Origin of the sequence: Pseudooceanicola batsensis HTCC2597, assembly GCF_000152725.1 — a bacterium.
Taxonomy (GTDB): domain Bacteria; phylum Pseudomonadota; class Alphaproteobacteria; order Rhodobacterales; family Rhodobacteraceae; genus Pseudooceanicola; species Pseudooceanicola batsensis.
The window spans coordinates 1260498-1486433 of the sequence record NZ_CH724131.1 but is presented as its reverse complement, the minus strand read 5'-3'; the positions used below and the strand labels follow the sequence as shown (position 1 = coordinate 1486433).

At 66.1% G+C, this 225936-nt stretch carries 213 protein-coding genes, 3 tRNA genes, 2 pseudogenes and 1 riboswitch (2 of these 219 running past the window's edge); of the genes and pseudogenes, 118 read left to right on the top strand and 100 right to left on the bottom strand.

Features of this window, described 5'->3' with window-relative positions; all coding sequences use genetic code 11:
* Positions 1–1306: the 5' portion of a carbamoyl-phosphate synthase large subunit gene (carB, locus tag OB2597_RS11065; RefSeq protein ID WP_009805649.1), read on the bottom strand. Its footprint begins 1973 nt before the window's first position; 1306 of the gene's 3279 nt are visible here — the first part of the coding sequence; it begins with the start codon at positions 1304–1306; the stop codon falls past the left edge of the window.
* A 242-nt stretch (positions 1307–1548) separates the two neighbouring features.
* On the opposite strand from carB, the gene OB2597_RS11060 reads away from it, so the two are divergent.
* Complete coding sequence (locus OB2597_RS11060; protein WP_009805648.1) at positions 1549–2139, top strand: GcrA family cell cycle regulator; 591 nt, start codon at positions 1549–1551, stop codon at positions 2137–2139.
* A 91-nt stretch (positions 2140–2230) separates the two neighbouring features.
* Here OB2597_RS11060 and OB2597_RS11055 read toward each other — a convergent pair whose 3' ends face one another.
* A complete protein-coding gene (locus OB2597_RS11055; RefSeq protein WP_009805647.1) occupies positions 2231–3157 on the bottom strand; it encodes an alpha/beta hydrolase in 927 nt (308 codons plus the stop codon).
* A 113-nt stretch (positions 3158–3270) separates the two neighbouring features.
* Positions 3271–3347: riboswitch (SAM riboswitch) on the top strand.
* 72 nt (positions 3348–3419) lie between these two features.
* Between OB2597_RS11055 and OB2597_RS11050 the strand changes: the two genes are divergently transcribed.
* The 13 genes from OB2597_RS11050 (at position 3420) to OB2597_RS10990 (ending at position 14386) form a co-directional block, all read left to right on the top strand.
* Complete coding sequence (locus OB2597_RS11050) at positions 3420–4598, top strand: trans-sulfuration enzyme family protein (RefSeq protein ID WP_009805646.1); 1179 nt, start codon at positions 3420–3422, stop codon at positions 4596–4598.
* Between the two features lie 106 nt (positions 4599–4704).
* A complete protein-coding gene (folE2, locus tag OB2597_RS11045; RefSeq protein WP_009805645.1) occupies positions 4705–5796 on the top strand; it encodes a GTP cyclohydrolase FolE2 in 1092 nt (363 codons plus the stop codon).
* Positions 5797–6016: 220 nt separating this feature from the next.
* The gene (locus tag OB2597_RS11040) at positions 6017–6772 is read left to right on the top strand and encodes an urease accessory protein UreD (RefSeq protein WP_009805644.1); all 756 of its coding nucleotides are present in this window, start codon (positions 6017–6019) and stop codon (positions 6770–6772) included.
* A gap of 1 nt (position 6773) precedes the next feature.
* Entirely contained in the window at positions 6774–7076 is a 303-nt protein-coding gene (locus OB2597_RS11035; protein WP_009805643.1) for an urease subunit gamma, read from the top strand.
* 140 nt (positions 7077–7216) lie between these two features.
* On the top strand, positions 7217–7522 hold the full coding sequence (locus OB2597_RS11030; protein WP_009805641.1) for an urease subunit beta: 306 nt from the start codon (positions 7217–7219) through the stop codon (positions 7520–7522).
* Positions 7523–7736: 214 nt separating this feature from the next.
* Positions 7737–8042: a hypothetical protein gene (locus OB2597_RS11025; protein WP_009805640.1), complete on the top strand. Its 306-nt coding sequence runs from the start codon at positions 7737–7739 to the stop codon at positions 8040–8042.
* A 131-nt stretch (positions 8043–8173) separates the two neighbouring features.
* Positions 8174–9883 (top strand): urease subunit alpha, encoded by a 1710-nt coding sequence (ureC, locus tag OB2597_RS11020; RefSeq protein ID WP_009805639.1) that lies wholly within the window; start codon positions 8174–8176, stop codon positions 9881–9883.
* Positions 9884–10136: 253 nt separating this feature from the next.
* Entirely contained in the window at positions 10137–10265 is a 129-nt protein-coding gene (locus OB2597_RS22655; protein ID WP_274377788.1) for a hypothetical protein, read from the top strand.
* 34 nt (positions 10266–10299) lie between these two features.
* Positions 10300–10830 (top strand): urease accessory protein UreE, encoded by a 531-nt coding sequence (locus OB2597_RS11010; protein WP_009805637.1) that lies wholly within the window; start codon positions 10300–10302, stop codon positions 10828–10830.
* Positions 10817–11464: an urease accessory protein UreF gene (locus OB2597_RS11005; protein ID WP_009805636.1), complete on the top strand. Its 648-nt coding sequence runs from the start codon at positions 10817–10819 to the stop codon at positions 11462–11464. Before OB2597_RS11010 ends, OB2597_RS11005 begins: the two co-directional genes overlap by 14 nt.
* A 71-nt stretch (positions 11465–11535) precedes the next feature.
* Positions 11536–12174 carry an urease accessory protein UreG gene (gene ureG, locus OB2597_RS11000; RefSeq protein ID WP_009805635.1) on the top strand — a complete coding sequence of 213 codons (639 nt, stop codon included), beginning with the start codon at positions 11536–11538 and terminating at the stop codon, positions 12172–12174.
* Positions 12175–12275: 101 nt separating this feature from the next.
* Positions 12276–13760, top strand: coding sequence for a TrkH family potassium uptake protein (locus tag OB2597_RS10995; protein ID WP_009805634.1), 1485 nt, complete (start codon positions 12276–12278; stop codon positions 13758–13760).
* Positions 13757–14386 carry a class I SAM-dependent methyltransferase gene (locus tag OB2597_RS10990; protein WP_009805633.1) on the top strand — a complete coding sequence of 210 codons (630 nt, stop codon included), beginning with the start codon at positions 13757–13759 and terminating at the stop codon, positions 14384–14386. The genes OB2597_RS10995 and OB2597_RS10990 overlap by 4 nt, the downstream gene beginning before the upstream one ends.
* Here OB2597_RS10990 and OB2597_RS10985 read toward each other — a convergent pair.
* Positions 14370–16181 (bottom strand): trypsin-like peptidase domain-containing protein, encoded by a 1812-nt coding sequence (locus OB2597_RS10985; protein ID WP_009805632.1) that lies wholly within the window; start codon positions 16179–16181, stop codon positions 14370–14372. The two genes, OB2597_RS10990 and OB2597_RS10985, sit on opposite strands and share 17 nt — an antisense overlap.
* Before the next feature lie 152 nt (positions 16182–16333).
* On the opposite strand from OB2597_RS10985, the gene OB2597_RS10980 reads away from it, so the two are divergent.
* The 9 genes from OB2597_RS10980 to OB2597_RS10940 all read left to right on the top strand — a co-directional run bounded on the left by OB2597_RS10980 (position 16334) and on the right by OB2597_RS10940 (position 27025).
* Positions 16334–17278: a glycine--tRNA ligase subunit alpha gene (locus OB2597_RS10980; protein WP_009805631.1), complete on the top strand. Its 945-nt coding sequence runs from the start codon at positions 16334–16336 to the stop codon at positions 17276–17278.
* Complete coding sequence (locus OB2597_RS10975) at positions 17278–17790, top strand: DUF6446 family protein (protein ID WP_040609270.1); 513 nt, start codon at positions 17278–17280, stop codon at positions 17788–17790. The genes OB2597_RS10980 and OB2597_RS10975 overlap by 1 nt, the downstream gene beginning before the upstream one ends.
* An 81-nt stretch (positions 17791–17871) precedes the next feature.
* Complete coding sequence (locus OB2597_RS10970) at positions 17872–18738, top strand: DUF1206 domain-containing protein (RefSeq protein WP_009805629.1); 867 nt, start codon at positions 17872–17874, stop codon at positions 18736–18738.
* Between the two features lie 138 nt (positions 18739–18876).
* Positions 18877–21096: a glycine--tRNA ligase subunit beta gene (gene glyS / locus OB2597_RS10965; protein ID WP_009805628.1), complete on the top strand. Its 2220-nt coding sequence runs from the start codon at positions 18877–18879 to the stop codon at positions 21094–21096.
* Positions 21097–21162: 66 nt separating this feature from the next.
* On the top strand, positions 21163–23712 hold the full coding sequence (locus tag OB2597_RS10960) for a putative PEP-binding protein (RefSeq protein ID WP_009805627.1): 2550 nt from the start codon (positions 21163–21165) through the stop codon (positions 23710–23712).
* A gap of 161 nt (positions 23713–23873) precedes the next feature.
* A complete protein-coding gene (locus OB2597_RS10955; RefSeq protein ID WP_009805626.1) occupies positions 23874–24515 on the top strand; it encodes a cell wall hydrolase in 642 nt (213 codons plus the stop codon).
* A 101-nt stretch (positions 24516–24616) separates the two neighbouring features.
* Complete coding sequence (locus OB2597_RS10950; RefSeq protein WP_050759230.1) at positions 24617–25543, top strand: dihydroneopterin aldolase; 927 nt, start codon at positions 24617–24619, stop codon at positions 25541–25543.
* A complete protein-coding gene (folP, locus tag OB2597_RS10945) occupies positions 25540–26550 on the top strand; it encodes a dihydropteroate synthase (protein ID WP_009805624.1) in 1011 nt (336 codons plus the stop codon). The genes OB2597_RS10950 and folP overlap by 4 nt, the downstream gene beginning before the upstream one ends.
* Before the next feature lie 283 nt (positions 26551–26833).
* Positions 26834–27025 carry a hypothetical protein gene (locus OB2597_RS10940; protein WP_009805623.1) on the top strand — a complete coding sequence of 64 codons (192 nt, stop codon included), beginning with the start codon at positions 26834–26836 and terminating at the stop codon, positions 27023–27025.
* A 58-nt stretch (positions 27026–27083) separates the two neighbouring features.
* On the opposite strand, the gene ilvC is transcribed toward OB2597_RS10940, so the two are convergent.
* The gene (gene ilvC, locus OB2597_RS10935; protein WP_009805622.1) at positions 27084–28106 is read right to left on the bottom strand and encodes a ketol-acid reductoisomerase; all 1023 of its coding nucleotides are present in this window, start codon (positions 28104–28106) and stop codon (positions 27084–27086) included.
* 141 nt (positions 28107–28247) lie between these two features.
* Here ilvC and OB2597_RS10930 point away from each other — a divergent pair, with 141 nt between their 5' ends.
* Together OB2597_RS10930 and OB2597_RS10925 are read left to right on the top strand one after the other, a co-directional pair.
* Positions 28248–28703: an Lrp/AsnC family transcriptional regulator gene (locus OB2597_RS10930; RefSeq protein ID WP_009805621.1), complete on the top strand. Its 456-nt coding sequence runs from the start codon at positions 28248–28250 to the stop codon at positions 28701–28703.
* Positions 28700–29155: an Lrp/AsnC family transcriptional regulator gene (locus tag OB2597_RS10925; protein WP_009805620.1), complete on the top strand. Its 456-nt coding sequence runs from the start codon at positions 28700–28702 to the stop codon at positions 29153–29155. The genes OB2597_RS10930 and OB2597_RS10925 overlap by 4 nt, the downstream gene beginning before the upstream one ends.
* 182 nt (positions 29156–29337) lie before the next feature.
* On the opposite strand, the gene OB2597_RS10920 is transcribed toward OB2597_RS10925, so the two are convergent.
* Both OB2597_RS10920 and OB2597_RS10915 read right to left on the bottom strand, forming a co-directional pair.
* The gene (locus tag OB2597_RS10920) at positions 29338–30546 is read right to left on the bottom strand and encodes a UbiH/UbiF family hydroxylase (RefSeq protein WP_009805619.1); all 1209 of its coding nucleotides are present in this window, start codon (positions 30544–30546) and stop codon (positions 29338–29340) included.
* Between the two features lie 118 nt (positions 30547–30664).
* Entirely contained in the window at positions 30665–31309 is a 645-nt protein-coding gene (locus OB2597_RS10915; protein WP_009805618.1) for a pyrimidine 5'-nucleotidase, read from the bottom strand.
* A gap of 91 nt (positions 31310–31400) precedes the next feature.
* Between OB2597_RS10915 and OB2597_RS10910 the strand changes: the two genes are divergently transcribed.
* A complete protein-coding gene (locus OB2597_RS10910; protein ID WP_009805617.1) occupies positions 31401–32036 on the top strand; it encodes a GntR family transcriptional regulator in 636 nt (211 codons plus the stop codon).
* Here the strand turns inward: OB2597_RS10910 and OB2597_RS10905 are convergent.
* Both OB2597_RS10905 and carA read right to left on the bottom strand, forming a co-directional pair.
* Positions 31970–33922 carry a glycosyltransferase family 2 protein gene (locus tag OB2597_RS10905; protein ID WP_009805616.1) on the bottom strand — a complete coding sequence of 651 codons (1953 nt, stop codon included), beginning with the start codon at positions 33920–33922 and terminating at the stop codon, positions 31970–31972. The genes OB2597_RS10910 and OB2597_RS10905 overlap by 67 nt on opposite strands.
* A gap of 98 nt (positions 33923–34020) precedes the next feature.
* Positions 34021–35178: a glutamine-hydrolyzing carbamoyl-phosphate synthase small subunit gene (carA, locus tag OB2597_RS10900; RefSeq protein ID WP_009805615.1), complete on the bottom strand. Its 1158-nt coding sequence runs from the start codon at positions 35176–35178 to the stop codon at positions 34021–34023.
* A 190-nt stretch (positions 35179–35368) separates the two neighbouring features.
* Here carA and OB2597_RS10895 point away from each other — a divergent pair, with 190 nt between their 5' ends.
* A complete protein-coding gene (locus tag OB2597_RS10895; RefSeq protein ID WP_040609267.1) occupies positions 35369–35827 on the top strand; it encodes a GatB/YqeY domain-containing protein in 459 nt (152 codons plus the stop codon).
* Between the two features lie 144 nt (positions 35828–35971).
* Here OB2597_RS10895 and OB2597_RS10890 read toward each other — a convergent pair whose 3' ends face one another.
* A complete protein-coding gene (locus tag OB2597_RS10890) occupies positions 35972–36445 on the bottom strand; it encodes a DUF2244 domain-containing protein (RefSeq protein WP_009805613.1) in 474 nt (157 codons plus the stop codon).
* A gap of 72 nt (positions 36446–36517) precedes the next feature.
* On the bottom strand, positions 36518–38188 hold the full coding sequence (gene ctaD, locus OB2597_RS10885; RefSeq protein WP_009805612.1) for a cytochrome c oxidase subunit I: 1671 nt from the start codon (positions 38186–38188) through the stop codon (positions 36518–36520).
* An 86-nt stretch (positions 38189–38274) separates the two neighbouring features.
* On the opposite strand from ctaD, the gene OB2597_RS22085 reads away from it, so the two are divergent.
* The gene (locus tag OB2597_RS22085; protein ID WP_154653348.1) at positions 38275–38439 is read left to right on the top strand and encodes a hypothetical protein; all 165 of its coding nucleotides are present in this window, start codon (positions 38275–38277) and stop codon (positions 38437–38439) included.
* Between the two features lie 42 nt (positions 38440–38481).
* Positions 38482–38556 (top strand) — tRNA-Phe (locus OB2597_RS10880).
* Positions 38557–38608: 52 nt separating this feature from the next.
* Here the strand turns inward: OB2597_RS10880 and OB2597_RS10875 are convergent.
* Positions 38609–39091: a hypothetical protein gene (locus tag OB2597_RS10875; protein ID WP_009805611.1), complete on the bottom strand. Its 483-nt coding sequence runs from the start codon at positions 39089–39091 to the stop codon at positions 38609–38611.
* A 717-nt stretch (positions 39092–39808) separates the two neighbouring features.
* On the opposite strand from OB2597_RS10875, the gene OB2597_RS10870 reads away from it, so the two are divergent.
* Positions 39809–40510: a TetR/AcrR family transcriptional regulator gene (locus OB2597_RS10870; RefSeq protein ID WP_009805609.1), complete on the top strand. Its 702-nt coding sequence runs from the start codon at positions 39809–39811 to the stop codon at positions 40508–40510.
* 144 nt (positions 40511–40654) lie between these two features.
* Here the strand turns inward: OB2597_RS10870 and OB2597_RS10865 are convergent, their stop codons facing one another.
* The 4 genes from OB2597_RS10865 to OB2597_RS10850 form a co-directional block, all read right to left on the bottom strand.
* Positions 40655–42610, bottom strand: a complete 1956-nt coding sequence (locus tag OB2597_RS10865) for a TRAP transporter permease (protein ID WP_009805608.1) — start codon at positions 42608–42610, stop codon at positions 40655–40657.
* Between the two features lie 74 nt (positions 42611–42684).
* Positions 42685–43875, bottom strand: coding sequence for a TAXI family TRAP transporter solute-binding subunit (locus tag OB2597_RS10860; protein WP_040609697.1), 1191 nt, complete (start codon positions 43873–43875; stop codon positions 42685–42687).
* A 295-nt stretch (positions 43876–44170) separates the two neighbouring features.
* The gene (locus OB2597_RS10855) at positions 44171–45244 is read right to left on the bottom strand and encodes a phosphotransferase family protein (RefSeq protein WP_009805606.1); all 1074 of its coding nucleotides are present in this window, start codon (positions 45242–45244) and stop codon (positions 44171–44173) included.
* A 58-nt stretch (positions 45245–45302) separates the two neighbouring features.
* Positions 45303–46145: an enoyl-CoA hydratase gene (locus tag OB2597_RS10850; RefSeq protein WP_009805605.1), complete on the bottom strand. Its 843-nt coding sequence runs from the start codon at positions 46143–46145 to the stop codon at positions 45303–45305.
* Positions 46146–46545: 400 nt separating this feature from the next.
* Here OB2597_RS10850 and OB2597_RS10845 point away from each other — a divergent pair, with 400 nt between their 5' ends.
* From OB2597_RS10845 to OB2597_RS10805, 9 genes are all read left to right on the top strand, one after another.
* A complete protein-coding gene (locus OB2597_RS10845; RefSeq protein WP_009805604.1) occupies positions 46546–47319 on the top strand; it encodes a hypothetical protein in 774 nt (257 codons plus the stop codon).
* Between the two features lie 34 nt (positions 47320–47353).
* A complete protein-coding gene (locus OB2597_RS10840) occupies positions 47354–48664 on the top strand; it encodes an acyl-CoA dehydrogenase family protein (protein ID WP_009805603.1) in 1311 nt (436 codons plus the stop codon).
* 403 nt (positions 48665–49067) lie between these two features.
* Positions 49068–49754: a haloacid dehalogenase type II gene (locus tag OB2597_RS10835; RefSeq protein WP_009805602.1), complete on the top strand. Its 687-nt coding sequence runs from the start codon at positions 49068–49070 to the stop codon at positions 49752–49754.
* Positions 49755–50108: 354 nt separating this feature from the next.
* Positions 50109–50780: a GntR family transcriptional regulator gene (locus OB2597_RS10830; protein WP_009805601.1), complete on the top strand. Its 672-nt coding sequence runs from the start codon at positions 50109–50111 to the stop codon at positions 50778–50780.
* Between the two features lie 32 nt (positions 50781–50812).
* The gene (locus OB2597_RS10825) at positions 50813–51829 is read left to right on the top strand and encodes an ABC transporter substrate-binding protein (protein ID WP_009805600.1); all 1017 of its coding nucleotides are present in this window, start codon (positions 50813–50815) and stop codon (positions 51827–51829) included.
* A gap of 83 nt (positions 51830–51912) precedes the next feature.
* Positions 51913–52680, top strand: coding sequence for an ABC transporter ATP-binding protein (locus OB2597_RS10820; RefSeq protein WP_009805599.1), 768 nt, complete (start codon positions 51913–51915; stop codon positions 52678–52680).
* Complete coding sequence (locus tag OB2597_RS10815) at positions 52673–53509, top strand: ABC transporter permease (RefSeq protein WP_009805598.1); 837 nt, start codon at positions 52673–52675, stop codon at positions 53507–53509. Before OB2597_RS10820 ends, OB2597_RS10815 begins: the two co-directional genes overlap by 8 nt.
* Positions 53506–54753: an FAD-dependent oxidoreductase gene (locus OB2597_RS10810; RefSeq protein ID WP_009805597.1), complete on the top strand. Its 1248-nt coding sequence runs from the start codon at positions 53506–53508 to the stop codon at positions 54751–54753. Before OB2597_RS10815 ends, OB2597_RS10810 begins: the two co-directional genes overlap by 4 nt.
* Positions 54754–54822: 69 nt before the next feature.
* Positions 54823–56781: an acetoacetate--CoA ligase gene (locus OB2597_RS10805; RefSeq protein ID WP_009805596.1), complete on the top strand. Its 1959-nt coding sequence runs from the start codon at positions 54823–54825 to the stop codon at positions 56779–56781.
* A gap of 15 nt (positions 56782–56796) precedes the next feature.
* Here the strand turns inward: OB2597_RS10805 and OB2597_RS10800 are convergent, their stop codons facing one another.
* Entirely contained in the window at positions 56797–58089 is a 1293-nt protein-coding gene (locus tag OB2597_RS10800) for a flavin-dependent oxidoreductase (RefSeq protein ID WP_009805595.1), read from the bottom strand.
* 205 nt (positions 58090–58294) lie between these two features.
* On the opposite strand from OB2597_RS10800, the gene OB2597_RS10795 reads away from it, so the two are divergent.
* From OB2597_RS10795 to bfr, 3 genes are all read left to right on the top strand, one after another.
* The gene (locus tag OB2597_RS10795) at positions 58295–58732 is read left to right on the top strand and encodes a hypothetical protein (protein WP_009805594.1); all 438 of its coding nucleotides are present in this window, start codon (positions 58295–58297) and stop codon (positions 58730–58732) included.
* A 138-nt stretch (positions 58733–58870) separates the two neighbouring features.
* Positions 58871–59116 carry a (2Fe-2S)-binding protein gene (locus tag OB2597_RS10790; protein ID WP_009805593.1) on the top strand — a complete coding sequence of 82 codons (246 nt, stop codon included), beginning with the start codon at positions 58871–58873 and terminating at the stop codon, positions 59114–59116.
* A gap of 107 nt (positions 59117–59223) precedes the next feature.
* Positions 59224–59709, top strand: a complete 486-nt coding sequence (bfr, locus tag OB2597_RS10785; protein WP_009805592.1) for a bacterioferritin — start codon at positions 59224–59226, stop codon at positions 59707–59709.
* Between the two features lie 400 nt (positions 59710–60109).
* On the opposite strand, the gene OB2597_RS10780 is transcribed toward bfr, so the two are convergent.
* From OB2597_RS10780 to OB2597_RS10755, 6 genes are all read right to left on the bottom strand, one after another.
* A complete protein-coding gene (locus tag OB2597_RS10780) occupies positions 60110–60334 on the bottom strand; it encodes a formate dehydrogenase subunit delta (protein WP_009805591.1) in 225 nt (74 codons plus the stop codon).
* Positions 60324–61154, bottom strand: a complete 831-nt coding sequence (gene fdhD / locus OB2597_RS10775; protein ID WP_009805590.1) for a formate dehydrogenase accessory sulfurtransferase FdhD — start codon at positions 61152–61154, stop codon at positions 60324–60326. Before fdhD ends, OB2597_RS10780 begins: the two co-directional genes overlap by 11 nt.
* Positions 61151–64075 (bottom strand): formate dehydrogenase subunit alpha, encoded by a 2925-nt coding sequence (fdhF, locus tag OB2597_RS10770; protein WP_009805589.1) that lies wholly within the window; start codon positions 64073–64075, stop codon positions 61151–61153. Before fdhF ends, fdhD begins: the two co-directional genes overlap by 4 nt.
* A gap of 106 nt (positions 64076–64181) precedes the next feature.
* Positions 64182–65699, bottom strand: a complete 1518-nt coding sequence (locus OB2597_RS10765; RefSeq protein ID WP_009805588.1) for a formate dehydrogenase beta subunit — start codon at positions 65697–65699, stop codon at positions 64182–64184.
* Entirely contained in the window at positions 65696–66184 is a 489-nt protein-coding gene (locus OB2597_RS10760; RefSeq protein WP_009805587.1) for a formate dehydrogenase subunit gamma, read from the bottom strand. The genes OB2597_RS10765 and OB2597_RS10760 overlap by 4 nt, the downstream gene beginning before the upstream one ends.
* A gap of 88 nt (positions 66185–66272) precedes the next feature.
* The gene (locus tag OB2597_RS10755; protein WP_009805586.1) at positions 66273–67160 is read right to left on the bottom strand and encodes a LysR family transcriptional regulator; all 888 of its coding nucleotides are present in this window, start codon (positions 67158–67160) and stop codon (positions 66273–66275) included.
* A gap of 194 nt (positions 67161–67354) precedes the next feature.
* Between OB2597_RS10755 and OB2597_RS10750 the strand changes: the two genes are divergently transcribed.
* Together OB2597_RS10750 and OB2597_RS10745 are read left to right on the top strand one after the other, a co-directional pair.
* The gene (locus tag OB2597_RS10750) at positions 67355–68368 is read left to right on the top strand and encodes a methyltransferase (RefSeq protein WP_009805585.1); all 1014 of its coding nucleotides are present in this window, start codon (positions 67355–67357) and stop codon (positions 68366–68368) included.
* Positions 68369–68440: 72 nt separating this feature from the next.
* Positions 68441–68517 (top strand) — tRNA-Arg (locus tag OB2597_RS10745).
* A gap of 541 nt (positions 68518–69058) precedes the next feature.
* Here OB2597_RS10745 and OB2597_RS21485 read toward each other — a convergent pair.
* The 4 genes and pseudogenes from OB2597_RS21485 to OB2597_RS21905 form a co-directional block, all read right to left on the bottom strand.
* Positions 69059–70057: pseudogene (locus tag OB2597_RS21485) on the bottom strand (recombinase family protein); the annotation flags it as partial.
* Positions 70054–70380, bottom strand: a complete 327-nt coding sequence (locus OB2597_RS10735; protein WP_009805583.1) for a hypothetical protein — start codon at positions 70378–70380, stop codon at positions 70054–70056. The gene OB2597_RS10735 and the pseudogene OB2597_RS21485, both read right to left, overlap by 4 nt.
* 111 nt (positions 70381–70491) lie before the next feature.
* Positions 70492–70851, bottom strand: a complete 360-nt coding sequence (locus OB2597_RS21910; RefSeq protein WP_148234719.1) for a hypothetical protein — start codon at positions 70849–70851, stop codon at positions 70492–70494.
* A gap of 166 nt (positions 70852–71017) precedes the next feature.
* Positions 71018–71434, bottom strand: coding sequence for a hypothetical protein (locus tag OB2597_RS21905; RefSeq protein WP_148234718.1), 417 nt, complete (start codon positions 71432–71434; stop codon positions 71018–71020).
* Positions 71435–71516: 82 nt separating this feature from the next.
* On the opposite strand from OB2597_RS21905, the gene OB2597_RS10725 reads away from it, so the two are divergent.
* Positions 71517–71810: a hypothetical protein gene (locus tag OB2597_RS10725; protein ID WP_009805580.1), complete on the top strand. Its 294-nt coding sequence runs from the start codon at positions 71517–71519 to the stop codon at positions 71808–71810.
* Between the two features lie 11 nt (positions 71811–71821).
* On the opposite strand, the gene OB2597_RS10720 is transcribed toward OB2597_RS10725, so the two are convergent.
* The 3 genes from OB2597_RS10720 to OB2597_RS22650 all read right to left on the bottom strand — a co-directional run bounded on the left by OB2597_RS10720 (position 71822) and on the right by OB2597_RS22650 (position 74103).
* Positions 71822–73456 (bottom strand): type IV secretory system conjugative DNA transfer family protein, encoded by a 1635-nt coding sequence (locus OB2597_RS10720; protein WP_009805579.1) that lies wholly within the window; start codon positions 73454–73456, stop codon positions 71822–71824.
* Complete coding sequence (locus OB2597_RS10715; RefSeq protein WP_040609263.1) at positions 73457–73750, bottom strand: hypothetical protein; 294 nt, start codon at positions 73748–73750, stop codon at positions 73457–73459. It abuts the gene before it with no gap.
* A 218-nt stretch (positions 73751–73968) separates the two neighbouring features.
* Entirely contained in the window at positions 73969–74103 is a 135-nt protein-coding gene (locus OB2597_RS22650; RefSeq protein ID WP_009805577.1) for a hypothetical protein, read from the bottom strand.
* Positions 74104–74150: 47 nt separating this feature from the next.
* Between OB2597_RS22650 and OB2597_RS21900 the strand changes: the two genes are divergently transcribed.
* From OB2597_RS21900 to OB2597_RS21890, 5 genes are all read left to right on the top strand, one after another.
* A complete protein-coding gene (locus OB2597_RS21900) occupies positions 74151–74342 on the top strand; it encodes a hypothetical protein (RefSeq protein ID WP_148234717.1) in 192 nt (63 codons plus the stop codon).
* A gap of 9 nt (positions 74343–74351) precedes the next feature.
* Positions 74352–75185, top strand: a complete 834-nt coding sequence (locus tag OB2597_RS10710) for a hypothetical protein (RefSeq protein ID WP_009805575.1) — start codon at positions 74352–74354, stop codon at positions 75183–75185.
* On the top strand, positions 75185–75574 hold the full coding sequence (locus tag OB2597_RS10705) for a hypothetical protein (RefSeq protein ID WP_009805574.1): 390 nt from the start codon (positions 75185–75187) through the stop codon (positions 75572–75574). The genes OB2597_RS10710 and OB2597_RS10705 overlap by 1 nt, the downstream gene beginning before the upstream one ends.
* 152 nt (positions 75575–75726) lie before the next feature.
* A complete protein-coding gene (locus OB2597_RS21895; protein ID WP_148234716.1) occupies positions 75727–76206 on the top strand; it encodes a hypothetical protein in 480 nt (159 codons plus the stop codon).
* Positions 76199–76777 carry a hypothetical protein gene (locus OB2597_RS21890; RefSeq protein WP_148234715.1) on the top strand — a complete coding sequence of 193 codons (579 nt, stop codon included), beginning with the start codon at positions 76199–76201 and terminating at the stop codon, positions 76775–76777. Before OB2597_RS21895 ends, OB2597_RS21890 begins: the two co-directional genes overlap by 8 nt.
* 96 nt (positions 76778–76873) lie before the next feature.
* Here OB2597_RS21890 and OB2597_RS10700 read toward each other — a convergent pair whose 3' ends face one another.
* Both OB2597_RS10700 and OB2597_RS10695 read right to left on the bottom strand, forming a co-directional pair.
* On the bottom strand, positions 76874–77575 hold the full coding sequence (locus OB2597_RS10700) for a hypothetical protein (RefSeq protein WP_009805573.1): 702 nt from the start codon (positions 77573–77575) through the stop codon (positions 76874–76876).
* Between the two features lie 73 nt (positions 77576–77648).
* Complete coding sequence (locus tag OB2597_RS10695) at positions 77649–78275, bottom strand: tyrosine-type recombinase/integrase (RefSeq protein ID WP_040609260.1); 627 nt, start codon at positions 78273–78275, stop codon at positions 77649–77651.
* A 186-nt stretch (positions 78276–78461) separates the two neighbouring features.
* Here OB2597_RS10695 and OB2597_RS10690 point away from each other — a divergent pair, with 186 nt between their 5' ends.
* The 4 genes from OB2597_RS10690 (at position 78462) to OB2597_RS21885 (ending at position 81645) form a co-directional block, all read left to right on the top strand.
* Positions 78462–78791 (top strand): hypothetical protein, encoded by a 330-nt coding sequence (locus OB2597_RS10690; RefSeq protein ID WP_009805571.1) that lies wholly within the window; start codon positions 78462–78464, stop codon positions 78789–78791.
* On the top strand, positions 78788–79522 hold the full coding sequence (locus tag OB2597_RS10685) for a thioredoxin domain-containing protein (RefSeq protein WP_009805570.1): 735 nt from the start codon (positions 78788–78790) through the stop codon (positions 79520–79522). The genes OB2597_RS10690 and OB2597_RS10685 overlap by 4 nt, the downstream gene beginning before the upstream one ends.
* Before the next feature lie 11 nt (positions 79523–79533).
* Complete coding sequence (locus OB2597_RS10680; RefSeq protein WP_009805569.1) at positions 79534–79830, top strand: hypothetical protein; 297 nt, start codon at positions 79534–79536, stop codon at positions 79828–79830.
* A 618-nt stretch (positions 79831–80448) separates the two neighbouring features.
* Entirely contained in the window at positions 80449–81645 is a 1197-nt protein-coding gene (locus tag OB2597_RS21885) for a hypothetical protein (RefSeq protein ID WP_148234714.1), read from the top strand.
* Between the two features lie 3 nt (positions 81646–81648).
* On the opposite strand, the gene OB2597_RS21480 is transcribed toward OB2597_RS21885, so the two are convergent.
* The 6 genes from OB2597_RS21480 to OB2597_RS10645 all read right to left on the bottom strand — a co-directional run bounded on the left by OB2597_RS21480 (position 81649) and on the right by OB2597_RS10645 (position 83466).
* Positions 81649–81975: an H-NS histone family protein gene (locus tag OB2597_RS21480; protein ID WP_084658732.1), complete on the bottom strand. Its 327-nt coding sequence runs from the start codon at positions 81973–81975 to the stop codon at positions 81649–81651.
* Positions 81976–82101: 126 nt separating this feature from the next.
* On the bottom strand, positions 82102–82326 hold the full coding sequence (locus OB2597_RS10665) for a hypothetical protein (protein WP_009805565.1): 225 nt from the start codon (positions 82324–82326) through the stop codon (positions 82102–82104).
* Positions 82323–82556, bottom strand: coding sequence for a hypothetical protein (locus OB2597_RS10660; RefSeq protein WP_009805564.1), 234 nt, complete (start codon positions 82554–82556; stop codon positions 82323–82325). The genes OB2597_RS10665 and OB2597_RS10660 overlap by 4 nt, the downstream gene beginning before the upstream one ends.
* 102 nt (positions 82557–82658) lie before the next feature.
* Positions 82659–82865 carry a hypothetical protein gene (locus tag OB2597_RS10655; protein WP_009805562.1) on the bottom strand — a complete coding sequence of 69 codons (207 nt, stop codon included), beginning with the start codon at positions 82863–82865 and terminating at the stop codon, positions 82659–82661.
* Entirely contained in the window at positions 82862–83095 is a 234-nt protein-coding gene (locus OB2597_RS10650) for a hypothetical protein (protein ID WP_009805561.1), read from the bottom strand. Before OB2597_RS10650 ends, OB2597_RS10655 begins: the two co-directional genes overlap by 4 nt.
* Complete coding sequence (locus tag OB2597_RS10645) at positions 83092–83466, bottom strand: hypothetical protein (RefSeq protein WP_009805560.1); 375 nt, start codon at positions 83464–83466, stop codon at positions 83092–83094. The genes OB2597_RS10650 and OB2597_RS10645 overlap by 4 nt, the downstream gene beginning before the upstream one ends.
* Positions 83467–84166: 700 nt before the next feature.
* On the opposite strand from OB2597_RS10645, the gene OB2597_RS10640 reads away from it, so the two are divergent.
* From OB2597_RS10640 to OB2597_RS10615, 8 genes are all read left to right on the top strand, one after another.
* Positions 84167–85705 (top strand): type I restriction-modification system subunit M, encoded by a 1539-nt coding sequence (locus OB2597_RS10640; protein ID WP_009805559.1) that lies wholly within the window; start codon positions 84167–84169, stop codon positions 85703–85705.
* Positions 85702–86835: a restriction endonuclease subunit S gene (locus OB2597_RS21470; protein WP_084658726.1), complete on the top strand. Its 1134-nt coding sequence runs from the start codon at positions 85702–85704 to the stop codon at positions 86833–86835. The genes OB2597_RS10640 and OB2597_RS21470 overlap by 4 nt, the downstream gene beginning before the upstream one ends.
* Before the next feature lie 3 nt (positions 86836–86838).
* Complete coding sequence (locus tag OB2597_RS10635) at positions 86839–88938, top strand: DUF262 and DUF1524 domain-containing protein (protein WP_009805558.1); 2100 nt, start codon at positions 86839–86841, stop codon at positions 88936–88938.
* Positions 88935–92345: a DEAD/DEAH box helicase family protein gene (locus tag OB2597_RS10630; RefSeq protein ID WP_009805557.1), complete on the top strand. Its 3411-nt coding sequence runs from the start codon at positions 88935–88937 to the stop codon at positions 92343–92345. The genes OB2597_RS10635 and OB2597_RS10630 overlap by 4 nt, the downstream gene beginning before the upstream one ends.
* Complete coding sequence (locus OB2597_RS21465; RefSeq protein WP_084658723.1) at positions 92342–93973, top strand: RNA-directed DNA polymerase; 1632 nt, start codon at positions 92342–92344, stop codon at positions 93971–93973. Before OB2597_RS10630 ends, OB2597_RS21465 begins: the two co-directional genes overlap by 4 nt.
* Positions 93966–94715 carry a hypothetical protein gene (locus tag OB2597_RS21460; protein WP_084658719.1) on the top strand — a complete coding sequence of 250 codons (750 nt, stop codon included), beginning with the start codon at positions 93966–93968 and terminating at the stop codon, positions 94713–94715. Before OB2597_RS21465 ends, OB2597_RS21460 begins: the two co-directional genes overlap by 8 nt.
* A gap of 274 nt (positions 94716–94989) precedes the next feature.
* Positions 94990–95508 carry an antirestriction protein ArdA gene (locus OB2597_RS10620; protein WP_009805556.1) on the top strand — a complete coding sequence of 173 codons (519 nt, stop codon included), beginning with the start codon at positions 94990–94992 and terminating at the stop codon, positions 95506–95508.
* Between the two features lies 1 nt (position 95509).
* Entirely contained in the window at positions 95510–95803 is a 294-nt protein-coding gene (locus OB2597_RS10615) for a hypothetical protein (RefSeq protein WP_009805555.1), read from the top strand.
* Here OB2597_RS10615 and OB2597_RS10610 read toward each other — a convergent pair whose 3' ends face one another.
* The 4 genes from OB2597_RS10610 to OB2597_RS22190 all read right to left on the bottom strand — a co-directional run bounded on the left by OB2597_RS10610 (position 95804) and on the right by OB2597_RS22190 (position 99198).
* Entirely contained in the window at positions 95804–97060 is a 1257-nt protein-coding gene (locus OB2597_RS10610) for a relaxase/mobilization nuclease domain-containing protein (RefSeq protein WP_009805554.1), read from the bottom strand.
* On the bottom strand, positions 97057–97500 hold the full coding sequence (locus OB2597_RS10605) for a MobC domain-containing protein (RefSeq protein ID WP_040609257.1): 444 nt from the start codon (positions 97498–97500) through the stop codon (positions 97057–97059). Before OB2597_RS10605 ends, OB2597_RS10610 begins: the two co-directional genes overlap by 4 nt.
* 443 nt (positions 97501–97943) lie before the next feature.
* Complete coding sequence (locus OB2597_RS10600; protein WP_009805552.1) at positions 97944–98651, bottom strand: Hint domain-containing protein; 708 nt, start codon at positions 98649–98651, stop codon at positions 97944–97946.
* Positions 98617–99198: a hypothetical protein gene (locus OB2597_RS22190; RefSeq protein WP_009805551.1), complete on the bottom strand. Its 582-nt coding sequence runs from the start codon at positions 99196–99198 to the stop codon at positions 98617–98619. Before OB2597_RS22190 ends, OB2597_RS10600 begins: the two co-directional genes overlap by 35 nt.
* Positions 99199–100021: 823 nt before the next feature.
* On the opposite strand from OB2597_RS22190, the gene OB2597_RS10590 reads away from it, so the two are divergent.
* Positions 100022–103705, top strand: coding sequence for an ExeM/NucH family extracellular endonuclease (locus tag OB2597_RS10590; protein WP_084658710.1), 3684 nt, complete (start codon positions 100022–100024; stop codon positions 103703–103705).
* Between the two features lie 148 nt (positions 103706–103853).
* Here OB2597_RS10590 and OB2597_RS10585 read toward each other — a convergent pair whose 3' ends face one another.
* Together OB2597_RS10585 and lipB are read right to left on the bottom strand one after the other, a co-directional pair.
* Entirely contained in the window at positions 103854–104267 is a 414-nt protein-coding gene (locus OB2597_RS10585; RefSeq protein WP_009805549.1) for a c-type cytochrome, read from the bottom strand.
* 93 nt (positions 104268–104360) lie between these two features.
* Positions 104361–105011 carry a lipoyl(octanoyl) transferase LipB gene (gene lipB / locus OB2597_RS10580; protein ID WP_009805548.1) on the bottom strand — a complete coding sequence of 217 codons (651 nt, stop codon included), beginning with the start codon at positions 105009–105011 and terminating at the stop codon, positions 104361–104363.
* Between the two features lie 408 nt (positions 105012–105419).
* Between lipB and OB2597_RS10575 the strand changes: the two genes are divergently transcribed.
* Together OB2597_RS10575 and OB2597_RS10570 are read left to right on the top strand one after the other, a co-directional pair.
* A complete protein-coding gene (locus tag OB2597_RS10575; RefSeq protein ID WP_009805547.1) occupies positions 105420–107063 on the top strand; it encodes a peptidoglycan-binding domain-containing protein in 1644 nt (547 codons plus the stop codon).
* 136 nt (positions 107064–107199) lie between these two features.
* Positions 107200–107286 (top strand) — tRNA-Leu (locus OB2597_RS10570).
* Between the two features lie 241 nt (positions 107287–107527).
* Here the strand turns inward: OB2597_RS10570 and OB2597_RS10565 are convergent.
* The 4 genes from OB2597_RS10565 to OB2597_RS10550 are packed head-to-tail and all read right to left on the bottom strand — an operon-like array spanning position 107528 to position 111448.
* Complete coding sequence (locus tag OB2597_RS10565) at positions 107528–108262, bottom strand: proteasome-type protease (RefSeq protein WP_148234713.1); 735 nt, start codon at positions 108260–108262, stop codon at positions 107528–107530.
* A 17-nt stretch (positions 108263–108279) separates the two neighbouring features.
* Positions 108280–109080 (bottom strand): transglutaminase family protein, encoded by an 801-nt coding sequence (locus tag OB2597_RS10560; RefSeq protein ID WP_040609256.1) that lies wholly within the window; start codon positions 109078–109080, stop codon positions 108280–108282.
* A gap of 2 nt (positions 109081–109082) precedes the next feature.
* Complete coding sequence (locus tag OB2597_RS10555; protein WP_009805544.1) at positions 109083–110024, bottom strand: alpha-E domain-containing protein; 942 nt, start codon at positions 110022–110024, stop codon at positions 109083–109085.
* Positions 110024–111448, bottom strand: coding sequence for a circularly permuted type 2 ATP-grasp protein (locus tag OB2597_RS10550; RefSeq protein WP_009805543.1), 1425 nt, complete (start codon positions 111446–111448; stop codon positions 110024–110026). Before OB2597_RS10550 ends, OB2597_RS10555 begins: the two co-directional genes overlap by 1 nt.
* A gap of 392 nt (positions 111449–111840) precedes the next feature.
* Here OB2597_RS10550 and selD point away from each other — a divergent pair, with 392 nt between their 5' ends.
* Positions 111841–113988: a selenide, water dikinase SelD gene (gene selD, locus OB2597_RS10545; protein WP_009805542.1), complete on the top strand. Its 2148-nt coding sequence runs from the start codon at positions 111841–111843 to the stop codon at positions 113986–113988.
* On the opposite strand, the gene mnmH is transcribed toward selD, so the two are convergent.
* On the bottom strand, positions 113985–115031 hold the full coding sequence (gene mnmH / locus OB2597_RS10540; protein WP_009805541.1) for a tRNA 2-selenouridine(34) synthase MnmH: 1047 nt from the start codon (positions 115029–115031) through the stop codon (positions 113985–113987). The genes selD and mnmH overlap by 4 nt on opposite strands.
* A 119-nt stretch (positions 115032–115150) precedes the next feature.
* Between mnmH and modA the strand changes: the two genes are divergently transcribed.
* The 4 genes from modA (at position 115151) to OB2597_RS10520 (ending at position 118515) form a co-directional block, all read left to right on the top strand.
* Positions 115151–115906, top strand: a complete 756-nt coding sequence (gene modA / locus OB2597_RS10535; protein WP_009805540.1) for a molybdate ABC transporter substrate-binding protein — start codon at positions 115151–115153, stop codon at positions 115904–115906.
* The gene (gene modB, locus OB2597_RS10530) at positions 115903–116595 is read left to right on the top strand and encodes a molybdate ABC transporter permease subunit (protein WP_009805539.1); all 693 of its coding nucleotides are present in this window, start codon (positions 115903–115905) and stop codon (positions 116593–116595) included. The genes modA and modB overlap by 4 nt, the downstream gene beginning before the upstream one ends.
* On the top strand, positions 116592–117686 hold the full coding sequence (modC, locus tag OB2597_RS10525; RefSeq protein WP_009805538.1) for a molybdenum ABC transporter ATP-binding protein: 1095 nt from the start codon (positions 116592–116594) through the stop codon (positions 117684–117686). The genes modB and modC overlap by 4 nt, the downstream gene beginning before the upstream one ends.
* Positions 117687–117765: 79 nt before the next feature.
* The gene (locus OB2597_RS10520; protein ID WP_009805537.1) at positions 117766–118515 is read left to right on the top strand and encodes a tyrosine-protein phosphatase; all 750 of its coding nucleotides are present in this window, start codon (positions 117766–117768) and stop codon (positions 118513–118515) included.
* On the opposite strand, the gene OB2597_RS10515 is transcribed toward OB2597_RS10520, so the two are convergent.
* Positions 118516–120480: an AsmA family protein gene (locus OB2597_RS10515; protein WP_009805536.1), complete on the bottom strand. Its 1965-nt coding sequence runs from the start codon at positions 120478–120480 to the stop codon at positions 118516–118518.
* Positions 120481–120600: 120 nt separating this feature from the next.
* Between OB2597_RS10515 and rimO the strand changes: the two genes are divergently transcribed.
* Positions 120601–121992 carry a 30S ribosomal protein S12 methylthiotransferase RimO gene (gene rimO / locus OB2597_RS10510; protein ID WP_009805535.1) on the top strand — a complete coding sequence of 464 codons (1392 nt, stop codon included), beginning with the start codon at positions 120601–120603 and terminating at the stop codon, positions 121990–121992.
* Between the two features lie 145 nt (positions 121993–122137).
* Here rimO and OB2597_RS10505 read toward each other — a convergent pair whose 3' ends face one another.
* On the bottom strand, positions 122138–122848 hold the full coding sequence (locus OB2597_RS10505) for a M48 family metallopeptidase (RefSeq protein WP_009805534.1): 711 nt from the start codon (positions 122846–122848) through the stop codon (positions 122138–122140).
* Between the two features lie 144 nt (positions 122849–122992).
* Between OB2597_RS10505 and OB2597_RS10500 the strand changes: the two genes are divergently transcribed.
* The 4 genes from OB2597_RS10500 (at position 122993) to OB2597_RS10485 (ending at position 126175) form a co-directional block, all read left to right on the top strand.
* On the top strand, positions 122993–123235 hold the full coding sequence (locus tag OB2597_RS10500; protein ID WP_009805533.1) for a hypothetical protein: 243 nt from the start codon (positions 122993–122995) through the stop codon (positions 123233–123235).
* A 307-nt stretch (positions 123236–123542) separates the two neighbouring features.
* Complete coding sequence (locus OB2597_RS10495; RefSeq protein WP_009805532.1) at positions 123543–124649, top strand: class II histone deacetylase; 1107 nt, start codon at positions 123543–123545, stop codon at positions 124647–124649.
* Positions 124650–124913: 264 nt separating this feature from the next.
* Positions 124914–125492, top strand: a complete 579-nt coding sequence (locus tag OB2597_RS22540) for a nitroreductase family protein (RefSeq protein WP_009805531.1) — start codon at positions 124914–124916, stop codon at positions 125490–125492.
* Complete coding sequence (locus OB2597_RS10485; protein WP_009805530.1) at positions 125477–126175, top strand: EI24 domain-containing protein; 699 nt, start codon at positions 125477–125479, stop codon at positions 126173–126175. Before OB2597_RS22540 ends, OB2597_RS10485 begins: the two co-directional genes overlap by 16 nt.
* Positions 126176–126275: 100 nt before the next feature.
* Here OB2597_RS10485 and OB2597_RS10480 read toward each other — a convergent pair whose 3' ends face one another.
* Positions 126276–126560 carry a DUF1467 family protein gene (locus OB2597_RS10480; RefSeq protein ID WP_009805529.1) on the bottom strand — a complete coding sequence of 95 codons (285 nt, stop codon included), beginning with the start codon at positions 126558–126560 and terminating at the stop codon, positions 126276–126278.
* On the bottom strand, positions 126560–126964 hold the full coding sequence (gene mce, locus OB2597_RS10475) for a methylmalonyl-CoA epimerase (protein WP_009805528.1): 405 nt from the start codon (positions 126962–126964) through the stop codon (positions 126560–126562). Before mce ends, OB2597_RS10480 begins: the two co-directional genes overlap by 1 nt.
* A 164-nt stretch (positions 126965–127128) precedes the next feature.
* On the opposite strand from mce, the gene OB2597_RS10470 reads away from it, so the two are divergent.
* Together OB2597_RS10470 and OB2597_RS10465 are read left to right on the top strand one after the other, a co-directional pair.
* Positions 127129–127845, top strand: coding sequence for a response regulator (locus OB2597_RS10470; protein ID WP_009805527.1), 717 nt, complete (start codon positions 127129–127131; stop codon positions 127843–127845).
* Between the two features lie 80 nt (positions 127846–127925).
* Positions 127926–128357 carry a metallopeptidase family protein gene (locus tag OB2597_RS10465; protein WP_009805526.1) on the top strand — a complete coding sequence of 144 codons (432 nt, stop codon included), beginning with the start codon at positions 127926–127928 and terminating at the stop codon, positions 128355–128357.
* 63 nt (positions 128358–128420) lie between these two features.
* Here the strand turns inward: OB2597_RS10465 and OB2597_RS10460 are convergent, their stop codons facing one another.
* Positions 128421–128906: a flavodoxin family protein gene (locus tag OB2597_RS10460; RefSeq protein WP_009805525.1), complete on the bottom strand. Its 486-nt coding sequence runs from the start codon at positions 128904–128906 to the stop codon at positions 128421–128423.
* Positions 128907–129098: 192 nt separating this feature from the next.
* Positions 129099–130757, bottom strand: coding sequence for an NAD+ synthase (locus tag OB2597_RS10455; RefSeq protein WP_009805524.1), 1659 nt, complete (start codon positions 130755–130757; stop codon positions 129099–129101).
* Positions 130758–130912: 155 nt separating this feature from the next.
* On the opposite strand from OB2597_RS10455, the gene OB2597_RS10450 reads away from it, so the two are divergent.
* The 3 genes from OB2597_RS10450 to argF all read left to right on the top strand — a co-directional run bounded on the left by OB2597_RS10450 (position 130913) and on the right by argF (position 135241).
* Positions 130913–132367 carry an MORN repeat-containing protein gene (locus OB2597_RS10450; RefSeq protein ID WP_009805523.1) on the top strand — a complete coding sequence of 485 codons (1455 nt, stop codon included), beginning with the start codon at positions 130913–130915 and terminating at the stop codon, positions 132365–132367.
* A gap of 286 nt (positions 132368–132653) precedes the next feature.
* Positions 132654–133832, top strand: a complete 1179-nt coding sequence (locus OB2597_RS10445; protein ID WP_009805522.1) for an aspartate aminotransferase family protein — start codon at positions 132654–132656, stop codon at positions 133830–133832.
* Positions 133833–134314: 482 nt separating this feature from the next.
* Positions 134315–135241 carry an ornithine carbamoyltransferase gene (gene argF / locus OB2597_RS10440; RefSeq protein ID WP_009805521.1) on the top strand — a complete coding sequence of 309 codons (927 nt, stop codon included), beginning with the start codon at positions 134315–134317 and terminating at the stop codon, positions 135239–135241.
* Between the two features lie 194 nt (positions 135242–135435).
* On the opposite strand, the gene hrpB is transcribed toward argF, so the two are convergent.
* Positions 135436–137886, bottom strand: coding sequence for an ATP-dependent helicase HrpB (gene hrpB, locus OB2597_RS10435; RefSeq protein ID WP_009805520.1), 2451 nt, complete (start codon positions 137884–137886; stop codon positions 135436–135438).
* A gap of 117 nt (positions 137887–138003) precedes the next feature.
* On the opposite strand from hrpB, the gene meaB reads away from it, so the two are divergent.
* The 4 genes from meaB to OB2597_RS10415 all read left to right on the top strand — a co-directional run bounded on the left by meaB (position 138004) and on the right by OB2597_RS10415 (position 140413).
* Positions 138004–138981: a methylmalonyl Co-A mutase-associated GTPase MeaB gene (gene meaB / locus OB2597_RS10430; protein WP_009805519.1), complete on the top strand. Its 978-nt coding sequence runs from the start codon at positions 138004–138006 to the stop codon at positions 138979–138981.
* A gap of 167 nt (positions 138982–139148) precedes the next feature.
* Positions 139149–139436 (top strand): 50S ribosomal protein L28, encoded by a 288-nt coding sequence (gene rpmB, locus OB2597_RS10425; protein WP_009805518.1) that lies wholly within the window; start codon positions 139149–139151, stop codon positions 139434–139436.
* Positions 139437–139540: 104 nt separating this feature from the next.
* A complete protein-coding gene (locus OB2597_RS20960) occupies positions 139541–139894 on the top strand; it encodes a hypothetical protein (protein WP_009805517.1) in 354 nt (117 codons plus the stop codon).
* 39 nt (positions 139895–139933) lie between these two features.
* Complete coding sequence (locus tag OB2597_RS10415; protein ID WP_009805516.1) at positions 139934–140413, top strand: copper chaperone PCu(A)C; 480 nt, start codon at positions 139934–139936, stop codon at positions 140411–140413.
* On the opposite strand, the gene OB2597_RS10410 is transcribed toward OB2597_RS10415, so the two are convergent.
* The 4 genes from OB2597_RS10410 to OB2597_RS22280 form a co-directional block, all read right to left on the bottom strand.
* The gene (locus OB2597_RS10410) at positions 140410–141102 is read right to left on the bottom strand and encodes an NAD-dependent deacylase (RefSeq protein ID WP_009805515.1); all 693 of its coding nucleotides are present in this window, start codon (positions 141100–141102) and stop codon (positions 140410–140412) included. The two genes, OB2597_RS10415 and OB2597_RS10410, sit on opposite strands and share 4 nt — an antisense overlap.
* Before the next feature lie 275 nt (positions 141103–141377).
* Positions 141378–141680 carry a hypothetical protein gene (locus OB2597_RS10405; RefSeq protein ID WP_009805514.1) on the bottom strand — a complete coding sequence of 101 codons (303 nt, stop codon included), beginning with the start codon at positions 141678–141680 and terminating at the stop codon, positions 141378–141380.
* 609 nt (positions 141681–142289) lie between these two features.
* Positions 142290–143072 (bottom strand): MBL fold metallo-hydrolase, encoded by a 783-nt coding sequence (locus OB2597_RS10400; RefSeq protein WP_009805513.1) that lies wholly within the window; start codon positions 143070–143072, stop codon positions 142290–142292.
* A gap of 107 nt (positions 143073–143179) precedes the next feature.
* Positions 143180–143320 (bottom strand): hypothetical protein, encoded by a 141-nt coding sequence (locus OB2597_RS22280; protein ID WP_009805512.1) that lies wholly within the window; start codon positions 143318–143320, stop codon positions 143180–143182.
* Positions 143321–143427: 107 nt separating this feature from the next.
* Here OB2597_RS22280 and lepA point away from each other — a divergent pair, with 107 nt between their 5' ends.
* Positions 143428–145227: a translation elongation factor 4 gene (lepA, locus tag OB2597_RS10395; RefSeq protein ID WP_009805511.1), complete on the top strand. Its 1800-nt coding sequence runs from the start codon at positions 143428–143430 to the stop codon at positions 145225–145227.
* A gap of 261 nt (positions 145228–145488) precedes the next feature.
* Here lepA and OB2597_RS10390 read toward each other — a convergent pair whose 3' ends face one another.
* Positions 145489–145746 carry a hypothetical protein gene (locus tag OB2597_RS10390; RefSeq protein ID WP_009805510.1) on the bottom strand — a complete coding sequence of 86 codons (258 nt, stop codon included), beginning with the start codon at positions 145744–145746 and terminating at the stop codon, positions 145489–145491.
* Positions 145747–145948: 202 nt separating this feature from the next.
* Between OB2597_RS10390 and OB2597_RS10385 the strand changes: the two genes are divergently transcribed.
* Positions 145949–146161: a dodecin gene (locus OB2597_RS10385; RefSeq protein WP_009805509.1), complete on the top strand. Its 213-nt coding sequence runs from the start codon at positions 145949–145951 to the stop codon at positions 146159–146161.
* Positions 146162–146566: 405 nt separating this feature from the next.
* Entirely contained in the window at positions 146567–147478 is a 912-nt protein-coding gene (locus OB2597_RS20955) for a DUF1353 domain-containing protein (RefSeq protein ID WP_009805508.1), read from the top strand.
* A gap of 223 nt (positions 147479–147701) precedes the next feature.
* Here OB2597_RS20955 and OB2597_RS10375 read toward each other — a convergent pair whose 3' ends face one another.
* Positions 147702–148463, bottom strand: a complete 762-nt coding sequence (locus OB2597_RS10375; protein ID WP_009805507.1) for an alpha/beta fold hydrolase — start codon at positions 148461–148463, stop codon at positions 147702–147704.
* Positions 148464–148551: 88 nt separating this feature from the next.
* Between OB2597_RS10375 and OB2597_RS10370 the strand changes: the two genes are divergently transcribed.
* Positions 148552–148938: a hypothetical protein gene (locus tag OB2597_RS10370; protein WP_009805506.1), complete on the top strand. Its 387-nt coding sequence runs from the start codon at positions 148552–148554 to the stop codon at positions 148936–148938.
* Between the two features lie 326 nt (positions 148939–149264).
* Here the strand turns inward: OB2597_RS10370 and glyA are convergent, their stop codons facing one another.
* Entirely contained in the window at positions 149265–150557 is a 1293-nt protein-coding gene (gene glyA / locus OB2597_RS10365) for a serine hydroxymethyltransferase (protein ID WP_009805505.1), read from the bottom strand.
* 177 nt (positions 150558–150734) lie between these two features.
* On the opposite strand from glyA, the gene OB2597_RS10360 reads away from it, so the two are divergent.
* Both OB2597_RS10360 and OB2597_RS10355 read left to right on the top strand, forming a co-directional pair.
* Positions 150735–151496 carry an NAD kinase gene (locus OB2597_RS10360; RefSeq protein ID WP_009805504.1) on the top strand — a complete coding sequence of 254 codons (762 nt, stop codon included), beginning with the start codon at positions 150735–150737 and terminating at the stop codon, positions 151494–151496.
* Between the two features lie 441 nt (positions 151497–151937).
* Entirely contained in the window at positions 151938–152135 is a 198-nt protein-coding gene (locus OB2597_RS10355; protein ID WP_009805503.1) for a CsbD family protein, read from the top strand.
* A gap of 126 nt (positions 152136–152261) precedes the next feature.
* Here the strand turns inward: OB2597_RS10355 and OB2597_RS10350 are convergent, their stop codons facing one another.
* The gene (locus OB2597_RS10350; RefSeq protein WP_009805502.1) at positions 152262–154151 is read right to left on the bottom strand and encodes a propionyl-CoA synthetase; all 1890 of its coding nucleotides are present in this window, start codon (positions 154149–154151) and stop codon (positions 152262–152264) included.
* Between the two features lie 272 nt (positions 154152–154423).
* Between OB2597_RS10350 and OB2597_RS22080 the strand changes: the two genes are divergently transcribed.
* Positions 154424–154576, top strand: coding sequence for a hypothetical protein (locus OB2597_RS22080; protein ID WP_009805501.1), 153 nt, complete (start codon positions 154424–154426; stop codon positions 154574–154576).
* Between the two features lie 177 nt (positions 154577–154753).
* Here OB2597_RS22080 and OB2597_RS10345 read toward each other — a convergent pair whose 3' ends face one another.
* Entirely contained in the window at positions 154754–157045 is a 2292-nt protein-coding gene (locus OB2597_RS10345; RefSeq protein ID WP_009805500.1) for an NADP-dependent malic enzyme, read from the bottom strand.
* Between the two features lie 457 nt (positions 157046–157502).
* On the opposite strand from OB2597_RS10345, the gene OB2597_RS10340 reads away from it, so the two are divergent.
* The 6 genes from OB2597_RS10340 to OB2597_RS20950 all read left to right on the top strand — a co-directional run bounded on the left by OB2597_RS10340 (position 157503) and on the right by OB2597_RS20950 (position 163604).
* The gene (locus OB2597_RS10340) at positions 157503–157895 is read left to right on the top strand and encodes a cytidine deaminase (RefSeq protein ID WP_009805498.1); all 393 of its coding nucleotides are present in this window, start codon (positions 157503–157505) and stop codon (positions 157893–157895) included.
* A 1-nt stretch (position 157896) separates the two neighbouring features.
* Positions 157897–159201 carry a thymidine phosphorylase gene (locus tag OB2597_RS10335; protein ID WP_009805497.1) on the top strand — a complete coding sequence of 435 codons (1305 nt, stop codon included), beginning with the start codon at positions 157897–157899 and terminating at the stop codon, positions 159199–159201.
* Complete coding sequence (locus OB2597_RS10330) at positions 159201–160388, top strand: phosphopentomutase (RefSeq protein WP_009805496.1); 1188 nt, start codon at positions 159201–159203, stop codon at positions 160386–160388. The genes OB2597_RS10335 and OB2597_RS10330 overlap by 1 nt, the downstream gene beginning before the upstream one ends.
* Positions 160389–160584: 196 nt before the next feature.
* Complete coding sequence (locus OB2597_RS10325) at positions 160585–161577, top strand: adenosine deaminase (RefSeq protein ID WP_009805495.1); 993 nt, start codon at positions 160585–160587, stop codon at positions 161575–161577.
* A complete protein-coding gene (upp, locus tag OB2597_RS10320) occupies positions 161574–162206 on the top strand; it encodes a uracil phosphoribosyltransferase (RefSeq protein ID WP_009805494.1) in 633 nt (210 codons plus the stop codon). Before OB2597_RS10325 ends, upp begins: the two co-directional genes overlap by 4 nt.
* 63 nt (positions 162207–162269) lie before the next feature.
* A complete protein-coding gene (locus OB2597_RS20950; protein WP_009805493.1) occupies positions 162270–163604 on the top strand; it encodes an SPOR domain-containing protein in 1335 nt (444 codons plus the stop codon).
* A gap of 132 nt (positions 163605–163736) precedes the next feature.
* Here the strand turns inward: OB2597_RS20950 and OB2597_RS10310 are convergent, their stop codons facing one another.
* The 4 genes from OB2597_RS10310 to OB2597_RS10295 form a co-directional block, all read right to left on the bottom strand.
* Complete coding sequence (locus OB2597_RS10310) at positions 163737–164024, bottom strand: Ada metal-binding domain-containing protein (RefSeq protein ID WP_009805492.1); 288 nt, start codon at positions 164022–164024, stop codon at positions 163737–163739.
* Between the two features lie 64 nt (positions 164025–164088).
* A complete protein-coding gene (locus OB2597_RS10305; protein WP_009805491.1) occupies positions 164089–165114 on the bottom strand; it encodes a hypothetical protein in 1026 nt (341 codons plus the stop codon).
* A 343-nt stretch (positions 165115–165457) separates the two neighbouring features.
* Positions 165458–167086 (bottom strand): AMP-binding protein, encoded by a 1629-nt coding sequence (locus tag OB2597_RS10300; RefSeq protein ID WP_009805490.1) that lies wholly within the window; start codon positions 167084–167086, stop codon positions 165458–165460.
* Positions 167087–167184: 98 nt separating this feature from the next.
* Entirely contained in the window at positions 167185–167925 is a 741-nt protein-coding gene (locus OB2597_RS10295; RefSeq protein WP_009805489.1) for a sulfite exporter TauE/SafE family protein, read from the bottom strand.
* A gap of 533 nt (positions 167926–168458) precedes the next feature.
* Here OB2597_RS10295 and OB2597_RS10290 point away from each other — a divergent pair.
* The 5 genes from OB2597_RS10290 to OB2597_RS10270 all read left to right on the top strand — a co-directional run bounded on the left by OB2597_RS10290 (position 168459) and on the right by OB2597_RS10270 (position 172923).
* On the top strand, positions 168459–169112 hold the full coding sequence (locus OB2597_RS10290) for a sulfotransferase family protein (RefSeq protein ID WP_009805488.1): 654 nt from the start codon (positions 168459–168461) through the stop codon (positions 169110–169112).
* Positions 169113–169278: 166 nt separating this feature from the next.
* Positions 169279–169932, top strand: a complete 654-nt coding sequence (locus OB2597_RS10285) for a Hint domain-containing protein (protein ID WP_009805487.1) — start codon at positions 169279–169281, stop codon at positions 169930–169932.
* A 361-nt stretch (positions 169933–170293) separates the two neighbouring features.
* The gene (locus OB2597_RS10280; RefSeq protein WP_009805486.1) at positions 170294–171313 is read left to right on the top strand and encodes an ABC transporter substrate-binding protein; all 1020 of its coding nucleotides are present in this window, start codon (positions 170294–170296) and stop codon (positions 171311–171313) included.
* Positions 171314–171358: 45 nt separating this feature from the next.
* On the top strand, positions 171359–172159 hold the full coding sequence (locus OB2597_RS10275; RefSeq protein WP_009805485.1) for an ABC transporter ATP-binding protein: 801 nt from the start codon (positions 171359–171361) through the stop codon (positions 172157–172159).
* Positions 172159–172923, top strand: a complete 765-nt coding sequence (locus OB2597_RS10270) for an ABC transporter permease (protein WP_009805484.1) — start codon at positions 172159–172161, stop codon at positions 172921–172923. Before OB2597_RS10275 ends, OB2597_RS10270 begins: the two co-directional genes overlap by 1 nt.
* Positions 172924–172978: 55 nt before the next feature.
* On the opposite strand, the gene OB2597_RS10265 is transcribed toward OB2597_RS10270, so the two are convergent.
* The 8 genes from OB2597_RS10265 to OB2597_RS10230 form a co-directional block, all read right to left on the bottom strand.
* Entirely contained in the window at positions 172979–173881 is a 903-nt protein-coding gene (locus tag OB2597_RS10265; protein ID WP_148234712.1) for a hypothetical protein, read from the bottom strand.
* A gap of 246 nt (positions 173882–174127) precedes the next feature.
* Entirely contained in the window at positions 174128–176311 is a 2184-nt protein-coding gene (locus OB2597_RS10260; protein ID WP_009805482.1) for a 3-hydroxyacyl-CoA dehydrogenase NAD-binding domain-containing protein, read from the bottom strand.
* Positions 176312–176548: 237 nt separating this feature from the next.
* The gene (locus OB2597_RS10255) at positions 176549–177760 is read right to left on the bottom strand and encodes an acetyl-CoA C-acetyltransferase (protein WP_009805481.1); all 1212 of its coding nucleotides are present in this window, start codon (positions 177758–177760) and stop codon (positions 176549–176551) included.
* 16 nt (positions 177761–177776) lie between these two features.
* The gene (locus tag OB2597_RS10250) at positions 177777–178412 is read right to left on the bottom strand and encodes a glutathione S-transferase family protein (RefSeq protein WP_009805480.1); all 636 of its coding nucleotides are present in this window, start codon (positions 178410–178412) and stop codon (positions 177777–177779) included.
* 315 nt (positions 178413–178727) lie between these two features.
* Entirely contained in the window at positions 178728–178940 is a 213-nt protein-coding gene (locus OB2597_RS10245) for a hypothetical protein (protein ID WP_009805479.1), read from the bottom strand.
* Positions 178941–179097: 157 nt separating this feature from the next.
* Positions 179098–180876 (bottom strand): acyl-CoA dehydrogenase C-terminal domain-containing protein, encoded by a 1779-nt coding sequence (locus OB2597_RS10240; protein WP_009805478.1) that lies wholly within the window; start codon positions 180874–180876, stop codon positions 179098–179100.
* Positions 180877–180903: 27 nt separating this feature from the next.
* Complete coding sequence (locus tag OB2597_RS10235; RefSeq protein ID WP_009805477.1) at positions 180904–181308, bottom strand: MerR family transcriptional regulator; 405 nt, start codon at positions 181306–181308, stop codon at positions 180904–180906.
* A gap of 187 nt (positions 181309–181495) precedes the next feature.
* Positions 181496–181909, bottom strand: coding sequence for a MerR family transcriptional regulator (locus OB2597_RS10230; RefSeq protein ID WP_009805476.1), 414 nt, complete (start codon positions 181907–181909; stop codon positions 181496–181498).
* Positions 181910–182070: 161 nt separating this feature from the next.
* Between OB2597_RS10230 and OB2597_RS10225 the strand changes: the two genes are divergently transcribed.
* Genes OB2597_RS10225 through OB2597_RS10215 form a run of 3 tightly spaced genes read left to right on the top strand, consistent with a single transcriptional unit; the run spans position 182071 to position 184389 of the window.
* Positions 182071–182544, top strand: coding sequence for a PaaI family thioesterase (locus OB2597_RS10225; RefSeq protein ID WP_009805475.1), 474 nt, complete (start codon positions 182071–182073; stop codon positions 182542–182544).
* On the top strand, positions 182541–183071 hold the full coding sequence (locus OB2597_RS10220; RefSeq protein ID WP_009805474.1) for a PaaI family thioesterase: 531 nt from the start codon (positions 182541–182543) through the stop codon (positions 183069–183071). Before OB2597_RS10225 ends, OB2597_RS10220 begins: the two co-directional genes overlap by 4 nt.
* Positions 183064–184389, top strand: coding sequence for an MATE family efflux transporter (locus OB2597_RS10215; RefSeq protein WP_009805473.1), 1326 nt, complete (start codon positions 183064–183066; stop codon positions 184387–184389). Before OB2597_RS10220 ends, OB2597_RS10215 begins: the two co-directional genes overlap by 8 nt.
* Before the next feature lie 185 nt (positions 184390–184574).
* Here OB2597_RS10215 and arsC read toward each other — a convergent pair whose 3' ends face one another.
* The 3 genes from arsC to OB2597_RS10200 are packed head-to-tail and all read right to left on the bottom strand — an operon-like array spanning position 184575 to position 186309.
* Positions 184575–184919: an arsenate reductase (glutaredoxin) gene (gene arsC, locus OB2597_RS10210; RefSeq protein WP_009805472.1), complete on the bottom strand. Its 345-nt coding sequence runs from the start codon at positions 184917–184919 to the stop codon at positions 184575–184577.
* On the bottom strand, positions 184916–185974 hold the full coding sequence (locus tag OB2597_RS10205; RefSeq protein WP_009805471.1) for a quinone-dependent dihydroorotate dehydrogenase: 1059 nt from the start codon (positions 185972–185974) through the stop codon (positions 184916–184918). The genes arsC and OB2597_RS10205 overlap by 4 nt, the downstream gene beginning before the upstream one ends.
* On the bottom strand, positions 185971–186309 hold the full coding sequence (locus tag OB2597_RS10200) for a DUF952 domain-containing protein (RefSeq protein ID WP_009805470.1): 339 nt from the start codon (positions 186307–186309) through the stop codon (positions 185971–185973). Before OB2597_RS10200 ends, OB2597_RS10205 begins: the two co-directional genes overlap by 4 nt.
* 218 nt (positions 186310–186527) lie before the next feature.
* On the opposite strand from OB2597_RS10200, the gene OB2597_RS10195 reads away from it, so the two are divergent.
* On the top strand, positions 186528–188096 hold the full coding sequence (locus OB2597_RS10195) for a bifunctional metallophosphatase/5'-nucleotidase (protein WP_009805469.1): 1569 nt from the start codon (positions 186528–186530) through the stop codon (positions 188094–188096).
* 454 nt (positions 188097–188550) lie between these two features.
* On the opposite strand, the gene OB2597_RS10190 is transcribed toward OB2597_RS10195, so the two are convergent.
* The gene (locus OB2597_RS10190) at positions 188551–189204 is read right to left on the bottom strand and encodes an SGNH/GDSL hydrolase family protein (protein ID WP_009805468.1); all 654 of its coding nucleotides are present in this window, start codon (positions 189202–189204) and stop codon (positions 188551–188553) included.
* Between the two features lie 258 nt (positions 189205–189462).
* Between OB2597_RS10190 and OB2597_RS10185 the strand changes: the two genes are divergently transcribed.
* Positions 189463–189771 carry a DnaJ family domain-containing protein gene (locus tag OB2597_RS10185; protein ID WP_040609255.1) on the top strand — a complete coding sequence of 103 codons (309 nt, stop codon included), beginning with the start codon at positions 189463–189465 and terminating at the stop codon, positions 189769–189771.
* Between the two features lie 7 nt (positions 189772–189778).
* Positions 189779–190441 carry an SOS response-associated peptidase gene (locus OB2597_RS10180; protein WP_009805466.1) on the top strand — a complete coding sequence of 221 codons (663 nt, stop codon included), beginning with the start codon at positions 189779–189781 and terminating at the stop codon, positions 190439–190441.
* 3 nt (positions 190442–190444) lie between these two features.
* On the opposite strand, the gene OB2597_RS10175 is transcribed toward OB2597_RS10180, so the two are convergent.
* Positions 190445–191107: a hypothetical protein gene (locus OB2597_RS10175; protein WP_009805465.1), complete on the bottom strand. Its 663-nt coding sequence runs from the start codon at positions 191105–191107 to the stop codon at positions 190445–190447.
* 174 nt (positions 191108–191281) lie between these two features.
* On the opposite strand from OB2597_RS10175, the gene OB2597_RS10170 reads away from it, so the two are divergent.
* The 3 genes from OB2597_RS10170 to OB2597_RS10160 all read left to right on the top strand — a co-directional run bounded on the left by OB2597_RS10170 (position 191282) and on the right by OB2597_RS10160 (position 193203).
* Entirely contained in the window at positions 191282–191632 is a 351-nt protein-coding gene (locus tag OB2597_RS10170; protein WP_009805464.1) for a DUF883 family protein, read from the top strand.
* 14 nt (positions 191633–191646) lie between these two features.
* Positions 191647–191973 carry a hypothetical protein gene (locus OB2597_RS20945; protein ID WP_009805463.1) on the top strand — a complete coding sequence of 109 codons (327 nt, stop codon included), beginning with the start codon at positions 191647–191649 and terminating at the stop codon, positions 191971–191973.
* Between the two features lie 156 nt (positions 191974–192129).
* Positions 192130–193203, top strand: a complete 1074-nt coding sequence (locus OB2597_RS10160) for a DUF475 domain-containing protein (protein WP_009805462.1) — start codon at positions 192130–192132, stop codon at positions 193201–193203.
* A gap of 550 nt (positions 193204–193753) precedes the next feature.
* Here OB2597_RS10160 and OB2597_RS10155 read toward each other — a convergent pair.
* The 8 genes and pseudogenes from OB2597_RS10155 to OB2597_RS10120 form a co-directional block, all read right to left on the bottom strand.
* Entirely contained in the window at positions 193754–194704 is a 951-nt protein-coding gene (locus tag OB2597_RS10155) for a carbohydrate kinase family protein (RefSeq protein WP_009805461.1), read from the bottom strand.
* A gap of 60 nt (positions 194705–194764) precedes the next feature.
* Positions 194765–196255 carry a mannitol dehydrogenase family protein gene (locus tag OB2597_RS10150; protein ID WP_009805460.1) on the bottom strand — a complete coding sequence of 497 codons (1491 nt, stop codon included), beginning with the start codon at positions 196253–196255 and terminating at the stop codon, positions 194765–194767.
* The gene (locus tag OB2597_RS10145; RefSeq protein ID WP_009805459.1) at positions 196255–197028 is read right to left on the bottom strand and encodes an L-iditol 2-dehydrogenase; all 774 of its coding nucleotides are present in this window, start codon (positions 197026–197028) and stop codon (positions 196255–196257) included. The genes OB2597_RS10150 and OB2597_RS10145 overlap by 1 nt, the downstream gene beginning before the upstream one ends.
* Positions 197025–198029, bottom strand: coding sequence for an ABC transporter ATP-binding protein (locus OB2597_RS10140; protein WP_009805458.1), 1005 nt, complete (start codon positions 198027–198029; stop codon positions 197025–197027). Before OB2597_RS10140 ends, OB2597_RS10145 begins: the two co-directional genes overlap by 4 nt.
* A gap of 11 nt (positions 198030–198040) precedes the next feature.
* A complete protein-coding gene (locus OB2597_RS10135; RefSeq protein ID WP_009805457.1) occupies positions 198041–198871 on the bottom strand; it encodes a carbohydrate ABC transporter permease in 831 nt (276 codons plus the stop codon).
* A 91-nt stretch (positions 198872–198962) separates the two neighbouring features.
* A complete protein-coding gene (locus tag OB2597_RS10130) occupies positions 198963–199829 on the bottom strand; it encodes a carbohydrate ABC transporter permease (protein ID WP_009805456.1) in 867 nt (288 codons plus the stop codon).
* A gap of 103 nt (positions 199830–199932) precedes the next feature.
* Positions 199933–201236, bottom strand: a pseudogene (locus OB2597_RS10125) (ABC transporter substrate-binding protein).
* 134 nt (positions 201237–201370) lie between these two features.
* Positions 201371–202402, bottom strand: coding sequence for a LacI family DNA-binding transcriptional regulator (locus tag OB2597_RS10120; protein ID WP_009805453.1), 1032 nt, complete (start codon positions 202400–202402; stop codon positions 201371–201373).
* Between the two features lie 486 nt (positions 202403–202888).
* Here OB2597_RS10120 and OB2597_RS10115 point away from each other — a divergent pair, with 486 nt between their 5' ends.
* Both OB2597_RS10115 and OB2597_RS10110 read left to right on the top strand, forming a co-directional pair.
* On the top strand, positions 202889–203395 hold the full coding sequence (locus OB2597_RS10115; RefSeq protein ID WP_009805452.1) for a DUF2478 domain-containing protein: 507 nt from the start codon (positions 202889–202891) through the stop codon (positions 203393–203395).
* A 132-nt stretch (positions 203396–203527) separates the two neighbouring features.
* Positions 203528–204481, top strand: a complete 954-nt coding sequence (locus OB2597_RS10110) for a calcium/sodium antiporter (RefSeq protein ID WP_009805451.1) — start codon at positions 203528–203530, stop codon at positions 204479–204481.
* A gap of 174 nt (positions 204482–204655) precedes the next feature.
* On the opposite strand, the gene OB2597_RS10105 is transcribed toward OB2597_RS10110, so the two are convergent.
* From OB2597_RS10105 to OB2597_RS10085, 5 genes are all read right to left on the bottom strand, one after another.
* Complete coding sequence (locus OB2597_RS10105; protein WP_009805450.1) at positions 204656–206467, bottom strand: acetyl-CoA hydrolase/transferase C-terminal domain-containing protein; 1812 nt, start codon at positions 206465–206467, stop codon at positions 204656–204658.
* Positions 206460–208520 carry a 3-hydroxyacyl-CoA dehydrogenase NAD-binding domain-containing protein gene (locus OB2597_RS10100; RefSeq protein WP_009805449.1) on the bottom strand — a complete coding sequence of 687 codons (2061 nt, stop codon included), beginning with the start codon at positions 208518–208520 and terminating at the stop codon, positions 206460–206462. The genes OB2597_RS10105 and OB2597_RS10100 overlap by 8 nt, the downstream gene beginning before the upstream one ends.
* A complete protein-coding gene (locus OB2597_RS10095) occupies positions 208517–209800 on the bottom strand; it encodes an acetyl-CoA C-acetyltransferase (protein WP_009805448.1) in 1284 nt (427 codons plus the stop codon). The genes OB2597_RS10100 and OB2597_RS10095 overlap by 4 nt, the downstream gene beginning before the upstream one ends.
* On the bottom strand, positions 209797–212037 hold the full coding sequence (locus tag OB2597_RS10090; RefSeq protein WP_009805447.1) for an acyl-CoA dehydrogenase: 2241 nt from the start codon (positions 212035–212037) through the stop codon (positions 209797–209799). The genes OB2597_RS10095 and OB2597_RS10090 overlap by 4 nt, the downstream gene beginning before the upstream one ends.
* 257 nt (positions 212038–212294) lie before the next feature.
* Entirely contained in the window at positions 212295–212864 is a 570-nt protein-coding gene (locus OB2597_RS10085) for a carboxymuconolactone decarboxylase family protein (protein WP_009805446.1), read from the bottom strand.
* A gap of 101 nt (positions 212865–212965) precedes the next feature.
* Between OB2597_RS10085 and OB2597_RS10080 the strand changes: the two genes are divergently transcribed.
* Positions 212966–213538, top strand: coding sequence for a TetR/AcrR family transcriptional regulator (locus OB2597_RS10080; protein WP_009805445.1), 573 nt, complete (start codon positions 212966–212968; stop codon positions 213536–213538).
* Between the two features lie 87 nt (positions 213539–213625).
* Here OB2597_RS10080 and OB2597_RS10075 read toward each other — a convergent pair whose 3' ends face one another.
* From OB2597_RS10075 to OB2597_RS10055, 6 genes are all read right to left on the bottom strand, one after another.
* The gene (locus tag OB2597_RS10075) at positions 213626–216514 is read right to left on the bottom strand and encodes a hybrid sensor histidine kinase/response regulator (RefSeq protein ID WP_009805444.1); all 2889 of its coding nucleotides are present in this window, start codon (positions 216512–216514) and stop codon (positions 213626–213628) included.
* Between the two features lie 385 nt (positions 216515–216899).
* Complete coding sequence (locus OB2597_RS10070; protein ID WP_009805443.1) at positions 216900–217976, bottom strand: TolB family protein; 1077 nt, start codon at positions 217974–217976, stop codon at positions 216900–216902.
* Positions 217977–217979: 3 nt separating this feature from the next.
* Positions 217980–219260 carry a TRAP transporter permease gene (locus OB2597_RS10065; protein WP_238529752.1) on the bottom strand — a complete coding sequence of 427 codons (1281 nt, stop codon included), beginning with the start codon at positions 219258–219260 and terminating at the stop codon, positions 217980–217982.
* Complete coding sequence (locus OB2597_RS22535) at positions 219197–219874, bottom strand: hypothetical protein (protein ID WP_238529714.1); 678 nt, start codon at positions 219872–219874, stop codon at positions 219197–219199. The genes OB2597_RS10065 and OB2597_RS22535 overlap by 64 nt, the downstream gene beginning before the upstream one ends.
* Positions 219875–219945: 71 nt before the next feature.
* Positions 219946–220947 (bottom strand): TAXI family TRAP transporter solute-binding subunit, encoded by a 1002-nt coding sequence (locus tag OB2597_RS10060; protein ID WP_009805440.1) that lies wholly within the window; start codon positions 220945–220947, stop codon positions 219946–219948.
* Positions 220948–221010: 63 nt separating this feature from the next.
* Positions 221011–221952 (bottom strand): dihydrodipicolinate synthase family protein, encoded by a 942-nt coding sequence (locus OB2597_RS10055; protein WP_009805439.1) that lies wholly within the window; start codon positions 221950–221952, stop codon positions 221011–221013.
* Positions 221953–222164: 212 nt separating this feature from the next.
* Between OB2597_RS10055 and OB2597_RS10050 the strand changes: the two genes are divergently transcribed.
* The 4 genes from OB2597_RS10050 to OB2597_RS10035 form a co-directional block, all read left to right on the top strand.
* On the top strand, positions 222165–223133 hold the full coding sequence (locus tag OB2597_RS10050; RefSeq protein WP_238529713.1) for a LacI family DNA-binding transcriptional regulator: 969 nt from the start codon (positions 222165–222167) through the stop codon (positions 223131–223133).
* Positions 223134–223789: 656 nt separating this feature from the next.
* Entirely contained in the window at positions 223790–224467 is a 678-nt protein-coding gene (locus OB2597_RS10045) for a GntR family transcriptional regulator (protein ID WP_009805437.1), read from the top strand.
* Positions 224464–225453, top strand: a complete 990-nt coding sequence (locus tag OB2597_RS10040) for a sialic acid TRAP transporter substrate-binding protein SiaP (RefSeq protein ID WP_009805436.1) — start codon at positions 224464–224466, stop codon at positions 225451–225453. Before OB2597_RS10045 ends, OB2597_RS10040 begins: the two co-directional genes overlap by 4 nt.
* Before the next feature lies 1 nt (position 225454).
* Positions 225455–225936, top strand: the 5' portion of a protein-coding gene (locus OB2597_RS10035; RefSeq protein WP_009805435.1) for a TRAP transporter small permease. Its footprint extends 103 nt past the window's final position; 482 of the gene's 585 nt are visible here — the first part of the coding sequence; the start codon lies at positions 225455–225457; the stop codon falls past the right edge of the window.

Here is a 225936-nt window from a genome sequence, read left to right as displayed (position 1 = left end):
TGATGATCGCGGCCTTGTCCGGCGCGCCCTCGATCTCGATATCGTCGAGCCCCGTCAGGCCGGTCTCCATGGACGCCAGGGCCTTTTGCAGCGACTCGTGGAAGGACCGGCCGATGGCCATGGCCTCGCCCACCGACTTCATTGCGGTGGTGAGATGCGGCTTGGAGCCGGGGAATTTCTCGAAGGCGAAGCGGGGGATCTTGGTGACGACATAGTCGATGGTGGGCTCGAAGCTGGCGGGCGTCACCTTGGTGATGTCGTTGTCGAGTTCGTCCAGGGTATAGCCGACGGCCAGCTTGGCCGCGATCTTGGCGATGGGAAAGCCGGTGGCCTTGGAGGCGAGGGCGGAAGACCGCGACACCCGCGGATTCATCTCGATCACGACCATGCGGCCGTCCTCGGGATTGATGGCCCACTGGACGTTCGAGCCGCCGGTTTCGACCCCGATCTCGCGCAACACGGCGATCGAGCCGTTGCGCATCACCTGGTATTCCTTGTCCGTCAGGGTCAAGGCGGGGGCAACGGTGATGGAATCGCCGGTGTGGACGCCCATCGGGTCCACGTTCTCGATCGAACAGACGATGATGGCGTTGTCGGCGCGGTCGCGCACGACCTCCATCTCGAATTCCTTCCAGCCGAGGAGGGATTCGTCGACCAGGATCTGCGCGACGGGCGAGGCTTCCATGCCCGAACGGCAGTAGTATTCGTAGTCGTCGCGGTTGTAGGCGACGCCGCCGCCGGTGCCGCCCAGGGTGAAGGCGGGGCGGATGATGGCGGGCAGGCCGATATGTTCCAGCGCGTTCATCGCCTCGGCGACGCCGGCGGAGATATCGAACTGACCGTTCTTTTTCGGGGCGGTGACGATGGTCGCCTTGGGGTTCTCGAGCCCGATGCGATCCATGGCTTCGCGAAAGAGCCGCCGGTCCTCCGCCATTTCAATGGCTTCGCGGTTCGCGCCGATCAGCTCCACCTTGAACTTTTCCAGAACGCCCATGTCGGCAAGAGCGAGCGAGGTGTTCAGTCCGGTCTGGCCGCCCATCGTGGGCAGCAGGGCGTCGGGGCGCTCCTTCTCGATGATCCTGGCGACCACCTCGGGGGTGATCGGCTCGATATAGGTGGCGTCGGCGAGGCCGGGATCGGTCATGATCGTGGCCGGATTGGAGTTGACCAGGATGACCCGGTAGCCTTCCTCGCGCAGGGCCTTGCAGGCCTGGGCGCCGGAATAGTCGAACTCGCAGGCCTGCCCGATCACGATGGGACCGGCACCGATGATCATGATCGAGTTGATGTCGGTTCTTTTCGGCATGGTGGTCCCCCGGCGGCGCAAATTGATGCGCGTTATAGCCATGCGCGGACCCGGTGCAAGGCCCCGCGGGATGTGGCCGGGCGGAAATTCCCCGCGCCCGCCCGCGCGGCGAATCGGCGCCTTGTATCTCGGGGCATCGTGATTACAATAAGACGCAACGACAGAGGCGGTACGGGGACGTGCCGCCTTTGGTTCTCAGATGCCAGTCATGGCACATCACTGCACAACGAAGGAAGGCGTCCATGTCCTGGACCGATGAACGTGTCGAGCTGTTGAAAAAGATGTGGACCGAAGGCCAGTCCGCCAGCCAGATCGCCAAGGAACTGGGCGGGGTGACCCGCAACGCCGTGATCGGCAAGGTGCATCGGCTGGGCCTGTCCAACCGGTCGGGCGGGGGGCAGGCGGCCCCGGCCGCCGCGCCGGCCGCGACGCCCAAGGCGGAGGCCAAGCCCAAGACGGCCCCGAAGGCCGCGCCCGAGCCGGTCGGCGACGCGGCGGCCGGAGAGGACGAGCCGCGCACCACCTCGGCCGCGCCGCAGGGCCTGCCGTCGCGCAAGGCCATCGTGCCCGCCGGACAGCCGCTGCCGCCGCAGCCTTCGGCCAACGAGATCAGCCCCGAGGCGCTGGCCAAGGTCAACGAGATCGAGAAGAAGGCCAAGAAACTGTCGCTGATGGAACTGACCGAGCGGACCTGCAAATGGCCCGTGGGCGATCCGGCGACCGAGAAGTTCTGGTTCTGCGGTCTGCCGGTCCAGGCGGGCAAACCCTATTGCGACGCCCATGTCGGCGTGGCGTTCCAGCCGATGTCCTCGCGCCGCGACCGGCGGCGCTGACGACCCGGGGAGGGGGCCAGCCCCCTCTTGGCCCGTGCCGGGCCAATTCACCCCCGGGATACTTTCCGGACCAAAGAAGCGGGACGGCGGCTCAGGCATTGCCGACGCCCGTCGATGCCCATGCGGGCAGCAGGGGCGGGCGGGGCCGCGCGCAGGGCGTGCGTGGCGCGATCATGGACCGCAGGGCCGCGATCGGCAGCGGGTCGGGCTCCGCCAGCAGAGCGGCGTAGAGGTCGAAGACACCGGGCCGGAGGTAGGTCGACCAATGGCAGACCCGCCGCCGTCGCACCGCGATCCGGAACCCGTGCGCGGCGAGCGCCGACAGCGTCTCGGGGTCGTCGATGGGAAGGGTCGTCCATCCGGGGGCGTCCGGCGCATGATGCCCCAGGACGCGGTCCCCGGGGCGCGGGGCGGGGATCAGCCGTTCGAAGAGGCGCTCGTACAGGCGGTTTTCCCGGCTGGCGACGTTGATCACCTCGAGGTGACGGCCGGCGGGCGTGGCCATCGCGGCCTCGGCATGGGCGCGGTACTCGGCGCCCGCCAGGAGGATCGCGCGGCTCAGCGCGCCCGGCGGCAGGTCGTGCAGGGCCGAGAGAACGACGCGTGCGCCCATGGAATGCGCGATGGCATGGACGGGACGGCCGGGGAGGTGGCGGCGGATGTCGCGGATCAGACGGGCGAGCGCGCGGCCCGCCGCTTCGGCGCGGGCATAGGCCTGCCATATGCTGCCGCGCGCGGGCCAGCCGAAGGCGATGCCCAGCCGGTCGGGGTGGCGGCCGTCGATGCCGAGTGCGCGCGGCCAGCTCTTCGCTTTCCGGCAGGTGTGGTCGCTCTTCAGTGACAGGATGTGGTCGTGCGGGCAATTCCCGGGCTCGCCCGGGGCGAACTTGAACCCGTGGATCATGAGGATCACCGGGCCCGTGCCGCCCGCCTGGGCCTGCAGGGCCCGAGCCACCGGCGCATCTGCTCGGTGGAGCGCCGGCGCTCCGTCCCTCAGATCGATCCTGATCAAGGCCATGGCCCTCGTCCCCGACAGCTCATCTGGGGGTGGCTTAGGGCGCACACACGACATTTGGGTGATGCTCGGGTGACAGAACGGTAACGCTTGACCGGTGTTGCATTGCGGCGATAGACAGCGCGCGTGGCGATTTGTTGCCGGATTGCGGGCCACACGAAACATTCCGCTAAAAGGCCAGTCGTCGGGGACCCCCACGCTTGGCCGCGTCTGGGGGTTTTTGTTTGCCGACCCGCCCCCGAGAGGTCGGCGTGGAGAGAAGACGATGCGCAATCGGAGCAAACGCACCACCCTGATCCATGGCGGGATCCGACGGTCCCAGTATGGCGAGGTCAGCGAGGGACTCTTCCTGACGCAGGGCTTTGTCTATGACAGCGCCGAGGCCGCCGAGGCCCGGTTCAAGGAACTGGGCGAGGACGAATTCATCTATGCGCGCTACGGCAATCCGACGGTGCGCATGTTCGAGAACCGCCTGTCGGCCGTGGTCGGCTACGAGGACGGCTTCGCCTGCACCAGCGGCATGGCCGCGGTGACCGGTGCGCTGACGGCGCTGCTGAAGGCGGGCGACAGGGTCGTGGCGTCGCGGGCGCTGTTCGGGTCATGTCTCTACGTGCTCGAGGACGTGCTGGCCCGGTTCGGTGTCGAGGTGGAACTGGTCGACGGCACGGACAACGCCGCCTGGAGCCGGGCCCTGACGCCTGCGACGACGCTCGTCTTTCTCGAAAGCATCTCGAACCCGATGCTGGAGGTGGTGGACCTGGCCCATGTGGTCGAGGCCGCCCATGCGGTCGGGGCGCTGGTGGTGGTGGACGATGCGATGGCGACGCCGGTCTATTCCTATTCCGCGGCCTGCGGGGCGGATCTCTGCGTGATCTCCACCACCAAGCATGTGGACGGGCAGGGCCGCCTGCTGGGCGGCATGATCTGCGGCTCGAAGGAGCTGATCCGCGGTCCGATCGAGGCCTACATGAAACATACCGGCGGGGCGATGAACCCGTTCACGGCGTGGGTTCAGCTCAAGTCGCTCGATACGCTCGACCTGCGGGTGCAGGCACAGGCGACGGGGGCGCTGCGGATCGCGCAGGCGCTTGAGGGGCATCCCCGGCTTTCCGCGGTGCGGTATCCGCTGCTGCCCAGCCACCCGCAGCACGAGGTGGCGATGCGCCAGGGCGGGGCGGGAGGGACGGTCCTGGCCTTCGAGGTCAAGGGCGGCAAGGCGGAGTGTTTCCGGATGCTCAACGCGTTCGAGCTGTTCACGATCTCGAACAACTTCGCCGATTCCAAGTCCATCGTCACCCATCCCGCGACCACGACGCACCAGCGCCTGCCGCAGGAACAGAAGGATGTGCTCGGCATCAGCGACGGGGCGGTGCGCCTGTCGGTGGGGCTGGAGGATCCGGAGGACCTGATCGCGGATCTGATGCAGGCGCTGGATCGGATCTGAGGTCCCGAACCATCTGTTCTGCCGTTTCCGCGCCGTCGCGGGGCGGAATTGGAAAAACGCGCCCGCACTGATTATATGTAAGGGTAGGGACCAGAAGGGGGACCTGATGAACATCCACCCAAACGACATGCAGGCCTTGCCGGACCGGGATGAAGCCGAGGCCGCCCTGTCGCGGTTGCGCCAGTGGGCCGCGGCGGCGTCGGATTCCGAGATCAACGACCTCGATCCCGCCCTCGCGAGGCTGCTGTCGGACGAGGGCTATCCTCTGCTGTCGCGGCGCTATCCCGCCGGGTTCGACGCGGATGAGGGCTATCGCGCGAGCCTGCCCGACCTGCAGAACGGCCCGGCCAGCCTGATCCGCGGGTCGCGTCGCACGATCCAGCACGTCGGAATTTCCAACTTCCGCCTGCCGATCCGCTACCGGACGCGCGCCGGCGGAGAGATTTCGCTCGAGAGCGCGGTGACAGGGACGGTCAGCCTCGAAGCGGACAAGAAGGGCATCAACATGAGCCGCATCATGCGGTCCTTCTATGCCCATGCCGAAAAGACCTTTTCCTTCGAGGTGATCGAGGCGGCGCTGGACGACTACAAGGCCGACCTCGGCACGCTGGATGCCCGTATCCAGATGCGGTTTTCGTACCCTCTCAGGGTGGATTCCCTGCGCTCAGGCCTGTCCGGCTATCAGTATTACGACATTGCGCTGGAACTGGTCGAGAGGGGCGGGGAGCGGCTCAGGATCGTTCACCTCGATTATGTCTACAGTTCCACCTGCCCCTGCTCGCTTGAGCTTTCGGAACATGCCCGGCGCGAGAGGCGGCAGCTTGCCACCCCGCACTCGCAGCGCTCGGTGGCGCGGATCTCGGTCGTGCTGGCCGGCACCGACCGCCTGTGGTTCGAGGATCTGATCGACATGGCGCGGCGCGCCGTCCCGACCGAAACGCAGGTCATGGTGAAACGGGAGGACGAACAGGCCTTTGCCGAACTCAACGCCGCGAATCCGATCTTCGTCGAGGATGCGGCGCGGCTCTTTTCGGCCGAACTGGAGCAGGACGAGCGTATCGGTGATTTCCGCATCGTCGCGAGCCATCAGGAAAGCCTGCACAGCCATGATGCCGTGTCGATCCTGACCGAGGGGCCGACATTCGAGGCGGCGAGCCTCGACCCCGGGCTTTTCGGGACCCTGCACCACGTGCGCTGACCCCTGCCTGGGGAACCGCCCGTATTTTGGGCAGGACACGGTGGGGGGCGGGAAATTGGCGCGGCCGGCGCTTTTCCCCTCCCCATCCGGGGCGAAGCCGCTAGTCTCGGCCCGACGGGAGGGACGACAGATCACCGCAGACCCGACAGCAACGCGCATGGCCCCACCGGCCGGCAGCCGCCAGCCCCGTGCTCGGGGGCGGGCGGAGGTATCCGCACGCTTGCGCGGCACCCGGTCGCGCATCGGCGAACTGCACCAGGCGGGGTCGATGAAGCTGCTTTTCCCGCAGGCCCGCACCCCGGCGTTGCAGGCGGTGTCGCTCAACACCGCCGGCGGCGTGACGGGGGGCGACCGGTTTCACCTGAGCGCCTCGGCCGAACCGGGCGCGCATCTGGTCGTCACCACGCAGGCGGCCGAGCGCATCTACCGGGCGCAGCCCGGAGAGACCGGGCAGGTGCGGACCTCTCTGACCGTGGGCGAGGGGGGGCGGCTGGACTGGCTGCCGCAAGAGACGATCCTCTACGATCATGCGGCCGTGGACCGGCGGCTCGAGGCCGAGATCCGGACGACGGGCCGTCTCCTGGCGGTCGAGCCGCTGGTCTTCGGCCGGACGGCCATGGGCGAGATGGTCGAGACGGGTCACCTTTCCGACCGCTGGCGGATCTTTCTCGAAGGCGAGCTGGTCTTTGCCGACAACCTGCGCCTCGAGGGCGCGGTCCGGGCGCTGCTCGACCGGCCGGGGGTGGCGAACGGGGCCGCCGCGATGGCGAGCCTGCTGCTCGTCTCTCCCGATGCCGAGCGGTTCACCGAGCGCCTGCGCGGGGTGCTCGGCGACGCGGGTGGGGCGAGCCTGATCCGGCCCGGCGTGCTCTTTGCGCGTCTTCTGGCCCGCGACGGCTATGCGCTGCGCCAGAGGCTCATTCCGGCAATCGAGGCCCTTTCGGGCGACGACATTCCCAAGACATGGACACTTTGACATGCAACTGACACCTCGCGAAAAGGACAAACTGCTGGTCTCGATGGCTGCGGAAGTGGCACGAAAGCGCCTGGAGCGGGGCGTGAAACTGAACCATCCCGAGGCCATCGCGTTGATCACCGATGCCGTTGTCGAAGGCGCCCGCGACGGAAAGTCCGTCGCCGCCCTGATGCAGGAAGGTGCCCGCGTGATTTCGGCAGATCAGTGCATGGACGGGATCCCCGAGATGATCCACGAGGTCCAGGTCGAGGCGACGTTCCCCGACGGGACCAAGCTCGTCACCGTCCACAACCCGATCCGCTGACGCGGCCCGCATGGAAGGAAGGACATCAGGATGCAGCAATTGATCGAGAAAATCGCACAGGCCCTTGGTCTCGTGCCGCCGCCCAGGCCGGTTCCGGTTCGCGCGGCCGCCGGCCGCGACGGCCGCGGGGGCCGCCGCGCATGATCCCGGGCGAGCTCTTCCCGGGCGACGGGGCCATCACGCTCAATGCCGGTCGCGAGACGATCACCCTGATGGTGGCCAATACCGGCGACCGTCCCGTTCAGGTCGGCTCGCATTATCACTTTGCCGAGGCCAACGCCGCGCTCGATTTCGACCGGGCGGCGGCGCGGGGGATGCGGCTGGACATTGCCGCAGGAACGGCCGTTCGGTTCGAGCCGGGCCAACGGCGCGAGGTCCAGCTGGTGCCGGTCTCGGGCGCGCGCGCCATCTACGGGTTCAACCAGCAGGTGATGGGCGCCCTCTGAGGGGACCACGGCGGGTCTGCGTCGCGCGAAGGCCGAACGTCGCACCGTGTCGCGGATTATTTCCGTGGGTTTGCACCAAGCCACGGGAATGGCGCAGGAAACCTCCGCAGTATGTCGTCGCGACCGGACCCGCCCGTGTCGTTCGCACCTGCGTCGCCGGAACCCGATGCCGCAGCGCAGCGTTCCGGTTCAGGTACAACGCGGGGCAGAATTCATGACGGATTTCGTGACGGAGACGATGAAGCTCGGCTGGGCGATGGCCCGGCTGGGGTACGAGGCGCAGACGGTCGTGACGCTCCGTCTCTTCGGATTGGCCGGGGCCTGGGCCCTGCCCCCGGGCGAGGCGCAGCGGATGGTGGCCGAGAAGACGCCGGCCTGGACAGATGCATGGTGGCAGGCGGCCACGGCCCTGTCGCGCGGGGCGAGTTCCTCGGCCGCGCTCGCCGCGGCGCTCGGTCCGCTGCACAGTGGCGCGCGGGCCAACCGGCGGCGCCTGACGGCGCGGCGCAGGCGGCGGTAAATTCTGCCGCATTCCTGACCATTCTCGATCCCGCCCGAGGGCGAAGCCGCTTATGGGCTTCCCCCGGGCTCGGACCGGTGGTTAGGATCGGACCGGACGGGCCTCCGAGGCCCGAGAAGGAGGTCCCGCACATGCCCACCCAGATTTCCCGCGCCGATTACGCGGCCATGTTCGGCCCGACCACCGGCGACCGCCTCCGGCTGGCCGATACCGACCTGGTGATCGAGGTGGAACGGGATCTCACCACCTATGGCGAAGAGGTGAAGTTCGGCGGCGGAAAGGTCATCCGCGACGGCATGGGGCAATCCCAGGTCACCCGCGCCGAGGGGGCGGTGGACACGGTGATCACCAACGCGCTGATCCTCGACTGGACGGGGATCTACAAGGCCGACGTGGGTCTCAGGGACGGGCGCATCGTCAAGATCGGCAAGGCGGGCAACCCCGACACGCAGCCCGGCGTCGACATCATCGTCGGGCCGGGGACCGAGGCGATCGCGGCAGAGGGCCGTATCCTCACCGCCGGGGGTTTCGACAGTCACATCCACTTCATCTGTCCGCAGCAGATCGAGGACGCGCTGCATTCCGGCCTGACCACCATGCTCGGCGGTGGCACCGGCCCGGCGCACGGGACGCTGGCCACCACCTGCACGCCGGGGCCGTGGCATATCGGCCGGATGCTGCAGGCGGCGGATGCCTTCCCGATGAACCTGGCCTTCGCGGGCAAGGGCAATGCCTCGCTTCCCGACGCGCTGGTGGAACAGGTCAAGTGGGGCGCCTGTTCGTTGAAATTGCACGAAGACTGGGGGACGACGCCCGGCGCCATCGACTGCTGCCTCTCGGTCGCGGACGACTATGACGTCCAGGTGATGATCCACACCGACACGTTGAACGAATCCGGTTTCGTCGAGAACACGGTGAAGGCGATGAAGGGTCGCACCATCCACGCCTTCCACACCGAAGGGGCAGGGGGCGGCCACGCGCCCGACATCATCAGGATCTGCGGCGAAGAGCATGTCCTGCCGTCCTCGACCAACCCGACCCGCCCCTTCACGGTCAACACGCTGGACGAACATCTCGACATGCTCATGGTCTGCCATCACCTCGACAAGTCGATCCCCGAGGATGTGGCCTTCGCCGAAAGCCGTATCCGGCGCGAGACCATCGCGGCCGAGGACATCCTGCACGACATGGGCGCCTTTTCGATCATCGCATCGGACAGCCAGGCCATGGGCCGGGTGGGCGAGGTGATCATCCGCACCTGGCAGACCGCCGACAAGATGAAGAAGCAGCGCGGCCGGTTGCCCGAAGAGACGGGTGAAAACGACAATGCCCGCGTCCGGCGCTACGTGGCGAAATACACGATCAACCCGGCCATCGCCCATGGCATCGGGCACGAGATCGGGTCGGTCGAGGAGGGCAAGCGCGCCGACCTCGTCCTCTGGACACCCGCCTTCTTCGGGGTCAAGCCCGAGATGGTGCTGATCGGCGGCACGATCGCGGCGGCGCAGATGGGGGATCCCAACGCCTCGATCCCCACGCCGCAGCCGGTCTACAGCCGGCCCATGTTCGGCGCCTTCGGCCGATCGGTCGAGAAGTCCGCCGTCATCTTCGTTTCCGCAGCGGCACAGGCCGAGGGCGTCCGCGATACGCTCGGCCTCGCCAAGGAGACGGTGGCGGTTCTCAATACGCGCAGTATCGGCAAGAAGGATCTCAAGCTGAACGACGCGACACCGCAGATCGAGGTGCATCCCGAAACCTACGAGGTGCGCGCGGATGGCGAGTTGCTAACCTGCGAACCGGCCGAGGTTCTGCCGATGGCACAACGCTATTTCATGTTCTGAAGGATGACTTCGGCCGTCGCCCACCCCTCAGCGCCACAGTCTCGCCGCGTTGCAGCATTCGCATGGCGGAGTTGCCGGAATGAGCGTGGTAAGGTCGCGCCTGCTGACCTATCTTGCTGCCAAGGGAGGAAACCGAAACGCACAATGATCGAGGTTTCCAATGGCAAACGTTACGACACATATCGCGGACACAGGTTTCCGCAGCAGCCTTTCGAGCATGTTCGGTGCCATCGGCCGCAGCATGACAGCCTATATGGAACGCCGTTCGCGCACCGACCAGGTTCAGGCGCTGATGGCCAAATCGGATGCGGAACTGGCCCGGCTGGGCATCACCCGCGACGGCATTCCGGCCTACGTCTTCCGGGATCTCTTCTACGTCTGATCCCGGCGCGGCCCGTACGCGGAAGGGCGGTCGCATGACCCCCTCCGCGACGGCCACGACGGTGCTGCGCGCCTTTGCGCGGAGCGACAGGGAGGCGACCGACCGGGTCCGTCTCGATTACGAGGGGAGGTTTCTGCGCCGCAAGGTGCTGCGAACCCTCGGCGACCGGACGTTCCTCGTCGATCTTCCGGAAACGATCTCCCTCGATGAGGGGGACTGTTTCGTTCTCGGCGATGAGACCCTGATCGAGGTCATCGCCGCCGAAGAGGCGCTGCAGGAAGTCCGCGGCCCCGATCTCATCCGTCTCGCCTGGCATATCGGCAACCGCCACACGCCCTGCCAGATCGAAGCTGACCGCCTGCTGATCCAGCGCGACAGGGTGATGGCCGACATGCTTGCGCGGCTGGGGGCCCGCCTCTCCGAGGTGACGGAGCCCTTCACGCCCGAAGGCGGCGCCTACGGGTTCGGGCGCACGCACGGACACGATCACGGCCATGGTCATGTCCACGGGGGCAACGGCCATGACGGCCGGAATGTCGCGGGTACCGCCGATGACGCCCCCTGATCCCGTGCTCCTGCTGCATCAGTGGCTCAGCCCTGCCTTCCCGGTCGGCGCCTTCGCCTGGTCCCATGGGATCGAGGCGGCAATGGCGCAGGGAGACATCCGCGACAGGGAGAGCGCGCAGGACTGGATCGCGACGGCGCTGGAACACGGGTCCGGCCGCTCCGATGCCGTCCTTGTCGCCGCCGCCTGGCGCAGCACCGGCCCGGCGGACCTCGCCGCGCTCGCCGAACTGGCCTGCGCCCTGTCGCCCGGCGCCGAGCGGCTGGCCGAGACCCGGGGCATGGGGGCCGCCTTCGCCCGCGCGGTCCGGGAGTTGCACCATTTCGACCTTCCCGACGCGCCCTATCCTGTCGCCTTCGGGCGCGCCGCCCGGCTGGCCGGGGCGCCCCTGCCGCTGGTGCTCTCGCTCTTCCTGCAGGCCTTCGTCGCCAACCTCGTCTCGGCCGCGGTGCGGCTGGTGCCGCTCGGGCAGACCGACGGGCAGCGCATCACGCTCGGCCTTGCGCCGCTGATCCGCGGGATGGCCGAACGCGCCGAACCCGGCGATACCGACCGGATCGGCAGTGCGGCGCTACGGGTCGACCTGGCGTCGATGGCGCACGAAACCCTGCCGACGCGTCTCTTCCAGAGCTGAAGGCGCCGGTACTTGCCACGGTCGTCCGAATGCCGTCACATTCCCCCGGTCCCCAGAGCAGGAGCAAGCGCATGCCTTCCCCCCACGGTCCCCTTCGCGTCGGTCTCGGCGGCCCGGTCGGCGCCGGCAAGACGACCCTGACCGCCGCCATTTGCCGGGCGCTGCGCGACCGGCTGTCGCTCGCCGTCGTCACCAACGACATCTACACGCAGGAAGACGCCGAGGCGCTGGTCCGCATGCAGGCGCTGCCCTCGGACCGGATTCGCGGCGTGGAAACCGGGGGTTGCCCGCATACCGCCATCCGCGAGGATGCCTCGATCAACCTCGCCGCCATCGCGGATCTCAACCGGGCCTTCCCCGATCTCGATCTGATCCTCGTCGAATCGGGCGGCGACAACCTTTCCGCGACCTTCTCGCCCGAACTCGTGGACATGACGATCTACGTGATCGACGTCGCCGCGGGCGAGGAGATCCCCCGCAAGGGCGGGCCCGCGATCACCCGGTCGGACGTTCTGGTGATCAACAAGATCGATCTCGCGCCCCATGTCGGCGCCGATCTCGCGGTGATGGAGCGCGACGCCGCCGCGCAGCGCGGCCCGCGTCCCTTCGTCTTTACCGACCTCAAGAGGGGGCAGGGGCTCGACAGGGTGCTCGACCTGCTCGCCGGGATCGGCGGCCTCGGGATAGGCGCCGTCGCAGAAACCACCTGACATTTCTTCTTGATGCAAATATCCTCGGGGGTCCGGGGGCAGACAGCCCCCGGTCCGACCTCAACCGCCTCGCAGGAGGCCCCAATCCGGGCTGACACGGCTTGAGCACGCTCGCCCCCCGCGCCAGACATCGCGACGGCATCGATCTGCGCCCGGTCGGCTACGTGATCGGCCTGCTGGTGGCCTGTCTGGGCCTGACCATGCTCATCCCGCTTGCGGTGGACATCGCCGAGGGCCGCGGCCACTGGCCGGCCTTCGCGGAAAGCGCCGTGCTGACCTTCGCCATCGGCGGCCTGACGGCGCTGGCCTGCCAGAACGGCACGCAGGAGGGGCTGACCCTGCAGCAGACCTTTCTGCTGACCACCGGGGTCTGGGCGGCGCTGCCGCTTTTCGGGGCGCTGCCCTTCATGCTGGGCGAGACCCAGGCCAGCTTTACCGACGCCTTCTTCGAAGCGATGTCCGGGCTGACGACGACCGGGGCGACCGTGTTCTCGGGGCTCGACACGATGGCGCGCGGGCTGCTGCTCTGGCGCGGCATCCTGCAATGGCTGGGCGGGGTCGGCATCATCGTCGTGGCCATGGTCTTCCTGCCGGAACTCAGGGTCGGCGGGATGCAGATCTTCCGGTCCGAGGCCTTCGACACCATGGGAAAGATCCTGCCCCGCGCCACGACGATCGCCGCGCAGATATCGGTGGTCTACGTGGCGCTGACCGTGGTCTGCGCCTTCACCTACCTGTTCCTCGGGATGGGGGCATTCGACGCCACGGTCCATGCGCTGACCACGGTCTCGACCGGCGGCTTTTCCACGCGCGACGCCTCGTTCGGGGCCTATGCCGGACCGATGGAATATGCCGCCTCGGTCTTCATGATCCTCGCGGCGCTGCCATTCGTCCGCTACGTCCAGCTGCTCAACGGCAACCGCACCGCGCTTTTCAAGGACAGCCAGGTGCGGGCCTTCATGCTGACCATCCTGGTCTTCGTCGGGGTCACGTTCCTCGGGCTGCTGCACATCTTTCCGCGGCACTGGGAAACCTCCCTGCGCGAGGCGCTGTTCAACATCACCTCGATCATGTCGGGTACCGGCTACGCGTCGGCCAACTACATGGGCTGGGGGTCCTTCCTGATCACCATATTCTTCTTCGTGGGGCTGGTGGGCGGCTGTGCGGGATCGACCTCGTGTTCGGTCAAGATCTTCCGCTACCAGATCCTCTTTGCCGCGATCCGCACGCAGATCAAGCGGGTGCACCTGCCGCACGGACGCTTTTCTCCCAAGTTCGACGGGCGGCCGATCTCGGGCGACGTGATGAGCTCGGTCATGTCCTTCTTCGTCTTCTTCGTGGTCTCCGTGGGGCTGCTGGCGGTCGGGCTGGCTCTGACGGGGCTCGACTTCACCACCTCGATCAGCGGGGCGGCGGCGGCCATCGCGAATATCGGTCCCGGTCTGGGCGAGATCATCGGGCCTGCGGGAAACTACGGCCCGCTCAACGACACCGCCAAGTGGATGCTGAGCATCGGCATGCTCTGCGGGCGGCTCGAACTGCTGGCGGTCTACGCCATGCTGACCGTGCAGTTCTGGCGGGCATGACCCGCGACCTCGCGCCTCTCGCGCGGCGCACGCGGGAGATCTACGAGCGCAACGCGGCCCGGTTCGATGCCGAGCGCTTGCGGACGGGGATCGAGAGCGCCTGGCTCTCCGAGTTCACCGAGGGTCTGCCCGCCGGCGCACCGGTACTGGATCTGGGATGCGGCGCGGGAGAGCCGGTCGCGGCCTGGCTGATCGGCGCGGGTTTCGCGGTCACCGGCCTGGACATCGCCCCGGCGATGCTCGCCCTCGCGCGGCGCCGGTGGCCGGCCTGCCGCTGGATCGAGGGTGACATGCGGGGCCTCGACCTGGGCGAGACCTTCGACGGGATCCTCGGCTGGCACAGCTTTTTCCACCTGACGGCAAAGGAGCAGCGCGAGGCCCTGCCGGCAATCGCCGCCCATTTGCGTCCCGGCGGTGCCTTGATGCTGACCGTGGGGCCCGAGGCGGGGGAGGTCGCGGGCCGGGTCGGGGACGATCCGGTCTACCATGCGAGCCTGTCCGAGGCCGAGTACGGCGAAATCCTGGCCGGGCAGGGGATCCGCATAGCCCGGTTCGTGCGCGCCGATCCCGGCTGCGACGGCGCGACGGTGCTGCTGGGCCGGAAGGCGGCTATTCCCAGCAGCTGACCAGCGCGGTCATCGCCATGCCGACGCGGGTGATGTCCTCGGGGGCCATCGCGCGATCGGTGTCCGCCGCCACGGCCGAGAGACCGGCCTCGCCCAAGACGCCGACCAGAACCTGTCCGTCGACGGCAAAGCTCACCTCCGGCGGGAGCTGGCGCCCCGCCTTTCCGGCGGGCATCAACATGCCGATGACGGCGCCGCTTTCATCGATGACCGGGCCGCCCGCATCGCCGGGCAGGGCGGAGAGGGACAGGCGCTCGATCCAGTCCTCGCCGGCCAGGCCCTGCAATTCCTCGACCTTGCCGAAGTTCAGGGTCGGCGCGGCCAGCCGGCCCTCGTAGGGGTAGCCGGCGACCGCCACCTCGCTTTGCAGGCGCGGGATGGCGGTCGAGAAGCGGGCGTACCCCAGTGGCGCGATACCCTCGGTCGGCTTCAGCAGGGCGACGCCGGCCGTGTCGTCACGGGCAACGACCTCGGCATCGACCTTGTTGTCCAGCGTGATCCGGCCACAGCTGCCGACGGCCTCGGCCACGGTCAGGGCATAGCCGCGGTCGTTGACGTAGAACCCCGAGCGCGACAGGACCGGCTTGCGAATTTCCAGACCCGAGAGCAGGTCGATGCTCTGGCTCTCGTCCGCCCCCATGGCCGAGGGCATCACCACGCCCTCGATCCGCTCGAAACTCTTCTGCATTTCGCCCAGCAGCCTGCTGCGCCGTTCCTCGTCGCCCGAGGGCCAGACCAGCGTCCAGCCCTTGATCCGCCCGTCGCGCAGCGTCACCTCGGTATGCGACACGATCCGGGCATTCTCGCCGACGATGGTGAAGCCGTCGCTCCGGCGCTCGCGCGGGCCGTCCTCGGGGACGATGGCGAGGGTCTGCAGGATGTCGTAGAGACCGAAGAGCGTCTTCTGGTCCCCCTGCTGCGAGATCAGGATCACCCGGGCGTCGATGTCGCCGGTCGGGTTGTAATGCGCGAAGGGGGCTTCGTAGCGGTCGAAGGCCACGACGCCTGTGGGGATGAGCATGCGGATGCCGGCCGTATCGTCGGTGACGCGGCGCAGGTCGAGCCCCTCAAGCACGGCGTTGTACTGCCGCATCAGGGCGGCCCGCTGCCGGGTGGTCAGCACGCCGGTGCGGTCGTATCCGTTGTTCTCCTGCCAGGCGGCCATGGAGCCGCGGGTGCCGCGTCCGAAGGCGCCGTCGATGGCGCTGTTGTAATAGCCCGCCCATTTCAGCGCGACCTGAAGCTCCATGCGTTCGTCGCGGCTGAGCAGGGCCTCGCTCCGGCGGGCCTCGGCGGGTGTCTCGTCCGGAACGGGCTCGGGTTCCGGAGCGGGGGCGGGCTCCGGCCGGGTCTCCGCGACCTGTTCGGAGGCCCGGTCCGCCGGTGCCGCATCTGCCGGTGCCGCATCGTCCGTGGCCTGCGGCGCCGCCGCGGCCGCCTGATCCAGACTGTTCGCGCCACGCGGCCAGAACTGCTGCCGGAAGGCGCTGGAAAAGGCGATGTAGCTGTCGCGGGGGATCGCGCCCTCGGCGCGCAGGACCTGCAGGACGCGGGTCGCATCCTCGCGGGTGTAGGGCCCGAGGGCGATGCCGTACCAGCCGCCGCCGAGGGCAAAGCCGTTCACGTCCTGAAGGCGGTCGGCATAGCCGCGGATCGCATCCTCGGCCAGGGCGATCGACGGCTGCGCCTCGATCTGGACCCAGACGAGGTCATCCGATTGCGCACGGACCGAAACGGCCTGAACGTGCAACGCGACGATCAGCGCGGACGCTAGTCGGAGGAAGTGACGGAACATGCGGAAGCCTCTGCCCAGTGTTTTTGTGATTTGTCGTGGGAAACTTTTAGCAAATCCCCCGGGCCATGCACCCAAATAATGCGTCCCGGGCCAATTGACCCCGCCGGGGCGCGACCTTAGGAAAACAGCGCCGACCGGACAGAGGACGCATCATGGCCCGCACCGCCGAGACCCCCCGTTCCTTCCAGGAGATCATCCTGAGGCTTCAGACCTACTGGGCGTCCAGGGGCTGCGCCATCATGCAGCCCTACGACATGGAGGTCGGCGCGGGGACGTTCCACCCGGCGACGACGCTGCGTTCGCTGGGGTCGCGGCCCTGGGCTGCGGCCTATGTGCAGCCCTCGCGCCGGCCGACCGACGGGCGCTACGGGGAAAATCCCAACCGGTTGCAGCATTATTACCAGTACCAGGTGCTGATCAAACCGTCGCCGCCCGACCTGCAGGATCTCTACCTCGGCTCGCTCGAGGCCATCGGCATCGACATGGAGATGCACGACATCCGCTTTGTCGAGGACGACTGGGAAAGCCCCACGCTCGGCGCCTGGGGGCTGGGCTGGGAGGTCTGGTGCGACGGGATGGAGGTCTCGCAGTTCACCTATTTCCAGCAGGTCGGCGGGCATGACTGCCACCCGGTCTCGGGCGAGTTGACCTACGGGCTGGAACGGCTGGCGATGTACGTCCTGGGGATCGACCACGTGATGGACATGCCCTTCAACGATCCGCAGGCGCCGATCGCGCTGAGCTATGGCGACGTTTTCCGCCAGACCGAGCAGGAGTATTCGCGCTGGAACTTCGATGTGGCCGACACCGACATGCTGCTCAAGCATTTCGAAGAGGCCGAGGCCGAATGCAACGCCATCCTGTCGCAGGAGGCGGTCGATCCGAAGACCGGCAAGCGCATCGTCATGGCCCATCCGGCCTATGACCAGTGCATCAAGGCCTCGCATCTCTTCAACCTGCTGGATGCGCGCGGGGTGATCTCGGTCACCGAGCGGCAGGCCTATATCGGGCGGGTGCGGGCGCTCGCGCGGAAATGCGCGGATGCGTTCGTGCAGACCGAGGCCGGTGGATGGGTGCCGGACGAGGTGCCGGCCTGATGGGCAAGTTCCTCGCCGCGCTGATCGTGGTTTGCGCCATCGCGGCCGGGGCGGGCGTCTACTATACCCAGGTCTACGGGTTCTACGAGACGGTCGAGGCCACCGGCGCGGATGTCGTCCTGACCACCTCGGCGGGCGAAGAGGAGCGTCTGCCGCATCGCGCGTTCGAAGGGATCGACGCCTCATCGTCCCCCATCCGCTACCGGGCGTGTTTCGTGACCGACCGGTCGCTCGACGCGCTGAGCGCCGACTACGTGCGCTATCCGCAGGCCGAGCCGCTTCAGGCGCCGGGATGGTTCGACTGTTTCGACGCCCGCGAGATCGGAGAGGCGCTCGAGGCGGGCGAGGCGCGGGCCTTCCTCTCGGTCGAGAACGTGGAATACGGGATCGACCGCGTGGCGGCGGTGCTGCCGGACGGGCGCGGGTTCGTCTGGCACCAGATCAATCGCTGCGGCGAGGTCGTCTTTGACGGCCGGCCCGCCCCCGAGGGGTGCCCGGAACCACCTGCCTGACGACAATTCCGCCCGCCGCAATCCGGTCACCGGGGAACCACCGTGCCCGCCCTCTGTTGATCCTCGAACGGAGGGCGCATCATGCCACAGGAAGCTGCACCGAAATGGGTCAAGCCCGTCATGCGGATCGGCTATGCCGCGCGCGGCGTGACCTATCTGATGATCGGCGGGCTGGCCGTGCTCGCCGCCTGGACCGGCGGCCAGGCCGAGGGCACCAAGGGCGCGCTGGCGCAGCTGCGGGACGAGCCGCTGGGGCTGACTGCGCTGATCGCTATCGGGATCGGCCTGCTGGCCTACTCGGTCTGGCGCCTGATCTGCGCCTGGTATGATCTCGAGGATCAGGGCAGCGGGTTCAAGGCGTTCATCGCGCGTACCGGGCAGGCGGTCACGGGGTTGATCCATCTCGGGCTCGGCATCTCGGTCCTGCGTCTCGCACTGGGGTCGGGCGGCGGCCAGGACGGATCGGCACCGCAGAGCCTGACCTCCAGGCTGCTCGCGATGGAATACGGCAAGATCATCGTCATGGGGATCGGCCTCGTCGTGATCGGCGCCGGGATCTACTACGGCTACAAGGGCATCGCCGAAAAGTACAAGGAACACATTCGCCTGACGCGGGTGACGGAACGGCTGGATCCGGCGCTGAAGGCCGGTCTGGTCGCGCATGGCATCGTCATCGCGCTGATCGGCGGCTTTCTTCTCTATGCGGGGCAGACCACCGATCCGGGCGAGGCCGGCGGCATCGGCAAGGCATTCCAGGTGGTACGTGAACAGCCCTTCGGCCGGATCCTGCTGGGTCTGCTGGGGCTGGGTACCGTCGGGTTCGCCATCTACTGCTTCGTCGAGGCCTGCTACAGGATCATCCCGCGGCTGGCAGGCGACGACATCTCGTCGCTGGCCACGCGGGCCAAGGCAAAGGCCGAACAGAAGGCGCGCCAGGCCACGGCCTGACATTCCCGCCCGCACCGCTCCGGTGCGGGCGCATATCCGCTGGACCCTGTGCGCGTCTCCCGCTATCCACCCTCCGACGGATGGGCGGAGCACGGACCCGCCGCATCCCCGATGCGTGACAGGCCCGAAAGCGACCCTATGCCCGACCTTCTGATCGAACTCTTCTCCGAGGAAATCCCGGCACGGATGCAGGCCCGGGCCGCGGCGGATCTCAAGTCCCGGATGACGGACGGCCTGGTCGAGGCCGGGCTGACATACGGCGGGGCCGCCTCATTCCATACGCCGCGTCGCCTATGTCTGGCCATCGAGGGGCTGCTGACCGAGTCGCCCACGCTGCGCGAGGAACGCAAGGGCCCCCGCGTCGACGCGCCCGAGAAGGCGATCGAGGGCTTCCTGCGCGGCGCCGGCGTCGCGAAGGAGGATCTGCAGGTTCGGGACGACAAGAAGGGCCAGGTCTACGTCGCGCTGATCGAACGTCCGGGGCGCCCCGCGGCCGAGATCGTGGCCGAGGTGCTCACATCGGTTATTCGCAATTTTCCGTGGCCAAAATCCATGAGGTGGGGTAGCGGCAGTCTGAAATGGGTAAGGCCGCTGCACTCCATCCTCTGCATTCTCAGCGACGAGAGCGGCGCGGCGACCGTCCCGATAGAGCTGGACGGGCTGACCGCCACGGACCGGACGCACGGTCACCGCTTCATGGCGCCGGGCGCGTTTTCCGTCACGGGTTTCGAGGATTACACCACAAAGCTCAAGCGCGCCTGCGTGGTTCTCGACGCGCAGGAGCGTGCAGATCACATCTGGCAGGACGCCACGAACCTCGCCTTTGCCGCCGGGCTCGAGGTGGTCGAGGACCGTGGGTTGCTGTCCGAGGTCGCCGGCCTTGTCGAATGGCCGGTCGTGCTGATGGGCGACATCGATCAGGAGTTCCTGGGCCTGCCGCCCGAGGTGCTGCAGACCTCGATGAAGGAACATCAGAAGTTCTTTTCCGTCCGCAACGCCCGGACGGGCCGGATCGAGAAGTTCATCACGGTCGCCAACCGGGAAACCGCCGACGACGGGGCGACGATCCTCGCCGGCAACCAGAAGGTGCTGGCGGCGCGGCTCTCCGACGCCCGTTTCTTCTGGGAAAACGACCTGCGCATCGCCCGCACCGCGGGCATGGAGGACTGGGTCGCGCGGCTGGCCAACGTGACCTTCCACAACAAGCTGGGCAGCCAGGCCGCGCGGATCGACCGGATCGCCGCGCTGGCGCGGGACATCGCGCCGACAGTCGATGCCGATCCCGCGCTCGCCGAACAGGCGGCACGGGTGGCCAAGGCCGATCTCTCGTCCGAGATGGTCTATGAATTCCCCGAACTTCAGGGCCTCATGGGCCGTTACTATGCCGAGGCCGCCGGCCTGCCGGATCAGGTCGCGCGGGCGGCAGAGGAACATTATTCCCCGCTCGGGCCCTCGGACGCGGTGCCTTCGGCCCCGGTCAGCGTGGCGGTGGCCCTGGCCGACAAGATCGACCTGTTGACCGGCTTCTGGTCCATCGACGAGAAACCGACGGGTTCCAAGGATCCCTTCGCCCTCCGCCGCGCGGCGCTCGGCGTGATCCGGCTGGTGCTGGCAAACGGCCTGCGGGTCGATCTCGACCGGTTCTTCGATGCCCAGATCCTGCGCCACCGGCTCTCCGATGGGGCGGCCGCCGACCAGGCGCTGCTGGATGACCTGCTCGGGAAGATCGCGCATCACGGCATGTCCGGGGCCCCGGTGCGCGCGCTGCTCGACAGTGTTGAAGACGCGCCGGGCTGGCTTGCAGCGGTGTCCGAGCACGATCCCGAGTTGGGCGCCGACCTGCTGGCATTCTTCCACGATCGCCTCAAGGTGCACCTGCGCGACGAAGGCATCCGCCACGACGTGATCGACGTGGCCATCGCCATGCCCGAGAAGTCCGACCTGGCGCTGGTGGTCCAGCGGGCCGAGGCGCTGTCGGCCTTCCTCCGGACGGAGGACGGCGAAAATCTCGTGCAGGGATTCAAGCGGGCCAACAACATCCTCACCCAGGCCGAGGACAAGGACGGCGTCGCCTACGAATTCGGGGCGGATCCGAAATTCGCCGAGGACGCCAGCGAAACGGCTCTGTTCGAGGCGCTGGAGAGGGTCCGGCCGCGCATCGAAACAGCCATGGCGCAGGAGGAGTTCGAGGCCGCGCTTTCGGATCTCGCGACGCTCCGCGCGCCGATCGACGCCTTCTTCGAAGCGGTGCAGGTGAACGCCGAGAACGAGATCGTGCGGCGGAACCGACTCAACCTCCTGTCGACGATCCGGACGACCTGTCTGGCGGTGGCCGACCTGACGCGGCTCGAGGGCTGAGCGCCAGCTTTTCCTTGCCCCGAACGGCGAGCGGCGTATTCTGCCCCGATCAGAAGGAATGCCGCAGTGCAGCAGACGCCCACCAGCCCCACGCTCATCACGCCGGACGCCTCGATCGCGAATGCAACGCATGGCGGCCGGGCCAAGTGCCTGCAACGCCTGGTGCGACTGGAGCTGCCCGTGCCGCGGACCGTGGCGCTGCCTTTCGACATGGTGCACCGCATCGCCGCCGGTCAGATGCCGGACATGAAGGGCCTGCTGCAACACTTTGACGCGCAACCGCTTCTCTGTGTCCGGCCTTCCTCGGAAGACCCCGACTGGGGCGGACCCGGTGCGGTGCTGAACGTCGGCATGAACGACGCTCTCTTTGCCGACCTCTGCGACCGGATCGGAGAAGAGGCCGCGACGGCGGTCTACATCCGCTTCGTGCAAGGATACTCGATCAACGTCGCGCGACTCGATCCCGACCTCTTCGACGATCTCGTGGTCGAGGGGCGCGAAGGGCTCCGGCAGGTCCTAGCGGCCTATCAGGAAGAGACGGAAGAGCCGTTTCCGCAGGATCCCGGAGTCCAATTGGCCGGCGTCCTTCGCTCGATGGCGCGGGCGTGGGAGGGGACGACCGCGCGGCTCTTGCGGCAGGCCAAGGGCGCGCCGGCGGATGCGGGGCTGGGCCTCGTCGTGCAGGAGATGGCGCTCGGGCTGGGCAAGGGGGTCTGCGGTTCCGGCGTCATCCAGCTGGTCAGTTCCGCCACCGGCCGGCCCAAGATCACCGGGCGCTACCGCAGCCAGAGCCAGGGCCGCGAGGCCTTGAAGAAAGAGGGCAGTTCGATCTACCTCGCCAGGGATCCGCGCGGCTCGTCGCTCGAGGATCTCGCGCCCGAGGCCTTCGCCGACCTGATCCGCTACACCCGACTGATGCGCAAGCGGCTGAAGGCCGAGATGCAGACGGAATTCACCATCGAGAACGGCCGCGTGCACGTGCTCGACGGGGTGCGGGTGCGTCGCAGTTCCCGTGCGGCGGTCCGGATCGCCGTGGCTCTTGCCAATGACGGGATCATCACCCCGGAAGAGGCGATCCTTCGGGTCGAGCCGCGGGCCGTGACCGAAATGCTGCACCGGCAGGTCGATCCCGAAGCCCCGCGCCATGTTATCGCAAAGGGCATCGCCGCCAGCCCCGGGGCCGCATCTGGCAGGATCGTCTTTACCTCGGCGGCGGCACAGGCGGCCGCGGCGCGGGACGAATCCTGCGTGCTGATCCGACGCGAGACGACGCCCGAGGACATCCGCGGCATGCACGCCTCGGCCGCGGTGCTGACCGAACGCGGCGGAATCACCAGCCACGCCGCCGTGATCGCCCGGGGCCTCGGGCTGCCCTGCGTCGTCGGCGCGTCCGAGCTCAAGTTCAACCTGCGCCGCAACACCGTGACCACGGCGGACGGCCAGACCCTGAAAGAGGGGGACGTGATCACCATCGACGGCACCAACGGCGAGGTGATCCTGGGCTCGGCGCCGCTGCACGAGGCGGCGCATGACGGCGCCTTCCAACAGCTCATGGCCTGGGCGGACGAATTCCGCGACATCGGTGTGCGGGCCAATGCCGACACGCCGGCCGATGCGCTGATCGCGCGCAAGTTCGAGGCCCAGGGGATCGGCCTCTGCCGCACCGAGCACATGTTCTTCGAGCCCGGCCGTCTCACCGTCATGCGCGAGATGATCTTTGCCGCCGAGGCCGAAGATCGCCGCGCCGCGCTCGACCAGCTCCTGCCCATGCAGCGCGCCGATTTCGTCGAACTGTTCCGGATCATGCAGGGCCATCCGGTCTGCATCCGGCTGCTCGATCCGCCGTTGCACGAATTCCTGCCGACCAACCGCGATGGCATGCGGTCGCTCGCCGAGGCGCTGGACCGCCCGATGTCTGATGTGACCCGGCGCATCGAGGAACTGGCCGAACACAATCCGATGCTGGGGCTGCGGGGCGTGCGGCTGGGCATCAACATGCCCGAGATCTACGACATGCAGGCGCGCGCCATCTTCGAAGCGGTCCTCGAGGCGAGCCGGGAGGGCGCCAGCGTGGTGCCCGAGATCATGATCCCGCTGGTTTCGGCCAAGCGCGAGGTGGAACTGGTGAAGTCGCGGGTCGAGGCGGTGGCCGCCGAGGTGCGGACGGCCAGCAATCAGCGGTTCGACTATCGGCTGGGGGTCATGGTCGAAACGCCCCGCGCCGCGCTACGCGCGGGCGAGATCGCGCCCCATGTCTCTTTCCTGTCCTTCGGCACGAACGACCTGACGCAGATGACCTATGGCCTGTCGCGCGACGACGCGGGCCGGTTCATGAAGACCTACGTCCAGGAGGGGGTCTTTGCCGAGGATCCGTTCCACACGCTCGATGTCGACGGTGTGGGCGAATTGCTTCAGACCGGGGCCGAACGGGGCCGGGATGCGCGAAAGGATCTTGTGCTTTCCATATGCGGCGAACATGGCGGCAATCCCGAATCAATCGCCTTCTGCCGGCAGGCCGGCTTTGATTATGTGAGTTGCTCGCCCTTCCGCGTGCCCGTCGCGCGGCTTGCCGCGGCACAGCTTGCCGTCAAAGACATTTTTCCGCCGAAAATGTAAACGAGCCGTTTTTCAACCGTTTGAGCGGCAAAGCTGCACCGGCCCCGAAACCCTGTCCGAAAAGCCGTTCTGCCAGAGGCTGGACCCGAGGCCCGGTTTCCGTTAGGCGACCCGGAAACGAAAATTGGAGACGGCGACGCAGACGGGGCCGTATTGTTGATATGCGCGGATTGATTTTGGGGGCGCTTCTGCTGGTTGCCAGCGGCGCCGCGGCCGAAAGCACGGTCGATGACATTGCCAGTGCCGAGAAAAACGGCCTTAGCGCCGTGGGACCGTTGAAACTGGCTTCGCTGCTGGACATCGAGGCGGCGCAGGACCTCCGGCCCAAGGCGCGGAAGACACCGAAGATCGAATACTCGCGGTCCTGGCTCGCGAAACAGAAGCGGCCCGAGCTGACCGCCCAGGCCGCCTGTCTGGCCGAGGCGCTGTATTTCGAAGCGCGCGGCGAAAGCGTGAGGGGGCAGTTCGCCGTCGCCGAGGTCATCCTCAACCGCGTCGACAGCCCGTCGTTTCCGAACACCATCTGCGGTGTGATCAACCAGGGGACGGGCCGGAAATATGCCTGCCAGTTCACCTACACCTGCGACGGCTATCCCGAGGTGATTCACGAAAAGGGCGCCTTTGCGACCGTGTCGAAGGTGGCGGCCATCATGATGCGGGGCGCCGAGCGTCCGCTGACCGACGGGGCGACCTATTACCACACCCGCGCCGTGTCGCCGTCCTGGGCCCGCAAGTTCAACCGCACGGCCAGTATCGGCGTTCACCACTTCTATAGCCGGCACACCCGCCTGTCGTCCAACTGACGCGCCCGCGCCGTTTTTGACGGTCGCAATGCCGGGTAAGCCTTTGCCAATCCTGCCGCAAGCCGGTACTCCGCTCTCGCAACGCAGCGGGAGTGGCCGAAGTGAGTGACCGGATTTCGCAGGCCTTCGGGCATCCGATCGAACGGGCCGAGGCCCTGGCCGGGGCCGAGCCCCGCGACCGGATTTCCCTGCGCGACTACGTGACAGAGGTCGAGATCGGGGCCTTTCAGCAGGAACGCGGGCTGCGCCAGAGATTGCGCTTCAACGTGGTGGTCGAGGTCCAGTCGGCGTCAGCGCCGCTGGCCGACGATGTCGATCGCGTCCTCTCCTACGACCGCGTCACCGAAGCGATCGAGGCCGAACTGACGACCGAACGGCTCAACCTGTTGGAAACGCTGGCGGAACGGGTCGCGCACCGGATCCTGCACGAACCGCGGGCCGAGCGGGTCTTCGTCCGGATCGAAAAGCTGGATCGCGGGCCCGGTGCGCTCGGGGTCGAGATCATGCGCAGCCGGGCCGATGCTCAGCCTCTGGCCGAGGAAGAGGCCGAGGAGGCCCAACACGCGCCGCGCGTGGTCTATCTGTCCAACGCCGACGTGACGGCCCCGGGGCTTCCGGCGGCGCTGGACCGGTTGCAGGCGGCCGGGCTGCCGACGATCCTGTGCTGCGGTCCGGCCGAGCTCGCGTCGCCGCGGTCGCGGGTCGATCTCGCGCAGCGGCGGATCGACCTGCTGGCCATCGAACAGAATGCCTGGGTCCTGGCCGGGCAGGACGCCCGGTGCGTGGTGGTCAACACGCGGACCGAACTCGACTGGGCGATGAAGCACGCCCAGGTCTCGGTCTGGGCGCCGTCCAAGATGGTGCTGGATGCCGTAGAGGGGCCGGCGCGCGATGCGGGACCGGTCGAGCTGGCCTACTGGCTGGCCGGCGAACTCAGCGCCGAGCGTTTCGTCCTGCTGGACCCGGACGCGCCCCTGCCGGAAGGAGAGACGCCCGCCGCGCATGGCGATCTGGAGACGCTGGCGTGACCGGCTGGCTGCGCCCGATCCCTGTCGCGGGCGCCGCCGTGCCGGGCCTGCCGCTTGCGGGGCAGGCGCATGTGCGGTTCGCTTCGGCCCAGCCGCTCTCTCTCGCCGGGGGCGAGGAACCCGTCGGTCTGGCGCAGATGGGCGATGTGGCCTGCGCGCGCCTTTCCGGAGTGCGCGCGCCCCTCTGCGGGCTGTCGCTGCACCGGCCCCGCATCATGGGAATCCTCAACGTGACGCCCGACAGCTTTTCCGACGGCGGCCGCCATGAGACCCTTGGGGCGGCGGTGGCCCATGCCCGGCAGATGGCCCACGAGGCCGACATCATCGACATTGGCGGCGAATCGACGCGTCCCGGCGCAGAGGAGGTGTCGGTCGAGGAAGAGATCCGCAGGACGGCGCCGGTCATCCGCGCGATCCGAGACGCCGGGCTGACGCTGCCGATCAGCATCGACACGCGCAAGGCCGCCGTGGCCGAGGCTGCTCTGGATGCCGGGGCCGACATGGTCAACGACGTCTCGGCCTTTGCCCACGACCCGGACCTCGCGGGGCTCGTCGCGTCGCGCGGCGTCCCGGTCTGCCTGATGCACGCAAAAGGGCCGCCCAGCACGATGCAGCAGGACCCGCGCTATGGTGATGTCGTGACCGAGGTGCTCGATCATCTCCTGCAGCGCGTGGATGCGGCGGTGGCAGCGGGGATCGCCCGCGACAGCATCGTGATCGACCCGGGTATCGGCTTCGGCAAGACGGCAGGGCACAATCTTGATCTGCTCGGGCACCTCTCGGCCTTGCACGATCTGGGCCTGCCCATCCTGCTCGGCGCCTCGCGCAAGCGGTTCATCGGCACCATCGGCGGGGCCGAGGTGGCGGCGGACCGGGTGCCGGGTTCGGTGGCGGTGGCGCTCTACGGGGTCGCCCAAGGGGCGCAGGTCCTGCGGGTACATGACGTATCGGAGACCGCGCAGGCGCTGAGGCTGTGGAGGGCGATGGCGACCGGCGCGGCCGATTGACGAATGGTCGGGTCACCCTAGCTGAGTTGCGTGCGCCGGGGCAGGGTGCCCCGCCAGACGGAGATGCGCCCGGTTTCTGTGCAGCACTGGCGTCGCTGCGGGGCCTAGCTGAGTTGCGTGCGCCGGGGCAGGGTGCCCCGCCAGACGGAGATGCGCCCGGTTTCTGTGCAGCACTGGCGTCGCTGCGGGGCTCTCCGAAGAAAGCGGTGTCGGGAACTGGTCACGCAGGCCCTTGGACGCCATCATCCGCCGGGGGAGGTCCGAACCGAAAGGAAACACTCCGATGTGCCTGACGCCCGAAGCCCTCGCCATGTTCCTGAACCTGCTGTCGCCCGACATCATCGATGTGGAACCGAACCGGATCACGGTCCGCGCCGAGGTGCGCGATGCGGTCTGGCTGGCCACGGGCGACAAGTGGTGCACCGACGCCGACAGAACGAATGCGGCGCATCATCTGGATCGGGCGATGCCCTGAACGGATGGCGGCCGGCGCCGGAGTGGCGCCGACCGATGTAGCGGATGCATCGATCCGGTCAGTTCCTGTCCTTGTCGACCATCTTGCCGGCCGAGATCCAGGGCATCATGGCGCGCAGCTTCTCGCCCACTTCCTCGATCTGGTGCGCATCGTTCATCCGGCGGGTGCCCTTGAAGAACGGCTGGCCGACCTGGTTTTCCTGCATGAAGTCACGCACGAACTTGCCGGTCTGGATGTCGTGCAGGATCGCCTTCATCTCCTTCTTGGTCCGTTCGTAGGGCAGGACGCGGGGGCCCGACACGTACTCGCCGTACTCGGCGGTGTTCGAGATCGAGTAGTTCATGTTCGCGATGCCGCCCTCGTAGATCAGGTCGACGATCAACTTCACCTCGTGCAGGCATTCGAAATAGGCCATCTCGGGTGCATAGCCCGCCTCGACAAGCGTTTCGAAGCCCATGCGGATCAGCTCGACCAGGCCGCCGCAGAGCACGGCCTGTTCGCCGAAGAGGTCCGTCTCGCATTCCTCGCGGAAGTTGGTCTCGATGATGCCGGACCGGCCGCCGCCGATGGCGGAGCAGTAGGACAGGCCGATTTCCAGCGCCTTGCCGCTCGCGTCGTTGTTCACGGCCACCAGGCAGGGGACGCCGCCGCCCTTGGTGTATTCGCCGCGCACGGTGTGGCCGGGGCCCTTGGGCGCCATCATGATGACGTCGACGCCGGGCTTGGGCTCGATCAGGCCGAAATGCACGTTCAACCCGTGGGCGAAGGCGATCGCCGCCCCGTCCTTCAGGTTGTCGTGGACGTATTTCCTGTAGGTCTCGGCCTGAAGTTCATCGGGCATGGTAAACATGATCAGGTCGCACCAGGCCGCGGCCTCGGCGATGCCCATGACCTGCAGGCCCTCGGCCTCGGCCTTCTTCGCGCTGGCCGAGCCTTCACGCAGGGCGACGACGAGGTTCTTGGCGCCGCTGTCGCGCAGGTTCAGGGCGTGGGCATGCCCCTGGGAGCCGTAGCCCAGGATGGCGACCTTCTTGTCCTTGATCAGGTTGATGTCGCAATCGCGGTCGTAATACACGCGCATGAGTTTTCCTCCTTCTGGCCGCCGATCGTGGCGGGATGGGCGCAGCATAGGCGCGCCCCGATGAAATGGCTTTCAAAGATTGTGGATTTCACCTCTGTTGAGAGATAGTCATTCGTCATCGGGGCGAATGACGGATTTTTCATGTTGGACGACACGGACAGGCGTATCCTGCGCCAGTTGCAGGCGGACCCCACGCTCAGCGGGGCTGACCTGGCGGATCGGGCCGGGGTGAACGCGGCCACCTGCTGGCGCCGGCTGGAAAAGCTGCGCGAGGCCGGCGTGCTGCGCGGATCCCGCGCGGTGATCGACTGGCGCGCCCTCGGCTATGCGGTCGAGGTGTCGTTGCGGGTCACGCTGGACAAGACGGTGGCGCGGGCCTTCGAGGAATTCGCGGCAGAGGCGCGCCGGATCCCCGAGGTGCTCGAAATACAGACGTTCCTCGGTCAGGTCGATGTGCGGCTGGGTCTCATCGCGCGGGACCTCCAGCACTATCAGGCGCTCTACCGCGAGCGTATCCTGACGCTGCCGCACATCGCCGATCTCGAGGCCCTGATGCATGTGGCGCGCATCAAGACGGACGAGACGGTGCCGCTGTGATCGACCTCGACGATATCGACCGCGCTCTGCTGCGGCACCTGGCCGAGGACGCCGGGCTGTCGGCCTCGGCGCTCGGGCGGCGGGTCGGGCTGTCGCAGCCGGCGACATGGCGGCGCGTGCAGCGCCTGCAGGAGGCTGGGGTGCTGGCCGGCGCGCGGCTGGATCTGGACCTCGCGGCGCTCGGCTTCGGGGTAACCGTCTTCCTGGGGGTCAAGCTGGGAACCAAGGGCCGCGTGAGCCTCGCGGATTTCGAACGCGCGGTCAGCGCGATCCCCGAGGTCCAGACGATCGAACATGTGTTGGGTCTTTATGACTACCGCCTGCGCGTGACCGCGCGGGACATCGCCGATTTCGAACGTGTCCTGCGTCGGCGGATCATGACGCTGCCGGGGGTGGCGAATGTCGATGCCAATGTCCTGCTGAGTGAGGACCGCCTGCCGGGACCGATCTGACGGACGAGCAGGGACATGACGTCATCCTTAATTTCGACCCGAGGACCTTCTACCGAAAGACGCACGTGTCGAACGTCATCCTCGGGTTTGGTCCGAACTCCGTCCGCCGGGACGCGAGCGTGGTGGCATGAGATCCTCGGGGCGGGCCCGTGGATATCTTCCGCACTGGCGGCGTCCGTCGGCTAGTCCTCTCCGCCGCGGGCGCCGAGCCCCATCTGCATCAGCATTCTCCGGACGGGCGGCGCGCCGTAGAGCGCGGCGAGGCCGGCCGCCCTGAGGTCGCGCAGGGGCTGGGCCGAGATCCGCGAGGCGCGGTTGAGTGCATCGATTCCGGCGGCGCGCAGCCTGACCTCGGGATGGCGGCGGCGGTCATAGGTCTCGAGCATCCGGCGATCGCCCAGCCCCTCTGGCCGGGCCGCGGCCAGGTCGCGCAGGCAGCGCAGATCGCCCAGCGACATGTTCAGGCCCTGTGCCCCGATCGGCGGGACCACATGCGCGGCTTCGGCCAGAAGAGCGATCCGCTCGCCGGCCATCCGGTCCGCCACCTGGGTGACGATCGGCCAGACCGAGCGGCGGGTGACCAGTGTCAGCGGTCCGAAGAGACCGCAGGACCGCTCCATCATCGCGGCCTCGAACGCGGGCTCGGGAAGTCGCGAGAGCCGAAGCGCCTCGGGACCGTCCTCCATCCAGACCACGGCCGAGCAGGGCAGGCCCTCGCGGTCGGGCAGGGGAACCAGGGTGAAGGGGCCGCCGGAGCGGTGGATCTCGGTCGAGACGTTTTCGTGCGGGATCGGGTGCGTGACGGCGAAGGCCAGAGCCTTCTGTCCATAGCGTGTCGTCCTGACGCCGATCCCCGCCGCCTCGCGCATGGGCGAGGTGCGGCCGTCCGCGGCGATGACCAGCCGGCAACGGACCCGGCTGCCGTCGCTGAGGCCGACCCGAGCCTCGCGTTCGCGGGTCAGCAGCGTCTCGGTGCCGGTGCCGGGGCGGAAATCCACATTCGGCAGATCGTCCAGCCGGCCCAGCATTTCCCGACGGAGCAGCCAGTTGGGCAGGTTCCAGCCGAACGGACCCGAGGAGATGTCGGCGGCGTCGAAGTCGCGGGTGACGCGCGGTTCGGGTGGGGGGCCGCCGGCGTCGACGATCCGCATGACCCGGAGCGGCGCGGCATGATCGGCGAGGCGGGACCAGAGGCCCGCGTCCTCCAGAAGGCCGCGCGCGGGTTGCAGAAAGGCGGTGGTGCGCAGGTCGGCGCCTTCGGCCTCGCCCTCGGTCACGGGGGGCGCGGGATCGCAGAGCAGCACCGAATGGCCGGCAGTCCCGAAGACCGCCGCGGCGGTCAGTCCGGCGACGCCGCCTCCGGAAATCACGATGTCATGGTCGGTGGTCATGATGCGCCCTCCTGCCGTCTAGATAGGCCGGCGGAGAGATGGGGAAAAGCGGCAAAGCGTCCCGGCCCGGCGGCCCGTGTGGGCCGAGACGGCCCGGGGCGACCGGCGTTCGCCGCGTTCAGGCGAGCCGCCCCAGGAAATCCGAGAGGTCGTCGGTGTGATGGTGGATATGTTCGGCCGTCACCGGGCTCTCGGCCACGTGAACCGTTCTCATCCCGAGGGCGTGGGGGGCGGCGAGGTTGCGGGGATCGTCCTCGAACATGGCGGCCGTGCGGGTGTCGAGACGATCCAGCGCGAAGATCCGGTCGAAGGCCGCACGTTCGGGCTTGGGGATGTATTCCGCGTGTTCGACACCATAGACGGCATCGAACAGACCGGTGAGGCCGCGCGCCTCGACCACCCGTTCCGCATAGGGGGCACAGCCGTTGGTGAAGACGATCTTGCGCCCCGGCAGCGCCTGGATCCGGGCGGCGAGGGCGGGATCCGCCTGAAGCCCCGAAAAGTCGATGTCATGCACCTCGGTGAGGTAGGGTCCGGGATCGACCCCGTGCAGACGCATCAGCCCGGCGAGCGTCGTGCCGTGATCGCGCCAGTAGGCGTGGCGCAGGCGGTCCGCTTCGGGGCGGTCGACACCGAGGCTGCGCATCACCCAGTCCGTCATCCGCACCTCGATCTGGTCAAAGAGGCGGGCGGAGGGCGGATAGAGCGTATTGTCCAGATCGAAGACCCAGGTCGTGACATGGGCAAAGGCGTCGCGCGGCATGATCTCAGGCTATGGGGAGGGGACAAGGGACGCAAGTATCGGATATACGGGGCCCGATACTTTGACGCGACGGGACTGAGGAGACGGGCCGGTGCAGAAGGATGCCTATACGCTGATCCTCGAAGCGATCGATCACGGGGTCTACAAGCCGGGCGACCGGCTGGTCGAAAGTGAACTGGCCGACCGGTTCGGCGTGTCGCGCACGCCAATCCGCGAGGCGCTGCAGCGGCTCGAGACGCAATCGCTGCTGACCCGCGACGGGCGGTCGCTGATCGTGTCGTCGCTGGATCACAACCAGCTGGCGGAGCTGTATATCGTGCGCACCGAGCTCGAGGGGTTGGCCGCACGTCTGGCGGCGCGGCACGCCACGCCCGAGGAAATTCGCGTGCTGCGCGACATGGTCGAGGCCGATCGGGCGCTGCTCGGCGACCCGGCGGCGCTGTCGCGGGCCAACCGGCGCTTTCACAAGCAGATCCACCTCGCCTCGCACAACCGGTTCCTCGTGCAGCAGCTGGACATGGTGCACCGGTCGATGGCGCTTCTGGCGCTGACGTCGCTGGCGGCCCAGGGCCGGGACGCGGCGGCGCTTGCCGAACACGCGGCCATCGTCGAGGCCATCGCCGCGCGAGACGAGGCCACGGCCGGAGAGGCGCTGAGCGATCACATCTCGAAGGCCTTCGTGACGCGGCTCAAGCTCGATTCCGGGGCGATCGGGACCGTCGGCTGATCCTCCTCCGTCAGCGTGTGACCGTGTTCGGTCTTGTCCCAGTAGAAGGGGCGGCAGGCCAGTTCGACCAGCGCCTTCCACATGGCGAGGGTGCCCATGGGCCAATAGAGGTGCAGGCTGGGGATCCAGGGCCAGAGGAACCTGTGTCGCGGCCCCCGCGTGGCGATCGCGCCCAGTGTCATGACCAGCAGTTCGAAGCCCAGAAAGGCCGTCGCGAGCAGTCGCATGGCCGGGCCGGTGTCGATGGCGATCAGGGGCAGGTCGACGCCGAAGATCACCAGCCAGAACAGCCAGAGCAGCGGCGCCAGGGCAAAGTGCAGGATCGCGGTCAGGAAATGCGCCTGGAACCCCAGGAACTGCCAGGGCCCCAGGTCGCGCAGGAGAGCGCGCGGCCGGCGCATGTGAACGGCGTAGGTCATCAGGTATCCCTTGAGCCAGCGCGAGCGTTGCCGCACCCATGACACCGGCCGGGCGCTGGCCTCTTCCCCCGTGGCCGTGTCGATGACCCGGGTGCGATACCCGGCCCGGGCGAGCCGCATCCCGAGGTCCGCGTCCTCGGTCACGTTGTGGGCATCCCAGGCCCCGACGGCCTCGAGCGCGTCGCGGCGAAAGAAGGCGGTGGTTCCGCCGAGCGGGACGGCGAATCCGAGCTTGGCCATGCCGGGCATGACGAGGCGGAACCAGGTGTTGTATTCGATGGTAAAGCAGCGCGTGATCCAGTTCTCCGCGGCGTTGTAGTAGTCGAGCGCCCCCTGAAGACAGGCCGTTTCCCCGGACGCGGCCGCGAAACCGGCCGCCACCTTCCGCAGTTGATCGGGCTCCGGCGCGTCCTCGGCGTCGTAGATGCCGATGATGTCGCCGATGCAGAAATCCAGCGCATAGTTCATGGCGCGCGGCTTGGTGCGCGGCTGACCGTCGGGGACGGTGACGATCCTGATCCAGGGCGGCAGCGCGGCCGCCGCGAGCGCGGCGCGGGTCACGTCGTCGCTTTCCTCGAGCACGAAGATCACGTCGAGCCGCGCGCGCGGATAGTCGAGCCTCTCGAGTCGGCGGGGAAGGACCGAGGCGACGCGATCCTCGCGGTAGAGGGGAACCAGGATCGACATGACGGGGAGTAGGTGTTCGGGGCAGGGCGGTGGCGGGCGCTCGGGCCTCAGCAGATGCGTGATCGCGGCCGAAAGCTTGGTGACCGAGGCGACCACGAGCGCCAGGATGGCCCCCGCCACGAGAAAGCGTGCGAGGGCCGCGGGATTGCTGATGAGGATCGCCGCCAGTACCGCCAGGGCGAGGACGCTCAGGCCCGCCCGGTCAAGCGCGCTCCAGTGCCGGGCGGAGAGTTCGGGGGCGGTTCGCGTCACCATCCGGCGCTGCAGCTCCGGCCCGTGAACTTTCGCCAGGCCGGATTGAATCGCGGACCGGTCCGCCAGGACCATCCGCGTCTCGGGGGGGTGGGGGCCGGTGCCGGGCATGAGGTCGGCAAGTGCCCGGTCGAACCGTTCGGGCCGGGCCGTCGCAATCCAGATCGTGTCGGCGGTCTGCCGCCAGGGCAGGCATTCGTGGCGCAGGCAGGTCGGCCCGTCGAACCTGCGCGCTAGGCCGGGATCGGCGGGTGTGAGGCCGAGGTCCACAGGCTGCGCCCCGGTGAGCGCGGCGAGTTCGGTCAGCAGGCGCGGCCCGGTCAGGCGGCCCTCGGCATGATCGGCGCGCAGGTCCGCGATCCGCTCCGGCCGATCGGCCGGTCCCGGCGGGATGAACGGCAGGACGGCGGGATCGGGCCGGGGTTCGGGCCGGTGGTCGGGCGGCGCGGTCCGGCCGGGCGACCCGATCGCGTCGCCGGCCCGCGACCGCGGCCGGCCATCCAGATTGTACAGGTCCTGAGAAGACATGCGACGCCCCCGGAAATGCTCACAGGGAGCATTCGGCGACGCCGGTTAATATTACCTGAAGAAGCGGTTAACGCCCGCGTTTCACGCGGACGTCCGGTTCATGCGCGGGCGTCCATCGAGGCGGCGAACCGCTCGAAAAGATAGAAGCTGTCCTGCGGTCCGGGGCTGGCCTCGGGGTGGTACTGCACGGAGAAGACGGGCCGGTCGGTCATGCGGATGCCGCAGTTCGATCCGTCGAAGAGCGAGACGTGGGTTTCCTTGACATCGGCCGGAAGCGACTGGCTGTCGACGGCGAAGCCGTGGTTCATCGAGGTGATCTCGACCTTGCCGGTCTCCATGTCCTTCACCGGGTGGTTCGCCCCGTGGTGGCCGTGGTTCATCTTGACCGTCCGGGCGCCGAGCGCAAGGCCCAGCATCTGGTGACCGAGGCAGATGCCGAAGATCGGCAGGTCGGTCCTGTCCATCACGCCGCGGATCATCGGCACGGCATAGGCGCCGGTCGCCGCCGGATCGCCCGGCCCGTTCGACAGGAAGATGCCGTCGGGATTGTGGGCGAGAACATCCTCGGTCGTCGCCGTGGCGGGCAGGACCGTGACGTCGCAGCCGGACGAGGCGAGGCAGCGCAGGATATTGCGTTTCGCGCCATAGTCGACCGCCACGACCTTGTGACGCGCCGCGGTCTGCCGGCCGAACCCGTCGGGCCAGGCCCACCTGGTCTCGTTCCAGCGATAGCTCTGCACGCAGGTGACCTTCTTCGCCAGGTCGAGCCCCACGAGACCGGAGAAGTCCCGGGCCCTGGCCACCAGAGCCTCGATGTCGAAGTTGCCCTCGGGATCGTGGGCGAGGGCGGCATGCGGCGCACCCTGCGCCCGGATGGCGCGGGTCAGGCGGCGCGTATCGACGCCGCCGATGGCGATCCGTCCGCGCGAGGCGAGCCAGTCGGACAGCCGGCTCGTCGCCCGCCAGTTCGAGGGTTCGGTCGGGTTCCAGCGGACCACCATGCCGTCGGCGACCGGATCGGCCGTCTCGTCATCCTCGGGCGTGACGCCGACATTGCCGATATGCGGGAAGGTGAAGGTCACGATCTGGCCGGCGTAGGAGGGGTCGGTCATGATCTCCTGATAGCCGGTCATCGCCGTGTTGAAGCAGAGTTCGGCCACCGTGACGCCGGTGGCGCCGAAACCGCGGCCCATGAAGACCGTCCCATCGGCAAGAGCCAGGCAGGCGGTCGGTTTGTCGTGATGTGATTGGGGCATTTTGCGGCTCCGGCAGGATGGCAAATCGGCGTCTACCTAAGGGGGGTAGGGCAGAGGGTCAAGGGCGATACGGCCGCATGCGGCGCGGCGGGCCTATCCACCCGTATAGGGATGCCGTCGCGTCCCGGCGGTTGTGTCGCTTGACCGGGCGGGCTAGGGTCCGCCGGGTTGAAGCACCGGGGATGGACGCATGCAACTTCGTGACCGAGTCACTGCCTCACTCAAGCAGGCGATGAAGGACCGCGACACCGAAAAACTCAGTACCTTGCGGCTGATCAACGCCGCCATCAAGGACCGCGACATCTCGGCCCGGGGCGAGGGGCGCGAGGATGGCGTGGACGAGGCCGAGGTGCTGGCGATCCTCGGCAAAATGGTCAAGCAGCGTCAGGAAAGCGCCCGTGCCTATGAAGAGGGCGGCCGGATCGATCTGGCCGAGCAGGAGCGGACCGAGATCGGCTATATCGAGGAATTCCTGCCGCGTCAGCTGAGCGACGAGGAAGTCGCGAAAGCCGTGGATGCGGCGATCGCCGAGACCGGCGCCAGTTCGATCCGAGACATGGGCAAGGTCATGGGCGCGCTGAAGGCCAGGTATACCGGCCAGATGGATTTCGGCGCGGCGGGACCGATGGTGAAGGCCAGGCTGGGCTGACGCCGGCCGCCACTGTGGCGGGCGCTGCCCGCGCGCGCCGGGACACTGCAAGAGACATTCCCATCAGGTCTTGAACGGTTCCGGCCTGAGGCGAGGGCCTGCACGGGTGGTCCGACAGCGCGCTTTCGGTCGACGCGCCGGGTCCTATCGCAAGTCCGACAGGCGCGAGGCCAGTTCGCCATAGAGCGCCTTGCGTTCGTCCTCGGACAGAAAGGCGCCGATCTCCACTTCGCGGCCGTTGCCGTTCAGCGTGACGTAATGCGGCACGGGACCGCCCCGTTCATGCTTGGTGATGCGGATCCAGTGGCTGTTGCAGCTCCATTCCTGGACGGTCTTGTCGGGATTGGTCCGGGTCAGCACGATCTCCGGGGCGGCCAGCGTCAGGACCTCGAGAATGTCGGCGTCGCGGTAGCTGCGCTCAAGCCCCCACCACAGCGCGGCGAGAGCGGCCATCGCGAAGGGCAGCAGGCCCCAGAGCGCGACGGTGCCGACCATCGCCGTCAGCGGAATCGTGACCAGCGTGAAGAAGAGCAGGATGACCACGGCGAACCCGCGGCGCGGCAGCGACCTGTGCGGGCGCAGTTCAAGGCGGTCCGGGCTGGTCCAGCGGTAGGTCATGAGCGTCCGTGCCAATGAAAAAGGCCGGGGGTCTTCACCCCCGGCCTCTTGTCTTTCCGGTTCCGGCCGGGATCAGTGGGCGTGGCCCTTGTCCCATTCCTCCTGCTTGGGGAGGATTTCGAACGTATGCTCGGGCGGCGGAGAGGGCAGGGTCCACTCCAGCGTGTCGGCATATTCGTTCCAGTAGTTTTTCTCGGTCACCTTCGCCCCGCGGAAGAAGGCGTGGAACACGATGCCGAAGAACAGCACGAAGGAGGCGAAGGACAGGAACGCGCCCATGGACGACCACCAGTTCCAGAAGGCGAAGGCCTCGGGATAGTCGATATAGCGGCGCGGCATGCCCTGGCGGCCCAGGAAGTGCTGCGGGAAGAAGGTCACGTTCGCGCCGATGAACATCATCCAGAAGTGGATCTTGCCCCAGAACTCGGAATACTGCCGGCCGGTCATCTTGCCGAACCAGAAGTAGATGCCGGCGAAGATGCCGAAGACCGCGCCGAGCGACATCACGTAGTGGAAGTGGGCCACGACGTAGTAGGTGTCGTGATAGGCCCGGTCGATCGGCGCCTGGCTCAGCACGATGCCGGTCACGCCGCCCACGGTGAAGAGGAACAGGAAGCCGAAGGCCCAGAGCATCGGCGTCTTGAACTCGATCGAGCCGCCCCACATCGTGGCGATCCAGCTGAACACCTTCACCCCCGTCGGCACCGCGATGACCATGGTCGCCAGCATGAAATAGCTCTGCTGCGTCAGGGACATGCCGACGGTGTACATGTGGTGCGCCCAGACCACGAAGCCAAGCGCGCCGATCGCGATGATGGCAAGCACCATCGGCAGGTAGCCGAAGATCGGCTTGCGCGAGAAGGTGGCGATCACGTGGCTGATGATGCCGAAGGCGGGCAGGATGATGATGTAGACCTCGGGATGGCCGAAGAACCACAGGATGTGCTGGTAGAGGATCGGGTCGCCGCCGCCCGAGGGATCGAAGAAGGTCGTCCCGAAGTTGCGGTCGGTCAGCAGCATGGTGATCGCACCCGCGAGCACGGGCAGGGCGAGCAGGATGAGCCATGCGGTGACGAAGATCGACCACGAGAACAGCGGCACCTTGAAGAGCGTCATGCCCGGGGCGCGCATGTTCAGGAAGGTGGTGATCATGTTGATCGCGCCCAGGATCGACGAGGCGCCCGAGACGTGGACCGCGAAGATCGCCAGATCCATGGAGGATCCTCCCTCGCTCGTCGAGAGCGGCGGATACAGCACCCAGCCCACGCCCGAACCGAGCTGCCCGTTGCCGCCGGGGGCCAGCAGGGAGGCCACGCCGAGCGAGACGCCGGTGACATACATCCAGAAGGACAGGTTGTTCATCCGCGGGAACGCCATGTCCGGCGCGCCGATCTGCAGCGGCATGAAGTAGTTGCCGAAGCCGCCGAAGAGCGCCGGGATCACCACGAAGAACATCATCAGGACGCCGTGATAGGTGATCATCACGTTCCACAGATGGCCGTTCGGCGTGCATTCCGCCGCGGAGGGCAGGAAGCGCGCGCCCTCGAGGCACATGTACTGAACCCCGGGGTTCATGAGTTCCATGCGCATGTAGACGGTGAAGAGGACCGAGATCAGACCCGCCACCGCCGAAACGACGAGGTAGAGTATCCCGATATCCTTGTGGTTCGTGGACATGAACCAGCGGGTGAAGAACCCGCGATTGTCGTCATGTCCGTGGCCCTGAACGGCTGCGTCAGCCATGTCTTGCCTCCTGCTGGTCAAACTGGACGCGATCCCGAAGGTGCGTGAAATTATTCCGGTTCTAGAATGAAGCTCGGGGGCGGGCAATGGCCGGTATTGACGCAGATCAAATAATTTTGTCGCACCCCGTGCGTGCCCTCGGCCCGCGCCGCGGCCCGCCCGCCGCCGTGGTGCCGTCCGAGGAACCGGAGAGCCGCAAAGCGCCGGAAATCCGCAAAAACGGTCTGGACAAGGTGCCGGGCTGCGCATAGAACGCCGCAACCCGAAGGCGGGTCGTCCCGCCCTTCACCCATGCCCGGGTAGCTCAGGGGTAGAGCAGTGGATTGAAAATCCTCGTGTCGGTGGTTCGATTCCGCCCCCGGGCACCAACAAAATCATAGGGTTAGCAGGTGCGAGGGTGAGCGTTGTCCCACTTTTGTCTCACCCATTTTGAGAAATCCGGCCTGCGTGGAAGCCGATGTTGATACCCCGCTTCTGAAGCTCCTGGCCAACCGATCGGTAGAGGTTGTCGCAGGTTTCTTCGACCTCCTCGAAGTAAGGAACAGTACGAACGCCCACTTTGAGGTACCGAAGGTCAATCATGTCTTCTGTGGAGGGCATGAAGGACAGTAGCTCTTCGTCCTTGCTGGTGAGGGCCAGTCCGCGCTTCTTCGCTTCTGCTGTCAGCGCTGTGATGTTGTGGCCGTAGTCCCGACTTCGGAGCTTCGCTAGCTCCATGCCGTCCGCAAGTAGGTAGGCTTTCAAAAAGAGTTCAATTGAATGCCAGTATACAAATTCGGTTGGGCTGTCGGAGTGAGTTTCTCGGTCTTCCCATTCCAGTCGGTTGAGTGCTTTGGCGGCACCCAGAAACGAGTGCGCATAATTGAAGGTGCCGATGGGAGACGCGTCGGTGAATAGCGACAATCAAATCTCCATTGTGACGTTCTTTATGCAGGAGGCAAGGATTTGCCGATGTCGAGATTTTGTCCCATTTTTGTTCTCGTACCAGCCGGAAAATGCGGGTTCGGCCATCACTTGTATAGTCACCTTGCTTCCTAAAAGTTTGGGTGCGACCCACTCCTAGGGCAGCAGCTACTTAATTCGCCGCTCACATACCTACTCTGCCACTCTTGCATGAAACTCACCAGAAATTGCATTGTACCACGACAAGAACATTTGTCGAACATCGGCTGTGATTTAGTCTCACTTTTGGACTCAAAATCTCGTTCGCTGGAGATGAAAAATTTTCTCGCAGTTGCTCAATATGTTATGAGTTGCGACACGGGAATGTTCGCCGACAAGTTTGAGCTGTTCGATACGCTGTTGACCATGCGGGTGAGGAACCTCGACGGGGCTATAGATAAGGCGCAACGCCGTAGGGGCGTCACTTTGCCCAGGTGATGTCCGTGTTTTCCCTCTGCACCGCTTTGGACCTCTTCGGCGCGGTGCTGCCCCGGCCTCGTCGAGGCCCGGCGGGCTGGGAGAGCGGGGCCAAGGTGCCGGGGTCGCTGCTCGTGGTCAACGGTTTGATCGGGATGATCGCGCTGGCGCCCCGGGGCCGATCCTGTCGCCCGCAACGAATGTCTTGTGCGACAACCCCGGTGCCGATAGCCTTGGTCCACTCGGAAGATGGGGCCTCGTTTGGCTGAACGGAAAGATACGGACACGGTCCCGAAGCAGGCAGATCGGACGCTCCGCGAGGCGGAGATCTCGAATGTGCAGAACTCCACGCTGGTCCAGTCGCGCCGCGAACAGATCTGCGATGCCGCGCTCGAGCTGTTTCTCGAAAAGGGATTCGCCTCGACCACGATCCGCGACATCTGCGCCCGGTCGGGGGTGAACCAGGCCAGCATCTACGACTATATCGCCAACAAGAACGATATCCTGAGGCGACTGCTGAACCAGCAGTGGTTCAGGACGGATGTGGTCGGGCTGCCCGATGTTCTGCGGGACAGGTCGCTTTCGCTGGAAGAGGCGTTCGCCCGGTACTATCGCGAGAACTGGCGCGCGAAACGCAAGGGGACGCTTCTGGTCTACCGCTCGGTGCCGCACATGCTCGAGGAGGACCGGCGCGCGATGCGGGCCCGCGACATCGGGCTGATTGCCGCGCTGGCCGAGGAACTGCGCCAGCGTTCGGGTCGCGAGGTCGAGGATGTGGAACTCGAGATTCTCGCCAACATGCTGGTCTTTCTCTCGGCCTTCGCACCGATGCGGGACTGGCTGAACAAGGGCGCGCCCGAGGAGACGATCGTGCGCACCGTCGCGGCCGGGGCCGCCGCCATGACCCGCAGCCTTCTTGGCGAGGCCGAGGGCGAGGGCGGCTCGCGCGGTGTCGACCACTGACCGGCAGACCGGATCGCGGACGGCCCTGGCCGGCGTCTAACGCCGCATCTGCCAGCGGGGCGGCTCATTCCCTCGTTTCAGGAACAGGCGGCGGGTGACGGGCGGGGCCGGGTTTGTCGGTTCGGTGCCTTGCCCCGCCCGGGATCACTCCGCCGGGACGCTGTTTCTCCGGCTGTCCAACCAGATGAGCGCGACGAGCGCCGCGGAAACGGCGCCGCCGATCAGCGTCGTCATCAGCCCCGGAAAGCTGAATGCAAAGCCTGCCGCAGCGAGAGGCAGCCGAAGGACCGGTCGCACCAATCCGATACCCAGCAGATACCCCTCCAACCCGCCCGAGAGCAGGATGATCCCGGCGATGATCGACGGCAGCACGTAGATCAGGGGCGTGAGATCCCCCTGGAAGACCAGCGCGGGCTGGAAGAGGAAGAAGAGCGGGACGAAGTAGATCACCACGCCGAGGCGCACCGCGGTGAACGAGGTGCGCATCGGCTTCGCCCCGGCGATGGTCGCGGCCAGAAAGGCCGCCGCGCCGACGGGGGGCGTGATCACCGACAGCATGGCGTAGTAGATGATGAAGAAATGCACGGCCACTTCGTTCAGGCCGCCGATCCGGATGATCGCCGGGGCCAAGGTCACCGCGAGGAAGATGTAGGCGACGATGGCAAGGCCGGCCATGCCCATGATGAAGCAGGCCAGCACGCCGAGCGCGATGATGAGAAAGACGTTGTCCCCGCCGAGTGCCACGAGGCCAGAGGTCACCGACCCGGTGACGCCGGTGATCGTCAGCGCGCTGACGACGAAGGCGATCGGCAGGATGATGGCCGCCGTCTGGGTGACGAGCACGCCGATCTGGCGCAGCGTGTCGTAGAGCCGCCGGGGTGTCATCATGGTGTCCTTCCGCAGGAAGGAGAGCGCGATCATCAGGCCGCAGGCGTACCACGGCGCATAGTATTCCCATCTCATGTAGAGCAGGCCCCAGACGAGGAAGACCAGCACCGACAGGAAGGGCCACCCGCGCAGCAGCACCTTGCGGGCCGACGGCAGCGTTTCGGCGGCCATGCCGGTCAGCCCCTTGCGCGCCGCATAGGCGTCGACCTGGAGCATGAGGCCGAAGTAGAAGAGCAGCGAGGGCAGGATCGCGGCGACCATCACCGTGGCGTAATCGACGCCGATGGTGATCGCCATGACGAAGGCGATCGCGCCCATGACGGGCGGCATGACCACGCCCCCGGTCGAGGCGCAGGCTTCGATGGCGCCGGCGTAGTGCGGCGGATAGCCCACCTTCTTCATTGTCGGGATGGTGATCGAGCCGGTCCCCGCGATGTTCGAGAAGATCGACCCGGAGAGCGAGCCGAAGAAGCCCGAGGCCACGATCGAGACCTTGGCCGGCCCGCCGCGATACTTGCCGAAACCCGCATTGGCGAGATCGATGAAGAACTCGCCCGCGCCGGTGGCGATCAGCACCCCCGCGAAGACCAGGAATCCCAGGATGATCTCGGCGACGATCTTGGTGGTGATGCCCATCATGCCTTCGGTGCGGAAGACATGCGCCTCGATCATCCGGTCGAAATCATAGGGGATCCCCATCAGCAGGCCGGGAAAGCGGTCCGCGATGATCGGGTAGAGACCCAGCAGCAGCACGACCAGCAGGAACGGGATGCCGCCGGAGCGCCGGGCCATCTCGAGCATCAGCAGCCAGAGCACGATCCCGGCCGGGATGTTCACCCACCCCGCCTGCACGATGTCCCACGCATGGGTGGAGAACCACAGCGAGATGCCGAGCGCCGCCGCAGCGGCGACGATGTCGTATATCGGCAAAGCGGTCTGCCCCTTGACGGCGGGCAGGGCGATGAAGGCCGCGGCGGAGAAGATGCCGATGAAGACCCAGTAGTACTGGCCTTCCAGCAGCCGGTTGCCGGCGATCGGAATGCCGAAGGCATACGCCAACCCCATGGCGAGCCCGCAGGCGCAGAGAACGACGAAAACGATGCTTCTGACGGAAAAGGCCTCGCCCAGCCGCGTGACCTCGGACTGCTGGGCGGAATCTCTGCTGGCCTGCGGCTCGGCGCCCTGCGCCGGATGATCGGGTGTGTGGGGCATGTGCTGGGCTCGAAGTCGGGATGTGGAGGGGGGCGGGGCGATCCCGGGGACCGCTCCGCCCGTGTTCGCGCGCCTCAGAGGCGGGACCGGAAGCCTTCGAGGCCTTCGGTGTGCTTGTTCAGGATGTCCAGGAATTCCTGGTTCTCGAACTGGATTTCCACGCCCTGATCACGGGCTTCCGCCATGGCCTCCTGGCGGGCCGACAGCCAGGCGTCCATCTTTTCGATCGCGGCGTCGTTCCACTGGTCATCCGCATCCGTCCACTCGCCGATCTCGCGGAGGTACTTGACGGTGCCCTCGTGGACCGGAAGCGGCGTCCGGTCCAGGTAGCCCCGGAACAGCTCGAGCGACATGCGCTTGGCCAGCGGGTGCGTGTCGGCGTAAGCGTCGTGCGATTCATGCAGCCACTTGGCCATGTTGTAGGCAAAGTCGGTGTCGGCATCCGCCGGGACGGCATAGAGGAAGTTCGAGGTCACACCGCCGACGCCCTGCGCCGTGCTCACGCCCAGGGTGATTTCCGTGGGGATCAGCATCGGGCGATGTTCGAGGTAGCCATCCCACCCCTCGGAATTGTCGGGATCGAGCGACAGCCAGCGGATGCTGCCCGGCGCGCCTTCCATTTCGGACAGAACCGAGGAGATCGGCGCGCAATAGGCGACGTCGGACTTGCCCTCGACGACGGACCGGCAGTTCTCGGCATAGCTCGAGGCGGGGACGAAGGTGATCTTCTCGGCGACTTCGTCTTCGGACATGCCGAGGAAATCCGGCAGTGCCTTGCTCACGGCCGTGACCATCGGGGGCGAGAAGACGCCCTGGGTCACGCGTGCGCCCTGCGTCTTGATGTCCTCGATGCTCTGAAGGTCGGAATCGCCGGCCACGACGTACCCCCAGGGCGTGTCGTTGTGGTGCCAGAGAATGCGCTGCGCCACCGGTTTGCTGCCAGCATAGCCGCCGATCCCCTGCGCCTGGAACCGCATCTCGGCGGCCGAGACCGAAGAGATGGCGATGTCCTTGCGGTCGGTCAGTCGGCTGTAGCGCTGCGGTTCGCTGTCCTCGGGAACGATGCGGACGGTGGTGCCGGTTTCCTGCTGCAGGACCGGCCCCCAGCCATTCGTCGATGCAAAGCTGCCGCTCGAGGTGCCGGGGGTGCCGATCACCAGCAGCCGGGGCCATTCGAAGTCCTGCGCCGCCGCCGGAGCGGCGAGGCCGAGCGAAAGGACCAGCGCGCCAAGCGCGGTGGCCGTGGTCAGTTTCAGTCTAGTCACGTTTTCCTCCCTGAAGTGTTGGTTGTGCGGGGCCGCATGGCCGGAGCCGCATATGTCCGCCGGGAGGGGCTGTCGGCGCATCGTTCCGGCGGGCCTTTTGCAGACCCGTTCCGGCAGGATGCCCGCCTCGGCAGGCGCTTGGCCGCGCCCGTCTCCTCCCTTTTCCGGTTCGCCTCCTCCTGCGAAACCTGACATTAGTCAGGCTAATCCCGATGCGGTCGCGCCGTCAACGGGACTGTTGCGCCATGCGCGAGTTTTTGGAGGTCGTTATCGCGCAACGGGTGTGGACGCGGCCTCATCCCCTGGCGATCCGGGCCCCGACCGCGGCCACGTTCCGCGCGCGCAGGCCGTCGGCCTCCGGGTCGGCGCTGGCGCTGCTGACGTTGCCCCGGGCCGCCCGCGCGGCGACGCCCTGGATGATCGCGGCATAGCGGAAACAGGCGAAGGCCATGAAAAGCGGCCAGTCGGGGATGCCGTCGCGTCCGGTCTGCTCGCAATAGCGGGACAGGATGCGGTCCTCGTCCGGCAGGCCGGCGGTGTGCAGGTCGAGGATCCGGGGCGGATCCTCGGGCAGGTGGTAGGGCAGGCAGGTATAGGCAAGATCGGCGAGCGGGTGACCGATGGTCGAGAGTTCCCAGTCCAGAACCGCGATGACACGGGGCTCGGTCGGGTGAACCACGACATTGCCGAGCCGGAAGTCGCCGTGCACGATCGCGCTCTCGTCCGCCGTGCCGCTGTTCGCCATCAGCCAGTCGCGCAGCCAGTCCATCTGGGAATAGTCGAAATCCGCCGGAAGATCGACCTTGGAGGCTTCGTACTGCTTGGACCACCGCGCGGTCTGACGCGCGAGGTACCCCTCGGCCCGGCCGAACCCCTCAAGGCCGGCGGCGCGCCAGTCCACGTTGTGGAGCGTGGCCAATGTATCCACCAGCGAATAGGCAAGGGCGGGGCGGTCCTCGCGCCGGACGGGTCCCATGGAGGGCGGCGGAATGATCCGGCCCTCGATATGCTCCATCACGAAGAATTCGGCGCCGATGACCGCGGGATCGTCGCAATAGGCGATCATCTTCGGGGTCGGCACCGCCGTCTGCGCCAGCGCCCCCATGACCCGGTATTCCCGGTCCACGGCATGGGCCCGGGGCAGGAGGTCGCCGGGCGGTTTCTTGCGAAGTACCAGCCGCCGCCCGGAGGCGAGGGTCAGCAGGAAGGTGGGATTAGACATGCCCCCCTGGAACTGCTGTATCGCGACGCCCCGGGCGGCCTCGGGCTCGGTTGTCCTCAGCCAATCGGCCAGCGCCTCGGCGTCGATGCGGTGCCGCTCCAGCGGATCGATCAGGACCGGCGCGTCGTCTTGTGCGGTGAGTGTCATGCGGGGCGTTCCGTCCGGTGTCGTGGTTGGGCGCGCAGATGCATGGTCCCTCGCGTCATCACAGGCTCTCGAACCGCGGTTCGCGCTTCTCGACGAAGCTGTTCACGCCCTCGGAGAAATCGGGGGCGCCGAAACTGGCCCGCATCTCGTCGTCGGCCTCGGCGAGAGATCGGGCAAAGGTCTGATGATAGGATTTGCGGATCTGGCGCTTCATCACGGCCATGGAGCGCGGCGAGGACCGGACGGCCATCGACCGGGCGAGGGTGTCGACATGGCCCATCAGCTCATCCCCGGGCAGGGCGGCGTTCACAAGCCCCATCCGGGCCGCTTCCGCCCCCTTGAACTTGCGCGCCGTCAGCAGGATGTCGAGCGCTTGCGCCTCGCCGATGAGGCGGGGCAGGATCCAGGCCATGCCATGTTCGGCGATCAGGCCGCGTGCGGCGAAGGCTGTGGTGAATGTCGCCGCCTCGTCTGCGAAGCGCAGGTCGGCATAGAGCGTGAGGATCAGGCCGATCCCGGCGCAGGGTCCGTTGATCGCGGCGATGACCGGTTTCGGGCAGGCGTAGAGATACCCGAACCGCCCCGGGTAGTCGTCGGCCGGATCGGGGCCCGGAGCATCCGGAAAGGCCACGTCGGTGGGGTTCAGCGCTTCCCCGCCGCTGGCAGCGCCGGCCGAGGCGATCCCCTGCAACCCGCCCATGTCGGCGCCGGCGCAGAATCCCCGGCCCGCGCCGGTCACGACGATCACGCGACAGGCGGGATCGTGCCCGGCCCTGCCGACGGCGTCTCTGAACTCGGTCGCCATCTGGCCGGTCCAGGCGTTCAGACTGTCCGGACGGTCGAGCTTGATCGTCGCGACCCCGTCCGACAGACCATAGGTCACCTGTTCGTAATCGCTCATGTTTTTCCTCCTCCCAAACCGCGCCGGTCAATGCGCGCGCGCCATCCTGACGGACGTCAGTTTCGGACGTTAGGGGGAAGTCACCCGTCGGTCAATCGCCGTCGCACGGGCAGCACATGGGAGGACCGGTGGGGACTTGACCGGCAACCGGATTTGCAAATATGTCGATACTGACAAGTGTCAGGTTCTCGCAAGGGCCACGCGAACATCATGAGGGGGCCCAGAGGGTGGAGGACGGCAAGATGGACGCGCGCGGGACGCGACGGCCTCGGCAGAGCGGGCATGTGTCCGCCGCGCGCGCCCCGGCTCCGGCCCGGGTCCTCGCCCGGATGCGTCTTGGCGCCGTGATGGGCCATCGTGCTTATGGCGGGCGTGAGGTGCCCGAGAAGAAAGGAACCCCTTGGAGATCCACCTGAGACAGATCTGCCTCGTCGGCGCCGACCTGCCCGCCATCCGTACCGATCTCGAGGCGGTTTTCGGGGCGCCGGTCTGCCATGTCGATCCGGCCGTCGCCAAGTTCGGGCTGAAGAACATCCTGTTCGCCTACGGCTCCCAGTTCCTCGAGGTGGTCTCTCCGATGCGGGAGGGCACTGCCGCGGGGCGCCATCTCGAACGCCGGGGCGGCGACGGCGGCTACATGGTCATCGGCCAGGTGCGCGACAAGGACGATCAGGCGGCCGTGCGGGTCAATGCCGCCGCCAACGGGGTGCGCGTCGCCTACGACAGCGACCGGGGCGACTGGCACCTCATGCAGCTCCATCCGAAAGACATGCGCGCAGCCTTCCTCGAGGTGGAGTGGGATGCGGTCGGCGATGTCACCGGCCACTGGAACCCGGCCGGCGGCACGGGCTGGCAGGAGGCGCCGGCCTCCCGGGTCACGCAGGGCATCCTCGCCGCCGAACTGCAGTCGGAGGATCCGGCCGCACTCGCCGCGCACTGGTCCGCCGTGTCCGGCCTGCCGGTCGAGGACCGAGGCGGGATCCCGCATGTCGCGCTCGCCAATGCGGCGCTGCGTTTCGTGCCGGCCACGGATGGACGCGGCCCGGGGCTCGGTGCCCTGGACCTGGTGACGAGCGATGCCCGACGGATCATGAACGCCGCCCGGGAGCGGGGCCTGCCCGTCGCGGGCCGGCAGGTGACGGTCTGCGGCACCCGTTTCAACCTCATCGAATGACGGCCCAGGGCCGGAGAAACCCAAGGAGATCAGAATGAGCGAAGACCCACAGAGCGACCTGAACAACCTCGCCATGTCCGAAGCGGCGCGGCCGCTGCTGGACAAGGTGATCAAGCATATCCGCGACAACTGCGACCCCGCCTACCGGGAATACGAGGCACTGAATGCCGAGAAGCCTTCGCGCTTCGAATATGCGCCCGGCCAGCTCGAGATCATCGAGGATCTCAAGGCCAAGGCGCGGGCCGCGGGGCTGTGGAACTTCTTCCTGCCCGATGCCGAGACCGGCGAGGGGCTGAAGAATCTCGATTACGCCTATATCGCCTTCGAGCTGGGCAAGAACCCGCTGGCCTCGCAGTCGATGAACTGCGCCGCCCCCGACACCGGCAACATGGAGGTGCTGGAGCGCGTCGGCACGCCGGAACAGAAGGAACAGTGGCTCAAGCCGCTGCTCGAGGGGAAGATCCGCTCGGCTTTCGCGATGACGGAACCCGATGTCGCCTCGTCGGATGCCAGGAACATCGGCACCCGTGCGGTTCTGGAGAACGGCGAATGGGTCATCAACGGCGAGAAATACTACATCTCGGGCGCCGGTGATCCGCGCTGCAAGATCATGATCGTGATGGTCAAGACCTCGCCCGACGCCGAGCCCTTCCGCCAGCAGAGCCAGATCCTCGTGCCCATCGACACGCCCGGAGTCGAGATCGTGGGCCCGATGAACGTCTTCGGCCACGACGACGCGCCGCACGGGCACATGCAGATCCGGTTCCGCGACGTCCGCGTGCCCGAGGCCAACATCCTCTGGGCCGAGGGCAAGGGGTTCGAGATCTCGCAACTCCGCCTCGGACCGGGCCGCATCCACCACTGCATGCGCTCGATCGGGGCGGCGGAAAAGGCGCTCGACCTGATGATCCACCGCGGCCTGACGCGCGAGGCCTTCGGCAAGAAGATCATCGATCTGGGCAAGAACATGGAGACGATCTCGCGCGCGCGGATCGAGATAGACGCCATGCGCCTGCTGGTGCTCAAGGCGGCCAAGGCGATGGACGTGCTGGGCAACAAGGAGGCGCGGATCTGGGTCTCCAAGGCCAAGGCGATGGTCCCCGAGAAATGCTGCAAGATCATCGACGATGCGATGCAGGTGCATGGCGCGACCGGGATCAGCCAGTGGTCGCCGCTGTCGCAGATGTACATCAAGCAGCGCACCCTGCGCTTCGCCGACGGCCCCGACGAGGTGCATCACCACGTGATCGCCCGGGCCGAACGGCAGGCCTTCGAGGCCTCGAACGAACGTCGCAACGCCGCCCGGGCGGACACCGGCACCGGCCAGGCCTTCGAGGGTCCGTGAACCGCGACAGGGCGGGCCCGGTCCGGCCCCCCATCTTCATCTTGCCGAAAATACTCCGGGGGCGCGGGGGCAGCGCCCCCGCCGGACCAGTCCGTCGCCGCCGGAGGGCTTCTCGCACAGGCTCCTGCTGCCCGCCGCCGCGCATGCCCGCCTGCACTGGCGCCAGGGGATCGACCGGTCCGGCGGGAACAGGTCCTGTACTCGTATTACCTGGGCCGTCCCGTCCGGGCGGTCGGGGGTGTCGTCCTGAAGCGGGCCGGCACGTCGCGGTGCATCCGCTGATGCTGCCGTTCGCGCTCCGGTCGTCCCGATGCGACGGGTGTATCGCGGACCCGGGCGATCGGGGGTGCGTCCTGCCGGCGGAGCGTCTAGGCTCTCCCCGAACGACAGGGAGAGGACCGCCATGCCGAGGATACCGCACAACGCCACGCTGGCCTTCGACGTCTACGGCACGCTGATCGATCCGCACGCACTGACCGGGTCTCTTCGGGATCTCGTCGGCGACCGGGCGGCGGAGGTCTCCGCGCTCTGGCGTCAGAAGCAGCTGGAGTACAGTTTCCGGCGGGGGCTCATGAAGCGCTACGTGCCATTCGCCACCGTGACCGCCGAGGCGCTCGACTATGCGCTGACGGCCGCGGGCCCGCGTGTGTCGGACGAGGCGAGGGCGGGCCTGCTGGAACGTTACCGCACGCTAGACGCCTTTGCGGACGCCCGCCCGGCGCTGGCGGCGTTGCAGGGGCGCGGGCTGGCCTGCCACGCATTTTCCAACGGCGACCCCGAGGATATCGAGAGCCTTCTGCGGTCGCAGGATCTGTGGTCGGCGATGGCCGGTGCCGTCAGCGTTCAGCCGGTCGAAAGCTTCAAGCCCGACCCGGCGGTCTACGCGCATTTCTGCGACACGACCGGCGCCGCGCCCGCCGCCTGCTGGCTCGTGTCGAGCAACCCGTTCGACGTGATCGGCGCGATGGCCAGCGGCTGGCAGGCGGTCTGGGTCCAGCGCGATCCGGCCGTGGCCTTCGACCCCTGGGGGCCGCAGCCGACCCTCACGCTCGCCTCGCTGCAGGAACTGCCCGGCTGTCTCGCCGATTGAGGGCTCGCAGTCGGTATCCCTCCGGACCCGGGCGGCTCCGTGTTCGGCGGAAACATGAGACACGGGGAAAACAGCTCCCGGACCGCTGCTCCGCTGGGCTTCGATTTTCCCGCGTGCGGGTCAGTCGCGCGGCAACCTGTGCGTTGATTCACGGCTCGAAACCGACCCGGTCGATCCTTCGTGACCGTCGCGGGGGAAGGCCGATCGCCCCTGCATGTCTGAGCCTCTTCTCTCATGATCGTCCCCGCCCGACCGAACTGTCGGGCCCGGCACGGGGCGGATCGGGATGAACTGTCGATTGACAAATACGTCCAACGCTTCCAGAAATATCCAATGTTTCGGAGGGGAGGCCGGATGATCTTCAGCCGCGGAGAGAGCGAGGACGCAACCGTCGTGGCCATGCTGGCCTCGGCCCTGAGGCGCGATATCTCGTTCGGCGTGCTGCTCCCCGACCAGAAACTCAGGATCAATGCGCTGCGACAGCGCTATGGCGGGTCGAACCATTCCATGCGCGAGACGCTGCGGATGCTGAGCGCCGAGGGGCTGGTCGAGGCTTCGGCGCAACGCGGCTTCCGCGTGACCTCGGCGACCGAGGACGATCTGCGCGACATAGAACTCGTACGGCTGGAGATCGAGAAGATCGCCCTCGCCCGGGCGCTGGATGCCGGCGATACGGGCTGGGAGGGGCGGGTGGTCGCCGCGCATCACGCCTTGCGCAAGGCGGAGGAGCGTGTCGCGGCCACACCCGACGACCTGACCGCGCTTGAATGGGACGAAAGGTGCCGGGCTTTCTCGGCCAGCCTGATCTCGGCCTGTGGCAGCCCGCGGCTGATCGACCTGCAGCGCAAGTTCTTCGACCAGAGCCGGCGGTTCCGCCTCGCCCTGCTGCGCGAGGACGCGCTCGATTTCGCCGCGCGCCGCGACAGGCAGGAGGCGCTGGTCGCCGCCGTGCTGGCACGCGATACAGATGCCGCGCTCGCGATGCTCGAAAGGGACATCGTCGCGGAACTCAGGACGGGGCGCTGAACCCCGCAGCACCGATCATCAGGGAGGAAACCATGATCAGACTCAACCGCCGCAAGGCGCTCATTCTCGGGGGCGCGGCCGCCGCGTCCGCGCTGGCCGCCCCGGCCATCGCGCAGAACACCAAGATCAAGGTGGGCGCTCTGCGCTTCACTTCGCATTCCGGCAGTTTCGTCGCCAAGGACCGCGGCTATTTCGCCGATGCCGGGCTGGACGTGGAACTCGAGTTCTTCCAGGCCGCGCAGCCCATGGCCGTCGCGATCGCGAGCGGGGACATCGACTATGCCGTGACGGCGATCTCGGGCGGGCTGATCAGCCTGGCCCAGAAGGGCGCGATCAAGGTGATCGGCGGGGCCCTGATCGAGGAAGAAGGCATCGACGGTCAGCAGATCCTCGCTTCGGACGCCGCCTATCAGGCCGGTGTGACGGATCCCTCGAAACTGGACGGCAAGGCCTATGGCGTCACGCAGACCGGGTCGTCCTTTCACTACGTGGGCGACAAGATCGCGCAGGCCGAGGGGATCAGCATGTCCTTCAAGCCCCTGCAGAAGGTCGGCGCGGTGATCGGTGCCATCAAGTCGGGGCAGATCGACGCCTGGAACATCGTGCCCCACATCGCCAAGCCTCTGGCGGGGTCGGGCGCCGTGCATATCATCGGCGCGGTGCAGGACTATCTGCCGAACTACCAGACCACCACGGTCTTCACCTCGGCCGAGAACGCGGCCAACCAGCGCGACAAGACCGAAGCCTTCCTCGCCGGGTTCTCGCAGGGGGTGGCCGACTACAATTCGACCATGATCGACCGCTCGGGCGGCGAGGCCGGCGTGGACGAGATGGTCGAACTGATCCATCAGTATGTCTATGCGGACCGTCCGTTCGAGAAGGCCAAGCCCTCGATCGTCAACGGCACGATGCGCATCAACGAAGGCGCAAAGCTGAACCTCGCCTCGGTCAGGGACCAGCTGGAGTGGTTCAAGGCGGGTGGCTACGTCGATAGCGGCGTGACCATCGACGACCTCGTGGACACCTCCTATGTCGAGGTGATGAGCTAGGTCCGGCACGACAACGGCAGAGCGTCGCGCGCGGCGCTCTGCCGATCGTCCGGCGCATACCCCCAGATAAATTCGGAGGCCCGATGGACATCAGGCTGGATGGCATCAGCCATTCCTACGACGACTTCAAGGTGATGGAGGACATCACGCTGGATATTCCCGCGGGTCGGATCGTCTGCATTGTCGGACCCTCCGGCTGCGGAAAATCCACGCTGCTGAGGTTCATCGGCGGGCTGGAGCGGCCCGAGGCGGGCACGGTCCGGCAGATCGGCGAACCGCCGGCGGGCTGTCTCAACCCGCTGACCTACATCTTCCAGGATTTCGCGCTGCTGCCGTGGCGCAGCGTCGAGGGGAACATCTCGCTCGTGCTCGAGGATCACGGGATCAAGGGGCCGCGGGCGCGGGAGATCATCGGCGACGTGCTGGCGAGGACCAAGCTGACCGATTTCGCCCGCGCGCTGCCGAAGCAGCTTTCGGGCGGCATGAAGCAGCGGGTCGCCATCGCGCGCGCGCTGGCGGTGAACCCTGCGGTCATGCTGATGGACGAGCCGCTATCGGCGCTCGACAGCCAGACGCGGGAGCTGCTGATGGATGACCTCATCTCGCTCTGGGCCCGCCAGCCGTTCACCGCCGTCTACGTGACGCACAACCTGGCCGAGGCGGTGCGGCTGGGCCACCGGATCGTCGTGCTGTCGCGGCGGCCGGGCCGGATCCAGGAGATCGTGGAGATCGACAAGCCTCTCGAGGCGCGCCAGTTCGGTGATGCGGACCTCGATGCCAAACAGAAATACCTCTGGCAGCTGATGCGGGACGAGGCCCGGGCTGCGGATGCGGAGTTGCTGAATGTCTGACGCGACCCTTTCGATGGATACACGCGCGGCCGGGACCGGGGCTCAGGGCAGGCCGGTCGCCTTTCGCGGCGGCGGTTTCGCGCCGCGCCCGCGCCGCTGGGTCGGCGTCGTCGTCTTCGTGCTGCTGATCCTGATCGCGGAATGGGGGACGCGGGCGGGGTGGATCTCCGCCCTGACCCTGCCGAAGCCCTCGGACGTCTTCGGGACGTTTCAGGAACTCTACGCCTCGGGAATGCTCTTCAAGCACCTGGGGCCGTCGCTGGCGCGGCTCGCCGTCGGCGCGCTGATCGGCGTCTCGGTCGGGGTCAGCGTGGGTGTCCTGATCGGTCTGTTCTCGTATATCCGGGCGGGCATGGTGCCGCTGGTGGCGGCGCTCTTCCCGATTCCCAAAATCGCGCTCCTGCCGCTCTTCGTGATCTGGTTCGGGATCGGCGAAGGGTCGAAATACGCGCTGATCGCCTTCGGGACCTTCACGCCCACGGTGGTGGCCACCTACGGCGCGGTGGACAACGTGGATCGGACGCTGATCCGGATGGGGCAGAGCTTTGGCCTGTCGTGGTGGTCCATCGTGCGCAAGATCGTGTTGCCGGGGGCGATGCCGGGGATCCTGTCGGGGCTCCGCATCAGCCTGGCGATCGCGATCATCCTGCTGGTCGCGGCGGAAATGCTGGGCGCGGAATTCGGAATCGGGGCCTACATCCTCCAGGCCGGATCGCTCTATGATCTCGAGCGGCTCTTCGCGGGCGTGGTGATCCTGTCCCTGCTGGGCGTGATCGTCTCGGGCGCCATCGGCATGATCGAGCGGCGGGTTCTGGGGTGGCGGACATGAGCCATGACGTGATCGTCGCGGGCGGCGGAACGGCCGGTGTCGCGGCAGCTGTCGGTGCCGCGCGGGCGGGGGCGCGGGTGCTGCTGCTGGAACGCCACGGCTGCCTCGGCGGGGCGGCCACGGTGCGGAACGTTCTGACGCTGTGCGGGCTGTACACGCTGGGCGAACCCTCCCGCATGGTGGTGGGCGGAATCGCGGCCGAGGTGGTTGCGGCGCTCGCGGCACGCGGGGCCGTGACGCCGCCGCAGCGGTTTCGCGGCGTCTTCTCGGCCTTCGAGCCGGAGGCGATGAAGGCGGTGCTCGACCAGCTCGTGATCCAAGCCGGCGTCGAAGTCCGTTTCGGGTGTTTCGTGACCGGTGCCGCGCGCCGGGAGGACCGCATCGCGAGCGTGACCTACGCCGACCACGGCGGGTCCCGCACCGTGCAGGCGCGCGCCTTCGTCGATTGCACCGGAGACGGCGACCTGGCCCACGCGGGCGGGGCATCGACGCGCTACGGCAATTCCGACGGCGTGAACCTCGGCACGCTCGGCACGCGTTTCGGCGGCATCCCGGGCGATGTCACGGTCAGTGCGGCGCAGATCGCCGAGGCTGTCGCTGCGCTCGACGTGCCGCCGGGCACCGTCACCAAGGACAGGTGCGTCATCGTGCGGCTGCCCGGATCGGACGATCTGGTCCTCTATCTCGCATCGGCCGATTACGATCCGCGCGACGCGGCGTCGCTGAGCGCGGCCGAGATCTCGGCCCGGCGGCAGAGTTGGGCCTATCTCGACGCCGTCCGGTCCCTGCCGGGGTGCTCCGGCGCCTACCTCGCGTCGACCGGACCCGAGATCGGCACGCGGGAGTCGCGGCATCTGGACTGCCGCCGTCAGCTGAAATGGGACGATCTCGAGGCGCGACGCTCTTTCGACGATTGCATCGCACTCGGCGCCTGGGGCGCCGAGTGGCACGACAGGGCGAGCTATGTCTCGTCCTTCGACTACCCGCCGGACCGGGGCGCCTACGAGATACCGCTGGGATGTCTGCACTCGGTCGACACGCCCAACCTGTTCTGTGCGGGGCGACTGGCCGATGGCGACCGCAAGGGCGGGGCCGCGATCCGAGTGATGGGGACGGCCATGGCCACCGGACAGGCGGCGGGCGTGGCGGCGGCGCTGACCGCGGCCGAAAGGTTCTCGCCCGATGCGGTGCGCGATGTGCTGCGCAGCGAGGGGGCGATCCTCTCGGTCGGGGAAATCGCTTGAGGGTCGGAGACGTTCGCGGGAGAAGAGGCTGCGCTGCCCGAAATCGAGCGACAAGAAGGAGAGGCCATCATGGCAGAGGATAGACCGATACTCTGGACCCCCGGAGCCGAGCGGGCGGCGGCCACGCGGATGGCGCGCTATATCGCGTGGCTCGAAGAGAACCGGGGCCTGCAGTTCGACGATTATCAGCAGTTGTGGGATTGGTCGGTCCGCGATCTGGACGGGTTCTGGACCTCGATCGTCGAGTTCTGCGACCTGCCGATCTCGGGGTGGCGCGAGGTGCTGCCCGAGCGCAAGATGCCGGGCGCCGACTGGTTTCCCGGCGCCGAGACGAACCTGGCCGCCCCGCTCCTGCGTTTTGCCGAGGAACGGCCCGAGGCCCCCGCGCTGGTCTGCCAGTCCGAGACCTTCGGCCGGGTCGAGCTGACATGGCGCGAGCTGGCCGACAGGGTCGGCGCTTTGCAGGCGTCGCTGAAAGAGATGGGCGTGGGGCAGGGCGACCGGGTCGTCGCGGTGCTTCCCAACACTCCCGACGCCATCATCGCCATCTATGCGACGGTCGGGCTGGGGGCCATCTGGTCGCTCTGTTCGCCGGACATGGGGTTTTCGGCCATTCTGGACCGGTTCCGCCAGATCGAGCCCAAGGTGCTCATCGCGCAGGACGGCTATGTCCACGCGGGCAGGACCCAGGACAAGCGGGCGGTTCTCGATGATCTCGCGGCGGGTCTTCCCAGCCTCGAGCACAAGATCATCGTGCCGGTCGTCGGCGACGGTGCCGGCTGGTCGGACTGGGGCGAGATGCTGTCGCGCAGGCAGGCGCCCGAGGCGCGCATGGTGCCGTTCTCGCACCCGCTCTGGGTGGTCTATTCCTCGGGGACGACGGGCAATCCCAAGCCCATCGTGCACGGCCACGGCGGGGTCATGGTCGAGGGCGCCAAGCAGGCGCTGCACCAGGACACCGGCCCGGACGACCGGTTCTGCTGGCTCACCTCCTCGGGGTGGATCATGTGGAACACGCAGGTCAATTCGCTGAACCAGGGGGCGATGGTCGCGCTGCACGACGGGGCGGCCAACCATCCCGACATGCTCGAGGTCTGGCGGATGGTGGCGCGCGAGAAGCTCACCTATTTCGGGGCCGGCGCCGCCTTCTACCAGGCCTGTTTGAAGGCCGGCGCGCGGCCGGGCGCCGAGCTCGACCTGTCGTCGCTCCGGGCGCTCGGCTCGACCGGGTCGCCGCTCAGCCAGGAGGGGTATGACTGGATCTACTCCGAGGTGAAGTCGGACGTCTGGCTGGCGCCGATCTCGGGGGGGACGGATTTTGCCGGCGCCTTTGTCCTCGGCAATCCGATGATGCCTGTGCGCGCGGGCGAAATGCAGTGTCGCGCCCTTGGCAACGCCGTGCGGTCCTTCGACGAGGAGGGGCGTGAGCTGACCGGCGAGGTGGGCGAACTGGTCTGCACGGAACCTCTGCCGTCGATGCCGCTGTTCTTCTGGGGCGACGAGGACGGGTCGCGGCTGCACGACAGCTACTTCGACACCTATCCCGGCGTCTGGCGGCACGGCGACTGGATCGAGATCACCGAAGAGGGGGGCGCGGTGATCTACGGCCGTTCGGACGCGACGATCAATCGCCGGGGGCTCAGGCTGGGCTCGTCCGAGATCTACCGGGCGGTCGAGGCGCTGGACGAGGTGCTGGACTCTCTGGTCATCGACCTGGAGTTCCTGGGTCGCGAAAGCTTCATGGTGCTGTTCGTCGTTCCCAAGCAGGGGCCTCTCGACAGCGCGCTGCGCGACAGGATCAACCTGTCGATCCGCAACGGCGTCTCGGCCCGGTTCCTGCCCGACGAGATCGTCGAGATTACCGATGTGCCGCGCACCCTGTCGGGCAAGAAGCTCGAGGTTCCGGTGAAGAAGCTGCTGCTGGGGCACGATCCTGAAAAGGTCGTCAACCGCGACTCCATGGCCAACCCGGAGAGTTTCGACCAATTCATCACCTACGCCGAGGGGCGGCGCGACCTCGCGACCTGATCGCAGGGGCGGCGGTCAGCCCGCCGCCGTCGCGCCGACCCGAGCCCCCGGCGGGATGGTCGGCGGGGCGGCGTTCAGCGTCTGGATGGCGAAGCCGGCGGCCGTCTTGTAGACGGACATGAGGTCGGCCTTCTCGCGGGGGGAGACCACGGCGTCGATATCGTCGAACTCTCCGCCGCAGCGCTCGTCGATCAGGTTCAGCAGGGCGAAAGGGCCGGCGCCTCGGTTGCGCAGGACCAGCGCCGAGACCTTTTCGCACAGCTCGGCGTCATAGTCCGCGAGGGCGGCCGGAGCGACGCCGCGCTCGAGCATCTTCGCGCCCAGGATCCTGGCGTCGATGATCGCCTGGGAGGCGCCGTTCGATCCGGTCGGATACATCACGTGGGCGGCATCTCCGATCAGCGCGATCCGGCCGTCCTGCCAGCTGGGCACCGGGTCGCGGTCGATCATCGGGTATTCCCAGACATCCGGCGTCGATCTCAGCAGGGCGGGCACGTCGAGCCAGTCGAATTCCCAACCCGCGAAGTGATGCACGAACTCGTCATGGGTCACCTTGCGGTTCCAGTCGCCGGACCGCCAGCCTGCGGAATTGTCGACGGTCACCTCGGCGATCCAGTTCATCAGGACGAGGCCCTCGGCATCGGGGTGCGAGATCGGATAAAGCACCATCCGGTGGCGGCTGGTGCCCAGGCCGAGGAACGAGGAGCCGCTGCGCAACGGCCGTGTCCGGGTCGTGCCGCGCCACATGACGGCGCCGCCCCACTGGATCGGGGGCTGATCGGGGTACATCTGCGCCCGGATCGCGGAATGCAGCCCGTCCGCGCCGATGAGCAGGCGGCCGGTCGCCGTTTCGGTCGCGCCGCCCGCGCGCTCGATGCGGGCGGTGACGCCATCCGCGGTCTGGTCGTAGCCGGTCACCCGGGCCCCCAGCACCACCGCTTCGGCGCCGAGCCGTTCGCGCACCTTGGCAAGCAGCAGCATCTGCAACCGGCCCCGGTGCACCGCGTATTGCGGCCAGTTGTACCCGGCCTCCTCTCCGCGCGGTTCGGCATAGGCTTCCTGGCCCCGCAGGCCGAGCAGCGCCCATTCGCGGATGGGCAGGCCGATGCGGTCGAGGTCGGCACGCTCGATGCCCAGGTCGAAGAGTTCGCGCACCGCATTGGGCTGAAGGTTGATGCCGACACCGAGGGGGCGCAGGTCCTCGACGGCTTCGAAAACCCGGCACGGCACGCCGATCTGGTGCAGCGTGAGCGCCATGGCCAGCCCGCCGATCCCGCCGCCCGCGATCAGAACTTCGTTCTTTGCCATGTTGCCTCTCCTCCCGCCGGGGTCGGGTGGTTTTATCAGCGGATATGCCGAAATCAACGGCGGAAAATGCCGCGTGGATAGTTGATCGAAAAAGTCGGAATTGACTTCGGTGAGCAAAATAGTCAGGAAAGGCATAGGGAACGGAATCGCCACATGTCAATTGACCAACTGCAGATCAGCGCCCTTCGTCGTGCCGGACGTGCCCATGCGGGTTGAGCCGGGGGCCATGGCGGTCGGCCAGATCGGGCTGTTGCCCGAGGGCGAGGCCTGGTGGGTGCGCGCCCTGCGGCTCTGGTGCTCGGGCGCCGATGGCCAGGAGGCGCTGCGCGACCAGATCGCGATGCGCTGCGGGTCCCGGAAGGTCGAGGAAATCTTCGGCCGGTTCACCGACCTCATGGCGCTGATCCTGGAGCACGGCCGCCGGCGCATGATGCGCCACGGGCTCGATTGCGAATGCGTCGGAGCGGACGAGGCGGTCTTCGCGCTCTTCTGCTCGCAGGCGCTCAACGACCGGGAAGAGGCGATGATGATCGCCTGTCTCCTGATGCGGGCGGATGTCGCGCCGATCGCCGTCTCGCTTGCCCAGACCCTCGGGCTCGACCTCGCGCGGACGGCTCCCAGGCCCCGCCGGTTGCTCAATTGAACGCGCGGTGGCGGCAGATGAGCCCGATCAGATCGGGGGCGGGGGGCGGAATGGCTGGATGATCCGCACGCCGTCTCCGATTGCGAAACCTTCAACAGGGCCGGGGCGTCCAGAGCCGGCCGAACCGAGCAGAAGTCCATGATCGTCTGTCACTGCACCCAGATCTCCGACCGGGACATCCACGCCGCCATCGACTGGATGCGCGCCGCCGACCCCGACACGATCATCACGCCCGGCAAGATCTATCACGCGCTCGGCAAGACGCCGGACTGCGGCGGATGCCTCGATCTCTTCGTGGGGACGATGGTGAAATCCGACAATCTGGGCGTGCCCTCGGTGCTGCGCAACATGCGCGCCAGGCGACGGGTTTCATCGCTCAAGTGACAGTTTTTGTTGGTATTCTTCTTTTTTGGAATAATTCTAAATTGAGCTTGAGTCTACGCCGGAAGCGCGTATATGCTCCCAGAATGTGACATTGAGAGGGACCGGTCATGAAGGGCGATGAAAAAGTCATCCAATACCTCAACGACGCGCTGCGGAGCGAATTGACCGCCGTCAGCCAGTACTGGTTGCACTATCGGCTGCAAGAGGACTGGGGCTACGGGCATATTGCCGACAAGTCGCGCGAGGAAAGCATCGAAGAGATGCACCACGCCGACAAGCTGATCGCCCGCATCATCTTCCTCGGCGGTCACCCGAACCTGCAGAAGCTCGATCCGCTGCGCATCGGCGAGGATCTCAAGGAGACCCTGGAATCCGATCTCGCCGCCGAACACGAGGCGCGGACCCTCTACATCGAGGCGCGGAAACACTGCGATTCCGTCGGCGATTACGTCTCGAAGAACCTGTTCGAAGACCTGATCACGGACGAAGAGGGCCATATCGATTTTCTCGAGACGCAACTGGAGCTCTTCGCGAAGCTCGGCGCCGAGAAATATGGCCAGCTGCAGGCCAAGCCCGCCGACGCGGCGGAGTGATCGGCGCCCGCTGAACCCCTGCCGGCCAGGCTGTCCGGCCGTAATCCGCGACCCGCGCCGCCCCGGGCGAGGGCCGTGAAGGCGGTGCGGAGTGCGGCTTGCTCCTCGCCTGTGCCTCGACTGTGCCTCGGCGGATCAGAACTGCCGGCACGAGAAGCGGCCTCGTCGCCACAGAAAATCCGCACTGCGGGGTCGCCCTGTGGGTCGGCAAGCTGCGCCTTCTGCGGTCGGTGGATCGCCGCCGGGACATCAACCTGGTGCGGATCGCACAAGGTGCGCCGGCTGCCGCCGCCGCCCCGGGCGAGGGGCCAGCCCCTCGCGCTCCCCGGGATATTTCGGGACCAAAGAAGCAGGGCGCGCGCCCCTCTTCATCTTGCCGGAAATACTCCCGCCGGAGGCGTCATGCGGTTGCCGCGGGCGCGGCGATATGGGGCTGCGCCTCGCGCACCAGGGGCTTCAACCCCTCTCCACCGGCCGCGAGGTGGTCGAGCAGGTGACGCCGCATCCGGGGATCCCAGAAATCGTTGATATGGGCGGCTGTGCGGAGGGCCTGATCGTCGCCGGGCTGGGAGGCGAAGAAGGTGGCGATCTGGTTGGCCATGGTGACCATTTTCTCAGGCGACATTGTCGGCTCCTGTGGCGGCTCCGGTGATGCGGTCGGGACGGGTGAAGACCTCGGCCCGGCCGTCGCGGGCGAGGGCGGCGAGGGTGATGCCGGCCTCGTCCGCCGTGCGCAGGGCGCGGGCGGTCGGAGCCGAGACGGCGATGAGCAGGCCGCAGCCGGCGAGGGCCGTCTTCTGGACGAGTTCGATCGAGACGCGGGAGGTCAGGACGAAGGCGCCGGTGGCGGGGTCCGTGCCTTGGCGGGCGAGCGCGCCGATGACCTTGTCGAGGGCGTTGTGGCGGCCCACATCCTCGCGCGCGAGCGCAAGGCCCTGCGGCGCGAGGAAGCCGGCGGCATGGACGGCGCGGGTTTCGTCGTGCAGCGGCTGGGCGGCACGCAGGAGGTCGGTGGCTCGGGCGATCTGCCCGATCGTGAGGTCGGGGCGGGCGGCGACCTTCGGGAGGGGGCGCGTGGCCTCTTGCAGGCTGTCGATTCCGCAGAGACCGCAGCCGACGGGCCCGGCCATGGCGCGGCGGCGCCGGGTGAGCGCATTGCCTTGCGCGTCGGCGAGCCACATGCGGATCTCGATCCCGGCGTCATGGGGTTCGACGGCAAGCTCGGTGATCTGGTCCGGCGCTGTGACGATGCCTTCGGTGAGGGAAAAGCCCATGGCGAAATCCTCGAGGTCCGAGGGGGTCGCCATCATCACCGCTTGGGTGGAGCCGTCGTAGACGAGAGCCACGGGCACCTCTTCCGGCAGGGCGCGGGTGGTGGGGGCGGTGGTGCCGCCGCCGATCCGCAGGGCCTCTGCGCGGGCGGATGTGGCAAGGGTCGCCGTCATTCCGCCGCCGGTATGATGCGACGGGACTGCGCGGCCTGGGCGGCGTAGTCCTCCTGCCAGTCGGAGGGCCCGTTGGACGGGGCGACCTGCACCGCCGTCACCTTGTATTCCGGGCAGTTCGTGGCCCAGTCCGAGAAGTCGGTGGTGACGACGTTGGCCTGGGTGTCCGGGTGGTGGAAGGTCGTGTAGACGACCCCCGGGCTGACCCGGTCGGTGATCGTGGCGCGCAGGGTCGTCTCGCCCGAGCGGGAGGCGAGGCGGATCCAGTCGCCCTCGCGGATGCCGCGGTTCTCGGCATCGTGGGGGTGGATTTCGAGCTCGTCCTGCGCATGCCAGACGTTGTTCGCCGTGCGGCGGGTCTGGGCGCCGACGTTGTACTGCGACAGGATCCGGCCGGTGGTCAGCAGCAGCGGGAAGCGCGGACCGGTCCTTTCGTCGGTGGCCAGGTATTCGGTCACGATGAACCGGCCCTTGCCGCGGACGAAGCCGTCGACATGCATCAGCGGCGTGCCTTCGGGGGCGGCGTCGTTGCAGGGCCACTGGACCGAGCCGCGTTCCTCGAGAAGGTCGTAGGTGACATTCGCGAATCCGGGGGTGGTGGCGGCGATTTCCTCCATGATCTGAGCAGGATGGGTGTAGTGCCAGCCGGCGCCAAGGGCGTTGGCGAGGCGTTGCGTCACCTCCCAGTCGGCGTATCCGTTCTTCGGCTTCATCACCTCGCGCACGCGGTTGATGCGGCGTTCGGCATTGGTGAAGGTGCCGTCTTTTTCGAGGAAGGTGGAGCCGGGCAGGAAAACGTGGGCGTAGTTCGCCGTCTCGTTCAGGAAGAGGTCGTGGACGATCACGCAGTCCATGGCGGCGAGGCCCGCGGCGACGTGTTTGGTGTCGGGGTCGGACTGCAGGATGTCCTCGCCCTGGCAATAGAGCGCCTTGAAGGTGCCTTCGACCGCGGCATCCAGCATGTTGGGGATGCGTAGGCCCGGTTCGGGGTCGATCTCGACGCCCCAGGCCGCCTCGAAGATCGCGCGGACCTCGGGGTTCTTCACGTGCCGGTAGCCGGGCAGTTCGTGCGGAAAGCTGCCCATGTCGCAGGAGCCCTGCACGTTGTTCTGGCCGCGCAGCGGGTTTACGCCCACGCCGCGCCGGCCGATGTTCCCGGTGAGCATGGCGAGATTGGCGATGCCCATGACGGTGGTCGAGCCTTGCGAATGTTCGGTCACGCCGAGGCCGTAGTAGATCGCGCCGTTGCCGCCCCGGGCGAAGGCGCGGGCCGCGTCGCGCAGGGTCGCGGAGGGGACACCTGTGAGCAGCTCGGTCGCTTCGGGCGAATGCCGCTCGTCCCGGATGAAGTCGGCATAGGACTGGTATTCGTCCCAGTCGCAGCGGGTGCGGATGAAGGCTTCGTCGGCCAGCCCCTCGGTCACGATGACATGGGCTAGGGCGGAGACGACGGCGACGTTGGTGCCGGGCCGCAGGGGGAGGTGCCATTTCTCGCCCATATGGGGGGTCGAGAGCAGGTCGATCCGGCGGGGGTCGATGACGATGAGTTTCGCGCCCTGGCGCAGCCGTTTCCTGAGGCGCGAGGCAAAGACCGGATGGCCGTCGGTCGGGTTGGCTCCGATGACGATGGCGATGTCGGTCTCTTCGACGCTGTCGAAGTCCTGGGTCCCGGCGGAGGTGCCGAAGGTCTGGCCCAGCCCGTAACCCGTGGGCGAGTGGCAGACGCGGGCGCAGGTGTCGGTGTTGTTGTTGCCGAAGACCGCGCGGGTCAGCTTCTGGACGAGGTAGGTTTCCTCGTTCGTGCAGCGGGAGGACGTGATGACGCCCATCGACTTGCGGCCGTATTCGTCGCGGATCCTGGTCAGGCGTTTGGCGGTGAAGTCCATGGCCTCGTCCCAGGAGACCTCGCGCCACGGGTCGTCGATCGTGTCGCGGATCATCGGGTTGAGGATGCGGTCGGGGTGTTCGGCATAGCCGTAGGCGAAGCGGCCCTTGACGCAGGAATGGCCGCGGTTGGCCTTGCCGTGCCTGTAGGGGGTCATGCGGACCAGCTTGTCGCCGTTGAGCTCGGCCTTGAAGGAACAGCCGACCCCGCAATAGGCGCAGGTGGTGAGGACGGCGCGGTCCGGCGTGCCCATCTCGGCGACCGATTTCTCCTGGAGCGTGGCGGTCGGACAGGCCTGGACACAGGCGCCGCAGCTGACGCAGTCGGAATGCAGCGCGTCGTCGGATTTCGCGCCGAAGGAGACGCGGCTGTCGAAGCCGCGGCTTTCGATGGTGAGCGCGAAGGTGCCCTGGACCTCTTCGCAGGCGCGGACGCAGCGCGAGCAGACGATGCATTTCGCCGGGTCGTAGGTGAAGTAGGGGTTGCTGTCATCCTTCGGGATGTAGCGGGCGTTGGTGGCGGCGTCGGGGGTCCTGGCGCGGAGGTCCGACTGGGTCAGCCCGCCGGCCATGGTGGGGGCATAGTGGTTGTCGCCCGGCGTGTAGCGCATGTCGCGCAAGCCGACCATTCCGGCCATGTCCTGAAGCTCGCAGTCGCCGTTTGCCGAGCAGGTCAGGCAGTCGAGCGGGTGGTCGGAGATGTAGAGCTCCATCACGCCGCGGCGGAGCTTGTGGAGCTTGTCGCTCTGGGTGCGGACCTCCATCCCTTGCGCGACGGGGGTTGTGCAGGAGGCTGGTGTGCCGCGGCGGCCCTCGATCTCGACCAGGCAGAGGCGGCAGGAGCCGAAGGCCTGGACGCTGTCGGTGGCGCAGAGCTTGGGGATCCTGATGCCCGCTTCCATGGCGGCGCGCATGACGGAGGTGCCGGATGGAACGGTGATGTCGAAGCCATCGATCTTGAGCGTCACGGGGGTGTCGGACCCGGGCAGGGGCGTGCCCATGTCCCAGTCCTTCGGGGGAAGGATGAAGTCTTTCATGCGGTGATCTCCTGGCTGGAGAGCGGGGAGGGGGCGCTGCCCCCGCTGCCCTTGCGGGCAGCCCCCCGGGATATTTGGAGGACCAAAGAAGGGAGGTGCGCAGGCATCATTCGGCGGCCTCCCTCGCCTGTCCGAAGTCCTCGGGGAAGAGGTGCAGGGCGGACATCACGGGGTAGGGGGTGAAGCCGCCGAGCGCGCAGAGGGAGCCCGCCGTCATCGTCTCACAGAGATCTGTGAGGATCGCGGTGGCGTCGGGATCGCCGGCGGCGATGCGGTCGATGGTTTCCACGCCGCGCACCGCGCCGATGCGGCAGGGGGTGCATTTGCCACAGGATTCGACGGCGCAGAACTCCATGGCGAAGCGCGCCATGCCGGCCATGTCGGCGGTATCGTCGAAGACCACGATCCCGGCATGGCCGATGAGCCCGCCGGCGCCGTCGAATTCCTCGTAGCCGAAGGGGGTGTCGAACTGGTGCGGGGCGAAATAGGCACCCAGGGGGCCGCCGACCTGCACCGCCTTGACCGGGCGGCCGGAGGCGGTGCCGCCGGCAATCTCGTTCACGAGGGTGCCGAGGGGGAGGCCGAAGGCGGTCTCGTAGAGGCCGCCGTGTTGCACGTTGCCGGCGATCTGGATCGGCATGGTGCCGCGCGACCGGCCGAGGCCGAAATCCGCGTAATGCTGTGCGCCCTTCTCGAAGATCACCGGGATCGTGGCGAGCGAGAGGACGTTGTTGACGACCGTGGGCCTGCCGAAGGCGCCCTGCAGGGCGGGGAGCGGGGGCTTGGCGCGGACCACGCCGCGCTTGCCCTCGAGCGAGTTCAGGAGCGAGGTTTCCTCGCCGCAGACATAGGCGCCGGCGCCGATGCGGACCTCCATCTCGAAGGCCCGGCCCGAGCCGAGGATATCCGGGCCGAGCAGGCCGCCGTCGCGGGCGAGACGGATGGCGCGGTCCATGATGGCGATGGCGTCGGGATATTCCGAGCGGATGTAGACGAAGCCCTTGGTCGCGCCGGTGCCGAGGCCGGCGATGATCATCCCCTCGATCAGGGAGAAGGGATCGCCCTCCATGATCATGCGATCGGCGAAGGTGCCGCTGTCGCCCTCGTCGGCGTTGCAGACGATGTATTTCTGCTCTGCCCGAGCCTGGCGGACCGTGTCCCACTTGATGCCGGTCGGGAAGCCCGCGCCGCCGCGACCGCGGAGACCGGAGGTCTTGACCTCCTCGACGATGGCGGCCGCCTCCATGCCGAGAGCGCGGCGCAGGCCGGCGAGGCCGCCATGGCCCTCGTAATCGGCGAGCGAGAGCGGGTCGGTGATGCCGCAGCGGGCGAAGGTCAGGCGGGTCTGGCCGGCGAGAAAGGGGATGTCGTCCGTCGGGCCGAGGCTGTCGGCGGTGCCGTCGAACAGGGCAGGGACGTCCTGCGGGGTGACGGGACCGTGGGCGATGCGGCCCGCGCCGCGGTCGATCTCGACCAGCGGTTCGAGCCAGATCATCCCGCGCGAGCCGGTGCGCACGAGGTCGACCTCGATGCCGCGGGCCCGGGCCTCGTGGCGGATCGCTTCGGCGACCTCATCGGCGCCGAGGGCCTTGGCGGCGCTGTCGAGAGAGACGTAAATTTTCATGCGGGGGCCTCCTCCACGGAAGGCTCCGACAGGGCGGCGGCGAGTTTTGCCGGATCGGCCCGGCCGATGAGCTTGCCGTCCACCATTGCGGCGGGGCCGCAGGCGCAGAGGCCGAGGCAGTAGACCGGTTCGATCGTGACGCGGCCGTCGGGCGTCGTGCCGTGCCAGTCGAGGCCGAACCTGTCGAGGAGGGTGGCGGCCATGGCATTGGCCCCCACGGACTGACAGGCTTCGGCCCGGCAGACCTTCACCACATGGCGGCCCGCGGGGACGTCGCGGAAATCGTGGTAGAAGCTGACGACCCCGTGCAACTCGGCCCGGGTGATGCCGAGCGTGGCGGTGAGCAGCGGATAGGCGCCCTCGGGGATGTGGCCATAGGCCTCCTGAAGGGCGTGAAGGATCGGCAGAAGCGCACCTTCACGATGGCGTTCGGTGTCGATCACGGCCTGGATGTCGTCTGGCGTCGGGGGCGGTGCTGGGCGCATCTGTCTATCCGTCAGTCTCTCATGCCCCGCGTGCCGCGTGGGGCATGGGGGAATCAATATCGCAAATTCGTTGTCCGATAGGAATTTTCTATGACGCCTCCGCGAGGCGCGCGGCCTCCTGCATGAGGGCGGTCAGGACGGGCGTGTGAGGTTCTTGGAATTCCGTAATCAGACCAACGGCATGGGCGTGGCCGGCATCGTCGATGGGGACGGCGGCCATGGCTTTGCCAGCGACGAGAAAGTCGGCGATGTCGCCCGGCAGAATCGTGACCCAGTCGCCCCGCGCCACGGTGGCGGCGAGGACGACGGTGGAGTTCGCCTCGATCAGGGCCTCGGGTGTCTTCCCGGCCTCGAGCATGTTGCGATTGATAATCCGGCGGTTCTGCATCTCGGGCGTGAGCAGACAAAGCTTCTGTTCGGCGACCTCGGCCCAGCCGACCCGGCCGCGTGCGGCGAAGGGGTGGGCGCGGTGGCAGACGAGGCGATAGGTCTCGCGGTAGAGGCGAACCGTGCTGACCCGGCCGAGCGGTTCGTTGTCAAGGTAGGTCAGGCAGGCGTCCAGCTCAAGATTTTCGAGCATCGTCAGGGCGTTCTGCGAGGAGGTTGACCGGATCGAAAAGCCGATGCCGGGGTGGCGCTCGGTGAGCCGGGCGGCGAGGCGGGAGGCCCATGTGAGTGCCGTGGGTATGACGCCGAGGCGCAGCTTTCCCGAAAGCCCGTCCTTCTTGGCGCGCATCTCGTCGCGCAGGCGACGGGTGTCGCCGACGATGCGGCGGGCCATGACCAGGGCGCGGTGCCCCTCGGGGGTCAGGCCGCCGAAGCGAGAGCCGCGTTCGACCAGTTTCACGCCCAGATGGTCCTCGAGCTGCTTGAGACCGGCCGAGAGCGTCGGCTGAGTGATCGAGAGGCTCTCGGCTGCGCGCCCGAAATGGCGTTCCTGGGCGAGGGCGATGAGCATTTCGAGCTTTGCGATCATGATATCCTGCGTGAGTCACGTTGCCTTGATAGGCATAATCTATCGGCGCGCAGGTTTCACGCCCGTTTCGCACTCCGCCCCGGTGCCCGGTCTTTGGGCCGGCAGCGGGCCGAAAGGGGTTATTTTCCTTCCGGAGCTTGGCCCCCGGCAGGGCGACCGCTATTGTCCGCAGGTCATTGAAACAGGAGTACTTCATGCATCCAGCGACCGAAGCCGACGAGATTTCCGCCATTGCATTCGGGTTCATGGGGTCCAAGGCGCTCTTCGTCGCGCTCGACCTCGGCGTGTTCACGAAGCTGGCCGGAGGGTCGGCAACGGCCGAAGAGATGGCACAGGCCACGGGTATCCACAGGGATCGGGCCGAAACCCTCCTGACGGCGCTGACCGGCCTGGGGCTGCTGACGGTGAAGGCGGGCCGTTTCGCCAATTCGCCGGCCGCCGATTCGTTTCTGGTGAAGGGGGCCAAGTACGATTTCGGCGATTACCTGCGGCTGCAGGTCGGGCGCCAGATGTACGGGCTTCTGGACCAGCTGGACGCGGCGGTGCAGGGCGAGATGACCGAGGGTGCCACGGCGAGTTACGAACAGTGGTTCTCGGATCCCGACCAGGCCCGGCTCTATTCCGAGAGCCAGCACGCCGGATCGCTGGGCCCTGCGCGGCAACTGGCGAAAAAGGTGGACCTGTCGGGCGCGCGGCGGCTGCTGGACGTCGGCGGCGGGACCGGTGCCTTCGCCATCACCTTGTGCAGGGCCTTTCCCGAGCTGACGGCGACGGTGGTCGAATTTCCCAATGTCGCCACGCTGGGGCGGAAATACGTCGAGGAGGCGGGGCTGTCGGACCGGATCACCTATGTCGAGGGCAACGCGCTGTCGACGGACTGGCCGGAGGGGCAGGACACGGTGCTGATGTCCTACCTGTTCTCGGGGGTGCCGGGCGACGCGCACACCGACCTGATCGCGGATGCCCGGGCGGCGCTGGCGCCCGGGGGGCAGGTGGTGATCCACGACTTCATGGTCGAGGCCGACCGAAGCGGGCCGGAACTCGCCGCGCTCTGGCAGTTGCAGCACACGGCCTTCACGCCGGAAGCGCGGTCGGTGGATACGGGGACGCTGGCAGAGGAACTGACGCAGGGCGGGTTCGAGAAGGTCGACATCGTCGAGATGATCCCGCAGATGACCAAGGTCGCCGTGGGGCGCCGGGCGGCGTGACCGCCGTCCGTGCGGCCTGCGACGCATTTGCGATTGCGGGCGGCGGCGCGATGGCCTATAGCCGCCGGTGCGGCACCCGTAGCTCAGCTGGATAGAGCGCTGCCCTCCGAAGGCAGAGGCCAAAGGTTCGAATCCTTTCGGGTGCGCCATTTCACATTTCCCACTCTCAAATGCACCTAACAGCTTGAACGGGCTGGATATTTCCGGGGTTCGAAACCCCTGATTCCGCACGTATGCGAGGCGGTCAGCAAAGGCCAGTTTTAGCACCGTGCGACGCAGTTCGATCCGACCCGAAGCCCATATATTACAGGGGCTTACGAGGAATCTCATGGAGAGTTCGAACAGTTCCTCAAAGGTGGCTTTCGGCGCGCCCGCGTTTTCCGCCTTTTCCAACAGCAGTAGCTTTTCCTGCTCCAGCTTGGCGATCCGCTTCTCATAGGCCGCGATGACGGACGGGTTGTCCGCTTCGACCAGACGATCAAGGAATTGCTCGCTTTGGGCTTCAAGCTTCTTTACGTCGCGCTTGGCAGCCTTTGCGGCATCAGTGGCGCGCGCCAGACGCTCATCCCACAGAGTGCGCAGCATCGCGCGCGCAATGCCGAACAGCTTGCGAGAGGGCGTGAGACCTTTGAGTACGGCTACAAACTCGCCTTCGAGTCGGTCACGCGGGATCGACTTGCGATAGGAGTCACAGCCCTTGTTGAAGCACATGTAGTAGGGGTGCTTCTTGCCCGTCTTACTCTTCGACCAGCAGGACGTCATCGGATGATCGCACTCGCCGCAGGCAACGAAGCCGCGAAGGGGGAAGTCTTCGGCGATGTCTGAGCGCGCGACGGCCTTTCGCTCGCCAGTCAGACGCTCCTGAATTTTTTGGTAGGTCTCGAAAGAGATCAGAGGCTCATGGTGGCCTTTGCGCAGCGAGACATTCCACTTCGGCACTTCGATGTAGCCCGCATAGAGCGGGCGCGTCAGATACTCATAGATGCGCTGGTTGCGGATTTCGCCGTTGGGAAGATCATGCGGAAACTCCGGCTGGGATTCGAGGAAGCGCTTCACTTCGACTTGAGAGCCGAACCGCCCGCAGGCAAATCCTTCAAGAGCTTCAGCCAGTATCGCAGCGTGAGGCTCATCCCGCACGAGCAGATTGCCGTGACCGGGTGTGCGTTGATAGCGGTATCCAACCGGAGCCTGAAAGCACCAGTAGCCGTTCAGCGTTCGCGCCCGCATGCGGTTGATGGTCTGTTCCCCGTTCTTCTGACGTTGGTGCTGCGAGACAGAGGCGAGGAGGTTCTCGACAAGGATGGAGTCGGAATCTTCGCCGAACTCGATGGACGGGCTTTCGAGGCGTCCACCAGCAGCGTTCAGATCGGCGCGGAGCTGGAGGTGTGCTTCCAGCCCGCGCGCAAGACGAGAAATATCATCGATGATGACAACAGGAGCAAATCGGCGGTTTTGGCGGAGATAAGCCAGCATCGCGGTCATGCCTGGTCGTGCCGTCAGGCTGCCCGACATATCATCGGCAAAAACCTTGGCGACCTCATAGCCCTTGTACTTCGCGTACTCGCGGCAACGGGTTTCTTGAGAGGAGAGGCCATCCCCGCGCGTGGTCTGTTTGGCGGAAGAGACGCGGCAGTAAATGACGGCCTGTTGAATATCTGAATCGGAAATAGCGGATGGTTTTGCGCTCATCTTGGCTCCTTCTTGTAAGTGATTTTGGAGGATGCCACTGTTTCAGGCGCTGTATCTTCAAGGCACAGATACTGTAGCACATCGTCCATGCCGATGTCGCTTTTGGGATGGAGTTTATCCCCAGCCTTAACGCTGAAACCGAGATCAACAAACGCAACCATGATCGACCACAGTGCGCTCAGGCACTCCTTGGCTTGCTCATCATTCAGCGTTTCGCCGTCAAGTTGATCCCCGTAGCACTCCAGAAGTTGCTGCGGCGACGGGCGGGCTCGTGCTGCACCATGCTGCAAAACCTTGCCGTTGATTTTTCCTCTATCTTCCATGCTGTTGTCCTTTCTTGTTATTGGTGGATGTCGTTGTTCTCTTTGCACGTCTTCGTCTTGAAGGAGGCACGGGGGCGGCCCCACACAGCCAGGCACCCGTGCCCCGATGATTTACCGATCCAGTGACGGACCTTCGCGTCCGGCAAAGCGATCCGCTGACGCCTTGCGCGGGCGATGCGGACGTTCATCCCGTTTTGGGGTGTCTCGATCGGCGCTACGGTCGAGATTGTGTTCGCGGCGCAGGTCGCGGATCAGGCCGTGAGACTCGCGGGCAAGCTCTGCCACGCGCAGCAACTCTGAGGCCGAGAACGAACTTGTCTCTTGGAGATGCCCGTCCTTGTCCTCATAGACCTTGGCAAGCGTGACGGTGTGATAGGGGCCGTTATCGCTCTGGTTCTCCCACAGGGTCGCTTTCAAACGCCCGTCTCGCAGGGTCTCCAGCGGTTGATTGGATGCAGGTGTTCTGTCCATGGAATGTACTCCTTTCCTTGGTTGGGTTTCAGTTTTCGGGATTTGTTTCTTGTTCTTCTCTGACGCTTTTGCGGACAAGAACAAAGAGTGAACATATCATATTGATGACCTCGGTTTCAACGCAAAAAATGTTGCAGCACAACACATTAGCGCTTGCTGATATGCGCTATCGTCCGACCGCTCTTTGAAAGCTGCGACTTACCTCGGCGCGATTGCTGCGCATTTGCGAAAACGCCTCTTTCGACAGGTGGGTGTCTTGCTGGTGCCGGGCGATTTCGCGCGCAGCATGGCTGAGGGTTCGCCATCCGTTTCGGCTACGTGCCGTTGCGCGTTCCTTGAGAGCATCTATCTCGGGTCTCGCATGATAGGCCGTCTTCACGCGGCGCAATTCATCGGCATAGGAGCGCTCGAACTCGACGGGGGTGAAGTTAAGGCGGGCATCCGGCTTCAGGTGTTCGGCAATGTAGCGGGCTTCTGCTCTTTGCAGCACCGCGCCAAGGAGTTGATCCCGCCGCTCACAGCGCTGATAGCCCCGTTCCAGTTCCGCGCGCGCAGCGGGGTCAGCCACCAGTTCAATGCGCATGCGCAATTCATCTTGCAGCGAAATTTGCCGCGCGGAATCGAACTCTGGTACGATTTCTTTTTCACCAGTGATTGGAGACCTAATGACCAATTCCCAACCTTCCGATGAGTTTGACTATGACGCTCTGAGTGCTGAGGTTCGCAAACTTGCCAACCAGGCTATTGCGGACGGGGCCGACCCCGAGACTGTTGCCGCGATGATTTATCAGGATAGCTTTGATGTCGCTTTTGCTCAGGGGCCTGTTGAGACCCTGCGCCATCTCTGTTTTGCAATGGACAGATCGGAAGAAGACATGCGCACCTTCCACGCCAAGTTTGGCGATCACCTTGATCTGGCTGAACTCGTTCAGGGCCGTATCGTCCCCAAGGTCGCGTAGACTGCATCCTGTCATGGCCGGAACCCCTCAACGTACGACCAGGAGCCGCCTCGATATTGCGGCAGGTGGGCATACTGAGCGGGCACATCTTCCGTGATGATCTTGCGCGGGCGCATCCCCCAGAAGGTCGCGACCTTCACACTTTCCAACGGCGGATGATACGGGTTCGGGTGATAGCGCCCTGCCATCCATCTCCGTGTCCAGTATGGCTTGCGCTGCGCGTAGAGCGGTCCCGGCAGATCATCGCAGAGCAGATACATGCCGTCCTTGGCTGTGCGCATCACCTCATCGGGCGTGCGGAGCTGGCGCGCATGTTTTCTCGTATGTCCCGTCTCGTGCCCCAGCTGGGCAATCTGGCTGGCAAGCCGGAAGGGATCACCGCCGCCGAGCAGCGCTGCCATCAGTTGCTCTTTCTTGAGCTTCGCGCGGCTTTGCGTGAGCGGATCGTCCGTCCGCAGCGTCTGTGTGCCCAGCACCTCTGAGACGGTCTTGGCGGAGCCGAGATCGCGCGTGGCAAAGTACATTTGCAGGCTGGCACTGGAGGTAATCAGCTGGCGGGCCTGCGGAGCGAGAGCGTCCATCTGGCTTGTGGACTGGAAGACGGCATAGGGCTGGATGCCGATGCCTGCGCCGTAGGTGAACATCTGCGGCACCACCGGGAAGCTGCCAAGCTGTCCGCATTCATCGAGTATCCAGAGCTGACGCCGGGCCTCTGGCTCACGGGATTTTTCGATTAGGCAGCCGACAAAGAGGCTCTTGAGCACAGGTGCCCAGAGCGGGATCATCTCCACCGGGACAACGAGATAAAGCTGGACGGGCATGCCGTCTTCGCACAGTTCGCTCAGATCATAGCTTACAGGCCCCGAGACGGCCTCAGAGAGCAGCGGGTCGGACAGGCAGGCCACAGACTTTTGAAGTTCGCCAATGATGCCTTGAAACCCACCCGAGCGGTCTTCGCGCATCGCTGCGATTTCTTCTTCAATATCGCGGGAGACCTGAATGCCGCTTGTGTGCATCTCATAAGCAAAGTCGATCCACTCCTTACCGCCGCCTGAGAGCAGGTTCACCACGCGGTAGAATTGCGGCAGTTCCAGCTCGCCGTGCGTCTTGATAAGGCTCAGGCAAATGGCTTCCGCCCATCGGCGGGCATTATGCTCGAAGTATTCGGCCTGTGCCGCACCGCTCTTTGCGATCCAGTTTTCCAGAAACAGCTTGAGATCGGGAATCAGGGTCGGCGATGACCATTTAAGATATCCGACCGGATTGATCTTGTGCTGAGGCAGATTGTGCAGGCCGCGCGGATTGAAAGTGAGGACTTTCTTGCCACGTCCGCTTTCCAGTATCTGGTCACGGGAGATCGCTGCCAGTTCGCCCTTGGGATCGAGCACAATGATGGTACGACCGTCACAGATACCCTTGCACAGAGTATAGGCGAGGATATCGCGCAGCTTGCCGGAGCGCGCACCAGCGACGAGCAGGATACCGCCTTCACCGTCATAGAACAGGGAACGCCCCTCCAGTTCACCGCAATAGATGGCGGTATCGCTCTTCCTGAACATGCCCGCACGCGCCGCGTCATGAGCACTTGCCATCTCGGCGGAGCCGAAGGGGTGCTCCTCATTCTCAAAGTGAGTGGACATCGCCATCTACTCGCGCCCGGAGAGGCGCAGAATGATGAACAGGCCAAGGGCCGAGAGCGCTGCGGAGAGCGCTCCGCGCACGGCGCTGTAGATCAGCACCGCCAGTAGAGCGAGCCAGATCAGAATGATCGCGCTCGTAAAGCCCGTCGATGAAGAGTAGATGCTCGCGATGCTGAGCACCCAATCAAAGCTCATGCCATAGGCTGTAGGCAGGGTGGCGAAGGTGATCAGAACAGCGACCACCCAAGTGATGCTGCCAAGCGATCCCATGAAAGGGGTTGGTTTATTCGGACCCGGCATAGGCCGTCCTCCTGATAAGATGAGACAAGACAAGCCGGACCCACGCCCTGCGGGAGGACGCAGGACCGACTGAGAAGCTGAGATCAGCTTGAGTGGTTAGGTGTGAGCTGCCTTGCGGCCTCGTGCCCGACGATCAACCCCGATATGAGGCCGACAGATGCAGCGCCCGCGTTTGTCCGGCAGGCACAGCGGACACAGGGTGCGGCGATAGGCCGACATCACTTGCCCGCGCCAAACTTGTAGCCGCTCGTGAAGTCCTGGCGGCTCCGGTAGCTCAGGCCGCTGGTGCCGGGCATCGGCTTGCCGCTCTGCGCCATCTTCATTCCCGCATTGAAGGTCGATGTCTTGGACATGGGGTTCTCCTCTTGGTTGCTCCGCCCCGTGAGGTTAGAAACGGGGCATGGCTTCAGGAAACACCATCTCGTTTGCGGCATTTGTGGAAAAACACCACAAATCAAAGCCTGCAAAGACGCTACCATTTCGCGGCTATGCGCCCGCATGGAAAGGAGCCTGTCTCGACATAATGAAAATCTACAAAGACGTCGAGAAGAAGAGGCTCGGTCGCGCTAAGTTTGGCTGGATGGCGGTTTGAGACGCCATCATGCAGGACTTCGACGACTCATCAGGCCGCAAGCTCGCTGCCCGCGACAACGCCCTCACGCGCAATCATTTGGAAGACTGGGCACGGCACGGAAATATCCCGGATAGCGCGTTTCGCTTTGTTGACCGCTTCGTCAGAAAAATCTCGATTACGCCTGAATATGAGGAGGTCTTCGAAGAAGCCAAAGCCATCCACGATCAGCAGAGCGCGCTATCATTTAGCGATGTCTATCAGCGCAGACGGATCAAGGAAGGAATGATGGAATACCTACTGGAGGTATCAGGCCGCTTCCTCTACACCCAGCCGCTCGGAGACTCATTTTACAAACACATTATTATGCGGATTGATTTTGCCGTAGGAGGCGTGATCAAGGTTACCTTGGCTTACTGTAAGGCCAATATTTTTACCAGAACACTACAACCAGATCACAATGACCTACTATTTTACGAGGGCTACATCTTTCCGGTTCCGGAAGACAGCGGAGATGCCGAACCTATATGGAAAGGTATGAACTCGGATAGCTGGATGTGCCGGGTTAAGCTGTTCCGCCCGCAGATGAAAGGCTCACTGGTCAATGGCTGTGCGGACGGAAAGATGGAGTATGGTTTTCTGAGTGCCATGACGGAGCATGCTTTCGTCAATATAAACATACTTCAGCCAACAAGCATTCTTTCACCTGCAACAACTCTGGATTCTGCAGATCAAAGATTTCACGAAACAGATCAGCACGGACTTCAAAAATCAGCGCCAAAACTCGCTCTTCTTAATGAGCAGAAATACAGCGAAAATTTTGAAGAAATATTTCAACAGTGTTATAAAGGATACTTATTTTAATGAGTAATACGGATAAGAAATTGAACCCACAAGACAAAGACCCTGATATTTTTCACGCTGCCGAGACGAATGATGTCGCAGAAATGCTTGCCGCACTTGCCGCAGGTCAGTCCCTTTCAACCCCGCACCGCAAGCAGTTAGACATGACTCCCGTTCATATTGCCGCTGCCAAACACAGCAACGATTTTCTGGCTGCTGCCGCACAACAGGAGGGCTTCGATCCATGGATCACGGATGCCAATGAGCGTGTTGCAATGGATCATGCGCAGGCGTTCAACAATGAGCGCGGTAAGCAAATTCTGTTCGATACCATGTATGACGATCTTAAACCTGATCCTTCTCGGCTGGATTATACAGATAATGAGCCAAGCGAGTTCTATCTGGAATAGAGATCAATGGTTTAGATGGTTTTCGTGAAGGTATTAAAATACACAACAGTTCTTTTTTTGCAGTTATAGCTCTCATAGTTGCAGTTGGCATATTCCACCGCACACCCGCCGAAGAGGCAGGGAGCCATTTCATCGAGCACGTCAAGCGGCACTTGAGCGCACCTGACCAATCCGCGTTGGTCTCATCGTTGCATCCTGGCGCATGGAATTATGTTTGCCTCAAGGAGTCCGGTTCACTGGACAACTCCGTTCCACTGTCCGCTATCTTCAAACGACCAAAAAATTATGAGTTCAATCTTCCGAATGGAAATGCGAGATCATCGGAATGGTCTTGGTTGCTTATGTTCCTGACCGAACCAAGCACTGTCGAGATAATGGAGATCGGGAATGGAGAGATTTTTGGGTCTTCAGCTATTTTTCAGAAAGACCGTTCAGAAAAGTACCCGATATGTTTGCGCCGCGACAAAGCAGCATTTGTAAAGATAGAAGTTAGCAACCCCTCCGGCTCTTATATGATGTTGCGTCTAGCAGACAAGAATAGTGTTGATAAAGTTATTAGATTCCATAAAGGGCACGCGAGGCTTGTCAAAGAATCAGCTGAGCGCAAAGAAGAAAGTTTGCCGCATGAGTAAGTGGATCAAATACTTGGCAATCGCTATTATTTTTTTGCCTGTATACTCGTACGCGGACCAGAAAGTAGATCTTGAGAAAGCGTGGCATTCAACTGTCAGGGAAACAGAAATATTGAAAGAAAGGGGTGACTGCTATAAGTTATGGGGTTCTTTCCGCGGCTTCGCAAATTGGGATACTGCGTACAAATACAAGGCGAGACGGGCCATATATAACCATCTACTGCCGGATAATCCCATCGAGCAAGCATTGATCCCGTCCATTCATAATGGTGAAAGCAGCGTAACGAGGCTGCGATTTGCAATCATTATGGCTGTCCACTCAAAGCCGGGAAAAATCAAAAACAAACGCTATCCGCCGATTGACTTGATCGAACGCTTTCTTCCCGACACAAGCGCTAAGCAACAATTTATGGCATGTGTCCAGCGCGACGCCGAGAAGGATTGTTCGCACATTCTTGTGGATGCCAACGTCGTGCCTAGCTACAAGAATTTTTACGACGAGAACCAGCGCTTATACCTTCAAGGTCAAGGTAGCACTTGTGGCGCCCAACTTGAGATTAACCTAAATTAGAGAGAATCTCAGGGGAAAGACAATCAGCACTAAGTACCGAACTTCTTAGTTCCGATACGGTATTGGCCTATCAAGCATATGCGCCTATGCCAAAAACTAGAAGACAAACCTGTATCCATGTTTTGATTTTTTCACGACGCCCTTATTTAAAAGGCTATCTAGAGCCGCTTTGGCGTCAGTTGCAGACAGATTTTCAGCTACATGTTCGGTGATACGATCAGCGTTCGGATCGATTTTGCCGTAAGCATTCTTGTAATCTTCGCTGTGAAGCGCGTCATAATTTACAACGACAAGTTCTGAACGCAATTTCAGTATTGCTTCAAATATCTTTCGCTCGTTCGGGTCTTCAATCGCCACGTATCCGTCAACGATCTTTTTAATGACCTCTCCGACTTGCTGGCCGACAATGGCGGCCTCGATAGAGAAAGTCACAGTTGTCATACCAATCATGCGGATGATGACCAGAATGTTTCCGATGGTGGATTGGAGTGTCGGGAGCACCCTATAGACCGCAAAAGGACGCACTCGCATCGCCATGACAGGGGAGTCATACCTTACATCGATCCAGTAAGTTTCGTGCTGCGACCCCATGTGGGCAATGACGGCATTGCGAAAAGAGTCGTGAAAGTCCTCTACGGCTTTCCAGTCTTCGGGCGTAAACTTCCTCTCGGGCCAGCCATTGGTTTCTTCTAGTATATCTTTGGCTTTGTCAAAACTCTCCTGATAAAGCTGGAGGTCGGACACATAATTCTCATCCTCCAAGAGTCTCGCAGCTTTCGCTTCTGATATCTTTTCCATTCTGATCTTCCTTGGGGTTCCCGATAATCCTGTTTCTAGTGATCATACCATGAAGTGATATCAGGCAAGAATACTAAAGCTCCACCTGCATGAACAGGCTGGCGACCTCATCGGACTGGATGCAGAGATATTCCAGCGTCTGTTGCTGGCGCGCATGTCCGTAGGCTTCCATGAGCAGGGGCAGGACCAGATGCGGCGGTGTCTTGGTGTTACCGCGTAGCTGATGATAGCCCCATGTCTTGCGCAGGGTATGGGAGCCGTAGTTTCCTTTCAGACCTGCCTCCGCACACCAGCCTTTGACCATGTTGATGAAGGGTGAGACGCTGAGGCTCTTGCGCGTTCGCTGCGACCAGAAGAGCGGCGCGTTTTCTTCCGGCTTCGGATGATGCTCCAGCCAGGTCTGGATGGCTTCGACGGCAACGCCGTTCAGCGTAATCGTGCGGTAGCGCCCGTTCTTGCTCTGCTTGAGAGACAGCACGTCTCCGGCGCGCAGATGGGCGACCTGACCGACGCGGATCGAAAGCAGTTCGTTGGCGCGGTAGGCCGTGTTGATGCCAAGCGTGAACAGGCACAGGTCACGAGGACGGCCTGATAGTTTTTTCTTGATCTCTGCAATCGCCGCCAGATCACGGATCGGCTCCACCTTCGTGGTCGAGCCTGATTTCGGGTGATTGGAATTGCGGAGTCTTTCCAGTGACATAGACCAGCACAAACACCCCCGTGCCGGACATGTCAACTTATATCCAGAAGTTGACATACGGGAGTATTCAACGCCGCGTCAACCTCTTAGAGGTACGGGCGAGCTTCAAAACTAGGCAAGAAGTCGCTGTTACTCGGGCCTTCAGCGATCACCTCAACTTCTGGATAAAAGTTGAGGAATGATGCCGTGTCGCGCACGTCTCTGATCATCGGTATTGGCGTCGCGCTTCTCTATGCGGGGGCGTACTTCGCCCTGTATCAGGGATATCTGGGCACGCTTGCCGCCGATCAGGACGCCGCCGTCTCTCTGGTAGAGCGCGGGTTCTCCGCGGAGGCCGTATTACAGATGGACGGCCCGCCCATGCCGTTCCTGCTCGCGCTGCTGCGTTTCCCGATCCCGCATCTCTGGACGCTTCTGGGAGGCAGCACCTGGAGCCTCATTCCCGTTCTGATCCAGGCCCTTCTGCTAGGGGCACTGGCTGCGTTCCTCATCCGCCGCAGGAGGTCTTCCCGATGACACGGACACTACGTTCTGTGCTGTTGAGCAGCGCTCTGTTGATCGGCACAGGAGCAAGCGCGCAAAGCACGCTCCCGTATCCGCCCGTTGAACCTGCCATAGATACAGTGATCGGACTGCAAGAGAGTGCCGAGAACACGCTCGTCGCTTATCTCTCCCCGGGATGTTTCTCCTGTCTCGCCTTCGCTTACGAGCTGACTCAGGCGGGGCTGGAAGAACCGCTCTCGGACGGACGCCTGTACATCATCATCCGTGCCGTGCCGACCGCGATGCAAGCGCCAACCGAGGAACAGGGAGGAGATGCCACACGGCAATCCGCTATGCGGCACTCAATCAATTTCGCTCTAATGTCCCGATGTGCTTCCCACTTCGAAGATGACTATGCCGAGCTGCAAACGTGGGCGGCGATCTATGTGGCCTATCTCAATCTGGATACAGCCGAAGACAGGGAGGTGTGGCCCTACCTCTCGCCCGAGCGCATGCAGCAGGTGCTTGATAACCTTCGCAGCACCTACGCCCTGAATGATGATCAGGTCCGCGCCTGCTTCCAGCAGGGCGAGCTGCGCGACAACCTCATGGGCGTTCTGCAAGGATACGTGGCGCAGAGCCTTGAACTCGACCCGCCGGGGCAAGTGCCTGCGATCTTCCTCAACGGCGAGCGCATCGAGTGGAATCTCGCCAACAAGGCCTCGTTCCTTGAGGCCCTGTCGGACGCTCTTGGGACAGGCTAAGTGCCCGCGCCATGGACGAGGATGAAGCCACTGAGATCAGGCAAGGCTTCCTGAACCTGCGCAATGACTGGCTGCGCCGCCGCATCTTCAATGCGGCCTCTACCTATCTCGTTCTCGAAGCCATCCAGCAACGGGGCGAGGATAGAGATACCGCACTCGCGGCGCATGAGCACCGTATCGCGGAGTATGATCGCGCAGAAAGCAACACGCTTCGGGCGAAGCAATTTCAAAAGGTGCTGGCTCTACTACGCGAGAAAACTTTCATCGGCGGCATTAAATCATCGCTTCTTCAATATCGCAAAAAGTAGCAAGATCCGGTGTCTTTACAATTAATAAAATCAAAGTCATACTAATTTCATAATAGAAGTATTCTTTAATGAAAGTTTCATGCTGCGATAAGCGGACAGCTATCAAGAAGCAAGCGACGGCGTCGCGATGGAAATTCTTTTGACGAGTACACCAATAGAAGGACACGCCAATCAGAACCAAGACAATTCTTCTAAGTTTGCTTATTTTGCTCGTCGCGTCGAGCTTCGGCGCTGCACGCTATTACGGTTATGTTGGGCCATTCTTCAAAATCACCGATCCTGCCGATCCGCGGTTCGACTCGGACAGATTCAGTTTCAGAGATTATGGCACACATGAAGAATTGATAGACGCGTTTCGCAAACTCTTTCCGCCCGGCACACCAAAAGCGTTCGTAGAGCGGGTCTTAGTGAAAGCTGGCGGTGTCGAAAAATATGGATGCAGTGATTGGATAAATGAATGCACATACTTTTATCCTCAATATATGCAAGATATGAAAGGAGGCGCGCGCATGTCTTTTATATTTAATGAAAGTAATAAGTTACTCGCAAGTGGGTTTCACCAAAATTTCATAGAAATAAGAAATACATTAGATCAAAACGCTAGAAAAGGACTTAACATTGAGCGCTAAACTTTACATCGGAGGATATGATGTCCTTGATCCTATATTTGGATTGGATACAGGATATGATCATACCTATTTATTTTATGATACTGATGGAGATTTGGGAACAAAAGATGATCAACAAATCATTCGGGGTGGTCCAAAAGAAAACTATTCAGGCAGTTATAAAGTTCCCGCATATTCCAGTGATCCTGATGTCACAAGTTCAAATATTATCATTGAGTTAAGGGGCGATGCCAGAAATTCTTATGACTATCGTTTTGGCGATCCTACGGTAACCCCCGCCGATCAGGATTTTCGGCTGTTGTTAAGTGGTGCGGCCGCGACCAATGCCTTCAATGATATGTGGGATTTCGCTCTGACCCTTGGCAGTCAAATGGCCAATCAACACGGGCTTTACGAACGCGATATTGATTATGATCTTTTAGGGCCAAATAGTGGTTCCGTTGTAAATTCCGTAATGAACGCAGTTGGTTATGATTTTCGTGATTATACACCTTGGAACGACGGCAGCACGACTGTACCAAATGATCCCGACGAGTACCCCGGCCATATGGGTTTATTGGACGGTTCCGGCAATGATACATTTACGGCCTATATTTATGATGGCGGCGTTACAGACTTTAATAAATTCCATAAACGTGGCGGCCACGACACGATCATCCTTGAGTGGAACGGTCCCGTACTAGACGAGCACGGAAAACTTGAAGTCAACAACGATATTGCATCTTTTGATCTTACTACAGTCTATTTTCAAGACTTGGATTATGTGGATGTAGTTTTCGAGCAAGCTGCTGGCGGAACAGATACAAGGTTATTAGTAAAGAAAGGTGGGTACGATATTGTTCACGTCGAAGATTTCTATCTGAACAGGCTTAGTAACGCGCAGGAAGGTGCATCAACGACAGCGTTCGAGTTCGAGGATGTAATATATCGTCACGGCAGTAACGATGCAGATTTTCTTAATCAATCCCACTCTTCCAAAGATGTGTTTATTCGGGGTGGTTACGGAAACGATGTAATGACTGGCGGAAGTGGATTCGATGTTGTGGAGATGGATTCGACCTCAATCATTGCCGTGGACCGTGACGGTCAAGGCGGACGTTTTGATTTTGAGCCCGTGGTAATCTTGAACAATACCAATAATGTCGATATTGCCGCTCTAATCGAAAGCGGCCACGTGCTTGTCTGATAGCTACTTTATCAGGTAGTCATTCATCGACTTGCCGCTTTCCAGACCTTCCTTGATCCAGGCTGGCTGACGACCGCGCCCGCTCCATGTGAGGGACGGGTTTTCAGGATGAGCATACTTCGGCGGCAAAGGCTGCTTACCTTTCCTGGCAGAAACACTGCCCGTCAACTCTGCAACAGAAAAACCGTGTTCTTTGGCCGTGGCTTCGATTGCGGCGAGGGCTTCATTCCGACGTTTGGCCTCATACTGGTCGATAGCTTTGGTAACGTCTTTCTGAAGCTGCTTGAGTTCATCCAGATCGAGCTTGTCGAGATTGATCTTCGTTGCCATGCCTGCGGCCTCATCAAAGGTTTGGGTGACATACCTTTAAAGCGTTTAGGATAAATACTTCAAGTGCGGGCAAACTGTTATGCTGCTCCGTCATTTGGTGAGCCTGAAACGCGGCTTTCTTCCCGCCTACTGCTTCGATGCCTTCCGTGCGTCGCGCTGCGCGTCCAGCTCATCGGCGCGTTCGCATTCGATGATGCGGCTATAAGCCAGTTCCAGAAGACGGACACCACGCAGGATATCGGCCCCTTCCAGTTCCGGCGGCTCCAGCGTGACCGTGTAGCGCCCGTTCTCTTTCCAGATGTGGGCGGCAAGCTCGCGGTCGATCATGCTGCGGTAGGGGCTGCGGCTCACGGCTTGAAAACCTTTGTTGGATCGAAAGGAAGCCGTTTTCCGCGCTGCATCTCCCATCTGCGCCGCTGGTTGTGGGCGTAGGTGTCCCAGAAGAACTTGACCACCTTGATATTGCGCTCGTGCCGTATGGCCTCGTCTCCGCCGATATAGGCATACATAAAGGCGGTCTCTTCTGCCAAGGATTTGAGATCGGCGACGATCTGCTTTGCTCTCAGCGGCTTGCCCGCCATCGGCTCATTTCTCCCGAAACAGGCTCTCTGTGACGGTATGATCGACATAGGTGAACCCCGCCCATCCGATCAGCCCGACGACGATCACCACAAGCAAGGGTCTCATCGCTGCACACGTTTCCAGAGCGCCGCCACGTCGCGGTCGATCTCCTCGGCCACCTCCAGGGGCGGGAGCTTCTTCCGCAAGACCTTCTGCACCGCGGGCGTCTGGAGATGTCCGCGCTCCTGAAAGCGACGCACCATGTCGGCTAGCGGCTCAGGCGGTTTCTGCATCCACCACGCATGGGTGTAGGGTTCCGGCTCGTTCATGCCTTGCCCTCCTTCTTGGGGCGGGCGTTCTGCTGGTGCTTCCACGAATACGCCGCTGCAAGCCGTCTCAAGAACAGATCGCGGGCCTGACACACAGCGGCCACATGACGGGGCGCGACAGAGCGCAAGATGATCTCCTGCGTCTCTGCCTCGATATGGGCGAGGGCTTCCAGATCATGGGTAAGATCGAGTGGCTTGCCCCCGAGGGTATGTTTTGGGGCGAAGCTCATGCGTCCGTCTCCTCAAACGGAAAGTGATGGGCGCGACTCTGGGAGAAGTTCAGGTCAATCTCGGCCTGCATCGCCTTCGAGTATTGCCTGCCATGCTTCACGCGGGCGGCGTGCAGGATGAACGCCACGTCATTGAGCAGCCCCTGAAAGCCCTTCATGTTCTTCGTCCGGATCGACTTCGCCTTGCCGCCGCGCATGGCCTTTTCGGCATACCGTCTCTGCACATCGAGCGAATTCTCCAGCAGGGCCTCACGCATCTCGCGGGGCATCTGCTGCTTGCCCTCGAACAGATCGCGCCAGCTCTTCGCGGCCAGATCAGCGAGAGTCGATAGATGACGGGCGTGGGACGGCCCCCTGTTTTGTTTCATCATGTCGGGTACTCCTGCACAAACCAGCTTAGGTCAAAGCGCCGATCTGCACCAAGACTGAAGCGATCACTTATTACGGAGTCAGAGCCAGGTTTTCGACTTAGCGACGAACGCAAGATGTGTGTTGTAGTACAACACCATCTTGGCAAGGGGACCCGCTGCGCGCCCCCGTTGCATCCCCCCGGCCTGTGGCTGGTCTCAGGGTATTGAACCCATCACCCAGCCAGAAGCGTTTCGCCGCTTAGGCCACGAGCATGGAAACTTCGCTCTCCCTGCACCCATCGATCAAAGGAGCTATCGCGCCCCCTTGAAACCCACTCGCAGGACTTGGAGACGTCCCTCTCCACCTGCACCGAACCATGGACAACCTGTCGCCAGGTTGATCACCGATCAGGGGAGCGTTCCTGCTACCCCCGATACCCCCATGACCATTTCATGGAAACGACTGCGTCGAGCTTTTTCTTCTCGACGAGAGGCAATCGGCGCTTCCAAAATGTGTAACCATTGGTTACACTTAGCCCGATGAAGAAGGCCGTTGGCATGCGGGTCCGAGTTAGTCGCGAGTTGCGTGATGAATTCCTTATTGCATGCCAGGCCGACGACAAACCAGCCGCGCAAGTCATCCGTGAGTTCATGCGCGCTTATGTCGAAAGCCACCCCGTACCTTCACAAGACAACACGAAAAACGAAAGCAGGGACGAGCATGCTGACAGGCGAAATTCGAAACAAGGTTGACCAAATCTGGAATGCGTTCTGGTCTGGCGGTGTTTCGAACCCGCTCTCAGTGATCGAACAGATCACCTATTTGCTTTTCATCAAGCGACTCGATGACCTTCACACGCTCGAAGAAAGTAAGGCGGAAACGCTCGGCCTCGAAATGGAGCGCCGCATTTTCCCTGAAGGTAATGACGACAAAGGCCGCGCATACGAAGATATGCGCTGGTCACGCTTCAAGAATTTTGAAGCCCGCGAAATGATGGAAGTCGTCGATGAGCACGTCTTTCCATTCCTTCGCCAGCTTGGTGAAGAAGGCTCCAGCTACGGCAAGCACATGAAGGACGCCCGCCTTGGCTTCTCCAGTCCGTCGCTCTTGTCCAAAGTCGTGGAGATGCTCGACCAAATCCCGATGGATGACCGCGACACCAAGGGCGATCTCTACGAATATATGCTCGGCAAGATCGCGAGCGCAGGGCAGAACGGCCAGTTTCGCACGCCGCGCCACATAATCCAGCTGATGGTCGAGCTAACCGCACCGACACCTGATGACGTGATCTGCGACCCCGCCTCGGGCACATGCGGCTTCTTGGTCGCGGCGGGGGAGTACCTGCGCGCCAACCACCCCGAACTCTTCCGCAACGAAAAGCAGCGCGCGCATTTTCACAAAGATATGTTCCACGGCTTCGACTTCGACCCGACCATGCTCCGCATCGGGGCGATGAACATGGTCCTGCACGGCGTCGAGGATGCCGATATTTCCTACCGTGACAGCCTTGCCGAAGAGCACAACGCAGATGCGGGTAAGTATTCCCTGATCCTTGCCAATCCCCCATTCGCGGGATCGCTGGACTACGACAGCACCGCCAAGGACCTCCAGAAGATCGTCAAGACGAAGAAGACTGAGCTTCTGTTTGTCGGGCTCTTTCTGCGCCTGCTAAAGACAGGCGGTCGCGCGGCCGTGGTCGTGCCCGACGGCGTGCTGTTTGGCGCATCAAAGGCCCACAAAGAAATTCGCCGCATGCTGGTCGAGGATCACAAGCTAGATGCGGTCATCAAACTACCGTCTGGCGTCTTCCGCCCCTATGCGGGTGTTTCTACCGCGATCCTAGTGTTCACCAAGACGGGCGTTGGCGGCACCGATCACGTCTGGTTCTATGATTTGCAGGCCGACGGTATCTCTCTCGATGACAAGCGCACGCCGCTTCTGCCCCCCGAGAAGATGGGACCTGTTCCAGTCGAGGCGCTGAGCGACGCGGAGCATGAAAAGAACAACTTGCCCGACCTGCTGAGGAGATGGGCAGAGAAGGACGGGAGCGAGACCGCGAACTCTCCCACGGCCCAGAGCTTCTGTGTATCGCTCGCGGAAATCACCGCTTCCGATTACGACCTCTCGCTCAACCGCTACAAGGAGGTTGAGTATGTAGAAGCTGAGCATCAGTCACCAGCAGATATCATAGCCGAACTGCGATCCATCGAGAATGACATTAGTGACGGACTTACCCAGTTGGAGGAGATGCTGTCGTGAGGGAAGTGCCGTTCTTAGATGCTTGCGATATTCAAGGAGGAACTCAACCACCAAAGAGTACCTTCAAGCAGGAACCATCTGACAATTACATAAGATTACTTCAAATCCGTGATTTTAAAAGTGATGATAACCCAGTCTATGTACCAAGGGCTTCCAATCTTAAAACCTGTGATGAATCCGATATAATGATTGCGCGATATGGTGCGTCTATTGGAAGAATTCTACAGGGGAAATCTGGCGCCTATAACGTTGCCCTAGTAAAGACTATACCAAATGATGATCTGATTGACCGGCGTTATCTTAGCCATTTTCTCAGTTCGCCCAAATTTCAAAATTACATTCTGGGATTAGGTGGAAGGGCCGCCCAAGCGGGGTTCAACAAGAAAGACCTTGAGCGAACGACAATCCCCCTCCCATCGCTCGACGAACAGAAGCGGATTGCGGCGATCCTCGATCGGGCAGATGCGCTGCGCCGCTTGCGCCAACGCGCCATTGACCGCCTCGATGTTTTGGGAAAAGCTTGGTTTGACGGGCATCAAAAGAGCCTACGTGGTGAGAACACAACATTAGGCGAAGTTTGCGCCAAGATCACTGACGGAACCCACCAATCTCCCAAATGGGCAACTAGTGGAGTGCCATTTCTTTTTGTTTCAAATATCCGCAATCAGGAAATTGATTTTGAAACTGAGAAATTCATCTCTGAGCAGACTTACGATGAGCTAACTAGAAACACAAAAGTTGAACCTGGCGATGTTCTCTACACTTCAGTTGGATCATACGGCCATGCCGCGGTTGTACCAGAAGGTGAGAAGTTCTTGTTCCAGCGGCACATCGCTCACCTAAAGCCAAACCCAGACCTTATTGACAGTTATTACTTGATGTATCTCCTCGAAAGTCCGAGTCTTCGTCATCAAGCGGATGTTGGAGCGACAGGTATTGCTCAAAAGACTGTAACACTAAGCCTTCTCAAGCGCATGGAAGCGATAATTCCTCCGCTGTCAGTTCAGACGGAATTGGTTGCAAAGCTCAATAAAATAACTGAGCGAAAGATCACGTATCATCGGGCTCTCTCAAGTTTCAACGAGCTTTTTGCCTCACTGCAAAGCCGTGCATTTCGAGGGGAGCTTTAATCGATGAAAGCAACTGAAGCCAAACTTCTCGCGTTCCTAAAAAAATCGCCGCAGTTCGTGATCCCGATCTATCAGCGGACCTATTCATGGACCGAAAAAGAGTGCCGCCAGCTCTGGGATGACATCATTCGCACGGGCAAGAACGATGCGATATCTGTACATTTTGTCGGCTCGATTGTCTACATCGAGGAAGGCCTGTCGCAAGTCTCACACCAAGCTCCGCTACTGGTGATCGATGGCCAGCAACGCCTGACCACCGTGACACTGTTGCTCGCCGCGCTGGCCAACGCGCTTGGCGATGAGGAACCCGTTGACGGGTTTTCCGCCCGCAAGCTGCGCAACTACTATTTGCTCAACCCCGAAGAAACGGGCGAGCGGCACTACAAGCTGCTCCTCTCCCAGACCGATAAGAAGACGCTGAAGGCGATTGTTGGCGGCAAAGAGCAACCCGCCGAGCATTCGATCCGCGTTACAGAAAACTTCGCGCTGTTCCAGGAGCTGATCGCTGGCTGCAAGGGTGATCTGGCAGCTATCTGCAACGGGCTTGCCAAGCTCGTCGTTGTTGATATCGCGCTCAACCGCGACCAAGATAATCCGCAGCTCATCTTCGAGAGCATGAACTCGACAGGCCGCGAGCTCAGTCAAGCTGATCTGATCCGCAACTTCATCCTGATGGGGCTGGAGCCTGTTCTACAGACGAGGCTGTATGAGGAGTTCTGGCGACCGATGGAGATCGCCTTCGGTCAGGAAGCCTACAACACGCATTTCGACGGCTTCATGCGACACTACTTAACCGTCCAGACGGGCGACATCCCAAGGCTGGATGAGGTGTATGAAGCCTTCAAGGCACATGCGCGCGCCATTGGCGCGACGGGCGATAATGTCGAGCCGCTAGTCAAGGAAATCCGCGACTACGCTCGCTACTACTGTGCAATGGCGCTCGGTGCAGAGACCGATCCCGATTTGATCCAAGCCTTCCATGACCTCCGAGAGCTGAAGGTTGATGTGGCTTACCCCTTCCTGCTTGAGCTCTATCATGATTATTCGACGGGCTTGCTGAGCAAGGACGAACTTGCCGAGGCGATCCGCCTTATCGAGGCTTACGTCTTCCGTCGCGCGATCTGCGCGATCCCGACCAACTCGATGAACAAGACCTTCGCGACCTTCACCAAGGCGCTTAAGAAGGACCGCTATCTGGAGAGCATTCAGGCGCATTTCATCAACCTTCCGTCCTATCGCCGCTTCCCGAGCGATGAGGAGTTCGAGCGCGATATCCAGACTCGCGATCTCTATCACTTCCGCAGCCGTAGTTATTGGCTCCGTCGCTTCGAAAACTTTGGGCGCAAGGAGCGTGTATCGGTAGATGAATACACCATCGAGCACATAATGCCGCAGAACCAAGAGCTGTCGCAGGCATGGCAGACGACGCTGGGCCCAGAGTGGCAGCGCGTACACGAGACATGGCTCCACACCCTCGGGAACTTGACGCTGACAGGCTACAACTCCGAGTACAGCGACAAGCCATTTATTGAGAAGCGCGATATGGAGGGTGGCTTCGCGCAGAGCCCGCTTCGAGTGAACGCTGGGCTCGGTCAGCTGGACACCTGGAATGAGGAGGCCATCAAAGAACGCGCAGCAAGACTTGCCAAGACCGCCGTTGGTGTTTGGCCTGCGCCCAAGCTGGCCAAGGAAATTGTCGAAGCCTATCGCCCCAAAGCTACCATACGGGAGCAGTACAGGATTGAAGATCATCCCCACTTGCAGGGGGAAGCTTTGAGCGATCTGTTTGCTTCCTTCCGCAAGGAGGTGCTCGCGCTTGACCCTTGTATCTCTGAGGAATTTCTGAAGCTCTATGTGGCCTATAAGGCCGAGACCAACTTCGTCGATGTCGTTCCACTATCTAAACAGCTTCGGCTGTCACTGAACATGCGCTTTGCCGACATCAACGATCCGCGCGGACTATGCAGAGACGTGTCGGGGCTGGGGCGATGGGGCAATGGTGAAGTCGAGGTCAAACTCGATGCCCATGCCGACCTCCCGTATGTTATTGGTTTGATCCGACAATCACTTGAGCGGCAGCTCGGAAGCGAGGTTGCCGCGTGAGTCAGTTCGAGTTCCTCAAGGCCGATTTCTCTCCCGTCTTTGCTCATGCAAGAAAAGCTGAGCAGCTTGCGCTGTCTGATCCGCGAGGTGCTTGTTTCTACGCACGACTGGCCTTGGAGACAGCGATCAAATGGATGTACGAGGCCGACCCTTCACTTCGCAGTCCTTATGATGACGCGCTGTCGGCACTCATTCACGAGCCGAGCTTCAGGCAGCTTGCTGGCAATGCACTTGTCACCAAGGCGAAGCTGATCAAAGACCTTGGCAATCGCGCCGTTCACGACAGTCATAAGAAGATCAGCGAGCAGTCTTCGATCACGGCCATACGCGAGCTGTTTCACTTTTCCTATTGGCTCGTGCGCACCTATGCCAAAGGGGTGAAGCCCGCTGCCGACATTCAGTTTGATCCGAATGGTCTCCAGAAAACACTCACCATCACAGCGAGCACCGTCCAGCAGATCAAGAAGATGCGCGAGGACTTTGATGCGCGCGAAAAAGCTCTGGATAAAGAGCGTGAAGCACGGCTTGCGACCGAGGCCGAACGCGAGAAGCTCAATGAAGAGATCAAGCGCCTTCAGGCTGAAATCGCAGCAACGAAAAAGGCCAACCAGGCTGCCCCCGATACGCATGACTATAACGAAGAAAAGACACGTGACGCCTTCATCGACTTGCTTTTGCATGAAGCAGGTTGGCCACTCGATCAGGAGCGTGATCGAGAGTTTCCTATCGTCGGAATGCCAAACAACACAGGCGAAGGTTTTGTTGACTACGTTCTATGGGGGAACGACGGGAAGCCCCTAGGGCTGATCGAAGCCAAGAGAACGAAGAAAGATTCCCGCGTCGGTCAGCAGCAAGCGAAGCTCTATGCAGATTGTCTAGAAGCGCAGTTTGGGCAGCGCCCTGTCATCTTCTTGAGTAATGGATACGAACATTGGCTATGGGATGACACACGCTATCCACCCAGACCTGTGCAAGGCTTCTACAAAAAGCCCGAGTTGGAGCTGCTTCATCAACGGCGATCAAGCCGCAAGGCACTCGCCAAGGTCGAAGTCGATTCTGATATTGCCGGACGCTTCTACCAGACTCGCGCGATCAAGCGTGTCGGTGAAGCATTCGAAGAAGATCACCTGAGAAAATCTCTGTTGGTTATGGCGACGGGGTCAGGAAAAACGCGCACGGTGATCGCGTTGACTGATCAGCTCATGCGCGCAAATTGGGTGAAGCGCGTGTTGTTCTTGGCTGACCGGATTGCGCTGGTCAACCAAGCGCATGGTGCCTTCAAAGCTCACTTGCCGTCTGCGCCAAGTGCGAACCTTCTGAAAAAGCACGACCCTAAAAAGAACGATCATAACGGGGCGCGAATTTGCCTTGCGACCTATCCAACCATGATGGGCCTGATCAATGAGGTGGAAGATGGAGCGCGGCGCTTCGGCCCAGGCCATTTTGATCTCGTTGTGATCGACGAAGCGCACCGCTCGGTCTATCGCAAATATCGAGCTATCTTCGAGTATTTCGACAGCTTCTTGGTCGGGCTCACAGCAACGCCTAGAGACGAGATCGACCGCGATACCTATTCTCTCTTCGAACTGGAGAAAGGCGTGCCGACCGACTCCTACGACCTCGATGAGGCTGTAGCTGACGGTTTCCTTGTTCCACCGCGTGCGGTGTCTGTTCCTCTGAAGTTCCAGCGGGAAGGCATCGACTACGATGATCTTTCCGAGGAAGAAAAGGAAGCGTGGGACGCGCTGGAATGGACAGAGGACGGTGAGGAACGGCCTGACAGGGTTGAAGCGTCCGACCTCAACAAATGGCTCTTCAACGCGGATACCGTGGACAAGGTGCTGGAACACCTTATGACCAACGGCCTGAAAGTCGAAGAAGGTGATCGTCTCGGAAAATCGATCATCTTTGCAAAGAACAGCAAGCACGCCCGTTTCATCGCGGAGCGCTTTGACAAAAACTACCCGCATCTCAAAGGGCAATTCGCGCAGGTCATCGACTACAGCGTCGATTATGCGCAGTCTTTGATTGATGACTTTTCGGACCCAGCAAAGCCGCCACACATCGCCATCTCGGTTGATATGCTCGATACCGGGATCGATGTGCCAGAAGTGGTCAATCTCGTGTTCTTCAAGATCGTGCGCTCCAAAACCAAGTTCTGGCAGATGATTGGGCGCGGAACGCGTCTCTGTCCGGACCTCTTCGGGCCTGACATGCACAAAGAAGACTTTTTGGTTTTTGATTTCTGTCAGAACTTCGAATTCTTCAATCAAAACCCGAACGCAACCGATGGCGCGCTTGCTCCTTCGATCAGTGAGAAACTGTTCATTGCCCGCGTTGATCTCATAGATGAGATCGCGAAAGGGCAAGGCGCGGCTGAAAGCGATCTTGAAGAGCTGAGAGACACTTTGGAGCAGCGACTGTATGACGAGGTTGTCGGCATGAACCTCGACAACTTCATCGTAAGACCAAAGCGTCGTTACGTGGAGAAATTCCAAAATCGCGATGCCTGGGGGCAACTAGACATCGAAGCCCGCCAAGAGTTGACAGAGCATATCGCTGGCCTGCCAAGCGCGCTAAAAGATGATGAGCTTGAAGCCAAGCAGTTCGACTACCTGGTTCTCCTAGCTCAGCTTGCTCTGCTACGCGGCGATGCGACGTTCACCAAATACCAAGAGCGTATCCAAGGGATCGCCTCTTCACTTGAAGAGCTTGCCAATGTGCCGATGGTCGCCGCGCAGATGACGCTGATCCTTGAACTCCAAACCGACGAGTATTGGGAAGGTGTTACCCTGCCTATACTTGAAGATGTACGCCGGAAGCTTCGCGGTCTCGTGAAGCTCATCGAGCCTGCGTCCCGCAAGATCGTCTATACGGACTTCCAAGATGAGATCGGTGAAGGCAGTGATGTCGTTCTGCCTGACGTTGGCAATGGCATCAACAAAGCTCGCTTTATGATGAAAGTCAGGCATTTTCTTCAGGAGCATAGCGATCACATCACCTTGCAGAAGCTAAGGCGCAACGAGCAGCTTACGAAGCAGGACATTGTAGAGCTGGAGCGTATCTTCCTCGAAGAGGGCGTTGCCAACGATGCTGAACTTGAAGGCATACGCGGAGAAGGCGGTCTTGGCATTTTCATCCGCTCACTGATCGGCTTGGATCGTGAAGCCGCCAAAGCAGCCTTTTCAGGTTTCATTCATGGCAAAGCACTAACAGCCAACCAGATTGAATTTATTGACCTCGTTATCGACCACCTAACTGAACGGGGCGTACTAGAGCCCCGCCGCCTTTACGAGAGCCCGTTCACAGATATTGACGACCAAGGCGTCAGCGGAGTCTTCGAATTGAACGTGGTCAAAGAGCTCGTGAAAGTGATCGACGAAGTGAAATCAAGGGCGGTGGCATGATATCAATTAATAATGAGCACTTTAGAAGGGCGGCGCTTGAAATTGGCCAAAGTGGCGAGAATGATACGCTTCCTTATGATATCGATGCCAGTTTTATCCGCGATAAGGCTGAAGAACTATCAGAAATTTGCTTTCGGCTGTTTCAAGATATCGACGCTAGAAGGCCTCAAAATGCCGCGCGTTTTCTTAACGAACTAACCATCGGTTCCGAAAGGCTTTTGGTCCCTGTGGGGTCACATGGGTTTCGCATTACCACCAAGATAAACCCTTTTTGGAACTTATACCTGAATGGACTTGGTTTTGCGATTGCAGAAGCCAACGAAGGCAACCGCAGTGATCGCGTGCATTCCTACCGACTGAGCACCAATGGTAATGACTTATTCGACAAGACCCGGTCCTGGAGGACATACAAAGAGGCGACTATACAAGAGCCTGCGCTGGAAAATGATGGCTGTGTGGTTGTTCAGACCGACATATCGAGCTTCTACGAGCACATTTACCATCATAGGCTAGAAAACGCTGTCGACGATCTTGCTCCCGACAACTCAACCGTCGCAACCCAAATCGACCGAATACTGAGCAAGCTATCGTCAGGGAGATCGTTTGGCCTTCCTGTTGGGGGTCAGTGCGCAAGAGTACTCGCGGAAGTGTTAATGACGCCAATCGATGCATCTCTCTCTGATGCTGGAATAGTTTGGCATCGTTTTGTCGATGATTTCACCTTAATTTGCAACTCTCAGCAGGACGCTTATGCTGCGCTGTCGATCCTCTCAAACTCACTAGCTGATTATGGACTGTCACTTAACCGAACTAAGACAACGACTCTTAGTGCGAAGCATTATAGAGAGTACATCGCGGTGCAGCTTGGCCAGGGTGACGAAACGACAGTTGCACTGCGCGAACTTGATCTACATTTCGACCCGTATTCAGATGCTGCGCAAGCTCAATATGAGGAGCTTAAGAAGTCCTTTGACGCGATCGATATACAGTTTCTCTTAGAATTAGAGAAGGATAAATCTCAACCCGATGCATTTGTAATGGCTCAGATCGGGAGAGCGTTGAAGTTCCAAAAGCCTCAAGTTGCCGCGCAGCTCTGCGCGACCTTGCTGGACCCCAACAACCTGGATTCGTTCCGAGCATCATGGTCTAAGATACTCCGCGGCGTCTACGCAGTTCGTGCAAATGAGGAATTTGAAGCTGTCTTTGAGCAAATCGATGATTTGCTCGACAGGCTTCCTGCTGCGACGCCACACCTTCTAATGCCCGAGGCAAACACCCTGCATTTTCTTCGAGCTATTCGATTTCGAAGAACCGAGGCGAGGGGAAGGTTCGTGAGGCAGGTTTACGATCAAAGTCCGTCAAGCTCCGTAAGACGCGCCTGCATTGACTGCTGGAAACACTGGAAGGATCGTGCAAGCTTCATGCGGCTGCGAAACCAATGGCAAAATCTAAGTACAGATGAACAGAGGATGCTTTGGATGGCAGCTGGGGAGTTTGGTGACGACGGCACCCATGCCAGAAACCAACTTAGAGCAACCCTGGCAGGGTCTTGGCGATTAGGCTTTGAAGCAAACAACGCCGCCAGTTTTGGAGGCTGCTATCGAGACTGGGTTCAGGAAAATGGCTAGAAGGCTGCCACTTCGAGACCCTAGAACGGTTGCGCGAGATATTCCTGGCGTACTTGATATCCTGTTCCCAAGGCTAACTGGTGGCCTTGTTGCTGCACTCAATCGCACAATGTTCACATTTGATGGAATCGCCCCGCTTTCAGACGAGCAAGTCGCTGACAGCCATCTTCACAAAGCGATGCTCTTCGAACTTTCAATGGCACGGGCTGAAAGAATCTTGGAAGGAGAGGATAAACCTGACTGGAAACAGATTCTGGCTGTAGCTGTAGAAAGACAGAGAAAGCATTTCGACGCTAAGGTTCCAGGTCAGCTTGAGCAAGCCGACATTGATCTGTCGGAACACGCGGCAAATAACCTAGTTCATATGATCCATAGTGTCCAAGAGCAGCACAGAAGTTTGGAATTGACGGTTTCTCCAGCTATTCCAGGGTTGGGCTGGATTTCATCAGGTTATGGAGACTTCTCGCTTGGAGATGTCCTGATCGAAGTGAAACACACAGATAGAAATTTTACATCAAGAGACTTTAGGCAGGTTTTGATGTACTGGCTAATGAAGTACTCAGCATCGATTGAACGCTCGGAAGACGTTTGGACTGAGTGTCTATTTCTCAACCCAAGACGAAATTCTGGATTGCTCTTTAATTTTGATGAAGTTCTGCACTCTGCGTCGGCAAGTTCAAATCGTGTTGAGCTTCTTGAACTCCTGCGTTCGGTTGTTGGGGAAGACTTGGCGCGTCATTAGCCGAGCCTTCAAGTTTGGTTGTCGCCAAGCATTCCGGGCGTAGGTATTTCCATCAGAAAGTGTCTTTCCTTTAGAAGCAGGCTTAGGGCTTCGCCCTCGGCGCACTTCAGGCAAAACAGATCGAACAGATTATGATCGTTGTCGGCTCCCCCTGAAGGTTGCCCCCAACAACGACAGAATCTTTCGCCGATTTTCCCTTCCGCTTGCACACCCACTGTTCGCCACGAGGCAGGGGTTGCAGGAGCAACCCCAACCCTTACGGAAGGAGAAAACAATGAAACAAGAACAAGGAGATATTCAAATCTATGTTGCCTGTCTGGCGGCATATAACAACGGCATTCTGCATGGGTGCTGGATCGATGCTGAGCAAGACGCCTACGACATCTATGCGGACATCCGCGCGATGCTGGCGGCTTCACCCATCGAAGACGCCGAAGAGTGGGCAATCCATGACCATGAAGGCTTCGAAGGGGCGCACGTGTCCGAGTACATGGGCATTGACGACGTTGCAGAGCTGGCGGCGTTCATCGGAGAGCACGGCGAGATCGGCGGCAAGCTGGTCGGACATTTCGGCGATCTTGGCGAAGCGCGCAAGGCGATCGAGGACGCCTATGCAGGCGAGTATCGTTCGCTGGCAGACTTCGCGGAGGAACTGACCGAGGAAACAGGCCAAGTCCCTGAAAGCCTTCGCTTCTACATCGACTATGAGCGCATGGCGCGGGACATGGAAATCTGTGACGTGTTCATCATCCAGACGGGCTTCGAGCAAGTCCACGTATTCTGGAGTAACTAGCATGAGCACCGAGACACACAGATTCACATGGGAAGGCATCGAGATCGAGCTGACCTATGAGCCGGAAGCATATGGCGGAGCCATTGCTCATCTGGAGGTGCGCACCATTGACCCCGAGCGCGCACCGCTTCCGATTGCCGAAACGGGCTACAAGTCTCACTACCATCCCGTGGGAACGGTCGAGGAAAACGAAGGCACGCTGGTCGAGCAGGTCACGGCATGGCTTGACGAGGAAGCCAACTCGAAGGCGTGGAAGAAGTACGTCGAAGACAGCCGCCAGTATTCCCTGTTTTGACTAGCGCTCGAAAGACGGGCCGTCGCGCGCCATGCCTGACGGCCTGCCGCGCGCTTCCCTGAATTTCTCACGATCTGATGCAAGGTCTTGAGCCTGACCCCTAATGGAGGACATCGCTCTGATCCGCTCATGCTTTAGTTTCTTTCGCTCTTCGATCTGACGAAAAATCATCTCGTCGGCCTCTTCCCGATCACGCAGATGTGCTGCCCAGGCATCGGCTTCGTTCTCTTTTCTGATCCTTGAGTGTTCACCGCGCACACGATCCCACAGTCCCTGCAAGCCTTTGCGGAAGCGTGCCTGTCGTTGTTGGGCTTCGTGGGTTTGCCGCTCTTCCAATTTCTGTTTGAGGCGTTGCCGCTCCGTGCGTTGCTTTTTGATCAGCTTTCGCCGCTGCTGTTCCTGTGCCTCTTTCAGCTTTTGCTGCCTGGCTTCCAGTTCCTCCTGCCAGCGTGACAAAGCAGGGTGCATGGTTTCTGTTACATGCGCCTTGGCCTCATCGACCGAACGCAGTTCTTTCGGATCGCCAAGCTTCTCTCGTACTTGCCTAGTTTTCAGTCCCGTCCATTTCGGGACGGCATAGACCTCGCCGTGAACATCAAGCGCAACAAAGCCTCGTCGATCACCACGGGCGAGGACGTAACCCTTTTCTTCCAGGGCATGGGCAAAGGCGTCTTTGGTGTCCGAGACCGACCATGCTTCCTGGAAGGTGCGCTTGATTTCTCTCGCATCTTTCGTTGCCCGCCTTGCCTGTTGCCATTCGGATAGCGTGAAGTTGCGAGGGTCGCGGTTGTTCCTGTCCCTGTAACCGTCAGGCAGTCGCCAGCCGTGTTCCAGAAAGAGGTCTTTCGAGACATCGTTCAGGCGGGATTTGTAGAAGGACAGGTTGATGGCCTTCATCTCCATCACATCGATGCGTGACCAGACGACATGGGCATGTCGCCGTCCTTGCTTCTCATGGAAGACAATCGCTCTTGCCTGGTCATTCAGACCAAGCTTCTGTTCGGCCCGTTCAACGGCAATTAGGATATCGGCAGTCGAAACCTTCTCGGTCTCAGGCGGGCTGATGCTTAGTGAGAACAGGTACTGGCGGCACTTTGTCCCCTTGGAGATCGCATCGGCTTCCTGAAACGCCCCGTGCAAGTTCTCCGCTGTGAATCCGCGTAGCTCGTGCACCTCGACGTGATCATTGTCGTGGATATTCATCAGGTGGGCAGCCAGCTTGAGACCGTTGCCGCGTTGGTTTCCGACCATGATCATGGGCGATCCTCGCTCTCATAGCCAAGCGCCTTCATCAGTTCCATGCGGATGGCAAACACCGCTGCGCAGGTTGCAAACAGTTCCTCTTCAACTTCGGGAGACAGCGGCAGCGCGCCCTTATTAGCAGCCTTGGCAAGTTGGTTGAGATTGTTCGCCAGACGCAAGTTGCCGAGCAGACCGAGCGCCCGTGCCAAAGCTGTATGATCTCTGACGGGAGCTTGCCCGCGTGTTCGGCGTGGCGACAGATCACCATCAAACAGCTTGGCCTTGATAAACGGGCCGAGGGGCATCCCCGCTGCTGCCTTTTCCAGCTTTGCCCGTTCGTCCTTGGTTAGGCGAAGTGAGAATGGCGGCGGAGTCTTCTGACGGTGCTTTCGCTTCCGAGGCGTCGAAGACGTTACAGGGTTGGTGACAGTGAACTTTCGGGAGAGATGGCTCATGGTTCCATCTCCGGCAGCGAGGCTTCATGCGGCTTGAGCTGCTCTTCCCAGTGCTCCAGATCGGAGAAGAAGGAGTTCGAACTTTCTCCTTCAAGGCGCGCCACACTTTCCGCAGGAAAGTGACCTACCTCCGAACAGCAGATTTGAGCGACAGCGGTTCGGGACAAACCGCGAGGGCTGTAGCGTTGCGACTTTGTCCGCCCAGGTGCGCCACCAAATCTCGCCCTTGCCCTGCGGTTGCTTGGCTCGTCCGCCCTGGGGCGACGTGCGGCTTCTTCCTCCTTTCCGCGGCTCCGGATCGCCATGCGCTGATCGGTCGTGTGTCCTCTTTCCGACGGCGGTGTTCCGGCGCGGGGACGGAGGCACAACCATGGGGAGAAGCATGCGGCGCGGGACGGCCATTGCTGCCCGTGCCCCACGCCACGCAACGTCGGCCATAAGCTCTATAGTTCCAACGGCTGCATTTCGTTCTTGAGATAACGTTTCACAAGCCTATTCGCCCGTCCGGCCTGCGGCATCGGTCTTGCCGAGGCCGGGACAGTATCGGCTCCGACCAATTCCGGGAAAACGGCTTTGATCTCCTCGACTTGTTCTCGGGAAAATGACCGCATTGCCATCGGTCCCATCAAAAGGCTTTCCACAGGAGTGTGTTCGGCAAAGAAAACTTCGTGTTCGTCGAAAAGAAGGTGCATATAGATCACCTCCCGGCACGACCGCATGACCTCGACCCCCGGGAGTCCCAGCAGCCTCTTGGCGGGAACGAGAATCTCGTCGTTGGCGAACATGCGTTCCACCACCTTCGAGGCCAGAAGGATGCGGTGCTGGGGCGACACCACGAGATCCCGGGACGGAACGTCATTGCCGAGACATCCCGCCTTTATTCGGATCGGAAGATGTCGTGGATCAACTGCAAAATCCCGTGCCAGATACGTGGAACTGCCGATCCAGCGTATCGGCACGGCGCCTCGATCAGCGGTAACCACCAGATCGCCCACGGCGAGGTTTTCTATCGCGCGTTCGCCTCTCGTGGTCAGGACCCGGGTTCCGGCGGCCAGGCAGACGGGCATGATGATCGTGTCGTTGGTCACCCACAGATCGACATCGACATCTGCGATATCAGCGGCGATGACGTCTGCCTGGCCCTGGGTCATCCCGCTGATGTTGAAGCTCACATCGGGGGTAAGGCCGAGGGTGCCCGCCGAAGAGATGATCCCTGTCTGCGTGCCCGAGTCGTAGCTGAATTGGAGGTTGTTTCTCGAGCTGATCGTGGCTCTCCATACCTGACACATCCACGTTGACGTCCGACAGCAGTCCCAGCCCGGCGGGCTCGTATTCGAAGGAGCCGTCTTCGGTGCCGTTGAAGCTGACGCTGAAGTCCGAAAGCAGCGAGGAGAGGACCGAGACCGAACCGCTGTCGAATGAAATCGACGACGTGTCGTTCACCTCGAATGCCAGGCTCGACAGCAGATTGCCGTTCAGGAGGCCCTGGTCGAACAGCAAGGATGCGCCGTTGACCGTGGTGACGGTCAGTGCGGCGCCGGAGGTGATCGACGCGATATTGCTTATGGCGACACTGACACCGTCTATGGTCAGCGTCTGGGACCCAAGTGCCGTGATATTGAGCGTATCTCCGTTCTGCGCGACGGAGCCATCTATAGTCCGGTCGCTCGAACCGAGATCTACGTTAACAACAGCCATTTCTCTTCACCAAACTTTGTCACTCGTTACAGTCGACCGAACACAACAAGAAACAAGGTCGACGCGAGCAATGCTATGACGCATTTTCATTTTCGACAACTGGAATTTTATTCACGAGAATCTGCACCGATCCGATTCATGGATTGATTGACATTTGCAACTTCATTGTTGGCTTTGACAACTTTCCACGCCTTTACTATTGGGCGAGGTGACGTCGTGCCCATTTTTTCGCCCCGTCCGATAACGCAATGACGGCTTCTTGATTTTTGTTCGAGTTCCGCAGCGTCACAACGATATCGGGCGGTATTGGCGCCCTAATTTCGCCGCATTTCACGAACACACTTTTAGGTAGAGGGCGAACAGATATAATAAGCGCCGCAGTAACGAGTAGTTTGGTTCAACTGGGACCTCGGCGATTGCGACCGGGGTTCTACTTTTTGCGACGACAATTTCCGCTTGAGCGAAGGCACGCTGACCGGGGCTGGCATCGACGCGGTGCGGCGGCTTTTCACCGCGTGGGTCGCGGAATAGGTGGAACGGTTATTCTTCCCTGCGCCACGCCGTCGTGTCCTGAGCGTGAAGATCGACGCGGGTGCGGCCCGAGATCCGTTTCCGACCGTCGCGGGTCTGGCGCTCGTCAGACAGGCGGAAAACGTCTCATCGCGCGGCGCGGTCACCGTGCGGCTGGCGCGGCGGTGCGGTCCCTGCAAATGTGATACCGGAGCGGTCACGCGGGAGCGGGCGGAATTTCCCGTTTGTCACATCCCGTACGCAATGCTCTGCCAACTGGGACACAGCGTTTCATCAGCCGAGGGAATACTCCATGTCATTGATCATTTCCGGTGTTATCGACGGACCTTTGCCGGGCGGTCTGCCCAAGGCCATCGAACTGTTCGTGACCGAAGATGTCGCCGACCTGTCGATCTACGGCATCGGGTCGGCCAACAACGGTGGCGGCTCCGATGGCGAGGAATTCACCCTCTCCGGCAGTGCCACGGCAGGGGATCACATCTACATCGCCTCGGAAACCGACGGGTTCACGGACTATTTCGGCTTCGCGCCCGATTTCACCGCCGGCGCGGCGAACATCAACGGCGACGACGCGATCGAACTGTTCGAGAACGGAACGGTGATCGATCTCTTCGGGGATATCGACACCGATGGCACCGGCCAGCCCTGGGAGCATCTGGACGGCTGGGCCTATCGCGTCAGCGGCTCCGAGGCGTCGCCTGTCTTCGATATCTCGGAATGGACCTTTTCGGGGCCGAACGCGCTCGATGGCGAGACGAGCAACGAAACCGCGATCTCGAGCTTTCCGATCCGGAACTTCACGACCGGCGCGGCGCAGGGAACGGCGAGCGACCTGCTGATCTCGGAGATCGTCGAGGGTTCGTCCTTCAACAAGGCGATCGAGATCTTCAACGGGACCGGCGCAGATGTGGACCTGTCGGCCTATTCCGTCGCGATCTATTTCAACGGCAACACCGCTGCCTCGACCACCGTGGTGCTGTCCGGAACGCTGGCCGCCGGCGCGGTCCACGTGATCGCGGATGACGGCGCAAGTGCCGCGATCCTCGCAGAGGCGGACGTGACGCCGGGCGGCAACTTCTTCAACGGCGACGATGCGATCGTGCTGTTCAAGGGCGAAGAGGTGGTCGACAGTTTCGGTCAGGTCGGCACCGATCCGGGAAGCCAGTGGCCGGGCGGGGGGCAGAACGACACGCTCGTCCGCAAGGCCTCGGTCTTCGAGGGCGACACCGATATCGGTGACGCGTTCGACGCCGCGCTGGAATGGGAGGTCCTGCCGCAGGACGATGTCTCGAACCTCGGGACACATACGTTCGATGGGGGAGGCGAAACGGATCCCGCGTTGAGCCTGACGCTCGGGGCGGACACGATGCCCGAGGACGGCGGCAGCGTGACCGCGACGCTGACACGGACGGGCGACATCTCGGCCGAACTGACGGTCACGCTTGGCAGCAGCGACACCTCAGAGGCCACGGTCCCGGCGACGGTCACCTTCGCCGCCGGTTCGGCGACCGCGACCTTCACGGTGACGGCGATCGACGATGCCGAGGCCGATGCCGATCAGCCCGTCACGATCACGGCCGCGGCGCCCGGCTTCGACGATGCGACCGCCGAGATCGTCGTCGAGAACGACGAGGTGGTGATCACCCGGATTCACGAGATCCAGGGTGCGAACGGAACCGAGGCGGGGGCCGTCGTGGGCGTCGACGACGTCTCGGTCCTTGCCGGCGAGACGGTCACGATCGAGGCCGTCGTCACCGCCGATTTCCAGAGCGGCGGGTTCGGCGTGGGCGGCGACATGGGCGGGTTCTACGTCCAGGAAGAGATCACCGACTACGACTTCAGCGATCTGACCTCGGAAGGCATCTTCATCTTCGAGGGCTACGCCCCGGAGCAGGACGTCCAGGTGGGCGACAAGGTGCGCGTCACCGGCGTCGTGGATGAATATTCCGGCCAGACCCAGATTGAGAACGTGGTGATCGAGATCCTGTCTTCGGGCAACGCGCTGCCGACCGCCGTCGAGGTCGAATTCCCGGTGGCCAGCGTGCAGGTCGACGGCGGGTCCTATGTCGCCAACCTCGAGGCCTACGAGGGGATGCTGGTCAACCTTCCGAACGATTTCGTCGTGACCGAGATGTTCAACCTCGACCGGTTCGAGGAATATCGGCTGGGTCTGGAGCGGTACGAACAGTTCACGCAGTCCAACGACCCGGACGCGGGGGCCTATGACGCCTTCCTACGCGAGATGGCGCAGGGCAGCATCGTCATGGACGACGGCAGCAGCCTCCAGAACGACTATCCTCTCGAGATCGTCGACGGCAATGACGGCGTGCTGACCGCCGCCGACGATTTCCGGATGGGCGACCAGATCGGCAACGTCTCGGGCGTGCTGGGCTACGGGTTCTCGGAATTCCGGATTCAGAACGGCACCGGCGACTACACCAAGCTGAACGACCGGCCGGAGACCCCGGAGGAGGTGGACGGCAACTTCCGCGTCGCCTCGATGAACGTGCTGAACCTCTTCTCCACGCTCGACACCAACCCGGGCAGCAACAACGGGCCCGACGTGATCGGCCCCGACGGGGACACCGAACCGCGCGGCGCCAACAGCGAGGCCGAGTTCCAGCGGCAGCTCGACAAGATCGTCAACGCCATCGTGGCGATGGACGCGAACATCTTCGGGCTGGTCGAGATCGAGAACGATTTCCTGGGCGCGGGCGGGGTCTCGCCCGAAGAGGGGGCGACATCCCTGGGCGATCCGACGATCCAGGTGCTGGTCGATGCGGTCAACGCCGCGCTTGGCGACGAGGTCTTCGGCTGGGTCGATCCGGGGCAGGAGTTCGTGGGCGGCGATGCGATCTCGAATGCGCTGATCTACCGGACGGACCGTGTGGCGCTGGTGGGCGAGATGGCGATCCTGGAGGAGTTCGAGGGCCGGAGCTTCTACGACCCGTTGGGGGCGGGCCGGCCCCTGAACCGTCCGGCCATCGCGCAGACATTCGAGGATCTGAATTCCGGCGAGACGCTGACCGTCAGCGTCAACCACCTCAAATCCAAGGGCTCGCTCTCGGGTCTCGAGGCGGACGACGCGCAGGGCGACGGCCAGGGCAACAACAACGCCACCCGCGAGGCGGCGGCCGAAATGCTGTCGGACTGGCTGGCCACCGATCCCACGGGGCAGGGCGCCGAGAACGTGCTGATCCTGGGGGACCTGAATTCCTATGCCCGCGAGGACCCGATCAAGGCACTGCAGGCCGACGGCTATGTCGATCTGGGCCATGCGGCGAACCCCGATGCCTATTCCTACGTCTTCGACGGGCAGGTCGGCACGCTGGACTATGCCTTGGCCAACGGCGCGCTGTTCGAGGATTTCGCGGGCGCGACCGAGTGGAACATCAACTCGGACGAGGCGGACGCGCTGGACTACAACCTCGACTTCGGGAAGGATCCCTCGCTCTATACCGGCGACACCGCGACCCGGTATTCCGACCACGACCCGGTGATCGTCGGCTTCGACTTCTACAACCTGATCGCGGGGAGCAACAAGGCCGACAAGCTCGACGGAGGCGCGCTGAACGACAAGATCGTCGGCGGGGGCGGCAACGACAAGATCAACGGCCTCGCCGGCAGCGACCTGCTGATGGACGGGGCCGGGAACGACAAGATCGACGCGGGCGTCGGCGCGGACACCTTCGTCTGGCAGGGCGGCCGCCGGGACAATTTCACCGGTGGCGAGGGGGCCGACACGATCGTCGTCGATGCCTCGGTCGTCGCGGGCAACCGCCGCGACACGCTCTCGGTCGACGATTACGAGGTGGGGGTCGACATCGTGGACCTGAACGGCCTCGCCATCGCGGACAGCCGATCCTTCACGGGCTTCACCGAGGTGACGCTGGAAGGCGGGCGCGACAAGCTCTATTTCTGGGGCGTCGACGACCTGTCGCACATCACCTTCGCGGGCGACGTCTTGCTGGCCTGAGGGTGGCGGACGCCGCCCGGCGGTCCGAAGCACATGGAGCGGCGGGCCGGGTCGGTCGGTCGCTCCGTCGAAAGCTCATCCGCGGCGCGGCGGAACGGGACAGAACGCGGAAAGTTCTCCGGGGCCCGGACCGCCCGATGTGTTCGGGTCACTCGTCGCCGACAGTGGCGAGATAGGCGGCGACGTCCTCGGAGCCCTTGCGGAGCCGGAAGGTCATCCTGGAGCGGGCGCTGTTGTCGCCGAGGTAGTCGCGCAGGAAGGCGCGCGGGTCTTCCATGTAGGCCGCCAGTTGCGCCTCGTCCCAGACCAGGCCGGCCTCGCCCGCGCGGACGAGGTCGTCGCCGTAGTTGAAGCCCTCGACCGTGCCGGCGGTGCGACCGACGACGCCGTAGAGGTTGGGCCCGGTCTTGCCGCCCCGGACGAGGGTCTCGTCCGCCGTGGCGATCTCGTGACAGGACTTGCACTTGCGGAATTCGTTCTCGCCGGCGGCGGCGTCGCCATCGGAATAGGCAGGGGCGGCAAGGGCGGCCAGTGCGGCTGCGATCGTCAGGCTACGTGTCATTTGGCTTCCTCGGATTGCTGTGCGCGTCTGACGCATAGATAGAACATCCGCCGTTTCATCAACAGGGCGCGATGCTGGTGAATTGTCGCACGATCATTCGCTGAACGTGTCGCGAAAGCTCACCTGCAACGCGGTGTCGAGGTCGGCCATGGTGACCGGCAGGCCCAGATCGACGAGGCTGGTCACGCCATGGCCGGCGATGCCGCAGGGGACGATGCCGTCGAAATGGCCGAGGTCGGGTTCCACGTTGATCGAGATGCCGTGGAAGCTGACCCATTTGCGCAGGCGGATTCCGATGGCGGCGATCTTGTCCTCGCGCGGGGTGCCGTCGGGCAGGGGGGGCTTTTCGGGGCGGGGGACCCAGACGCCGACCCGGCCGGGACGGATCTCGCCGTGGATGTTGAACTGATCCAGCGTCGCGATGACCCAGCGTTCGAGCTGTTCGACGAACTTCCGCACGTCGCGGCCGCGGTGGTTGAGGTCCAGCATGACATAGACCACGCGTTGTCCGGGGCCATGATAGGTATACTGGCCGCCGCGCCGTGTCTCGAACACGGGGAACCGGTCGGGGGCGAGCAGGTCCGCCGGTCTGGCCGAGGTGCCGGCGGTATAGAGCGGGGGATGCTCGACCAGCCAGACCATCTCTCCGGCTTCACCGGCGGCGATCGCGCCGGCGCGATTTTCCATGACCCGCACCGCGTCCTCGTAACCGGTGAGCCCGGGGGTGACGCGCCATTCCACCATGCATTCCCGGAGCAGCTGCCCCGCCTCCTAGATGGCCGGACACCGCCTCGGGCCGACCGCGGCCTCACGGCCGTTCCGGGCCGAAGGGGCCGGCGGATACCGGGCCGCGGACATTCGCCCCGACCCAACGGTCATGGCCGTACCCTACTGGCGGCACCGAGGGAAGGGCCAGTCCGCACGCATGCGGGCCCGGACCCATGACGACCGCGCCGCCATCTGCGCAGCGCGGGCCTGCCGGTGCCGGAGGCGGGGCGTCTGCTGCCCGACGCGCGACCGCGCGCGCGGCTGCATGGTATACTGGTTGTCTCCGGTCCGGTATTCCTGACCCTGATGCGCGTCAAAAGGGCTTCGCGCGCGGGCCGATTCCGGTTAGCCTTGGGTCAAGAGCTTTGCAGATTGGAGAGAGTCATGACACGCCGGACAGTCAAGGGCCTTTTGGCCGCCACCATCATCGCCACGACCCCTGTCGCCGCCATGGCCGACAACCTCGGCGCCGCCATCGTCGGCGGCATCATCGGCGGGGCCATCATGAATGCACAGCCGAAAAAGAAGGTCTATGTGCGCAAGTCCACGCCCAAGTACAGCGCGGCGCGGGCGCAGAACCGGGAAGTCCAGACCTCGCTGAACTACTTCGGGTTCAACGCCGGCGGTGCGGACGGCGTGCTGGGCTCGCGCTCGCGGGCGGCCATCTCGCGCTATCAGGCCTATCTCGGCTTTCCGGCCACCGGTCATCTGAGCGAGTACGAGCGCCAGATTCTGGTCAATTCCTACAACCGCGCGCAGATCGGCGATCCGCAGGTGGTCAAGGTCATGCAGAAGAGCAACGAGGGCCCCCGCGCGCTGCTGAAGGCGATGCAGAAGGGCGGCATGGGCGGCACGCTCGCCGCGGCGGGGCATGGCGGCTTCGGCTATGCGGGGCTGCCGATCGAGGTCTCGGACGCGGTCGACGAGATCGCCGAAAGCGCCGAGCCGTCGGCCGAACAGCTGCTCCAGCGGGCGGGCTTCATCCAGACCGCCGACCTGAACCAGGACGGCAAGAACGACTATGTCATCGACACGTCGGTCACGGGGTCGACCTTCTGGTGCGGGCAGACCGAATGCGCGACGCTGCTCTTCGCCTCGACCTCGGACGGCTATGCGCGCAAGCAGTTCATGTACAAGCTGAACCCGCAGCGCTCGAACAAGATCACCACGGCCGATTTCCAGTGCGACTACGCGGGCTGCAAGATGAACGACCCGATGCTGGTCGCCGCCCCGGCACCGGCCCCCGCGGCGCCCGAGGCGCAGGCGCCCTCGAACGCGCCGACGATGGCGGCGGCGGGCTCGGCCGCGACGGGCGGCGGCATCGCGGCCATCCCGATGTTCGGCGGTGCGCAGAAGGCCGCGCCCTCGATGGCCAGCTACTGCAACAAGGTCAGCGTGCTGACCAACTCCAACGGAGGCTACACCACCGCCGCCTCGGTCACCGATCCCGGTTTCGCGCTGAGCGAACAGCTCTGCCTGACCCGCACCTACGCGATCGCGCGGGGCGAGGAGATGATGAAGCAGGTCTCGGGCATGTCGACTGAGCAGGTGGATGCGCAGTGCGACGCCTTCGGTCCGGCGCTTGCCCCCTATGTCGCCTCTCTGGCCACCAGCAGCGCGGCCGAGGTCGCCTCGCAGGTCAAGAAATTCGCCCTGACCGCCAACATGTCGATCGAACAGCTTCAGTCCACCGGCGCGATCTGCCTCTACTCGGGCTATCGCCGCGACAAGCAGGACGTCGCGCTCGGCGCCGCGCTGCTGCTGGTCGGCGCCGGCCAGACGCCCTATGCCGAGACCGTCGCGCATCACATGGCGCAGGGCTTCGGAACGGACGAGGACATGACCAAGGCCAAGGACTGGTACCAGATGGCCATCGGCGCGCTGGACGCCGGCGCGGCCCCGGTCTACGCCCCCGGCCAGGCGGAACGGGTCGATCTGCTGAAGGCGGCCGTCAACGGTGGCGCGGCCGCTCAGCCGATGGCCGAACCGCAGCCGGCGGCCCTGCCGACCTTCGAATTGAAGCAATGAGTTCAACGTGATGCGTTGAGACGTGGCGCCGCCCCCTCACCGGGGCGGCGTTTTTTTCCGGAGGCTGCCGCACAGGGCGATTTTCCCCTTCACATTGGCCGACGGGGTCGCTATACGCCCGTCACCACATGACAGTGCGGTCGTGGCGGAATTGGTAGACGCGCAGCGTTGAGGTCGCTGTTCCTTAACCGGAGTGGAAGTTCGAGTCTTCTCGACCGCACCAAATCACTTTGCGAAGCAAAGTGGCGATTCTTCGAACAGCAGACATGAGCGGCGGCGGTTTCGCAGACTTCGCGAGAGCCGGCCTCGTTCGAGCTTTGTCCTGAACGACGCCCCTTTTATCCTGCGGGAAGTCCCCCCATCAGAAATTGGGCACCGAGCGCGGCAAACCGCAAGGGTCGGCGCTGCGCGCCTCTCCGGCCGTCCTTCACCGTCCCGCGAAACAACTGGGCAGGGGCGAGGGCTCAGTCCAGGTCGAAGGTCGGCAGGCTGTCGAGCGCGGTTTTCAAGGCGTCGCCCCAGCCCTGGGACACGGTCTGGAAATAGGCATCGTCCACGCCGATGCGGCCGTTCTTGCCCAGTTCGTGGCTGCCGTCGGAATAGAGGTGGTAGTCGAAGGGCAGGCCGACCGTCAGGTTGGCCTTGAGCGTCGAATCGAAGCTGACGAGCAGCAGGCGCATCGCCTCTTCGAAGGACATGCCGGGTTCGTAGGCCCGCACCAGGATGGGGCGGCCGTACTTCATCTCGCCGATCTGGAAAAAGGGCGTGTCCTCGCCGGCCTCGATGAAATTCCCCTCGGGGTACACCAGAAAGAGACGCGTCGGGCCGCCCTTGATCTGTCCGCCGAGGATGATCGTCGCGTTGAAGGCGGACGCGGCCTGCTGGCCGTTCTTGTTGTGCTTGGCGATCACGTCCTTGAGCGTGTCCGCGACGATACGCGCCGCCTGGAACATCGAGGGTGCCTTGAGCAGCGATGGCTCGCGGTCGTCCGGCGCCTTGGTCCGTTCGTCGAGGAGGCTGATCACCGCCTGGGTGGTCGCCAGGTTGCCGGCGGTCATCACGGTCAGGATGCGTTCGCCCGGGACCTCCCAGTGGGTCATCTTGCGAAAGGTCGAGATGTTGTCCAGCCCGGCGTTGGTCCGGGTGTCGGACATGAAGACGAGGCCGCGATCCAGGACCATTCCCACGCAATAGGTCATCTGCGGCGCCCGTGCCCTTACTGCTGCTGTGCCACCTGTATCTGGACCGAGAGCGCTTCGGAGCTGCCGCCGATCCTGGTGCCAGTTACAGGCGCCGCGTCGGGATAGTCCAGCCCCGTCGCGACGCGGACGTAACGTTCGTCGGGACACATGGCATTCGAGACGTCGAAGCCGACCCAGCCGAGGCCCTCGATATGGGTTTCGGCCCAGGCGTGCATGGCGTCCTGCTCTTCGCGGTCGTCCATCATCAGGTATCCTGAGACATAGCGGGCGGGCATGTTCAGCTCGCGGGCGCAGGCGATGAAGACATGGGCATGGTCCTGGCAGACGCCGTGGCCCTCGGTCGCGACGTCCTCGGCGGTCCAGTCCGGCGCGGATGAGCCGGTGTTGTATTCCACGGCCCCCGCGATCACCGCCATGAGGTTATGCATCCGGGCGAGCTCGGTCTCTCCCTCGACCTGGCGGGCCAGCCGGCGGATGGCGGGTCCGATCCGGGTCCGGTCGGTCTGCCGCCGGAAGAGCCAGAGGGGCGCGGGGTCGAAGTGCCGGCCGACCACGCCGTTGGTGTCGGTGGTCTCGATGTCGCCCCGGCAGCGGATCACCACCTCGGTCGCCTCCCTGTCGAGGGTGACGAGGTCGACATGATTGCGGTGATGGTCGAAGAAGCCCAGGTCCAGGTGCCCGCCGTCGACGTAGACGACCCAGTTCGAAACCGTCTGGAAGTGGGTTGTCATCGGCGTCAGGCGCAACTGTTGAAGACCGGTGTGCACCGGCTCTTCAAAGCGGTAGGTCGTCGTATGGTCGATGGTGAGCTGCATCGTCATTCGTAGAACCGGTAGTCGATCTCGATCTGCGCGCCAAGGCCGCCGATCAGCGACAGCACGGTCTGGATGTACTGGTGCAGCCCGTCATCGAAGACCGAATCGATGTCCCGCGTGAGGTAGCGGTCCTGGATGTAGGAGACCCGGGCCAGCGATTCGGGCGTCGTTCCGTAGGTCCGGCACAGGTGTTCGAGATTGTCGCGGATCTTGCCCACGCAGAAGGCGAGGCTGCGGGGCATCCGCCGGTCGAGTATGAGGAACGAGGCGATATCGCCGGGATCGTAATCGTTGCCATAGGTCATGCGGAACCCGCCGCGGGCCGAGACCGACCTCAGGATCGTCTCCCACTGGACGTTGTCGATCGAGGAGCCGACCGACATGACCGTGGGCAGAAGGACATAGTATTTCACGTCCAGGATGCGCGCGGTGTTGTCCGCCCGTTCCAGAAAGGTGCCGATGCGGGCGAAGTTGTAGATGTCGTTGCGCATCATCGTGCCGTGGGTCGCGCCCCGGACCAGCGCTGTACGCTGCCGGATTTCCCCCATCACCTTGGGCAGATCGCGCTCGCCCACCTTGCGCGCCAGCACCTCCCTGGCCGTCATGTAGCAGCCGTTGACCGCCTCCCAGACCTCATGGGTCAAGGCGGTGCGCACCAGCCGCGCGTTCTGCCGGGCGCCCTCGATCGAGGTCAGGACCGACGAGGGGTTCGCCCTGGACCGCAGCATCCAGTCGATGGCGGCATCCTTCGTGACCTCCTCATCGCTGGCCTCGAAGCTTTGCAGCATCCCGGCGGTCTGCAGGATCGACCGCCATTCCGCATCCGAGGATCCCAGTCGAGTGAGCGCGATCCTCTGGCCGGTCTCCACCAGTCGCGACGTGGCCTCTGCCCGTTCGAGATAGCGGTACATCCAGTAGAGGCCGTTTGCCGTCTTGCCGAGCATCAGTCCTCCAGTACCCAGGTATCCTTGGTCCCGCCGCCCTGCGACGAGTTCACGACCAGCGACCCCTTCTTCAGGGCCACACGTGTGAGCCCCCCGGGGGTGATGTTCACCTTCTGGGGGCTGACGAGCACGAAGGGGCGCAGGTCGACATGGCGCGGCGACAGCCCGGCCCGTGAAAAGACGGGGACGGTGGAGAGGGCCAGCGTCGGCTGCGCGATATAGTTCGCGGGCCGCGCCCGAAGCTTCTTGCGGAACTCGGCGATGTCCTTGCGGGTGGCGGTCGGCCCGATCAGCATGCCGTAGCCGCCCGAGCCGTGCACCTCCTTCACGACGAGCTCCTCGAGGTTGTCGAGCACATAGGCCAGCGCATCGGGTTCCGAGCAGCGCCAGGTCGGCACGTTTTCCAGCAACGGCCGCTCGCCGGTGTAGAATTCGACGATCTCGGGCATGTAGGAATAGATCGCCTTGTCGTCGGCGATGCCGGTCCCCGGCGCGTTGGCGATGGTGATGCCGCCGGCGCGGTAGACATCCATGATGCCGGGAACGCCGAGCGCGCTGTCCGGATTGAAGTTCAGCGGATCGAGAAAATCGTCGTCGACGCGCCGGTAGAGCACGTCGATCGGCTGGTAGCCCTGGGTCGTGCGCATGGCGACCCGGCCGTCGACCACACTCAGGTCGTGCCCCTCGACCAGTTCGACGCCCATCTGATCGGCGAGGAAGGCGTGTTCGAAATAGGCGGAATTGTAGATGCCGGGCGTCAGGACCGCCACGGTCGGCGATGAGCCGGCCCCCGGGGGCGCGCAGGCCGAAAGCGACGAGCGGAGGTCCGAGGGGTAGGTTTCGACCCGCTTGACCCGGTTCGACGCGAAGAGCTCGGGGAACATCTGGAGCATGGTCTCGCGGTTCTCGAGCATGTAGCTGACGCCCGAGGGGGTTCGGGCATTGTCCTCGAGGACATAGAACTGGTTGTCGTCGGTCCGGACCAGGTCGATCCCCACGATGTGGGTATAGACCCCGCCCGGCGGATTCACCCCGATCATGTGCGGCAGGAAGGCGTCGTTGTCGGCGATCATCCGTTCGGGCAGGCGGCCCGACTTGATGATCTCCTGTCCGTGATAGATGTCGTGGAGGAAGGCGTTTATGGCGCGGACCCGCTGCTCGATCCCGCGCGAGAGGCGTTGCCACTCCAGGCCCGAGATGATGCGCGGCACGATGTCGAAGGGGATCAGCCGCTCCTCGGCCTCGGCGCGGCCGTAGACGTTGAAGGTGATGCCCGTCAGGCGGAAGAGCTCTTCGGCCTCGCGCTGCTTGGCGCGCAGTCGCGCGGGCTCTTCTCCGTCGAACCAGTGCTTGAACAGATTGTACGGCTGTCTGAGCGTCTCGTGACGCCCCCACATTTCATCGAAGATATCTTCGTCTTTCATGTCCCCAGCCTACTGCCCCGTTTTGGTTTAGCAAAATCCGCCTCGGAAGCGATGACGACTCAAACTAACACGATGCGCCCATAATTCTATCTCGGGCTTCGAACCTGCCCGGTTTTTCAGCGGCCGCGACGCGGGGAGAGGCGGTCTGCCCCGCACCGCCGCACCAGTCCGCCTGCGGAAAGGACCGCGCCGGGGGGCTTCGAACCAGTGCAAGGCTGCGGGCCGCCTTCGGTGGCGCACCGACCGGAGGGGGCGAATGTTTCGGCCCCTGAGCTTTGCACCGCGCGGATGCCGCGCGCCGGGTGTCCCGTGCCCGCGCGCCGCCCATGGACCTCGCGCGGGCGCGGCGCTAGCAACGATGCAACCCTTGGACAGCCGGACCGGACCCTCTCATGCAGCCGCAAATCCCCCTGACCCGCGATGTGGTGCTGATCGGCGGCGGACATGCTCATGCGCTCGTTCTGCGGATGTGGGGGATGAAGCCTGTGCCGGGTGTCCGTCTGACACTCATCGATCCGCGCCCGGTCGCGCCCTATACCGGCATGCTGCCGGGCCACGTCGCCGGGCACTATTCCGAAGACGAGATCGCCATCGACCTGGCCCGCCTGTGCCGGTTCGCCGGGGCCCGCATCGTGCTCGAGCCGGCGCAGGGTCTCGACCTTCGCGAAAGGACCGTGCGCGCGGGCGGCCGGACCATCGCCTATGACGTGGTGTCGCTCGATGTGGGGATCACCGGCGATCTGCCGGACGTCGAGGGGTTCGCCGCGCACGGCACGCCGGTCAAGCCCTTCGCGCGGTTCGCGGCGGGTTGGCGTCGGTTCCTCTCGACCGGAGCGGGGCAGGCAGTCGTGATCGGCAACGGGCTGGGCGGGGCCGAGGTCGCCATGGCCATGGCGCACCGGTTGGGGCCGGGGCGCGTCACGGTTGTCGGCGGCGGTGCCGTCGCGCGGGCGGGGGCCGCGCTGAACCGTCGGATTGGGCATGAGATGGACCGGCTGGGCGTCACGCTCGTGCCCGGCCGCGCCAGTGCCGTCACCGAAGGCCGCGTGGTGCTCGACAGCGGGCGCGCGCTTGCCTCGGCCTTCACCGTCGGCGCCGGGGGCGCCACGCCGCAGCGCTGGCTGGAGAGCACGGGCCTGCCGCTCGACAAGGGCTTCGTGGAGGTCGGGCCGACGCTCCAGGTGCGCGGGCATCCCGAGGTCTTCGCGGCCGGCGACTGCGCACAGCTCACCCATGCGCCGCGCCCCAGGGCGGGGGTCTACGCGGTGCGCGCGGCCCGGGTGCTGGACCGGAACCTGCGGGCGGCGGTGGCGGGCGGCGGGATGGGGGCCTTTCGGCCGCAGCGGCATTTCCTGCGGCTGGTCTCGCTTGGCGAACGCCGGGCCGCGGCCGAGAAATGGCCCGCTCTGCCCGTGGCGCCCGCCGGGGCGATGGTCTGGCGCTGGAAGGATCGGATCGACCGCCGCTTCATGCGGAAGCTGACCGAGCTGCCGGTGATGACGACCCCGGTCCCCCGCAACGCGGCCCGGGGGGTGGGCGAGATGATGACCGCCGCGCCGCTCTGTGCGGGATGCGGGGCCAAGGTGGGGGCGGGGATGCTGGGCCAGGTGCTCGAGGGGCTGCCGCAACCCGACCGCGCGGACGTGCTCGCGGGGCCCGGCGACGACGCGGGGATCCTGAGGATGGGCAACGCGCGGCAGGTGCTGACCACGGACCACCTGCGCGCCTTCTGCGCGGATCCGGGGCTCATGTCGCGGATCGCGGCGCAGCACGCGCTCGGCGATGTCCGGGCCATGGGGGCGCGGGCCCAGTCCGCGCTGGCGCAGATCATCCTGCCCCGGGCCTCCGAGGCGCTGCAGGCGCGCATGATGCGCGAGATCATGGAGGCCGCGGGCGAGGTCTTCACCCAGGAGGGGGCGGTGATCCTCGGCGGGCATTCGACGATGGGCGCCGAACTCACCATCGGGTTCACCGTGACCGGGCTCTGCGACGGCGATCCGGTCCGGCTGGACGGGGCGCGCGCGGGCGACGCGCTGATCCTGACGGGACGGATCGGCAGCGGTGTCCTGCTGGCCGGAGAGATGCGGCAGGAGGCGCGGGGCGCGGATGTCGCCGCGCTGTGGTCCGCCATGGCGCGCGGACCCGGCAACCTGCGGGCGCTGGAGGGGGCGCATGCGATGACGGATGTCACCGGGTTCGGCCTCGCCGGGCACCTGATGGCGATCTGCCGCGCCTCGGGCCTAGGGGCCGAGATCGATCCGGCGGCGGTGCCGCTTCACGAGGGGGCGCTGGCGTTGGCCGGGCGCGGCGTGCGCTCGACGCTTTACGAGGCGAACCGCGCCAATGCGCCCGTTTTCGGACCGGAGGATGCGCGCACCGCGCTGCTGCACGATCCCCAGACGGCCGGCGGCTTCCTGGCGGCGGTCGCGCCGGACGCGGCCGGAAGCATCCTGGCGGGGCTTGCCGCGGACGGGGTGCCGGCGGTGAACATCGGACACATGGCGGCCGGTCCCGTCGGTATTTCGGTGCTCCGCGGCTAGAGGCCCTGGGCCGACAGGATGCGCCGGGCGGTGTCGCGCAGGGTGGCGTCCGAGAGATCGCGCAGATCGTGGGACGACACCGCGCGCCCCTTGCGCGCCGTGCTGCGGGCATAGCGCGGATCGTAGTGGTCGCGCATCAGGGCGGTGGCGAGCGTGGCGAAGTCGCCGCCGGAGACGGCCGCCTGCCAGTCCGCGATGCGCCCGGCCGGGTGGTAGGGCCGCAGCCGGTCGATGATCGCGCCCAGTTCCTCGCGGTCGGCCGTCAGCTCGGCGTAGGTGTCGATCAGGTGCCGGGCCCGGACGCCGCGCGGCGCGGCAATCTCGATCCGCGGGGCCGAAAGCATCGCCTTCCAGAGTGCACCGGGGATCAGCAGGTCGCCGATCTTGTTGCTCTCGGCCTCGAGATAGACCGGCCGGTCCGGGTCGAACCCGGTCAGGGCCGCGGCCAGCCCGCTTTCGAACATCTTCTGTGCCGGCTGCGGCCCCGCCAATCCCCCGAAGAGCGAGCCGCGATGCCGGGCCAGCCCCTCGAGGTCGATCACCTGCGCGCCTTCCTCGGCGAGATGGGCAAGCAACCGGGTCTTGGCGGTGCCGGTATTGCCGTCGATCAGGACCGGCCGCCAGGGCAGGGGGTCGTCGTGCAGAAGCGCGGCCACGAGCCGCCGGTAGGCCCGGTATCCGCCCTCGACCGTGTCGGCGCGCCAGCCGATCTGTTTCAGGATCACCGCGAAGGATCCCGACCGCTGCCCGCCACGCCAGCAATAGACCAGCGGGCGCCAGCCCCCGGTGCGGTCGGACAGCGGCCCCTCGATATGCCGCGCCGCGTTGCGCGACACCAGCGCCGCGCCGATCTTGCGGGCCTCGAAGGGATCGACCTGCTTGTAGATCGTGCCGACACGCGCGCGTTCGGCGTCGCTCAGCACCGGAAGCGAGATCGCGCCCGGCACGTGGTCCTCGTCGAATTCCGCGGAGCTGCGCACGTCGATGATGTCATCGAAGGGCAGGTCGGCCAGGGCTTTGAGGGCGGTCAGGGTGACGGGCATGGCGGGGCTGTGAATGGTTCGAGGCCCGGATATGCACGCGGCGGCGCCGAGCCGCAAGCGCGGCTGCCGCGGAATAGTGCTTGAATTCCGGGCGCCGCTTGGATGACATGCCTGCACTCATGAGACGAATTCTGTTCAGTTTCCTCATCTTGCTCGGTCTGGCGCTGCCCGTTCAGGCGGATCGCCTGCTTGTCTTCGCGGCGGCGAGCCTAGCCGGCCCCCTGGACGAGGCGGCCAGGCTTTGGAACGCGGAGAACGCCACCGATGTGGTGATCTCCTATGCCGGCAGCTCGGCGCTGGCGCGGCAGATCGAGGCGGGGGCGCCGGCGGATGTGTTCCTCTCGGCGAACGAGGGATGGATGGACGACCTGGCGGCCAAGGAATTCGTCGACAACGACACCCGCCGGGTGCTGTGGCGGAACCGGCTGGTGCTGGTGTCGCATGCGGCGGGACCCGAGATGCAGCTGGACCCGGAAATGGACCTTCCCGGCCTGCTGGACGGCCAGCGCCTGGCCGTCGCGCTGACGGATGCGGTTCCGGCAGGGGTCTATGCCCGCGAGGCGCTGGCCAGCTTCGGCGCCTGGGACGCGGTCAAGGACCAGCTGGCCGAGGCCGACAACGTACGGGCGGCGCTGGCGCTGGTGGCGGTCGGGGCGGCGCCCTGGGGGATCGTCTACGCCACCGATGCGCAGGCCGAGCCGCGCGTCCATCTGCGGGGCGTCTTCCCCGACGACGCGCACATGCCGGTCACCTATCCCGCCGCCGCGATGAGCGGCAGCCTCGCTGAGGCCGCGGCTTTTCTCGACCACCTGTCGAGCGGCCCGGTCCGCGCGCTGTTCCGGGCCGCGGGTTTCCAGGTGGTGCCGGCCCCGTGACCGGCTGGCTGGGGCCCGAGGAATGGGCCGCGGTGGCGCTGTCGCTGCGGGTCGCCTTCTGGGCCACCCTGGTATCGCTGCCGCTCGGTCTCTGGGTCGCGATGCTGCTGGCGCGGGGCCGGTTCCGGGGCCGCGAGGCGCTGAACGTCGTCGTCCACCTGCCGCTGGTCCTGCCGCCCGTCGTGGTGGGCTATCTGCTGCTCGAGACGTTCTCTCCCGCCGCGCCGGTCGGGCGGGCCCTCGCCTCCATCGGGGTCGAGGTCGCCTTTCGCTGGACGGGGGCGGCGCTGGCGGCGGCGGTCATGGGATTCCCGCTGATGGTCCGCGCGATCCGGCTGGCGATCGAGGCGGTCGATCCCCGGCTCGAGCAGGCGGCCGCCACCCTCGGCGCCTCGCGGGTCCGTGTCTTTGTCACGATCACCCTGCCGCTGGCCCTGCCGGGCGTGCTGGCGGGCGCGGTGCTGTGCTTTGCCAAGGCCATGGGCGAATTCGGCGCGACGATCACCTTCGTCTCGAACATCCCCGGCGAGACGCGCACCCTGCCGTCCGCCATCTACGCCTTCCTGCAGCAACCGGGCGGCGAGGGGGCGGCGCTGCGCCTCGTCGTGGTCTCGGTCGCGGTGGCCGCCCTGGCCCTCGTCGCCTCCGAGGCGCTGGCGCGGGCCATGACCCGAAGGGTCGGGTCATGAGCCTCGAGGTCGCGATCCGTCACCGGCTGGGCGGGATGGAGCTGGTCGCCGATTTCTCGGCCTCCGCCGGCGTCACCGCGCTCTTCGGTCATTCGGGCGCGGGCAAGACGACCGTCGTCGGCGCGGTGGCCGGCCTGGTGCGGCCCGACGCCGGGCGGATCGTCCTGGATGGCGAGGTGCTGTTCGACGCCGAGGCCGGGACCGACCTGCCGGTGCATCGCCGCCGGTTCGGCTATGTGTTCCAGGACGCGCGGCTGTTTCCGCACATGACGGTGCGCCGCAACCTGCTTTACGGGGCGGGGGGCGACGCCGGGCTGGGCCGGGTCTGCGACCTGCTGGGCATCGGGGGGCTGCTTAGTCGCCGGCCCGGCACGCTCTCGGGCGGGGAACAGGCGCGGGTCGCCATCGGTCGCGCCCTGCTGTCGCAGCCGCGCATGCTGCTGATGGACGAACCCTTCGCCTCGCTCGACCAGGCGCGGAAAGAGGAGATCCTGCCCTACCTCGAACGGCTGCGGGACGAGGCGGGGATCCCGATCCTCTATGTCTCGCACGCGGTCGAAGAGGTCGCGCGGCTGGCGGACACGCTGGTCGTACTCGACAGTGGCCGGGTCGTGCGCGCCGGCCCCGCCGCGGCGCTGTTCGCCGATCCGGGGCTCGCGCCCGCGCTCGGCCCGCGGGCGGCGGGGGCGGTGATCCCGGGGCGGGTCGAGGCGCAGCACGAGGACGGGCTGACCGAGGTGGCGGTTTCGGGCGGCCGTCTTCTGCTGCCCCGCATCGACGCCGGTGCCGGCGCGGCGCTGCGGATCCGGATCGCCGCGCAGGACGTGATGCTGTCGCTGTCGCGGCCCGAGCGGGTCTCGGCGCTCAACATCCTGCCCGCCACCATCGCCGAGCTGCATCCGGGGCAGGGCCCGGGGGTCATGGTCCAGTGCCGCTGCGGAGAGGACCTGATCCTCGCACGCATCACGCGCCGCTCGGCCGAGGGGCTGGCCCTGGCGCCCGGCCAGTCCTGCTATGCCGTGATCAAGAGCGTGGCGGTGGCCCGGGGCGATGTCGGGCAGGCCCAGATCGTCCCGCCGGGCCGGGTGTGAGGCGACAGCAGGTCCTTGCCCCCCGGTGGATAATGTCTACCTTGCAGGCGAATTCCGCAGGAGCCGCACAGGAGCCGCAATGACCGTCACTCTCGATACCGTCGCCTTGCCCTATGCCGGGGTCCACAACATCCGCTGTCTCGGAGGGTACCCGACCGGTCGAGGCGGGACGACGCGGGCGGACGCGATCTGGCGGGGCTGCGCCCTGACGGGGATCGGGGACACGGAGCGCGAGGACCTGCTGACCCGTGGCCTCGCGACGATCATCGACCTGCGGCGCGCGGACGAGATCGCCGCCGCGCCCAACCCTCTCGCGGGGGATCCGCGTGTGAGCTACGTGAACATTCCGCTGTTCGACGGGCTGGCGCCGCTGGACCGGATGGCCGAAGAGGCCGGCGGCGGGTTCAACATGGGTATCCGGTATCGTCGCGCGCTGGACGACTGCCAGGACAACATGGCGCGGGTCATGCGGACCATCGCCGATGCACCGCCGGGCGGGCTTTATTTCCATTGCACCGCCGGCAAGGACCGAACCGGGCTGATCGCCATGCTTCTGCTATCGAACGCCGGGGTGGACCGCGAGATCGTGATCGCGGAATACGCCCTGACCGAGCGGCTCGGGGCGTCGCTGATGGACAGGCTGCGGACGGGCATCCGGGCGCGCGGGGCCACGCCCGAGCGGACGGACCGCATCCTCGCCTCCGAACCGGAGACGATGCGCGCCGTGATGGATCACCTCGACAAGACCTATGGCGGCCCGGTCTCCTATCTCGATCACATCGGGATAGACGCGCCCCTGCGCGACAGCCTGGCGGCGCGGCTCGCCTGATCAGCGGTCGAAGAGTTTCAGCAGGCCCTTGCGGGCCTCCTCTTCGAGCGTGCGTTTCAGCGCGTCCTCGGTGCTTTCGCCGTCGCGCTGCTCGATGCCCAGTTCGTCGCGGACCCGGTCGCGAAGCTTCTGTTCGAACGCGGCCTTTTCCTCGGCCGCGTTCAGCTGGATGGCTTTCTCGACATCGACCGTGATCCGGGGGGCGGACCAGGGGCCGCGGATCCACACCGGAAGGGCGATGCCGCGCCCGTCGCGCGCCTTCAGGCTGACCGGCGTGAAGAGATAGTCGATCCGCCGTTCGCCCAGCCCGACCGTGCCTTCTCCACGTGCCTCGATGCCGCCCAGCGTCATCAGCAGGTCCGTGTTGGACAGCACACCGTCCTCCATGGAGAAGGTTGCCCGGGTCTCGTCGAAGATCGTGGTGCCGCCGCTCGGGTCGCCGCCGCGGAACAGGCGGTCAAGGTCGATGCCGCGGATCGTGCCGCGCCCGGTGTCGATGCCGCCATCGCCGGAGAGCGAATTGATGATGGCCGCGACGGACTGTCCGACGCCGAGGAACCTGACGCGCGCCGCCGCCGAGCCGGTGAAGCGGGTAACGCCGGCCAGTTCCGTCAGCGCCTGGTCCAGCGCGATGTCGGCGGCCCTGAGATCACCGCCGACCGACAGGCCGTTGCGGTTGTTGGCGACGAATTCTCCGGTCACCAGGCCGCCGAAGGCGCGCAATTCGCGCAGCGTGGCCACGGCCCGGGCGCGGTCGATGGTGACGAGGACGCGGGTCTGGCCGATCTCCGTCGTGCCGAGGTCGAGCGAGGGGGCCGAGATCGCGATCTCGCCGTCGAGACGGTTCAGCGACCCGGCATCGATCGGGGCGGTTGACCAGCCCGAGCGCGCGGCCCCGCCGCCGCTGACGGAGGCCGGGGCGCCGCCCGCGGTCAGGGCGGACAGGTCCAGCGGGCCCGCATCCACCCGCGCATTCAGCCGGGGCCGGGGGCCGCCGGTCGTGAGGTCCGCGGCGACGGTCGCCGCGTTGCCGCCCGAACTCATCCGCCCCTCGCGCAGGGCGAGCAGCCCCACGCGGGTCAGCGTGACCTGCGCCGCGAGGTCGAGGTCGCGGCCCAGCCCGCGGGACAGCCCCGGATCGGCCCGGCCCAGGGCGCGGGCGAGGGCGCCCGTGTCCGCGATATCCAGGCTCAGCGCGCCTTCGGCTTCCGGGCCGACCGAGGCGCGCCCTTCGAACCGACCCGAGGCCGAAGGGGCCTCGAGGTCGAAGACGACCGGAGAGATGCGCGCCTCGGCAAAGGCCCGGGGGTCGGCGATCGTGCCGGAGAGGCGGATCGGCGCGCCGTTCGGGCGCAGGGTCAGGTCGATCCGCGCCGGTCCGCGCGCCTCCGGATAGGCGACGGTCAGGTCGATGTCGCGCTGGCTGACCTCGGTGCCGGTCCGGTGGTCGGCGAAGTAGACCGAGGCGCCGGTGATCACCGCATCGTCGATCGTGAAGGCCGGGCGCTGCACCGGCGCTGCCGCGGTGGCCGCCGGTGCCGCGCCGGAGGGCTGCGCCTCGGTCGCCGCGACCGCCGCCTTGCCGCCCACCTCCCAGTTGCCTTCGCCGTCCGCGTTGCGCTCGAGCAGGATCTGCGGGGCCTCGGCATGGAGCGTCCGGATGCGGATGTCGCGCCGGATCAGCGCGGCGGCATCGACGCCGATGGTCACCCTTTGCGCCTGGAACATCGGACCATTGTCGGACCAGTCGGCATTGGCGATCCGCAGCCCGTCCACCGTCACGCCGAGATCGGGCCAGAGCGTGAACCGCGCCTCGCCGCCGATCCGCACCTCGCGCCCCGTCCGGCGGCCGAGCTCGTCGGCCGCGACCTGCGCGATCCTCTCGCCGGGCACGAGGAACAGCCCGGCCACGAAGACCAGCGAAAAGGCGATGATCATCCCGATCACGAGCCGAATGAGCCGCATGCCACCTCCGCGCGGTTGAACGGTGTCAACCTATCATGGCCGATGCGCGCCACAAGCCGCCGCCGCGGACATCCCGTCGCGGTGGTTGCAAAAGCGCGGCAAGGGCGTATAGGCGGCGGCATGGTCCAGAATCCCCCGAACCTCCGCCCCGACATCGCGCCCGCGGCGCGTCTCGGCGACACGCGCCGCCCCGGTCAGCCCTCGATCGGCATGGTCTCCCTCGGCTGTCCGAAGGCGCTGGTCGACAGCGAGCGGATCCTGACCCGCCTGCGGGCCGAGGGCTATGCCATCTCGGCCGATTATGCCGGGGCCGATGCGGTGATCGTGAATACCTGCGGCTTTCTCGACAGCGCAAAGGCCGAAAGCCTCGACGCCATCGGCGAGGCGCTGAACGAGAACGGCCGGGTGATCGTGACCGGATGTCTCGGGGCCGAGCCCGAGTTCATCACCGGCGCGCATCCCAAGGTGCTCGCCGTGACCGGGCCGCACCAGTACGAACAGGTGCTCGACGTGGTGCACGGGGCGGTGCCGCCCGCGCCCGACCCGTTCATCGACCTGCTGCCCGCCTCGGGGGTGACGCTGACGCCGCGGCACTACAGCTATCTCAAGATCGCCGAGGGCTGTAACCACAAGTGCAGGTTCTGCATCATCCCGGACATGCGGGGCCGGCTCGCCTCGCGGCCCGCCCATGCCGTGCTGCGCGAGGCCGAGAAACTGGTCGAGGCCGGGGTCCGGGAACTGCTCGTGATCAGCCAGGACACCTCGGCCTACGGGGTGGACCGGCGCCATGACCTCTCGCCCTGGAAGGGCGGCGAGGTGCGCAGCCACATCACCGACCTGGCCCGCGAACTGGGGGGCCTCGGTGCCTGGGTGCGCCTGCACTACATCTATCCCTATCCGCATGTGCGCGAGCTGATTCCGCTGATGGCCGAAGGCAGGGTGCTGCCCTATCTCGACATCCCCTTCCAGCACGCCCACCCCGACACGCTGCGCCGGATGGCCCGCCCCGCGGCCGCCGAACGCACGCTGGACCGGATCGCCGAATGGCGCTCGATCTGCCCCGGGATCACCCTGCGCTCGACCTTCATCGTCGGCTATCCGGGCGAAACCGAAGAGGAATTCTCCACGCTGCTCGAGTGGATGGACGAGGCACAGCTCGATCGCGTGGGCTGTTTCAAATACGAGAACGTCGCCGGCGCGCGGTCGAACGACCTTCCGGACCACGTCCCCGACACGGTCAAGCAGGAGAGGTGGGAGCGCTTCATGGAAAAGGCGCAGGCCATCTCTGCGGCCAAGCTCGCCGCCAAGGTGGGCACGGTGCAGCAGGTGATCGTGGACGAGATCGACGAGGACGGGATCGCGACCTGCCGGACCATGGCCGACGCGCCGGAGATCGACGGTAACCTCTTCTTGGACGAGGATACCGAGGGGCTCGCCCCCGGCGACATTCTCGAGGTCGAGGTCGACGAGGCCAGCGAATACGATCTCTGGGGCCTTCGGCTGCGATCATAGCGGTTTCGTGCCGGCCGGGTCGGCGCGGGCGGTCCGGCGGACCGCACCTCGGATGCCGATGCGCCGGCTGTCCCTATCCTCTCCCGAACGGGGCAGGCGGGGCCCGTCTTCGCCCCCGAGCCCGGTTGGACCGACGCTGGCGCGCTCAGCGCAGTGCCGCGCGCACCGCCTCGACCCGGTTGGAATTGGGCGGGTGAGTGCCGAGGAACCGGTTGCCCGGATCGGGCGAGCGTTCGAAATACCGCGCGCCGTTGATCGGATCGAACCCGGCGTCGCGGGCGATGCGGGCGCCGATCGCATCGGCCTCGAGTTCGTAGTCCTTGGCATAGACCCGCGAGCCCAGCACGGCGCCGAGCCGCGCCGCCGTATCCAGCGCCGCGCCCGAGGCGCCGCCCCGCGCGGCGGCACTGGCAAAGATCAGCGCGGCCGCGCGGGTCGATTCCCGCCGCCGGTCGAGGTGGCGGGCGATGTGGTGGGCGGCCTCGTGCGAAAGGATGAAGGCCATCTCGTCGTCGTTCTGCACATAGGCGATCATCGGCACGGTCACGACGATCACCGGATGTCCGGACTTGTCCACCAGCTGGAAGGCGTTGATCGGGGCCTGCGGGTTGTCATCGACGACGATCCGGAAGTCGCAGTTGAGATCCGGCGCATCGCGGCGGCAGACCCGTTCGGCCACCGGCTCGACCCGTTCGGCCACGCTGACAAAGCGCCGGGCGGCCGCATCGACCGAAATCGGGATATCGATAGTGCCGGCCGGCGGCCGCGCGACAGGGCCGGTGCCGGGCACGTCGCACCCCGCCAGCAGGGCCAGCAGCGGTAGCAAAAGCACTGTGATGCGAAACCGTGCGATCATCCGGACCTTCCCGTTTTTCCGCGCCTTCTATCCGGGTTTTCGCCCGCCCTTGCAACCACGCAAGGTTGTCGTTGTGCGGCCCGCATTCCGCTATGGCGTCCTGCCGCTTGCGTGCCGGGCCGGGGCCGACCTAGGCTCGGGCTCATGTTCACCATCGAGCACGAATTCGATTCGACCCTCATCACCATCGTCGATGACGGCGGGGTGCCTCTTCAGGAAGACGTGATCATCAACGCTTTCTCCGAATGCGTGACCGTCGAGCAATACGACGCACGTCAGGACGTGGTGCAGAAGATCACCCTGTCCATGGCTCAGCTGCGCGACCTGGCCGCCGCGATGAACCTGCCCGAGGGCAGCTATTCGCTCGTGCGGTCCGAGCAGGACTAGGGGGCAGCGGCGCAAACCGTCCGGTCTCGGGGCGGGGGCGGCGCCGTGCAGGCGCGGCCGCGTCGCGGTCGCCCCGCGCGTCCGGCCGGAGGTTTCGCCACCGCGACGCTGGCTTTCCCGTCTTCCGATGCGGCTGCCGGAGCGCACTTCATCCGGCCTTTCCTGCCCTGACGGGCCCCGCGCGTCCGGCGCACGGACCCGCAAGGACGTGCAGGTCGGCTCGGTCTCCGGCCGGGGCGGGTCCGGGGGGTTGCGGTGCGGCGGGGTGCCGGGCCAAGGTCGGCCAGGCATCAAGGGAGGTGACGGCATGTCGACGGGCTTCTACTGGGACGAACGCTGTTTCTGGCATTCGGGCGGAAGCTACGCCCTCACGCTTCCCGTCGGGGGGCTGGTGCAGCCTCTGGCGGCCGGGGGGCTTCCGGAAAGCCCCGAAACCAAGCGGCGGCTGCGGAACCTGATGGACGTCACGGGCCTTTCCCGCGATCTCGTCATGACCTCGGCCGAACCCGCCGGTCGCGAAGACATGATGCGCATCCATCCCGAAAGCTACCTCGACCGCTTCAAGGAGATGTCGGACGCCGGCGGCGGAGAACTCGGCCTCCGCACGCCCTTCGGCAAGGACGGCTACGAGATCGCGGCGCTTTCGGCGGGCCTCGCCAGGCAGGCGCTGCTCGACGTGATGCGGGGCCGGGTCCAGAACGCCTATTCCCTCTCGCGTCCGCCGGGCCACCACTGCCTGCCCGATTGGCCCAATGGCTTCTGCCTGCTCAACAATATCGCGATCGCCATTGCCGCCGCGCAGGCCGAGGGGCTGGCCGGGCGGGTGGCGGTGGTCGACTGGGACGTGCACCACGGAAACGGGACAGAACACATATTCTACGACCGCGACGACGTGCTGACGATCTCGGTCCATCAGGAGCACAACTACCCGCTGGATGCCGGCGATGTCTCGGATCGCGGCACGGGCACGGGCGAGGGGTGCAACATGAACATTCCCCTGCCGCCCGGTGCCGGGCACGTCGCCTATCTCGAGGTGATGGACCGGCTGATCCTGCCCGCGCTCGAACGGTTCCGCCCCGACGTGATCGTCGTGGCCTGCGGATACGACGCGGGGCTTTTCGATCCGCTCGCCCGGATGCTCTGCACGGCGGATACCTTCGGCGTCATGACGGCGCGCGTGAAGGGCGCGGCCGACCGGCTCTGCGACGGACGCCTGCTGATGGTGCACGAGGGCGGCTATTCCGAGGCCTACGTGCCGTTCTGCGGTCACCGCGTGCTCGAGGAACTGTCGGGGTCATCCTGCATCGCGCCGGATCCGGTGGCCTCCACGGCACATGCGCGCCAGCCGAACGGGCGGTCCGACGCCTTCTTCAGCGGGCTGATCGGCGGGATGGAGGCGTATTTCTTCGAGTGATCCGCCACCGGGGCGATCCGACCCTGCGCCGATGCGATGAGCCGGAACGGCCGGCGCGCGGTGCGCCCTTGACCGGGCAAACCGAGGGGTTGCGTGCAGCCCGGTCCTTCACCATCGCCTTCGGCCCGGGCGATGCCTCGGATCACGGTCCGCGGGAACGCCGTCGGCCCCCCGTCAGCCCGAACGGCCCGGTCTTCCGCGCCCCGGCTCTCTTGACCCTTCGCGCCGGACCCCCGACATAGGCGGCAACGGAACGGAGATCCCATGCCCGAGAAGAACCAGGCCGCCCTCGATTTTCTCGCGACCCGCCGGTCGCATCCGCCCAAGCTGCTGACCGAACCGGTCCCTGACCGGGCGCAGCTGGAAGAGCTGCTGACCATTGCCGCCCGCAGCCCCGACCACGGGGCGCTGATCCCCTGGCGATTCGTCGTGATAGAACAGCCCGCGATGCAGGGATTGGCCGAGCTGGCCGAGGCGCGCGGACGTTCGCTCGGCAAGGACGAGGAGACGGTCGCTAAGGGCCGCGGGCAGTTCGACCGGGGCAACCTGGCCGTGGCCGTGGTGGAATGCCCGGTCGAGGCCGAGAAGGTGCCGCCGCGCGAACAGACGCTGAGCGCGGGGGCGGTCTGCCTCAGCCTCGTCAATGCGGCTCTGGCCTCGGGCTGGGGCGCGGGCTGGGTGACAGGCTGGGTCTCGTTCGATCGCGGTTTCGTCGAACAGGGGCTGGGGCTAAGGAGCCACGAACAGGTGGCGGGCATCGTTCATATCGGCAGCTTCGCCTCGGCCCCCGCCGAACGGCCGCGCCCCGAGGTCAAGGACATCACAACGTGGCTCTCGGCGTAATTCTCTCGTCCTTCCTCGCGGCGCTCGGGCAGATCGGCGACCGGCGGTTCCGGCGCGTGCTGCTGCTCGGTGTCGGGCTGACCGTCGCGCTGCTCTTCGGCGCCTATGCCGCCTTCCTGGGGCTCCTGCAATGGGTGGTCGGCGAAGAGGCGACGTTGCCCCTGATCGGCGAGGTCACCTGGCTGGACGACCTGCTCACCTGGTCCTCGGTCGGGGTGATGATCGTCCTGTCGGTCTTCCTGATGGTCCCCGTGGCCTCGGCGATCACCTCGATGTTCCTCGAGGACGTGGCCGAGGCGGTCGAGGACCGGCACTATCCGCATCTGCCGCCGGCCGGGCGCACGGGGCTGGGCGACGCGGTGCTGGACACGCTGGGGTTCCTCGGCGTGATCATCCTGGCGAACCTGCTGGCGCTGGCGCTCTACGCCATCTTTCCGCCCTTCGCGCTCTTCATCTTCTGGGGGATGAACGGTTTCCTGCTGGGACGCGAATATTACACGCTGGCCGCGACGCGCCGGGTGGGGCGGGATCAGGCCCAGGTGCTGCGCCGCAGGCACATGCCGACGATCTGGGTGGCCGGAACGCTGATGGCGATGCCGCTGTCGGTGCCGCTGCTGAACCTTGTGATCCCGATCATCGGCGCGGCCACGTTCACGCATATCTATCACCGGCTGTCCCGCTAGCGCAGCTGGCCCGCCTCGGCCGCCTCCCGCACCTCCGTCATCCGACACAACGGCATCCCCGGCGCCGACCGGGGATCTCCCGGTCACCGCACGCCGGACGTCAGTTGTCGGGGTAGGGCGTCTCCATGCGGCCGAACCAGTCGAGGTCCTCGACGGTGAACCAGCCCGAGACGATGATTCCGCCGATGATCAGGAAGAGCACAACGGAAATGCCGGTGGTGATCCACAGCTTGGCCCGCAGGTGATGGATCTCCGGCGCGCCCGATTGCGTGCCGGGCGTCACCTTGCCCATGTCCTGCTGGGTCTTCAGCCGGATCGGCACGACGACCAGCAGCGTCATGAACCAGATCACCGCAAAGAGCACGACGGCCGAGGTCGGACCCATCAGACCTGCTCCAGTTCCACGAGGCAGCCGTTGAAATCCTTGGGATGCAGGAAGAGCACCGGCTTGCCATGGGCGCCGATCTTGGGCTCTCCGTCTCCCAGCACGCGGGCGCCGGTGGATTTCAGATGGTCGCGCGCGGCGATGATGTCGTCCACCTCGTAGCAGACATGATGGATGCCGCCCGCGGGGTTCTTGTCGAGAAATCCCTGGATGGGCGAGCCCTCGCCAAGCGGATAGAGCAGTTCGATCTTGGTGTTGGGCAGCTCGATGAAGATCACGGTCACGCCGTGGTCGGGTTCGTCCTGCGGTTCGCCGACCGTCGCGCCGAGCGCGGTGCGGTACTGGTCCGCGGCGGCGGTCAGGTCGGGGACGGCGATGGCGACGTGGTTCAGGCGGCCGATCATGGGCGGGTCTCCTCTGGCTTTGCGATGTTATGGGGCCGCGGCGTCGCCGAGGCAAGCGCGGCAGGGGGACGCGGGGGCACCGCACGCCGCGTTAACGGGCTTTTCAGAATTGGGCCTGTAGCGTCATGCACGAGGGGCACGAACGTCCCGGAAAGGAAAGTGCGATGAACGACAAGGAACCGACACTTCGCGACAACGTCCCGACGACGTCCCGGCCATTGCTGGGGATGACCATCCTCGTGGTCGAGGACAGCCGCTACGCGAGCGAGGCGATGCGCCTCATGTGCGTCCGGTCCGGTGCGCGTATCCGGCGGGCGGACTGCCTCGGCTCGGCCCGGCGACACCTGCAGGTCTACCGGCCCACGGTGATGATCGTCGATCTGGGACTGCCGGACGGCTCCGGCCTCGACCTCATCGCCGAGATGGGGCGGGCCAATCCCCGGGTCGACGTGCTGCTGGCCACCTCCGGCGACGCCGCGCTGCGCGAGGCCGCGCTGGACGCCGGCGCGGTCGGCTTCCTGGAAAAGCCGGTGCAGAAACTGGCGGCCTTCCAGAACGCGATCCTGACCCAGGTGCCGGAAGACCGGCGGCCGGCTGGGCCCCGGCCGGTCGATCCCGACGATGTGGAACCCGATGCCGTGGCCTACCGCGACGACATGGCGGCGATGGCCGACCGGCTCGAGCAGGGGGCGGACCCCCCGACGGTGCACTACGTGACGCAGTTCCTGCGCGGTGTGGCCCGCGCGGCGCGGGATACCGTCCTGCTCGACGCGGTGGACGCGCTGCGCGCCGACCAGCGATCGGGCCGCAACACGGGCGGCGGCGTGGCACGGGTCACGGGCCTGCTGCGCGACCGGGCGGCCCGCCGCGTCTCGCTCTGACAGTGCCGTTTCTCGCGCCGGACGATCCCGCCGCCGTTGCCGCCCTTGCCGACCGTCCGGGTGCGTGCGATAGCCTTGGCATGTGCGCCATTCCCTCAGGCCGGCCCCCTCGCGACGCTGCCGGTGCCGATCACTCTGCCGAGTACTTCCTCACCGTCGCGCGACGCGCCGTCGACGGCTTTCCGGCGGCCTTCCGCCCGGCCGCGCAGGAGGTGCGGATCATCGTGGCCGAACAGGCCGAGCCTGAAATGCTGAACGATCTGGGGATGGCCGATCCGCTGGACCTTACCGGGCTCTACGAAGGGATCCCGGTCACGGAGAAGTCCACATGGGACATCGTCGAGCAGCCCGACACGGTCTGGCTGTTCCGCGCGGCGATCCTGCACGAATGGCGCGACCGGGGCGATGTCGCGCTCGACGACCTGATCACCCACGTGACGGTGCACGAATTCGCCCACCACTTCGGCTGGTCGGACGCCGCCATCGCAGAGATCGACCCGTGGTGGGAATGAGCATCCCGGTCAGGCACGATCGGGCCAATGGGCGGCACTCTCGACGGGGTTGAGGACGCCGGATCAGAACGCCCCCATGGCGAGCCCGGCCGCCATCGCCGCGCCGATCTCGCGACAGCGCTCCAGCTCGGTCTCGGGAATGACCTTTTCGGCGAGTATCTGCTCGGGGGTCTGGGCGTGGGTGCAGACGATCAGGGCGTCCTGCACCTGTTTCAGCCGCCATCCCTGCGCGATGCGGGCGGTCTGGCGCGCGGCGTTTTCGCCATCCGACCCGGCGCAGACCATCTGGGCATAGGGCCGCCCCTCGATCCGGCCGAGAACGGGGTAATAGCAGCGGTCGAAGAAGTCCTTCATCACACCGGCAATGGCGGCGAGGTTTTCCGGCGCACAGAAAAGGTAGCCGTCGTGCGACAGAAGATCCTCGGGGCCGGCCGCGGCGGCGGTGCGCCGGGTGGTGTCGCATTCCGCCCGCGCGGCGGCATGGGCGGCTTCGGCCATCTGGCGCGAACCGCCGGTTCTAGAATGGTAGACGATCAGCAGGCGCGGCATGTCAGCGGACCCCGGTATCGACGCGGCGCGACATCCTCGGGCTCGCCCCGGGGATCTCCGGCCGAGAGGCGCGCCGGCGGCCGGGAGATCCCCGGTCGGAGCCGGGGATGACGGTGGTGCGGGGTGGCGGGAGATCCCCGGTCGGGGCCGGGGATGAGGCGCGTCCGGCCATGGCGGAGCGAAGGGCGGCCATCAGCCGGGGTCGCGCCAGCGGTTGACGATCGGGTAGCGGCGGTCGAGCCAGAAGGCGTGTTTCGTCAGGCGCGTCCCGGGGGCGGACTGGAAGCGCTTGTATTCGCTGAGGTAGATCAGGCGCTCGACCTGCTTGGCGTCCTCCCTGCGGTATCCCGCCGCGACGCAATCGGCGACCGAGCCGTCGAGGTCGACAAGGATGTTCAGGATCGCGTCGAGCACGGGGTAGTCGGGCAGGCTGTCGCTGTCCTTCTGATCCGCGCGCAGTTCGGCCGAGGGGGGCTTGGTGATGATGCGGTCGGGGATGACCTCTCCGGGCGGGCCCATCATCCAGTCGCGGTGATTGGCGTTGCGCCAACGGCACTGTTCGAAGACGCGGGTCTTGTAGAGGTCCTTGATCGGGTTGTAGCCGCCCGCCATGTCGCCGTAGATCGTGGCATAGCCGACCGCGACCTCGGACTTGTTGCCGGTGGTCAGCAGCATTTCCCCGAACTTGTTCGACAGCGCCATCAGCAGCAGGCCGCGCAGGCGGGACTGGATATTCTCTTCCGTCACGTCAGGGTCGGTGCCCTCGAAGAGCGGGGCGAGGGTTTCGGTGATGGCCTGACGCCCCTGCGAGATGGGAAGATCGTGGTACCGGCAGCCGAGCGCCCTGGCCACGGCCCGGGCGTCCTCGAGCGAATGATCGGAGGTGTATTCCGAGGGCAGCATCACGCAGCGCACGTTCTCCGGCCCGAGCGCGTCGGCGGCGATAGTGGCCACGATGGCGCTGTCGATCCCGCCCGAAAGGCCCAGCAGCACCTTGCCGAAACCGGTCTTTCGGCAATAGTCGCGCAGGGCCTCGACCATGCAGCGGTAATCCTGTTCCCATTCGTCCGGCATCGCGGCCTTTTCGCCCTCGTCGATGCGCCAGCCCTCGGGGGTGCGGGTCAGGTCGACATGGGTGATCTGCTGGTCGAAGACCGGCATGTGAAAGGCCATCCGGCCGCCGGGGTTCAGCCCGAAGCTGCCGCCGTCGAAGACCTGGTCGTCCTGGCCGCCGGTCATGTTGAGGTAGATCAGCGGCAGGCCGGTCTCGACCACACGGGCGACCATGTGGTTGTAGCGCGTCTCCATCTTGCCCCGGTAATAGGGCGAGCCGTTCGGCACCAGCAGGATCTCGGCCCCCGTCTCGGCCAGGGTCTCGGGCACCTCGGAGTGCCAGGCGTCCTCGCAGATGGGCGAGCCGATGCGGACGCCGCCGATGGAATAGGGCCCGGCGGGGGCGGCGCTGCCATAGAGCCGCACCTCGTCGAAGACGGTCTCGTTCGGCAGGTTGTGCTTGAGGATGCGAGAGATCACGCGCCCGCCCGACAGGATGTGATAGCCGTTGAAGAGGCTCGCCCCCTCGAGCGCGGGGCCGCCGATGGCGAGGGCGGGGCCGTCGGCGCAGTCCGCCGCCAGCGTCTCGATCGCGGCGAGGGCCGCCTGGTGGAAGACCGGTTTCCCGACCAGGTCCTGGGTCTGGTAGCCGGTGACGAACATCTCGGGCAGGGCGACGAGGTCGGCGCCGGCGGCCTTGCCCGTCTCCCATGCCTGCCGGGCCAGTGCAGCATTGCCCGCTATGTCCCCGACCGTGGGATTGAGCTGGCACAGCGTGATGCGGAACCTGTCGGTCATGTCGGCCTCTCGTTCATGTCTCGGGCCTGATTACCGGCACGTGTGCGTGAGGAAAAGGTGATTTGGCCAAAAGGCATTGCGGCGATGCGGTCCGCCGACTAGGTTTTGATCGGTCCGGCCCGCAGGACGGCCGGAGACCCGGGAGAGCAGGGACCATGCCACGCAGACATCTGACCACCCTTCTTTGCAGCGCCGCCCTCGCGGCGGGACTGGCGTCGCCGGCCGCCGCGCAGGACGGTGCGGTGCAGACCAAGCAGTACGACGACGGCGGGGTCTACGAGGGCACCTTCAAGGACGGGCTGCAGCACGGGACCGGCACCTACACCCTGCCCAACGGGTATGAATATTCCGGCGACTGGGTCGAGGGCGAGATCCGCGGTCGCGGTACCGCCAGGTTCCCGAACGGTTCGGTCTACGAGGGGGAATTCGCCAAGGGCAAGCCGCATGGCGTCGGCAAGATCGTGTTTTCGGACGGCGGCACCTACGAGGGCGACTGGGAGGAAGGCAAGATCAACGGCCAGGGCATCGCCAACTATGCCAACGGCACGACCTACGAAGGTCAGTTCCGCAACGCCATGCACCACGGTCAGGGGGTGATGACGGCGCCCGGCGGCTATGTCTACGACGGCGACTGGGTCAATGGCGTCAAGGAGGGCGAGGGCACGATCACCTATCCCGACGGCGCGGTCTACGTGGGCGAGATCGTGCGCGGCGCGCGCGAGGGGCAGGGGCGGCTGACCATGCCCGACGGGCTGATCTACGAGGGCACCTGGAAGAACGGCCAGATCGACGGGGTCGGCACGCTGACGCAGCCCAACGGCGATGTCTACGAGGGCGCGCTGGTCGAGGGCAAGCGCGAGGGGCGCGGCAAGGTCACCTATGCCAACGGCGACGTCTACGAGGGCGAATTCGAGAACGACCTGCGCCACGGCGAGGGCCGGTTCACCGGGGCCGACGGCTATGTCTATGCCGGCCAGTGGGTGAACGGCAAGATCGAGGGAACGGGCCGCGTGACCTATCCCGACGGCTCGGTCTACGAGGGCGCGTTCCGCGACGACCTCGCCAACGGTATCGGCAGGATCACCTATCCCGACGGCGCGACCTACGAGGGCGAGTGGCAGGACGGGGTGATCCACGGGCAGGGCGTCGCGACCTATCCCAGCGGGCTGACCTACGAGGGCGAATTCCGCAATGCGCAGAACCACGGCCAGGGGGTCATGACCTATCCCGACGGCTATCGCTACGAGGGCGAGTGGGTCGAGGGCGAGCGCGAGGGCCGGGGCACGGCCACCTATGCCGACGGCACGGTCTACGAGGGCGACTTCGTCGACGGCCAGCGCCACGGGCAGGGCACGATCACCATGGCGGACGGGTTCACCTATACCGGCGGCTGGGAGGAAGGCGCGATCACCGGCCAGGGCGTCGCCACCTATGCCAACGGCGATGTCTACGAGGGCTTCTTCGAGGATGGCCGCCGCCAGGGGCAGGGCACGATGCGCTACGCCTCGGGCGAGGAGGAGAGCGGTCGCTGGATCAACGGCGCGCTGAAGGCCGAAGAGGGCGAGACGACCTCCGGCGAGGACGAGGCGTCGGCGACGGCGACGGAATGAGGGGCTTTGCCCCTCTCGGCGCCTGCGGCGCCAATTCACCCCAGGATACTTGCCGGACCAAAGAAGGGGGCGGCGGCGCGATTTCCGCTTGGCGGTGCGGGCGGCGGGCTGTATGAGCGGGGCATGACAGGTCTGTCCCATATCCCAGCGATCCGACGCCGACGCACCCGCGCCTGACGTCCCGCCTGCCTGTCCGCGCCACGCCCGGCGCATTCCACCCTGAAAATATTGACTTTGCTTTCGAGGATATGCTTCCTCAAGGCTCTTTTGACCAGAGGATGACGCGATGATCCCGTCCGTTCTGCCGACCTATTCCCGTGCGCCGCTTCACTTCGTGAAGGGCGAAGGCTCGTGGCTGATCGAGGAGGACGGGCGCCGCTTTCTCGATCTGGGCTCGGGCATCGCGGTGGCCGCTCTCGGCCATGCCCATCCGGCGATCGTGCAGGCGCTGACCGACCAGGCGCAGAAACTGTGGCACGTGTCGAACCTCTACGAGATCCCGCAGCAGCAGGCGCTGGCCGACCGGCTGGTGGCGGCGACCTTCGCCGATACGGTCTTCTTCACCAATTCCGGCACCGAGAGCATGGAACTGGGCGTCAAGATGGCGCGCAAGTATCACTACGAGAGGGGCGAGCCCGACCGGGTCGAGATCATCACCTTCTCGGGGGCCTTCCACGGCCGGTCCTCGGCCGCGATCGCCGCCGTCGGGACCGAGAAGATGGTCAAGGGGTTCGGGCCGCTGCTGCCCGGCTTCGTCCAGGTGCCCTGGGGCGACATGGAGGCGCTCGAGGCCGCCGTCAGCGAGCGGACCGCCGCCATCCTGATCGAGCCCGTGCAGGGCGAGGGCGGCATCAACGTGGCTCCGGATACGGTGCTCAAGAAACTCCGGGCGCTCTGCGACGAGAGCGGCGCGCTGCTCATGGCCGACGAGATCCAGAGCGGCATGGGCCGGACCGGTCGGCTCTTCGCGCATGAATGGGCCGGGGTGGCGCCGGATATCATGCTGGTGGCCAAGGGCATCGGCGGAGGCTTTCCGCTCGGCGCGGTGCTGGCGACCGGCGCGGCGGCGTCGGGCATGACGGCGGGCACCCATGGCTCGACCTATGGCGGCAATCCGTTGGGCTGCGCCGTGGGGCTGGCGGTGGTGGAGGCGATCACCGCGCCGGGGTTCCTGGAGGAGGTGCGCCGCAAGGGGGCGCTCTTCCGCCAGAAGCTGGAAGGGCTGGTGGCCGGGAACCCGGAGGTCTTCGAGGAGGTCCGGGGGACGGGCTTCATGCTCGGGCTCAAATGCAGGCCGGCCAACGGCGACGTCGTCAAGGCGGGCTACGAGGAGCAGCTGATCACCGTGCCGGCGGCCGACAACGTGATCCGGCTGCTGCCGGCGCTGACGCTCGGCGACGACGAGATCGCCGAGGCGGCGGACCGGCTGGATCGTGTGGCGAAGCGGGTGGCCGGACATGGCTGAGATGACGCCGAGGCCGCGAGCACCGGAGGCCGTGCCGACGCAGCGGGGCGCGCCGGTCGGCCCCCATCTCCGGGCGTGGCGGGGGGCTCCCGACCGAGAAGCCGCGGCGCTCGGCAGTACGACCGGTCGCTGTGCGGACCGGCCGGCCCGTGACGCGGCCTGCCACTCCCGCCAGCCGCGCGGCGGCCGATGTTTCCGCTTCTCCGTCGGCGATCCCGCGTCTCGGCGGGGGGCCGGGGGCGGCGACCGCACCTGTCCTGACCGGCTCCTGACCCGGCGACCTGCCCGCGCGACCGTCTCTTGCGGCCGCGCCGGGTTCCCTCCAGCGGCCGCGGGCGCGATGACGACGGGTTTCATGCCGAACGGGTGACGCGAAGATCCTGATCTTCTTCTTGATGAAAATATCCCGGGGTGAGCGGCAATTCCCCGAATTGCCGTGAAGGGGCAGAGCCCCTTTCCCCGCTCCGCCAAAGGACCAGCCGATGAATCATTTCCTGGACATCCACACCACCGAGCGGGCCGCGCTGCGGCAGATGATCGACCAGGCCCGGTCGATGAAGGAGGCCCGCGCCGGCCGCAGCCGCGGCGCACCGGACGACGAACAGCCGCTGGCGGGGCGGATGGTGGCGCTGATCTTCGAGAAGCCCTCGACCCGGACCCGCGTCTCCTTCGACGTGGGCGTGCGGCAGATGGGAGGACAGACGATGGTGCTCTCGGGGCAGGACATGCAGCTGGGACACGGCGAGACCATCGCCGACACGGCGCGCGTCCTGTCGCGCTACGTCGATCTGATTATGCTCCGGACCTTCGACGAGGCCGTGCTGCAGGAGATGGCGGACTATGCCTCGGTCCCCGTCATCAACGGCCTGACGGACCGGACGCATCCCTGCCAGATCATGGCCGACGTGATGACCTACGAGGAACATCGCGGATCGATCGCGGGGAAGAACGTGACCTGGCTGGGGGACGGCAACAACGTCTTCGCCTCTTTCCTCCATGCGGCGACGCAGTTCGGCTTCAACCTGACCTTCTGCGGACCGCAGCAGCTCGATCCCGACAGGGAGTTTCTGGACCAGGCGCGGGCGGCCGGCACGAATGTGCGGATCGAGCGCGATCCCTGGAAGGGCGTGGACGGGGCGGATCTGGTGGTCGCCGACACATGGGTCTCGATGCACGATGCCCAGTCCTCGCGCGAGCGGCGGCACAACCTGCTGCGGGCCTACCAGGTGAACGACCGCCTGATGGCCGCGGCGAGCCCGGAGGCGCTCTTCATGCACTGCCTGCCCGCGCATCGAGAGGAGGAGGTGACCTCCTCGGTGATGGACGGGCCGCAGTCGGTGATCTTCGACGAGGCCGAGAACCGGTTGCATGCGCAGAAGGCCGTGATGCGCTGGTGCCTCGGGGTCTGATCTGGCGGCTGGTCCCCGGCGCGGGGCATCCTCGGGCCTGACCCGGGGAGCTCACCGGCCAGCGGGCGACCGGCGGACGGAGACTTCGGGCCTGACCCGAGGATGCCGGCCGGATGGAGACTGCGGGAAGCGTTCTGTCCGTCGGGCTGGACGCGCCGCCCCGCCATGCCGTCCCGTCCGAACGGGATCGCGGCTCAGCCCGGCTTGCGGGGCTTCGCGCGCAGCGTGGGGTCGGCCTGCGCGGGGTCTTCGGGCCAGGGGTGTTTCGGATAGCGGGCGCGCATGTCCTTGCGCACATCGGCATAGCTGCCGGCCCAGAAGCCGGGCAGATCCGCCGTGGTCTGGATCGGTCGGCCGGCCGGCGAGAGCAGGGTGATCTTGAGGGGCGTGCCGCCGATCGTCGGATGCTCCGTTCGGCCGAAGAGCTCCTGCAGGCGGAGCGTGATTTCGGGCGGGTCCGATGCATAGTCGATCGGGATCTTGCGGCCCAGCGGGGTGGTGAAGGCCGCCGGGGCGATCCGGTCGAGCGCCTGCAGGCTGTCCCAGTCGAGGCGCGCCCGGAGGGCCGGCAGGATGTCGAACCTGCGCCAGGCGGCCGCGTCGCGGACGCCGTCGAGGTAGGGCAGGAGCCAGTCCTCCAGTTCTGCCATCAGCGCCTCTTCGGAATAGTCCGGCAGATCCGTCCCGGTGCCCGCCAGCCGGACGCGCGCCAGGAAGAGCCTCGCCTTGTCCGACACCGTCAGGCCGAGATCGCGCACGCCGTCCAGCATGGCGCGGGCGATCGCCTCGGGGGGCGCGTCCTTCCAGATGCGGTCGTCGAGCACCGCCGCGCCCAGCCGTTCCTGCTGCCGCGCCACGACCCGGCGATCGCGGCGGGACCAGTCGCAGACGGTCGTCCAGGCGATGCGGTCGGGAAAGGTCTCGCGCAGTTCGGCGGCGCTGATCCGGACGGCCTGGCGCACCCTGGCCTCGCGCGGGTTGCCGTCGAGATCCGTGGCGACGATGAAGCCCTCGGCAGAGAGCGGATCGCCCTCGGGCAGGATCGCCCCCTTGCCGCCCGACAGCACGTAGCGCGGCGCCTCGCTCTTGCGGCGCTGCCCGACGCGGTCGGGATAGGCCAGCGCGGCCATTTCGGCGAGGGGCAGGCGCGCGGCGTCGGGCGCCAGGCGGGCGAGGCGCCGGGCCTCGTCGCGGATGCGGGCGATGGCGCCCCGGTCGGCCTGCCAGGGGTGCCGGTCGGCAAAGGCGCGCGAATCGGCGAGGGCGTCCATCCGGAGCGAGAGATCGACCGGGGCGCTACGCGGCAGGGGATCGCGGTCGGCCAGGAGGGCGGCGAGCGGTGCGGCGGGTTTCCCGGCGCGGATCAGCATGTTGGCCAGCCGGGGATGGGCGGGCAGACGGGCGATGCGCCGGCCGTGATCGGTGATCAGCCCGTCCGCCCCGAGGGCGCCGAGGTCGCCCAGCAGCGCGGTGCCCTCGGCATAGGCGCCCGGGTTGGGCGGGGTCAGGAGGGGCACGGCCTCGGGGCCGGCGCCCCAGAGCGCGAGTTCGAGGGCGAGGGGGGCGAGATCGGCGGTCTCGATCTCGGGCGGGGCGAAGGCCGGAAGGGCGCCGTCCTCGCCCCGGGTCCAGAGCCGGTAGCAGGTGCCGGGGGCGACACGGCCGGCGCGGCCCGCCCGTTGCGCAGCCTCGGCCCGTGAAACCCGTTCGGTGACGAGCCGCGACATGCCGGAGCCGGGATCGAACCTGGCGCGGCGGGCGCGGCCTGCATCGACGACCACGCGGACGTCCTCGATGGTGAGCGAGGTTTCGGCGATGGAGGTGGCCAGCACGACCTTGCGCCCCGTTTCGGCCGGGCGGATGGCGGCGCGCTGCGCCGGCAGGGGCATGGCACCGAAGAGCCTGTGCAGGTGGACGGCATCGCCCCCCCCGGGAAGCCTGTCGCGCAGCAGCGCCTCGGTGCGGCGGATCTCGCCTTCGCCGGGCAGGAAGACGAGCACGCCGCCCTCGGTCTCGGCGAGGGCCGCGAGGACCGTTTCGGCCGTCGCGCTTTCGATCCTCGCGTCGCGGGGCAGGGGCGCGTCGCGGTGACGGATGTCGACGGGAAAGGCGCGGCCCTCGGAGGTGATGACGGGGGCCTGCATTAGCGTCGCCACCGGTTCGGCGTCGAGCGTCGCAGACATGGCCAGCAGGATCAGGTCGTCGCGCAGCGCGCCGGCGATCTCGAGACAGAGGGCGAGGCCGAGATCGGCGTTGAGGGAGCGTTCGTGGAATTCGTCGAAGATCACCGCGCCGATGCCGGCGAGTTCCGGGTCGGACTGGATCATGCGGGTGAGGATTCCCTCGGTCACCACCTCGATCCGGGTGTCGGCCGAGGTCACGCTCTCGCCCCGGATGCGGTAGCCGACCGTCTGCCCGGCCTTTTCCCCCAGGCTCGCCGCCATGCGGTCGGCGGCGGCACGGGCGGCCAGGCGGCGGGGTTCGAGCATCAGGATACGGCCCGCGGTCAGCCCGGCTTCGCGCATGGCGAGGGGGACACGGGTCGTCTTGCCCGCGCCCGGCGGCGCCTGAAGGACGGCGCGGCCGGTTTCGCGCAGGGCGGCGAGCAGGTCGGGCAGGGCGTCGTCGATGGGCAGGCGGTCCATGGGCATGCCGCCTTATCGGATATCGCGGGACCGGAGGCCAGACGGGTTGCCGCCGGTTGCGGCGGCGGGCATACACAAGCGGACCCGGAACAGGGCTATCTGCGCAGAGGGGGCGGCATGGAAATCGAGGCGATGGCCGAGAAGATCGCAGCCGGCGACCGGCGGAGCCTGTCGCGCGCGATCACCCTGGTCGAAAGCGGCCGTGCGGATCACCGCGCCCAGGCGGTCGCGCTGCTGGAACGGCTGGTGCAAAGGAATGACCGCGCGCCGGCCCTGCGGATCGGCCTGTCGGGAACGCCGGGCGTCGGCAAGTCCACTTTCATCGAAGCCTTCGGGATGATGCTCTGCGGCCGGGGGCTGCGGGTGGCGGTTCTGGCGGTCGATCCCTCCTCGGCGCGGTCGGGCGGGTCGATCCTGGGCGACAAGACCCGGATGGAGCAGCTCTCGCGCGAGCCGAACGCCTATATCCGGCCCTCGCCCGCGCAGTCCCAGCTGGGCGGCGTGGCGCGACGCTCGCGCGAGGCGGTGGCGCTCTGCGAGGCGGCGGGATTCGACGTGATCCTGGTCGAGACCGTGGGCGTGGGCCAGTCCGAGACCATGGTGGCCGAGATGACCGACCTGTTCCTGCTGCTGCTCGCCCCGGCGGGCGGGGACGAATTGCAGGGGGTCAAGCGCGGCATCATGGAGATGGCGGATATGATCCTGGTGAACAAGGCGGACGGCGATCTCAGGGCGACGGCGACACGGACCTGTGCCGACTATTCCGGCGCGCTGCGCCTGCTGCGCAAGCGGCCGCAGGATCCGGACGGCTTCCCCAAGGCGATGACGGTATCGGCCGTCGAGGAGACGGGGTTGGCGGCGGCCTGGGACGAGATGCAGGCCCTGACGGAGTGGCGCCGCGAGACCGGGTTCTTCGAGGGGCGGCGCGCGGAGCAGGCGCGCTACTGGTTCCGCGAGGACGTCAGGAACGGGCTGCTGGCGCGGCTCGATGCGCCGGAGATGCAGGCCGAGATGGACCGCCTGGCGGAAGAGGTCGCCGGGGGCGGGACGACCGCGACCGCGGCGGCCGAGGAGATGCTCTCGCGGCTGCGCTGAACGGGCCCCCGCGGCCCGCCCGGAATCGGCCGGAGCGGGTCTTGACGAGTCGGGGGAAGGGGGGTATCAGGCCCGGACCGATTTCGGGGCACGGTCTGTGGCTGTGCCCGTTTGTTTTCCGACAGAGGGCGCGACCTTCGCCCTACGACCAAGACGAGGAGTGACCCATGTCGCGCCGTTGCGAACTGACCGGTAAAGGCCCGATGACTGGCAACAATGTCAGCCATGCCAACAACAAGACCCGCCGCCGGTTTCTGCCGAACCTGAACGACGTGTCCCTGCGCTCGGAAGCGCTCGGCCGCAACATCAAGCTGCGGATTTCCGCCGCCGCCCTGCGGACGGTTGATCATCGCGGCGGGCTGGACAAGTTCCTTGCCAAGGCGAAGGACAGCGAGCTGTCCGCCAATGCGCTGAAAGTCAAAAAGGAAATCGCAAAGGTCCAGGCGCCCGCCTGATCCCTTTCGCGATGGTTTCCGGACAGCCCCGTATCCCCTTCGGATGCGGGGCTGTTTCCGTTTGTCGCAATGGCATGGGGGCGCCCGGCGTGTAGAGAGACCGCGTGAGACATGCCTGCCGTCATATCCTGCCCGGGCTGCTGAGCCTCGTGATGCTGCTGACCGCCCAGGCGGCGGCGGTGGCGCATGCGGCGCCGGGGCCTTCGGGTACCATGGAACTCTGCACCGGCAGCGGACCGGTCATGGTCTACGTGGATGCCGAGGGGACCCCCATCGGCGATCCGGTCTTCTGTCCCGACTACGCCCTGTCGCTGATTCTCGCGCTGGACCTGCCCCCGGTCGCGGCAGTGCCGGTGGCGGGCGTCGGCGAGACGGCGGGAACCCGTCTGCGCGACCACGCCGTGGCAGGGCCCCGGCATCACGTGCTGCGGGCGCGGGGGCCTCCGGCGGCGATCTGAACCGGTTCACCAAGACATTCAGATCAAAGGACACGTAGCATGTTCACCCGTACCCTTGCCCTTGCCGGGCTTTCCACCCTTGCCCTTGCCTCGGCCGCCATGGCCGAGATCACCGTCAACGATCCCTATGCACGGTCCTCCGGTCCGATGGCCATGGCCGGCGCCGCCTTCATGGAACTGGTCAACAGCGGCGACGAGGACGACCGCCTGATCGCGGTGCGTTCGGATGCCGCGAAGCGGGTCGAGCTTCATACCCATCTCTCCGACGACAGCGGCGTGATGAAGATGCGCGAGGTCGAGGACGGGTTTCCAGTTCCGGCCGGCGGCCATCACAGGCTGAAGCGCGGCGGCGATCACGTGATGTTCATGGGGCTCAACCACCCGTTCGAACAGGGCGCCACGATCCCGGTGACGCTGGTCTTCGAGAAGGCCGGTGAAATCGCGGTCGATATTCCCGTCGACCTCGAGCGGCAGGACGATGCGCACCACGGCCACGGCGATATGAAGATGGGCGACTAGCGCCCCAGGACCTCGTCCACCCAGGCCGGGACGGTCTGGGTGGCGGGACCGAAGCGGGTTTCCGCGAAATCCGAGACCACCGCAGAGGGTTCGAGATTGATCTCGACCGTATGGGCGCCGGCGCGAAAGGCCTCCTGCACGAACCCGGCGGCGGGGTAGACCTGACCCGAGGTGCCGATGGCGGCGAAGAGCGTGCAGGTCGACAGGGCGTCGAAGATCTCCTCCATGTGATAGGGCATCTCGCCGAACCACACCACGTCGGGGCGGGCGTGAGGCGCGGCGCAGGCGGGGCAGGGAAAGCCCGGATGCATCTCGTCCGGGGCCTCCCACCTGTGATCGCAGGCGGCGCAGAGCGCGCCGGCGAGACGGCCGTGCATGTGGATCACGCTGTCCGAGCCGCCGGCCTCGTGCAGCGCGTCGACGTTCTGGGTCACCAGTGTGACCTTGCCCGGATGTTCGCGCTGAAGGCGGGCGAGCGCCTCGTGCGCGGCATTCGGCCGGACCGAGGCGGCCTTCTGCCGGCGCATGTTGTAGAACCGATGCACCATCTCGGGATCGCGCGCGAAGCCCTCGGGGGTGGCCACGTCCTCGACACGCCGGTTCTCCCACAGGCCACCGGCGCCGCGGAAGGTGCCCATGCCGCTTTCGGTCGAGATGCCGGCCCCGGTCAGAATGACGATGTTGTCCATCTTCGTGCCCCCTTTCGATCTCGTCACAAGGCTAGCGCAAGGCCGCGCCGGATCGAATGCTCTTTGTCCGCAGGGGCGGAGCGGGGCATCTCTTGCGGTCGGGGGGGCGTGCGCCGCTGAACGTCCGGCCCGAAGCCCGGACCCGTCGTTCCGGAGCGGGGTCAGAAGGGCAGGCCGCGCGCCGGGCGGGGGCACGGCGTGCGGTTCACTGCGGCACAGCCGATGGCTTTGCCTCGCGCGCCGCGGCCCGCGTCAGCACCAGCTGCCGGCTCGGGTCAGGAGCAGGCCCTGGATGCCGTCGCCCCGAAGGCCTTGTACTTCTTCCAGAAAACCTCGTGCTGGCGGCTGTCGGACATCTTGATGTCCTGGGCCATCTGCGGCTTGCGGAAGATCTTGGCCACCAGACGCTGGTCGGACCAGTCGAGCGTCGAATTCGCGACATGCTGGATGCAGCCACAGACCTGCGCGTTGCGCGCGCCCCGGTCCGAGGCGAGACAGGCGCGGCTCACCGGTCCGGCTTCTGCTGCTGCGGTGGTCAGGAAGAGTGCGGCGGTGGCCGCGGTCAGAAAAAAGCGCATTCTACTGCCTTGTCCCTTGGCCGGTTCGTCCGACCGTCTGTTATAGTCCCCGCGCCGGAAACAGCGCGTTTCCCTTATGCCGAAAAGCAGGGCAAATTTCAACATATCCACAGGCGCGCTGCGCGAAATGCCGCCTGTCCGAGGCACGGGCGAGGGCAGGCAGAGGCGGTTCGGCAATCAGCTTCGGCTGATGGACATCATCCGGCACGTCTCATCGGTGTCGTTCGCGGTACCTGAGATCGATTTCCGGGAACTGGCACATGCACTGAATGATTTCCGCCACCGCGGCCACCGCGGCCCTGACCGCCCGGGAGGTCGTGGCCGACACGATCCTGCCCGATGCCTACTGCGTCATTTCGATACTGCCGAACGCGCAGGTGGGTCGAGCCCGTGACGGGCGCGTGCAGACCTTCACAGCCGGGAATCCCGATGCGATCGACCCGCTGCTCATGCGGGCCGGCGGGGCGACCGGCCACATGTCGGCATCTGGAGCACCCCGGGCGGCGTGTTCCTCGCCCAGTTCGACGGGGCCCGGGCACCGGCGTCGCGCCCTCGCGTCGCCGCCGGTCGCGGACCGGGCCCATGGCGCCGGTCCGGCAATTCACCCCGTCAGATCGACTGCCCGTACCAGGGGCCCATCCTGACCTCGGGGTCGCTGTTGGCCTCGTTCAGCAGCCGCTTGAACAGCTCGGGATCGCTGTCGCGGTAGTGATAGGGATAGACGAACCGCGGAGCGAATTCGGCGACCGCGCTCGCGGCCTGTTCCTCGTCCATCGTATAGGGCAGGTTGAACGGCACGAAGGCGATGTCGATGTTCTCGAGGGCGCGCATCTCGGGGATGTCCTCGGTATCGCCCGCGATATAGACCCGCAGGCCGTCGATGGTCACGATATAGCCGTTGTCGCGGCCCTCGGGGTGATATTGCAGCCTGTCCTCGGTGGTGTTGTAGGCGGGGATGGCCTCGATGGGGAGGCCGCGTGCCTCGCCCGTGTCGCCGTTCGACATCGAGGCGGTCTTGGCCTTCATCTTCTCCGGCAGCTTCTCGAAGACGGTGGGGTTGGCGATCATCTCGATATCGTCGTTCCAGAGCGTCTCGAGCGTCTCCGGGTCGAAATGGTCGCCGTGGTGATGGGTCAGCAGGATGAGGTCGGGAGCCGGGAAATCGTCATAGAGGGCGCCGCCGCCGACCGGGTCGACATAGATCACGCCCGCCGGGGTCTCCATCACGAAAGAGGCGTGCGAGACCGGGTGGATCGTGATCTCTCCGCCGTCGGTCGGGTATGTGTCGCCGCCCATCTCGCCGTGGCTTTCCGCCATGGCCGCATAGGGGCGGATGAGGGTCGCGCCGGTCGCGGCCGCGCCGGTAAGCAGGAGGGTGCGTCGGTTCAGCATGGTGTCGTCTCCCTGGGTGTTTCCCGGGGAGTTAGCGCGCGCCTCCCCGGAGACTCTTCACGAATGCGTCAACGGGGGCAGGGGCGTCATCGCCCGTCCCGGTCGTTTCAGCCAGAGCCGGAGGTCGCCGCGCCGAGCGCCGCGCCGATTCCTGTGCCGATGGCGATGCCCGCGCCGGGGTTGTCCATCGCCACCCCAAGCCCGGCGCCGAGACCGATGCCGATGGCGATCCAGGTGCCCATGTTCATGGTCCGCCTCCTTTCGACAAAGGTGCACGGACACGTCGCGCGGTCAAATCGCGTCGGCCAATTCATGCCATCTTCCACGCCTCGCGAACCTCTGGTATCTGGCGCGAATGACCGACCTCGCACATATCCGCAACTTCTCGATCGTTGCCCATATCGACCACGGGAAATCCACCCTGGCCGACCGTCTGATCCAGTCGACGAACACCGTCTCGGCCCGCGAGATGAAGGAACAGCTTCTCGACGCGATGGATATCGAGCGCGAGCGGGGCATCACCATCAAGGCCAACACGGTCCGGATCGAATACATCGCCAAGGACGGCGAGACCTATGTGCTGAACCTGATCGACACGCCCGGCCACGTGGATTTCGCCTATGAGGTCAGCCGGTCCATGCGCGCGGTCGAGGGCTCGCTGCTGGTGGTCGACTCGACGCAAGGGGTCGAGGCGCAGACGCTGGCGAACGTCTATCAGGCGATCGACGCGGATCACGAGATCGTGCCGGTGCTGAACAAGATCGACCTGCCAGCGTCCGAACCCGACCGGGTGAAGGAGCAGATCGAGGACGTGATCGGCATCGACGCCTCCGAGGCGCTGCTGGTCTCGGCCAAGTCCGGCATCGGCATCGAGGAGACGCTCGAGGCGATCATCGCCCGCCTGCCCGCGCCCGAGGGCGAGCGCGACGCGCCGCTCAAGGCGATGCTGGTGGACAGCTGGTACGACCCCTATCTCGGCGTGGTCGTTCTGGTGCGGATCATGGACGGCGTCCTGAAGAAGGGCGACCAGATCAAGATGATGCAGACCGGCGCGAAATACTCGGTCGACCGGATCGGCGTCTTCCGGCCCGCCATGCAGGTGGTCGACGAATTGGCGCCGGGCGAGATCGGGTTTCTCACCGCCCAGATCAAGCAGGTGCGCGACACCAAGGTCGGCGACACGATCACCACCGAGAAGAAGGGCTGCGAGACCCCGCTGCCGGGCTTCAAGCCTTCGGTCCCGGTGGTGTTCTGCGGGTTGTTCCCGGTCGATTCGGCCGAGTTCGAGGACCTGCGCGACGCGATCGAGAAACTGGCGCTGAACGATGCCTCGTTCTCCTACGAGATGGAGACCTCGGCCGCGCTCGGCTTCGGCTTCCGCTGCGGCTTCCTCGGGTTGCTGCATCTCGAGGTGATCCGCGACCGGATCGAGCGCGAATACGCTATCGAGCTGATCACCACCGCGCCGTCGGTGATCTACCATGTCTACATGCGCGACGGCGAGAAGATCGACCTGCACAACCCGGCGGACATGCCCGATCCGACCCACGTGGACCATGTCGAGGAGCCGCGGATCAAGGCGACGATCATGGTTCCCGACGATTACCTGGGCGACGTGCTGAAGCTCTGCCAGGACCGGCGCGGCATCCAGCTGGATCTGACCTATGTGGGCGGCCGGGCGATGGCGGTCTACGACCTGCCGCTGAACGAGGTGGTGTTCGATTTCTACGACCGGCTGAAGTCGGTCACCAAGGGCTATGCCTCTTTCGACTACCAGCTTGAGGGGTATCGGCAGGACAACCTCGTCAAGATGCAGATCCTCGTGAACGACGAGCCGGTGGACGCGCTGTCGATGATGGTCCACCGCGACCGCGCCGAGATGCGGGGCCGGGCGATGTGCGAAAAGCTCAAGGACCTGATCCCGCGCCACATGTTCAAGATCCCGATCCAGGCGGCCATCGGCGGCAAGGTGATCGCGCGCGAGACGCTGGCCGCGCTGCGCAAGGACGTGACGGCGAAATGCTACGGCGGCGACGCGACCCGGAAACGCAAGCTCCTGGACAAGCAGAAAGCCGGCAAGAAGAAGATGCGCCAGTTCGGGAAAGTGGATATCCCGCAGGAGGCGTTCATTTCCGCCCTGAAGATGGACAGCTGAGGCCGGTCCGCCCATAAGGTGCGTGCCTGCACGCACCGCCGCCCTGCGCCAGACCTGTGACGCATCGGCCCTGCGCCTTCCAAGCGATGCGTGCAAGCACGCAGCCTGCGGGGCGCGGGAGGCAGGCGGGCCAAATTGACAAAACATAAAAGCGTGCAACGGCGCGGCAAGGTGCGTGACTCACGCACCCTGCGGTCTTAGCGCCCGATCAGGGGTGTCCGTTCCGGCGCCCGGCAGGCGCCGTTGCGGCCATAGCACCCGTCAAACCGGCGTCTTCGCATCCCCCTCCTTGCTCTCCACCGAGGGCGTCTTGCCGGGCGCCGCAGCCCGCGCCGCGCCGGCGGTTTCGCGGGTGGCGGTGCGGGTGGCCTCGGCGGCGGCTTCGGTCGCGCTCTCCGCCATGTCGGTCGAACGGTCGCCGGCTTCCCGCGCGCGTTCGCCATAGCTGCGCATCATCCGGGTCAGCGTGTCGAAATAGCTCAGCATCATCATCTGGGGCAGGAACATCAGTTTCAGCATCGGTCACTCCTTGGGGTTGCCGTATCCGGGAAATGCGCCGCGCCGCGGCATGTTCCGTACCGTCGTGCGGCATGCGCGGAACATGGCCGGCGGCCCGCAGGATGGGGCGTGCACGCACCGAACCTCGTGCCGGTGAACCCCGCCTACCGCCCCGTCGCCTCCGCCCTACTTTCATCTGCACACCATCAAAGGAGGTTTCCCGATGTCAGACCATGTCTATCCCGTGACCGAGATCTACGGCTCGTCCGACACGTCCGTGGACGATGCCGTCCGCAAGGCCGTCTCGACCGCCAGCCAGACCATTCGCCATGTCGAGTGGTTCGAAGTCACCCAGATCCGCGGCCACGTGGGCGAGGATGGCGAGGTGGCGCATTTCCAAGTCGGCGTGAAACTGGGCTTCCGGCTGGAGCGCTAGGCGCACCGAACTCTTGCCGGCCGCCTCCCGGGGCCAGCCCCGCCTGCGGGACGGTTTTGCTACCGGGCAGCCCGCGACCGCGCTTCGTGCCGTCGCGGGCCACTCGCATAGCGGGCCTTGTGCATCGCGGGCCACATGCATCGCGGGCGCGGCGGGCGCGGCTTTCGCCGTGGCGTGGGTATCGGCCGGAGGCCTCCCGCCCCGGCAGGCGCGGGCGAACGGTCTCCCGGCTGATAGGCGGCGGAGGTCCCGACGACGGAGACGGTGCGGCACGTGGGGCCGGCACCCAGCCGCGCGCGAGGCTCTCGACTCCGGAGGCAGGAGGGCGGGCCGGCGCTCTTGCCGAGTGTCGCGAAATCGGAAACACTCGGGCCATTCCGGTTCCCTTTGTCCAGTGCCTTTTCCATGATCCGATCTCTTGCCCCCTTGGCCGCCTGTCTGGCCCTCTCCGCCTGCATGCAGGTGTCCGACGACGACCGCCGCGACGACAGCCAGTTCTGCTCGGACCCGCGCAGCGCGATCTGCGCCTTCATCAACGATCCGCTGAGGCTCGCGCAGAATGTGGTCCGGCTGCCCCGGCGGCCCTATCCGTTCAAGCCGCTGGCGGCGGAGCTGAACTTCGTCGATGCGACGGGGCAGCTCTGGGTGGCGCCCGAGGGGACGCTGACCGACGGCGCCTCGATCCCGCCGGCCTTCGTGGCGGTGGTGGGGCGACCGACCAGCGCGCCCTTTGCCAAGGCGGCGGCGGTGCATGACAGCTATTGCGGCGTCGGCAACGAGGGCACGACCTATTTCCACACGCGGCCCTGGCGGGACACGCACCGGATGTTCTACGAGGCGCTGCGCGTCGGGGGCACGCCCGAGCGGCGGGCCAAGACCATGTATGCGGCCGTCTACATGGGCGGACCGCGCTGGCCCTTCACCCGGCCCGATCCACTGGCCGGGCGCGAGGTTCTGTCGACCCGGCTGGCCCGTGGCCGCATCGACAATCCCCAGCTCGGGCATGTGCCGGAAGAGGCTCTGCAACAGGCGCTGTCCGACATCGTGGATGTGATCGCCGCCACCAACCCGTCGCTTCCGGGGATCGAGGCGCTAGTCGACGCGGCACTGGCCGAGGTGCTGGCACAGTTCCCCGCCACGCCGGGCGCGGACGCCTCCGGTCCGGCCGAACCCGCCGATGAGGGGCGGGCGCGTGATCCCGTGGGCGATGCAGGCGATCCCGTGAGCGACGCCCCCACGACGGGTTCGGAGGAGGCGTCGGAAGAGGCCGCTCAGGGCCTGGTCGAGGCGGAACTCTCGATCGGTAACGCGCTGTAGCTCGGGGCGATCTCCCGGGAGGCTGTCCGCCCGGATCGGGGGGGCGGCCGGCGATCGCCATTTTTGCAGCCGGGTCCCGTGAGGGGTGAGCCGTCCGCGCAGCCTTGGCGCAGTCCTGTCTGTCGTGTGACCAGATTTTGCCCGCGGTACGGGAGCGCGGACAGAATATCTCCGTGCAGCGATACAAGCCGCCTGCGCTCGGCTCACGGCTCGCGATTGGCGGTCACTCTCCCGCCGAGAGGAAGGCGGTGACGGCGGCCTCGAACTCGCGCGGCTTGTCGGCGTGCAGCCAGTGGCCGGCGCCGGGAAGCTTGGCGAATACGGCGCGGGGGAAAAGCTGCTTGATCGTGTCGCGATGCCCGGGCTGCACATAGTCGCTCTCGGCGCCGGTGAGGAAAAGCGTGCGTCCCTGGTGCCGGCCCTCGATCTGCGGAAAGCCGATTATCTTCTCCATGTCGCGGCGCAGCACCGGCAGGTTGTAGCGCCAGCGCCGGTCCGCAAGGTCGAGCGACTGGGTGAAGAAGGCCTGCAGCGCGGGCTCGATGCCATGTCGCGCCAATTGCTCCTGCGCATCCGAGCGGCGGGTGACCGAGGCGAGATCGACTGCTTCCATGGCCTCGATCTTGTCGGTCTGGGAATGCGGATAGGTGACGGGTGCGATATCGGCAACGATGAGGCGGCGCAGATGTTCGGGCCGGGTCAGGGCCAGGGTCATCGCCGCCTTGCCGCCCATGGAATGCCCCAGCAGGTCGACCTCGCCCAGGGGGGCCATGACCTCGGCCAGATCATCGGCCATGTCCTGATACGCGTTGCTGTCGAAATGCGGGCTTTCGCCGTGGTTGCGCATGTCGACGGCGATCACGGTGCGATCGCGCGACAGGCGTCTGGCGATCACGTTCCAGTTCCGGGCCGAGCCGAAGAGCCCGTGCGCGATGACGAGGGGGATGGAGCCTTCGGGGCCGTCGTGGCGAAGCATGTTCAGCATGGCGCGACCCTATCCGGCGACCCGGGGCTTCGCCAGAGCGTCATCGGCCCCGTTGAGCCTTTTCGCAGTTCGCTGTATTCCCGAGACGATGACCGAGAGCGCTTTCAACGACGAGGATTTCAACCGCCGCACCGAAGAGGCGCGCGAGGCGTTGCGCAAGGCGTTCGGCGGCAAGCCGGACACCCTGCGGGATGCGTTGAAGCGGGCGGGGCGGCGGCTTCCGTCGCGGGCGCGCAAGGCGGGCGAGGCGGTGCTGGCCGCGCAGGACCTGGCCGGACATCCGAAGCTGCGCCAGCAGATCGATCCGCTCAAGGTGGACCGGGAACTGGACCGGTTGATCGCCGGGGCCAGGGGGATCGACCGCAACGACCGGCGCCGGGGCTGGATGCTGGGGGCGCTGGCCTCGCTGGCCTTCAACTTCCTGCTGCTCTTCGTTCTGTGGCTGCTGTTTGCGCTCTGGCAGGGGTGGGTCTGAGGCTTGGTGGCCGGCGAGTCCGGCCCGGACTGCTGAAGGAGGCGCTGTTTCCGGTCGCTCGGGGGGTGACGAGGAGGAGAAGGAGGCGCTGTTTCCTGTCGCACCGGAGGTGCGCGATCAGAAGGGACAAGAGGGGGCGCGGCCCCCTGTCGCACCGGAGGTGCGCAATCAGAAGGACCAAGAGGGGGCGCGGCCCCCTCTTGAGCCCTGCGGGCTCAATTCACCCCCGGAGTATTTTCGGCAAGGTGAAGCAGGGTCGCGGCGCCGGATGCGCAGGTCGTGCGCGGGGGCGGTCGTTGCGGGTGCGGGCAGCGACCGCCTGCAGGTCATATGCCGGCGTAGAGGGGGAAGCGGGCGCAGAGGCCGGCGACCTCGGATTTCACCTTGGCCTCGACCTCCGCATTGCCGTCCTCGCCGTTGGCGGCCAGTCCGTCCACCACCTCGACGATCCAATCGGCGATCTGGCGGAACTCGTCTTCGCCGAAGCCGCGGGTGGTGCCGGCCGGCGTGCCGAGGCGGATGCCGCTGGTCACGAAGGGCTTTTCCGGATCGAAGGGGACGCCGTTCTTGTTGCAGGTGATATGCGCGCGGCCGAGCGCGGCCTCGGCGGCCTTGCCGGTGACCTTCTTGGGGCGCAGGTCGGCAAGGCAGAGGTGGTTGTCGGTGCCGCCGGAGACCACGTCGATCCCGCCTTTCATGAGCTGATCGGCCATGGCGCGGGCGTTGGCGACGACCTGGGCCGCGTAGCCCTTGAACTCGGGGCGCAGCGCCTCGCCGAAGGCCACGGCCTTGGCGGCGACGACATGCATCAGGGGCCCGCCCTGCAGGCCGGGGAAGACGGCCGAGTTGACCTTCTTGGCGATGCTCTCGTCATTGGTCAGGATCATGCCGCCGCGGGGCCCGCGGAGCGACTTGTGGGTGGTGGTGGTCACCACATCGGCGATGCCGACCGGAGAGGGATGCGCGCCACCGGCGACGAGCCCGGCGATATGGGCCATGTCGACCATAAGCCAGGCGCCGACCTCGTCCGCGATCTCGCGGAAGGCCTGCCAGTCCCAGACGCGGGAATAGGCGGTGCCGCCGGCGAGGATCAGTTTCGGCCGATGCTCGCGCGCCTTGGCGCGGACCTCTTCCATGTCGAGCAGTTCGTCCTGCTGGCGCACGCCATAGGAGACGACGTTGAACCACTTGCCGGACATGTTCACCGGCGAGCCGTGGGTGAGATGGCCGCCGGAATTCAGGTCGAGCCCCATGAAGGTGTCGCCGGGCCTCAGCAGCGCCAGGAACACCGCCTGGTTCATCTGGCTGCCGGAATTCGGCTGGACGTTGGCGAAGCCCGCCCCGAAGAGCTGCTTGGCGCGCTCGATGGCCAGTTCCTCGGCCACGTCGACGAACTGGCAGCCGCCGTAGTAGCGTTTGCCGGGATAGCCTTCGGCGTACTTGTTCGTCATCACGGACCCCTGCGCCTCGAGCACGGCGGCGGAGACGATGTTTTCCGAGGCGATCAGTTCGATCTCGTCGCGCTGGCGGCCAAGTTCGTTGCGGATGGCGCCGAAGATCTCGGGGTCACGGGTTTCCAGCGCTTCGGTGAAAAAGCCTGCGTCCTTGATGTCTTTCATGGCGGCGTCTCCTGCGGGTCCGGTTCGGCATGGTCCTAGCGAAAACCGGGCAGGGGAGAAAGGGGCGAAAGTGACGCTTTCGGCCATGTTTGCGGCAGGGGTGGCACGGGACGGGAGATTGTGCTTGTTTCGGAACGCTGCGGGCGAGATCGGAAACTTCGGCAGGGGATCGGCGGGATGGTGAAGAAACTGGCCTTTGTCGCCAGCCGGGGGGCGAAGGCGCGCGAGGCGCGGGACCATCTGATCGCGCGGTTCGGACAGGCGGCCGAGGACGAGGCCGATGCCATCGTGGCGCTTGGCGGGGACGGGTTCATGCTGGCCACGCTTCACCGGACCCAGCATCTGAGGACGCCGGTCTACGGGATGAATCGCGGCACCGTCGGTTTCCTGATGAACGAATACCACGACGACGATCTGCTGACGCGGCTGGACAATGCCGAACTGGCGCTGATCAACCCGCTGAGGATGCGGGCGACGCGCGCCGACGGAAAGGCGACCGAGGCGCTGGCGATCAACGAGGTCTCGCTGCTGCGGGCGGGGCCGCAGGCGGCCAAGCTCAAGATCAGCGTCGACGGCAAGGTCCGCATGGAAGAGCTGGTCTGCGACGGCGCGCTGGTCGCCACGCCTGCCGGCTCGACCGCCTACAACTATTCGGCGCACGGTCCGGTCCTGCCGATCGACTCGGACGTGCTGGCGCTGACGGCCATCGCGCCGTTCCGCCCCAGGCGCTGGCGCGGGGCGCTCATTCCCGTGGCCTCGCGCGTGCAGTTCGACGTGCTGGAGCCCGAGAAGCGGCCGGTCATGGCGGACGCGGACAGCCGTTCGGTGCCCAACGTGATCTCGGTCGAGATCGCGTCGGAGCCCAAGATCGTGCATCGCCTGCTCTTCGATCCCGGTCACGGGCTGGAGGAACGGCTGATCCAGGAGCAATTCGTCTGACGCAGGCGGGGGCCCGGTCCGCCTCGCGCCCCCTCGTGCCAGGTGAATTGGGCCGGCGCGTCCGGGGGCAGGGCCCCCTCACAGCGCGGATATCGCCGGGACCGGGGGGAGGGAGCGCCCGTCCCGCGGCCCCTGTGCGGTTCCGCGACCTTCGTCCGCTGCACGGGCGTTGGGATCGGCGGTAAACTGGTTGATCAATGCCTCCGATTTTTCCGTGAGGCCGATGGCCGCCGTATCGAAGTGTTGACAAACGACATGCTGGCGGAGGCCCGGAAGATGTCCCGATCCCGGGTGTTTACGCCCATCGAAGTGGCGGCGCACCCTTCGTCCGGCGTCGATCTGAACGGTCAAGCCTGGGGGCGCGGCCTCCGATCGGGCCGGGAACTCCTCCGGGCCCTCTGCGGTTTATCCTTCGAATGGCAACCAAAGGAGGATGCAGAGATGAACTGGGATAAAATTCAAGGCAACTGGAAACAGATGAAGGGCGAGGCCCAGTCGCAATGGGGCAAGCTGACCAACGACGATCTGGATGTCGTGGACGGCAACCACGAGAAACTGGTCGGCAAGCTGCAGGAGCGCTATGGCTACGCCAAGGAAGAGGCCGAACGCGAAGTGGACGACTTTGCCGCGCGGCACTGATCCGGCTGCCTGACGTTAGATGAAAGGGGCGCGGTAGAGGCCGCGCCCCTTTCTCTGTCCCGGGGCGGTGCGTGGGGCGGTGCGCGTGAACACGCACCCTACGCGGCTTGGCGGCAGCCGTTTCGCCTATGCGGGGTATCCTATCGTCTTCAGCGCATCCCCGATCTCGTCGAGAATGGCGGGATCGTCGATCGTGGCGGGGACCTTGTAGTCCTCTCCGTTCGCGATCTTGACCATGACGGCGCGCAGGATCTTGCCCGACCGCGTCTTGGGCAGTCGGTCGACCACCACCGCCAGCTTGAAGGCGGCGACGGGGCCGATCTGGTCGCGGACCATGGCGACGACCTCTTTCACGATCTCATCGTGCGGGCGGTTCACCCCCTTGGTCAGACAGAGGAAACCGACCGGGAGCTGACCCTTGAGCTCGTCCCTGATGCCGATGACGGCGCATTCCGCCACGTCCGGATGATCGGCAAGCACCTCTTCCATCCCGCCGGTCGAGAGCCGGTGCCCCGCGACGTTGATGACGTCGTCGGTGCGGGCCATGATCCACAGGTACCCGTCCTCGTCCAGCATTCCCGCGTCCCCGGTTTCGTAGTGGCCGGGAAAGCGGTCGAGATAGGCTTTCCGGAACCGCGCCTCGGCGTTCCACAGGGTCGAGAAGGTGCCGGGGGGCAGGGGCAGCGGCGTGACGATGGCGCCGAGCTCGCCCCGGGGGAGTTCTTGGCCCGCCTCGTCGAGAATGCGGAAATCATAGCCGGGCATGGCCACGGAGGGCGAGCCGATCTTTACGGGAAGCGGCTCGATCCCCATGGGGTTGCCGACTGCGGGATAGCCGAGCTCGGTCTGCCACCAGTGATCGATCACCGGGATACCGAGCAGGTCCTTCGCCCAGTTGATCGTGTCGGGATCGCCCCGTTCCCCGGCCAGATAGAGCGTGCGCAGGCAGGAGAGGTCGTATTTCTCACGGTACTTGCCCTTGGGATCCTCGCGTTTGATGGCGCGGAAGGCGGTCGGAGCGGTGAAGAAGCTGCGGACCTTGTGCTCGGAGATCACGCGCCAGAAGGTGCCGGCATCGGGGGTGCCGACGGGCTTGCCCTCGAAGACGACGGTGGTGTTGCCGTGGATGAGAGGGCCGTAGCAGATATAGCTGTGCCCGACGACCCAGCCGACGTCGGAGGCGGCCCAGAAGACGTCCCCCGGATCGACGTTGAAGAAGTTCTTCATCGTCCAGTTGAGCGCCACGAGGTGACCGGCCGTCGGGCGGACCACCCCCTTGGGCTGGCCGGTGGTGCCGGAGGTATAGAGGATGTAGGCGGGGTGATTGCCCTCGACCGGCAGGCAGTCGGCGGGGGCGACGCCCTGCTGGACATCGTGCCAGTCGAGGTCGCGTCCCTCGGTCAGCGGGGCGATCTCCTGATCGCGCTGGAAGACGATGCAGAAGTCGGGCTTGTGGGTCGCCTGCTCGATCGCGCCGTCCAGCAGTGGCTTGTACTTGACGGTGCGGCCCGGCTCGATCCCGCAGGAGGCGGCGATGATCGCCTTGGGGGTGCAGTCGTCGATCCGGACGGCCAGTTCGTGGCTGGCAAAGCCGCCGAAGACCACGGAATGCACGGCGCCGATGCGGGCGCAGGCCAGCATGGCCTCGATCGTCTCGGGCACCATCGGCATGTAGATGATGACGCGGTCGCCCTTTTCAACGCCCTTGGCGCGAAGCGCGCCGGCGAGGGTGGCGACGCGGCTGCGCAACTCGCGAAATGTGATCTCGCGCTTGGTTTCGGTGACGGGGCTGTCGTAGATGATCGCGACCTGATCGCCGCGGCCCTGTTCGACATGGCGGTCGACGGCGTTCCAGCAGGTGTTGACCATGCCGTCGGTGAACCATTCGTAAAGGGGCGCGTTGCTGTCATCCAGCGCCCGGCTGGGCTTGCGGTCCCAGTCGATGGCCTCGGCAGCCTGCATCCAGAAGGCTTCGGGGTCGCTTTTCCAGCTGTCGTAGACGTGCTTGTAACCCATGGGGTGTCCTCCTCCTCCGGCGTTTGCGCCGTGGTAGGATGAAGGATCTTCGGTGCGCAAGTTGCAAGGGCGCTGACGCGGCGCTTTGGCGCGGAAAATCACGAGCCGGCGGAATCGGGAACGGAACGGGTGGAGACAGCGCTCCGGGGGCGAACGGTCTGCGGCGCGGCCCCGATCAAGGTGCGTGAGATCACGTACCCTGCTGGGCGGGTTGCGCGGGCGGAACCGGCAACCATCGGCGGCTTGTGGCTCACGCCAGCCGAGAGCGAGCCATGCGCCGCGAAATCCGTCTTGCCAAACCGCGTGAACGGGCGACATTTCGTTTCAGGCGCGGCATCGTGCCGTGCCGGACACCGGAGGAGGTCGCCATGGGCGACAAGAAGGAAAAACCCGTCAAACCGGGTTCGAAGACCATCAAGAAGTAGGTCGTGATCAAGGGCCGCGGCGCGCATGACCAGCGTCGCCGCGGTTTGCGAGGGCAACTGCGCCGGGCCCTGCGTGCCAGCGATCCGCAAGGGGTAGTGGCTTCCGGCGCGGGTTTCAGCCAAGCTGTCCGGCCGCCCAGGCAGGCGCCCGCGGGTCGCGCGACCGTGGTCCTGCCTTCACCCGTAGTGCGCCACCGGCGTCCCGGCGATCGCCGCCATGTTCAGCAGGCCGCGGGGCGTGATCGAGGGGGTCACGATATGGGCGCTGTTGCCCAGCCCCATCAAGATCGGACCGACCTCCAGACCGCCGCCCTTCATCTTGAGGATGTTGCGCACGCCCGAGGCCGCGTCGGCATGGGCAAAGATCAGAACGTTCGCCGCCCCCCGCATGCGGTTGCCCGGAAAGACCCTTTCGCGCAGTTCGGCGTCGAGGGCGGAGTCGACGTTCATCTCGCCCTCGTAGCAGAAGTCGCGCGGCTCGCTGTCGAGGATGGCGATGGCGTCGCGCAGGCGGCGGGCGGTCTCGGTCTCCTGATTGCCGAACTGGGACCGCCCGCAGAGCGCGACATTGGGCACGAGACCGAAGCGCTTGACGTGGCGCGCCGCCCCGACAGTCGCCTCGGCCAGCTGCGCGGCAGTCGGATCGGACCGGACATGCGTGTCGGCGAGGAACAGGGGCCCGTCCTCGAGGATCATCATCGACAGGGCCCCGACCGGATGCCGGTCGGCATTGCCCAGCACCTGCTCGATATAGTTCAGATGCCAGCGATATTCGCCGAACGTGCCGCAGATCAGGCTGTCGGCCTCTTCGCGGTGCACCATGATCGCGCCGATGGCCGTCGTGTTCGTCCGCATGATGGCCTTGGCGAGGTCCGGGGTGACGCCGCGCCGGGCCATGATCTCCTGGTAGGTTGTCCAGTAGTCGCGGTAGCGGGGGTCGTTCTCGGGGTTGACGTTGGTGAAATCCGTATCGGGGCGGATCTTCAGACCCGCCCTCTCGCAGCGCGCCCCGATCACCTCGGGGCGGCCGATCAGGATCGGCTGCTCCGTCGTCTCCTCGAGGATGGCCTGGGCGGCGCGCAGCACGCGCTCGTCCTCGCCTTCGGCAAAGACGATCCGTCGCGAGGCGGTGCGCGCGGCGTCGAAGACCGGCCGCATGAGCAGCGCCGACCGGAAGACCGACGACCGCAGCTTCTCGCGGTAGGCCTCCACATCCTCGAGCGGGCGGGCCGCCACGCCCGAGGCCATCGCGGCCTCGGCCACGGCGGTCGAGACGGTGGCGGAGAGGCGCGGGTCGAATGGCTTGGGGATCAGGTAGTCGGGGCCGAATGTCAGCTGCTCGCCCCGGTAGGCGGCGGCGGCCTCGGCGCTGGTCGTGGCGCGGGCGAGGGCGGCGATGCCATCGATGCAGGCCAGCGCCATCTCGTCGTTGATCTCGGTCGCGCCGACGTCCAGCGCGCCGCGGAAGATGAACGGGAAACAGAGGACGTTGTTCACCTGGTTGGGAAAGTCCGATCGGCCTGTGGCGATGATCGCATCGGGGGCGACGGCGCGCGCCTCGTCCGGCATGATCTCGGGGGTGGGGTTCGCCAGGGCGAAGATGATCGGGCTCCCGGCCATGCGGGCGACCTGCTCCGGTTTCAGAACGCCCGGTCCGGAAAGGCCGAGAAAGAGATCGGCGCCGTCGATCACCTCGTCCAGCGTCCGCAGCTCGGTGGCCTGGGCATAGGCCGCCTTCTGCGGGTTCATGTCCTCGGCGCGGCCCTCGTGGACCAGCCCGTGGATATCGCAGAGCCAGACATTCTCGCGCCGGACGCCCAGCTTCAGCAGCATGTTCAGGCAGGCGATGCCCGCCGCCCCGCCGCCGGTCGAGACGATCTTGATGTCCTCGAAGGCCTTGCCGGCGACGTGAAGCGCGTTGGTCGCGGCCGCGCCGACGACGATGGCGGTGCCGTGCTGGTCGTCGTGGAAGACGGGGATCCTCATCCGCTCGCGGCAGATGCTCTCGACGACGAAGCAGTCGGGCGCCTTGATGTCCTCGAGGTTGACCGCCCCGAATGTGGGTTCGAGGGCACAGACGATATCGGCCAGTTTCTCGGGGTCGGACTCGTTCACCTCGATATCGAAACAGTCTATCCCGGCGAATTTCTTGAAGAGCACGGCCTTGCCCTCCATCACCGGCTTCGAGGCCAGTGCGCCGATGTCGCCAAGACCCAGAACGGCCGTTCCGTTCGATACCACCGCCACCAGGTTGCCCCGCGCGGTATAACGGGAGGCATTGGCCGGATCGTCCCGGATCTCGAGACAGGCCTCGGCCACGCCGGGCGAATAGGCGAGCGAGAGGTCGCGCCCGTTGGCCAGCGGTTTGGTGGCGCGGATTTCCAGTTTTCCGGGGCGCGGCGTCTCGTGATAGGTCAGGGCGGCCTGGCGCAGGATCTCGCGCGCGGCACGCGGGGTTTCGGTCGACATAAACGGCCTCCTCCGAAGGATGGTTGAGCGTTAAACGAATTCGCGACGCTGCGGAAGTCCCGTGCCGCCCGGCTACCTGCCGCCACGGCCCCGCCCCGCGCCCGGGCCGGCACGACGCGGCTCTCCCGCTTCATCTTGCGGGAAATACTCCCGCCGGAGGCGTCCCCTCGGCGCCGCCCGCGCCTCGGCCGCCATGGTGCGCGCCTGCCGCAGGGATCGCCATCAGCTTTTCCCGACGAAAGAACCCCGGGCCGAACCCGAGGATTCGGGCACGAGCGGGAAAGAGGTCATCCTCGGGCTCGACCCGAGGTTCTCCGGACAGGATCTTCCGCCGTGATCGCCGCGCCGGTGACCCGGGGCGGAGCCCCCGCGACGTCGCTCCCGCCCGGACCCGAGGAGACCCCTTGCAATGGCGGGCGGGCGGGCCAAGACTGCGACTCCCACAGGGGAGGTCACGATGGACATGTTGCAAGCGGCGCGGGAGGTTCGCGAGAACGCCTATGCGCCTTACTCCAATTTCAAGGTCGGCGCGGCGATCCGCGCGGGGTCGGGCAAGGTCTATACCGGGGTCAATGTCGAGAACGTGGCCTACCCCGAGGGGACCTGCGCCGAGGCGGGGGCCATCGCCGCCATGGTCGCGGCCGGAGAGACCGTCATCGCCGAGGTTGCGGTGATCGCCGACAGCCCCAGCCCCGTGCCCTGCTGCGGGGGGTGCCGGCAGAAGCTGGCGGAATTCGGCGGACCCGAGGTGCCGGTGACCATGGCCACCCTCGGGGGGGCGACCCTGACACTGACCCTGGCCGAGATCCTGCCGGGCCGTTTCGCGGCGGACCACCTGGAGGCCGGCTGAGATGGATGCGCGCCGGATCATCGCACGCCTGCGGGACGGAGAGACGCCCGCGCGCGCGGAACTGCAATGGTTCGCGCAGGGGCTCGCCGACGGGCAGGTCACCGATGCGCAGGCGGGCGCCTTCGCCATGGCGGCCCTGCTCAACGGCATGGCGGACGAGGGACGCGTGGCGCTGACCATGGCGATGCGCGACAGCGGCCGGGTGCTGCACTGGGATTTCGACGGGCCGGTGCTGGACAAGCATTCCACGGGCGGCGTGGGCGATTGCGTCAGCCTGGTGCTGGCGCCCGCTCTCGCGGCCTGCGGCGCCCATGTGCCGATGATTTCGGGCCGGGGGCTCGGCCATACCGGCGGCACGCTCGACAAGATGGAGGCGATTCCCGGGGTCGTCACCGCGCTCGACGAGACCCGCTTCAGGGAGGTCGTGCGCAAGGCGGGCTGCGCCATCGTCTCGGCGACGACGGATATCGCCCCGGCCGACCGCCGCCTCTACGCCATTCGCGACGTGACCTCGACGGTGGAAAGCCTCGATCTGATCACCGCCTCGATCCTGTCCAAGAAGCTCGCGGCGGGGCTCGACGGCCTGGTGCTCGACGTCAAGATCGGCTCGGGCGCGTTCATGAAGCAGATGGACGAGGCCAAGTCGCTGGCCGAGGCGCTGGTGACCACGGCGAACGAGGCCGGCTGCCGCACGGCCGCGGTGATCTCGGACATGAGCCAGCCGCTCGCGCCCGCGCTCGGCAACGCGCTCGAGGTGGCGGCCTCCTGCGAGGTGCTGACCGGGCGGTCCGAGGGTGCGCTGCTCGACCTCTCGGCGACGCTGGGCGGGGTCGTGCTGGCGGGGGCTGGCCTGGCGGAGGACGTGGCCGGCGGCCATGCCGCGATCCTGGCCGCGATCTCTTCCGGTGCGGCGGCCGAGCGTTTCGGCCGGATGGTCGCGGCCATGGGCGGCCCGGTGCAGTTCATCGAGGACCCTGCCCGCTACCTGCCCGAAGCGACCGTGATCCGCGAAATTCCCGCCCCGGCGGATGGCTACGTGGCGGAAATCGACGGGCAGGCGCTTGGCATGACCGTCGTCGACCTGGGCGGCGGGCGGCATGTGGAATCGGACGCCATCGACTATGCGGTCGGCCTGTCGGACATGCTGCCGCTCGGCACGCGGGTGCGCCGGGGCGACACGCTCGGCCGGGTCCATGCCTCGCGCATGGAGAGCGCGGCGCAGGCGGCCCGCGAGGTGCAGGCCGCGATCATCCTCAGCGAGGGGACGCCCGAGGTGCCGCCGCTGATCCGCGACGGGGTGGGCTGATGGCGCGGGTCTTTCTCTGCGTGATGGATTCCGTGGGCATCGGCGGGGCGCCGGATGCGGGCCGCTTCTTCAACGGCGACGTGCCCGACACCGGCGCCAACACGGTCGGCCATATCGCCCGCGCCTGCGCCCGCGGCATGGCGGAAGAGGGGCGCTCGGGGCCGCTTCGGGTGCCGCATCTCGAGGCGCTCGGTCTCGGGGCGGCTGTGCGGCTGGCCTCGGGGGCCGAGGCGCCGGGGCTGGAGGCCGAGCCGCGGGGCCTCTGGGGCGCGGCGACCGAGGTCTCGCCCGGCAAGGACACGCCCTCGGGGCATTGGGAACTGGCCGGGGTGCCGGTGCCCTGGGACTGGCACTACTTTCCGGACACGACCCCCGCCTTTCCCGAGGACCTCGTGGCCGAGGTCTGCCGGCTGGCCGGAACGGAGGACATTCTCGGCAACCGTCACGCCTCGGGCACGGCCATCATCCGCGAGCTGGGCGAGACGCATCTGCGCACCGGCCGGCCGATCTGCTACACCTCGGCCGACAGCGTCTTCCAGATCGCCGCGCACGAGCAGAGCTTCGGCCTGCAGCGTCTGCTCGACCTCTGCTGGTCGCTCGCGCCGGTCCTGCACGACATGAAGGTGGGCCGGGTCATCGCGCGCCCCTTCGTCGGTGCCAGGCCCGCCGATTTCGAACGCACGACCAACCGCAGGGACTTTGCCATCGCGCCCCCGGCGCCCACGCTCTGCGACCGGGTCCGGTCGGCGGGGCGTCCGGTGCACGCGATCGGCAAGATCGGCGACATCTTCTCGATGCAGGGGATCGACGACGTGGTGAAAGGCTCGGATGCCGAGCTGATGCGCCATCTCGCCCGGGCCGTGGACATGGCCGGAGAGGGCAGCCTGACCTTCGCCAACTTCGTCGAGTTCGACAGCCTCTACGGCCACCGTCGCGACGTCTCGGGTTATGCCCGGGCGCTCGAAACCTTCGACCGCGGGATCGGGGAGATCCTGCCGAAGCTAGGCCCCGGCGACATGATGATCCTTACCGCGGATCACGGCAACGATCCGACATGGACGGGCACCGATCACACCCGCGAACGGGTTCCGGTCCTGGTTGCGGGGCAGGGCGCGGGCGAACTGGGGCTGATGCCCTTCACCGGGGTGGCCGGGCTGGCGGCGGCGCATCTCGGGGTGCGGATGTGAGCCGCCCGCGGCCCTTGACCGGCACCGCGTCGGCCTGGCCGGAGCTGGGGGCTCTGCCCCCGTCCTGCGGACTCCCCCGGAGTATTTCCGGCAAGATGAAGCAGGGGCGCGCGCCCGGGTCTTCATCTTGCCGCAAATACTCCCGCCGGAGGCCTCGTGCCGCCGCAGGCGGTGCGACATAAAGGAGCGATACGACATGAGCGTTCAGGACCTGCCGAAACTCGAACTTCACCTGCATATCGAAGGCGCGGCGCCGCCCGATTTCATCCGCGGCCTCGCCAGCGAGAAATCGGTCGATCTGGGCGGTGTCTTCCGGGAGGACGGCAGCTATGACTACCGCGACTTCGTGCATTTCCTCAGCGTCTACGAGGCCGCGACCTCGGTCCTGCAGACGCCGGAGGATTACGCCCGCCTGCTGACGGCCGTGCTCGAAGAGAGCGCCGCGCAGGGCGTGATCTACACCGAGACCTTCGTGTCGCCGGACTTCTGCGGCGGATCGGACGTGGAGGCCTGGAAGGACTACCTCCTGGCGATGAAGGAGGCCGCGGAGCGCGCCGAGGCGCGCCTCGGCATCGTCAGCCAGGGGATCGTCACCTGCATCCGGCACTTCGGGCCGGAAAGGGCCCGCGCCCCGGCCCGCTGCGCGGCGGAAACCGCGGGCGACTGGATCACCGGTTTCGGCATCGGCGGCGACGAGGGCAAGGGCAGCCTTCGCGACTTCGCCTACAGTTTCGACATGGCGCGCGAGGCGGGGCTGCACCTGACCGCCCATGCCGGCGAATGGGGCGGGCCGCAGTCGGTGCGCGACGCGCTCGACGATCTGCATGTCGAGCGGATCGGCCACGGGGTGCGCGCCATCGAGGATCCGGCACTGGTCGACCGGCTGGCCGAGGACGGCATCACGCTCGAGGTCTGTCCGGGGTCGAACGTGACGCTCGGGGTCTATCCCTCGTGGGGCGCGCACCCGATCCAGAAGCTGCGCGAGCGCGGCGTCAGGGTCACCGTCTCGACCGACGATCCACCCTTCTTCCACACCACGATGACGCGGGAATACGCGGAACTCGAGCGGACCTTCGGCTGGGAGCCGGCGGATTTCCTGGAAATTTCGCGAACCGCTCTGGACGCGGCCTTCTGCGATGCGGATACCAGGGCCCAGATCGCCGAAAAGCTGAAGGACCATCCGCAATGACCGATCATCTCACCGTCGTCGAACACCCGCTTGTCCAGCACAAGCTGACGATCATGCGGGACAAGTCGACCTCCACCGCCGTCTTCCGCCAGCTCCTGCGCGAGATCAGCCAGCTGCTGGCCTATGAGATCACCCGCAACCTGCCCATGACGACGCAGCGGACCGAGACCCCTCTCGGGCCGATGGACGCGCCGGTGCTCGAGGGCAAGAAGCTGGCCCTGATCTCGATCCTGCGGGCGGGCAACGGGCTGCTGGACGGCGTGCTGGAGCTGATCCCCTCGGCGCGGGTCGGGTTCGTCGGTCTCTATCGCGACGAGAAGACGCTGCAGCCGGTGCAGTACTACTTCAAGGTGCCCGACGGGCTCGACGACCGGCTGGTGATCGCGGTCGATCCGATGCTTGCCACGGGCAATTCCTCGGCCGCGGCGATCGACCTGCTCAAGAATGCGGGCGCCACCAACATCCGCTTCCTCTGCCTGCTGGCCGCGCCCGAGGGCGTCGAACGGATGAAAGAGGCCCATCCCGACGTGCCGATCGTCACCGCCGCGCTCGACAGCCACCTGAACGACAAGGGGTATATCGTTCCGGGTCTAGGGGATGCGGGCGACCGGATGTTCGGCACAAAATAGGCCGCGCTCACTTTACTCGAAGGCGGGACTCGGGCAGGATCGCGGGGAAACCGGGGGGTATTCATGAACAGATTTTCGCGCCGCCTTTCGCTGCTCCTGCTGACCGTGCTCGCCGGGGGCGGGACGGCGCTGGCCCAGGGCTCGCGCGGCCCGGCCGAATACCCCCCCGCCAGCTTCAAGGGCACGCAGTATGTCGACAGCGCCGGCTGCGTCTTCGTGCGCGCGGGCATCGACGGAAACGTGGTCTGGGTGCCCCGGATGTCTCGCAACCGCAGGCCGGTCTGCGGTTTCCAGCCCACCCCGGTGGCCGGCGCGACCTCGGCCCCGGCGGCCTCCTCGGCGGCCGAGGTCACGGTGATCACGGCGGCCCGGCCCGAGACGGCCGCCCCGGCGCCGCCGCGCGCTGCGGTGAGGCGACCCGAGGCCCGGCCGTCTTCGGCGGCCGCGCCGGTGGCCGCGCCATCCCGGTCCAGCCGCCCGGCGCCGGTGGTGACCGGGCCGTCCGTCGCTCCGGTGACCATCGCGCGCACCCGCCGCGTGCCGGCCGCCCCGGCCGTGGAGGCCCGGCCCCGGGCCGTCGCGCCCGGTCGGGCGCCGCACGCCGCCACCCGCGTGACCGGGGTCTGCCCGGGTCTCTCGGTGACCGGGCAGCGCTACATGGGATATGGCGGCCAGGCGGGCCTGCGCTGCGGCCCGCAGGCCGGTTACGCGCCCGGGCACCTGCCACGGCCCGCGGGTGCGGCCCCGCGCGTCGCCGTGCCGGGCCAGGCCGTGCCTCTCGCGGCGTCCTCCTCCGTGCCGGCCTATGACGCGCGGGTTCCCGAGGCGCCCGGCGCAAAGGTTTTCGAGGTGCCGCGTCAGAAGGTCAAGCGCGTGACCCGCGCCCGCACTACGACGCAGGCGCAGATCTCTCCCCGGGCGCGCGTCGTGCCGGACCAAGTCTACCGCAACCGCCTGCTCAGCCAGGAGGGCATCGCGTTGCCCGAGGGCTACAAGAGGGTCTGGGAGGATGATCGCCTGAACCCCCGCCGCGCGGAACAGACCCTCGCGGGCAAGCGGCGGATGGAGATGGTCTGGACCCAGACCGTGCCCCGCCGGCTGGTCCCGGTCGAGATCGCGCCGCGGGACCGGGCGACCACGGCGCGCGTCTCGTCGCGCAGCGCGAAACCGGCGGCCCCGCGGGGGGCGCAGTACATCCAGGTGGGCACCTTCCGCACCCCGTCCAATGCGCAGGCGGTGGCGCGGCGCCTGGCGGCCAGCGGTCTGCCGGTGCGGCTCCGGCATTCGGGCACGGCGCAGGTCGTTCTCGCCGGGCCCTTCGGCAACGACCGCGACCTCGGGCGCGCGCTCTCGACCGCCCGGCGCGCGGGGTTCTCCGACGCGTTTCCGCGCCGCTAGCCCCAACCCAGCGGCTTCTTTGGTCCTGAAAATATCCCGGGGTGGCCCGGGCCCGCCTGCGGGGTCGGGCAGGGGCAGAGCCCCTGACCCGCTCTCCGCCCGTTGCCACGTTCGGCTGATGTTCCGGCGCGTTCAGCCGTGCCGCGATGCCCCGGCCGGCGCCGGATCGTCGTGCAGCGGTCGGCGGCGCTTGCAGGGGCGGAATCCGGCGTCGAGACACGCCCGGGCCGAGCCGAACCAGCGGCAGTTCCCGGGTTTTGGGCGCCGCGCCGGGCAGCCTTGCCGGCAGAAGATACCGGTGGTCGCCACCCCCAGCCAGAGACGTCCGCGCATCCGGCCATCTCGCGAGAAAAACGCGTCGTAGCAGCCCGGGCCGTCGGTCAGGCCCGGCTCGGGCGGGGTGGCGGAGATCCGTGTCATGCAGCCAGCATAGCCGATTCCCCGCTTCGGCGCTGCCGTCAGGGTGCGGGAACCGCCACCGGCGTCACGCGCCGCAGATCGTCTGCAGCCGCAGCCAGTCGGCATCGCGCAGCAGGGGCGGCGGCGCCTCGCCCGCATGGGGATCGGCCTCGATCAGTTCGAGGACGGATTCCCCGGTCACGTCCAGCGCGTAGGCATAGGGGCTGGACCGCACCCCCGCCGCCTCGAAACGCGGCAGAAGCGCCTCGGCGAGCGGGCGCGCCCGGTTGCCGGTCAGCAGGTGTTCGGCGTAGTTGCGCAGCGCGCCGCGCGGCAGGTCGCCGGTGGTGAGCAGGCGGAACGAGGCCGCCAGCCCGGCCCGGTCCAGCAGGCCCGCCAGCGGATCGCCCGAGGCGGCGCGGTGAAGTTCGGCCACCATGTAGCCGGCGACCACGTCTGGTTCCTCGTAATCCTCGATCAGGGCGCGGTTCAGCAGCATCGCCCGGCCGGGCAGCAGCAGCGCGCCGGTCACGCCCTGCCGGACCACCTGGACGTTCAGGCCGGGTTCGTCCGGGGCGACACGCCGCGCCAGCCGGTCCAGCGCCGCCTGTCCCTCGGGGCGGTTGCAGGGCGGACCCGAGACGCGGGCGATCTCGTCCTTCAGCATCTCGCCGATCTCGGCCCGCTTCGCCTTGGGCACGACCGAAACCGCATGACGGCGCATGGCGTCGGGCAGCCAGAACACGCCGCCGCCGACCACCGCCAGCAGGACCGCCACGAGGATCACCAGGCGGAGGCGGCCGGGATGGGGCCGGCGGCGCTCCACGAGCGTCCGCATCCGATCCAGCGCGGCGATCATCTCGGCCTGCGTCTCGTCCAGTTCCAGCGTCTCGCCGGGGTCGCCGTCGGGGTGGAAGACGGCCGGTGTCTCGCCCGGGTTGGCCCGGCCGATGGCGGCGATGGACCAGTGGGCGAGGGGGCGGCCCTGCGGATCGGTGAGCGTCAGCGTCTCCTGGCCGATGGTCGCCGTCACGTCCCGGCGCTGCGCCTCGGGCGTATCGCGCCACAGGCCCGCCGCGCTGAGCTGCTGGTATTGCGTGAATGCCGTCATGTTCCGGGCCTGCTCTGCCTCTGGTGTCAAGCTAGCACGGGTCCCGGATCGGAGCAATTCCGCCCATGTCTCGGCAAGAAACGCCCGAACCGGGCCGGGGTGGATTCTCGGCGCGTCCTTTAACCTGTCATTGCCGAATGTACCGTCCGAACGGGGGCGCGCCGACCCCAATGCCGGGGAGGGGCCGGGTCGGCGCGCCGGATCCGCAGATCCGCCGTCTGCCGGGGGCGCACGCGCCGGACTGCGGCGATCGGATCGACCGGGCCCGCCCTTGCAGCCCGCCCTGGCGGCCGATCGCCGCCGGGACGCGCCCCGGTCCGTCGATCCGACCCGGGTGCGGTCCTCAGCCCTCGCGAACCTGCCGGCGCAGTTCGAACTTCTGGATCTTTCCGGTCGAGGTCTTGGGCAATTCCCGGAACACGACCTTCTTGGGCGTCTTGAAACCGGCCAGCCGTTCGCGGGCATAGGCGATCAGTGCGGCCTCGTCGCCCTCACGCCCGTCCTTGAGTTCGACGAAGGCGCAGGGGACCTCGCCCCATTTCTCGTCCGGTTTGGCGACAACGGCGCAGAGCAGCACGTCCGGGTGACCCATCAGCACGCCCTCGACCTCGACCGAGGAGATGTTCTCGCCGCCCGAGATGATGATGTCCTTGGCGCGGTCGGCGATCTGGAGATAGCCGTCGGAATGCTGGAGCGCGATGTCCCCGGTATGGAAATAGCCGCCCTTGAACGCTTCCTTTGTGGCCTCGGGGTTCTTCAGATAGCCCTTCATCACCCCGTTGCCGCGCATCATGATCTCGCCTGTGGCCTCGGCGTCCATGGGGATCTGCTCCATGTCCGAGGTCATGGCGGTGATGTGTTCGTAGGCGGGCATGGCCACGCCCTGGCGGGCCTTCTTCGCGGCGCGGGCGTCGCCGGTGAGATCGCCCCATAGGTCGTCGTCCCAGGTGGATTCGGTCGCGGGGCCGTAGGTTTCCGTCAGGCCGTAGACCTGGGTGACGTTGAAGCCCATCGGTTCGATCTGGGCGAGCGTCGCGGGGGCGGGGGGCGCGCCGGCGGTGAAGACCTCGACCGTCTGTTCGAAGGGCCGGCGCTGATCCTCGGGGGCGTTGACGAGCATGTTCAGCACGATGGGCGCTCCGCCGAAATGGGTCACGCCCTCGTCGGCGAAGGCTGCGAAGAGGGCGGGTGCGGTGATGTCGCGGCAGCAGACCACGGTGCCGCCGAGCAGCGGGATCATCCAGGTATGGCACCAGCCGTTGCAGTGGAAGAGCGGCACGATGGTCAGGTAGCGCGGGTAGAGCTGCATCCGCCACGACAGGATCTGCCCCATCGCGTTCTGATGCGCACCGCGGTGGTGATAGACCACGCCCTTGGGCCGGCCGGTGGTGCCGGAGGTGTAGTTGAGCGCGATGCTCTCCCATTCGTCCTCGGGCATGATCCAGTCGAAGGCGGGGTCGCCCCGGGCCAGCAAATCCTCGTAGGTCATGTAGTCCGAGCGCGAGTGGACCCCGGCCTGATCGTCGGGGCATTCGATGACGCGCGGTCTGGGCCCCTCCATCCGCTCCATCGCCTCGGCCAGGACCGAGACGAACTGGCTGTCGCAGAGCACGACCTTGGCCCCGCCATGGTCGAGGATATAGGCGACGGTGCCTGCGTCCAGCCGGGTGTTGATCGCGTTGAGCACGGCGCCGCAGGCGGGAACGCCGAAATGCGCCTCGGCATGGGGGGGCAGGTTGGGCAGGATCGTGGCGACCACGTCCCCCGGCGTCACGCCCAGCCCGGCGAGGGCCGAGGCGAGGCGGGTGACGCGCTCGTGATACTCGGCATAGGTCTTGCGGAAGCTGCCGTAGACCAGCGCTTCGCGCCCCGGCCAGATGCGCGCGGCGCGGCGCAGGTTGCTGAGCGGAGTGAGCGGCACGTAATTGGCGGCACACTTTTCCAGCCCGGTTTCGTCGGCCATCCAGCCCATGGCATCCTCCCTGTCAGGTCCGCCATCCGCAATAGCGCAGAAGGCGGGGCGAGGGGAAGCGGGTTGAGGAGGCTTTCGGCCGTGGCCGCGCGATGGTCTCAGGCCAGCAGGGCGGCAGTTCCCTTGGCAAGCAGGATGATCGAGAGCAGGAAGAGAAAGACCTCGATCACTCGGACATAGATCGCCTCGGGCAGGATCTCGGTCAGCCAGCTCCCGAGGGCCGTGCCGCCGACCCCCGCAAGGATGAGCCAGGGGATGAGCGACCAGTCCAGATCGTCGAACTGGCCGGCGAGCGCATAGCCCGGCAGTTTCGACAGGTTCACGAAGGCGAAGGTGATGGCGACGGTGCCGGCATATTCCAGCTTGGGCATCCGCTGCGGCAGGAGATAGGCCTGCGTGGGCGGGCCGGCGGAGTGGGTGAGATAGCTGGCGATACCCGCCAGCGTGCCCCAGGCGAGACCGGGGACCAGGGCCGGTCCGGTCTTGACCGGCGGTCTCCGGCGCAGCCAGGACCGCAGGCAGTACCACAGGCCGATCAGCCCGGTGATGATCAGCAGCAGCGCCTCGGGCGCGACGGTGACCATGACGGTCGCGATGGCGATCCCGAGCAGCATCGCGGGCACGAGGATCTTCAGATTGGCGAGAGAGAAGGTCCGCCGATAGAGCGCCACGCCGACCCAGTCGGTCACGATATAGACAGGCAGCAAGGTGGCGGCGGCGACGACCGGGTTCATCACGAGCGCGACGAGGGGCACGGCCACCGATCCGACGGTCGAGAGGCCGCCCTTGGCGGTGCCGACCATCACGGCGGCGAAAACGAGCAGGTAGACGGGGTCCATTGCGGGTCCGGTAGGTGTCCGACCCGCGATAGCGCTCCGGCGGGCGGGCCGCAAGCGAGACGGGGGAGAGCCGCGTGGTCCGGGGCGGGGACGACGGCGGATCGGAGTGGGGGAGATCCACGGTCGGAGCCGGGGATGACGGTAGTGCGAAGTTGGGGGAGGTCCCCGGGCGGGTCCGGGGACGACGGTGGTGCGGAGTGTCGGGGAGGTCCTCGGGCGGAGCCGGAGATGATCCTGGTGCGGGGTGGTGGGGATCCTTGGCTGGAGCCGGGGATGACTCTGGTGCGGGGTGGCGGAGAGGTCCCCGGTCGGGGCCGGGGGCGACGGTGGAGCGGGGTGGAGGGGATCTACGGGCGGAGCCGGGGGCGACGGTGGTATGGCGTGGCGGTGTGGTCCCCGGGCGGAGCCGGGGACACCTTCGGTTTTGGGTGCGGGGGAGATCGGGTCCGGACGTGGAACGGGCATGGTGCGAAGGCGGCGGCGGGGCGGGCTCCGGTCTTGCCCCGGGTCGGGCGGGCGGGGTAACCGGGGCCATGATCCTGTCGCGCGGGCGCCGCTATCTCTTCATCCACATCCCCAAGACCGGCGGCACCTCGCTGGCGCTGGCGCTCGAGTCGCGGGCGATGAAGGACGACATCATGCTGGGCGACACGCCCAAGGCACGCAACCGGCGGGGCCGCGTCAGGGGGATCGAGAGCCGCGGGCGGCTGTGGAAGCATTCGACGCTCGCCGATCTGGACGGGCTGGTCGCCATGGAGGAGATCGGCGATCTTTTCCTCTTCACCCTCGTGCGCAATCCCTGGGCGCGGGCAGTCAGCTATTATCACTGGCTGCGGAAACAGACCTTCGATCACCCGGCGGTGCGGATCGCCCGAACGCGGGATTTCAGCGGCTTTCTGAACCACCGCCTGATCCGGGAAAGTTTCCGCGTCAGCCCCGCCGCGCATTACGTCACCGACGCCAGCGGCCGGGAACGGCCGGCCCTGTTCATCCGGCTGGAACATTTCGAGACGGATGCCGCGCCGCTCTTCGATCACCTGGGCTTTGCCCTCGCCCTGCCGCAGGAGAACGTGACCGGCGCCGGGGCGGATTACCGCAGGTTCTACGACGACCGCGATTCGGCGCTGCTGGCCGATTGCTGCGCCCGGGACATCGCGCGGTTCGGATACGGCTTCGACGGGCCCTGACTGTCGCACGGCGGCCGACAATGGGCCGCTCAGGGGCCGGACCGTGTCGAAAACGCGGCCAAAGTCCCGAAACTGCCCCATTTCCATCCCGTTCTGGCCCTCAACCCGGCGCTAACTGATCCTGTCAAGAAACGGCAAAACGCCGATCGACGGGAGAATGGAAAAAATGACCCAAGCATTCGACAAGAGCGCCCCCCTCGCACGCCGCATGACCGAGATGACCGGTGCCTATGACGGCGGTGTCCTCGGCGCCTGCTCGGGTCTGATGGAAGGCACCAGGATCGCCACGGCCATGGGGTTCCAGCGGATCGAGACGCTCGAGCCGGGTGCCCGCGTCGTGACCTTCGACAACGGCCTGCAGGAGGTGCGCACCGTGCGCCGCGAGCCGCTTTGGTTCGCCACCGGCGACTGCCCCCGCGCCCTTCAGCCGCTTTTCGTTCCCGCCGGCGCGGTCGGCAATGCGCAGGACATGGTGCTGCTGCCGCACCAGTCCGTGCTTGTCGAAAGCGACGCGGCCGAAGAGGCCTTCGGCGACCCCTTCATCCTGATGCAGGCGAAGGACCTCGAGGGCATCCGCGGCATCACCCGCGTGACCCCGAATGCGCCCGCCACGGTGATCACGCTCGAGTTCGACAATGACGAGGTCGTCTTCGCCGGCTCCGGCGCCATGTGCATCTGTCCCTCGCGCTCGGATCTGCAGGGCCTGCTGAACCGCCCCGAGGGCGGCCGCGAATACCGCACGGTCAAGGCCTATTCCGACGCGGCCATGGTCGCGCGGATCCGCGAAGAACTGGACGGCGGCTTCGCCAAGGCGGCCTGAGCCGGACCTTTCCGCACCTTTTCCCTCGCACCTGTCTCAGTGCGAACCGGCCCCTTGCGTCGACAAGGGGGCAACTCGGCCACGGTCCCTCCGTGGCCCTTTTCTTTTCCGCTTTCCGCCGCCGCCCCCGGTGTCCTCCCGATCTTCGTTCCGGCGCAGGGCGGGGCCGGTGAAAATTCCGGCACCGACCCCGGAGGTTTCGCACGGCTTGCGCGTTTTGCTTGATTTGTGACCTGCATGTCCAATTATTGTGCATGCAGCCGCCCCTCGACGTTCGGAGAGGCCGATGGCCGTGCCGCCGCGCTCCCCCGGAGCGCGGATCCGGGCGACAAGCGGGCGGATCAATTCACAGGAGGATCCCTTGTTCAACAGACTGATCTCCGCAGCCTTCGCCGCGTCGCTCGCGATTTCCGCGACCACCGGCGGGGCACAGGCGGATACCGACATGCCCTTCGCCCTCGACTGGAAGTTCGAAGGCCCGGCCGCGCCCTATTTCCTGGCCATCGACGAGGGATATTTCTCGGACGCCGGCCTGACGGTCGAGATCTCGGAAGGGAAGGGGTCGCTCGACGCGATCCCCAAGGTCGCCACCGGCGCCTTTCCCGTGGGATTCGCCGATATCAACAGCCTGATGCGGTTCAAGGACCAGAACCCCGATGCGCCGGTCACGGCCGTCATGATGGTCTACGACAAGCCGCCCTTTTCGGTGGTCGGCCGCAAGTCGCTCGGCGTCGAGGCTCCGAAGGACCTCGAGGGGACGGTGCTGGGCGCGCCGCCGCCGGACGGGGCCTGGGCGCAGTTCCCGATCTTCGCCGCCGAGAACGACCTCGACATGGAGGCCATCACGGTCGAGCCCGTGGGCTTCCCCACGCGCGAGCCGATGCTGGCCGAGGGCAAGGTCGCCTCGGTGACCGGCTTTTCGTTCTCCTCGACGCTGAACCTCAAGCGGCTGGGCGTGCCCGAGGATGACATCAGCGTCATCCTGATGGCCGATCACGGGGTGGAACTCTACGGCAATGCGATCATCGTGAACACCGACTTCGCCGCCGAGAACCCCGAGGCCGTGACCGGTTTCCTGACCGCCATCGCAAGGGGCTGGAAGGGCGCCATCGCCGATCCCTCCGGCGCCATCACTTCGCTGATCGAGCGCAACCCGGCCGCCGATGCGGACCTCGAGACCGAGCGCCTGCAGATGGCGATCGACGCCAATGTCCTGACCGACTACGTCGCCGAGAACGGCATCGGCGGCATCGACCCGGCCCGCATGGACGCGGCGATCGAACAGACGAAATCGGTCTACGAGTTCACTAACGAACCCGACGCGGCGCTCTATTTCGACGACAGCTACCTGCCCGACGCGGGCAGCCGGATGCTCGAGTAAGGGCCCGGGGGCCGGCGGCATCCCTGCCGGCCCCACCGTATCTGCATGGACAATCTCATCGACATCAAGGGCGTGACCCACGCCTACAAGACACCGAACGGGCCGCTGCCGGTTCTGGACGATCTCAACCTCACCGTGCCGGAGGGCGAATTCGCCGCCGTCGTCGGCCCCTCGGGCTGCGGCAAGTCCACGCTGACCCGGCTGGTCGCGGGGCTGATGAAGCCCGACCGCGGCGAAGTCTGGTTGCACGGCGAACTGGTCAAGTCGCCGCGCAAGACCGTCGGCATGGCCTTTCAGAACCCGGTGATGCTGGAATGGCGGACGATCCTGCAGAACGTGATCCTGCCGCTCGAGATCGTCGCGCCCTCGATGCCCTCGGCCGACCGCAAGGCGCGGGCGATGGAGCTGTTGTCGCTGGTGGGCCTCGAGGGGTTCGAGAACAAGCGCCCGTCGGAGCTGTCGGGCGGGATGCGCCAGCGCGCCTCGCTCTGCCGGGCCATCGTGCACAAGCCCGACGTGCTGATCATGGACGAACCCTTCGGCGCGCTCGACGCCTTCACGCGCGAGGATCTCTGGCAGACCATGCACCAGCTGCGCGCGAATGAGCCGTTCACCGCCGTGCTGATCACCCACGACCTGCGCGAAAGCGTGTATCTGGGCGACCAGGTGATCGTGCTCTCGGGCCGGCCGGCCACGACGCAGTTCGTTCTCGACGTAGGCTACCCGGGCGAGGGGCTGCGGCAGCTCGACGGTCTCTACACGCCGCAATGCGCCGAGATGCTGGCGACGCTGCGGGACCAGATCCGCATCGCCCAGGGGCGGCAGCCCGGACCGGCGGTGCACTGATGCGGATGGCACAGAAAATCGGTGTCCCGATCCTGGCGATCGGCCTCTTCGTCGCCTTCTGGGAGTTCCTCGTCTGGGCCAACGGCTGGCCCGACTACGTTATGGCCTCGCCTTCGGACCTGCCCAAGGCCTATGCCCGGTTCTGGGAACTGTTCCTGGTCGGCAGCTGGCAGACGCTCTGGCGGACCGTTGCGGGGCTGGGGCTGGCGGTGATCTTCGGCACGCTCCTGGGCATGATCATGGGGTTCAGCCGCATCGCTCGGGACGGGCTCTATCCGCTGCTCGTCGGCTTCAACGCGGTGCCCAAGGCGACGCTGGTGCCGGTGCTGGCGCTGCTCTTCATCGGACAGCACAATTTCAACACGGTGCTGATGGCCTTCCTGATCTCGTTCTTTCCGATAGCCGTCTCGGTCGGGATCGGGCTGTCGACGCTGGAACCGGAATACCGCGACATCCTGCGGTCGCTCGGTGCCAGCAAGGTGACGATCTTCCGCAAGATCGCGCTGCCCAAGACCCTGCCGGAATTCTTCGGCGCGCTGAAGGTCTCGGTCACGCTGGCCTTCATCGGCACCAACCTGGTCGAGATCATCTCGCCCCATGGCCGGGGCCTGGGGGCGCTGTTCCTGTCGGGCCAGACGAATTCCAACTATCCGCTGATGTTCGCCGTTCTCATCGCGCTCGCCGTGCTGGGCATCCTGCTCTATTACGGCGTGGTCGCGCTGGAAAAGATCTTCGCGGGCTGGGCCGAGCGGCTGCAGGGCTGAGCGCCGAGGGCGGCGGCGGCCATCGCCCCGCCGCCCCGAGCGCAGAGCGAAGGGATCATGCCTTCCGCCCCGAGGGCCGGCGGCGCCCGATGCCGAGGGTGATCAACGCCCCCGACAACAGCAGGATCCCGGCAGGCAGGGGCACCACCGAAGCGCGCGCCTCGGCCTCGCCCTCGAAATCGGCGACGAAGGACTGATCCGCCAGGAAACTGGCGTAGTCGATCGCAAAGGAGACGGACTGGGTCACCATCAGCGCGGACGAGCTTATCGACCCTGCGCTGTTCGTGAAGGCGGATTCATAGCCCAGAAGATCGTCGGAGAACACCGGCAGCGGTGCGGTTTCGTCGAAGTGCAGACCTCCGTCGAAGGTTCTCAGCCCGTTCCAGTCATGCGTCAGCGCAAAGCTTCCGCGTTGGCTTTCGGCCAGAATGTCGAGCTCGGGCATCACGTAGTTGAGTGTCGCCACGGCCTGGTTCACATCGGCTGCGTCGGGCAAGGCGCCGTTCAGCCGTGCGGGCAGGTTGCCTTCGGCTTCGGCCTTGACCTTGCCCTTCCAGGTGATGGCCGCGCGCGAGGACGCGACCTTGCCGCTGGCCTTGGCGCGGACCCCACGGAAGGCGCCGAGGGGCGGATTGCTGCGGGCGCGCGCCTCGGCCGAGCCATCGGCATCGGCCGCATTGGCCGTCACCTCTCCGGTGTCGCAGCCCCAGCCCGGACAGCCGGCCGCGTCGCTGTCGCCGTAGGATTTGACCACCGCGATGGCGGCCGCCCCGCGGGAGCCGTTGATCCCCTCGAGCAGAAGCTCGAGGGCGAGGTCGATGAGCACTTCCTCGCCTCCGGCGAGCGCCAGTTTCAGCTGGCCCGAAGTGACGGTCGTGGCCTGCGCCGATGACGGCAGGCTGAGGGCCAGTGCGAATGCAAGAAGGCGCGCGGGCGCCCTTAACGAGACCATAGTCATTTCCAGTTCCTCCCAGAAAAACGACTGCTCGCCTCGGCACCAATATACTCCGATCCGCCGATTCCGGCCACTCAAAGAATGTGAATGGTTCCCTCTGCCTAGGGCGGCCGGGCAGAGGCCGGAGCGTTTGCCGCCGCGACCGTCCGGGATCGGCAAGAGGCGCAGGCTTTCACGATCGCTGCCAAAATGCGAAAACCGCGACCTTGGCCGCGGTTTTCCGTTCTCAGTTCGGTCGGTTCGGGACGGTCAGGCCGCCTGTGCGTTCTGCCCGAACCGGCCATAGAAGGTCTGGCCCTTGGATGCCATGTCGCGCAGCAGGTCGGGGCAGCTGAACCGGGGCCCGAACTTCTGCGCCAGCTGGTCGCAGCGCTCGGCGGCGTATTCCGCACCGAGAATGTCGAGCCAGCTGAACGGGCCGCCGGACCAGGGCGCAAAGCCCCAGCCGAGGATCGCGCCCACGTCGCCTTCGCGGATATCCTCCAGCACGCCTTCCTCGAGCGCGCGGACCGCCTCGAGCACCTGGGCGAACATCAGGCGATGCTGCACCTCGGTCACGTCGGGCTGGTCGTCCTGGGTGGGCGTCAGATCGTCGAGCCCCTCCCATAGGCCCTCGCGCTTGCCCTTTTCGTCGTAGCTGTAGAAGCCCGCGTTGGACTTCCGCCCCAGCCGCCCCTGATCGTAGAGGGCGAACATCAGGTCATCGACGGGCTTGTTGTCGGCGGGATACTTGTCGCCGAGCGCCTCTTTCGTGGCCTTGGCGATCTTGACCGCGAGGTCGATCGAGGTCTCGTCGATCAGTTGCAGCGGCCCCACGGGCATCCCCAGAAGGCGGGCGGCATTGTCGACCAGCGCCGGTTCGACGCCCTCGGCCACCATGCGCGCCCCCTCGTTCAGGTAGGGGATGATGCAGCGGTTTGCGTAGAAGAAGCGCGCGTCGTTCACCACGATCGGCGACTTGCGGATCTGGCGCACGTAATCGAGCGCCTTGGCCACCGCGCGGTCGCCCGTCTCGTTGCCCTTGATGATCTCGACCAGCGCCATCTTCTCGACCGGCGAGAAGAAATGGATGCCGATGAACTGCTCGGGCCGCTTGCTGGCCTTCGCCAGATCCGAGATCGGCAGGGTCGAGGTATTGGTGGCGAAGATGCAGTCCTCGGGGACCACGGCCTCGACATTCTTCGTGACCTCGGCCTTCACGCCCACATCCTCGAACACCGCCTCGATGATGAGGTCGGCATCCTTGAGCTGGTCGTAATCTGTGGTGGCGGTGATCTTCTTCAGGACCGCCTCGGCCTTTTCGGGCGTGGACTTGCCGCGCTTGATACCCTTCTCGAAATACGATTCCGCGTAGGCCTTGCCCTTGTCGGCGGCCTCCTGCTTCTGGTCGATCAGCACGACCTCGATCCCGGCCTGGGCCGAGACGAGCGCGATGCCCGCGCCCATCATGCCCGCGCCCATGACGCCGACCTTCTTGACGGTCTGGTCCGGGGCCTCGGGGCGGTTCGCGCCTTTCTCCAGCGCTTCCTTGTTGAGGAAGAGCGACCGGATCATCGCCCCCGACGAGGGGTTCATGATGACGTTGGTGAACCAGCGCGCCTCGATCTTGAGGGCGGTGTCGAAGGGGACCATCGCGCCCTCGTAGACGGCCGAGAGCAGCGCCTTGGCCGCCGGGAAGGCGCCCCAGGTCTGGCCGTTCACCATGGCGTTGGCGCCGACGAAGGTCTGGAAGCCGGCCGGGTGGTAAGGCGCGCCGCCGGGCATCTTGTAGCCCTTCTCATCCCAGGGTTTCACGATCTTGGGCCCGCTCAGGACCCATTCCTTCGCGGCGGCGACCGGATCGGCGGCGACCTCGTCGATGATGCCGGCGGATTTGGCCTTCTTCGGATCGACCGACTTGCCCTGCAGCAGATACTGCGAGGCGCCCATCACGCCCAGCTTGCGCACCAGCCGCGTGGTTCCGCCGGAGCCGGGGAAGATGCCGACCATGATCTCGGGCAGGCCGAGCTTGGCCTTGGGGTTGTCGGCGACGAAGATGCGGTGGCAGGCCAGCGGCAGCTCCAGCCCGATGCCCATGGCGGTGCCGGGCAGGGCGGCCGCGATCGGCTTGCCGCCCTTGTTGGTCTTGGGCTCCATTCCCGCGCGTTCGATCTTGCGCAGCATGTTGTGCAACTGCATGACGCCGTCGAAGACGCCCTCGGCCCCGTTGTCCTTCATTCCGGCGAGGACGTTGAGATCCATACCGCCGGCGAAGCTGTCCTTGCCGGAGGTGATGACGATGCCCTTGACCGCGTCGTCGGCCAGCGCGTCGGTGACGGCGGCCTCGAGTTCCTCGGCGCCCTTGAGGGTGAGAACGTTCATGGACCGGCCGGGCAGGTCCCAGGTGATGATCGCGACGCCGTCGGCGCCTTTTTCCATGGTGAATTCGGTCATTTCAGATCCCTTTCGACAGGGTGGAATTTCGAGTGTCACGGGTGTCGGTTCCGGTCCCGGGGCGTCCAGTCCCGGGACGCGCCCGACCCTCTCTCCGGGAGGGCATATCGGCGCTGCGGAATGCCGCACGACCGCGGTCCGACTGTGTCGGGACGAACCGCCAGGCCACGTCCGGAACGGGTGCGTCCGCCCGGAAGCGGGCGCGTCCCTCGATCCGGAGAGGCTGGCGGCGCACCGTCACACCCGCTCGATGATGGTTGCCGCGCCCATGCCGGAGGCGACGCAGAGCGTGGCGAGGCCGGTGCCCAGGCCGCGGCGCTCCATCTCGTCGAGCAGGGTGCCGATGATGATCGCGCCGGACGCGCCGAGCGGGTGGCCCATGGCGATGGCGCCACCGTTCACGTTCAGCTTGTCGTGATCGACGTCGAAGGCCTGCATGAACCGCAGCACGACGGCCGAGAACGCCTCGTTCACCTCGAAGAGGTCGATGTCCGAGATCGACATGCCCGATTGTTCGAGGATGCGCTCGGTCGCGGGGACGGGGCCGGTGAGCATGATCGTCGGGTCGGTGCCGATCTTGGCGGTGGCGCGGATCACGGCACGGGGCTTGAGCCCGTATTTCTCGCCGAACTCCTTGTTGCCCACCAGAACCGCGGCCGAGCCGTCCACGATGCCCGAGGAATTCCCGGCATGGTGGACGTGGTTGATCCGCTCGAGATGCGGGTATTTCAGCTTGGCGACATTGTCGAAGCCGGGCATGACCTCGCCCATCTCCCTGAACGAGGCCTTGAGCGAGCCGAGCGCCTGCATGTCGGTGCCCGGGCGGATGTATTCGTCGTAGGACAGGATCGGCAGGCCGTTGACGTCGCGGATGGTCACGATCGACTTGTCGAACCGCTTGTCCTCCCATGCGGCGACGGCGCGCTTCTGGGATTCCACGGCGAAGGCGTCGACGTCATCGCGGGAGAACCCGTATTCGGTGGCGATGATGTCGGCCGAAATGCCCTGCGGCACGAAATAGTCGTCAAGCGCCACGGTCGGGTCCACCGCCACGGCCGCGCCGTCCGAGCCCATGGGCACGCGGCTCATCATCTCGACACCGCCGGCGATATAGGCCGCGCCCGCACCGCCCTTCACCTGGTTGGCGGCGAGGTTCACCGCCTCCATGCCGGAGGCGCAGAAGCGGTTGATCGAAAGGCCGGGGATGCGCTCGTCGAGGTCGGAGGCAAGGACGGTGGTCCGCGCGAGGCAGCCGCCCTGTTCCATGGCCTGTGTCGCATTGCCCCAGATCACGTCCTCGACGGCGTGACCATCGAGATCCGAGCGTTCCTTGATGGCGTTCAGCATCTGCTTGCCGAGCGCGACCGAGGTCACCTCGTGCAGCGAGCCGTCGGGGCGGCCCTTGCCGCGCGGGCTGCGTACGGCGTCGTAGATATAGGCGTCTGTCATGTCTGCCTCCTTGGTTTCAAAGGCCGCGGTCGGAAGGCCGACCGGGCATCAGGTCATAGGGGTGTTTCCAGCCGTCCAGCGACTGGATGTTCTTCAGCCAGCGGTCGATCTCGGGCCAGTCGTTGCGCAGGAATCCGAAGGGTTCGGGATAGAAGAGATAGCCGCAGCACGAGAAATCCGCATTGGTCGGTCCGTCGCCCACCAGCCAGTCGCGGCCCTGGAGCGCCGTCTCCAGCGTCTTGAAGGCGGAGTTGAGACGGCCGGCGTTGAAGGCGATCACCTCGGGCGGGCGCTTTTCCTCGGGGAGGAAATTCATCAGGAAGCGCTGCACGCCGCATTGCGAGGACATCTTGTGATTGTCCCAGAACATCCAGCGCAGGACCTCGCGCTCCTCTTCTTCGGAGGAACCGCCGAACTTCCCGGTCTTTTCCGAGATGTACATCTGGATGACACCGGACTGGGTGATCGTGACGTCGCCGTCGACCAGCACGGGGACCTCGCCCATGTTGTTGAGCGTCCGGTACTCGGGGCTGCGCGCCTCGCCGCCGAAGAAGTCCACCTTGACCGGTTCCCAGTCGAGACCGGAGAGCGAGAGGGGCAGGGCGGCCTTGTAGGCATTGCCGCTTTCCCCGAAACAGTAGAGTTTGATCATGGTCGTCCTCCCTTGACCGTTGCGCAGGCGGGGGGTCTCACACCCCCCGCGCCCCCCGTGGAGTATTTCAGCAAGATGAAGGGGGATTCATCCCGCGTTAAGGTTAATGCGCCCATACTGCATCCGCGTCACAGGCTGGAGAGCCGATGGACGTGCAAGGTGAAGCCCCGTCCCGACATATCGGGTAACCAATCGCGTGGAGCGGGACGGGGTGGATCATCTTGCGCGCCTGCCTCTTCATCTTGCCGGAAATACTCCCGCCGGAGGCATCCCGCCGCAACCGCCAATACGAGGCCCGAGATGTGCGCGGCTCCGTCACCGCTTGCGGTCCTCCAGTTCCGAATTGAACAGGCGCAGCCTGTGGGTGAGGTTGTCCTCGTCCGTCACGCTGTCGAAGTTCTCGAAGAGAAAGGAGAGCGCCTCGCCCTCGTCCAGGCCGGCCTCCCCGGCAAAGCGTTTCAGCCTACGGTAGCCGTCCTCGGTCATCGCCACGGGGAAGCGGCGGGTCAGGCGGAAGCGTTTCGGCATCGGGTCTGTCCTCCATGACCGCAGTTGGGGCGTTCGGATGTCCGTGCAAGCCCCCCCTGCACGGACATCCCTGCCTCGACCGGCGGGTGGGCCGCCGGATCCCGTGAGCGGAGGCTGACGCCCCCCGTCGGATCGCATGGCGCGGGTTGGTCCCGGCTCAGAAGTTGGCCGCGTCGAGTGCCATGACGGTTTCGGCGCCGGAGGTGATCCGGGCCACGTGCATGGCGCAGGCGGGCAGACGGCGGGCCATGTAATAGCGGCCTGTCGCGAGCTTGGTGTCGTAGAAGTCTCGGTCCTCGGCACCGGCGGCCAGCGCGGCCTTCGCGACGACCGCCATGCGGGCCCACATGTAGCCCAGGCAGACGTGGCCGAAGAGGTGCATGAAATCGTAGGAGCCCGAGAGCGCCTCGTTCGGGTTCTTCATGCCGTTCTGCATGAAGAACATCGCCGCTTCCTGCAGCTGCTTGGACGCGGTCTTGAGCGGGTCCATGAAGTTGGCCTTCAGGTCCTCGTCATCGGAGTTCTCCTTGATGAACCCCTTGATCTCCTCGAAGAAGGCCATGGCGGGCTTGCCGCCCTGCGCCGCCAGCTTGCGGCCGACGAGGTCGAGCGCCTGGATGCCGTTCGCGCCTTCGTAGATCATGGCGATGCGGGCGTCGCGGGTGAACTGCGACATGCCCCATTCCTCGATATAGCCGTGACCGCCGTAGATCTGCTGTGCCAGCACGGTCATGTCGAAGCCCTGATCGGTGAGGAAGCCCTTGAGCACCGGGGTCATGAGCGAGACGAGCCCCTCGGCCTGGTCGTCGCCCATGCGATGCGAGCGGTCGATCAGCGAGGCGGACCAGAGGCCGAAGGCGCGGGCGCCCTCGACAAAGCTCTTCTGGTCCATGAGCGACCGGCGGATGTCGGGGTGGACGATCAGCGGATCCGCCGGGCCGTCGGGGTTCTCGGCGCCGGTGACGGCGCGGCCCTGCAGACGGTCCTTGGCATAGGCCAGCGCGTTCTCGTAGGCGACGGTGGCCTGGGAGAGGCCCTGCATCGCCACGCCCAGGCGCGCCTCGTTCATCATGGTGAACATGGCGCGCATGCCCTTGTGCTCCTCGCCCAGGAGGTAGCCGGTCGCGCCGTCGTAGTTCATCACGCAGGTGGCGTTTCCGTGGATGCCCATCTTCTCCTCGACCTTGCCGACCGAGACGGCGTTGCGGTCGCCGGGGGTGTTGTCGTCCTTGACGAGGAACTTGGGCACGATGAAGAGCGACACGCCCTTGATGCCTTCGGGACCGCCGGGGATCTTGGCGAGGACAAGGTGGATCACGTTCTCGGACATGTCGTGATCGCCGGCGGAGATGAAGATCTTCTGCCCCGTGATGGCATAGGAGCCGTCGTCCTGCGGCTCGGCCCTGGTCCGCATGAGGCCCAGGTCCGTGCCGCAATGCGGCTCCGTCAGGTTCATCGTGCCGGTCCATTCGCAGCTGACCATCTTGGGCAGATAGGTCTGCTTCTGCGCGTCCGTCCCGTGGGCATGGATGGCGGAATAGGCGCCGTGGGTCAGGCCCGGGTACATCATGAAGGCCATGTTCGAGGACGAGAAGATCTCGCCCGTGGCGGTCGAGAGCAGGTAGGGCAGGCCCTGGCCGCCGTAGTCGGGGTCGCAGTCCAGCCCGGCCCAGCCGCCTTCGCGGAACCGTTCGAAGGCCTCCTTGAAGCCCTCGGGGGTGCGGACCACACCGTTCTCAAGCGTCACGCCCTGGCTGTCGCCGACGGCGTTCAGCGGCGCGAAGACCTCGGAGGCGAGCTTGCCGGCCTCTTCGAGGATCGCGGCGGTGAAGTCCCGGTCGAGATCGTCGTACCCGGTCACATCCTGCTCGGACGTCTTCAGAACGTCGTGCAGGATGAACTGCATGTCCTTGACGGGGGCGGTAAAGGTCGGCATGGCTCTCTCCCTTTGTCGGCGGAGGGGTTATTCCGCCGCCTTCTTGTCCTGTTTCAGGGACGCGATCATCTTGGCGCCCCAGTCCATCTGCTCTTTCAGTTCCGCGATCGCGGCGTTCAGATCGTCACGCTGCTTCTCCATGTCCGCCAGTCGTTGCTCGGCGACCTCGTAGGTCTGGATCAGCTGCGTGTGCTGCTGGTCGCCCATGTCGTAGAGGTCGAGCAGCTGGCGGATTTCCTCGAGGCTGAATCCGAAGCGCTTGCCGCGCAGGATCAGTTTCAGCCGGGCCCGGTCGCGCCGGGTGAAAAGCCGCTTCTGGCCGATACGGATCGGAAACAAGAGCTCCTTCGCTTCATAGAACCGCAGGGTGCGCGCGGTGACCTGGAAGGCTTCGCACATCTCGCGGATCGTCATCTGGTCTTGGGTGTTCATGGTTCACTTCCGACGATTTTTGATCAAATGGTCAAAAACCAGAACACAGCTCTCGATACAACGGTGGTTGACGCAAGCGTAAGCGGTACGTCGCGTCATTTCAAAGTTGACGTAACATCAAGCAAGGTAAACCCGCCATTCGTGAAACTTTTGTAAATCGCGAGGGTCTCCGGCGCGACCGGCGCGCCTATTTCTCGACGATATCCGCCACCGCGTCCTTCGATTCGCGAAAGGCCTCGGAAGAGGCCGCCGTGCGGTCGCGCAGCGCCTGAAGCTCTTCTATCGTCTCGTCGATCTGTTCGCGCTGGCGGCGCAGCTCGTCCAGCTGGGCGTCGGCGTTCTCGATCCAGATCTTCATCTGGGCGGCCGAGCCCTCCTCGTCGTAGATGTCGAGCCACTGGCGGATGGATTCCAGCGAAAAGCCGTACTTGCGCCCCCGCAGGATCAGCTTCATCCGGGCGCAGTCGCGGGAGGAATAGAAGCGCGAGCGGCCCTCGCGCTCGGGGCTGAGCAGTTCGATGTACTCGTAATACCGCAGCGTCCGCGGGGTCACGTCGAACTTGGCGCACATCTCCTTGAAACTTATGCGTGATTCGGTCATCTGCCGGGTCTCCGCCCTGGTTGTGCCTGAACGCCTTGGATTCTGACGCGGGGGCATCTTGTCCCGAATCCGGCCTCGCCGCAAGGTGGTGGCCGGGTAACGGCGGGCGGGGCTTGCCCCTCCTGCGCTTTGGCGAGCATAGTCCCCGCAAAGGAGCCGCCATGCCGCCGAACGATACCCCCGAGCCTTCGAAACCGTCCCGGCGCCGGTCCCGGGAAGAGGTCATCCGGATGACCCGCCAGTTCATGGAGGCGCTGCCGCACGCCAAGGCGCTGGGGCTCGAGGTGCGCAGCCTCGGGGAGGGCCGGGCCGAATTCCTGCTGCCCTACAGCGCCGAACTCGTGGGCGATCCCGACACCGGGGTGCTGCACGGCGGAGCCGTGTCCTCCCTGCTCGATTCGACCTGCGGCGCGGCGGTGATCTGTCATCCCGAGAATACCGGCGGCACGGCGACCCTGGATCTGCGCATCGACTACATGCGCGCCGCCACGCCCGGTCAGGCCGTCATCGCGCGGGCCGAATGCTATCACGTCACCCGCTCGGTCGCCTTCGTGCGGGCCGAGGCGCTGGACGACGACACCGAGCGGCCCGTGGCGGCGGCGACCGGCGCCTTCACCTTCGCGGCGGCGTCATGAGCGCGAAGAGGCCACAGGACCGGCCCGAACCGGTCCAGGTGATCAAGCAGCGGCGCGATGCGGCGCTGGCGGCGCTCGTCGGGCGGGTGCCTTACGCGCAGTTTCTCGGCGTGCGCTTCGACCGGCGCGGGGACGAGCTCACCGCCATCCTGCCCTTCGACGACAGGCTGATCGGCAACCCGATGCTGCCGGCGCTGCACGGCGGGGTGATCGCGGGTTTTCTCGAAATCGCGGCCGTGGTCGAGCTTGGCTGGTCGATGCTCTGGGACGAGGTCGAGAGCGGGGCGCTCGATCCCGCCGATGACCGGATGCCGCGCCTGCCCAAGACCATCGACTTCACCATCGACTACCTGCGCTCGGGCCTGCCGCGCGACGGGTATGCCCGGGCGCGCATCACCCGGTCGGGCCGCCGCTACGCCAGCGTCCAGGCCGAGGCCTGGCAGGACAACCGCGACCGGCCCTTCGCCCAGGCCACGGGCCATTTCCTGATGCCCCGCCGTCCCGGGGACGGAGACGGCGATGGCTGATCCGATCACGCATCGCCGCGTGCTCCGGATCGCCCTGCCGATCGTCCTGTCGAACGCCACCGTTCCGCTGCTGGCGGCCGTGGACACGGGCGTCGTGGGGCAGATGGGCGCGGCGGCGCCGATCGGCGCCGTGGGGATCGGCGGCATCACCCTCACCGCCATCTACTGGATGTTCGGCTTTCTCCGGATGGGGACCACCGGCCTGACCGCCAACGCGATCGGCGCCGGCCAGAGCCACGAGGTCGCGGCCCTGCTGACCCGCGCCCTGCTGATCGCGGCGACCGGCGGGCTGGCGCTGATCCTCCTGCAGGGGCCGATCTTCGGCGCGGCCTTCGCCCTCTCGCCCGCCTCGCCCGAGGTCGAGGAGCTGGCGCGGGCCTACATGGGCATCCGCATCTGGTCGGCGCCGGCGGCGATCGCCGTCTTCGGCATCACCGGCTGGCTCATCGCGCAGGAAAGGACCGGCGCGGTGCTTGTCGTCCAGGTGCTGATGAACGGGCTCAACATGGGGCTCGACCTGCTCTTCGTGCTGGGCTTCGACTGGGGCGTGTCGGGGGTGGCCACGGCCACCTTGATCGCGGAATGGACCGGCTGCCTCGTCGGGCTCTGGCTCTGCCGCGCGGCCTTCCGCGTCCCCGCCTGGCGCGACTGGCCCCGGGTCTTCGACCGCGCCCGGCTGACGCGCATGGCGGTGGTCAACCGCGACATCCTGATCCGGTCGCTGCTGCTCGAGATGATCCTGGTCTCGTTCATCTACTTCGGTTCGGATTTCGGCGACGTGCACCTGGCCGCGAACCAGGTGCTGATGCAGTTCATGTTCATCACCGCCTATGCGATGGACGGGTTCGCCTTCGCGGCCGAGGCCTTCGTCGGCCAGGCGCTCGGCCGCCGCGACCGCGCGGCCCTGCGCCGGGGCGGCGTGATGACCGGCATCTGGGGGGGCGCCATCTGCGTCCTCATGGCGCTGGTCTTCGCCCTCGCGGGCGGGATGATCATCGACCTGATGGCCACGGCGCCCGAGGTGCGGCTCGCCGCGCGCGACTATCTGCCCTGGATGGTGGCGGCGCCGCTCGCCGGCTGCGCCAGCTGGATGTTCGACGGCATCTTCATCGGCGCGGCGCGGTCCCGGGACATGCGCAACATGATGGCCGTCAGCTTCGCGATCTACTGCCTCGCCGTGGTCACGCTGATCCCGGCCTTCGGCAACCACGGGCTCTGGATGGCGCTGCTCGTCTCCTTCATCGCCCGCGGCGCGACCCTGGCCTGGAAATACCCCGCGCTCGAAGCCTCGGCCGACCTGCCGCCGGAGGCCGCCTGAGACCGCCCCCCCGGCCCATGCGCGCGCCCCTGCTTCTTTGGTCCGGAAAATATCCCGGGGTGCGGGGCAGAGCCCCGCGCGGTCGGGCCGGGGGCGCCGCCCGAACGGCAAGCGCCCGCGCAGCGGGGAATGCGCCGTGCGCCACAGGTCTCAATGGGGCCCGACCCGGGGCGGGGTCCGTTCGGTCAGTCCGTGAGCAGCGGCAGGAGGTTCTCGACCGGCCGGCCGATGGCGGCGCGCGAGCCCACGATCAGGATCGGACGTTCGATCAGGATAGGGTTCTCCGCCATGGCGGCGATCAGCGTGTCGGGCTCGGACTGCGCGCTCAGGCCCAGTTCCGCGAACCTCTTCTCCGACCGCCGCATCATGCCGATGGGGGCCAGGCGCAGACTCGCCAGGACGCCGCGGATCTCGTCCTCGCTCGGGGCGTCGTGCAGGTAGGCGCGGATCTTGGGCCGGTGGCCATGCGATTCGATCAGCGCCAGCGCCTGGCGCGACTTGGAGCAGCGGGGGTTGTGCCAGAGGATCAAAGCCAGTCCTTCCGTCCTGTCCCGACGGCCTCGGCCACATTGGCATAGCCGTCGCGTTGCAGCAGAGCGTCCAGCCCGCGCAGGATCCCGGCGGCGAGCGACAGGCCCTGATAGGCCAGGGCGGTATAGAGCTGCAAGGCCGAAGCACCGGCGCGGATCTTGGCATAGGCGTCTTCCGCCGATGCGATGCCGCCGACGCCGATGAGCGGCACGTTGCCCCCGGTCAGGTCGTGAAGCCGGGCCAGCACCCGGGTCGAGGGCGCGAAGAGCGGCGCGCCCGAAAGCCCGCCCTTTTCGGTGCGGTGCGCGTCGGTCAGGCCCCGGCGGCTCAGCGTCGTGTTGGTGGCGACGATGCCGTCGATGCCGCGATAGATCACGATCCGCGCGACATCGGCCAGTTCCGCCTCGGTCAGGTCCGGCGCGATCTTGAGGAATAGCGGGATGCGCCGGGGCAGCCAGTCGCGCGCCTCGGTCACCTTGAGCAGCAGCGCCTCGAGCGCCGCCGCCCCCTGCAGGTCGCGCAGGTTCTCGGTGTTGGGCGAGCTGACGTTGATCGTGGCGAAATCGACATGCGGTCCGCAGCGGGCCAGCACGCGGGCGTAGTCCTCGGACCGGTCGGCGCTGTCCTTGTTCGCCCCGAGGTTCAGGCCGACGATGCCGCCCTGCGGCCGGCGCTCGAGCCGGGTGGCGATGGCCTCCATCCCGTGGTTGTTGAAGCCGAAGCGGTTGATCACCGCGCCGTCCCCGGGCAGGCGGAAGAGCCGCGGGCGCGGGTTTCCCGGCTGCGGCCGGGGCGTGGCCGCTCCGACCTCGACAAAGCCGAACCCGGCGCGACCCAGCGGTGCCAGGCATTCGGCGTTCTTGTCGAACCCGGCCGCAAGCCCGAGGGGGTTGGGCAGGTCCAGCCCGGCGACCTCGGTGGCAAGCCGGGGCGAGGTGATCGCGCCCGGCAGCGGGACGAGCCCGAGTTTCAGCCCCTTCAGGGCCAGGCGGTGCGCGGTTTCGGGATCGACCGACCGCAGCGCCCTCAGTCCGATCCGTTCCGCGAGGCTCATGTCATGCGGTCCGGAAAGACGTGGCGCCCGTCCACCAGCGGCAGGTCGGCCTGCCACAGAATATCCGCGCGCCGCAGGGGCCGGTAGAGATGGGGGAACAGCGCGCCGCCGCGCGACACCTCCCATTTCAGCGCATCGCCCAGGGCCTCGGCCTCCACCGCGGCGAGCACCAGCCCGGTGGCCCCGGCGAAGTGTTTCGCCGCGGTCTCGGGCGCCTGCGCGGCGGTCGAGAAATGAATGAACCCGTCCGCGAGGTCGACCGGCGCCCCCGCGGTCTCGCCGTGCCGCGCCAGGTCGTCCCATTCGGCGCGCCGGAATATCTTGTAGATCGCCATGGGCGTGGCATGGCCCAGACCGCTGCGACGGTCAATCCCCGGCGCGGCGCGGGGCCACGACGTCACCCGCGACCCGCGCCCCGCGGCGCGGGAACGGGGCCGGAGCGGGCATGGCGGGCTCCGGGCCGCGCGGATCGCGGCTTGCCGCTACGATCGCCTTTGACTATCCCCGCGCGCCGCGCCACCATCGCTGCATAATCCAACAGAAGAGGTTCCCCATGTTGACGCGTCTGCTTACCGGTACCGCCGCGCTGGCCCTGACGGCCGGGTCCGCCGCTGCCGACTATTCGCTCACCATCCTGCATACCAACGACTTCCATGCCCGGTTCGAACCGATCTCGAAATACGATTCGGGCTGCTCGGCCGAGGACAACGACGCCGGCGAATGCTTCGGCGGCTCGGCCCGCCTGGTCACCGCCATCGAAGAGGCCCGCGCGCGGTCGGACAACTCGATCCTCGTGGACGGGGGCGACCAGTTCCAGGGCACGTTGTTCTACACCTATTACAAGGGCAAGCTCGCCGCCGAGATGATGAACCGGATGGGCTATGACGCGATGACCGTGGGCAACCACGAATTCGACGACGGCCCCGAGGTCCTGCGCGGCTTCATGGACGCGGTCGAGTTCCCGGTGCTGATGTCCAACGCCGACGTCTCGGGCGAGGCGCTGCTGGCGGACGTGCTGATGAAATCCACCGTGATCGAACAGGGCGGCGAGCGGATCGGCCTGATCGGCCTGACGCCGCAGGACACCCCTGAACTGGCCTCGCCGGGGCCCAACATCGTCTTCACCGACCCGTCAGAGGCCGTGCAGGGCGAGGTCGACAAGCTGACCGGCGATGGCGTGAACAAGATCATCGTGCTCTCCCACTCCGGCTACAACGTCGACAAGCAGGTGGCCGAGAATACCACCGGCGTCGACGTGATCGTCGGCGGCCATTCCAACACGCTGCTGGGCGACATGGACGGGGCCGAGGGCGCCTATCCCACCATGATCGGCGATACGGCCATCGTGCAGGCCTATGCCTACGGCAAGTTCCTGGGCGAGCTGAACGTGACCTTCGACGACGCGGGCAAGGTGACCGAGGCCAGCGGCGCGCCGATCATCATGGATGCCGCCGTGACCGAGAACGAAGAGGTCAAGGCGCGCATCGGCGAAGCCGCCGCGCCGCTCGACGAGATTCGCAACCGGGTCGTGGCCGAAACCTCCGAGGCGATCGAAGGCAACCGGGACGTCTGCCGTGCGCAGGAATGCAGCATGGGCAATCTGGTCGCCGATGCGATGCTCGACCGCGTGGCGGATCAGGGCGTGCAGATCGCCATCGCCAACAGCGGCGGTCTGCGGGCCTCGATCGACGCGGGCGAGGTGACCATGGGCGAGGTTCTGACGGTGCTGCCGTTCCAGAACACGCTGTCGACCTTCGAGGCCTCCGGCGCGACGATCGTCGAGGCGCTCGAGAACGGCGTCAGCCAGATCGAGGACGGCGCCGGCCGCTTCCCGCAGGTGGCGGGGCTCAAGTTCACCTTCGACGCCTCGGCCGAGCCGGGCAGCCGCGTGTCGGACGTGATGGTGAAGGAGGGCGAGGAATTCGTGCCAATCGACCCCGAGAAGACCTATCTCGCGGTGACCAACAACTATGTCCGCAACGGCGGCGACGGCTATTCCATGTTCCGCGATGCCGAGAACGCCTATGACTTCGGCCCCGATCTGGCCGATGTGACGGCGGAATACCTGGCGGAGCAGGGGCCCTACGCACCCTATACCGACGGCCGGATCACGCAGAAGTAAGGGGCACTGGCCCGGCCTCGCGGACGAAACCGGCGGGGCGCATCATCTGCTGGTGGAGCGACCGCCGGCTCCCGACGCCTCCGCAGTGGCCTGCGGGGGCGTTTTTTATCGGGGTCCCGTGTCGGTGAGGCGGCTGGTCCGGCGCACCCTCTGGGCGGGGGTGCGGGGGCATCGCCGAGGTTGGAGGGGGTGCCGAGCGACAGGTTCCGCAACACCCGAATGTGCGCGGCACACCGGGGCGGTCGCCCGCCCGGCCCGCCCGGCGGGACGTGCCGGCGCGCCGCTCGGGGCGGTGCTCGCGGGCCGCCCTCGTGCGCGATCGTCGGGCAACCACAGGAACCGGAACGGCCGGGACGGCGTCGGCCCGGTTCTGGCGCGGCGTTGTCGCGCCGGGGTGGGAGAGCTCACCGCGAGAGGGGAAGCGGACCGCCCCGGGGGCGCGGACGCGCGGCTCTCACCGTCGCAGCAACGGGGCGATCGTGTCGGCCATGCGCGCCGATCCCTTGCGCGACGGGTGGGTCCGGTCCGACGCGAAGAGCGAAAGGTCGTCGGGGCTGAACACCCTGTCCATGTCGACCAGCGTCACCCCGGGATCTGAGGCCGCCATGCGCGCCAGACGGGTTTCGAGCACCCGGTAGGGCGCCTCGCAGGCCGTACCCGCGTAGCGCGGCGAGGTGTAGTAATCCGCCCAGACCACCCGCGATCCGCGCGCGCGCAGATCGGTCACCAGCGCCGGGTTCGCGCCGCGTCTCCCATCGTCCGAGATCAGCCGGTCGAGAACCGGTTCGCAGCGCGCGCAATCGCAGCCGCTCAGGTCGTTGGCGCCGCCGTTCAGCACCACCCAGGGCGCCCGGACCCCGTCGAGTTGCGCGGGGATGTTCAGCGGCCCGCGTCCGCCTGTGACCTGCGCCAGCGGGAGAGAGACATCGCCCACGGGCTCTCCCAGCCGCGCCTCGAGCCGGTCCGCCACCGAAGCGCCCGCGCTGCGGTTCCAGGCCATGACCGAATCTCCGGCGACGACGATCCGCGCATCCTGAGGCACACCACGGCCGCAGGCGGCGAGAAGAGAGAGGGCGAGGGCGAGGGTGAGGAGCAGCCAGCGTGTCATGCGGTAAGGAAATGATCCCGCCGGGTCCGGGGTCAAGCTGCCCCGTGCAATCCGTCATGGCCCCTCGGGGCCGCATGGGCGCCCCGGTGCGAGAGGCATCCCCGGCTCGCCCCGACGATCTCGTCGGGGATGTGCCGCATGGGGGCAGGAGAACCTCGGGTCGAGCCCGAGGATGACCCGCGCCCGGTCCCTCGCGCCGGGCCCCCCGACTTGCGCGGCGCTCTTTCCCTCCGGCCCTTTCGGTCCTATCTTCGTGCCATGGATCACCCATTGATGGACCTCATCTCGGCCCGGATCGCCGAGGCCGAAAAGAACGGCGCCTTCGACGACCTGCCGGGCGCGGGCAAGCCGCTGCCGCGCGTCGACGATCCCGAGAACGCCCTCATCCGCCGCATCATGGAAGAGAACGGGGCCGAGCCGGAATTCGTCTCGCTCGGGCGCGAACTCCGGCGGCTGCGGGCGGAACTCGCCGGCGTGACCGATCGGACGAAGCGGACCGAGATCATGAAGTCGATGTCCATGATGGAGGCGCGGATCGACATGGCCCGCAAGGCCTGGGCGCGCTGAGCCCGGCATGTGCGGGCGGTTCGCGGTCACCCTGCCTCCGGAGGCGATGGCGCAGCTCTTCGAGGCGGCGCCCGCCAATGACCTGGCCGAGGTGCCGAACTTCAACGTCTGCCCGACCGTACCGGTGAACGTCTGTTCTCTCGGCGACGGGCGGCGGCGCCTGACCGCCATGAGGTGGGGATTCGTTCCGCACTGGTACAAGACGCCGACCGACGGTCCGCTGCTGATCAACGCCCGGTCCGAGACGATCGCCGAGAAGCCGGCCTTCCGCGAGGCCGCGCGCGCGCGGCGCTGCCTGATCGCGATGGACGGGTTCTACGAATGGGACCGCGCCGGCGGGCAGAAGCTGCCCTGGTTCATCCACCGGCGCGACGGGGCGCCGATGGTCGTGGCCGGCATCTGGCAGGCATGGGCGCGGGGCGACGAGGCGTTGACGGCCTGCGCCATCGTCACGACGGAGGCCGGGGGCGCGATGGCGGACATCCACAACCGTATTCCGGTCATACTTGAGCCGAAGGACTGGGCGCTGTGGCTGGGCGAAGAGGGCAGGGGTGCGGCACCTCTGATGCGGGCCGCGCCCGACGCGGTCTATGCGATGTATCGCGTCGGGACCGAGGTGAACTCGAACCGTGCCTCCGGCGCCGGGCTGGTCGACCCGCTGGCCGGGTGACGGTCAGTTGTTGCCGAGGCCGAGTGTGCCGAGGCCGAGCTCGCCGCCATTGCCGTCTCCGAAGAGCGCCGAGGTCAGGCCGCCGCCCACATCGCGCAGGCTGCCGCCGACATGCGCCAGCGTCTCGCCCAGCCCCTCGGCCAGGCCGATCGCGCTGCCATCCTTGCCCACGACATTGCCGTCCGGATCCACCAGGTCGCCGAAATCGACCGCCGAGGGTGGCGATTGCAGCTTGATCTCGCCGTAATAGGTTCCGCCATAGCCGGATTTGCGGAATTCGAGTTCGGTGTCGGCCTGCACGATCAGCGACCAGGAGTCGTTCCGGGAGAGATAGTCGCTTTCCCACGAATAATCGTCCGCGCGGATCCTCTGGCTGGTATAGGCGAGGTTGTAGAACTTGATCTCGTCGCCGGGCTGGGCATGCACGCGGTCGGGGAAGAAGGACGACCCCACCATGTAGACGGGATGGATGATCCCCGTGGGGGCCACATCCTCGTTGGCCGCGCCACCGTCGTCATCGTCGCCGCCCCCGCCGCCGCCCCAGTTCCAGCAGCCTCCGAAGAAGCAGTCGAAGAGACCGGCCTGCGAAGGTGTCGCGCTGGACATGACGAGGCCGGCCACCAGGGCGAGCGGCAGGACGAGGGGGCGGAACAGGATTGCTTGCATGTGCGTCATTTCCCCATGAACGTCTCAAGGAAGGGTTTGGGAATTCCTAAAGCTCGAATGCGTCGAAAATGGGTCGAAGATCCGGCATTCGGCGGGTGAGGGGCGGCGTTTCGGGAACAATCGGTTGTTGATGACGTTGTTGCGGAAAGGATCCGAACAGACAGGAGAGACCCGATGGCAGACACCACCGCGACCTCGAACGGCACCGGCGGCAAGAATTCCAAGGCCGGCGCCAGCGCCGACGACGTCAAGGAACAGATCGCCGCGCTGCAGGCCGATGTGGCCGAGTTGACCCGCGCCGTTGCCGGCTACGGCCGCGCCCGCGGCGAAGAGGCCCGCCGGGCCGCCAACCGCACCGCCGATGACATGCGTGCCCGCGCCGAGAAGATGGGCCACGACGCCGAGGCGCAGCTCCGGTCCGGCTATGCGCAGGCCGAAAGCGCCGTGCGCGAGAATCCGACCGCCGCCGTCGGGATCGCGGCGGGCGTCGGCTTTCTGCTCGGGCTGATCTCGGCGCGCCGCTGATCGGGGCGGGCCAGATGCTGACCGCTCTCAGACTGTCCGTGCGGCGCGCCGGCTTCGGGCTGGCCGGCGCCTTTCTCATGCTGATCGGGGCCGGGTTCCTGACCGTCGCCGCCTGGATCGCGCTGGCCGCGGCGCGCGACGCGCAGTTCGCCGCGCTGGTGATCGGGTGTGCCTATTTCGGCCTCGGCGCCCTGGTGGTGGCCCTCGGAACGCGCCGGCCCCATGTGGCGCCTCCGCCCGCGGCGGCGGCGGGTCTCACGGCCGGAGGGCTCGGCGCCGCCTTCGCGCAGGGGTTCGGCGCCGGGGCGGCCGCGCGCTCGGCCATGCGGCCCCGGCCCTGAGCGTGCAAAAGAAATCTGCTGCGCGGGCCTTGCATGCCGCGCGGCAGATGCGACAATCGGGCGAACCCAAGGGTGGTGACCGGGCCCCTCTGGCGGACGTGGCGGCGCGTTCGTGATGTCGGCACCGAACGCGACCGAGCCGCACGACGGGTACGCATGTCTTCACACCATACCGGCCCTCTGCCGGAGCGCCGCGACAGGGGCGCGATAAGCTATTTCTTCTGGGCCTTCGCCGTGACCGCGGCCGGCCTGATCCTCGGCGGCTGGCTGGGCTGGGCCGGGTCCCGCACGGTCGAGGGAACGCTGACGATCTTCTTCATATGCGCGGTGCTCGCCGTGCTCGAGATCAGCCTCTCCTTCGACAATGCCATCGTCAACGCCAACAAGCTCAAGGACATGTCGCCCGTCTGGCAGCGCCGGTTCCTGACCTGGGGGATCCTGATCGCGGTCTTCGGCATGCGCATCGTGTTTCCGCTGCTCATCGTGGTGGTGGCGGCGGACATCGGGCCCGTCGAGGCCATCCGCCTCGCGGCGAGCGAGCCCGAAGCCTACGCCCGGATCATGCACGAGGCGCATCTCTCGATCGCGGCCTTCGGCGGCACGTTCCTGATGATGGTGGGGCTGGGCTTCTTCTTCGACCACGAAAAGGACATCCACTGGGTGCGCTGGCTGGAAGAGCGGATCGCCCGCTACGCCAGCGTCAAGGGGATCGAAATCGCGCTGGTCCTGGGGGTGGTGATGGCGATCAGCCAGCTGCATGGCGGGGACAAGGGGCACAGTTTCCTCGTTTCGGCGATCTGGGGGCTCATCACCTTTCTCGCGGTCGAGGTCCTGGGCGGGATCCTCGACCGGAACGAGGCGATGAAGACGGGCGCGCAGGGCGGGCTCGGGGCCTTCCTCTATCTCGAGGTGCTCGACGCCTCCTTCTCCTTCGACGGGGTGATCGGCGCCTTCGCCCTCAGCCAGAACCTCTTCGTCATCGCCATCGGCCTGGGGATCGGGGCGATGTACGTGCGCTCGATGACCATCATGCTGGTCGAGAAGGGCACGCTGAGCCAGTACCGCTACCTGGAACACGGGGCTTTCTACGCGATCACGATCCTCGCCGTGATCATGTTCCTGCAGTCCTTCGTCGAGATCCCCGAGGTGATCACCGGTCTGGGCGGCGCCCTGCTGATCGGCGTGGCGCTCTGGTCCTCGATCCGCTGGAACCGCGCCGCGGCGGGGTGATCCCGCGTGCCGTGCTCCCGGGGCCCCGCGCCCGGCTGCCATGTCCCGTGAAGGGGGCGACGGTCCGCGTCGACCCGACAGGCGGGCGCGGATCGTCCCGCCCGCGGTGGCCGCCCCGAGGCCTCCGGCCCGTCAGGCCGCCCCCCCTGCGCGAGGCCGCGGCCCGCGCCACCCGGCACGCCGCCTGTCACGAGCTGGAAGCGGACCGCCACGGGCCGCCACGGGCCGTCCCGTGACACCCGGCGACCTCCCGGCCACGACCGCCGCCGCGCGCCTCGCCATCGCGCCGCCTCGACCGACCCACTCCGGACCGTCCGCATCGAGACGGAGGCCCGGCCGCTCGTCGCGACCTCCCGACCCGCGCCCGCCCCCGCTTCTTTGGTCCGGAAAATATCCTCGGGGGGAGCCGCGCGCCCGCGCGGCGGGGGGCAGACAGCCCCCCGACCGGGTCCGAGGTCAGCGGGTCCTGCACACCCGGCATCCCCGGCCCCGACCGGGGATCTCCCGGTCTCCCCGCATCCCCGTCCTCTGCCATCCTGCGCGACAGCCGTCAGTCCGGAGAACGCCCGCCACCCCCTACCTCATGTGCCCAGGGCGGGTCTGCCCCGGCGCGCGAGACGGTGACCCCCGCCACCTCGGCGGCGAAGGAAAGCGCGGCGCGCAGGGCACCCTCCGGCAGGCTGCGGAGGGCGGCCTTAGTCAGAAGGCCCTGGCCGTCGAGGCTGGCCAGCAGGCCGGCGTTGAACGTGTCGCCCGCGCCGACCGTGTCCACGACCGTGACGTCCCGGCCCTGCACCTCGATCTTCGTGCCGTCGGACCGGACGGCGACGGCGCCCGCGCGCCCGCGGGTCATGATGGCGAGGGCGGGGCCCCTGCGCAGCAGACCGCCGATCCGCTCCGCGGCCGGTTCGGGGCCGGGGTCCAGCCAGTCCAGATCCTCATCCGAGAGCTTGACGATATCCGCCGCGGCGATCATGGCCTCCAGCCGGGCGCGGTAGCGGGCGGGATCGGCGATGAACCCGGGGCGGATGTTCGGGTCGATCATGACGACCCGGTCCCCGGCCCGGCGCGTGGCGAGATCGGCATAGCCCCCGGCGGCGGGCTCGCAGGCCAGGCTGATGCCGCCGAAGAACATCGCCCGCACCCCCGGCGCCGGGTCCGGCATCGCGTCCGGCGTCAGCATGCGCCCGGCCGAATTCTCGTCGAAGAAGGAATAGTCGGCCTTGCCCCCGGTCAGCCGCACGAAGGCCAGGGTGCTGGGGCGGTCCGACCGGATGACGTGACCCGTATCGACACGGCTGGCCGCGAGATCGCCCATCAGCTGCGCGCCGAACATGTCGGTCGAGAGGCCGGTCAGCATCCCCGCCGGCACGCCGAGCCGTCCCAGGGCGATGGCCGTGTTGAAGACCGCCCCCCCGGAGTGGGGCACGAACCCCTCGCGCCCGGCGTCGGTCGGGGCGGGGATCATGTCGATCAGGGCTTCGCCGCAGCAGAGGATCATGTCGGGCCTCGGGTCGGGGTTCCAGTCGGTGGCATCAGGGCGCCTCGGCCCGCGCCGCCGTCAGCGGGCGAGATAGCCGTCGATGGCGGGGGCCACGCCATCCTGCCATATCTTCGCCAGCCATGTCTCGAAGGCCCGGGCGAAGATCCCGGCATCGGCGAGGTCGCCGTAGATCCGGCGCATCTCGAGCCAGGCGCGGGGGCGGGTTCGGGCGGTCTCGGCCACGGCGGTCAGGCTGTCCCACCAGGGATCGTTGGGCGCGATCCGGCTGCCGTCCTCGCGCGTGCCCTGGCACATGCGGGCCCAGAGCGCCTCGACCAGGGCCAGGCCCTCGACCGGGGCGCCGGTGGCCAGGGCGTCCCGGAGGGTCGGCAGCAGGAACCCGGGATGCCGGGACGAGCCGTCGAAGGCGACGCGGCGCACCGTGTCGACGATGGCCGGGTTCGCGAAACGCCGCTCGATCAGGTCGATGTACTCCGTCGGCGACATGCCCGCCACCGGCACCACGTGCGGCGCGATCTCCTGCGTGGCGACCCGGCGATAGAGGGTGCGGATCCGGGCGTCGGCCATGGCCTCGGCGATGGTCTCGATGCCCAGCACCTCGGCGGGGGCGGCGATGATCTGGTGGCCCGCGTTCAGGATGCGGATCTTCTGCATCTCGTAGCCGTGAACATCGTCCGAGAACTGCGCGCCCGCCCGGTCCCAGTCCGGGCGCCCGGCGCAGAAATCGTCCTCGATCACCCATTGGCGGAAATTCTCGTGGCTGACCGGGACGAGATCGTCGATGCCGAGCGCGGCGGCGAGGGCGCGTTCCTTTTCACCGGTGGCCGGGACGATGCAGTCGACCATCGCGTCGGGAAAGCTGGCGTTCGCGTCGATCCAGTCGGCGAGACCGGGGTCCGAAAGCCGCGCGAGCGAGACCACCGTGCGGCGCAGGATCGCCCCGTTCCCCTGCAGGTTGTCGCAGCTCTGTCCGGCGAAGGCGCCGAGGCCCGCCGCACGGCGCCGTTTCAGCGCGGCCACCATCGCGCCAAAGGCGGTGCGGGGGGTCTCGGGATGGGCGGCGTCGTGACGGATGTCGGGATGTTCGGTGTCCAGACCGCCGCCGGCCGGGTCGATGTAGTACCCGCCCTCGGTCACGGTGAGCGAGACGATGCGGATCTCCGGCGCCGCCATGCAGTCGATCAGGGGGCCGTTGCCTTCGGTCACGGGAAGGTAGTCGATCATCGGGCCGATCACCTCGGCCCGGGTGCCGGAGGGGTCGAGTTCGATCAGCGTGGTGAGATGATCCTGCGCCGCCAGCCGCCGGCGCTGCGCCTCGTCATAGGGGCGGACCCCGGCGCCGATGATCGCCCAGTCGAGCGCCTCGCCCTGCTGCATCAGCCGGTGCAGATACCACGCCTGGTGCGCCCGGTGGAAATTGCCCAGCCCGATATGCACGATGCCGGGGCTCAGCGCACCGCGGTCGTAGACCGGGCGGGCGATCGTCTCAGGAAGGTTGGCGAGGGTCTCGTTCGAAAGTTTCACGCGGGCCGGTTCCTTGGGGGTCATCAGCTCATCCAGTTGCCGCCGTCGACGTTGTAGGTCTGGGCGACGATGTATTCGGCCTCGTCCGAGGCGAGGAAGACGGCCATGCCGGTCAGGTCCTCGGCGCGACCCATGCGGCCGTAGGGCACCGCCGCGCCGACCTCCTGCTTCTTCTGTCCTGGCCTCTTGCCCTCGTATCGCGCGAACAGCGCGTCGACCCCGTCCCAGTGGTCGCCCTCGACCACGCCGGGGGCGATGGCGTTGACCTTGATGCCGTGCCGGATCAGGTCCAGCCCGGCCGACTGGGTCAGGCTGATGACCGCCGCCTTGGTCGCGCAGTAGACGGCGACCAGAGGCTCGCCCCGGCGCCCCGCCTGGCTGGCCATGTTGATGATGCGGCCGCGGATGCCGTGTTCGATCATGTGGCGCGCGACGGCCTGCATGGTGAAGAGGGTGCCGGCGACGTTGATCGCGAAGGCGCGGTCGAAGTCGGCGCGCCCGATCTCGACCACCGGGGCGGCGGTGAAGACGGCGGCGTTGTTCACCAGGATGTCGATCCGGCCCAGGGCCGCCACGGTTTCCGAGACGGCGCGGTCGATGCTGTCCTGATCGGCCACGTCCATCCCGACGGCGATGGCCCCCTCGCCGAGTGCGGCGGCGGCTTCCAGCGCCCGGCCGAAATCGATGTCGGCGATGGCGACGCGTGCGCCCTCGGCCACGTAGGCCTCGGCGAAGGCGCGCCCGATGCCGCGCGCCGCGCCCGTGATAAGGGCGGTCCTGCCGTCGAGCCGTTTCATTCGAACCGCAGCCCGTCGGCGCCGAACCGGTGGATCAGGTCCTCACGCGGAGTCAGGTGGATGCGGTCGCCGTGATCGAACCCGACCTCGCCGCCGGCGCGCACGGTGATGGTTTCGGCCAGGCCGGTCTCGTGGACATGAAAGAAGGTGTCCGAACCGAGGTGCTCGGCCACGCCGACGGTGCCGGACCAGGCCCCCGGGCCCTCGGTCACCTCGATATGTTCGGGGCGGATGCCGATGGTATGGGCGCCGCGTCTCTCGGCCTCGGGCCCTTCGATCAGGTTCATCCGCGGCGAGCCGATGAAGCCCGCGACAAAGAGGTTGCGGGGCGTGCGGTAGAGCTCGAGCGGGCTGCCCACCTGTTCGATCACGCCGGCGCGCAGCACGACGATCTTGTCGGCCATGGTCATGGCCTCGACCTGGTCGTGGGTGACATAGATCATCGTGGTCCTGAGCCGTTCGTGCAGCTCGCTGATCTCGAGACGCATGCCGACACGCAGCGCGGCGTCGAGGTTCGACAGCGGTTCGTCGAAGAGGAAGGCCGCCGGTTCGCGCACGATGGCGCGGCCGATGGCGACCCGCTGGCGCTGACCGCCCGAAAGCTGCCCCGGACGCCGGTCGAGGTAGTCGCCGAGGTTCAGCACCTCGGCCGCGCTGTTCACCCGGCGGTCGATCTCGGCCTGGTCCATCTTGGCCATGCGCAGCGGAAAGGCGATGTTCCTGCGCACCGACATGTGCGGATAAAGCGCGTAGGACTGGAAGACCATCGCCAGGCCCCGCTTGGCCGGCGGGACGTGGGTGGCATCCTGCCGGTCGATCCGGATCTCGCCCGAGCTCACGTCCTCGAGCCCCGCGATCAGCCGCAGCAGGGTCGACTTGCCGCAGCCCGAGGGGCCGACGAAGACCGTGAACTCCCCGTCCTCGATGGTGAGGTTCAGCGGCGGGATGACCTGAACCGGCCCGAAGCTCTTGGTGACATTGTCCAGCGTGATACGTCCCATGGGTCTTGTCCTTATTTCACCGCGCCGAAGGTCAGGCCGCGCACCAGTTGTTTCTGGCTGAACCAGCCGAGGATGAGGATCGGCGCGATCGCCATGGTCGAGGCGGCGCTGAGCTTGGCGTAGAAAAGCCCCTCGGGGCTGGAATAGGAGGCGATGAAGGCCGTGAGGGGGGCGGCCCTGGCGGCGGTCAGGTTCAGCGTCCAGAACGCCTCGTTCCAGGCGAGGATGATGTTCAGCAGGATGGTCGAGGCGATGCCGGGGATCGCCATCGGCGTCAGCACATACAGGATTTCCTCGCGCAGGGTGGCGCCGTCCATCCGGGCGGCTTCGAGGATCTCGCCGGGGATCTCGCGGAAGTAGGTGTAGAGCATCCAGACGATGATCGGCAGGTTGATCAGCATGATCACGATCACCAGCCCCACGCGGCTGTCGAGCAGCCCGAGGCGGATGAAGATCAGGTAGATCGGGTAGAGCACGCCGACTGCCGGCAGCATCTTGGTGGACAGCATCCACAGCAGGATGTCCTTGGTCCGTTTCGAGGGCACGAAGGCCATGGACCAGGCGGCGGGCACGGCGATGATCACGCCGAGCAGGGTCGAGCCGCCGGCGATGATGACCGAGTTCCACAGGAAGCGCATGTAGTCCGAGCGCTCCTGCACGATGGCGTAGTTTTCCAGCGTCCAGTCGAAGTTCAGGAAGACCGGCGGGCTGGCGATGGCCTGCGCCTCGGTCTTGAAGCTGGTCAGGATCGTCCAGAGGATCGGGAAGAAGATCAGCAGGCCGACGCCCCAGGCGAGGACGGTATTGGCGTGCTTGCGGTTGGTGGTGACGCTGCGGGCCATGGCTCAGGTCCTTCCGTTCCGGGTGTGACCCGGGACCTCGTCGGTGGCTGGGAGGCCCCGGATCGGGTCCGGGGCGCGATGTCGGGGGCGCTCACGCATCGAGATTCCTCCCCACGATCCGCATCAGGAAGATGGCGACGATATTGGCGAGGATGATCGCGTACACCCCGCCGGCGGAGCCGAGGCCGACGTTCTGGCTCTCGAGGACGCGCTGGTAGATCAGGTAGGTCAGCGTCCGGGTTCCGAAGGAGCCCTGGGTGGTCACGAAGATCTCGGCGAAGATGGACAGCAGGAAGATCGTCTGGATCAGCACCACCACGGTGATCGCGCGGCTGAGATGCGGCAGGATGATGTACCAGAAGCGTTTCAGCACCGGCGCGCCGTCCATCTCGGCCGCCTCGAGCTGTTCGCTGTCGAGCGACTGGATCGCCGTCAGAAGGATCAGCGTGGCAAACGGCAGCCACTGCCACGAGACGATCAGGATGATCGAGAAGAGCGAGGCCTCGCTGAGCCACGAGATCGGCTCGGCCCCGAAGGCCTTCCACAGGTGGGCGAAGAGGCCGTTCACCGGGTCCATGAACATGTTCTTCCAGACCAGCGCCGAGACGGTCGGCATGACGAAGAAGGGGGCGATGACGAGGATGCGGACCACGCCCTGGCCCCACATCGGCTGATCCAGCAGGATCGCCAGCAGCACGCCGAGGCAGACGGTGACGACCAGCACGCCCAGGACGATGACCAGGGTCGCCTGCACCGCGGGCCAGAAGGACGAGGACGAGACGAAGCGGACGTAGTTGTCGAAGCCGACCCAGCCGAGGTCGCCGCCGCGCAACGGCAGGTATTTCTTGAACGAGAACCACAGGGTCATCGTGAGGGGCACGAGCATCCAGCCCAGAAGCAGGATCACGGCGGGGGCCATCATGAACCGGGCCGCGGATCGGGAATGCTGGGTCGCCATGGCGATGTCCTCCGGGGGCGGGCAGGGGGCCGGCATAGGGCGGCCGGGGCCAAAGGACCGGGGGGCAGGCGCGATGCCCGTCCCCCGGCCAGGGAGGTGCCTGTCAGTAGCCTGCGGCTTCCATGGCATCAGTGGTGAGGGCCTGGGCCTTCTCCAGCGCTTCTTCGGCGCTTTGCTGATCGGCGAGCGCGGCCGAGAATTCCTGTCCGACCTCGGTAGCGAAGCCCGCGAATTCCGGGATCGCGACGAACTGGACGCCGACATAGGGCACCGGTTCGACGGTCGGGTTGAGCGGATCGGCCGCGTTGATCGACTTGAGCGTCATCTGCGCGAAGGGATGTCCTTGTAGTTCTCGTTCTCGTAGAGCGAGGTGCGCGCACCCGGCGGGACATTGGCCCAGCCTTCGTTCTCGGCGACGAGTTCGATGTATTCCTTCGATGTCGCCCACTGGATGAACTCCTTCGCCGCGGCCTCGTTGTCCGTTCCGGCGGGGATGGCGAGCGCCCAGGCCCAGAGCCAGTTGCCGCGCCGGTCCACACCCTCCTTGCTGGGGGCGAGGGCGAAGCCAACCTTGTCGGCCACGGTGGAATCGTCGGGATCGGTCACGAAGGAGGCCGCGACGGTGGCGTCGATCCACATGCCGCACTTGCCCTGCTGGAAGAGCGACAGGTTTTCGTTGAAGCCGTTCGAGGAGGCGCCCGGAGGGCCCGCGTCGTTCATCAGGTCGAGGTAGAAGTTCAGCGTCTCGGACCAGGCCGCGCTGTCGAACTGGGGCTGCCAGTTCTCGTCGAACCAGCGCGCGCCGAAACTGTTGGACATGGCGGTGAGGAAGGCCATGTTCTCGCCCCAGCCGGCCTTGCCGCGCAGGCAGATGCCGTAGATCTCGTTGTCCCTGTCGGTCATGGCGCGGGCCGCTTCGCCGATGAAGTCCCAGCTCGGCGCTTCGGGCATCTCGAGCCCCGCCTCTTCCATGAGGTCGGTGCGGTACATGATCATCGAGCTTTCGCCGTAGAAGGGCGCGGCGTAGAGCGTGCCGTCGTGGGACAGGCCGTCGCGCATGGCGGGCAGGATGTCGGCGGCGTCGTAATCCTCGGGCAGGTCGTCCAGCGGCACGAGCCAGTCGTTGGCCGCCCAGATCGGCGTTTCGTACATGCCGATGGTCATGATGTCGAACTGGCCGCCGCGGGTGGTGATGTCGGTGGTGACGCGCTGGCGGAGGACATTCTCCTCGAGCGTGACCCATTCCACCTCGTGACCGGTTTTTTCGGTGAAATCGTCGGTGAGGCCCTGCATGCGGATCATGTCGCCGTTGTTGACGGTGGCGATGGTGATCGTGTCGGCGAAGGCTGCACCGGAGGCGGCGAGCGACAGGGCGGTCGCCGCACGGAGTACGGTCGTCAGGTTCATTGGGGCTCCTCCCTCGGAACTGTTCTGCACCTCTCCTCAGGTGCGCCATCATACTAGGCAAAGGCTTGCGAAATCGTCAACGAAAATTTGACGCGCGTAAAGAAAAAGTGGGCGCGGGTAAAGAAATCCGTGGGTTAGGCCGAGGCCCGAACGATCAGTTCCCCGTCGAAGAGCGTGGTCTCGCGCGTGGCGGGGCGTTCGTCCGACTCGATCAGCGCGAGCATTTCCTCGACGCTCTTGCGCGAGATCGCGCGGTAGTTCTGCGCCACGGTGGTCAGGGTCGGACATGTGTACCGCGTGAAGGGGTGGTTGTCGTGTCCCGCCACGCGCAGGGCGCTGCCCTCGCCGCGGCCGACCCGCAGGCCCTTTTCGAAGGCGGCGGCGAGAAAGCCGATGGCCAGCCGGTCGTTGCTGCAGAAGACCGTGTCGGTCGCGAGCGAGCGATCGGACAGGACGCGCAGGCCGCCCTCGTAGCCGATCCGCTCGAATTCCCAGTCCTGCCCCTCGACCTGGACGATCTGCGGCTCGTGGCCCAGGCGCTCCATCGTGGCGATGTAGGCGCGGCGGCGCTTGCCGGCGTTCGGATTGGTCGGGGTGCGCATCTCGAAGAATGCCGGCGGCTCGCCCGTGCGGGCCAGGTAATCGACCATGAGGGCGGTGGCGTGATCGTTGTCATGGCCGACGAAGACATCGCCCATCCCCTCGATATTGCTGTCGAAATGAACGGTCGGCACATCCCGGCAGAAGGCGGCGACGGCGTCGCGGTCCGAGGCCCGGCCCAGGGGCGCCAGGAGGACGCCGGCCGGCTTGATGGCGCGCAGCGCATCGAGGTTCTCGACCTCGTTGGCCGGCTCCCCGTGCGAGCTCATGAGGATGGGGCGATAGCCGGCTGCGATCACCAGCTCCTCGATGTTGCGGGCGATTTCGGCGAAGAAGGGGTCGGCGAGATAGGGGACGACAATGCCGAAATTCTTGGTCATCCGGCGGTTCTGGTTCACCGCGTAGATGTTGGGGCGATAGTTGTACTGCTCGAGCGCCGCCTCGATCCGTTCGCGGGTGGATTTGCGGACGCTGTCGGGATCGTGGAAGAACTTGGAGACGGTCGGGCGCGAGATGCCGCTCAGCGCCGCGAATTCCTCCATGTTGCGGATCTTTGCATGGCTCATGGCCGAAGGTCTCCCGTCGCTCGTGCGGTGCGTTCCGGTCTGCAGCCGGAGGCGCGTCGCGGAGCGGTATGATGTCGTGCGTGATTTTACGCGTGACAAGTTTACAGGACGTCGGGGCATGTGCCAAGCCGCCCGGGCCGAGGGGGACTATAGCCGAGGCGCGACGGCTGTACATGGGCGCCAAGCCGGGTGTGCCCGGGCCGGGGCGGGGACGGGGATCGTGCCCCGGGTGGATGCGGTCGGCGTTCATGCGGCTCTCCTCTGCCTTGCCACGTCTGCCGCGCGTCGGCGGGCCGGTCGGGACGGCGGGCCGTGGCGGTGATGCGATCGTTGCGAGGATTTGACGCGCAAAAGGTTCACGGAGTGTGAATGATGCGCGCGCCGGGGGCTTGACACCGGCCGGGCCGTCGTCGGTCGCCGCCGCGCGCCCGCTTGCGAGAGGGCGCGGCATGCGCTACCGCGAGGGCGTGGCGAAAGGACGGGTCGATGCTGGGCTATATCCATACCGCCGACCGGGGCGTGCCGAATGCCGTGCTGGCCGAGGTGGCCGCGATGCTGACGGCGCAGGGGCTTTGCGTGACCGGGCTGATCCAGGTGCGCGCGCCCGGCGAGGGCGCGCATCCCTGCGACATGGACCTGAAATGTCTGCCGGACGGGCCGGCATTTCCCATCGCGCAGCAGCTCGGGCGCGGCTCGCGCGGTTGCCGGATGGATGTGGCGGCGCTGGAGACGGGGGTCGCCTATGTCGAGGCGCAGATCGCGGCCGGGGCGGATGTCTTCATCCTGAACAAGTTCGGCGCGCAGGAGGCGCAGGGCCGCGGCTTCCGCGCGGCCATCGGCCGTGCGCTGGAGCGGGGGATCCCGACCCTGACCGTGGTCAACCCCCTGAACCTCGACGCCTTTCGCGACTTCTCGGACGGCCTCGGAGAGATGGTGCCGGCCGAGACGGAGGCGATCCTGGCCTGGGTCGCGGGCGCCAGAGGCGCAGGCTGAGCATCACGACGGCCGCGCCATTCACTGGTGCCGGGGCGGCTTCGGCCGGTTTGATGCCGTGCGCCGCGCCGTGACCCCTTGTTCGACCGCCGCCGCGCCGTATCTGTGGGGGACGGCGGAGGAGAGAAGATCATGGCTGCAATCGGGTTTGTCGTTCTGGGTCTGGCGGGGCTGATCATCGGGGGCGAACTGCTGGTGCGCGGGGCGGTCTCGGTGGCGAACCGGCTGGGGCTTCCGCCCCTGGTGATCGGGCTGACGCTCGTGGGGTTCGGCACCTCGTCTCCGGAACTGGTGACGAGCCTGCAGGCCGCGTTGGCCGGGGCGCCGGGGATCGCCGTGGGGAATGTGGTGGGCAGCAACATCGGCAACGTGCTGCTGATCCTCGGCCTGACGGCCCTGCTGGCGCCGATCACGGTGCAGCCCGCCGCCTTCCGCCGCGACGGGAGCGTCATGATCCTGGCGAGCGCCCTCTGCCTCGGCGCGGTCTGGAGCGGCGAGGCCGGGCGGCTTGTCGGGGCGGGGTTCGTCGTGGCGCTGGCCGCCTATCTCGCCTTCACGCTGATCGTGGAAAGCCGGGCGGCGCGGTCCGAGGCCGCGCGCGTCTACGCGGCCGAGGCCGAGGCCGTGCCGGGGCCGGAGCAGCCCGTCTGGCTGGCCCTCGTGACGGCGGTCGGGGGGCTGGTCGTGACGATCTTCGGGGCGCGCTACCTGGTTTCGGGTGCGGTGTCGCTGGCAGAGGCCGCCGGCATTTCCGAAACCGTCATCGGGCTGACCATCGTCGCCATCGGCACGTCGATGCCCGAGCTGGTGACTTCGGTCATCGCGATCCGCAAGAAGCAGGGCGACGTGGCCCTGGGCAATGTGCTGGGCAGCAACATCTTCAACATCCTCGGAATCCTCGGGGTCACGGCGCTGGTTCACCCGCTGGCGATGCCGCCGGAGATCCTGGCCTTCGACATCTGGGTGATGTGCGGGGCAAGCCTGCTGCTGGTGCTCTTCGCCTGGACGGGCTGGCGGATCGGACGCCGCGAGGGCGGCGTCATGCTGGCGGCCTACATCGCCTATATCGCCTGGCTGCTGGCGTAACCCGCGAGCGGTCTTCGCCGGAGGGCGCATCCGAAGATCGCTGCCGTACCATGCGGTCCGGCACGTGGCCGAGACGGCGGAGACCGGCGCGCGCCGCTCGGGGGCTGCGGGCTCGTCCGCTGAGGGCCGCGGCTTTCGTCAGGCCCCCCGTGCCGAGCGTCGTGGGTGCGCCGGTCACTCCCCGGCGCGGCGCAGGGCGCCCGCCAGCGCCCAGGCCTCGGCCCGTTCGCGCAGGGAGCCAGGGGCGTCGAGCCCCATCCGCGCCATCGCCTCGGGCGGGGGCGTCGCGGTGAGGCCCTGCCAGATCAGCCGCGCCATGCCCCTGCGGCTGCCCTGGATGTCCGAGAGGATGTCGAGCGCGGGCAGCAGCTGCCGTTCCGTCGCATCGAAGTCCGTGCCGAACGGGAATGCGGGCAACTCGTGGGGGGCCAGCCAGGCGGCGAGGCGCTCGGGGGTGTTGTCGCGCCACTGCGGGTCGATGCGGACGTCCGACGCGACCTTGCCGGCCGATTTCGCCTGCTCCAGCAGGTCGTCCTGGAACCGGCTGTCGGTGATCCGCAACATCTCGGCTATCGCGTCCTCGTCGCGTTTTCCGCGCAGATCGGCGATGCCGTATTCGGTCACGATCAGATCGCGGTAGGCGCGCGGCACGCTCTCGTGCGGGTGGCTCCAGACGATGTTCGAGACCGTCTCGCCCTTGCGGGTGCGGGTCGCGGGAAGGGTCAGGACCGCCCGGGCGCCCTCGAGCGCGAAGGCCTGTTCGACAAAGTTGAACTGGCCGCCGATGCCACTGACCTCCTGCGCGCTCGAGGTGATGTCGCTGACGATCCCGCCCAGCAGGGTGGCCTTCATGGCGGAATTGACAAAGCGCGCATCGCGGCGGGCGTCGCGTTTGGCGGCTTCGTCGCCGTAGAGCTGGTTGGTGAACGAGACGGGCATCATGCGGATCCTGCGCCGCTGCGCCTCGGGCAGGGCGCGCAGCCTCTCGTAGAAGTCGCGGCAGTCCACGAAAAAGCCCGCGTGGATCGCCGCTCCGTCGACCTCGCGCCGGACGATGCCCACTTCGAAGAGCCGGAGGAGGCCGTCGACCAGCATCTCGGTGACGGCATAGAGGCCGGTATCGAAAGGCCCGTCCTCGTCGAAGGGGTCGGGGGCGAAGGGTGTCCGGCGGGTGACGTCCGAGAGGTCGCCGCGCTGGCGCATCATCAGGGCATGGGCGACGGCGTCGCCGATCGCGCCGATGCCGATCTGCAGGGTGCCGCCGTCGGGAACGGTTCGGGCCACATGCAGCCCGATGGCGTGTTCGGCATGACCCACGGGCCGCTTGACCACCGAGAAGAGGTCGAAATCTTCGCCCGGCTCGAGGCAGAGATCGACCTCATCGGCGGAGAGCGCTGCCTCGGGACCGGCCATGGCGGGCAGGTTGCTGTTGGTTTCGCCCGCGACGAGGAAGTCCAGCCGTCCCGCGCGCCTTTCGCGCAGCAGGTCGGCCGAGATGTCGGTGTTGCAGGACAGGCTGTAACCCCCGTCGAGCGGCGCGAGCAGCTGCATCAGGACGTTTGGCCGCCACGCCGCCAGCACGTCGTAGGCATGGGTGTAATTGGCCGGAATATAGCGGCGCTGCGCGTCGGTGACGCCGATCCAGCGGCCCGCCAGCATGAAGAATTCCGACACTTCGATGTTCCCGGGCAGGGTGCCCGCGCGCATCATGCGGGCATAGTCGATTTCGGGGTAGCGGCCGAAGAGGCGGTCGGCTGCCGGGGCCATGAACCGCCGGGCCATGCCCGCCGACATGTCCGGCCGCTCGAGCGTCAGCGCCGTCAGGATGGACAGGCGCGTCTCGGGCCGGTCGGCCACGGCGCGGGTCAGCGCGTTGAGCAGCGTCACCGGCTTGCCCAGCCCGAGGGGCAGGGCGAGCCGGATGTCGCCCCCGGTGCGGTCGATGATCTCGGCGGCGATGGCGTCGGCGGTCCGCGCCTCAGCCAAGGTCGGACCAGCCTTCGTCGGGGGCGAAGCGGTCGCCGTACAGGTCCTGAAGCGACCTCAGCACGTCTGGTACGTCGCGCCGCACCCGGGCGTAGTGGAGCGGCCCGCCCCGGAAGGGGGCCCAGCCCGTGCCGAAGATCATCGCGGCGTCGATCGTCTCGGCATCCGGCGCCACGCCCTTGCGGAGGCATTCCGCCGCGGCGTTGCACATGGGCAGGATCAGCCGGTCGATCACGCCCTGATCGGGATCGTCCGCGGGCTCCTGCGGCGGTTCTTCGCTGTCGTAATCGTAGAGGCCCTTGCCGGCCTTCTTGCCGGTCTCGCCCTTCTCGACCTTGTCGCGCAGCCAGTCGGGGGGGGCGGCAACGGGCGTGTCGAGCCCCTGCTGCAGCGACTTCCCGACCTCGAGGCAGATGTCCAGTCCCACCTGGTCGGCCAGGGTGACCGGCCCCATCGGCATGCCGAAGGCCAGGGCCGCGCGGTCGATCTCGGCCTTGTCGTGGCCGTCGTCCAGCATCAGCATCGCCTCCATCATGTAGGGGGCGAGGATCCGGTTCACGAGAAAGCCGGGATAGTCCGTGACCCGGGCCGGAAGGCGGTCGATGCCCACGGTGAAGGCGGCCAGCCGGTCGAGCGTCTCGGTCGAGGCCATGTCGTGCGAGACGATCTCGACGAGAGGCATCTTGCTGACGGGGTTGAAGAAATGCAGCCCCGCGAAGCGCGCCGGATCGGGCGCGGCATCGACGAGAGAGGCGAGCGGCAGGCTCGAGGTGTTGGTGGCCAGGATCGCGCCGGGCTTCATGGCGTCGGTCAGTTCGGCGTAGATGTCCTCTTTCAGGCCCGGCTTTTCCGGGGCGGCCTCGATCACCAGGTCGGCGCGGGCGCGGCCCAGCCGGTCGGGATCGGGCATCAGCCGGTCGAGGGCGTCGCGTTTCTCGATCCCGCTGAGGTGTTTCCCGTCGTAGACGCGGGTGGCGCGGCGGATCGTCTCGCCCAGCGGATCGAGCGCGACATCCTCGATGGTGACGCGCTTGCCCTGCATGGCGGCCCAGGCGGCGATCTCGCCCCCCATGGCGCCGGCTCCGATGACATGGACATGGGCGATGCCGTCCTCGCGTCCGCCCGAGGACTTGAGGCGACGGCGCAGGAAGAACACCCGGATCAGGTTCTGCGCGGTGGTGCTGTCGAGCAGTTCGGCGAAAGAGGCGATTTCCGCCTTCTGCATCTCGGCCGCGTCGCCGCCGTGATCCTCCCACAGGTCGATCAGGGCGAAGGGGGCGGGAAAATGCTTGCGCGGGGCCTTCTTTTCGCTTTCCGCGCGCATCCGGTTGGCGGCGAGGCTGCGGGCGGCGCGGGTGCGCAGGGCGCTGGCGCGAAAGCCGCCGCCCTCGTGCTCCAGTTCGCCCGAGGCGGCGGCGGCGACGGCGGCGTCCACGTGGCGTTCCGGCACCAGCGCATCGAGGATGCCCAGCTTCTTCGCCTTGCGGTCATGGGCGCTGCTGCCCTTGAGCATCATCTGCATGGCCTCGACCGGGTCGATCAGCGACGTCAGGCGAAAGGTGCCGCCCAGGCCGGGGTGCAGGCCCAGCTGGATCTCGGGAAAGCCGACCTTGACCCCGTCGATGCCGATGCGGTGGTCGCAGGCCAGCGCCAGTTCGAACCCGCCGCCGAGGGTGGTGCCATGGATCACGGCCACCGTCGTCACGGGCAGGGCGGCCAGCTTGTCGAGCACGTCATGCCCCCGGCGCAGCATCTTCACGGCGTCCTCGCCGCGCAGGTCGGCGAAGCCGTCGATATCGGCGCCCGCCGCGAAGCCGCCGGGCTTGGCCGAGCGGATCACCAGAACGTCGGGCTGCGCCTGCTTAGCCTCGTCCAGCAGGGTGTCGAGTTCGCGCAGGACCGCCTCGGAGATGACGTTGGTCCCGGTATCCTCGCAGTCGAGCCAGAGGGTCAGCCTCCCCTCCGCGCTTTCGCGCCGCCAGTTGACGGTGTCGGGGGCGCGCGGGGCTTCGGTGGTGTCGTCGGGGGTGATTTCGTCGAGAACGTCGGTCATGCGGCCTCCAGCAGCATCGCCCCGGCCTGGCCGCCGCCGATGCATTCCGTTGCAATTCCGCGCGTGACGCCGCGGGCCTTCATCGCATTGGCCAGGTGAAGCACGATGCGGTTGCCGCTGGTGCCGACGGGATGGCCCAGGCTGATCGCGCCGCCGTCGACATTCAGCCGACCCCGGTCGATCCGGCCGAAGGCCGCGTCGTAGCCCAGCACATCCTGACAGAAGCTGTCGTCCTGCCAGGCCGCGAGACAGGCCAGAACCTGCGCGGCGAAGGCTTCGTTGATCTCCCACAGGTCGATGTCGCCGCAGTCCAGCCCGTGCCGCTGCGCCAGCGGGGTCGAGGCCAGAACCGGCCCGAGCCCCATGATCGCCGGGTCGAGCGCGGCCCACTGGCTGTCGACGATGCGCGCGATGGGTTCGAGCCCGTGCGCCTCGACCGCGGTCTCGGAGGCGAGGATGACCCAGGAGGCCCCGTCGGTGATCTGGCTCGAATTGCCGGGTGTCACCTTGCCGTAGGGCTTTTCGAAGGCGGGTTTGAGCTGGCCGAGCTTTTCCACCGAAGAGTCGGGGCGCACGCCGTCGTCGAGTTCATGCGCCTCGCCCTCGCGGTCGAAGACGGGCAGGACCTCGCCCTTGAGCCGGCCCTCCTGCTGCGCGGCGTGCAGGCGGTCGTGGCTTTCCTTGGCATAGGTGTCGGCGGTCACCCGGTCGATGCCGAAGCGATGCGCCAGCACCTCGGCCGTCTGCCCCATGTTGAGCGAGGTGATCGGATCGGTCAGCCCGCGTTCCAGCCCGATGACGGGCGAGAAGAAGTCGGGACGCACGTCCGCGAACGCGCGGGCACGATCCAGCGGCCCCTTGGCGCGGGCCATGTCGCCGAACCATTCCGTCGCCTCGCGGCTGTAGACGAGGGGGGCGTGACTCAGCGCCTCGGTGCCGCCGGCCAGGATCATCTCGTGGCTGCCGTCGCGGATGTAGCGCATGGCGGTGTCGATGCTCTGCATCCCCGAGCCGCAGTTGATCTGCACGGTGAAGGCCACCTGTTCCTCCCCCATGCCCAGGCGGAGCGCGGCGACGCGCGCGGGGTTCATCTCGTCCTGGATGACGTTGACGCAGCCCAGGATCACGAGGTCGAAGGCCGTCGCCTCGAACGGTTGACGCATCAGCAGGGGACGGCCCGCCTGAACCGCGAGGTCGACGGGGGTGAAGGGGCCGGGCTGCCCGCGCGCCTTGAGAAACGGTGTGCGGGCACCATCGACGAGGTAGACGGGTCTGCTCATTCTGCGGCCTCCTGCCAGCCGGTAAACCGGCGCATGTCGGGAAAGAGCTGTTGCAGCTCGTCGGGGGAATAGTCGTCGACCGCCACGACCTTCTGCACGGCCTCGTCGACGCGCCGGAGCTGGTCGAATTCGGCATCCGAAAGAAGCCCGGCCTCGAGCGCCGCGCGTGGCGTCTTGCGGGCCTCGCGCAGGCGCTTGGCGATCGGTTCGGCCTCGAGCACCAGCCGGTAGGCGGTCTCGAGCAGGCCCAGTCCGCTGTCGGGATGCGGCGGATGGAAGCCGGTGACAAGACGGTCACGGGCCGGGTTGGGCTCGTAGATGATCCGGGCGGCCTCTTCGGTGGTCTTGTCCGAGGGGCCGCGGGGATGCGCGCCGGGGCGGAGCACCGGACGCAGCAGCCAGTTCACCCACCTGGCGGGCATGTTGGCTATGGTCTCGTCCAGCACCTGCCCGATCCGGGCGAACCCGGTCTCCGCGGCGTGCCGGACCAGCGGCAGGTCCTCTTCGTTGCGGCCCTCGTCCTCCCATCGTTTCAGCGTGGCGGCGATGAGGTACATCTCGGACAGCGCGTCGCCCAGCCGGGCCGAGATCATCTCTTTCCGCTTGAGCGCGCCGCCCAGGGTGAGGAAGGCCATGTCGGCGGTGACCGCGAAGGCCGCGGACCAGCGCGACAGCCGGCGATAGATCGGCGCCACGGCGCCGGCATCCGCGGGCGCGTCGGCGCGGCCGGTCCAGGCAGCCCATCCGGCGCGGAAGACGGTGCGGACCGAATGCTTCACATGGGCCCAGAAATGCGTGTCGAAGGCATCGAGGGACTTTTCGCGGTCGGGTTCCTGCAGCGCCTGCATCTCGTCCAGGATGTGGGGATGCGCACGGATCGCGCCCTGGCCGAAGATGATGAGGTTGCGGGTGACGATGTTGGCACCCTCGACGGTGATCCCGATGGGGATCGTCCGGTAGATCGGTTGCAGGTAGTTCAGCGGCCCGTCGATCACCGCCTTGCCGGAATGCACGTCCATCGCGTCGTTGATCGCGTCGCGCATCCGGTCGGTGGCGTGGTATTTCATGATGGCCGAGATGACGGCCAGCTTGTGCCCCTCGTCGAGGGCGGCGGTGGTCAGGCGGCGCCCCGCATCGATCGTGTAGGCGCTTGCGGCGATCCGGGCCATCGGTTCCTGCACGCCGCCGAAGAGGCCGATCGGCAGGTTGAACTGCTTGCGGATGCGCGAATAGGCGCCGGTGGTATGCGCGGCCATGGCCGTGGCTGCGGCGGACAGGGAGGGCAGGGAGATGCCGCGCCCCGCCGCCAGTGCGCTCATCAGCATCATCCAGCCCCGTCCGGCGTAGTCGGGGCCGCCGATGATGTGGTCCAGCGGAATGAAGACGTCCTTGCCGGTGGTGGGTCCGTTCTGGAACATGGTGCCCGAGGGCAGGTGGCGGCGGCCGGTCTCGACGCCCGGCAGATCGGTCGGGACGAGGGCGCAGGTGATGCCGATATCCTCGGTCTCGCCGATCAGGCCGTCGGGATCGCGCAGCTTGAAGGCCAGCCCCAGAACGGTGCAGACCGGCGCCAGCGTGATGTAGCGCTTGGCCCAGTTCAGCCGGATTCCCAGAACCTCCCGTCCGTTCCAGTCGCCCTTGCAGATGACGCCCTCGTCCGTCATGGCCGAGGCGTCCGATCCGGCGTCCTCGCTGGTCAGACCGAAGGCCGGAAGCTCGTCGCCGCGGGCCAGCCGGGGCAGCCATTGGCTCTTCTGCTCGTCGGTGCCGAATTGCAGGATGAGTTCGCCCGGGCCGAGCGAATTGGGCACCATGACGGTCACCGCCGCCACGACCGAGTGGCTGGCGATATAGCGGACGACCTCGGAATGGGCGTAGGCGGAGAAGCCCAGCCCGCCGTGCTCCTTCGGGATGATCATGCCGAAAAAGCCCTTGTCGCGCATGTGGTCCCATGCCTCGGACGAAAGATCGCCGGTCCTGTGGTCGATCACCCAGGTGTCCACCATATCGCAGAACTCGCGGCAGGGGCCGTCGATGAAGGCCCGCTCCTCTTCCGTCAGGGCGGGCGCCTTCATGGCGCGCAACTTGCTCCAGTCCGGCTTGCCGGAAAACAGCTCGGCCTCGAAGTGGACGTCTCCCGCGCTGATCGCCTCGGCTTCGGTCTCCGAGAGGGTCGGCAGGGCACCCTTGGCCCAATCGAAGATCGGCCTGGTGATGTGGGACTTTCGAAATGACACTGGCACATCCTCCTTCCGGTCCAACGCGGGCTTGCCGAACCGGTTCCTGAGACGGCGGCGATTGTGGGCGGCGGAGGAGGGGCGGCTGGTCCGGTTCCCGGCCGTGGGGCGGAGAGGACCTATTCGCGTGGGGGCCGAGATGGCGGAACTTTCGCCTGCTCGATCCGCACTCGGGCGGATCCGCAACGCAAAAGCCCTGCACCGCGGTCACGGTGCAGGGGGCACTTGTCAGGGCGGTCCGGCCGGGCCGGAGCCGATCAGACGTCCAGAGGCTTGTCCCCGCGGGACCATTTCAGCGGCTCGAACACCTTGTCGACCGGCGTCTCGGCCACGTGGTTGACGTAGTTGGAGATCGTCTTCTGCGCCATGCCCAGGATCACGTCCAGCACCGCGCGGTGGCCGTAGCCCGCGTCGAAGAAGGCCTGCATCTGGGCTTCGGTCACATTGCCGCGACTGCGCAGCATCTGCACGGTGAACCTGCGCAGGGCCTCAAGCTTCGGCGTCGGCAGCGGGGTCTCGTTGCGCAGGGCCTCGGTTATCTCGTCGGAAACCTTCATGTTCCTCGCGATGCCGGTATGCGCGGGAACGCAGTAGTGGCATTCGTTCTCGACGTTGATCGACTGCCAGACGACGGTCAGTTCCTCTGCGTCGAACTCGGTCTCGGTGAACAGCTTGTGCAGCACCTGGTAGCCCTCGTAGGCCTGCGGGCTTTCGGCCAGCACCTTGTGCAGGCCCGGTAGGCGCCCGAAAGCCTTCTGCGAGGATTCGATCAGCGGCTTGGACCCTTCGGGAGCGGAGTCGTGATCGTGGGAGGGAAAGTCGAACATACTGGATCCTTTGGGTGTTTGATGTCTGCGCTCTCAATTTAGGGTTTCTTGAGTGATCACTCAAGTATATATTTTAGTGATCGTTCAAGAATGAGTGACCAATGCCTCGCAAGCCTTCCTACGACCGGAACGAACTGATCGACCGCGCCCGCGACCTGTTCTGGAGGCAGGGCTGGGCCGGCACGTCGCTGAAGGATCTCGAGGCGACGCTGCAGATGAAACCGGGCAGTTTCTACGCGGCGTTCGGGTCGAAGGACGCGCTGTTCGGACTGGCGCTGGACCGCTACGCACAGGACGGCGGCAAGCGGCTGGATGCGCTGGCCGCCGAACTGGGTGCGCTCGGCGCTCTGCAGCGCTATCCGGTGCTCATTCTCGAAGATTCGACCGCTCCGGCCTGCGCCTGCATGCTGGCCAAGACGCTGATCGAGCTGCACCGGCGCGACCATCCCCTTGCCGCCCGTGCCGACAAGCACCTGCGCCGAATGGAGGCGCGCTTTGCCGATCTGTTCCGCCAGGCCCAGGCGGCCGGCGATATCGGCCCGGGCAACGATCCGGTCAGCCTGGCGCGGAAGTACCAGTCGGACCTGATGGGCCTTCGGGTGTCGGCGGAGCGGATGGGCTCTGACGCGCTGGAAATCGCCCGGCAGATTAGCCAGGGGCTGGCGCGGCTCTGATGCGGGCGGGGCGCGAGACCGCGCCGCGTCTCACGACGCGGGCAGTTGCCGGATGTGCGCCGGCAGGTCAGCTGGCGCAGACCGCTTTCAGTGCACGCCGCCGCCGCCGGGTTCCGTTCCGGAGATCCAGAGCCGTCTGACAATGGCGGTCAATTCCTTGTCGCAAAACGGTTTCTGGAGCACGGCGCACCGTTCGAATTCATCGGCGGATGCCACTTCGCTGCGGCCAGTGCAAAAGACGATCGCGAGTTCGGGTCGCGCTGCCCGAGCGGCATGGGCGACCTCCACACCCGTCATGTCAGGAAGCCCCACATCCACCATGAGGACATCGAATTCGCCATCCTCGAGCGCCTTCAGCGCCTGGCCGCCCGTCGCCGCCTGGCTGACGTCCGCGCCCAGGTCTTCGAGGACGGCGACGATGTCCATGCGGATCAGGACCTCGTCCTCGCACACCAGGACCCTGCATGTTTCCAGCGACGCCGGCGGCACGGGATCCTCCGTCGGTCCGTCGCCGACAAAAGCGTTCCCTCGGGCGTCGAGAGCTTCACGCACCTTGACGGCGAGCTCCTCCTGCGAGAACGGCTTGATCAGAAGTCGCACCCCCGCATCGACACGCCCGTCCCGAGCGATGGCGTCGCGCGAATATCCCGAGATGAACAGGACCGGCAAATCCTTCTGGCGCGCCCGCAGGGCGTCGACCATTGCTCCGACGCCGATGTCGCCCGGCATCACCACATCGGAGATGACCATGTCGAGCGCATCCCACGCTTTCATGATTTCCAGCGCTGCGCCCGGGTCCGGCGCGGTGCGCACCGAGTAGCCGAGTTCCTCCAGAATGGCAGCGGTGGAGTCCCGCACGTCAGGATCGTCCTCAACAAGCAGGAGGGATTCGTGGCCGCCGGGCACGGTTCCGGCATAGCGCGAACGGAGGGGTTCGAGCGCGCGCTCGGCCCGGGGAAGCGAGAGCGTGACGACGGTTCCGGCACCGGGCATGCTCTCGATCGTCACACGGCCTCCTGACTGGCGGACGAAACCGTAGACCATCGAAAGACCGAGGCCGGTGCCTTTGCCGACCGGTTTCGTAGTGAAGAAGGGTTCGAAGACGTGGTTGAGTGTCTCGGCAGGTATCCCCGGGCCGTCGTCGATGACCTTCAGCTCGACGTAATCGCCGGCACGCATCTCAGTGTCCCCCGCCACGTCCTGATCCGTGAGATGACGGTTCGACAACTCGATCCGGAGGCAACCGCGCCCCGCCAGTGCGTCGCGTGCATTCATCGCGAGATTGAGCACGGCGTTCTCGGTGCTGGAGGCATCCACGAAAGCCGGCCAGAGATCGTCGGGGGCCTCGACCTCGAGCGCCACGGCTTCGCCGATCGCGCTGCGGAGGATCTGATCCATGTCCTGCAGCAGGTCGCGCAGATCGAGCGGTCTGGGCTGAAGTGCCTGACGTCGACTGAAGGCAAGCAGCTGCGAGGACAGGCTGGCGCCCCGTTTGACCGCACCCATGGCCGCCTCGATGCGCGCGCGTCCCGGGGCCTCGTCCGGGAGCTCGCGGCTGGCCATCGCGAGGCTGCCGGAAAGAGCCTGCAGGATGTTGTTGAAATCGTGTGCGACGCCCCCCGCAAGGTTTCCGATGGCCTCCATCCGCTGGCTCTGACGCAGCTTCGCGTGCATCTCCTCCAACTCGCGGTTGCGCTGCTCCACGCGGTCCTCCAGCGTGGCGTTCAGGTCGGCCAGTTGCTCGGACATCGCCTTCTGCTCGTCGATGTCCGAGTTCGTTCCGATCCAGCGGATGATCCCGCCGCGATCGTCGAGGATGGGGGTCGCGCGCACGAGGTGCCAGCGATAGGCGCCGTCCGCTCGGCGGACGCGGAACTCGGTCTCATAGGTCGTCCGCTCCTTGACGGCGCGCTCCCAGACGGCGCCGACGCGGTCGCGGTCTTCGGGGTGTACCACGGACACCCAGCCGGTGCCCGAAAGTTCGGCCTCGGTCCCGCCGGTGTAGCCGTAGACCTGGTCGCTCAACCAGTCGAGCCCGCCGTCCGGCCGCGCCGTCCAGACATGGACGGGCATCGTCTGGGCCATGGTGCGGAACCGTTCCTCGGCCTCTCTGAGGTTGGCCTCCGCAACCGCCTGCGCGGTGACGTCATGGCCCTGGACGAAAATGCCGATCGTGCTGCCGTCCCGGCCCGTCAACGGCTGGTAGACGAAATCGAGGTAGGCGCGTTCGGACGGTCCGCGGTCCGTGCGCTGCAAGTCGATCTCCGCCCCCTTGAGGGTTATCGGCTCGCCCGTGCGGAAAACCTTGTCGAGAAGTTCAAAGAAACCTTGGCCTTCCACCTCAGGCAGCGCGTCACGAACGGTCCTGCCCATCAGGTCTCGTTGGCCGACCAGCTGCATGTAGGCGTCGTTGACGATCCGGAATTCGTGCTCAGGTCCGGTCAGGATCGCCATGAAGCTCGGCGCCTGATCGAAGATCATCCGGAAGAATTCGGCGGTGGAATCCAGTTCGTGGATCTGGCGCGTGACGTGGTCCGCGCGCCGCAGCAGGTCGGCAAGGTCGGGCGCCGGCAAAGCAGTGCGGCGCGCCGGTTCATACAGTTCCGTCACATCCTGCGTGTTCTGCAGAATGAATTCCACCTCGCCTCCGGCCCCGCTAATCGGGGTGTGGGTGGCGCTCCAATATCGCTCCATCGGCGCTCCGTCGGGCCCCGGAATGGGATAGGGAATGAGCGGAAGGTGATCGGTCACGCCATCCTCGAAGACGCGTTTGAACGACGCGCGAAGCATGCGGCCCGGTCCGCTTTCCGGTTGGGACGGGAATTCATCGAACATGGCGCGGCCGATGATGCCTTCGCGGCTGCGCCCCGTGGCGTGAAGGTAGGCGTCATTCGCCCAGACCATCTTGAGGTCGCGGTCCAGCAACACGAACGGGGACGGTGCGGCCAGGAAGAGTTTCTCGAAATCGTGTTTCATCGGTCGGAAAGATCATCTCTGGAGGGGCGGACGGGGTCGCGGTATCCTTGCCGCCCCGCTTCATCATTGGCAAGGCGCCGTTCGGAGACTTGTCCCCGCGTCCCGACCGGCTGGGGTGGGGGCGCTGTCCTCGTCAGGCCTGTCCAGACATCCGGGTCCGGCGGCGGGAGAAGCGAAGCAGGAAATTTCCTTGAGAGGCCGCGGCTCGATGCAGACGGGTCTCCATGCGAAACCGGCAGGGCGACACGGCCAATTCAGTGAAGAGCAGATAATTCGCGTGCCGAATGAGCGTTACCGGATCGGGTGCGATGAATGTGTGCCGCAGGCCGGCCACGGAAACGTGCAGGTGAACGCCCGGCAGGCCGGTCCGCGGAGGAGGGGCCTTTCAGGATAACGTGGCGACGAAAACCTGAGCGAAGCCGCTGGCGTCGGAGGTATAGACGATCCGTCGTCCATCGGGGGAGAACCGGGGGTGCGGGTGGGTGTGTTGCGGAGCGTGCACCTTCACCGGCCCGTTGTTGTAGGGGAAGGGGTGGGCCCAGTGGGCACCCTGAGATGTCGCTTTCGGTTCCGTCAGGAAGCTGGGTGCAAAGGCGCCGGACAGGTCCAGTTGGTGCAGTCCGCGATCCGGAAAGTTGGTATCGCACACCAGCCGCTTTCCCGTTGCATCCGGCGCGCCGTGCCAGACCGGGAAATCAGTGATCGGGACGACGGCTCCGCTGTCCGGATCGATTTCTCCCATCCCGTTCGGCCAGTCCACGAAAAGGACGGTGCGGTGGCCGGGTCGCCAGACCTCGTGGGTGATCCACTGCAGGTCATGCTCACGTCGAAAAATGCGGCGATTGTTGCCGGCGCGGTCGGTGACCCAGACCCGGTCGGTCATCGGACCGGCATAGAGGATCAGGTCCTCGTCATCGGGGCAGAATTGCGGGTGGCCGATGGTCGGCGCCTCCAAGAATACCCCGGCGCTTTCGGCTTCGGTGTCGATCATCCAGAACTGGCTGACCTTGCCGGCCTTGACCGGAACGGCCCAGTAGCGGCCGCTGGCAGACAGGGCGGTGGTGCCCATGGCCGCTCCGACCATGCCGGCCTCGCGCATTTCGGTGCTGTCGAAATGGGCCAGCACCTCGACCGTGCCATCGCGCGGGGAGACGCGTTTGCCTTCCTGTCCGGCGACGTAGTAAATCCAGCGGCCGTCCCTGGACGGGATCACGGACCATTCGGCCAGCGCGGGCTCGTCCGTCAATCGGATCAGTCCGGCCCCGGCCTCGCGCTCGATGTAGACCTGCGGTTTGCCCGTGCGATGCGAGATCAGGACGAGGAAGGCCATCGCCGCGTCCCAGGCGTCCACGAAGAAGAACGGATGATGATGAATCGACGGGTGATCCGTGACCTGCCGGATCGTCACCCTGTCGGTTTCGCCGACGATCCGGCTTTCGGACTCCAGGGTCGGTCGGGTCATGGTTCACTCTGCCGGACGGGGAAGGCGTCCCGGCGCGCGCCGGGACAGGACCGCAACGCCCAGTGTGACGGCCCAGCCCGAGACAAGAGCGGCCAGCCAGAGGGAGGACCCCGAGGGTGCGATCACGGCGACCAGGCCGGCCGCGCCGATCACGCCGCGCAGTGTCCCGCCAAGCGGACGACCGGCCCAACCCCCGAAGGCCACCGCCCATAGCGACGTGGAGGCGAGGAGCGACAGGGCGCTGAAGCCGATCTGCACCGCGCTGCCCTGCGCCAGAACGCCCGGGTCGAAGACGAAGGCGAACGGCACGAAAAAGGCGACGAGACTCAGGCCGAACGCCGAGAGGCTGGTCTTGATGGTCGAAGCCTGCCCGACCGCCGCCGCCGCGAACGAGGCCAGCGCCACCGGGGGGGTCACCATCGACAGGACACAGTAGTAGAAGATGAAGAAATGGGCCGCGAGAGGTGCGATGCCCAGGTCCTGGATGGCCGGGACGAAGAGAACCGCGCCGATGATGTATGCGGCCACCGTCGGCAGCCCCATGCCCATGATGATGCAGCCGACCATCGCAAGCATGAGCGACAGGTAGACAGACCCTTCGGACAGCGACAGGAGTGATCCGGCGAATTTCAACGCGAGGTTCGACTGCACGGCGACGGCGATGATCAGGCCGATGGCGGCGATCGGAACCGCCACCTCGGCCGCCTGTTTCGGCGCTTCCCGCAGGGCATCGATCACTTCCCTGGCACCGATCCGGGTGCCGGCGCGGAGGAAGGGCACGACCAGGCACGAGGCGGCGGCGATGACGGCCGAATAGGAGGCCGAAGAGCCGCTGACCAGCAAGCCGATCAGCACGATTGGCGGCAGGATCAGGTGCAGCCGTGGTCCGATGGCCTCGGTCTCGGAAACCTCTGCCGCTGTCAGGGCCCGGACGCCTTCCCGCCGGGCCGTGAGGTCCACGACCATGATCAGAGCGAGGTAGAACGCGACGGCGGGTATCAGGCCCGCCAGGGCGATCTGCGCATATGGCATCCCCAGAAGCTCGGCCATGATAAAGGCCGCGACGCCCATGATGGGCGGCATCAGCTGTCCGCCGGTCGAGGCGATGGCCTCGATCCCGGCCGCGCGGTGTGCGGTGAGTCCCGTCCGCTTCATCAGCGGGATGGTGAAGACCCCTGTCGAGACGACGTTGGCCACGGCAGAGCCCGAGATGGAGCCCATCAGCGACGACCCGATGATCGCCGCCTTCGCGGTTCCGCCGGTGGCGCGGCCCGCGGCGCGGATGGCGAGGTCGATGAAGAGCTGCCCCCCCCGACCGCCGAATAGAAGGCGCCGAAAAGGATGAAGTAGAAGACGAAGCTGACGGATGTCGAGGTGGTGATCCCCAGCACGCCAGCGGTGGTCATCGTCGTGATCTCGGTCGCGGCTTCGACCCCGAAACCGCGGAAGTTCAGCCAGCCGGGAAAGACGTTCCCCCAGAAGGCATATGCGATAAAGGCGAGAAGGACCCAGACCAGCACCCATCCGACCGCGCGACGCGATCCTTCCAGCAACAGGAAGACCAAGAGCGCACCGAAGGCGATGTCGATGTTGAAGATCGGAGAGACGTTCTCCATCCGCGTCGTCAGACGCTCGAACCCGGTCAGGTAGTAGATCAGGACAGCGACCGCGCCGAGGATCAGGACGGTGTCGATACCGATCCGCAGCCAGCGCGGAATGGCCTGCGCGGTCAGCGGCTTGTAGATGAACAGGAGCACAAGAGCGGCGGTCAGGTGGACAGGCCGCTCCATCAGGGGCTGTTGGGGTTCGAACAGCAGCCAGATCTGGAATGCGATCAGGCCGAGACCAATCACGAAAGCGGCACTATTGGCGGGGCTGCGAAGAAGCGTGGCGCGCATGGTCTCCTCCATTGTGCGGCCGTGGTTCGGTCAGGGTGGGCGCGGCCGACGGGTCGGCTGCGCCCGTCCGCTTACATCAGGCCGGCTTCGCGGTAGTAGCGTACGGCCCCGGGGTGCAGATCGATGCCGATGTTCTCGGGCTTCATCGCGGCCTTCGGGTCGAAGCTCGACCAGGCGCCGTGCGAGGACTTGAGCTTGTCGGCGTTCTCGATGATGGCCTTGGTGATCATATACGCCGTTTCCTCGTCCAGCGAGGCATTTGCGATCAGTACCGTGCCGAGGTTCGCCCCGGATGTCGCGTCGCTCTGCCCCTTGTACCAGTCCGGTCCGTAGCTGCCGGGGGTGAGGCCGTTCTCTTCGAGAAGCGCCATGGCAGGTTCGGGAATGTCGAGAAAGACGACATCCGTGGTCAGCGCGACCTCGGTGATCGCCGGATGCCCCTTGATCATCGTGTCGATGTAGATGTCGGCATTGCCGTTGCGCATCTGGTCGGGAATCTGGCCGGTTCCGACCTGGATGATGTCGCCGCCGTTTGCCTTGATCTCGTCGGCCGAAGTGCCGAGGCCCTCGAAGATCATCTGGGCCACGGGCACGGCGGAAGAGCCGACTGGTTTCATCAGCACGCGCACGGGCTTGCCCGAGGACAAGATCTCGGCGAGGTCGGTCGTGCCCATCTCCTCGGTAAAGGCCTTGCGTGCCATGGCGCCGACATAGACGCTGTTGAGCCCGCCGACGAGGGCGCGGATGTCCGGAGCGGACATGCCCTCGTAGACGTCTCCGCCGTTCTTCGCCCAGACGGCCGAGGCGACGTTGGAGAGGGCGATCTCGGCCTTGCCACCTTGGACGACCATCGGATTTGCGACGCCGCCGCCACGGGCGATGACCTCGACCGAGTTGTCCCCGAGGATCGGCTCGATGATCTGTTCGAGCGTTGCCGCGAAGACGTACCAGGCCGATCCTTCGCGCATCGCGCCGATACGGATATCCTGTGCGGCGACCGAAGTCGCAGCGATGGCGGATGCGATGGTCGCCGTGGCGGCCAGGCGCACGCGCCGGAGAGTGAAGTTGATCATGGTTTCCTCCCTTGGTTAAGGATGCCTCCGGCTCCGGGCCGGAGGCAAACAACACTTCGGTTATTATTCGGCCGCCATGGCCTGATCGACCCGACCGATCCCCGCGGCGTCGAACGCGGCTTCGATCTCGCGCTCGGCAGCTTCTCCGAGGTCCTTGAGCGGCTCGCGGATCGTCGCGTGGTCCAGCAAGCCGCGATATCGCAGGCCGATTTTCAGCGCGACGGTGCCTTCCATGTGCGAGCCGCGGTGGTAGACGGCCTGCGTCACCGGCAGAAGCTGATCCGAGATCTTGCGGGCCTGCGGATAGTCCCGCGCCTTGCCGGCGGCGATCAGGTCGATGAGAAGCTCGGGCGCGATATTGCCGTAACCGACAAGAAGGCCGTCGACGTCGAACATGGTCGGCAGCAGCCATTCATCATGGCACGACAGGATCTGCAGGTCGGGCTGCGCCTTCTTCAGCTCGGGGATCTCGGTGTACCAGCGCTTCATGTTGCGCACGCCGTTCTTGGTGGCGACGCAGCCGGGTTGGGCGGCAATCTCGATCTGGGTGTCCAGGTCATAGTTCGCCTTGGTCGCGTCCGGGTACTGGAACAGGATGGTCTGCAGGCCGCCTTCCTCGTAGATCGCCTTGTAGCGGTCTTGCGGCGCGCCTTTCTGAAAGCCGAAGCGCAGCCAGCCGTGGTTCGGGTAGACCAGCGCGCCGGTGGCGCCCGCATCGAGCGACCGCTTCGCCTCTTCGGCCGCGACCTTGGTGCCTTCGCCGGTGATCCCCGCGACGATCGGAATGTCGACCGCGTCCTTGTAGGCGCGGATCAGTTCCAGACGCTCGTCCGCGGTCAGGAACGTTCCTTCCCCGGCGTGACCGAGAATGACGAGCGACTTCACCTCGTCGAAGCTGGCCAGCCACTTGGCAATCCGGACGTTCGCTTCGATGTCGAGCGATCCGTCACGGTTGAAGGCGGTCACGGGGGCCGGGTTCAGGCCGCGAAGATCCATGGGTTGCATGTCGGGGATTCCTCCAGATGCGTTTTTCATTCCGTTCGATCCGCCGTGTCGTGCGCATATGGGAACGATTGCGGGAACGTTCCCAGAAATGCATTGCCAGTCCGGACTGTCAAGTGGTAGTTTCGGTTCAGGCAGGGTTGTGCAGCGAGGTTGGTCCAGTGTCGGACGACGAAACGTCAACGAGAACAAGGGCGCGGGTTACCCTTCACGACGTGGCGCGCGAGGCCGGAGTTTCGAAGTCGACCGTATCCCGAATGCTGGACGAACGGTTGCCGAATTCCGACTCGCCCCGGGCGCGAAAGGTCCGGGAGGTCGCGCAGAGGCTCGGATATGTCCGGGATGTCTCGGCTGCGAGCCTGCGGCGCGGAACGACGGGCACCATCGGCGTGATCGTGCCCCGCCTCACCGATACCGTCATGGCCATGCTCTACGAAGCCATCAGCGCCGCCGCCGCAGAGCAGGGCCGCTTTGCCATCGTTGCGACGACGGACGACAACCCCGACGCCAGCCGCAAGGCTGCCGAGGCTCTGATCCGGCGCGGGGTCGACGGTCTGATCCTGACGACGGCGCGCGAGGGGGATCACTTTGCCGACGAGTTGCGGGACAGGGGGGTGCGGTTCGTCTTCGCGCTGCGGCACAACGGGACCAGCGCCGCGTCCGTCGGTGATGACCAACTCGGCGGATATCTCGCCACGCGGCACCTGCTCGACCTGGGGCACAAGCGTATCGGCATTCTCGCTGGGCCGGACTACGCGACGAGCGCCCTCGGGCGTTTGGCCGGTTATCGGCAGGCGCTGACAGAAGCCGGGATACCCCAGGCGCAAGAATTGATCGTGGCCACGACGTTCAGCATCGAATCGGGAGAGACGGCCGCACGCACCCTTCTTGCGCTGCCGGATCCGCCGACCGCGATCTTTGCCATCAACGATAACATGGCGATCGGCAGCATGTCCGCCATCGCCCAGGAGGGGCTTTCCGTGCCCGGCGACATTTCCCTCGTCGGTTACAACGACATACCGATCGTCAGCCGCCTCCCGGTGCCGCTGACCACGGTGCGCGTCCCGTTCGATCGCGTGGCCGAAGTAGCCCTGAGACTGCTGTTCGAAGACGGGCAGGAGTCGGTCGTGAGAAAGATCACCCCCAGTCTGATTCCGCGAAAGTCGACCGCCCCCCGTTCTTAGCCGCGCGGCTGAAGGGGGAGCCGGGTGTCGAGCCGGGCGAGCGGAAGGCGGTGATGATCGGCGCGACCTGCCCGAGGTACCGAGCTGCTGACCCGCATGGCGCAGGTCTATGGATACGGTATCCGTCCCGGGCGGCGGCTCTGCGAAGGGGGGTATCTGTACCTGGCGCCTCGCCGGTGGCGTCGCCTCGTCCAGAGCGGCCGGGCGGCAGGTCGCGCGAGGCGAATGCGAATGGCCCGAGGGGCCAGGCATCGGCGCCGGAGGCTTCGGCCTCATTTGCGCGGGCCGCACGATCTTTTCCACGGAAACGACCCTGTCAAAGCTATGAGGCGACCTTGCGGCGCCGCGGCGTGGCGTCCCGCAAGCGGCGCGCCGCGAAATCGCGCGGGATCGGTTGGCTTGCGAAGGTAAGCAACGGAATCCAGACGACTTTCGCCCGATGACGGTCATCCGGCGCAGGGACGAGATTGCACGGATTCTAGGCGGATAACGGACCTTCGGGCCGACCCTCGCGGCTTGATCCGCGGTTTCCGCCAACAGGCGCAAAGCAGAAATCGCAGGGCGGCCCCGGTCGGCGCGGCCTTGACATTACATCTGGCATGTCAGATGGTGTGTCACTAAGGGATGCGGATTTTGACTATGAAAGCCAAGCGCCGATGAGCATGACGGAAGCTGCATACGAGGCTCTGCGGGAGGAGATCCTGACCGGGCGCATACCGGGAGATACGCTCTGGTCCGATCGCGAAATCGCGCAGCGGATGAACTTGTCCCGCACGCCGATCCGCGAGGCCATACAGCGTCTGGCGGCAGAAGGGCTGGTAGAGGTGAAGCCGCGCCGCGGCACGCGCGTGCTTCCACTGCGAACCGACGACGTGCGTGAGATCCACCAGATCGCCAAGGCGCTGGAACTAGAGGCCGCATTGCTGCTGTCGGGACGGGACGACCGGAACATCCGGGATGTCGAGCAAGCTGTCACCGACATGGAGCTGGCCCTCGAACGGGAAGATCGGGACGCGTGGGTTCAAGCCGATAGCCGGTTCCATCAGGCGATCGTCGACAATTGCGGAAATCGGCGCCTTGCGGACCTCTACCAGGGTCACCGCGCCCTTACGGACCGCGCGAGGTATTTTTCACTGCACCTCAGGCCTCTGCCGGTCCGCTCCGCCGAGGAGCACCGCGCCATGTACGAGGCGATCGCCGCACGGGATACGAGGCGCCTGAGCCAGCTTTATCACGATCATTGGAACCGGACGACCGAAGAGCTTCTCGAGCTCGTCCGGCGGCATGCGGACGTCATGCCGATCAAGGCTTCACCAAGGGAGGAAACCAAATGAAGCACTTCACCTCAACGCTCGCCTTGATGGCGGCGACCGCCATCGGCGGTCAGGCTCTCGCCCAGGATGTGACCATAAAGGTCGGCACGGTCGTCTCGGGCGATCATCCCGAAAACGTGGGTGCGCGCGAATTCGAAAGGCTCGTCGAAGAGCGGTCGAACGGCGAGATCGATGTCCGTGTCTTCACCGATGCGCAGCTCGGCAACCAGCGGGAGATGGTCGAACAGCTTCGCTCGGGCACGCTCGAGATCACCTGGGTGACGACCGGCTTCTTCGGGTCGTGGGAACCCGTGCTGGGTACGCTCGAAATCGGTTATCTCTTCGAGGACCGCGAGCACGCCTTCCGCGCGTTCGCCGGGCCTCTGGGCGACAAGGTCGCCGAGTTGGTGGAGCCACAAGGGGTCGAGCTTCTGGGCTTCTACGAAGCGGGCATGCGTCATCTGACCAATTCCCAGCGGGCCGTGAACGCGCCGGACGACATCGAGGGCCTGAAGATCCGGACGCCGCGCGCGACCTATCACCTTCGCACGCTCGAGATGATGGGCGCCAATGCCACGCCGATGGCCTTCAACGAACTCTACACGGCGATGGAGCAGGGCGTGGTCGACGGCCAGGAGAACCCGTTGTCCAACATCTACAACGCGGCCTTCTACGAAGTGAACGATCATCTGGCGCTGACGGGTCACCTGCACCTGACGCACATGGTTCTCTATTCCGGGGAGCTCTGGGGGGACCTGTCGGAGGAACACCAGGAGATCGTCCGCCAGGCCGTGCTCGACAGTGCCGAGGTGCAGCGCGCAAAGGTCGCCGAGGACGATGCGAACCTGCTCTCGGAACTCGAAGCCAAGGGCATGCAGGTCACCCGCCCCGATCGCGAGGCGCTGGCAGCGGCGGTCGCACCTCTGCGGGACGATGCCGTCGAAGAGTTCGGGGATGCCGCTCAGGAACTTCTCGACATGATCGACGCAGCACGGGCCGCGAACTGACGTGACCCGACCCGGCCAAAGCAATGAACTCGGCGCGCTCGCGCGCGCCGAGACCGTCCTCCTGGACGTGTTGGGGTGGCTGTTGATCGGCCTGCTCGTGGCGATGATCGGCGTGGTGTTCCTTCAGGTCCTGTCGCGCTACTTCCTGGATGCGGCGCTGATCTGGTCCGAGGAGGTCGCGCGGCTTCTCTTCATCTCCCTGATATTCGTGGGCGCGGCCGTTCTGGCGCGCAGGCGTGAACACCTGACGGTGACCATATTCACTGATATGCTGCCGGACCGTGCTCGTCATGCCGCCGATGCGCTGGCCAGTCTCGTAGGGCTCATCTGTTCGATTTTTCTGGTGCGCGGCGCCTGGGCCACGTTCCTGCGCGAGTGGGATCAGCGCACGCCGGCCCTGCAGTTCCCGATGGGGGTGATCTTCAGTCTCATCCTTGTCTCCTGCGGTCTGCTGCTGACCTGGCTCGTCCTGACGATGCTGGC

Excerpts from the sequence above, each read along its gene's own strand:
- OB2597_RS10200 (WP_009805470.1), bottom strand. The coding sequence starts at position 186,309 with ATGGCGATCTACAAGATATTCCGGCGCGCCGAATGGGACGACCTGGCG.
- OB2597_RS10495 (WP_009805532.1), top strand. The coding sequence starts at position 123,543 with ATGTCGACGGGCTTCTACTGGGACGAACGCTGTTTCTGGCATTCGGGC.
- mce (WP_009805528.1), bottom strand. The coding sequence starts at position 126,964 with ATGATCGGCCGCCTGAACCACGTCGCCATCGCCGTCCCCGACCTGACC.
- OB2597_RS10340 (WP_009805498.1), top strand. The coding sequence starts at position 157,503 with ATGGACATGTTGCAAGCGGCGCGGGAGGTTCGCGAGAACGCCTATGCG.
- OB2597_RS10070 (WP_009805443.1), bottom strand. The coding sequence starts at position 217,976 with ATGACCCGACCGACCCTGGAGTCCGAAAGCCGGATCGTCGGCGAAACC.
- OB2597_RS10680 (WP_009805569.1), top strand. The coding sequence starts at position 79,534 with ATGGACGAGGATGAAGCCACTGAGATCAGGCAAGGCTTCCTGAACCTG.
- OB2597_RS10040 (WP_009805436.1), top strand. The coding sequence starts at position 224,464 with ATGAAGCACTTCACCTCAACGCTCGCCTTGATGGCGGCGACCGCCATC.
- OB2597_RS10235 (WP_009805477.1), bottom strand. The coding sequence starts at position 181,308 with ATGAACACCCAAGACCAGATGACGATCCGCGAGATGTGCGAAGCCTTC.
- OB2597_RS10150 (WP_009805460.1), bottom strand. The coding sequence starts at position 196,255 with ATGACCCCCAAGGAACCGGCCCGCGTGAAACTTTCGAACGAGACCCTC.
- OB2597_RS10615 (WP_009805555.1), top strand. The coding sequence starts at position 95,510 with ATGAGCACCGAGACACACAGATTCACATGGGAAGGCATCGAGATCGAG.
- OB2597_RS21480 (WP_084658732.1), bottom strand. The coding sequence starts at position 81,975 with ATGGCAACGAAGATCAATCTCGACAAGCTCGATCTGGATGAACTCAAG.
- OB2597_RS10620 (WP_009805556.1), top strand. The coding sequence starts at position 94,990 with ATGAAACAAGAACAAGGAGATATTCAAATCTATGTTGCCTGTCTGGCG.
- OB2597_RS10405 (WP_009805514.1), bottom strand. The coding sequence starts at position 141,680 with ATGCGCTTTTTTCTGACCGCGGCCACCGCCGCACTCTTCCTGACCACC.
- rimO (WP_009805535.1), top strand. The coding sequence starts at position 120,601 with ATGGTCCAGAATCCCCCGAACCTCCGCCCCGACATCGCGCCCGCGGCG.
- OB2597_RS10560 (WP_040609256.1), bottom strand. The coding sequence starts at position 109,080 with ATGCAGCTCACCATCGACCATACGACGACCTACCGCTTTGAAGAGCCG.
- OB2597_RS10890 (WP_009805613.1), bottom strand. The coding sequence starts at position 36,445 with ATGACCTACCGCTGGACCAGCCCGGACCGCCTTGAACTGCGCCCGCAC.
- OB2597_RS10855 (WP_009805606.1), bottom strand. The coding sequence starts at position 45,244 with ATGACACTCACCGCACAAGACGACGCGCCGGTCCTGATCGATCCGCTG.
- OB2597_RS10755 (WP_009805586.1), bottom strand. The coding sequence starts at position 67,160 with ATGATCGCAAAGCTCGAAATGCTCATCGCCCTCGCCCAGGAACGCCAT.
- OB2597_RS10505 (WP_009805534.1), bottom strand. The coding sequence starts at position 122,848 with ATGATCGCACGGTTTCGCATCACAGTGCTTTTGCTACCGCTGCTGGCC.
- OB2597_RS10575 (WP_009805547.1), top strand. The coding sequence starts at position 105,420 with ATGACACGCCGGACAGTCAAGGGCCTTTTGGCCGCCACCATCATCGCC.
- OB2597_RS11030 (WP_009805641.1), top strand. The coding sequence starts at position 7,217 with ATGATCCCGGGCGAGCTCTTCCCGGGCGACGGGGCCATCACGCTCAAT.
- OB2597_RS10915 (WP_009805618.1), bottom strand. The coding sequence starts at position 31,309 with ATGCCGCGCGACGCCTTTGCCCATGTCACGACCTGGGTCTTCGATCTG.
- OB2597_RS10250 (WP_009805480.1), bottom strand. The coding sequence starts at position 178,412 with ATGATCAAACTCTACTGTTTCGGGGAAAGCGGCAATGCCTACAAGGCC.
- OB2597_RS10905 (WP_009805616.1), bottom strand. The coding sequence starts at position 33,922 with ATGTCTTCTCAGGACCTGTACAATCTGGATGGCCGGCCGCGGTCGCGG.
- OB2597_RS10265 (WP_148234712.1), bottom strand. The coding sequence starts at position 173,881 with ATGACTATGGTCTCGTTAAGGGCGCCCGCGCGCCTTCTTGCATTCGCA.
- OB2597_RS10180 (WP_009805466.1), top strand. The coding sequence starts at position 189,779 with ATGTGCGGGCGGTTCGCGGTCACCCTGCCTCCGGAGGCGATGGCGCAG.
- OB2597_RS10130 (WP_009805456.1), bottom strand. The coding sequence starts at position 199,829 with ATGGCGACCCAGCATTCCCGATCCGCGGCCCGGTTCATGATGGCCCCC.
- OB2597_RS10045 (WP_009805437.1), top strand. The coding sequence starts at position 223,790 with ATGAGCATGACGGAAGCTGCATACGAGGCTCTGCGGGAGGAGATCCTG.
- OB2597_RS10515 (WP_009805536.1), bottom strand. The coding sequence starts at position 120,480 with ATGCGGCTCATTCGGCTCGTGATCGGGATGATCATCGCCTTTTCGCTG.
- OB2597_RS10225 (WP_009805475.1), top strand. The coding sequence starts at position 182,071 with ATGCCGCCGAACGATACCCCCGAGCCTTCGAAACCGTCCCGGCGCCGG.
- OB2597_RS10660 (WP_009805564.1), bottom strand. The coding sequence starts at position 82,556 with ATGGCGGGCAAGCCGCTGAGAGCAAAGCAGATCGTCGCCGATCTCAAA.
- hrpB (WP_009805520.1), bottom strand. The coding sequence starts at position 137,886 with ATGGACCGCCTGCCCATCGACGACGCCCTGCCCGACCTGCTCGCCGCC.
- lepA (WP_009805511.1), top strand. The coding sequence starts at position 143,428 with ATGACCGACCTCGCACATATCCGCAACTTCTCGATCGTTGCCCATATC.
- OB2597_RS10370 (WP_009805506.1), top strand. The coding sequence starts at position 148,552 with ATGACCGAGAGCGCTTTCAACGACGAGGATTTCAACCGCCGCACCGAA.
- OB2597_RS10145 (WP_009805459.1), bottom strand. The coding sequence starts at position 197,028 with ATGAAACGGCTCGACGGCAGGACCGCCCTTATCACGGGCGCGGCGCGC.
- OB2597_RS10985 (WP_009805632.1), bottom strand. The coding sequence starts at position 16,181 with ATGTTCCGTCACTTCCTCCGACTAGCGTCCGCGCTGATCGTCGCGTTG.
- OB2597_RS10375 (WP_009805507.1), bottom strand. The coding sequence starts at position 148,463 with ATGCTGAACATGCTTCGCCACGACGGCCCCGAAGGCTCCATCCCCCTC.
- OB2597_RS10460 (WP_009805525.1), bottom strand. The coding sequence starts at position 128,906 with ATGCCGCGCCTGCTGATCGTCTACCATTCTAGAACCGGCGGTTCGCGC.
- OB2597_RS10500 (WP_009805533.1), top strand. The coding sequence starts at position 122,993 with ATGTTCACCATCGAGCACGAATTCGATTCGACCCTCATCACCATCGTC.
- OB2597_RS10385 (WP_009805509.1), top strand. The coding sequence starts at position 145,949 with ATGTCAGACCATGTCTATCCCGTGACCGAGATCTACGGCTCGTCCGAC.
- OB2597_RS10800 (WP_009805595.1), bottom strand. The coding sequence starts at position 58,089 with ATGGCAAAGAACGAAGTTCTGATCGCGGGCGGCGGGATCGGCGGGCTG.
- OB2597_RS10655 (WP_009805562.1), bottom strand. The coding sequence starts at position 82,865 with ATGAACGAGCCGGAACCCTACACCCATGCGTGGTGGATGCAGAAACCG.
- OB2597_RS10760 (WP_009805587.1), bottom strand. The coding sequence starts at position 66,184 with ATGCGCCCAGCACCGCCCCCGACGCCAGACGACATCCAGGCCGTGATC.
- OB2597_RS10410 (WP_009805515.1), bottom strand. The coding sequence starts at position 141,102 with ATGGACAACATCGTCATTCTGACCGGGGCCGGCATCTCGACCGAAAGC.
- OB2597_RS10400 (WP_009805513.1), bottom strand. The coding sequence starts at position 143,072 with ATGCTGAACCGACGCACCCTCCTGCTTACCGGCGCGGCCGCGACCGGC.
- OB2597_RS10345 (WP_009805500.1), bottom strand. The coding sequence starts at position 157,045 with ATGTCGACCGAAACCCCGCGTGCCGCGCGCGAGATCCTGCGCCAGGCC.
- OB2597_RS10790 (WP_009805593.1), top strand. The coding sequence starts at position 58,871 with ATGATCGTCTGTCACTGCACCCAGATCTCCGACCGGGACATCCACGCC.
- fdhF (WP_009805589.1), bottom strand. The coding sequence starts at position 64,075 with ATGAAAGACTTCATCCTTCCCCCGAAGGACTGGGACATGGGCACGCCC.
- OB2597_RS10980 (WP_009805631.1), top strand. The coding sequence starts at position 16,334 with ATGGCCCGCACCGCCGAGACCCCCCGTTCCTTCCAGGAGATCATCCTG.
- OB2597_RS22650 (WP_009805577.1), bottom strand. The coding sequence starts at position 74,103 with ATGTCCAAGACATCGACCTTCAATGCGGGAATGAAGATGGCGCAGAGC.
- OB2597_RS10335 (WP_009805497.1), top strand. The coding sequence starts at position 157,897 with ATGGATGCGCGCCGGATCATCGCACGCCTGCGGGACGGAGAGACGCCC.
- selD (WP_009805542.1), top strand. The coding sequence starts at position 111,841 with ATGCAGCCGCAAATCCCCCTGACCCGCGATGTGGTGCTGATCGGCGGC.
- OB2597_RS10720 (WP_009805579.1), bottom strand. The coding sequence starts at position 73,456 with ATGGCGATGTCCACTCACTTTGAGAATGAGGAGCACCCCTTCGGCTCC.
- OB2597_RS10455 (WP_009805524.1), bottom strand. The coding sequence starts at position 130,757 with ATGACCGACAGGTTCCGCATCACGCTGTGCCAGCTCAATCCCACGGTC.
- OB2597_RS10060 (WP_009805440.1), bottom strand. The coding sequence starts at position 220,947 with ATGATCAACTTCACTCTCCGGCGCGTGCGCCTGGCCGCCACGGCGACC.
- mnmH (WP_009805541.1), bottom strand. The coding sequence starts at position 115,031 with ATGCCCGTCACCCTGACCGCCCTCAAAGCCCTGGCCGACCTGCCCTTC.
- OB2597_RS10590 (WP_084658710.1), top strand. The coding sequence starts at position 100,022 with ATGTCATTGATCATTTCCGGTGTTATCGACGGACCTTTGCCGGGCGGT.
- OB2597_RS10600 (WP_009805552.1), bottom strand. The coding sequence starts at position 98,651 with ATGACCCAGGGCCAGGCAGACGTCATCGCCGCTGATATCGCAGATGTC.
- OB2597_RS11010 (WP_009805637.1), top strand. The coding sequence starts at position 10,300 with ATGACCCCCTCCGCGACGGCCACGACGGTGCTGCGCGCCTTTGCGCGG.
- OB2597_RS10940 (WP_009805623.1), top strand. The coding sequence starts at position 26,834 with ATGTGCCTGACGCCCGAAGCCCTCGCCATGTTCCTGAACCTGCTGTCG.
- OB2597_RS22535 (WP_238529714.1), bottom strand. The coding sequence starts at position 219,874 with ATGCGCGCCACGCTTCTTCGCAGCCCCGCCAATAGTGCCGCTTTCGTG.
- OB2597_RS10825 (WP_009805600.1), top strand. The coding sequence starts at position 50,813 with ATGATCAGACTCAACCGCCGCAAGGCGCTCATTCTCGGGGGCGCGGCC.
- OB2597_RS10445 (WP_009805522.1), top strand. The coding sequence starts at position 132,654 with ATGATCCCGTCCGTTCTGCCGACCTATTCCCGTGCGCCGCTTCACTTC.
- upp (WP_009805494.1), top strand. The coding sequence starts at position 161,574 with ATGACCGATCATCTCACCGTCGTCGAACACCCGCTTGTCCAGCACAAG.
- OB2597_RS10110 (WP_009805451.1), top strand. The coding sequence starts at position 203,528 with ATGGCTGCAATCGGGTTTGTCGTTCTGGGTCTGGCGGGGCTGATCATC.
- OB2597_RS10295 (WP_009805489.1), bottom strand. The coding sequence starts at position 167,925 with ATGGACCCCGTCTACCTGCTCGTTTTCGCCGCCGTGATGGTCGGCACC.
- OB2597_RS10650 (WP_009805561.1), bottom strand. The coding sequence starts at position 83,095 with ATGAGCTTCGCCCCAAAACATACCCTCGGGGGCAAGCCACTCGATCTT.
- OB2597_RS10805 (WP_009805596.1), top strand. The coding sequence starts at position 54,823 with ATGGCAGAGGATAGACCGATACTCTGGACCCCCGGAGCCGAGCGGGCG.
- OB2597_RS11055 (WP_009805647.1), bottom strand. The coding sequence starts at position 3,157 with ATGGCCTTGATCAGGATCGATCTGAGGGACGGAGCGCCGGCGCTCCAC.
- OB2597_RS22190 (WP_009805551.1), bottom strand. The coding sequence starts at position 99,198 with ATGGCTGTTGTTAACGTAGATCTCGGTTCGAGCGACCGGACTATAGAT.
- ureC (WP_009805639.1), top strand. The coding sequence starts at position 8,174 with ATGCCCACCCAGATTTCCCGCGCCGATTACGCGGCCATGTTCGGCCCG.
- OB2597_RS10305 (WP_009805491.1), bottom strand. The coding sequence starts at position 165,114 with ATGACGGCATTCACGCAATACCAGCAGCTCAGCGCGGCGGGCCTGTGG.
- OB2597_RS10735 (WP_009805583.1), bottom strand. The coding sequence starts at position 70,380 with ATGGAAGATAGAGGAAAAATCAACGGCAAGGTTTTGCAGCATGGTGCA.
- OB2597_RS10605 (WP_040609257.1), bottom strand. The coding sequence starts at position 97,500 with ATGAGCCATCTCTCCCGAAAGTTCACTGTCACCAACCCTGTAACGTCT.
- OB2597_RS10415 (WP_009805516.1), top strand. The coding sequence starts at position 139,934 with ATGTTCACCCGTACCCTTGCCCTTGCCGGGCTTTCCACCCTTGCCCTT.
- OB2597_RS10390 (WP_009805510.1), bottom strand. The coding sequence starts at position 145,746 with ATGCTGAAACTGATGTTCCTGCCCCAGATGATGATGCTGAGCTATTTC.
- OB2597_RS11050 (WP_009805646.1), top strand. The coding sequence starts at position 3,420 with ATGCGCAATCGGAGCAAACGCACCACCCTGATCCATGGCGGGATCCGA.
- glyA (WP_009805505.1), bottom strand. The coding sequence starts at position 150,557 with ATGAAAGACATCAAGGACGCAGGCTTTTTCACCGAAGCGCTGGAAACC.
- OB2597_RS10325 (WP_009805495.1), top strand. The coding sequence starts at position 160,585 with ATGAGCGTTCAGGACCTGCCGAAACTCGAACTTCACCTGCATATCGAA.
- OB2597_RS10195 (WP_009805469.1), top strand. The coding sequence starts at position 186,528 with ATGTTGACGCGTCTGCTTACCGGTACCGCCGCGCTGGCCCTGACGGCC.
- OB2597_RS10700 (WP_009805573.1), bottom strand. The coding sequence starts at position 77,575 with ATGGAAAAGATATCAGAAGCGAAAGCTGCGAGACTCTTGGAGGATGAG.
- OB2597_RS10930 (WP_009805621.1), top strand. The coding sequence starts at position 28,248 with ATGTTGGACGACACGGACAGGCGTATCCTGCGCCAGTTGCAGGCGGAC.
- fdhD (WP_009805590.1), bottom strand. The coding sequence starts at position 61,154 with ATGACGGCGACCCTTGCCACATCCGCCCGCGCAGAGGCCCTGCGGATC.
- OB2597_RS10635 (WP_009805558.1), top strand. The coding sequence starts at position 86,839 with ATGAAAGCAACTGAAGCCAAACTTCTCGCGTTCCTAAAAAAATCGCCG.
- OB2597_RS10350 (WP_009805502.1), bottom strand. The coding sequence starts at position 154,151 with ATGGGTTACAAGCACGTCTACGACAGCTGGAAAAGCGACCCCGAAGCC.
- OB2597_RS10640 (WP_009805559.1), top strand. The coding sequence starts at position 84,167 with ATGCTGACAGGCGAAATTCGAAACAAGGTTGACCAAATCTGGAATGCG.
- bfr (WP_009805592.1), top strand. The coding sequence starts at position 59,224 with ATGAAGGGCGATGAAAAAGTCATCCAATACCTCAACGACGCGCTGCGG.
- OB2597_RS10550 (WP_009805543.1), bottom strand. The coding sequence starts at position 111,448 with ATGAAAGACGAAGATATCTTCGATGAAATGTGGGGGCGTCACGAGACG.
- modA (WP_009805540.1), top strand. The coding sequence starts at position 115,151 with ATGAGACGAATTCTGTTCAGTTTCCTCATCTTGCTCGGTCTGGCGCTG.
- carA (WP_009805615.1), bottom strand. The coding sequence starts at position 35,178 with ATGCCCCAATCACATCACGACAAACCGACCGCCTGCCTGGCTCTTGCC.
- OB2597_RS10450 (WP_009805523.1), top strand. The coding sequence starts at position 130,913 with ATGCCACGCAGACATCTGACCACCCTTCTTTGCAGCGCCGCCCTCGCG.
- OB2597_RS10215 (WP_009805473.1), top strand. The coding sequence starts at position 183,064 with ATGGCTGATCCGATCACGCATCGCCGCGTGCTCCGGATCGCCCTGCCG.
- OB2597_RS10520 (WP_009805537.1), top strand. The coding sequence starts at position 117,766 with ATGACCGTCACTCTCGATACCGTCGCCTTGCCCTATGCCGGGGTCCAC.
- OB2597_RS10765 (WP_009805588.1), bottom strand. The coding sequence starts at position 65,699 with ATGAAAATTTACGTCTCTCTCGACAGCGCCGCCAAGGCCCTCGGCGCC.
- OB2597_RS22280 (WP_009805512.1), bottom strand. The coding sequence starts at position 143,320 with ATGAACATGGGCACCTGGATCGCCATCGGCATCGGTCTCGGCGCCGGG.
- OB2597_RS10360 (WP_009805504.1), top strand. The coding sequence starts at position 150,735 with ATGGTGAAGAAACTGGCCTTTGTCGCCAGCCGGGGGGCGAAGGCGCGC.
- OB2597_RS10205 (WP_009805471.1), bottom strand. The coding sequence starts at position 185,974 with ATGAGCCTCGCGGAACGGATCGGACTGAGGGCGCTGCGGTCGGTCGAT.
- OB2597_RS10100 (WP_009805449.1), bottom strand. The coding sequence starts at position 208,520 with ATGACCGACGTTCTCGACGAAATCACCCCCGACGACACCACCGAAGCC.
- OB2597_RS10850 (WP_009805605.1), bottom strand. The coding sequence starts at position 46,145 with ATGAGCGATTACGAACAGGTGACCTATGGTCTGTCGGACGGGGTCGCG.
- OB2597_RS10795 (WP_009805594.1), top strand. The coding sequence starts at position 58,295 with ATGCGGGTTGAGCCGGGGGCCATGGCGGTCGGCCAGATCGGGCTGTTG.
- OB2597_RS10255 (WP_009805481.1), bottom strand. The coding sequence starts at position 177,760 with ATGACAGACGCCTATATCTACGACGCCGTACGCAGCCCGCGCGGCAAG.
- OB2597_RS10085 (WP_009805446.1), bottom strand. The coding sequence starts at position 212,864 with ATGTTCGACTTTCCCTCCCACGATCACGACTCCGCTCCCGAAGGGTCC.
- OB2597_RS11060 (WP_009805648.1), top strand. The coding sequence starts at position 1,549 with ATGTCCTGGACCGATGAACGTGTCGAGCTGTTGAAAAAGATGTGGACC.
- OB2597_RS10780 (WP_009805591.1), bottom strand. The coding sequence starts at position 60,334 with ATGTCGCCTGAGAAAATGGTCACCATGGCCAACCAGATCGCCACCTTC.
- OB2597_RS10115 (WP_009805452.1), top strand. The coding sequence starts at position 202,889 with ATGCTGGGCTATATCCATACCGCCGACCGGGGCGTGCCGAATGCCGTG.
- OB2597_RS21910 (WP_148234719.1), bottom strand. The coding sequence starts at position 70,851 with ATGGACAGAACACCTGCATCCAATCAACCGCTGGAGACCCTGCGAGAC.
- OB2597_RS10220 (WP_009805474.1), top strand. The coding sequence starts at position 182,541 with ATGAGCGCGAAGAGGCCACAGGACCGGCCCGAACCGGTCCAGGTGATC.
- OB2597_RS10555 (WP_009805544.1), bottom strand. The coding sequence starts at position 110,024 with ATGCTCGGCAAGACGGCAAACGGCCTCTACTGGATGTACCGCTATCTC.
- OB2597_RS10240 (WP_009805478.1), bottom strand. The coding sequence starts at position 180,876 with ATGCCGACCTTTACCGCCCCCGTCAAGGACATGCAGTTCATCCTGCAC.
- OB2597_RS10715 (WP_040609263.1), bottom strand. The coding sequence starts at position 73,750 with ATGCCGGGTCCGAATAAACCAACCCCTTTCATGGGATCGCTTGGCAGC.
- lipB (WP_009805548.1), bottom strand. The coding sequence starts at position 105,011 with ATGGTGGAATGGCGCGTCACCCCCGGGCTCACCGGTTACGAGGACGCG.
- OB2597_RS10895 (WP_040609267.1), top strand. The coding sequence starts at position 35,369 with ATGCAACTTCGTGACCGAGTCACTGCCTCACTCAAGCAGGCGATGAAG.
- OB2597_RS10955 (WP_009805626.1), top strand. The coding sequence starts at position 23,874 with ATGCGCGGATTGATTTTGGGGGCGCTTCTGCTGGTTGCCAGCGGCGCC.
- OB2597_RS10290 (WP_009805488.1), top strand. The coding sequence starts at position 168,459 with ATGATCCTGTCGCGCGGGCGCCGCTATCTCTTCATCCACATCCCCAAG.
- OB2597_RS22080 (WP_009805501.1), top strand. The coding sequence starts at position 154,424 with ATGCGCCGCGAAATCCGTCTTGCCAAACCGCGTGAACGGGCGACATTT.
- OB2597_RS10260 (WP_009805482.1), bottom strand. The coding sequence starts at position 176,311 with ATGACCGAATTCACCATGGAAAAAGGCGCCGACGGCGTCGCGATCATC.
- OB2597_RS10170 (WP_009805464.1), top strand. The coding sequence starts at position 191,282 with ATGGCAGACACCACCGCGACCTCGAACGGCACCGGCGGCAAGAATTCC.
- OB2597_RS21460 (WP_084658719.1), top strand. The coding sequence starts at position 93,966 with ATGGCTAGAAGGCTGCCACTTCGAGACCCTAGAACGGTTGCGCGAGAT.
- argF (WP_009805521.1), top strand. The coding sequence starts at position 134,315 with ATGAATCATTTCCTGGACATCCACACCACCGAGCGGGCCGCGCTGCGG.
- OB2597_RS10300 (WP_009805490.1), bottom strand. The coding sequence starts at position 167,086 with ATGGGCTGGATGGCCGACGAAACCGGGCTGGAAAAGTGTGCCGCCAAT.
- OB2597_RS10815 (WP_009805598.1), top strand. The coding sequence starts at position 52,673 with ATGTCTGACGCGACCCTTTCGATGGATACACGCGCGGCCGGGACCGGG.
- OB2597_RS10310 (WP_009805492.1), bottom strand. The coding sequence starts at position 164,024 with ATGACACGGATCTCCGCCACCCCGCCCGAGCCGGGCCTGACCGACGGC.
- OB2597_RS10585 (WP_009805549.1), bottom strand. The coding sequence starts at position 104,267 with ATGACACGTAGCCTGACGATCGCAGCCGCACTGGCCGCCCTTGCCGCC.
- OB2597_RS10465 (WP_009805526.1), top strand. The coding sequence starts at position 127,926 with ATGTGCGCCATTCCCTCAGGCCGGCCCCCTCGCGACGCTGCCGGTGCC.
- OB2597_RS10185 (WP_040609255.1), top strand. The coding sequence starts at position 189,463 with ATGGATCACCCATTGATGGACCTCATCTCGGCCCGGATCGCCGAGGCC.
- OB2597_RS10610 (WP_009805554.1), bottom strand. The coding sequence starts at position 97,060 with ATGATCATGGTCGGAAACCAACGCGGCAACGGTCTCAAGCTGGCTGCC.
- OB2597_RS10920 (WP_009805619.1), bottom strand. The coding sequence starts at position 30,546 with ATGACCACCGACCATGACATCGTGATTTCCGGAGGCGGCGTCGCCGGA.
- OB2597_RS21890 (WP_148234715.1), top strand. The coding sequence starts at position 76,199 with ATGAGTAAGTGGATCAAATACTTGGCAATCGCTATTATTTTTTTGCCT.
- OB2597_RS10135 (WP_009805457.1), bottom strand. The coding sequence starts at position 198,871 with ATGGCCCGCAGCGTCACCACCAACCGCAAGCACGCCAATACCGTCCTC.
- OB2597_RS10175 (WP_009805465.1), bottom strand. The coding sequence starts at position 191,107 with ATGCAAGCAATCCTGTTCCGCCCCCTCGTCCTGCCGCTCGCCCTGGTG.
- OB2597_RS10685 (WP_009805570.1), top strand. The coding sequence starts at position 78,788 with ATGACACGGACACTACGTTCTGTGCTGTTGAGCAGCGCTCTGTTGATC.
- OB2597_RS10270 (WP_009805484.1), top strand. The coding sequence starts at position 172,159 with ATGCGGATGGCACAGAAAATCGGTGTCCCGATCCTGGCGATCGGCCTC.
- OB2597_RS11035 (WP_009805643.1), top strand. The coding sequence starts at position 6,774 with ATGCAACTGACACCTCGCGAAAAGGACAAACTGCTGGTCTCGATGGCT.
- OB2597_RS10725 (WP_009805580.1), top strand. The coding sequence starts at position 71,517 with ATGACCAATTCCCAACCTTCCGATGAGTTTGACTATGACGCTCTGAGT.
- OB2597_RS10245 (WP_009805479.1), bottom strand. The coding sequence starts at position 178,940 with ATGCCGAAACGCTTCCGCCTGACCCGCCGCTTCCCCGTGGCGATGACC.
- OB2597_RS11025 (WP_009805640.1), top strand. The coding sequence starts at position 7,737 with ATGACGGATTTCGTGACGGAGACGATGAAGCTCGGCTGGGCGATGGCC.
- OB2597_RS10970 (WP_009805629.1), top strand. The coding sequence starts at position 17,872 with ATGCCACAGGAAGCTGCACCGAAATGGGTCAAGCCCGTCATGCGGATC.
- modC (WP_009805538.1), top strand. The coding sequence starts at position 116,592 with ATGAGCCTCGAGGTCGCGATCCGTCACCGGCTGGGCGGGATGGAGCTG.
- ilvC (WP_009805622.1), bottom strand. The coding sequence starts at position 28,106 with ATGCGCGTGTATTACGACCGCGATTGCGACATCAACCTGATCAAGGAC.
- OB2597_RS10565 (WP_148234713.1), bottom strand. The coding sequence starts at position 108,262 with ATGACCTATTGCGTGGGAATGGTCCTGGATCGCGGCCTCGTCTTCATG.
- OB2597_RS10480 (WP_009805529.1), bottom strand. The coding sequence starts at position 126,560 with ATGGGTCCGACCTCGGCCGTCGTGCTCTTTGCGGTGATCTGGTTCATG.
- OB2597_RS10230 (WP_009805476.1), bottom strand. The coding sequence starts at position 181,909 with ATGACCGAATCACGCATAAGTTTCAAGGAGATGTGCGCCAAGTTCGAC.
- OB2597_RS10710 (WP_009805575.1), top strand. The coding sequence starts at position 74,352 with ATGCAGGACTTCGACGACTCATCAGGCCGCAAGCTCGCTGCCCGCGAC.
- OB2597_RS10055 (WP_009805439.1), bottom strand. The coding sequence starts at position 221,952 with ATGCAACCCATGGATCTTCGCGGCCTGAACCCGGCCCCCGTGACCGCC.
- ureG (WP_009805635.1), top strand. The coding sequence starts at position 11,536 with ATGCCTTCCCCCCACGGTCCCCTTCGCGTCGGTCTCGGCGGCCCGGTC.
- OB2597_RS21465 (WP_084658723.1), top strand. The coding sequence starts at position 92,342 with ATGATATCAATTAATAATGAGCACTTTAGAAGGGCGGCGCTTGAAATT.
- OB2597_RS10160 (WP_009805462.1), top strand. The coding sequence starts at position 192,130 with ATGTCTTCACACCATACCGGCCCTCTGCCGGAGCGCCGCGACAGGGGC.
- OB2597_RS10285 (WP_009805487.1), top strand. The coding sequence starts at position 169,279 with ATGACCCAAGCATTCGACAAGAGCGCCCCCCTCGCACGCCGCATGACC.
- OB2597_RS10330 (WP_009805496.1), top strand. The coding sequence starts at position 159,201 with ATGGCGCGGGTCTTTCTCTGCGTGATGGATTCCGTGGGCATCGGCGGG.
- OB2597_RS22540 (WP_009805531.1), top strand. The coding sequence starts at position 124,914 with ATGCCCGAGAAGAACCAGGCCGCCCTCGATTTTCTCGCGACCCGCCGG.
- OB2597_RS10810 (WP_009805597.1), top strand. The coding sequence starts at position 53,506 with ATGAGCCATGACGTGATCGTCGCGGGCGGCGGAACGGCCGGTGTCGCG.
- OB2597_RS10355 (WP_009805503.1), top strand. The coding sequence starts at position 151,938 with ATGAACTGGGATAAAATTCAAGGCAACTGGAAACAGATGAAGGGCGAG.
- OB2597_RS10830 (WP_009805601.1), top strand. The coding sequence starts at position 50,109 with ATGATCTTCAGCCGCGGAGAGAGCGAGGACGCAACCGTCGTGGCCATG.
- OB2597_RS10080 (WP_009805445.1), top strand. The coding sequence starts at position 212,966 with ATGCCTCGCAAGCCTTCCTACGACCGGAACGAACTGATCGACCGCGCC.
- OB2597_RS10275 (WP_009805485.1), top strand. The coding sequence starts at position 171,359 with ATGGACAATCTCATCGACATCAAGGGCGTGACCCACGCCTACAAGACA.
- OB2597_RS21900 (WP_148234717.1), top strand. The coding sequence starts at position 74,151 with ATGGCTTCAGGAAACACCATCTCGTTTGCGGCATTTGTGGAAAAACAC.
- folE2 (WP_009805645.1), top strand. The coding sequence starts at position 4,705 with ATGAACATCCACCCAAACGACATGCAGGCCTTGCCGGACCGGGATGAA.
- OB2597_RS10990 (WP_009805633.1), top strand. The coding sequence starts at position 13,757 with ATGACCCGCGACCTCGCGCCTCTCGCGCGGCGCACGCGGGAGATCTAC.
- OB2597_RS10750 (WP_009805585.1), top strand. The coding sequence starts at position 67,355 with ATGCATCCAGCGACCGAAGCCGACGAGATTTCCGCCATTGCATTCGGG.
- OB2597_RS10835 (WP_009805602.1), top strand. The coding sequence starts at position 49,068 with ATGCCGAGGATACCGCACAACGCCACGCTGGCCTTCGACGTCTACGGC.
- OB2597_RS10865 (WP_009805608.1), bottom strand. The coding sequence starts at position 42,610 with ATGCCCCACACACCCGATCATCCGGCGCAGGGCGCCGAGCCGCAGGCC.
- OB2597_RS10840 (WP_009805603.1), top strand. The coding sequence starts at position 47,354 with ATGAGCGAAGACCCACAGAGCGACCTGAACAACCTCGCCATGTCCGAA.
- OB2597_RS10820 (WP_009805599.1), top strand. The coding sequence starts at position 51,913 with ATGGACATCAGGCTGGATGGCATCAGCCATTCCTACGACGACTTCAAG.
- OB2597_RS10155 (WP_009805461.1), bottom strand. The coding sequence starts at position 194,704 with ATGATCCTCTGCTGCGGCGAAGCCCTGATCGACATGATCCCCGCCCCG.
- OB2597_RS10075 (WP_009805444.1), bottom strand. The coding sequence starts at position 216,514 with ATGAAACACGATTTCGAGAAACTCTTCCTGGCCGCACCGTCCCCGTTC.
- meaB (WP_009805519.1), top strand. The coding sequence starts at position 138,004 with ATGGAAATCGAGGCGATGGCCGAGAAGATCGCAGCCGGCGACCGGCGG.
- rpmB (WP_009805518.1), top strand. The coding sequence starts at position 139,149 with ATGTCGCGCCGTTGCGAACTGACCGGTAAAGGCCCGATGACTGGCAAC.
- OB2597_RS10120 (WP_009805453.1), bottom strand. The coding sequence starts at position 202,402 with ATGAGCCATGCAAAGATCCGCAACATGGAGGAATTCGCGGCGCTGAGC.
- OB2597_RS11005 (WP_009805636.1), top strand. The coding sequence starts at position 10,817 with ATGACGCCCCCTGATCCCGTGCTCCTGCTGCATCAGTGGCTCAGCCCT.
- OB2597_RS10705 (WP_009805574.1), top strand. The coding sequence starts at position 75,185 with ATGAGTAATACGGATAAGAAATTGAACCCACAAGACAAAGACCCTGAT.
- OB2597_RS10095 (WP_009805448.1), bottom strand. The coding sequence starts at position 209,800 with ATGAGCAGACCCGTCTACCTCGTCGATGGTGCCCGCACACCGTTTCTC.
- OB2597_RS10470 (WP_009805527.1), top strand. The coding sequence starts at position 127,129 with ATGAACGACAAGGAACCGACACTTCGCGACAACGTCCCGACGACGTCC.
- glyS (WP_009805628.1), top strand. The coding sequence starts at position 18,877 with ATGCCCGACCTTCTGATCGAACTCTTCTCCGAGGAAATCCCGGCACGG.
- OB2597_RS22085 (WP_154653348.1), top strand. The coding sequence starts at position 38,275 with ATGGCCGGTATTGACGCAGATCAAATAATTTTGTCGCACCCCGTGCGT.
- OB2597_RS20950 (WP_009805493.1), top strand. The coding sequence starts at position 162,270 with ATGAACAGATTTTCGCGCCGCCTTTCGCTGCTCCTGCTGACCGTGCTC.
- OB2597_RS10140 (WP_009805458.1), bottom strand. The coding sequence starts at position 198,029 with ATGGGACGTATCACGCTGGACAATGTCACCAAGAGCTTCGGGCCGGTT.
- OB2597_RS22655 (WP_274377788.1), top strand. The coding sequence starts at position 10,137 with ATGGAACGCCGTTCGCGCACCGACCAGGTTCAGGCGCTGATGGCCAAA.
- OB2597_RS10695 (WP_040609260.1), bottom strand. The coding sequence starts at position 78,275 with ATGTCACTGGAAAGACTCCGCAATTCCAATCACCCGAAATCAGGCTCG.
- OB2597_RS10645 (WP_009805560.1), bottom strand. The coding sequence starts at position 83,466 with ATGATGAAACAAAACAGGGGGCCGTCCCACGCCCGTCATCTATCGACT.
- OB2597_RS10975 (WP_040609270.1), top strand. The coding sequence starts at position 17,278 with ATGGGCAAGTTCCTCGCCGCGCTGATCGTGGTTTGCGCCATCGCGGCC.
- OB2597_RS20945 (WP_009805463.1), top strand. The coding sequence starts at position 191,647 with ATGCTGACCGCTCTCAGACTGTCCGTGCGGCGCGCCGGCTTCGGGCTG.
- OB2597_RS21905 (WP_148234718.1), bottom strand. The coding sequence starts at position 71,434 with ATGCGCATTGAACTGGTGGCTGACCCCGCTGCGCGCGCGGAACTGGAA.
- OB2597_RS10190 (WP_009805468.1), bottom strand. The coding sequence starts at position 189,204 with ATGACACGCTGGCTGCTCCTCACCCTCGCCCTCGCCCTCTCTCTTCTC.
- ctaD (WP_009805612.1), bottom strand. The coding sequence starts at position 38,188 with ATGGCTGACGCAGCCGTTCAGGGCCACGGACATGACGACAATCGCGGG.
- OB2597_RS20955 (WP_009805508.1), top strand. The coding sequence starts at position 146,567 with ATGATCCGATCTCTTGCCCCCTTGGCCGCCTGTCTGGCCCTCTCCGCC.